The organism is Streptomyces sp. NPDC005263 (assembly GCF_042872365.1).
Taxonomy (GTDB): Bacteria; Actinomycetota; Actinomycetes; order Streptomycetales; family Streptomycetaceae; genus Streptomyces.
In genome coordinates, this window is the sequence record NZ_JBIAKJ010000002.1 from 857980 (window position 1) to 1088145 (window position 230166).

A 230166-nucleotide genomic window follows, 5' to 3' on the forward strand; every position below is an offset into this window, starting at 1 on the left:
GCTGGTGGAACGGAACTAGAACACGTACTAGTTCCGCGTGGCGGGCCGGGCCGGGACGCCCCCGCGCCGCGCGGTTACCGGAGGAGAGGAACTCCCCATGGCCGCGGAACCCGTGATCGTCGAGGCTGTACGCACCCCCATCGGCAGGCGCGGCGGCGCGCTCGCCAATCTGCACCCCGCCTATCTCCTGGGCGAGACCTACCGTGAACTCCTGGGCCGCACCGGCATCCCCGCCGACGCGGTCGAACAGATCGTCGGCGGCACGGTCACCCACGCCGGCGAACAGTCCATGAACCCCGCGCGCACCGCCTGGCTGGCCGTCGGCCTGCCCTACGAGACGGCCGCGACGACGGTCGACGCGCAGTGCGGCTCCTCCCAGCAGGCCTCGCACATGGTCGCCAACATGGTCGCGGCCGGGGTCATCGACGTCGGCATCTCGTGCGGCGTCGAGGCGATGTCGCGGGTACCGCTGGGGTCCGGATCGAAGCACGGGCCGGGGAAGCCGTTCCCCGACGAGTGGAACGTGGACCTGCCCAACCAGTTCGAGGCGGCGGAACGGATCGCGCGGCACCGCGGACTGACGAGGCAGGACGTCGACTCCCTCGGCCTCGCCTCCCAGGAACGGGCGGCCGTGGCCTGGGCGGAGGAGCGGTTCAAGCGCGAGACCTTCGCGGTGCAGGTCCCCACCACGGAGGACGAACAGGTCGCCGGGCAGGGCATGTGGCGCCTCGTCGACCGTGACGAGGGCCTGCGCGACACGTCGATGGAGGCGCTGGCGGGCCTCAAGCCGGTCATGCCGACGGCCATCCACACGGCGGGCAACTCCTCGCAGATCAGCGACGGCGCGGCGGCGATCATGTGGGCGTCGAAACGGATGGCGCGGGCGCTGAAGCTGCGGCCCCGCGCCCGGATCGTCGCGCAGGCCCTCGTCGGAGCGGACCCGCACTTCCACCTCGACGGGCCCATCGACGCCACCCGCGCGGTGCTGGGGAAGGCGGGCATGTCCCTGAAGGACATCGACCTCGTCGAGATCAACGAGGCCTTCGCCTCCGTGGTGTTGAGCTGGGCCAAGGTCTTCGAACAGGACCTCACGAAGGTCAACGTCAACGGCGGCGCGATCGCACTCGGTCACCCGGTGGGCGCCACCGGGGCCCGGCTCATCACCACGGCGCTGCATGAACTGGAGCGCAGGGACAAGGAGTTCGCGCTGGTGACGATGTGCGCGGGCGGCGGCCTGGCCACCGGCACGATCCTGCAGCGGCTGTAGCCGCCCACGGGAACGGGCGGGGCCCCACCCGGTCGACCGGGGCGGGGCCCCGACACCCACCACCCGGTTCGGGGGCGGCGGCGCCCGGACCGTGTGGGCGGCCCGGGCGCGGGTATCCGGATCGCACTGCGGCCGTCTCCGGCACCCGACCGAACCGAAGGAGAGGTACTCCATGTCCGCGTCCCTCGTGGAAACCGTCGATCTCAAGGCTCCCGTCGCCGTCGCCTGGGCGCTGTGGAGCGACGTGAACCGGTGGCCGTCCTTCCTGAGCCATGTACGCCGGGTGGAGAGGCTGGACGATCGCCGCTTCGCGTGGCAGTTACAACTCCCGGGCGCCGACAAGAGTTTCGTCGCCGAGCTCACCGAAGTGGTTCCGGAGGACCGCATCGCCTGGCACACCGTGGAAGGGGTCGATCACGCGGGCGTGGTCACCTTCCATCGCCTCAGCGACACCACGAGCCGGGTGACGCTCCAGATCGAGTACGACCCCAAGGGTTTCGTCGAGCACCTGGGCGCGCTCACCAACCTGGACTCGACACTCGCCAACTACGATCTCGGCGAGTTCCAGAAGCTGGCCGAGACCGCGGCAACGGCCTGACCTCTCGCGGTGAACGGCTGGTCGTCTACGCGTCGAAGGTGACGGGCGCCTCGAACGCCGCCCGGCGGGTGGCGCGGCGCAGGGCGCGCAGGAGCGCCGGGCCGACCAGGAAGGTCAGGACGACGGTGACCAGGGCCCGGCCCAGGTCCCAGCCCAGCGAGGTGGCCAGGCAGTAGGCGACGAAACGGGCCAGGTTGTCGGGGACCGCGGCGTCCGGGGCGAAGGCGATGCTCGACGCGTTCTGCTGCATGAACGGCCAGCCGGCCAGGTTCATCACCGTGCCGTAGGCGAAGGCGGCGAGGAAGCCGTACCCGGCCAGCAGGCCCAGCTCAGGCCGACCGCGCAGACGGTCGGCCCCCGGCAGCAGGCCCGCCCCCATCGTGAACCAGCCCATCGCCAGCATCTGGAACGGCATCCACGGGCCCACCCCGCCGGTGAGCAGCGCCGACGCGAACATCGTCACCGACCCGAGGACGAAGCCGAAGCCGGGGCCGAGGACCCGTCCGCTCAGCACCATCAGGAAGAACATCGGCTCGATACCGGCCGTTCCGGCCCCGATCGGCCGCAGCGCCGCCCCCGTCGCCGCCAGCACCCCGAGCATCGCCACCGCCTTCGGGCCGAGCCCCGACTCGGAGATCGTCGCGGCGACCACGGCGACCAGCAGGACCAGCAGACCCGCGAAGAGCCAGGGCGCGTCCTGCGCGTGCGCGCTGACCCGGGAGGCCGGCGGGGCGAGGAACGGCCAGCAGAAAGCGACCACGCCGACCCCACTGACCAGGGCGAGAGCGAGCAGGGAACGCGGACCGAGACGGACGGCGCGGGCCTGACGGGTGGTGTCGTGCGCGGCGGTCATGACAGCGCCTTGCGCACCTGGGCCACCGTGAGCCACTTCAGCGGCGCCAGGATCTTGGTGACCTGCGGGGCGAAGGACGGGGAGGCGACCACCACGTCCGCCGTCGGCCCGTCCGCGATCACCTCGCCGTCGGCCAACAGGACCACACGGTGGGCCAGTTCGGCGGCCAGCTCGACATCGTGCGTGGCCAGCACGATCGCGTGCCCGTCGGCCGCCAGCCCCCGCAGCACGGCGACCAGGCGCGCCTTCGCCGCGTAGTCCAGGCCCCGCGTCGGCTCGTCGAGGAGCAGCAGCGGAGGCCGGGCGGTCAGGACCACGGCCAGGGCGAGCGCGAGTCGCTGCCCCTCGGACAGGTCACGCGGGTGGGTGCCGTCGCTGATGCCGGGGAGCAGCTCGCGGACCAGCGCCCGGCAGGTGCCCGCCGCCGCGCCCGCGTCCCGGTCGGCGGCCGCGCACTCGGCGGCGACCGTATCCGCGTACAGCAGGTCCCGGGGTTCCTGCGGGACCAGACCCACCAGGCGTACGAGGTCACGCGGGGGAGTCCGGTGCGGTACGGCTCCGCCGACCCGGACGGATCCGGCGCCCGGCGCGATCAGCCCGACGAGCGCCGCGAGCAGCGTGGACTTCCCGGCGCCGTTGCGGCCCATGAGGGCGACGGTCTCGCCGGGACGGACGGCCAGGTCGATGTGGCGGAGGGCCTGGACGCGGTCGCGGCGGACGGCGAGGGAGCGGACGTCGGCCGTGGGGGCGCCCGTGGCATCAGGAGCGGTGGCGGCTGGGGTCTTTTTACGCAGGCGCCAGCGGGAGGCTGGGGCGGTGGTGGCGACGGCCGTGTCGCCGGTGGCGGAGAGGGCAGCGGGTGACGGGGGCGGTCCGGCGATGCGTCCGGGGCCGGGCTCGGCGACCGACCGGGCGAACGGTTCGTCTTCCACCGCCTCCCGCCCGGTCAGCCGTTCCCGCAGGGCGCCCGCGCGACGCCGGGCGTCCCGGACCGTCAGCGGCAGCGGGGACCAGTCGGCGAGGCGGCCCAGGCCCACCACCGGCGGGTACACCGGCGATACGGCCATGATCTCGGCCGGGGTGCCGAGGACCGGCGCCGCTGACGGCGTCGGGAGGAGAGCGACCTGGTCGGCGTACTGGATGACGCGTTCCAGACGGTGCTCGGCCATGAGGACCGTCGTACCGAGGTCGTGCACGAGCCGCTGGAGCACCGCGAGGACCTCCTCCGCCGCCGCCGGGTCGAGCGCGGACGTCGGCTCGTCCAGGACCAGGACCCGTGGGTGCGGGGTGAGGACCGAGCCGATCGCGACCCGCTGCTGCTGGCCGCCGGAGAGCGTGGCGATGGGCCGGTCACGCAGGTCCGCGAGGCCCAGCAGATCCAGGGTCTCCTCGACGCGGCGGCGCATCACGTCCGGGGCGAGGCCCAACGACTCCATGCCGTAGGCGAGTTCGTCCTCGACGGTGTCCGTCACGAAGTGCGAGAGCGGGTCCTGACCGACGGTCCCCACCACGTCGGCGAGTTCGCGCGGTTGGTGCGTGCGGGTGTCCCGGCCGGCGACGGTGACCCGGCCGCGGAGGGTGCCCCCGGTGAAGTGCGGGACGAGACCGCTGACCGCGCCCAGGATCGTGGACTTGCCCACCCCGGACGGGCCGACGAGCAGGACGAGTTCGCCTTCCGGCACCTCGAGGTCGACATCCCGGACGGTGGGTTCGGCGGCACCGTCGTACGTCACGGAGACGCTCTCGAAACGGATCACGACGGTTCCTTGAGTGAGGACGTGGGCGTGGGCTGAACGGACCCGGGTGCGGGCCCGGGCCGGGACACGGGGACGGAAGCCGGGGCCGGTGCGACGAAGGCAGGCAGGAGACCGAGGAGGACGGCCGCCGCGGGCCACAGCGGAAGGGCGGGGGCGACGAGGGGGACCACGCCGGGGTGCAGCGCCTCGGGGTCGTGGGAGGCGGCGAGGGTCAGCAGGACGGCGACGGCGGCACCGGACCCGGCGACCAGCCAGGCGCGGACGTCCCACCGGTCGGGGCGGTAGCGGGTGCGCAGCGAACGCCGGCCGCCGAGGTGCAGACCGGCCAGGGCGGCGGCGAGCCCGGCGAGCAGGACCGGCAGACCGTAGGTGCCGCCCTCGGCGGTCAGCAGACCGTACGTTCCCGCGCAGACGCCGAGCAGGCCGCCGAGAGTGAGGGCGGCGGTCGTACGGCGGACGCGGGCGGGAACGTCGGCGCTGCGGCCGTAGCCGCGGGCGTCCATCGCGGCGGCGAGGGAGACGGAGCGTTCGAGGGCGCCCTCCAGCACCGGAAGGCCCACGTGCAGCAGGCCGCGGACGCCCTTGTCCGGGCGGCCGCGGAGCCGGCGGGCGGCGCGCAGCCGCTGCACGTCGGCGATGAGGTTCGGGGCGAAGGTGAGGGCGACGACCACGGCCACACCCATCTCGTACAGCGCGCCCGGCAGGGACTTGAGTAGCCGGGCCGGGTTCGCGAGCGCGTTCGCCGCGCCGACGCAGATGAGCAGCGCGGCGAGCTTCAGACCGTCGTAGAGCGCGAACAGGAGCCCCTCGGCGGTGACCGTGCCGCCGAGGCGGATGCCCTGCGCCCAGTCGGGGAGGGGGACTTCGGGGAGGGTGACGAGCACGTGCGTGCCGGGCACGGGGGAGCCGAGGACCACGGCGAACAGGAGGCGGATGAGCAGGACCGCCAGGGCGAGTCTGGCGAAGGCGGAGTAGGAGTGCGCGGTGGGGGTGTCGGGGCGGCGGGCGGCCACCACGTAGGCGGAGGCGGCGATGAGCAGGGCCAGCAGGAGGGGGTTGGTGGTGCGGGTGGCGGCGGTGCCGAGGCCCAGGGCCCAGAGCCACCAGGCACCGGGGTGCAGCCCGGCCCGGCGCTCTGCCCGTCGGCCGGACCACTCGCGGCTACGACCCATCCCTGCGCCGCCTGGCCTGCCACGCCGCCGCCGCGCCCAGTACGGCGACGGCGGCCACCCCGGCGAACAAGCCCACCGAAGGCCCCCCGCCCGCCGACTCCTGGTCCTTCGCCTGCGCCTCCCGCGTCCCCTGCTCCGGGTTGTGCTCCTCGGACGTGGCCCCCGGCGTCCTTCCCGTCGCCACCTGCTCCCCGCAGCCGGTCCTCGGGTAGCCCGCGATCGCGCACAGCAGGGCGCCGGTGTCGTAGCGGAGCGGTTTGGCGACGGACGCCAGGGCCTCCGCCGTCGTGGCGTCGGGGGAGACGACGGCGCACGCCGTTCGTCGCGGCGGCGGGCTCTCGCCGGACGGGGCGTCCGTCCTCGTGCCGAAGTCGATGACCAGGGCCACCCTCTTGCTGCCGTCGCGTGCGGGCGAGTGAGCGCAGATCGTGCCGAAGTCGGCCGCGGTACGCGGCTGTGCGGCGTCGCCGGAGTCCTCGCTCACCGCGAAACGGAAGCCCTGGACGTCTCCGTCGGAGGGGCGGGCGGTGGAGGGCCCCTGGGTCGCGTACGTCCACCGGTCGCCGTCGCGGTCCCAGAAGGACCAGTAGCGGTAACCGGCGGCCTGCGCCTGCCCCACGGCCCCCACCAGGAGGAACAGGACGGTCACGAACAGCGTGACGGCACGGCGTCGGGTCACGGCCGCTTCCTCTTGGCGCGGCCGCTGAGCAGGAAGCCGATGCCGGCCCCGGCGGCGAGCCCCGCGCCGACCATCCACCAGACGTTCCCGCCGCCCGAGCCGTCGTCCGCGGCGGACTCACCGGACTCACCGGACCCCGCGGGCGCCGTCTGCGGGGCCGGTCCGGTCGCGTTGAGCTGCCGCACCAGGTCCGTGCCGCCGAAGTCGCGCGGGTCCGTGCCGGTCGCGTGCGCGGCGAACACCAATTGGGCGTAGGCGGCGGGCCCGCTCTGCTTCGCCCACGCCGACGAGTTGCGCTCCAGCCACTTCAGGGGCCCGGCGGCCCGCTCGGCCCCGCCCTGCGCGGCGAGCGCGACCACGGCGTCGGCGGTGTTGCCGAAGTCGGGCTGGTCGGTGGCGCCGGGGAGGGCGGACATCAGGTGGCCGTCCTTCCCGAGCGCCTTGGTGAGATAGGCGGCGCCGTTGGCGGCGGCCCGCTGCGGGGAGGGGGAGCCGGAGTCCGAACAGACGGCGGCCTCGCCCTTCATGGCGGGCTCCACCATCAGTCCCTTGCCGAGCGCCCCCACGACACCGGCCGCGGTGGCGTCCGCGTTGGCCGCCAACTTCCGCTTCTTGTCCGGCTGGAAGGCGAAGGCCCCGGAGCCCTCGCCCTCGCACGGCAGGGCCAGCTTCACCAGGGCGTCGTACGGCGACCGGCCGCCCTTCTCGATCCGCGCGGGCTTCTCCCCCACGGCGGTCAGCGCGCCGACGACGACGGACGTCGAGTTGGTGTCGCTGGCGCCGCCGGGAGCGTAGCCCCAGCCGCCATCCGTGTTCTGCACGGACTTCAGCCAGGCGACGGCCTTGCCGGTGGCGGCCCGGTGACCGCCGAGCGCGGTGAGGGCCTGGACGGCGGCGGCCGTGTTGTTGGTGTCGACCATGACCTTGGCGTCGCACGGCTTGGAGACGTCGGCGCGGAACGGAGCGAAGGCGCCGTTCGCGCACTGCTGCCCGGTCAGCCAGTCCACGGCCGACGTGGCGGGCCGTACGCCCACGGTGTGCTGGGCGAGCAGCGCGAGGGACTGACGCCAGACGCCGTCGTACGTCGGGTCGGAGCTGCCGTAGAGCCCGGAGGGGAGCGCGGGCGGCGCGGCCGGGGAGGGGCCGGCGGCGACGGCGGGCGAGGTGACGGCGCCGATCACGGCGGTGGCGGCGGCCAGGACCATGGCGCGGCGGCGGACGTTCATGATCGGCGGGTGCCTCTCCCTGGGGGAGTCAAACAGCACGGGACACCCCGGCGGCTCGGCTCCGTATACCTCGACGGTGCCGCACACCGGCCGGTCGCCGGTGCACGTGAGCCGGTCACCTCCGCGCGGGGCAATCCGGCTCGCCGCCTCGACGGGCGGCTCAGGGTTGCGGGCCAGCGCCGGATTCGCACCGGCTTCCCCCCGTACGGGCGTGATCACGACCGGTCCACTCTACCGGCCCGTGCGCAACGCCCCACGGGGTGCCCGCGGGTGACGGATCACCGGCGGACGCGGGGAGTCGCGCCTGCGAAGGGCAGGAACAGGGTGCGGGCGGCCAGGAGCCAGGTGTCGTCAGGGGTGCGGTGGAAGGTGTCCTGATAGTGGCCGATCTGGACCGGAGGGCCGGCCGGGATCATGCCGCCCTGGTGGCCGTCGACGCGGTAGGTCGCGAAGTACGAGATGGCTGTCGCGGTGTCCGGGGAGGTGACCGTGACGAGGATGTTGGACATATGCGGCGGGAGAGCCGGTCGGCGGGGCGGGAGCCGAAGTAGTCGCGCAGCGCGTCCCGTCCCCTGATCAGCCGCTCACCCGCCGGCCACTCCCAACTGCCTTCCTCCGTGAAGAGTTCGGCCACGGAGGACGGGTCGCCGAGGTCGAGACGGTGGACGAAGTCGACGATCAGACGTTCACAGGCGCGTTCGGCGAGAAGGTGCTCCATGGTCAAGTTGTAGACGGCCGCGCGCGACCCGGCCACCGTTTTACACGGCCACGTACGTCACCGGCTCGCTCCCCGTCACCGCCTCCGCCCGGCCCAGCTTCACCAGTCGGCGCAGATGGGCCTCGGCCTCCGAGACGGCGATGTTCCTGGAGCCGTGCGGGATCTGTTCCCAGGGGCGGTTCCACTCCATGCGCTCGGCGAGCTGCCAGGGGGTGAGGGGCTCGGCCAGGAGGGTGAGCAGGCCGGTGAGGCGGTCCTCATGGTGGGCGAGCAACTCCGCTACCCGGGACGCCGCGTCGGTGAAGACGTGCTGGTGGGCCGGGAGTACCTCGGCGGGGGCGAGGCGGCCGACGCGCTCCAGGGAGTCGAGGTAGTCGCCGAGGGGATCGGTGACGGTGGCGTCGTCGGGATCCTCGTACAGGCCGATGTGCGGGGTGATCGCGGGGAGCAGGTGGTCGCCGGAGAACAGGCGGCCGCGGCCCGGGAGTCGGGCGGGGTGCTCCTCCTCCAGGTGCAGGCAGACATGGCCCGGGGTGTGGCCCGGGGTCCAGATCGCGCGCAGCCGGCGGCCCGCGAGGTCGAGGAGTTCGCCGGGCACGATCTCCCGGTCGGGCAGCGCGGGGGCCAGTCCGGGCAGGGCGCGGTGGGGGCGGTCGGCGCGCAGGGGCGCCACGTGCTCCTCGGGGGCGCCGGCGGCTTCCAGCTTCGCCGTCATGTAGGTGAACCAGCGTTCGGGGCGGGTCGAGCGGGTCCGCCGTACGATCGCGCCGTCCGCCGCGTGCATCGCGATCCACGCGCCGGACGCCTCGCGCACCCGGCCGGACAGGCCGTGGTGGTCGGGGTGGTGGTGGGTGATCACCACACCGTGGATCTCGCCGGGGGAGGTGCCGCAGGCGGCCAGACCGTCCGTGAGGGCGTCCCAGGAGGCCGGGTCGTCCCAGCCGGTGTCGATCAGGACCGGTCCGCGGTCGGTGTCGACGACGTACACCAGGGTGTGGCCGAGGGGGTTGTCCGGGATGGGGACCCGCAGGGACCGGACGCCGCCGCCGTGGTCGTACACCTGCGTCATGGGCTCCCCAATCGCCGCGTGATCGCCGGGTTCCGGCCACGGGGCCGAGTATAACTAGAACGCGTTTCGATGGGAGCCCCGGACGACCTTCCCCTCCGGGCCGGACGACCTTCTCGCCCTTGTCCCGCCCGTGGACTCCTCCGAGTGGAACTGGTATCAGTTCCCTATCTGATGAACCGTCAGAGACTGTCGCTCCGGGGAGGCCCTCGCCATGACCGAGCTCGTGGAACACGGACAGCTGTTCATCGGCGGGGAGTTGACCGACCCCCTGGGCACGGACGTCATCGAGGTCGTCTCCCCGCACACGGAAGAGGTCATCGGACGCGTGCCGCACGCCTCGACGGCGGACGTGGACCGGGCGGTGGCCGCCGCGCGCGCCGCCTTCGACGAGGGGCCCTGGCCGCGGATGTCACTGGACGAGCGGATCGAGGTGGTCACCCGGATCAAGGACGCCATCGCCGTGCGGCACGAGGAGATCGCCCGGGTGATCTCCTCCGAGAACGGGTCGCCGTACTCCTGGAGCGTCCTCGCCCAGGCGCTCGGCGCGATGATGGTGTGGGACTCGGCGATCACGGTCGCGCGGAACTTCACGTACGAGGAGACCCGTGACGGCGTGCTCGGCCGCATCCTGGTCCGGCGTGAACCGGTCGGGGTGGTCGCGGCCGTGGTCCCCTGGAACGTCCCGCAGTTCGTGGCCGCCGCCAAGCTCGCGCCCGCGCTGCTCACCGGCTGCACGGTGGTGCTCAAGCCGTCGCCCGAGTCGCCGCTGGACGCGTACATCCTGGCCGACATCACGCGCGAGGCCGGTCTGCCGGAGGGTGTGCTCTCGATTCTCCCGGCGGACCGCGAGGTCAGCGAGTACCTGGTCGGGCACCCGGGCGTGGACAAGGTCTCCTTCACCGGCTCGGTGGCGGCCGGCCGACGGGTCATGGAGGTCGCCTCCCGCCATCTCACCCGCGTGACACTGGAGCTGGGCGGCAAGTCGGCGGCGGTGGTGCTGCCGGACGCGGACCTGGAGGCGGCGGTGGCGGGGATCGTCCCGGCGGCCTGGATGAACAACGGGCAGGCGTGCGTGGCGCAGACCCGCATCCTGCTGCCGCGGTCGCGCTACGACGAGTTCGCCGAGGCCTTCGCGGCGGCGGCCGGCGCGCTGGTGGTCGGCGACCCGCTGGACCCGGCGACGCAGGTGGGCCCGCTGGTGGCCGAGCGTCAGCAGCGACGCAACCTCGACTACATCCGCGTCGGCCAGGAGGAGGGCGCGAAGATCCTCACCGGCGGCGGACGTCCGCCGGGCCAGGACCGGGGCTGGTACGTCGAACCGACTCTCTTCGGCGATGTCGACAACTCGATGCGGATCGCCCGCGAGGAGATCTTCGGCCCGGTGATCTGTCTGCTGCCCTACGGCGACGAGTCCGAGGCGCTGAAGATCGCGAACGACTCCGACTACGGCCTCAGCGGCAGCGTGTGGACGGCGGACGTCGAGCGCGGCATCGACGTCGCCCGGCAGGTCCGTACCGGAACGTACTCGGTGAACACCTTCAGCCTCGACATGCTCGGCCCGTTCGGCGGGTACAAGAACTCCGGACTGGGGCGGGAGTTCGGACCTGAGGGCTACGGGGAGTACCTGGAGCACAAGATGATCCACCTCCCGGCCGGCTGGGAGGGCTGAGCGATGGCGGCACCTCCCGCGCGAGCGAACTCGGGCGTGGGGGCGGGTGACCGCTGGCGGATCGACGTCGACCGTTCCCTGTGCATCGGCTCCGCGAGCTGCCTCCACCACGCCCCCGACGGCTTCCGCCTCGACACGAGCCGCCAGTCCCACCCCGTCGAGCCGGAGGCCAACGCCAACGAGAAGGTCCTCGCGGCGGCGGAGGCCTGCCCGGTGGAGGCCATCGTGATCACGCTGCTGGGGAGCGGGGAGCCGGTGTTCCCGCCGGAGGAGTAGGGGGAGGACTAGGGGGGCGCTCGCGGGGGCAAAGAATCATGGCCCAAGGGTGTTATGTCCCCGTATAAGCGTTCTATCATGATAAGTGGCCTACGGGACGAGTGAGGGAGTTCGACCGGAGTAGCCGACTGTGGCGAGACGCTCAGGCATCCGCCGCGGCCGACGTCGACGGTCTGGCTGAGAGGCCGGAAGGCAGTAGCAGAGCCGGAAGGCGACCCCCAGCACCTGATCCGGGTAATACCGGCGAAGGGAACCCGTCTCGTAGGTTCTTCGCGCGCTCAGTCCCGGTCCGGGCTCTTCGGATCGATCAAGCTCAGGTGGGCTCGGGTCCCTCGGATCGATCGAGCTCAGGTCCCGTCCGGGTCCGTCAGGTCGATCAACCGGCACACCGTCTCGATGTCGATCTTTACCTGGGCGATGGAGGCGCGGCCCGACAGCCAGGTGGTCAGCGCCGAGTGCCAGGTGTGCTCGATGACGCGGACGGCGGAGAGCTGCTCCGGGGTGGGCTTCTCCAGGCCCATCGCGTCCAGGATGATCGCCGTTGTCTGGCGGGAGACCTGGTCGACCTCGGGGCTGACGCTGCGGTCCGCGAACGTGAGGGCGCGGACCATCGCGTCGGCCAGATGCGGCTCGCGCTGCAGCGCGCGGAACGCCCGCATCAGCGTCTCCGCCACCCGCTGCGCCGCCGACTCGCCCGTCGGCGGCTTCTTGCGCAGCGTGCCGTGCATGTGCTCCAACTGGTCCTGCATGGTGGCCACCAGCAGATGCACCTTGGACGGGAAGTAGCGGTACAGCGTGCCGAGCGCCACCTGCGAGGACTCGGCGACCTCCCGCATCTGAACCGCGTCGAAGCCGCCCCGGCTGGCCAGTTGGGCGCTCGCGTGCAGGATCCGGCGGCGGCGCGCCTCCTGCCGCTCGGTGAGGGGCGAGGACAGCGCCTTGTTCGCCTTGGCATCCACAGGCATGGGTCCCGTTCCGTGACAGTCGGTGAGGAGCAGTGATCACTCAGCATGACAGGGCGGGCCGGTCGTGGCGTGAATCACCTGATCCACTGCTCCCAGCGCCCCTACCAGCCGGTAGATTCAGAGCCTCCCGAACGATCAAGTCTGAAACTTGTTCTAGATTAGCGTCCCGTCGTAGTCTCGCGGGACAGTGCAGGCAGAAGGGGGCTCGGAGTGACCGCTGAGGCCAGTCAGGCGGGGTCCCGGCAGGACCCGGCCGCCGACGGCGGGCGACCGCTCAACATCGCACTCCTCACCTACAAGGGAAACCCGTTCTGCGGCGGCCAGGGCGTCTACGTACGGCACCTCTCGCGTGAACTCGCCCGGCTGGGCCACCGCGTCGAGGTCATCGGCTCCCAGCCCTACCCCGTCCTCGACGAGGGTCACGACGACCGCCTCTCGCTCACCGAGCTGCCGAGTCTCGACCTCTACCGCCAGCCGGACCCGTTCCGCACCCCCGGGCGAGCCGAGTACCGCGACTGGATAGACGCCCTTGAAGTGGCGACGATGTGGACCGGCGGGTTCCCGGAACCACTGACGTTCTCCCTCCGCGTGCGCCGCCAACTGCGCGCCCGGCGCGGCGAGTTCGACGTCGTGCACGACAACCAGACGCTGGGGTACGGGCTGCTGGGCGACATAGGCGCCCCGCTCGTCACCACCATCCACCACCCCATCACCGTGGACCGGCAGTTGGAGCTGGACGCCGCCGACGGCTTCAAGCGCCGCTGCTCGGTGCGCCGCTGGTACGCCTTCACCCGGATGCAGAAGCGGGTCGCCCGCCGCCTGCCCTCGGTGCTCACCGTCTCCGGCACGTCCCGCCAGGAGATAGTGGACCACCTGGGGGTGCGTCAGGACCGTATCCACGTCGTCCACATCGGCGCCGACACCGACCTGTTCTCGCCCGACCCCTCGGTGCCCGTCGTGCCGGGCCGGATCGTGACGACCTCCAGCGCGGACGTACCCCTCAAGGGCCTGGTCTTCCTCATCGAGGCGCTCGCCAAGGTCCGCACCGAGCGCCCCGACGCCCACCTCGTCGTCGTCGGCAAGCGGCCCACCGAGGGCCCGGTCGCCCAGGCGGTCGAGCGCTACGGCCTCGAAGGCGCCGTCGACTTCGTGAAGGGCATCTCGGACGCCGAACTCGTCGACCTGGTGCGCTCGGCACAGGTCGCGTGCGTGCCGTCGCTGTACGAGGGCTTCTCGCTGCCGGCCGCCGAGGCCATGGCGACCGGCACCCCGCTGCTGGCCACCACCGGCGGCGCGATCCCCGAGGTCGCCGGCACCGACGGTCAGACCTGCCTGGCGGTACCGCCGGGCGACGCGGGAGCGCTGGCCGCCGGCCTGAACAGGCTCCTGGACGACCCGGAACTGCGCGCCCGGCTCGGCCGCGCGGGGCGGGAGCGGGTGCTGGAGCGGTTCACCTGGGCGAAGGCCGCGCAGGGCACGGTGGCCCGGTACCGCGAGGCCATGGCCACCGCGGCGGGAGAGGGCGTCGGCCCCTCCGGGCCCGCCCGTCCCGGCCGTGCCGTGGGCGCAGAGGTTGTTGACGTTGTATCCGATCGCGAAAGCAGGGCCACGTGCTGACCGTCGACTTCTCCCGGTTCCCGCTCGCCCCGGGCGACCGTGTCCTGGACCTCGGATGCGGTGCCGGCCGGCACGCGTTCGAGTGCTACCGGCGCGGCGCCCAGGTCGTGGCGCTGGACCAGAACGGCGAGGAGATCCGCGAGGTCGCGAAGTGGTTCGCGGCGATGAAGGAGGCGGGGGAGGCCCCGGAGGGCGCCTCCGCCACCGCCATGGAGGGCGACGCCCTCGCGCTTCCCTTTCCGGACGAGTCCTTCGACGTCGTCATCATCTCCGAGGTGATGGAGCACATCCCGGACGACAAGGGCGTACTCGCGGAGATGGTGCGGGTGTTGAAGCCGGGCGGCCGGATAGCCGTCACCGTCCCGCGCTACGGACCCGAGAAGGTCTGCTGGACGCTGTCCGACGCGTACCACGAGGTCGAGGGCGGCCACATCCGCATCTACAAGGCGGACCAGCTGCTCGCGAGGATGAGGGAAGCCGGTCTCAGGCCGTACGGCACCCATCACGCGCACGCCCTGCACTCCCCGTACTGGTGGCTGAAGTGCGCGTTCGGCGTCGACAACGACAAGGCGCTGCCGGTGCGGGCGTACCACAAGCTGCTGGTCTGGGACATCATGAAGAAGCCGCTCGCGACCCGGGTCGCCGAACAGGCGCTGAACCCGCTGATCGGCAAGAGTTTCGTGGCGTACGCGACCAAGCCGCACCTGCCCCGGCTGTCGGACACCGAAGCCGGGACCCAGGCCGAGGCGGAGGCGGCCGCCCTGTGACCACCCCCCGGACAGAACACCTCGTCCTGCCCGGGGTCCTCACCGCCGAGCAGGCCGCCGCGACCGTCGCCGGGCTGCTCGCCGTACAGCGGGAGGACGGGGCGATCCCGTGGTTCCGCGGGCACCACCTGGACCCGTGGGACCACACCGAGGCGGCCATGGCGCTGGACGCGGCCGGTGAACACGAGGCAGCCGAGCGGGCGTACACCTGGCTCGCGCGGCACCAGAACGAGGACGGCTCCTGGTACGCGGCCTACGCGGACGGGGACCCCGACGACGTCACCGACCGCGGCCGGGAGACGAACTTCGTCGCCTACGTGGCCGTCGGGACCTGGCACCACTACCTGTCCACCGGCGACGACACGTTCCTCGACCGCATGTGGCCGACCGTCTACGCGGCGATCGAGTTCGTGCTGCGGCTCCAGCAGCCCGGCGGGCAGATCGGCTGGAAGCGCGAGGACGACGGCACGCCCGTCACGGACGCGCTGCTGACCGGCTCCTCCTCCATCCACCACGCGCTGCGCTGTGCGCTCGCGCTCGCCGAGCAGCGTGAGGAGCCGCAGCCCGACTGGGAGTTGGCGCTCGGCGCGCTGCGGCACGCGATCCGCCGGCACCCGGAGCGGTTCCTCGACAAGGACCGCTACTCGATGGACTGGTACTACCCGGTGCTGGGCGGCGCGCTGACCGACGCCGAGGCCAAGTCCCGAGTGGAGGAGGGCTGGGACCGGTTCGTGGTCCCGGACCTCGGGGTGCGCTGCGTCGACCCGAACCCGTGGGTGACGGGCGGCGAGTCGGCCGAACTCGCCCTCGCTCTGTGGGCATTGGGCGAGTCCGACCGGGCGCTGGAGATCCTCCAGTCGATCCAGCACCTGCGGGACACCGAGTCGGGCCTGTACTGGACGGGCTACGTCTTCGACGACCAGGCCGTCTGGCCGCAGGAGCTCACCACCTGGACGGCCGGCTCCCTCCTCCTCGCCGTCGCCGCCCTCGGCGGAGACGAGGCGACCTGCACGGTCTTCGGCGGCCACCACCTGCCGAGAGGCCTCGACCCGGACTGCTGCGCCTGAGCCCCCGGCACGCCCCGGGGGCTCAGCGCGGGCCCATCCGGCACGACCGGGCGCTCAGAACGGCCAGGCGCTCAATGCCGGTGCATCCGGTTGGCGATGGCGTGGCCGACGAACAGGTAGACCACGGCGGCCAGTCCGTAGCCCGCCACGACCCGCGCCCAGGCCTCGTCGAAGGTGCTGTGCTTTCTGGGGGTGCCCCCCAGGCCCCCGGGTCACGCGACCAGTGGGCGTGCGGGTTGTTCGCCGGAGACCCGCGGGGCGCTCTCGCCGACGCGCTCGCTACGGCCGGGCCCTCAGCGCCGGCGCGTTCAGAACGGCCAGGCGCTCAATGCCGGTGCATCCGGTTGGCGATGGCGTGGCCGACGAACAGGTAGACCACGGCGGCCAGTCCGTAGCCCGCCACGACCCGCGCCCAGGCCTCGTCGAAGGTGAACAGGTCACGCGACCATCCTGCGAGCCAGGATGCCGCGTCGTGGACGAACTGCACCAGGTCGTTGGCCCGGTTCGCGTCCAACAGATACATGAGGATCCACAGTCCGAGGATGACGGCCATGACGTCCGCGACCACCGCGATGACCGTCCCCGCGGAGTTGGAACCGCTGCGATATCGAGAGGACATGACTTCCGGATGGCCCCGAATCTCTGTTTGAAACCATGAGCGTTCGCGGCGGGGCATTCCCCATCCGTTCCGTCGCGGTACTTCCTGACGGCGCCCGGTGTTCGAGATGATGGCTCACGCTTCTGCCCCCGGGAGAGGCTGGAGAGCCGGTGTCCGACACAGACAGACCGCACGCACCGTCCGCCCCTGAGACCCCGCGTCCTCTCGCGGAGCCCCGACTGGCCACCCGGCACCGGGAACGAGGGCGATTACCGCGCCATGTGGTCCTCGCGCTCCCGCTGGCCCTCGCCGGACTGATCTCGCTCCTCCTCTCCGGCAACGCGCTGCGCCCCTTCGAGACCATCGCCACCATCGAGGCCCGCATGGCCTCCAAGTCGGACTACTTCAGGGACCCCGAGGTGCGGCGGCTGTTGCTGGAGAACGGCATACGGGTCGACATCCACCGGCTCGGCTCCCGAGGAATCGCCACGCAGCCCCTGCGGGGCATGGACGTCGTCTTCCCGTCCGGCCAGCCCGCGGCCAAGCTGATCCTCGACCGGCAGGACCGCTCCGTGCGTTCGGTGCGGCCGTTCGTCTCACCACTGGTCCTCGGCACGTTCCGGGACTACGCCGAGACGCTGGTACGAGCAGGCGTGGCCACCCCGCAGCCGGTCCAGGGCGGCGGACGAACGCTCTACTACGACCTCGACATGCACAAGTTCATGGGCCTGCTCGACGGCCTCGACGGCGGGCGGGACACCGCCGACCAGGACCGGGACGGCACACTCGAACGTGCCGACACCTGGAACGGCATCGGTTTCGACGAGCCCGGAGCGCACAGCAACAGCGGACGCGTCCTGGTCCGCACCTCCAACGTCTGCGAGTCCAACGCGGCCGGCACCTACCTGAGCACGCTCGCTTTCGTGGAGAACCGGAACAGCACCCCGGGCGCGGGCGAGCCCGACAAGAAGAAGGCCGCCCGGGAGGCCCTCGACATCGCCGCCCGGATCAAACCCCTCATCGACCTGCAGGGCATGCCGGCCGACGAGCAGGCCGAGAGCTATCTCTCCGCCCTCGGCGAGAGCATCGCGCCGATCTCCCTGATCTACGAGCACCAGTACCTGGCCCACCAGATCGACTACGAGCGCGAGCACCACCGCCAGGACACCAACCGCGTCCTGCTCTATCCCACCCCGTACGCCCTGACCGAGCCGCAGCTCATCTCGCTCAGCGGCAAGGGCGACAAGCTGGTCGCCCTGATCGCGACCGACCCCGAACTGCGCCGACGCGCCATTGAGTTGGGATTCCGGGTCCGCTTCTCCGGCGAGGACGGCACCAGCGAGCAGCTCAACGCCTACCTGCGCGGCCGCGGCATCCAGGTCCCGACGCCGAACCGCGACCAGACCAAGGTGTACGAACCCGACCTGGACGTCCTGGAGAAGATCATCACCTACGTGGGTGACTGCCCACCGCCCGTCCGGGACACCTCGTGAGCCACCAGCGGCGCCGCGCCCGCGCCCTCACCGCCTGCCTCGCCCTGACCCTGCTCGCCGCTCTTCTCTCCTCCTGCACAAAGGACCGGGACGACATCACCCTGCGGGTCCTGGCCAGTCCCGAACTCGCAGACCTGGAGCCGCTGTTGGACCAGCTCGAGGACGACACCGGCGTCCGGCTGGACATGGACTACAAGGCGACGGCCGACCTCGCGGACGCCCGGAGCGGGGGCTACGACCTGGCCTGGCCGGTGTCCGACCGTTCGTTCCTGCTGGGACTGCGGGACTCGGGCGGCAAGGCGGCCCGACCCGAGTCGACCGCGATCATGCGCTCCCCGGTGGTCGTCGGCCTCACCCCCAGGACCGCGCGCACCCTGCGGGCCCGGACCCCCGGCGGACACCTCTCATGGGCGGACCTCGCGGACGCCGCCGCCGACGGCACCGTACGGTTCGGGATGCCCGACCCGCGCACCAGCGACACCGGCCGGGCGGCCCTGGTCGGCGTCGCCACCGCGGCCGCCGGCACCGGCAGCGCGCTGCGCGAACAGGACGTGTCCTGCGACCGGTTGCGTGGTTTCCGCTCCGGCCAGACCCTCACCGGGGCCAGTTCCCGGGACCTGGTCGACACCTACGTACGCCATCAGGACCGGGCCGACGCGCTGATCGCCCACGAGTCCGAACTGCTGTCCCTGAACGCCACGAAGAAGCTGCCACACCCCCTGGAGATCGTGTACCCGGAGGACGGCATGGTGCTGTCCGACTTCCCGCTGCTGCTGCTCGACACCGGGGAGCGGTCCGCGTACCGGAAGGTGGTGGACTGGCTGCTCGGAGCCGACACGCAGCAGCAGCTGACCCGGCGCACCTGGCGGCGCCCGGTGAACCAGGACGTACGGCCCGCGCCACGACTCCGCGCGGAGATCGGCAACGCGCTGTCCTTCCCCGACCGGCTGTCCACCGTGGAACGCCTGGTCACCGACTACGGGGACCCGACCCGGCAGACCACCGACCAGGTGGTGTTCGTGCTGGACTTCTCCGGTTCGATGCGCGGGTCGCGGATCGCCGCGCTGCGGGCCGCGTTCGCCGGGCTCAGCGGCGCCGACCCGACCTCCACCGGGAAGTTCGCCCGCTTCTACCGGGGAGAGCGGCTGACGGTCGTACGGTTCGGCGGACGGGTACTGGAGGAGCGCACGGTGACCGTCCGCGGCGACAAGGACCTCCGCACACTCGAAGAGACCGTGGCCGAAGGCGGCTTCGGCGACTCCACCGCCCTCTGGTCGGCCCTCGACCGCGGCTACCGCATCGCCGCGGACGCCCTGCGCGACGAGCCCCGACGGCCCGTCTCCATCGTGCTGATGACGGACGGCGAGAACAACGCGGGCATCGGCTACCAGGAGTTCCTGCGCCGGTACGGCCGGCTCGGCGCGCGGGCACACGAAGTACCCACCTTCCCCGTCCACTTCGGCGAGGCCGACCCGGCCGCACTGCGGAAGGCGGCCGACGCGACCGGCGGCCGCGTGGTCGACGCCGGCAGGTCCTCGCTCTCCGACGCGTTCAAGGAGATCCGTGGGTGTAATTGACAGTGAGTGGTGGAGCATGTGGTGGCCGTGGATGGCCGTCTGGTTCGGGACGGTGGCGTGCCTGGGCGTGCTGCTCCAGTACGCCGTGGCGCGCTGGGGACTGCCCCGCAAAGGACGCCGGGGGGACCGGCCGGTGATCTCCGGCATGTGCATCTATGTCAACGAGATCTGGGTCAAGGACATCGCCGACATGCACGGCATACCCCACACCGACGAGATGACGGTCGCCGCCAAGGTCGCCACCGTCCGTGGGCTCGGGGTGTTCGCCCGGTTCGGCCCCGGCGGCGGAAAGGCACAGCACGACGAGACCAAGGAACGCGTGGTCGAGTACCTGGAGCAGAACACTCCGATGAAGGCGCTGAGCCTGATCATGGAGAAACTGCGGGCCCGGGACTGGGTGGTGGACGCCGACCTCACCGCCGGGCGGCTCGACCCGAACGGGGCCCTGGCCAGGAGGCTGCGTGCCGCGCATGACCGGGAAGGGGCGCCCCTGACCGCCGTGCGCTCGGACTTCGTCCTGGTCACCGGTCTGTTCACGGCCGACCGTGCGGACGCCGGCGGCATCGTGCTGCGGGCCCGCTACAGTCCCGCCACGGCAGCCGCGCGGGTGCGGATCAGCTGCCGGGAGAACTGGGTCCGCGAGGAGTTCCGGGTCGAGGACTACGCGGAGGGCGAGTTCCCCGCCACCTGCCTCGGCCGGGTGCGCGTCTGGAACGGCGCGACCGGGGAACTGACGCTGGACCCGGTGTCCGTGTTTCACTGAGGCCCACGGAACGGCCCGCCCCCGACTACCCGTTCAGCTCCGCCAGCACCCGTAGCGTGGTGCGGTCCGGGGACACGGCCAGCAGGTCCGTCACCGGACCCTTGCGCCATGACTCCAGCCGTTCGGCGATGCGTTCACGGGGTCCGACCAGGGAGATCTCGTCGGCGAACGCGTCCGGCACGGCGAGCACGGCCTCCTCCCGACGGCCGGACAGGAACAACTCCTGGATCCGCCGGGCCTCCCCTTCGTACCCCATGCGGGCCATCAGGTCGGCGTGGAAGTTGCGGGCCGCGTGGCCCATCCCGCCGATGTAGAAGCCGAGCATCGCCTTGACGGGCAGCAGCCCTTCGGTGACGTCCGCGCAGACCCGCACCTGCGCCATGGGAGCGACCTGGAAGCCTTCCGGCAGGTCGGCCACCGCGTCCCCGTACGCCTCGGGCCGGTTCGGTGACCAGTACAGCGGCAGCCAGCCGTCCGCGATCCGGATCGTCTGGGCCACGTTGCGTGGTCCCTCGGCGCCCAGCAGGACGGGCAGACGGGGGCGCAGCGGGTGGGTGATGGACTTCAGGGGCTTGCCGAGGCCGGTGGCGTCGGGGCCGCGGTAGGGGAGGGGGTGGAAGCGTCCGTCCAGTTCCACCGGTGCCTCGCGCCGCAGCACCTGCCGTACGACGTCCACGTACTCCCGGGTCGCGGTCAGCGGTGACTTCGGGAAGGGCCGCCCGTACCAGCCCTCGACGACCTGCGGACCGGACAGGCCGAGCCCGAGCGTCATGCGGCCGCCGGAGAGGTGGTCCAGGGTGAGGGCGTGCATGGCGGTGGCGGTCGGGGACCGGGCCGCCATCTGGGCGACCGCCGTACCCAGCCTGATCGTCGAGGTCTTCGCGGCGATCCAGGTGAGCGGGGTGAACGCGTCCGAGCCCCAGGACTCCGCGGTCCACACGGAGTCGTAGCCGAGCCGCTCCGCCTCCCGGGCCAGCTCCACATGGTGCGCGGCGGGGCCACGGCCCCAGTAACCGAGTGCCAGCCCGAGCCGCATACGCCCTCCAGGTGTCTGACGGTACGTCAGTTACCGGTCCGGGCAGCGACTGTACGACAACGGCCCCCCGCCCGGAAGGGCGAGAGGCCGTTCGTACCCGGACCCGGGAGAACTCAGCCGCGCTGGATTCCCGTGGTGTCCTGCAGCACGCCACGACGGCCGTCCTGCGTCTGCGCGATCAGCGCCGGACCGCGCTGCTCGACGGCGAGGTACCAGGTACCCGGGGCGAGTTCGGCGATCGGCGTCGGCGAACCGTCCTCCGCGAACAGCGGACGCGGCACCGGCACGGCGAACCAGAACGGCGAGAAGTCCGCCGCCGGGGCCGGAGGCTGCGTCTGCTGCGGCTGCCCGCCGTAGGGCTGACCAGGCTGCGGCTGACCGCCGTACGGGGCCTGCTGGGCACCGGGGTAGCCGTAACCACCGGGGGGCTGGGCGCCGTAGGGCTGCGGGGCGGCGGGCTTGGGCGCGGGGACGAGGGCGCCCTTGAGGGCCGGGACCAGGGGGGTGGCGACGGCCGCCGCCGCCATGACCAGGGTGGCGATGAGGGCGAGGATCAGACCGATGCCGGCGCTGACACCGCTGCCCGAACCGGAGCCGACGTTGTCCGTGCCGCCGAGCGGGTCGAAGATGTTCCCGAGCGCGCTCCAGGCCGCGAAGACGGTGAACGCGACACCGAACTGACCGAGGTCGAGACCGGCGACCTTGGGGACCTGCGGCAGGCCGTGGGAGACGATGACAAGGGCGGCACCGATGATGCCCGCGAGGACGACCCCCATCAGGACCGGTCCGCTCTCCCAGGAGTTGGGGAGCTCGGCGCTGTCGGGGGCCCCGTCGATCGAGTAGATGTCGAGGAACGACGCGATCAACAGCAAAACCGCTGCTCCGATCACCACGCCGTCGCCTCTAGTGAGGGAGCGGATATTCACTTCAGGTCCTTCGTAGGTCGTCTCGTCGTCGGTGGAGGCGTCGCTGTCACCATGTCGCCCTCGGGCCCTGGTGTGAAGCGCAGGGGGTGGCCCCTCATCGTAGGGACGACACTATCGTCCGCCCCTACAAGGTGTCCGCCCGGATCAGCGCGCTGATCACTACCCGCGCACGAAACTCACGATTCCTTCAGAGATCCCTTGAGCCGCTTTCTGCCGCCAGGCACCACTGGTGAGCAATGCCGCGTCCTTGCTATCGCGCATGTTGCCGCACTCGATGAACACCTTGGGAACCGTTGACAGATTGAGACCGCCCAGGTCGGTGCGGGTGACCAGCCCGGTACCGCCGCCGATGTAGTTGGACGGCGCGCTGCCCGTGACGCGTACGAAGGTCCCCGCGACGCGCTCGCCGAGCTCACGCGAAGGGGCGACGACGGCACGGGTGTCGGCGGCGCCCGCGTGCACACGGCCCGGCAGGATGACGTGGAAGCCGCGGTTGCCGACCGCCGAGCCGTCCGCGTGGATCGACACCACCGCGTCCGCGTGCGCCTCGTTGCCGATCCGGGCCCGCTCGTCCACGCACGGACCGTAGGGCCGGTCGCCGTCCTGGGTCAGCTTCACCGTAGCGCCCTGCCGTTGCAGGATCGCGCGCATCCGGTGGGCGACGTCCAGCGTGAACCGGGCTTCCTCGTAACCGGAGTTGGTGGCCGTCCCCGTGGTGTCGCACTCCTTCGAGTTCGTCCCGATGTTCACCTTGCGGTTGATCGCGGCCGTGTTCTTGAAGTTGCCCGGGTTGTGCCCCGGGTCGATGACGACCACCTTGCCCCTGAGCGGGCCGGACCCGACGGGCGCGGACTTCGTCGTGTCCGGTGCCGTCGTGTGCGGCGTGGGGCTCGGCTGCTTGGCGTTGTCGTGCCCGGCCGTCCTCGGCTCGGAGAGGGTCGGGGAGACGGGCGCGCTCGACGACGCGGGCGTCCCCACCGCCTCCGTCGAGTCCCCGCCGGTGCCGCCGACCGTCTCGTACACCAGCCAGCCGAGCAGTGCCCCCGGCACCAGCGCGGCGAGGGCCACCGTGAGGGGGCGACGGGAACGGCGGGGCTGGGGAGGATCGAAGTCCGGGCCTACGTACGACACGACAGCCACCTTACGGGCCGACCGCGGGCTTGGGAGACACACCCACGGCGAGAGCGCACCGGGGTCCGGCGGCCTTTGTCGCGCGGCGGGCGGATCAGAAGCGGCCCGTGCCCGTACGCCGCAGCACCCGGAGCGAATCTGTCGCCGAGACCTCCGTGAACGCGCCGGACTCCAGAGCCCGGAGGTAGACGCGGTAGGGGGCCTGGCCGGTGAACTCGTCGACCGGGTCCGGGAACACGTCGTGGATGACGAGCAGTCCGCCCTCGGCGACCTGCGGCGCCCAGCCCTCGTAGTCGGCGTTCGCGTGCTCGTCGGTGTGACCGCCGTCGACGAAGACCAGGCCGAGGGGCGTGCCCCACACCTTCGCCACCTGCGGCGAGCGGCCGACGAGGGCGACCACGTGTTCCTCCAGGCCCGCCCGGTGCAGGGTGCGGCGGAAGGTGGGCAGGGTGTCCATCAGGCCGAGTTCGGCGTCGACCGTCTCCGGGTCGTGGTACTCCCAGCCGGGCTGCTGCTCCTCGCTGCCGCGGTGGTGGTCGACGGTGAGCGCCACGACCCCGGCCTCCCGCGCCGCGTCGGCCAGCAGGATCGTGGACCGCCCGCAGTACGTGCCGACCTCCAGCAGCGGCAGCCCGAGCCGCCCGGCCTCGACGGCCGCCGCGTACAGGGCGAGCCCCTCGTGCACCGGCATGAAGCCCTTCGCGGCCTCGAAGGCGGCCAGGATCTCGGGCTTGGGGGCGGCGGGCATGGGGGTCCCTTCGGTCGTACGAGCGCAGAGAGTCATCTGGATGTTCGAGGCGCCCATGCTGCCGCACCCCCTGCCACGGATGCGACAGGGGGTGCGGAGTGAGACGGCCGGGGCGTCAGGCGGAGACGGTCTCGCCCGGCAGTGACAGGTCCAGGTCGACCGGTCGGTGGTCGCCCGCGTGGGTGGCGGACGAGGCGAGCGGGCCGTGACCGGCGGCGCGGGCCGCCAGGACGTAGGCGCCCTGGGCCGGTACCGCGATGACGTAACTGCCGTCCTCGGCGGAGAGGGTCGCGCCCGCCTGCCGGCCGCGCAGGTCGATCAGGGTGACCTTGGCGCGGGGGACCGGGGTACCGGTGGCGTCCAGGATCCGCCCGCGGAAGCCGCGCAGCGCCTCCTCGGCACGCTCCAGGTTGGCGTCCTCCTCGCTGCTGGCCCGCAGCTGCGGCTTGGTGGCCGGGCGGGTGCGGGGCAGGAAGAGGGCGAGGACCAGGCCGAGGGCGACCGCGGCGGTCGCGATCAGGAAGGAGACCCGGAAGCCGTGCATGGTCGGGATCGCCACGCCGTTCACGTCGTTCGCGGTGTTGGCGAGGACCATCCCGATCACGGCGCTGGACACCGACGTACCGATGGACCGCATCAGGGTGTTGAGGCCGTTGGCGGCGCCCGTCTCCGAGGCCGGGACCGCGCCGACGATCAGCGCGGGCAGCGAGGAGTAGGCGAGGCCGATGCCCGCGCCGAGGATCACGGCGATGACGAGGCTCTGCCAGGGGGCGCTCATCAGGCCGAGGCCGGCGCCGTAGCCGATGGCGATGATCAGCATGCCGAGGATCAGGGTGGCCTTGGGGCCGTACTTCGCCGACAGGCGGGCGTAGACGGGCGCCGTGAGCATCATGGTCAGGCCGAGCGGCGCCACCAGCAGGCCCGCGGTGACCATCGACTGGCCGAGGCCGTAGCCGGTGGCCTTCGGCAGCTGGAGCAGCTGGGGCAGGACCAGCGAGACGACGTAGAACGAGACGCCGACCATGATCGAGGCCAGGTTGGTGAAGAGCACGGCGGGGCGGGCCGTGGTGCGCAGGTCCACCAGGGGAGCCTTGAGACGCAGCTCCATCACGCCCCACAGGACGAGCACGACCGCCGCGGCGCCGAACAGGCCGAGCGTGGTGCCGGAGGTCCAGCCCCAGTCGCTGCCCTTGGTGATCGGCAGCAGGAAGAGCACCAGACCGGCGGACAGGCCGATCGCGCCCAGCACGTCGAAGGTGCCCTCGGCCCGCGCCGGGGACTCGGGGACGACGAGGAGGGTCAGGGCGATGGCGAAGGCACCGAGGCCGGCGGCGCCGTAGAAGAGGGCGTGCCAGTCGGCGTGCTGGGCGATCAGGGCCGCGGCGGGCAGCGCGAGGCCGCCGCCGACGCCGATCGAGGAGCTCATCAGCGCCATCGCCGAGCCGAGCTTCTCGCGGGGCAGCATGTCGCGCATCAGGCCGATGCCGAGGGGTATCGCGCCCATCGCGAAACCCTGGAGGGCGCGGCCGACGATCATGGTGAGCAGATCACTGGTGAGGGCGCTGGTCAGGGCGCCGACCACCATCACCGCGAGGCTGACGATCAGCATGCGCCGCTTGCCGTACAGGTCGCCGAGGCGGCCCATGATCGGCGTGGCGACGGCGCCGGACAGCAGGGTGGAGGTCAGGACCCAGGTGGCGTTGCTGGGTTCGGTGCCCAGCAGCTGCGGCAGGTCCTTGATGACCGGGACGAGCAGGGTCTGCATCACCGCGACCACGATGCCCGCGAACGCGAGCACCGGGACGACGGCCCCGCTCGCTCTGCGTGCGGGCTGGTCGGTCGACGTGTGCGTCATGAAGTGAGGCCTCCAGGCCTGGAACGAGGGTGAGCCGGTTGAACCGTGCGGGATACGTGCAGCTTGAACCCTGTGCGCCCGGGCAACTATTCCGATGCTTTGGCGTACTAACGAATTCTTGACCTAGTCATGAAGAACTGACGCGACATCAGGCAGGAAGCGTGATCTACAGCCATCCCTGGCGTCGGGCCTCCCGCATCGCCTCCATGCGGTTGCGGGTGCCGGTCTTGCCGATGGCGGAGGAGAGGTAGTTGCGGACCGTGGACTCCGAGAGGTGGAGGCGGACGGCGATGTCGGCGACGGTCGCGCCGTCCGCCGATGCCTTGAGGGCGTCGCACTCGCGGGTGGTGAGCGGGTTGGGTCCGGCGCTGAGCGCGGCCGCGGCGAGCGCCGGGTCGATCACGGTCTCGCCGGTCAGCACCCGGCGGACGGCGACGGCCAGCTCCTCCACGGGACCGTCCTTGACGAGGAACCCGGCGGCTCCCGCCTCCATGGCCCGCCGCAGATAGCCGGGCCGGCCGAAGGTGGTCAGGATCAGGACCCGGCAGTCGGGCAGCCGGCCGCGCAGTTCGGCGGCGGCGTCCAGGCCGCTCTTTCCGGGGAGTTCGATGTCGAGGAGCGCGACGTCCGGGCGGTGGGTCAGGGCCGCGTCCACGATCGCGTCCCCGGCCGCGACCTGGGCGACGACCTCGATGTCCTCCTCCATCCCGAGCAGCAGCGCGAGCGCCCCGCGCATCATCCCCTGGTCCTCGGCGAGCAGGACCCTGATCGACTGGGCGGGGTGGCGCTCCCGGGGCATCTCGTTCACGGCCTCAGCGTAGAGCCGCCCACCCGATCCGCCCCCGCCAGTGGCTCCGTCCTCTCGGTCGACTCCACCGGCAGCTCCGCCGTCACCGTGAACCCGCCCCGTGTCCCCGGTCCGGCCGTCAGCGACCCGCCGGCTGCGGCCAGGCGTTCCGTCAGCCCCTTGAGCCCGGTGCCGCCGATGCCTTCCCGGAACCCGGCGCCCATCCACGCGTCCCCCGGACCCGGACCCGAGGTCCAGGTCTGTGTGGATGTGGATGCCGAAGTCTCCGTACCGGTGCCGTCGTCCGTCACCGTCAGCCGTACGCGCTCCGCCGCACCCGCCACCGTGATCTCGCACCGGTCCGCCCCGCTGTGCCGGACGACGTTGGTGACGGCCTCACGCACCACCCACCCCAGCAGGACCTCCGTCTGCGGCGGCAGCGGCGGGCCCGACTGGCTCAGCACGAGTTCGACGCCCGCCGCGGACAGCGCCGAGCGGGCCCGGTCCAGCTCGGTGATCAGGCTCCCGTTGCGGTAGCCGGTCACCGCCTCGCGGATCTCGGTCAGGGCCTGGCGGCCGACGGACTCGATGTCGGTGATCTGGTCCAGCGACGCCGTGAGGTCACGGCCGGCCAGCCGCCGGGCCGCCTCCGCCTTCACCACGATCACCGACATCGTGTGACCGAGCAGATCGTGCAGGTCCCGGGAGAACCGCAACCGCTCCTGCTCCACCGCCCGCCGCGCCAGCTCCTCACGGGCCGCACGCAGTTCCCGTACCGCATCGGACAGGGACAGGATCGCCGCCGTCACCATCGTCGAGATCCAGGTGGCGTACGCGATGTCGAGCCCGCCCCAGCCGTCCCGGGCGACCGAGGCGACCCCGGACGCCAGCGCCACCAAGGCAGCGGCCCACCGCAGGTGCGTCATCCGCACCACCGCGCCCGTCGCGAGCCCGAACAACGGGAAGAACAACAGCCAGTTGCCGCCGTACCCGAGGGCCAGCCCGCAGGTCACCAGGCCCAGCACTACCAGCGCCACCCGCGTCGAGGTCGCCTCCCGCGCCTCCCGCACGAACGCGCGGAACACCACGTAGATGTAGAGCGAGTTGAAGGTGAGCAGCCCCAGCCCGCCGATCCACGGGTTCGGGGTGTCGCTCTGGAAGAGGTTGGAGAACGCGCCCATCCCCAGCAGCAGCCACGGCAGCAGGCTGAAGCCGGTCTTGGGCGGGCCCGGGTCCTCCGGGACCTTCCCCGCCTTCTGCGCGGCACGCCACTCCGCCTTGAGGCGGGCCTTGTCCTCCCGCCAGTGCCGCCGGTTCTCCCGCAGGTGCCGCAACGCCGGCCGCCGCGCGTCCGGACGGCACGAGTTCTTGCGCGACCACGACATGTCCCGCCCCCCGATCAGACCTTCCCGGCTTCGCGCCGGTACGGCAGCAGCGTACGGAGAGGCGGTGCCCGCATGGCAGAGGCGCTTGTACGGACTCCGGCGGGACAAATGTCACGGCGCACGGCGCACCGAGCCGACACGTCGACCTTGCGGCTCGGCAGGAGCCTTCACAAGTACGGAGCGCTGGGTTATACAGGGGGCGCCGGACTGGAACGCGTTCTAGAACGGCCGATGACGCCTCGGTGCGGCCGACGGTGCGGACGGCCGTACCGAGGTCCCTCCCGTCAAGGACCGCCTGACTGCTCCGACCGCCGTGACCCGTGACCGCCGAGATCCCGAAATCCCGTGATCAGGAGCCCCATGCCCATCGACGCAGCCAAGGCCCTGGCCGCCGAGCCCCGCTCCGGTGAGCTCTCCTGGACGGCCAAGGACGTGCAGCTCTACCACCTCGGTGTCGGAGCCGGCGTCCCCGCCACCGACCCCGACGAACTGCGCTACACCCTGGAGTCCCGGCTGCACGTCCTGCCGAGCTTTGCCACCGTCGCCGGAGCGGGCTCGCCGGGCGTGATCAGCGGACTGTCCATGCCGGGCATCGACGTGGACCTCGCCAAGGTCCTGCACGGCGGCCAGAGCCTGACCCTGCACCGCCCGCTCCCGGTCGAGGGCCGGGCGACGGCCACCGCCCGTATCGCCGCCGTGTACGACAAGGGCAAGGCCGCCGTCCTGGTGGCGCGCACCGAGGTCGCCGACGCGGACGGCCCGCTGTGGACCAACGACGCCCAGATCTTCGTACGGGGAGAGGGCGGCTGGGGCGGCGACCGCGGCCCCTCCACCCGCTCGGATCCCCCCGTCGGTGAGCCCGACCGGGTCGTCGAGCGGCCGGTCCGCGAGGACCAGGCGCTGCTCTACCGCCTCTCCGGCGACTTCAACCCGCTGCACGCCGACCCCGAGTTCGCCAAGGTCGCCGGTTTCGACCGGCCCATCCTGCACGGGCTGTGCACCTACGGCATCACGCTCAAGGCGGTCGTGGACACCCTGCTCGGCGGGGACGTGGCCCGGGTGCGGGCGTACGGAACCCGGTTCGCCGGGGTCGTGTACCCGGGGGAGACCCTGCGCATCCGTATGTGGCGACAGGACTCCCCGGCCGCGGTCCGGGTGGCCGTGACCGTCGCCGAGCGGGACGACGCGCCCGCCCTCGCCGACACCGTCGTCGAACACTCCTGAGGTCGAACACTCCTGAGAACGTGCACGTCCTTTCGTCTGCCCATTGCTGAGGGGAGCCGCATCATGCGCGCAGCCGTACTGCACGAGACCGGCCAGGACAAGCTGGAGGTCCTCGACGACGTCGAGGCGGTGGGCTTCGGCCCGGGCAAGGTGCGGATCCGGGTGCGGGCCACCGGACTGTGCCACTCGGACCTGTCCGCGATGAACGGCGTCCTGCCGCAGCCCGCGCCCTTCGTCCCCGGTCACGAGGGCGCGGGCGAGATCCTCGAAGTCGGCGAGGGCGTCAGTCACCTGAAGGCCGGTGACCGGGTGGTGGTGTGCTGGTTACCCGCCTGCGGCGCCTGCCCCGCCTGCAAGCGCGGCCAGACCGAACTCTGTCTCGCCGGGTTCATGAACGCGGGCACCCCCAACTTCAAGCGCCCCGGCGGGGACGTCTTCGGCTTCGCGGGCACCGGCACCTTCACCGAGGAGGTCGTCGTCGACGCCGGCTGCGCGGTGCCGTTCCCCGACGACGTGCCCTTCGACATCGCCGCCCTCATCGGCTGCGGCGTGACGACCGGCCTGGGCGCCGCGCTCAACACCGCCGACGTGCAGGCCGGTTCGTCGGTCGCGGTGATCGGCTGCGGCGGGGTCGGCATCTCCGCCATCCAGGGGGCGCGGCTCAAGGGCGCCGCCGAGATCGTCGCCGTCGACCCGGTCCTCTCGCGTCGCGAGGCGGCCCTCAAGTTCGGGGCGACGAAGGCGGTCTCGCCGGACGAGCTGCCCGACGCCAAGCAACAGGTCACCGCAGGCGAGGGCTTCGACTACGTCTTCGAGGTCGTCGGCAAGGCGGCCACCGCCCGCACGGCGTACGACCACACCCGGCGCGGCGGCACACTCGTCGTCGTCGGAGCGGGCGCCATGGACGACTTCCTCCAGCTCAACATGTTCGAGCTGTTCTTCGACGAGAAGCGGATCCTGCCGTCCCTGTACGGCGGCGGGGACGTGCTGCGTTCCTACGAGCGGACCATCGCCCTGTGGCGGGCCGGCCGGATCGACCTGGACGGCCTGATCACCCACCGGGTGCAGCTGTCCGAGATCAACGAGGCACTCGACCAGATGCGCACGGGAGCGTCCCTGCGTACCTGCGTCGAGATCTGAGGACGCGGTATGTCGGTGCCACTCGAAGGGCTCTGCGCGATCGTCACCGGCGCCGGACGCGGGCTCGGCCGGGCCGAGGCGCTGGAGCTGGCCCGGCTCGGCGCGGCCGTCGTCGTCAACGACTACGGGCAGCCGGGCCGGGACGGCTCGGGTGAGGCGTCCGCCGCCCCCGCCGAACAGGTCGCCGCCGAGATCCGGGCCGCCGGCGGCACGGCCCTCGCCCACACCGGGGACGTCTCCGACCTCCAACAGGCCGAGCAACTCATGGAGTTGGCGGTCACCGAGTTCGGGAAGCTGGACATCCTCGTCAACAACGCGGGCATCCTGCGCGACCGCATGATCTTCTCCATGACCGAGGACGAGTGGGACGCGGTGATCCGGGTCCACCTCAAGGGCCACTTCAACACCACCCGCTTCGCCGCGGCGCACTGGCGCGCCCGGTCCAAGGCGGCGGGAGGCCCGGTGTACGGGCGGATCGTGAACACCTCCTCGGAGGCGTTCCTCGCCGGTTCGGCCGGGCAGCCCAACTACGCGGCCGCGAAGGGCGGAATCGTCGGTCTCACCACCTCCACGGCCCTCGCGCTCGCCAAGTACGGCGTGACGTCCAACGTCATCTGCCCGCGGGCCCGCACCCGGATGACCGAGGACGTCTTCGCCGGGCTGCGCCGCCCGGACGACGGACTCGACCCGCTCGCCCCCGACCATGTCGCCCCGCTCGTCGGCTACCTGGCCTCACCCGCCGCCGCCCGGCTCAACGGCCAGCTGCTCGTCGTCCACGGAGGCATGGTGGCGATCGTCGAACGCCCGCGGGTGGCGGCGAAGTTCGACAGCAAACAGGAGACGTTCACGTACGACGAGTTGGACGCGCTGCTCACCCCGCACTACGCGGGACGGCCGGACGGGGAGACCTTCGCGGCGGCCGAAGTGCTGGGCCTCAAGCGGGAGTAGGGCAGCCGGGGGGAGAGGCGACACAGCACGGCCCCGCCCCTGTGGGAAGGGGCGGGGCCGTGTGTCGTTCAGGCGGCCGACTCGGTGTGTTCGACCGGCCTGCGGTGACGGCCCTGGGGGGTCGCCTCACCGTCCTGGTCCGCGACCGGACCCCGGTGCCGGCCGTGGCCGGAGGGATCCTGGACTTCGGGAGTCGGCTGGGTCGTGTTGGCGTCGTTCATCGGAAGTAACTCTCCCCGTCAACATGATCTTTCTTACAGCCGGGCGAGTTTAACCGGCATCCCACGGGTCGAATCCAGGCGGCCACGCCAACCGGCACGAGTTCGTTACAAGCCGTGCGGGCCGCCCGGCGGAACGCGCCGCGGACCCGGGGCTCGGCACGCGGACCGTCGCCTTGTCGTCACTCTCGGGTGCCGGCATCCACTGATCAGACGCTCTGTCTCTCCTCCGACCCGACCCGCCGCCCAGGTCCCAACGGTGCCTGTTGCAAGGGCACCGGACGGGGCGCGACCGGTGTCGGAGGGTCCGGTTCCGACGGCTCGCCCGACCCCGGGGACGCGCTCCCCGACGCCGTCCGCGCCCCCGTACCGCCTTCGACCGGGCACCCCGGAGCACAGCCCCCGGCATCACTCACCGCCCCCGCCTCCCCGGAGGGCGCCGTCACCCGTGCCACCGCGCACGGTGTCTCCGCTGTGGCGTACGGCAGGTGGAGCACGCCGTCCTCGGTCCAGTGGCCGGCGCCCGCCAACCACCCGTCGGGCGCCGGGAGATGGTGGACCTGCCGGGTGGCGGGCCGCCACACGCCGACCCAGCTGCCGAGCGGCCCGTCGATCCGCAGCGCCACCGCGCAGTCCTCCGGCATCAGGACCTGCCCGGGCTGGATCGCGAACGGCGTGACCGTGCAGCCGTCCGATCGCAGACAGTCCGGGAAGCGCACCGGCTGCATGCTGCCCAGCACCCCCCAGCCCAGCCGTTCCCGCCCCGGCGAGGGCGCGTCCGAACGGATCAGCAGCAGCCCGCTGTCCGGGGCGGCGAGCAGCAGCCGGTCGTCACTGTTCGCCGCGATCTGCAGCAGCGGGGACACCTCACCGCCGCGCCTCAGGTCCACCACGACCGTCTTGGTCCGCCCGCCGATCTCCCGGTCCAGCGCCAGCATCCGCCCCGTACCGTCCAGCCACACCCCGCCCGAGCACCGTCCCGCGATCTCCGCGACGTGCTCGGGCCCGCGGCCACCTCCCGCCACCAGCCACACCGCACTGGAGTGCCGGCCCACGGCGAGGGCGTACGCCTTCGCGCCGCCCGGCGCGGGCGGCAGCAGCCGCAGCCGGGTCGCTCCGTCCGGGGTCCCGACCGCGCCCAGCGGCAGCTCACCGGTGTCCGGCCCGGTCGGGTAGAGCAGGGAGAAGGTGTGCCGTCCGGCCACCAGTCGCCGGATGAGGACCCGCCCGTCACCCATCGGCTGGACCTCGGTGCCGGGCTCCTCCGGCTGGTTGCCGGGCAGCGGCACCGCGTAGGGCTCCGGGCCGTCCAGGGTCCAGCGCTCCGGGAACAGGGAGTCGCCGTCCCGCGCCAGCCGGGCGGCGTAGCTGCCGTCGACCGTGATCGCGCACCCTGCCTGCGGGGTCCCGCCGTGCTCGTGCGCCGTGGTGGACTCAATGACACAGGCTGTCATCGTTCGGTCACCTCCGGCGACGAAAGTAGCTTTCGCCCGCACTGACGTCGGACCGGCGGACCGTTACTTCACACAAAGGGATGGCCCAGGAACGATTCGCCTGAGGAACGCGCGACGACCGTGCTCGGCGGGGTCGCCGCCGACGGCACCGGTTCAGCTGGGGAGAACAGCCAGGTAGCCTTTTGCCCGTGCCCCGTCTGTCTGAAGTCATCACCGCCCTGGAGAACCTGTGGCCGGCCGAGCGGGCCGAGTCCTGGGACGCGGTCGGTACCGTCGCGGGCGATCCCGACCAGGAGGTCGCACGGGTCCTGTTCGCCGTCGACCCGGTCCAGGAGATCGTGGACGAGGCGGTGAAGCTGGGCGCCGATCTGCTGGTCACCCACCATCCCCTCTACCTGCGCGGTACGACGACGGTCGCGGCCTCCACCTTCAAGGGCCGCGTGGTGCACACGCTGATCAAGAACGACATCGCGCTGCATGTCGCCCACACCAACGCGGACACGGCGGACCCGGGTGTCTCCGACGCCCTCGCCGGCGCTCTCGACCTGCGGGTCGTCCGCCCGCTGGTGCCGGACCCGACCGACCCGGCGGGCCGCCGGGGCCTGGGCAGGATCTGCGAACTGGACCACCCGCTGACCGTCCGCGACCTCGCCGCCCGCGCCGCCGAGCGCCTGCCCGCCACCGCGCAGGGCATCCGGGTGGCCGGCGACCCGGAGGCGCTGGTGCGCACGATCGCCGTCAGCGGCGGCTCCGGCGACAGCCTGTTCGACCAGGTCCGCGCGGCCGGTGTCGACGCCTTCCTCACCGCGGACCTGCGCCACCACCCGGCGTCCGAGTTCATGGCGGCCGGCGCCCACGGTCCCCTCGCGCTGCTCGACGCGGCACACTGGGCCACCGAATGGCCCTGGTGCGAGCTGGCCGCAGCCCAGCTCGACGAGATCTCCGACCGCGCGGGATGGGACCTGAGGGTCCACGTCTCCCGTACGGTCACCGACCCCTGGACCGCCCACGCGGCGTCCACCGCCGCCCTTCCGACGAGCGCTTCGCGCCCCTCTTCTTCTGACCCCCTGGGAGCCCCCAACTGAACGCCGCGCCTGCCGACCAGATCCGACTCCTCGACGTCCAGGACCTCGACGTCCGCCTCCAGCAGCTCGCGCACAAGCGCCGGTCGCTGCCCGAGCACGCCGAGATCGAGTCGCTGACCAAGGACCTCACGCAGCTGCGCGACCTGCTCGTGGCCGCGCAGACCGAGGAGAGCGACACCGCCCGCGAGCAGACCAAGGCCGAGCAGGACGTGGACCAGGTGCGCCAGCGTGCCGTCCGCGACCAGCAGCGGCTGGACTCCGGCGCGGTCACCTCCCCGAAGGACCTGGAGAACCTCCAGCGCGAGATCACCTCCCTCGCCAAGCGTCAGGGCGACCTGGAGGACGTGGTCCTGGAGGTCATGGAGCGCCGTGAGTCCGCGCAGGAGCGGGTCGCCGAACTGACCGAGCGGGTCTCCTCCGTCCAGTCGAAGATCGACGACGCGAACGCCCGCCGGGACGCGGCCACCGAGTCGCTGGACGGCGACGCGGCCACCGCGACGAAGGAGCGCGAGGTCATCGCGGCCACCATCCCCGCGGACCTCCTCAAGCTCTACGACAAGCTGCGCGACCAGCAGGGCGGCGTCGGCGCGGCCAAGCTGTACCAGCGCTCCTGCCAGGGCTGCCGACAGGAGCTGGCGATCACCGACATCAACGAGATCCGCGCGGCGGCACCCGACACGGTGGTGCGCTGCGAGAACTGCCGCCGCATCCTGGTGCGCACGTCGGAGTCCGGTCTGTAGTCGACCGCGGCAAGGGACTCCGTACGGCGAGAGAGTGCGGTACGGCAAGAGATCGGTAAGGGGCTGACGGCGTGCGGGAGTTCATCGTCGAGGCCGATGGCGGGTCACGGGGCAACCCGGGACCCGCGGGCTACGGGGCAGTGGTGCTCGACGCGGCGACGGGCGAGACGCTGACCGAGGTCGCCGAGTACATCGGCATCGCCACGAACAACGTGGCCGAGTACCGGGGCCTGCTGGCCGGCCTGCGCGCGGCGCACGCCCTGGACCCGACGGCGCACGTCCACGTCCGTATGGACTCCAAGCTCGTCGTCGAGCAGATGTCGGGCCGCTGGAAGATCAAGCACCCCGACATGAAGCCCCTGGCGTCCGAGGCGGCCGGTGTCTTCCCGTCGTCCCAGGTGACGTACGAGTGGATCCCCCGGGAGCGGAACAAGCACGCGGACCGGCTGGCCAACGAGGCGATGGACGCGGGCAAGCGGGGCGAGCGGTGGTCGGCTTCGGCGTCGACGGCCGAGCTGGACGCGGCGGCAGCGGGGGCGGCCACGCGGGCCGTCACCCGGGCCGTCTCGCGGGCGACGGGCCTCGGGTCGTCCGGAGCGCCGGGCGATGAAGTGACCGCCGAGTCGTCGGGCCCGCCCAAGGCCGCCGCGGCCGACAAGGCCCGCACCGACGTCCGCGCCGCCCGCGCGGTCGCGTCCCCCGGCTGGGCCCCCGCCGACATGGGGGCGCCCGCGACCTTCGTGCTGCTGCGGCACGGGGAGACCCCGCTGACTCCGCAGAAGCGGTTCTCCGGCAGCGGCGGCAGTGATCCCTCACTCTCCGACGTGGGGCGCGGGCAGGCCGAGCGGGCCGCCGAGTCGCTGGCCAGGCGGGGCACGATCCAGGAGATCGTCTCCTCGCCGCTGGCCCGTACCCGCGAGACCGCCGCGGCCGTCGCCGCCCGCCTCGGTCTCGGCGTCACGATCGACGACGGGCTGCGGGAGACCGACTTCGGCGCCTGGGAGGGACTCACCTTCGGTGAGGTGCGCGAGCGCTACCCGGACGACCTGAACACCTGGCTGGCCGACCCGGAGGCCGAACCGACCGGCGGCGGCGAGAGCTTCGTGGCGACCGCCACCCGGATCGCCGCCACCCGCGACAAGCTGGTCGCGGCGTACGCCGGCCGTACGGTCCTGCTGGTCACCCACGTCACCCCGATCAAGACATTCGTACGGCTCGCCCTCGGCGCCCCACCCGAGTCCCTGTTCCGCATGGAACTGTCGGCGGCCTCCCTGTCGGTGGTCGCGTACTACGCCGACGGCAACGCGAGCGTCCGCCTCCTCAACGACACGTCACACCTGCGGCCCTAATGTGCTGCTCCGCGTCGGTTCGTGGAGGGCCACACTGGTCAGTCTGCTTTGAGCGGGGTGCCTCGTAGGTTCACCGGTAGGGCCCGGCGCTGTCGTCGTGCTTGATCGCGTAGCTTTCCAGCTTGTCGATCAGGTCGTCACGGCCGGCGAAGTCGCCGTGTCGCAGGAACCGGTGTTGCCCGGGTCCGCGTCGAGGACGCGGACCCGGGGCAACCGTAAGCGGACGTCACGGCGCGGTGGTCAGCCCGCGGATCGCATGGCCGGCATGGAGAGGTCGACCGGACCGCCCCCGTTGCCGCTCTTGCAGGTGTCGTGGCAGTCCTTGTCCAGGCTGCAGCACAGCGAGCAGATCGCGCCTTCGTGGAAGGGGCAGTTCGCCATGTCGGGGCGCTCGAAGGTGTCCGAGCACACCGAGCAGGTCAGCGTGACCGCGGACGGCAGGCCGTCCGCGCCGACCAGCGGCTCGTCGAGGTCGTCGACGCGGGCGATGTAGTACTTGCCCTTGGTGAGCCACGCGAACAGCGGGGACAGCGCCATGGCCAGGAAGAGCGCGATGAACGGTGAGTACGCCTTGCCGTAGTCGCCGAACGCCTCGAAGTAGGCGGGGATGGAGACGGCCGAGGCGACGAGCATCGCGCCGAAACCGACCGGGTTGAAGTTGTACAGGTGGGCCCGCTTGAACTCGATGAACGAGGGACTGAGCTTCAGGGGCTTGTTGATGACGAGGTCCGCGACGACCGCGCCGATCCAGGCGATGGCGACGTTGGAATAGAAGCCGAGGACCGTGTTGAGGAAGCCGAACACGCCGCCTTCCATCAGGGCCAGCGCGATGCCGACGTTGAGGAAGATGTAGACGACGCGGCCGGGGTGGCGGTGGGTGAGCCGGGAGAAGAAGTTCGACCACGACAGCGAGCCCGAATAGGCGTTCGTTGTGTTGATCTTGATCTGGGAGAGGATGACGAAGAACGTGGCCAGGCCCAGCGCGACCGGCGCCGCGAAGGTCTTGAAGCCGGAGATGTACATCTGGATGGGCTCGTTGGCCTTGGACAGGCCCACACCGCCGGCGATGCAGAAGGCCAGGAACGCGCCGCCGATCTGCTTGGACGCGCCGAGGACCACCCAGCCGGGGCCGGCCGAGAGCACCGCGGCCCACCAGCTCTTCGCGTTCTCCGGCGTCTTGTCCGGCATGAAGCGCAGGTAGTCCACCTGCTCGCCGACCTGTGCGATCAGGGACAGGGCCACGCCGGCGCCCGCGCCGACGCCGAGCATGCTGATGCTGGAGCCGGTGGGCGAGTTGCCGGCGAAGTGGGCGAACTTCGCGTACTTGCCGGGGTCCTGGATGGCGATGGAGACGAACGGGGCCACCATCAGGACCAGCCAGACGGGCTGGGTCCACACCTGCATCTTCGACATCGCTGTCATTCCGTAGATCACCATCGGCAGGATGACCAGCGAACAGAGGAGGTAGCCGAGCGCCAGCGGTATGTGCAGGCCCACATCCAGTGCCTGCGCCATGATCGAGCCCTCGAGCGCGAAGAAGATGAAGGTGAAGCTTGCGTAGATGACCGACGTGAGCGTCGACCCCAGATACCCGAAGCCCGCGCCTCGGGTCAGCAGGTCCATGTCGATGGAGTACTTGGCCGAGTAGTACGAGATCGGGATGCCGGTCAGGAAGATGACCACCGCGGCGGCCAGGATGGCCACCATCGCACTGGAGAAGCCGTTGGAAATGGCGATCGAGCCGCCGATGGCGAAGTCCGCCAGATAGGCGATGCCGCCAAGGGCGGTGGTCGCCACCACATACGGCGACCAGCGGCGGAAGGACTTCGGGGCGTAGCGCAGCGAGTAGTCCTCCAACGTGTCGTTCTGCGTCCAGCGGTTGTACTTCCGGCCTGTCGTACCCGAGTTCCCGGCGTCGACGTCCGTCGCCCCTGCGGGGGCTGTCTGTTCGTTGGAGACTGTCTCCGTCACGGCACTTCCCTCTTCCGCGCACCAGGTCACATCCCGGAGAGCCCCGGGTGTCACGGAACGTTCCCGCCGTCTTGTTTCCTCGAAATTTCCCGTCCTTTAAATTCGAGAGGCTTTATCTTACCTTTATTCGACGCGCGTAGATATCAAACGCCAAAGCGTGCGTGTTGCAAATGCTGTGTTATTTGGGATGCGCCCGCGGTGAACTGGTTCTCGGGTTTTCGTAAGCCCGCCCGTTATTCGCGGCGAGGCGGTCAATTCCGTATGCGCGTGGATGTGCTGGACATGATCGGCGGTCCGGGGCCGGCTGCCCGCCTCGTGGTCACCTTCGGGGTGTGGGGGGCCCGTCGAGGGTGCGACGGGGTTCGCCCGGCCTGGGCGGAGACTCCCTTCGAGGTCAATGCTTCCCGTAGAAACTATTTCCGCGAGGGGGTAATGTCAACGGCACGTCGAGCAGCGGACCGGGAGGTGTCCGCACAGTCGACCGACCGGAAGGACCCCGGTAATGCCGCCCGAATCGTCACAGGATCTCGCGCACCTGCTCAGTCACGCCGAGCGGCGCCTCGTCGAGCGTCTCTCCGCCGCGCTGACGGAGGAAGGCTGCTCGGTGGAGCAGTGGCGTGTCCTGTCGATCGCCGCCGACGGCGAGGGCCATCCGATGACCGAGATCGCCGAGTACGCGCTCATGCCCGCGCCCAGCCTGACCAAGCTCGTCGACCGAATGGTCGCCGACAATCTCGTCTACCGTCGTCCGATCCCGACGACCGTCGCCGGGTGCTGCTCCACCTCTCCGACCGGGGCCGCGTCCTCCACCAGCGCGCCGCACACCGTGTCCAGGCCGAGCAGACCCGCCTTCTGGAGGCCATCGACGACCATGGCGAACTCGCCACGGCGCTCTCCTTCCTCACCGCCGCTCTGGGCGGGAAGCCCTCGATCAGGGCAGGCAGGAAGGCTGAGCGGGCGTCGTCGGCGTGAGAGGGCACACAGGCCCCCCGGGCCGCACCGCCCGTGGCGGACGCTTCAGACGACGAGTACCAGCTTGTGCTTGTTCCTCTCCATACCCATCACGATCGAGCCACGCCATGGCTCCAACCAGACGTGCTCAGGCCGGCCCATTGGTCCTAGAGGCCTGTTCGGCAGGCGCCTAGCGGTTCCGGAGCCCTGCCGCCTCCCGCGCCAGCGCCTCGACCCGCGCCCAGTCCCGCGCCTGGATCGCGTCCTGGGGAAGCATCCACGTCCCGCCCACACAGCCGACGTTGGGCAGGGCCAGGTACTCGGGCGCGTTCCCCGGCCCGACCCCGCCCGTGGGGCAGAACCGCGCCTGCGGCAACGGCCCCGCCAGCGACCTCAGATACGCGGTACCGCCCGCCGCCTCCGCCGGGAAGAACTTCATCTCCCGCACCCCGCGCTCCAGCAGCGCCACGACCTCGGACGTCGTGGACACCCCCGGCAGGAACGGCACCCCCGACTCCCGCATCGCGTCCAGCAGTACGTCCGTCCAGCCCGGGCTGACCAGAAAGCGCGCGCCGGCCGCCACCGACTCCGTGACCTGACTCGGCGTGATCACCGTGCCCGTGCCGACGACGGCGTCCGGCACCTGCCCGGCGATCGCCCGGACCGCGTCGAGTGCGGCGGGCGTCCGCAGCGTCACCTCGATCGCGGGCAGCCCGCCTGCGACCAGCGCACGGGCGATGGGTACGGCGTCGGCGGCGTCCTCGATGACGACCACGGGCATGACGGGGGCGAGGTCCAGAAGGGATGCGGCCATGACGTCATCCTGCCGAGGAGATGCGCACTGCGCAAAGGGTGTTGCACAGGCTGCAATGAGCCTCAGTGGATCTCGTCCACCAGCACGTCCAACGACCATGCCTGCCCCGCCTTCGCGGGCGCCCGCGCCTCCACGACGTACCCGAGATCCCGCAGCGCCTCCACCAGCTCGGCAGGGCCCTTCGGCGCGATACCGGCAGACAGCAGACTGCGGACGATCTTCCCCTTGGTCGCCTTGTTGAAGTGGCTGACGACCTTCCGGGTCGGCGCGTGCAGCACCCGTACCGTCGCCGTCCGCCCGGCGACCTCGCCCTTCGGCTTCCACGCCGACGCGTACGCCGACGACCGCAGGTCCAGCACCAGCCCGTCCCCGGCCGCCTCGGGCAGCGCCGCCGCCATCGGCGCACGCCAGTACCCGCTCAGCGCGCCGAGCCCGGGCAGCCGCACACCCATCGAGCAGCGGTATGAGGGGATCCGGTCGGTGACCCGGACCGCGCCCCACAGCCCCGAGAACACCAGCAGGGATCGGCCCGCGCGCCGCTTCGCCGCCGTCTCCAGGGAAGCCAGGTCGAGGGCGTCGTACAGCACCCCCGTGTAGATCTCCCCGGCCGGCCGTGCGCCCGCCGTGCGCAGCTCCGTGTTCTTCGCGATCTCGCCGCGCAGCCCCTCGCTCAGCCCCAGCACCTCGCACGCCTTGTCCTCATCGGCGACGCACAGCTCCACCAGCTCGTCGAGCACGGCCGCACGGGCCTCCGCGAGCTGCGGCAGCGACAGCGACTCCGGCTTCAGCGGGGCGCCGCGACCGGAGGACGCCTTGCCTTCGGAGGGCGGCAGCAGGACAAGCACGGGATCGATCTCCTTCGGTTGAGCTCCGCAACAGCGTACGGCGTGCCACCTGTGCTCCCCGGCCCGTGGGTCTGTCGCGGCGTGACGACCGACGCCCGCTTGGGGCGGGACTCCGCGAGGAGGTCCCGCCCCGTCTTCAACGGGTCACGCGGCTGTGTGGCGTACGACCGTGGGCCATGCCCCGATGGGCCGTGCGGCAATGTGCCCATGTCCCAATGGGCCGTGCGACCGAGCTCAGAAGCGGTCCGGGGCGCGCTGCGGGAGCGGAGACCCGGGGAGCGCGTCCCGCCTCTGGTTCTTCCGTGCCTCCGCGTTCGAGGCAGGCGTCGCCTCGCAGGTCACGTCCTTCGCGGGAAGCCTGCCGGTGAGCAGGTAGTCGTTGACCGTTCCGTCGGTGCACGCGTTGCCGTTCGGGTAGACGCCATGGCCCTCCCCGCCGAGGACGGTGACCATCGTCGAGCCCTTCAGGTCGGCGTGCAGGGCCTGACCGCTGGGCAGCGGGGTCTGCGAGTCCCACTCGTTCTGGACGACCAGGGAGCCGACCGTGTTGTGCACCGTGGTCGCCGGTTCCAGGGACCTGTCCCAGAACGCACAGGGCTTGATGCTGGACGCGAAGTCACCGAAGAGCGGGTAACGGCCCTTGTCCTCGATGGCGTCCCGCCGGTAGCTCTCGGGATCGCGGGACCACGCGGCCGAGTTGTCGCCGCACACCACGGCCCAGAAACTCGCCGTCATGTTGTCGGACGGCACCTCGGCGGCGTCGTCGTCGGCGCCCGCCGTCCCGGACCCGGCCTTCCCGGCCTTCCCGGTCTTCGGCGTCCCGGTCCCCGCGGATCCGGCGAACGCCGTGAGCTTCTTCACGGAGGTGGGCTCGCCCGCTGCGGCCTTCTTCAGCTCCACGATCGCCTCGGTGGCGTACTGCGGGGTGAAGACCGCCTGGCGCATTCCGCTCCGGATGTCATCACCGGTGGTCGGCTGCCCCTCGACCTCGATGGGCGACTCGTCGGCCTGCGCGACCAGGCCCCAGAAGGTCCGGTCGACCTCCTTCGGGTTCTCACCGAGGCCGTACTGCTCCGAACGCCCGGCGGCCCACTCGGTCCACCGGTCGAACGCGGGCTCGGCACCCTCCGCCCACCACTGGATCATGCCTCGCCAGGCGCGCGCCGGATCGACCGCGCTGTCCAGCACGAACCGGTCGGCCCGGCCCGGGAAGAGCTGGGTGTAGACGGCGCCCAGGTAGGTGCCGTACGAGACCCCCATGTACGAGATCTTCTTCTCACCGAGGATCGCCCGCAGCAGATCCATGTCGCGTGCGGTGTTGCGCGTGGTGATGTGCGCGAGCGTGTCGCCCGCCTTCTCCCTGCACTTGTTCGCGACATCCCGCGCCCAGGCGACGTCCTTGTCGAACGTCTCCTCCTTGTACGGCCGCAGCCAGTTCTCCTCCTCCGGCTCCATACCGCAGGAAACCGGGCTGCTGCGTCCCACGCCGCGCGGGTCGAAGCCGATGAGGTCGTACTTCTGCCGTGCCGACTCGGGGAGACGCTCCTGCATGCTCAGCGGCATGTAGAGCCCCGGACCCCCCGGGCCGCCGGGGTTGGAGAACAGGACGCCGTGCCGTTTGCCGGGCGCCGTGCTCTTGATCCGGGATATGGCCAGGTCGAGCCGCTTGCCGCCGGGAACCCGGTAGTCCAGCGGCACCTTGATCGTCGCGCACTCGATCTCCGCCGGAGTGTCGGCTCCGCACCCCTTCCACTGCGGCTTCTGCTTCGCATACCGGTTCAGCCCGCCCTCGACTGTGGACGAGGCGGCGGCGGACGAGGCGGCGGTTGGCGGGGTGGCGGCCGGCGCGGCGGTGGCCGTCGAGGTGGCGAGTGCGGGAGCCAGCGTTGCCGTGACACTCACGGCTAACAGGGGCGCGAGACGTCGTCTGCGCACGATATCGATCCTTCCGGTCACATGTTCGGACAGGAAAGATCATTCAGGGACCGGCCAGGCCCGCGGATCCCTCTCCGGGCTGCACCTTGCTCCACCCTTGGAATGACACAACAGCCTTGCGTGCTACCCGAGTTGTAGGGGACGGGGCGCCCCCGGCGACGGGGCGGTACCGGTCTCGGTGACGCGCGGATCCGCCTCATCCGCCTCCGCGACGGTACGGACACTCGCCTCAGCGCCGATCGGCACCTTCCTCAGCCACAGGACGAACCGGGTCCCGTCCATCTAACTCGGAGGCACCCCACCACCCAGCTCACCTGCACCTATCACGCACCGTGGCTTTCCTCCGAGCTGATCCGCCGGACAGGCCCTACGCTCGCTGTATGCCTCGCCGCCACATCCGCGTGACCGGCGCACCCGAAGCCCCACTCCGGGCCGCCCTCACCGCACTGCGCGCCGAACTCGCGGTGCCCGAGGGTTTCCCGCCGGAAGCGCTCGCCGAGGCCGAACGCGCGGCGAGGGCGCCCTTGCTCCCCGCCGAGGACGCCACCGACATCCCGTTCCTCACCATCGACCCACCGGCCTCCGTCGACCTGGACCAGGCGCTGCACCTGTCCCGTCGCGGCACCGGCTACCGCGTCCGGTACGCCATCGCCGACGTCGCCGCGTTCGTCGTCCCGGGTACGGCCCTGGACGCGCAGACGCACCGGCGCGCGACCACCCTCTACTTCCCCGACGGGAAGGTCCCGCTGCACCCCGCCGTCCTGAGCGAGGGTGCCGCCAGCCTGCTCCCGGACCAGGTCCGCCCGGCCGCGCTGTGGACCCTCGACCTGGACGCGGACGGCCGTACCGTCGCCGTCGACGTCCACCGGGCCCTCGTCCGCAGCCGGGCCAGGCTCGACTACGCGGGCGTACAGCAGGCGATCGACTCCCGCACCGCCGAGGAACCACTCGCGTTGCTGGAGGTGATCGGGCGGCTGCGGGAGGCTCTGGAGATCGAGCGCGGCGGCATCTCGCTCAACGTGCCCGAGCAGGAGATCGTCGAACGGGACCACACCTACGAGCTGACGTACCGGGCCCCGCTCCCCGCCGAAGCCTGGAACGCGCAGCTCTCCCTGCTCACCGGCATGGCCGCGGCGGACCTGATGATCGCGCACGGCACCGGCGTCCTCCGCACTCTCCCGGCCGCCCCCGACGGCGCCGTCGGCCGACTGCGCCGTACCGCCCACGCCCTGCACATCGACTGGCCGCACCACCTCTCCTACGACCGCCTCATCCGCTCCCTCGACCCGCACGACCCCCGTCACGCGGCCTTCCTCCAGGAGTGCACGACCCTCCTGCGCGGCGCCGGATACACGGTCTTCCGCGACGGCAGCCTCCCGCCCATCACCACCCACGCCGCCGTCGCCGCGCCCTACGCGCACTGCACCGCCCCGCTGCGCCGCCTCGTCGACCGGTACACCTCCGAGATCTGCCTCGCCGCCGTCGCAGGCCAGGACCCACCCGACTGGGTGCTCACCTCGCTCGACGCACTGCGCGGCGAGATGGCGGACGGCGGCCGCCGCGCGGGCGCCGTCGAACGGGGCTGCGTCGACATCGTCGAGGCCCTGCTGCTCAAGGACCGGGTGGGGGAGGTGTTCGACGGCTGGGTGGTGGACGTGGAGGAACGCCAACCCGCCCTCGGAACCGTCCAGTTGGAGTCCCCGGCGATCATCGGCCGCATCGAGGCCGACGGATCCCCGCTGCCGCTGGGGGAGCGCTTGCGGGTACGGCTCACCCGGGCCGATCCGGCAGCGGCGACCGTACGCTTTGCCCCGGCCTGATGGCCTGCCTGATGGCTGGCCTGAGGGCCTGTACGAGTGCGTCGGCGTCGTCGGCGTGGAAGCGCACCAGGCTGACCTCCCGTCGTCGACCGAGAAACGTCAAGTGGTGGACAGGCTCGGTGAGTTCGAGGGTGACGGAGGTCTGCGCCCCCATGTCCACGTCGAGTTCACCGTCAGCCCGCTCCCGCACACACCTCAACTCGTGGCGCACGGAGGCGACCCGCTCCAGCGGTATGCGCAGGTCGACGTGGACGGCCCGGCGGATCCGGAGTGAGCCGGTGTCCAGCACATGCGGCCGGACCACGTTCGCCGCATGCAACGCGACGACGAACAGGACGGCGTAGACGTCCAGGACGAACACCACCCCGTGCGCGACCGGAAAGCCCCGCAGCAGCACCGACATCGTCACCGTCTCGACCACACACACGAACGCGAGCCCGAACATCACCGCACCCTGCCCGCGCGCATACCCGAAGGCCCGCCCACCGCCGGTGCCGTGCCTCCTCCTCGCCACCCACAGCGCGAGACTCACGAACATCCGCAGCTCATGCCGGACCAGAACGCGGGCAGTCCTCATGACCGTCCCTCCGTGATGATCCTCAGCGTCCGCCGGACGGCCTCCGCCTGCGCGGGCGCGAAGTCGGCGTACATGGCGCGCAGGAAGCTGTGTTCGTCGTCGATGCCGGCCTCACCCATTTCGCCCCCCAATTCGCCCGCCGGAAGCAGCTCACCGGGCAGACAGTCGGCGAGGGCCCGAGCGGCCTCGTCCACCCGCGGGTCGGCCGGGTCGGCGTCGGCGAGGGCGTCGAGCAGCGCGTAGGCGGCCCGGGCCCGCTCCGCCCCGTCCGACGTGTCGAAGACGCTGCTCACGAGCCCGACCAGTTCATGGCGGGTCTCCGGACTGGCCGCGGTGTCGAACAACGCGAGGATCTCGCGGTCCTTGGCGGCCATGGGGGAGTCGGAGACGGGCCCCACCTCGCTGAACAGCGCCGCGAGCTCGGGCGACACGGGCCCTTCGGCAGGCAGCGAGCCCTGCTGGATGAGACCGCGCAGCCGGGCCCGCCGCTCCCGGATCGCCGCTTCCTGCCGAGCCAGATCCTCTTCGAGCTCGGTGAGCACCTCCACGAGATCCTTCCCCGCGTCCTCCGCGAGCACGTCCCGCACCTCCGCCAGCCCCAGCCCCAACTCGGTCAGCCGCCGGATCCGGGCCAGCGCGACGGCATGCCGGAGCGTGTAATCGCGATAGCCGTTGCCGAGCCGCTCGGGCTCGGGCAGCAGCCCCTGATGGTGGTAATGCCGGACGGTCCGCGTGGTGACGCCGACGGCCTCGGCGAGTTCTCCGATCCGCATGGGACCAGTACAAACGTTGACGCTGCGGCAGGGTCAAGGACGCGGGCCGGCACCCTCCCGGACCTCTTCGCCTTCGACCTGGACACGTCGGACTTTCTCTGAGCCCTCCGGCGTTGCATCCTCAAGACGACGAGCAGGAGGTGGCGCATGGAGCAGGCACGGTGGACCAGGGCACGTCTCGGCCGCTGCGGCCCCCCGCTCGACCTGCTCACCGCACGCTTCGACCGGCACGCCTACGCCTCACACGCGCACGAGCAGTTCAGCATCGGCATCTGCGTGGGCGGCGCCGAGGTCATCGACTACCGGGGCGGCCACCTGCGGCCAGGCCCGGGCTCCATCGTCGTACTCGACCCCGGCGAGATGCACACTGGCCGCCCCGCCGCCTCCGACGGCTACGCGTACCGGGCCCTGTACCCCGACCCCTCCCTGCTCACCGACGGCACCCTCGGCGGCGTGCCGTACTTCCGCGAGCCCCTCCTCGACGACCCCGAACTGGCCGCCGCCCTCAGCCGCGCCCACCGCGCACTCAGCGACTGCCCAGACCCGCTGGAGACGGAGTCCCGCCTCCCCTGGCTGCTCACGGCCCTGGCCCGCCGCCACTCCACGTCCCGCCCATCCGCCGACACGCTCCCCGGCGCCGCCCACATCGCCCACGCCGTACGCGACCGCCTCGCCGACGAACTCCTGGATCCCCCCACCCTCGCCCTGCTCGCCGCCGAGCAGGGCCTGTCCCGCTACCAACTCCTCCGAGCCTTCCGTACGACGATGGGGATCCCCCCGTACGCCTGGCTGGCGCAGCACCGGGTGCACCGGGCGCGCGGCCTGCTGGAGTCGGGACTGCGACCGGCGGAGACGGCGGCCCTAGTGGGCTTCGCGGACCAGGCGCACCTCACCCGCTGGTTCCGCCGGGTCCTCGGGGTCACCCCGGCGGTGTACCGCAACAGCGTTCAAGACGACCGCCGCTGACACGATGACCATGGCCGCATGACTGCACGTGGCTGGTTTCTGTTCTCCCTCATGGGAGTGGTCTGGGGCATCCCCTACCTGATGATCAAAGTGGCGGTTGACGCCCCGCTCTCCCCGTCCGTGGTGGTGTTCACCCGCTGCGCCCTGGGCGCCACCCTCCTCCTCCCCTTCGCGATACGCGGCGGCGGCCTGATCCGGACCGTCCGCACCCACTGGCTGCCCATGCTGGCCTTCGCGTGCATCGAGATCATCGGGCCCTGGTTCACCCTCACCGACGCCGAACGCCACCTGTCCAGCTCGACCGCCGGCCTGCTGATCGCGGGCGTCCCGATCGTCGGCGTACTCCTGGCCCGCTTCTTCGGCGACACGGAACGCCTGGGCCTACGGCGGTTGACGGGCCTCGCCCTGGGCCTGGCGGGCGTCGGCGTCCTCACCGTGCCGCACCTGACCGGGGGCGACGCCCGTTCCCTCGCGGAAGTGTTCTTGACGGTGCTGGGCTACGCGACGGCCCCGTTGATCGCCACCCGCTGGCTGAAAGACGTCCCGACGCTCCAGCTGACGGCCCCCTGCCTGGCCCTGGCAGCCCTGGTCTACGCCCCGGCGGCGGCAGTCACCCGGCCGAGCGAGATGCCCTCGACGCCGGTTCTCACCGCCCTCCTCGGACTGGGCGTGATCTGCACGGCGCTGGCCTTCGTAGGCTTCCTGGAACTGATCAGGGAGGTCGGCCCGACCCGGGCGACAGTCTTCACGTACGTCAACCCGGCGGTCGCGGTGGCGGCGGGAGCCCTGTTCCTGGACGAGCCGTTCACGGCAGGCATCGCGATCGCCTTCACTCTCATCCTGGCGGGCTCGATCCTCGCGACAGCCGCCGGGCCTGACGGCCCTGGCACTCCGGATGGTCCTGGCGGTCCGGCCGTAGGCACACGCCGGGTAGCATGGTCGACACGGCAGACGAGCCGGGCGGACGGCCGCGTGGAGTGCCCCTAGCGGGACACTTCCCGAGGAACGTCCGGGCTCCACAGGGCAGGGTGATGGCTAACGGCCACCCGGGGTGACCCGCGGGACAGTGCCACAGAAAACAGACCGCCGGGGACTTCGGCCCCCGGTAAGGGTGAAACGGTGGTGTAAGAGACCACCAGTGCCCAGGGCGACCTGGGCAGCTAGGTAAACCCCACCCGGAGCAAGGTCAAAAGGAAGTACCTGTAGGGATACGAGGTGCTTCTGCGAGGACGTTCGAGGGCTGCCCGCCCGAGTCCTCGGGTAGACCGCACGAGGCCGGCGGTAACGCCGACCCTAGATGGATGGCCGTCTCCCCGGCCGCCGCGAGGCAGCCGGGCGACAGAACCCGGCGTACAGCCCGACTCGTCTGCCAACAGGGCTCTGACCTGGTCTTACGACCTGGGCGGGGCCCTTCGTCGTGTTCGGGCGCTTCCCGCTTCCACCTGCGAGTTCCCTGGAGTTCGCGCAAGTGCGCACGCGTTGTGCACGAGGTCCTTCCTCGCGGGTGTGGGTGAACAGGTGGGTGCTCTTGGGGAAGTACTGTCGCAGCCAGCCGTCCGTGTTGTCGTTGGAGCCGGGTCGCCAGGGGCCAGCCGGGTCGCAGAAGTAGACCGGGCCATTGGTATCGACGGTGAACCCATAGCGGGCGGCCATCTTGGAGCACTGATCTCGCGTCAGAGACCGCTTCAAGGGCGGCGGCAGGGCTTGCACGGTTGTCTGGAGGCCGTCGCGGACGCTGACGGCTGTGTGGTCGGCGGGCAGATGGATGAGCATGCCGAAACGGGTGGTGCGTTCGACCCTGTATTCCGATGGCTGAGCCGTTCTCCTTGCCGACGATCAGGTCGTCCTCCCAGTGGCCGGGAGCGGCCCGGTCAGCGGCATGCGCCAGAAGCTTGCTGATCATGACCATGAGCTGCGAGAAGTGCTTCTGGCGACGGAGTCGCTGCTGAGTCTGGCGTTGGGGTCTGCGAAGAGCCGGTCGTCGCCGGCGAAGGCGTGCACCTCGTCTGCCAGGACAGCCCTATCACTGCCCAGCAGGTGGGCCTGGTCCGTCTTCGGGGTCCGAGCCGCTGGGCGTGTGTGGACGCGGGGCGCCATTTTGTTGAGCAGCATGCCTTGAGCGGGTACAGGGTGAGCACTGAGCTGTCATCCCGTCCTGTGTCTGATTTGTTCTGCCAACTCGCTAACCTCTGGCTTTAGTTGTATGAAAATCTGACTGCCATGTGGCATGGTCATGGGCTCAGTCGATCGTTTGGGATCGGCGCAGAGGTAGGCGGTCGCGGAGGAAGGCACTTGGCAAGGCACGAGGACAGCCGCAAGGGCGACGATCCTGCTCCCCCCCACGGTCCCTCGCGGACATCCTCGTTCGTGATGGTCCACGTTGGTCAATCGCCCGGAACCCAGCGCAATCTGCAGTACGGGATCGAAACTCGGTCGTGGGGGTTCCCTGTATGGAGGCCCGAGTACCGGTCCGCGCGCCCGCGCTTCGCCGTGCTGGCCACGGGAGTGGGTCCGCGCGTACAACTCGACGTATGGAGTACCAAGAAGATCACTCTGTACCTGTTCGAAGTACGTGAGAACTTCTACGAGGCAGAGGCACCTCACTGGCCGGACGAGGAAGCCGAGAACGCCATCAAGTACCCGGTGCGCTTCGGCATCGAGCCGTTGGCTGTACTCCACGACGTCCGTCTCGATGCGGACGGGCCGCTTGGAATGGCCGCCAGTGACGCCATACGTGTTTCGGGGACTCAACGAGGCATAGGAGTGGTCGTCGACATGGATCCGCAGCCGTTGCTCGATGCGGCCGAGATTCCAGCGAACTGGTCGGAAGAGCAGACGGTGGCTCTAAACCGCACGCCCGGCTTCAGCGCGGAGCAGGTGAAGCCGCCCAAGCCACCGAAGCGGCCCTCCAATGGAGGGGGCTTCGTCTCCGACCCCAAGAAGCGCAAGGCCATCGAACTGCACGCGGAGGACATGGCAGTCGCTCACTACGAAGGGGAGGGCTGGACGGTCGAACGCCTTGGCAAGCCGTACGACCTCCACTGCACCCGTGACAGGGAAGAGCGTCGCGTAGAGGTGAAGGGCACAACGGGAGCGGCCACGAGCGTCGACCTGACGATCAACGAGGTCGAGCATGCCCGGGACCCGCAGAACACCGTGGACCTATTTGTGGTCAGTGATATCAAGGTGGACTTGCTGACCGACACCTACACAGCGAGTGGCGGCAGGGTGTCGCACCTCCATGATTGGACGCCAGCTGAGGAGGACCTGAGGCCCAGGAGCTTCGAGTACCGCCTACCGCTCGCCTGACTGCCCAGATGCACCTTCAGGGGTTCCGGGAGCAAGCCCCCGCTACCCCCCTTGCCTTCGAGTCCACCGCCCTTACGGAGATCTTCCGTGCCTCTTCTTCGCATGTCCGCACGCGCACTGTTCGATCAGTGCAGTGACGGAGCCCTCTCTGAGCGGCTCGCCCAGAAGTACCGCTCTGTGCTCTTCCAGAGCCCGTCGCCCAGTGAATGCCGCTCGTGGGAGAACAGCATCCCGGCCCTGGCGGAGGTTCTGTGCGATGCAGGGCTTGATGACATCGAGGTGCTGATAGAGCACCGATTACCCCTCACAAGCCTTCGCGCGGACATCATTCTTGCTGGCTCCCACCCCGCGACGGGCAGGCCGTCCTACGTCATCGTCGAACTCAAGCAATGGAGCGAAGCGCGCCTCGTTCCTGGCACTGACAATTTATGTCTAGTAGCGAGAATGGGCAATCGACCGGCTCTGCACCCCGTGGCCCAGGTGCGCCGCTACTGCGACTACCTGCATGATTTCACCAATGTGCTGAATGATCAGGAGGACGCCGTCGCGGGCGTGGCCTACCTGCACTACGCAGCCGATCAAAATGTCAGTGAACTGTTAAGATTACCTGACGCGAAGGCGCAACTCTTCACGGATACATCCCGCGGAGAATTTATTAAGTATCTACGGACCCGTCTTTCTGCCTTGGACGGCTCAGTAGAGGCTGATTATCTCTTGGATAGCCCCCGTGCTCCCGGTCGTCAACTAATGCGTGCCGCTGCTGCCGAGATAATCGACGGCGGTGAGTTCCTCCTGATGGACGAGCAAGAAGTGGCGGCGCGTTTGGTGAAGCGGGCGGCGGACCTGTCGCGACAGTCGGACCAAAAAGAAGCCATAGTGATATCCGGGGGTCCTGGTTCGGGTAAGAGCATTATTGCGCTGCACTTGATGGGACACCTCGGGAGAAACGGGCGAAGCGTTGTCCACGCCACCGGGTCCAAGTCCTTCACCACCACTCTTCGGCATGTCGTCGGCACTAAGAACGGCCGAATCCCAAAGCTTTTCCGGTATTTCTTCGACTTCACAAGTGCTGAACGAAACGGGCTGGACGTCTTGATCTGTGATGAAGCCCATCGCATTCGCCAGTGGTCGTCGAGGCAGGGTGCGTACGCCGGGCATCGGAGCGGTCGAAGCCAAGTGGAGGAACTCATCGACGCAGCCAGGGTCCCCGTCTTCCTGATCGACGAGCATCAGGTCGTGAGGCCCGGGGAAATGGGAAGTGTCGAGACCATCGACGAGGCTGCTCACGCGCGCGGGTGCATTGTTCGCCATGTCGATCTCAACAGCCAGTTCCGGTGCGGCGGGAGCCGTGCCTACGAACATTGGGTCCTCCGTCTCCTCGGCCTTGAGCCCGGTGGTCCGATTCAGTGGCAGCCCGAGGAAGATTTCGAGTTGCTCGTCGCCGAATCGCCCCAAGGTATGGAGAGCCACCTACGCGGCCGACAGGAATCGGGCTACACCTCTCGCATGACGGCAGGATTCTGCTGGCGGTGGAGCGATCCGCGGATTGACGGCAGCCTCGTCGATGACGTGGCTATTGGGGAATGGCGCAGGCCCTGGAACCTCAGAGGTGAGCAACCTGTAGGAGGGACACCCGTTTCTTCGCTGTGGGCCACTGATCCGTCAGGCTTCGGGCAGATCGGGTGCATTTACACGGCCCAAGGATTCGAGTACGCCTGGAACGGAATGATCTTCGGTCCCGACTTGGTGTGGCGGGGAAATGAGTGGCGTGCTGTTCCTGGAGAGAGCAAGGACCACGCCGTGAAAAAGGCGGAGCCAGGAGCCTTCGGTCGCCTTATTCGAAATACCTACAAAGTGCTACTCACGCGGGGGATGGTCGGTACCGTACTCTACTCAACCGATCCCGAGACTCAGGCCATGCTGGCTAGCCTGGTCCCGACTGGGATAAAGCAGGCCCCATGAGTGGGTGACCTTCGCCTTCCCATTGGTTCGCCGGTGCCCCCAAGGAGCCGGGCATCGCCTACCTGCGCGGTCCAGTACGCGGCAAGCGTGAGGGTTTCTGCCGTTGAGGACAAACGGTTCACGGCGAGCGTTTTCAGTGTTGCCTCTCCAGGGTGAGGACGGTCATGCCGTTGGGGCCGATGCGGGATCTGCGGAAGATCTGCCAGGACTTCAGTCGTGCCATGCCGCGTTCGACGGGCGCTCGTGCCTGGGTGACGGCGCGGTTGAGGGTGCGCTGGGTGGGGGCGAGTTCACTGCCGGGTGGGCGTCTGAGGCCGGTGGTGACCCGGGGGCCGGCGCGCGTGTGGGCACGGTCAGCGAGGATCGGGACGCCTTGCCGCTCGCAGACCGGACGATCTTGCCTCCGGGGCAAGCATCCGGGCCGTCTCCTCGTTCCCCCAGGCCGTAGACCCAAGGCCTTCTTCATGTCCTTCTGGAAACCCCGGACGTCGCGTCGAGACCGTCGGGGTCTCGTCAACGCGTGCCGTTCGAGCCCCCTCCTGGCGCTACCTTGGACTAATAGCGCTCCTCATCGTTACGGGCCCTCGGTCTCCTGCGGGTCACACAGCGCGAGCCATCGGAGTGCCCTCACGTGGCTCGTACTCATCCTCGACCTCGACCATCCGCCACGCAGGGTGGAAGTCGCGATGGCCGTCGTACGCCGCAACGAGTGCGTGGATCACAGGGCTACGGAAGTCCCGCGAGAGTCCGGCGTACAACTTCCTGGCCGCCCTCTTCCAGAGGACGCGCTCCTCGTTGTCCTCCACCCTCCGCGGAAACTCCTCCACCCAGTCCATGAGTCGGCGCTTCGCCTCGACGTCGGCGAGGACCCGGGCCTGCAACTTTGCCACATCCTGGTTCTTGCCGGGCTTCAGTGCGCGAGCGGCAGTTTCGTCCTCGTGAAGACGGGCCCAGAGGAACTGCATCATGGCCGCAAATTCGTCGTCTCTCATCGCATTACCCCCGTAGTCGACGTTGAGAGGCAATCATCCACCAGACCGGTCAGTCCGTGAGCTTTTTCAGCGTGGGCCACTGGTGACGCAGGTGAGGTGGTATAGGGGTCACAACGTACGAGGGTCCTGTGCCGTTGTGGGAGGTGTTCGAAGCCTCAACCCATCGGCGCAGGAGCCTCGTTGGTTCCCTACGGCCTGGTTGAGTGGGTCACGAGCTCCTCGTCACCCGCCGCACCAGCGTGCGTTCGTCGCTCTCGTGTACCTGCGCCGTCATGACACTCTCTCCCGCATCGCGGCAGGCTTCGGTATATCCGTCAGTACCGCGCACGCCTACGTCACGGCCGTCGTCGAACTGCTTGCCGACCGGGCTCCGGGTCTGCTGAAGGTACTGCGTGAGCGGGATCCGGACTTCGTCCTGCTGGACGGGACCCTCGCCGAGTGTGACCGTGCCGGAAACAGCCGGGGTGGCTACTCGGCGAAGCACCGTCGGCACGGCGTGAACGTGCAGGTCGTCAGCGATCCCGCCGGTGAGATGCTGTGGATCTCACCCGCACTACCGGGCCGCACCCACGATCTGCGCGCAGCCTGCAGCCACCGCATCGTCCGGATCTGCCAGCGACAGGGCGTCCCTATCCTCGCTGACCGTGCCTATACGGGCGCCGGCCCCCGGGGCACCACCGGCCTGAACGCCCACCCGGCGGTGAACTCACCCGACCCAGCGCACCCTCAACCGCGCCCTGCAGATCGCCGTCTGCTGATCTCCGCTGTCCCCTTCCCAACAGCCTGTGCCACATATGCGGAAAGCCTGAATTGGAACACTCTGCCCGCGCGTAGGAGAGCTGCAGCATCCGTATCGCACGGCGAAGGGCAAGTGGACGGGGCCGGGGCGTGGTGTCGGACTGGCGGCGGCGGAGCTGTTCCGAGCCGGTTCCCCTGCCGATGGCCGTCACTCCCGCCCAACAGCATCCCACCGCCCTCGCCGTGACAGAGCCGTGAAACAAACACGGATCCGGCCTGTCGGTGGGGCACGGTAAGGTCGGCCAGGGGATTTCGCCGTGAACAAGGCGAGAAGCGGACAGCGGAGGTCGGACGGTGACGGAAGCAGGATCGCGTCCGGTGCCCAAGCCCGGACCGCCGCGTCCGGCGCAGCAGTGGTTCCAGGATCGGCCATCCCCGTACCCCTGGGAGCAGGACGCTCTCGACCATGTACGGCGTCTGATGCCGGCCGCCGAGCCTTATCGCGCTTGGGCCACGTTCTCCTTCACCGCGCAGTCGGGCCGTATCAACGAGTGCGACCTGCTGATCGCGGTGCCCGCCGGCTTGTACCTGGTCGAGATCAAGAGCCACCCAGGGCGGCTGGAGAACAACGGATCCACCTGGAACTTCCGAGGTTCCGATCGCACCAGGACGATCAACAGCCCCCTCCACTTCAACGACGCCAAGTCGAAGGACCTCAAGAGCAGACTCCTTTGGGCGGCGCGCAAGTTGGGCATCCCCGAGCGCTCCGTGCCACGCGTGGAACCGGCGATCTTCCTCTCGGCTCCGGACCTCGAGAGCCATCTTGACGATGTCCAGAGAGTCAAGGTCTACGGGCGCGACGACCGCCCCACCGGTCTGAAGCGCATCTGGCAGGACTTCCTCGGGCTGCCGCCGGACCGCCCCGACCGTCGCATCACGCCCGACTTCTCCCGGGACACTCTGCCGCGTCTGCTGAAGGCCATTGGCGTGCAGCAGTCCACGGCCCATCTCCGGTTCGGCGATGCCTGGAAACTGCAGCCGCACCCCCTGGACCGCGGGCAGTCCTGGGAGGACCGCCTGGCAACGCGCGACGACGGACTTGTCCAGGAGGAGGGCCGCGTCCGCATTTACCTGGTCGGCCACATGGCCACCGAGGCGGCGAAGAAGTCGACCGATCGCGCGGCGCGCCGGGAGTACCAGGTACTGCAGGGCATCACGCACCGCGGGATCGTCGAGGCCGTCGAGATCCGGGAGCACCAGGGCGGGCCGGCGATCCTCTTCCGTCACAAGCACACGGACCTCCGCCTCGACCAGTATCTAGCCACCTACGGCGGCAAGCTCACCCCCGAGATCCGCCTCGATCTCGTACGGCAGCTCGCCGAAGCGGTCCGTTACGCGCACAATCGCGCCCTCTACCACCGGGCCCTGGCGGCCAGTTCCGTCTACGTCTCCTTCCGCTCCGACGGGACGCGCCCCGAACTGCGCATCACGGACTGGCAGACAGCGGCCCGAGACTTCGACAGCAACGCCACCTTCTTCCGGTCCATCGGCGGCTCAGCGCTCGACGCCGCTCTGATCGAGGACGCGGCCCGCCTCTATCTCGCCCCCGAGACCGACCAGCCGTACGCCGATCCGGCAGACCTGGACATATTCGGGCTCGGTGCGGTCGCGTACCTGATCCTCACCGGTCAGCCTCCCGCCGCGCAGCGCAGTTCCCTCAGCGAGCGCCTGCGCACCGACTCGGGTCTTCATCTGTACGCCGTCGCCGACGGCTTCTCGGACGCGCTCGACGAGCTTGTCTTCAAGGCGACGCGCTCCGACCTCAACGAACGTCTCGGCTCCGCGGAGGAGTTCCTCGACCTGCTGGACAAGGCGGAGCGCGCCAGTGTGCTGCCCGAGGCACCCACGGCCGTCGGTGTCGACCCGCTGGAGGCGCTGCCCGGCCAGTCGCTCGACGTGGAATGGTCCGTGCGCCGCGTCCTCGGCACCGGCGCCACGGCGCGTGCGCTTCTAGTGGAGCGCGCGGTGGAGGACGAGGACGGCCATGTACAGATCGACGAGTGGGTCTTCAAGGTCGCCCTGGACGAGCTGAAAGCAGAACGGCTGCGTGCCGAGGCGGGCGTCCTCAAGGACGTGGGCGGCGGCGCGATCGTGCAGCTGCGGGGCGAGGGGCTGCGCGAGATCGGCGGACGCACCGTCCTGCAGCTCGAGTACGCCGGTGAGCAGTCCCTGGGTGCACGGCTGCGCGGCAAGGGCAAGCTGACCTATCACGAGCTGGAGCGCTTCGGCGACGACCTGTTCAGGGCGCTGGACCAGCTTGCCGCCAACGGCGTCCTGCACCGCGACCTGAAGCCCGACAACTTCGGCATCCACCACAGCAAGGACCGGATCTGGCGTCTGAAGCTGTTCGACTTCTCCCTCGCCGACGCCTCCGAGCGTGACATCAAGGCGGGCACGCGCGGCTACCTCGACCCGTTCCTCGGCTCCCTGCGGCGGCCGTACTACGACGACCACGCCGAACGGTACGCGGCGGCCGTCACCCTGCACGAGATGGCCGGCGGCGAGCGCCCCATGTGGGGTGACGGACAGGTGGACCCGCTCACCAACGAGTCCGCCGAACTGTACGTCGCGTCGGAGCTGTTCGAACCGGCCCTCGGCGACGGCCTCACATCCTTCTTCCGGCGGGCGCTGCACCGCGACACCGAGCACCGCTTCGACACGCTGCGGCAGATGCACGACGAGTGGCGCGAGGTGTTCCGGGCGGCCGACGCGACCAAGCCGGCCACCACCCCTGCCACGGTCGGCACCCAGGCGGAGGACGCAGAGGAGGCCCGCGACGCCGCCGCGGAGGCCGCGGACGCGGAGACTCTGCTGGAGGCCGCGGGCCTGTCACCCCGTGCCGTGTCCGTCGCGCACGGGCTGGGCGCCACCAAGGTGGGGGAGCTGCTCAACGTCCAGCCGTACGCGATCTCGAAGGCGCGGGGCGCCGGTGCGCTCGTACGCAAGGAACTCAACCGGCGCCGCAAGCAGTGGGCGGTCGCGCTGCGGCAGCCCGCCGGGGGCGACGCCCGACCGGCCGTGCCGACGGCGCGCGCGGGCGGCGACTCCGACTCGGACGGACCGCTGGTCCTGTCGATAGACGACATGGCCGCCCGGCTCACCCCTGAGCCCGGGCGCAAGGGTTCCCACCGTGCGTCAGTGGTCCGACTCGCCCTGGGCCTGCCGCCGGAGGAGGGCGGGCTGTCGCCGTTGGGCCCCTGGCCGGTCCAGGCCCGTATCGCCGACCACCTCAAGATCAAGCAGCCGCCGGTCTCCCGTCATCACCGCATCGAGATCAAGCAGTGGGCCGAGGCGGACTGGCTGGGGCGGGTGCGCGAAGAGCTGGTCGAGATCGTGGCGGCGGCGGGGCGGGTCATGACCGGGCAGGAGGCCGCCGCCGAGCTGCGCGTCCGGCACGGCGCGGGCGACGACACGACCGAGCGCACGCTGGCGAGGGCGCTGGCAGTCGTACGGGCCGCAACCGAGGCCGAGTTGTGGGACGGCGAGGGCGCGGAGCAGCACGAGCCGCGCCTGGCCGTGCACCGACGGGGCGACACCGTACTGATCGCGGGGGAGTCGCTGCCCGGAACAGACGACCCCAGTCCCCGTGAACTGGCCGACTACACGGCCGAGTTGGGGACGGAGGCGGAGCGTCTGGCGCGTCAGGAGCCGCTGCCGGGCCGGGCCGCGGTGGTCCGCGACCTGCGTGCGGTGCCCGCCCCGGAGGGCTTCGCCCCGCTCGCGGACACCCGGCTGGTCGCCCTCGCGGCCGCTGTCGCCGTGGGGACAGAGGTCACTCCGCGCCTTGAGCTGTATCCCCGTGACCTCAGCCTGGACCGCGCCCTGCGGATCTCGCAGGCAGGGGCGGGGGTACGACGGGACCGCGGCATCACGGTCGCCGAGCTGCTGGCGCGACTGCGCGCACGCTTCCCGGTGCTCGACGCGCTCTCCGGGGAGCGGGAGCCGACGTACGTAGAGCTGGAGGACCCCCTCAGGGAGGCGCGTTTCGACCTCCGGTACGACACCAAGCTGGAGCGGTTCTTCCCGCCGGCCCTGGAGGCGGTCGGCCAGTGGACGTCGACCGGGACGGGCACCAGCTACCTGCCACCCGGGCACGGCGTCCCGGCGGTCGCGGAGGTGGACGGGGATCCGCATGCCGCCACCCGTGCCCGGCTCGCGTCGTGCGTGCAGCGCGGTGGGTTCCTCGCGCTGACCGTGAAGGGCAGTCGGCTTCCGGGTGCCGCCGACGCGGTGGCCGCGGCGTTTCCCGTCGAACGAGTCGACCTGGGGCGGGAGTTCCTCGCCGAGTTCCGCGCGCTGGCGGCGGAGAAGGGGCAGGACTGGGAGAAGGTCCTGCGCGCCGACGCGGGCTCGGCGCCAGGGCAGATCAAACGGGGCCTGGCTTCGTTCGTCCGTGCGGTGTGGGTGCGCCTGGAGGCCGTCCTGCTGGAGCGGGCCGCGACGCCGCGCACGGTCCTCTTCCTGCACGACGCGGGACTGCTCGCCCGGTACTGGGACGAGGGCGGCCACGACTTCCTGGTCCGGCTCCAGACGGCGGCCCGCCGACCGGCCGACGACCCGCACGGGCTGTGGCTGCTCTGTCCCGTGGACACGCGCACGCAGGTCCCGCACCTGGACGGGCGGACGGTCGAGGTGATCGGCGGGGACGGCGAACGGGCGTACCTCGGCGGCGACTTCCTGGCGGCGGGGGCCGCGGCGGCGTAGGCGCTCCGCTAAATGTGCGGTTCGTTCGTGCGGGCCGGTGGGGGCTGGTCGCGCCCCGCGGCGGAAGCCACAGATTGATGCGGCCCCGCGCCCCTTACGGGGCGCGGTTCCGCACCGGATTTCCCCACGCCGCTCAGAGCCGCACCGCCGCCGTCGACGGCGAGCGCCCGGTCCTGCCGGTCGTCAGTGCGCGCGTCTGGAGACGCCGCCCCTGCGGCCGATACCGAAGGCCAGGCGGTAGACGTCGGGGATGTCTACCGCGTAGTCGCGCAGGTCGGTGGCGCCCGCCGCGCGCCGGGTCATCACGCCGAGCCTCTCCAACTCGTCGATCAGCTCACGGTGGTTGTCGACGTCCTCCGGGCCGCTGCCCTGCGAGCCGTTCGCCAGGATCTCGCGCAGCTTCGCGGAGAGGGAGGCGTCGCGCCAGTGGGCGAGGACCACGGATGGCTGCATCGGCACCTGCGCGCCCCGCAGCTGCTCGACGGCGACCGCCGCCCAGCGGAGGTCCTCCGTGATCTCGTCCACGCGGATCTGGGAAGCGGTGCTCACGGATGCCCGGATGGCGTCGTAGTGGAGGGCGTGCTCGTGTGTGGGGTGCCGGTCCCGGCTGATGGTCGCCGCGGTGGAGACGGCCTGGAGCAGGGTGCGCGGGCTCACCTGGCCCCGGCCGTCCTGAAGGTGGTTGGGAAGCCAGGTGTACGTGTGGCCGCGGCGGTGGCTCGGGCCCATGTACGGGCCGGCCATCGTCACGAACAGATCGTGCTGGCGTTGCGGAGTGGCGATGACGTCGACGGGGGCGATGAACCTGCCTTCGCCCTCCTGGCGCCAACTACCCGTCCAGGCACGGAACTTCTCCGCCTCGGAGCTCGGGTGATTGCCGAGCTGGTGGTAGAGCAGGCCGTACAGGTTCTCCGTGGTCCACGCCAGATCGGTCGCGTTGGCGCCGAGTTTCGACGCGTCGGAGAAGTGCTTGGGGGCGCTCTCGTACATGTCCGGGCGGACGAAGATCTTCGCGCGGATGGCACTGGTGCTCATCCGAAGGTCCAGCGCCACCTCGAAGAGGCCGGTCACCAGCCGGTCGACGACCGGCCGGTCGTTGTGGAGGTGCTCCAGGGCGTCGAAGATCAGCAGGCGGGTGCGGCCGCTCTTGCGGGCCACCTGGTCGATCGTCCACAGGGCGCGTTCGTAGGACTCCATGTGGTCGGCGACCCAGCGGACGCGTTTGTCCCAGCCTTCGATGCGCAGGATCTCCGGTGCCCCGAGTCCTGTCAGAACCACGGCGGACCAGAGGTGCTGGGGCTTGACGCCGTCCTCTACGAGCTTGCTGATGACGTTCTTGCTCGGGTGGTGCAGGCTGGGCTCGCCGCCCCTCGCGTGGCCCGTGGCGACCGTCATCCGGTCCAGCCGGGGCATCATGTACGAGGCCGCCGCGATCTCCCGCATCCGGTCGTCGCTCAGGACCTTGGTCCACACGGTCTTGCCGGAGCCGCGTGCGCCGCGCACCACCGTCACGTCGGGGTCCAGTGCGCGCCGGTGGCTCGACGGGGTGAACAGCCGTGTGACGTCGGGGCTCACCGTGTCGGCGTCGAAGGCGCTGCCGGGGGCGGTGGCGAGCAGCGTCCGGTACTCGTCGGTGGACAGCGGGTCCGTCATGACAGCTCCTCGCTCGGGAAGACGAGTTGTTCGACCTCTTTGAGGAACTTCTTGTACGCGGCTTCCACGAAGGGCAGTTCGGGCCAGTCGCGGTCCTGGAGCGGGTCGAGGCCGATCAGGTCGTGGCTGAAGAGGATCGGGATGGGCGCGTGCGGGGCTTGGTTGTCCTCCAGGGCCGGGTGGTACGCGGCCAGATCCGCGCCCTCCGCGTCGTCGTAGAGCGTCTCGGCGAACAAGCGCTGGGCGTTGTCCCGGAGCTTGTGCAGGCGCTGTATGTCCCCGGCGGACCGGAACATGGCGGCCACGATACGGAGCCGCTCACGCAGCTCGACGGCTCGGTCCGGGTGCTGTTTCCACTGGGAGAGCAGCATGCCGTAGCCGTACCAGGTGGACGGGTTGTCGACGGCGAAGAGCAGGGAGAGCCCGCTGAGCTGGGTGAGGGTGACGGCGGCGATGTCGTGGATGCCGGCCCGGCTGTCGAGCAGGACCACGTCCGGCTGCCGCGAGATCCCGGCCACCTGCGCCTCGCAGGCGGCGATGGCCTCCTCCAGCCGCACGCAGAACGGCTTGGGCGCGCCGCCCGGTTCGGCGGGCGGGAGGTCGCTGTAGATGCGGTTCAGCTTCGCGAGGTAGTCGTAGCCGTCGCGGGGGCTGCCCCCGGCGGGCGCCAGCCAGATTTCGCCGTTGCCCTGGGAGGGCACGAAGAACGAGCTCTGGGTGACCAGGTCCAGCCCCTCCGCGTTGCCGACCCCTGCCTCGACCAGATGGTCGACGATGCCGTGGTCGGGCAGCTCGTCGAAGCCGTGCAGGAGCGAGGAGACGCCAGGGGATTCCAGGTCGAGGTCGACGACGAGGACGCAGTGGCCCTTGTCGGCGAGATGCCGGGCGAGGACGGCGGTGGCGGTGGAGCGGCCCACTCCGCCCTTGAACCCGTACAGGGCGACGCGTCGCTCTCGCACCTCGGGCTGCGGCGCGGCGCCCGAGGCGGATTCCCGGGCCCAGTCGGCGCCCACGACGGTCCGTTCGAGTACGGCGACCCGGCCTCGGCTTCCCGGTTCGCCCGCGTCCTGCACGACGAGTTCGGAGGAGGCGAAGAACATCTCCGGTGCGAACATCGTGGATGCGGCCTGGACGGGCTGGGCACCCGCGAAGGCCTGGGTGTCGCGTCGGAACTCCTCCGTGAGCGAGGCCAGTTCCTCGGCCGACACCGGCTCGTCCTCGTCGTCGAGGAGGAGCGACGCCCGCCCGAACAGGTCGCGTACGAGGACGGTGTCCCGGCCTGTTGCGGCGGCTCGGTGGGCGTGGCCCAGGGAGGCGTTCCACGCGGCGTCGAATCGGATGGGGTTCATGGGGGTGGGCGCCTGCTTTTCCACTTCGGCTGCGTCTTCTGCTCGGGCTGGGCTACTTCGCCCGCTGGTGGGCGGCGATGACGGTACGGGCGGCGGCGAGGTGACGTTTCACGCGCTGCTCGGATATCTGGCCGCTGTCACGGTAGCGGTGGGCGACGTCCCACTCGTCGGTGGATTCCCGGAAGGGGTTCTGCTGGGGGATCTGTGCGAGCACGGCGGCACCATGGTGGCCGTTCGCGAGCAGGAGGAGTTGGTCCCATACGTGGGGCAGGTGACCGTGCTGGGAGTCCTTCCGCGCCTTTTCGGCCTGTCTGTTGCTCTGTGTCGGCCTGTTCCTGATCGCCGGGCTGTACGGAATGCCGAGCGGGGTGTCCTGTACGGAACCGAAGAAGTCGAGGAGCATCGCCTTGATGGCGCACTCCGCGGCGATCCCGGCGAGATGGTCGGCGGGGCCGAAGAGCTGGGGCGACTTGGCGAGTTGCGTCGCCGCGTCGTAGTGGCAGCGGCCCACCTCTAAAAATGAGTGTGGGTGGGCGGGTGTGGGTGGGGGTGCGGCTGCCGGCGTGGAGGTCGCGGGTGCCGGGGCCGGAGGTGTCGTCGGGGCCGCCGGGACCGGTGGAGGTGTCTGAGCCGTCACGGTGATCACCTTAGCGGCGTGATCATGGCAGATGAGAGTACTTTGCGATGACTCCTGCGGGATCTGTCTCGGTCGACGGTGCTGGCAGGATTGGGACGCGAAACCGCATGCGATGTGCGGTGGGTGACGTGGTGCTGCGAGAGGGATGGCGAAGAGTGACGGTCACGGGCCAGGAAGCGCGGGCGGGGCTGGACCAGGCGGCGCTGCTGAAGGATCTGCGGCGGCAGGTCGTTGTCCTTGAGGACGATCTGCGTGCGCGCAGTGAGTCCGAGGACGAGTACCGCGTCCGCTTGGAGTCCGAGTACCGGCGGGCCCGGGAGGCGCAGCGTACGGCGGTGACGTATGGCGCGTGGCGGGACGAGCGGGTGACTCAGGCCGCCGTCGCGTGGGTGCTGGCCTGTGTGTTCGTACGGTTCTGTGAGGATCACGGGCTGATCGAGACGCCGTTCATCGCCGGGCCGGGGGAGCGGTTGACGGAGGCGGAGGAGGAGCACGAGGCGTTCTTCCGCGACCACCCCGACCGCAACGACCGGGACTGGTTGCTTGCCGCGTTCCAGCATCTTGCGGAAGCCCACAAGACCGTGGCGGGTCTCTTCGACCGTGCGCACAATCCGCTGTGGGAGTTGATGCCGAGCTATGAGGCCGCGACGGAGTTGTTGCGGTTCTGGCGGCGGTGGGACGCGGACGGGCGGATCGTCTACGACTTCTCGTACCTGGAGTGGGACACGCGGTTCCTCGGCGACCTGTACCAGGACCTGAGTGACCATGCCCGCAAGACGTACGCGCTGTTGCAGACGCCGGAGTTCGTCGAGGAGTTCATCCTCGATCTGACGCTGGAGCCGGCCGTCGCGGAGTTCGGACTGGATCCCGTGGTGGAGGGGCCGGGGGGTGTCGAGCGGCGGGGCCTGCGGACGATCGACCCCGCGTGCGGGTCGGGGCACTTCCTGCTGGGCATCTTCGCGCGGCTCGTGGAGAAGCGGCGGGAGGCGGAGCCGGGCGCGGATGAGTGGTCGGTGGTGCGGAGGGCCCTGGAGTCCGTCCACGGGTGTGACAAGAATCCCTTTGCGGCGAGTATCGCTCGGTTCCGGTTGTTGGTCGCGGCCATGCGGGCTGCGGGGGCTGAGCGGCTGGCGGATGCGCCGGTGTTTCCCATCAATGTGGCTGTCGGGGACTCGTTGCTGCATGGGCGGGATGCGGCGGGTATTCAGACGGATTTGGGGACGTTGTTTGCGGAGGTGGAGGGGGGTGACTCTGGAGGTGGGGGTGCCTTTGTTTACTCGACGGAGGATGTGGGGGAGTTCGACGGGGAGGTGGATTTGCTGGGGCGGGGATCTTACCACGTGGTGGTGGGGAATCCGCCTTACATCACGGTGAAGGACAAGCAGGAGAACGAGAACTATCGGGCGGCGTATGACGCTTGTTCGGGGAAGTATGCATTGTCCGTTCCGTTCATGCAGAGGCTTTTTGAGCTGGCCTTGAAGGGAGCGGGTGGCGGCAAGGGCGGGGGTGGCTTCGTCGGTCAGATCACAGCGAACTCCTTCATGAAGAGGGAGTTCGGAAAGAGGCTCATTGAGGTGGTCTTCCGTGAGCGGGTTGAGCTCTCGTATGTGATCGACACGTCGGGGGCGTTCATTCCTGGGCACGGAACACCAACGGTGATTCTCGTGGGGCGGAATCGGCTGCCCAATCCTGAGCGAACTGTGCGTGCGGCGCTAGGTGTCCGGGGGGAGCCGTCACAGCCCGAGGTTCCCGCGGAGGCGGCTGTTTGGCGTGCGATTGTTGAGCAGGTGGGGAGGCCTGGCAGCGAGTCCGAGTGGGTTTCAGTCGAGGACGTCCACGTTAAGGCGTTTGACGCCCACCCGTGGTCGGTGAGTGGAGGTGGGGCAGGTGCTCTGCTAGGGCGAGTTGAGGGTGCTGCCCAGATCCGGCTCGCTGCCCGCGCTGAGTCACTCGGCATTACGAGCTTTACACTGGAAGACGATCTGTACTTGCTGCCCGAGCGTAGTGTCAGGCGCCATGGCATTGGCGCAGACAAATCTCGGCCCATGGTGACGGGTGACTTGCTGCGCGATTGGGGTGGGGGCGAATTTGAGTACGCTGTGTTCCCCTACACGGAGATGCTAGAAGCGGTGGACGTAGAGGAAGAGCGCCCGCTGCTGCACTACATGTGGCCTTGTCGCACGACGATCTCCAATAGCCTTCTCTTCGGGCGGCAGACGAAGGTGCAGGGTGGCCTCAAGTGGTCGGAGTTTGGGCGCTTGACGAGGAGCAAGCTTCGGACTCCGCTTTCGATCGCGTTTGCCTTCGTCGCGACCCATAACCACTTCGTGTTGGATCGGGGTGGGAAGGTGTTCAATCGCTCGGCTCCGGTGATTAAGCTGTCGGAGGAGGCAGGAGAAGCAGAGCATCTGGAGTTGTTGGCGGTTCTCAACTCGTCGACAGCCTGCTTCTGGCTAAAGCAAGTAAGCCACGACAAGGGCAGCCAATCCGGCACTGGCGGATTCATGCACGATGAGTGGGAGCGCTTTTTCGAGTTCACTGGAACAAAGCTTCAAGAGTACCCGCTTCCTCGTCAGTTGCCGCTGGCCATGGCACGTCTATTGGATTCTCGAGCCCAGGAGTTGACCCAGGTCGAGCCATCCGCTGTTTGTGAGGCGGGACTGCCGACTCGTACGGTTCTGCGCGGTGCCCGCACCGCATACACGGGTCTCCGGGAGCGGATGATCGCTCTCCAAGAAGAACTGGACTGGCAGGTCTACGGCCTCTATGACCTGCTGTCTGAGACTGACGTAGCGCGAGTCACCATCGCGTCTCCGGAGCAAAACACTGTTCCTGAGGTACGGCTGGGGGAGCGGGCGTTTGAAATTGTGTTGGCTCGGCAGGTGACGCGTGGTGACACAGAAACCGTGTGGTTTGACAGGCATGGATCGGCCCTTGTCACCGAGATCCCTAACCGTTGGCCCGGCTGGTATCGGGACATCGTCCAGGCCCGTATCGACATCATCGAGCGGCGTAAGGACATTGGGCTCATCGAGCGGCCCGAGTGCAAGCGGCGATGGTCCGTCGAGCCCTGGGAGAAGAAGGAGAAGGCCGCCCTGCGCACCTGGTTGCTCGACCGGTGTGAGGATCCCGCGCTGTGGTTCAGCCTCCGTGAGGGTGTGAAGCAGCCTCGTACGCTCACCGTCAACCAGCTTGCCGATGCCCTGAGTTCCAACGCTGAATTCAACTCCGTCGCCGCATTGTACGCCTCCGATCACCTCAACAAGCCGGACCTCCCGCTCGGGCAGGTGCTCGCCGATGTCATCGCTGACGAGCATGTGCCGTACCTCGCTGCCATGCGCTACAAGGACTCCGGACTGCGTAAGCGTGAGCAGTGGGGAGAAGTCTGGGAGCAGCAGCGGGAGGAGGACCGGACCGGGCAGCGGCTCGATATCCCTGTCCCGCCGAAGTACTCGTCCGCCGACTTCCTCAAGCACTCCTACTGGTCCCACCGCGGCAAGCTCGACGTGCCCAAGGAGCGGTTCATCTCCTATCTGGACGCCGGGCCCGACGCGGACCCAACAGTTCTGCTCGGGTGGGCCGGGTGGGATCACAAGGATCAGGCCCAGGCGCTCATCAACCTCATCGAGGACCGTGCGGAGCAGAGCGGTTGGGACACCGAGCGGCTCACCCCGTTGCTTGCCGGACTCCACGAAGTTATGCCTTGGGTGCGGCAGTGGCACGGTCAGTACGACGCCGAGTGGGAGTCCGTGCCGGCGGAGGACTGCGATGCCTTCCTCGACGAGCAGCTGGGCAAGCATCGGCTCAGCGCGACGGAACTCAAGGCCTGGCGGCCAGTGAAGCGGGCGCGGGGACGTAAGGCTGCCGCCTCAAAGAAGGCGAGCGCCCCGGAGCAGCCCGCCCTCGACGTCGAGTAGACGGAACGCAGCAGTGGGGGCGCCCGGATTCGTAAACTCCGGGCGCCCCCACTGACGTGGCTGATTCAGGCTCGGGCGTCAGCCGCATAGGCGACGAACTTCGACCAAGCGGTGGGTGTGAGCGCAAGCTCTTCGCCCTCTTTCTGCTTGGAGTCGCGGACGTGGACGGCTCCGGCCATGGCGACCTCAACACAGTTGTCGCCCTGTGTCCCGCTGTAGCTGCTCTTGAACCAAGTCAGCTCGGTGGTGGTGCTCATAGCGATCCTCGCATCTCCTTCAACAGGCCCATGGTCGCCTCGTGGCTGAGGGCCTGCGAGCGCATCTTGCCATAGCGCTGAAGGAGGGCGCTGGTGTCTTTCGAGCCGGTGATGAGGGCACTTCCCTGCTGGCCCTCGAAGTAGCCGAACCACTGGTTTTCCGGAGACTCCGCCAGGTACATGGGGCCGTCGAGACCAGCGTGATCGTCCTGGCGCAGGGGCATGATCTGAAGCTGAACGTTGCGGAGTTCGGCCTGCTTGAGCAAGTAGTCGATGAGGATGCCGGTGACTTCGTCTCCGCCCGTCCGGCGGTCAAGCAGAGCCTGCTCGATGATGAAGCTGAAGGCCACGTTCTGCTTCTCGGACAGGAGGCGCTGGCGTTCGAGCCGCGCTTCGACCTGCCGTTCCAGTTGTTCATCGGTCAGCGGAGGCAAACTGCTGAGGAAGACCGCCCGAGCGTAAGCCTCCGGCTGCATCAACCCAGGAATCGCCCGGCACTCATACGCGTACAGCGAGATCGCATCCTCCTCGATCCCCGCCCACTGCACGAACCACGACGCCAGCCCCTGCCTCCGCGTCAGATGCCGTGCTGCCGCCTTGAGCACCCTCGGCGCCTCAAGAGTCACCCCCGCTCGCTCGATGAACCGCACCGACGGGAACCGTTTCCCCTGCGCCAGCTTGGCCACCGCATGGACCGAGTAGCGCACCAGCGGCGCGAACTCCTCCTGCGTCAGGCCCGCTTCCTCCCGCAACGCCTTCAGGACCGCGCCGAAGCTCTTGAGGCCGTCCGACACTTCCGGTTCACTGCTCGCGACGCCGTCCAACACGCCCGGCCCACCTCCCACATACGCCACCGGGACATCAACCCACCCATGGTTACGGGGCGTCACCCACCCTGTCCACTCAGTGAACCCACCCAGTCGTGGCTGTACCAGCGTCGTGCCTGTTGAGCCGCTCTCCCTCCCGTGACGCTGGACCGCATGACCGCACCTCAGGCCCAACCAGCCGTCACCGTACGTATGTTCTTCCAGCGGCTCAGCGCGACCCGGCGCGGCGCCCGGCTCGGCCGCCGCCTCGCGACCCATCAACTCGACGTCTGGGGCATCCCGTTCGGCTCCGACCTCTCCGACGCCGTGACTCTCGTCGTCGCCGAGCTGGCCTCCAACGCCGTACTCCACGCACGCGTACCGGGCCGCGACTTCGCCCTCCGCCTTGAGCACCGACGCACTCCGCGTCGAGGTCGCCGACGCCCGAGGGGGCCGCCCGGTCCCCGCATCGCCGATGGCCGGAGACCCGACGGCCGACCGCGACCCCGACCACGGCCGGGGCCTCGTCATCGTCGATGCCCTCGCCTCCCGTTGGGGCGTCACCGACCGCCCAGGACCCGGCAAGGTCGTCTGGGCCGAGATCGACCTCCGCTGAAGAACCCAGAACACCACCAGTCACCGTCACGGCATCGGCATCGGAACCGCCGGCGGGCTCGCCCGCTGCCAGTAGTGCAGCACCGGAGGGTGCGCGACCTCCTCCCCGAGATCGGAGGTCAGCAGGTGATGCCGCGCCACCGCGTCGTCGACGATCTGCCGCCACCACTCCAGCCGGTCCCGGCCCGCATCGGCCGAGATCAACTCGTCGTGCAGCGCGTACAGCTCGCACGTGTTGTGCCACTGCGACTCGCGCACGTCGGCGTTGCTCTCGCTGAAGCGCGACAACTCGGCGCCCTTGCACACCGCGCACCCGCACGTCCACGGGTCCACGCGCGTGAACCAGTTCTGGAGCACCTCCACCCGGTGGTACTTGAGCAGGTCGCGGACGAGCACCACCGGATACGGCCGCCAGCCCCGCCCCTTGCGGCGCGGGTCCATGCCGTGCCGGAGCATGGCGGTGACCCCCACCGCCGTGCCCAAAGCCCCGTGCGCCAGCGCGTCGAACGCCGCCAGATCCGTACGCCACAGCAGCAGACGCGGACACGACCGGCACAGCACCCGCAGGCCCTCGGCCACACCCACCCGCTCCAACGGGTCCTTGTAGTGCTGCATGATCAGCGCCACCGGATGCCGGCTGGCCCGTACCGCCGCCACCAGGTGCAGCAGCGACTCGCCCCGCAGCCAGCGGTAGCTGCACGGCAGCAGGACGACCGTGTCCGTCCGCTCCAGCCGGTTGGCCTGGGCGATCACCGCACGCAGGACACGGGCGTCGCCGTCCTCGTCCGGCGGTATGAAGCAGGTCGGGGTCACCGCGAACGCCGCCTTGTTGGCGAGCTGGCCGTTCAGGACCTCCTCCAGGCCGGAGAGGTCGAGCGCGTGCCAGCCGTCGGCCGCCTGATAGCCGAAGGGCCGGTCGACGGTCGCGACCCGGTGCTCGTGGCCGCCGTAGTCGACGGCCACGACCGTGTCCGGATAGCTGTTGCGTATGTTGCGGCACCTCACCGCCGCATCGGCACCGGTGAGAAGCAGACCCCCGGCGTTTCCGTCGATGTGCGGCAGCAGGCCGGTCGCCGACCTGTCGTTCACCATGATCAGTAATCGGTCGCGCAGTAAGCCCTCGATCCCGTCGCCCCACATGGGGTCCCCCTCGCGGTCATGAAGCACGCCGGCACGTCCCGCTGGTCACGAGTGTCGGAGCCGGTCAAAAAGGAGCGCAAGACGGTCGTATGCGGGCGTAAGCAGTTCTCGGCCAGGCCGTCGGCAGGGCCACATGCAGGTGAATGTCACGGATAGGTGTGAATCTGTCGCATTCCGCGACGACTTCGTTCCCCTCGAGTCGCTCAACGTGACACTCGTGTCACGGAGATTGCGTCTGGCCTGGGCACAAGGCATGGCAAGACTGGCAAGATTGGATGTCGCGCGTGAGATCAGCGCGCTCCGACTGCCGCCGAGCGAGGGAACGAGAGCCGGATGCCCACCAGCGAGCTCTTCCTGAAGGATGTCATCGACATCAAGGAAGACGTCCATGCCGGCGATTTCAAGGTCGAGCTGTCCGGTGGGTTCACCGAAACCGATGCCCGCGTCGCGGAGTACGTGGTCACCGAGCAGTTGCAGGGGGCCTTCCGCAGCGCGCTCGGGCTGGTCGGGGCGGCGGTCAGGTCGGGGAACTCGCACGCCGCGTATCTGCACGGATCGTTCGGTGCCGGTAAGAGCCACTTCCTGACCGTGCTGCACGCCGTCCTGAACAACAACGCGGCGGCCCGCTCCAAGCCCCGGCTGCAGGAGGTCATCGCCGAGCACGACGACTGGCTGCGCGACAGCCGGTTCCTCATGGTGCCGTACCACCTCGTCGGCTCCACGGACCTGGACTCGGCCATCCTCGGCGGGTATGTGCACGCGGTGCGCTCCCTGCACTCGGACAAACCGACCCCCGCCGTCTACCGTGCCGACTCCGCGCTCGTGGACGCGCGCAGGCAGCGGGAGTTCCTCGCGGACGACGCGAAGTTCGTGCGGTGGCTCGGGGACGGGGCCGCCGCAGTGACCCCGGGCGGTGGCGGTGCCGTCGGCGCGGACGGCGATGACGACGACCTCGACCTGCTCGACGCGGACGACGCCGCCCCGGCCGCGGGCAGCTGGACGTCCGCCGACCTGAACCGTGCCTTCGACGCGCCCGCCGGAGACCCGTACCGCGAGGCACTCGTGTCCGCGCTGCTCTCCGGACCCATGGCGGCGTACGCGCAGGGGGCCCGCGGCGACAAGGACGCCTTCGTGCCGCTGGAGAACGGGCTGTCCGTCATCTCCCGGCACGCCAAGTCCCTCAACTACGACGGCATCGTGCTGTTCCTCGACGAGCTGATCCTCTGGCTCCAGGCGCACATGGGCGAGCAGGACTTCGTACGCGACCAGGTGCAGCGGCTGGTCAAGCTGATCGAGTCCGGGGACACCGACCGGCCCGTGCCGATCGTGTCCTTCATCTCGCGTCAGCGCGACCTGTCCCAGCTCATCGGCTCCGACGTGGCCGGTGCCGAGGTGCAGAACCTGGAGCAGCAGATCGAGTACCTGGCCGGGCGCGTCGACGTCGTCAACCTGGAGGACAGCAACCTCGTCGAGATCATCAAGCGCCGCGTGCTGGAACCGAAGCCCGGCATGGAGCCGGTCCGTGACGAGGCCTTCACTCTGGTCGAGTCGTCCAAGGACGAGGTCCGGCAGGTGCTCCTGGACGCCCACGGACGGACCGAGGCCAGCTGGGACGACTTCCGCATGCTGTACCCGCTCTCGCCCGCGCTGCTCAACGTCCTCGTGGACCTCTCCGGAGCGCTCCAGCGTGAACGCACCGGTCTCAAGCTCGTGCAGGAACTGCTGCGGCGCCGTCGCGACGACCTGAGGATGGGGGAGCTGATCCCGCTCGGCGACCTGTGGGACGTCATAGCGTCGGGCACCGGCGAGGCGTTCACCGCCAAGCTGCGCCGGGAGTCCGAGATCGCGCACCGCTTCCACGCGCGCGTACGGGCCCATCTGCTGGAGAAGTACGGGTCCGTCGACGACCCGCGCTACCGGCGGGACGACCGGCTCGTCAAGACGCTTCTGCTCGGCGCGCTCGCCCCCAACGTGCCGGCTCTGGCACGGCTGACCGGGGGACGGCTCGCCGCGCTCAACCACGGCACTATCAGGGCCCGGGTGGGGTCGGCCGGATCGATCGCGGTGAAGGCGCTGAGTGACCTCCAGGCCCAGGGGTTCGGGGAGCTGAGGAGTGAGGGCGACGCCGACCCGGTGTTCCATCTGCATCTGTCCGACCTGGACGTCGAGCCGCTGCTCGAAGAGGTCCAGGGGGTCGCGGACAAGGTCGGGCAGCGGCGGCAGTGGGTGAAGGACCGGCTGTGGGAGGCCTTCGGCATCCGGGACACCCAGGCGTTCGTGTGCGAGCGCGAGGTCGTCTGGCGGGGCACCAAGCGGACCGCCGAGTTCGTCTTCGGGAACGTACGCGATCCGCATCTGCCCGACGAGCAGTTCGAACCGCAGATGGACGGCAACATTCGTTTCGTACTGGACTATCCCTTCGACGAGCCTCAGCGCTCGCCCATTGAGGACGTTCATCGGATCGAGACCCTGAGGCGGTCGGGGCGGACCGGGAGCACCATCGTCTGGCTGCCCGACTTCTTCTCCGAGCAGCGGGCCCGGCAGCTCGGACGGCTCCTGAAGATCAACTATCTGCTGGAGCGGGACCGTCTCGACGATGTCACCGCCACCCGCTCGACCGAGGAACGGATCCAGATCCGCCACCAGCTCAAGGCGCAGAGCGACAACCTCACCACCCAACTCTCCGCAGTATTGGAGCAGTTGTACGGGATCAGCAAGGCGGAGGCCGCGAACGTCGGGGCCGAGGTTCCGGCGGATCAGCACCTGTGGTCGCTGCGGCCCGGCTTCACACGGAAGAAGCCCGAGCCCGGCGTCGGATTCGAGAAGAACCTCTACGCCCTCGCCGACGAGATGTTTGCCGTGCTCTACCCGAAGCACCCCGACTTCGACCCCACCCTCACCCGTAGGCCGCTCACGCTGCGCGAGCTGAAGACCGCGCTCGAATGGATCGGCCGGGCGATGGAGAGCGGCGAGCGCCGGGTCGTCGTCGACAGCCACCAGCTGGCCATGGTGAAGAAGATCGTGCACCCGCTGGGTCTGGGCGAGGTGCACGACGGTCCGCTGAACGTCTCCCGCGACTGGCGGCTGCGGATCAACCAGAAGGCCGCCGACGTCCCTGCCGGGACGGACCTGTCCGTCGAGGACGTCCGCAAGTGGATCGACCAGCTCGGGTTCACCGGCCTGGAGAAGAACGTCAGCAACCTGATCATCGCGACGTACGCGCTGCTCGACGACCGGACGTGGGTGTTCCAGACCTCGCCGCTGCAGCAGGCGCCGGAGCTGGAGCGGATCGGCCCCGGCTACGGACTGCGCGCCGTCGAGAAGCCGACCGACGAGGAGTTCGCGACCGCGCGTGAACGGGCCGGCAGGATCTTCGGGGTTCACGTACCGCCCGCGCTCATCGCGCTGAACGTCGCCAAACTCGCCACCGGTGTGAAGGAAGTGGCCGAGAAGCACCGGGACGCCGTGAGCGGGGTTCGGTCCGTGTTGCAGAGGCGGGCCGAAGAGCTGGGGCTGCCGGGTCCGCAGGGGGCGGACGCTCCGCGTATGAAGTCCATGAAGGCCGCGGCGGACCTGGTGGCCCGGCTCGCCCGCAGTGACGACGGGGCCGTGGTGGTGCGCGAGCTCGCGGCGGTGGCGTACGACGTGACCGACCCGGAGATCGGGGCAGCCCTCAAGCAGGCGCCCGAAGTGCTGGCCGCGCTCGACGACACCAACTGGAAGCTCCTCGACAGCGTGCGCGTCTTCGCCGGGCGGGACGACAGCGTGGGGGACCGGGCGGCGCGGCTGATCCGCGGCGTGGAGGAGACGGCGAACGACCACGAGCAGGCCCGCTCGCTCGTCCCCGTGCTCGACCAGCTCCAGGACCGGGCGCTGGCCCTCGTCAACGAGGTGGCACGCCTGGCGCAGGTGGCCCAGCCCGTGGCACCGCAACCGACCGCGGACGACGTCAGCCTCACGGAACATGGGCAGCCGGTCGTCCAGTCGGGGCCTGTCGTGACGGAGGGCGCGCCCCGACAGGTCGACGGTGGCGAGCGTGCCGTCGTCGACGTACCCGCTCAGGACGTACGCCCGGCGGCTTCGCATGTCGTCGAGCCCACGCGGCTCGAAGCATCGCTCGCCGCCACAGTCGCCGATGTGGAGGAGGAGATCAGGTCGTACCTCGCCGCCCATCCGGGCACGCGCATCCAGGTCACCTGGCGTCCCGTGCCCGCGGACGGCCAAGAGGCCGGTCACTGATGGCCGCTCTGCCCCAGGTGGGCCGCCGCACCATCGAGGCCCTGCTCGCCACGCACGCCTCCGGGCTCGGAGACCGGCGTCTCGTCCTGGTGCACGGGCGCTACTCGGCCGGCGCGCCCGAGGAGTTCACCGTGCGGACGGGGGAGGAGATGCGGCGCGTTCGCGTCAGCCACCAGGCGTCCGTCCTGGGCATCCTCGAGGAGTGGACGAAGCACCGGGACAAGGGCGCCGGTGCGGACCTCCTCGTCGTCACCACCGGCGTCGACGACGGCCAGATCGGCTGGGACCTGCGCGGGCAGGCGGTGCGGCGGCAGACGCTCACGGTGGAGAACGCCGAGATCGTCATGCAGCGCTTCGGAGCCGCCGGACTCGACCCGCGCGTGTACGACGAGGGGTGGCTGCTGGAGGCGCTGCTCGACGCCGAGCCCTCCCAGGGCTGGAGGCGCTCGGGCTCCGTCCTGACGCGGGACGCGGCTCTGCGCGCGCTGGTCGTGGCCCGGCTCGGGCTGGGCAACGGCGACGACGAGGCGGGCTCGGCCCCCGGGACCGTCGTCGACCTGGACGCGCTGCTCACGTGGTCCCGTACACCCGCGGGGCCCCTGCGCTTCGCGGAACTGGAGCGGACGGAACGGGACGAGCTGAAGAAGTGGCTCGGTGAGACCGCCGGCCCGGCGGCACCGGTCCTGATGTCCCTGGCGGAGACCGGGCGCGGCCAGGACGCGATGCCGCTCGGTCTGCTGGGAGCGGTTCTGCGTGACCAGGCCGCGAGCCCGGACGTGGTTCTCGCCGTGGGCGGGCTGTTCGGGCAGGTGATGCCGCGCCGGACCGAGCTGCAGTCCTTCACCGAGGCCGTCGAAGGCGCCCTCATCCGCTGGATCGGCGAGGCCCGGCACAACGAGGCCGCGCGGGCGCGGGTCTTCGCCGTCCTCGACCGCGCCGACCAGCTCGCCGAGAACGCCGGACTCATGACGGCCCTCGAATCCAACCGCTTCCTGTCGTCCAGCTTCACGGCACAGCTGCGGCACGTGGCGGCGGCGGCCCGCACCTCCCCCGCAGCGGGTGAGGCCGCGCTGGCCGAACTGAACGCGCACATGCTGGCCCGGCTGACCACGGACCGCGTCGGCGTGGCCGAGATGGCCGTACGGATCGCCCGCTGGCTGGCCCTCCCCAGCCCCGTGGTCGCGTCGGTGGCGGCCGGAGTACGGGACCAGGCGGGGGAGTGGGGCTGGGCGGACCGGGCGCTCGCGGTGCTGTGGGCCGGAGACCCCGAGGGGGACGCCGCCACGGGCGAGGACCTCAGTGCCCTGTATGCGGCGGCCCGGGAGCGGCGCGAGCGGCTGGACGAGGAGTTCGCGCGAAGGCTGACATCCTGGACGCCGAACGCCACCGCCCTCCATCCCGGTGGCTGCCTGGTCGTGGAGAACGTACTGGCCGAAGCGGTCAGGCCGCTGGCCGGCGACACGGCTCCCCTCGTCCTGGTGCTGGACGGCATGAGCTGTGCGGTCGCGGCCCAGCTCGGCGAGGAGGTCGAGCGCGAGGGCTGGACCGAGGTCGTGCCCAGGGAGGCGGGCGCGGCGGAGCAGCCGCGGCGGATGGCCGCCGTGTCCATGTTCCCGTCGGTCACAGAGGTCAGCCGTGCGTCCCTGCTCACCGGTACAGCGGTCAAGGGCGGGCAGACGAAGGAGAGTTCGGGCTTCGCCGCCTTCTGGCGGCAGCGGCGACTCGACGCTCTGCTCTTCCACAAGGCCGGGATAGAGGGAGGGGCGGGAAGGTTCCTCTCCGAGGAGATCATGGCCGCGCTCGCCTCGGAGGCGGTGGTCGGCGTCGTGCTGAACACCATCGACGACGCCCTCGACAAGGGACAGCAGGGGCGGCGCACCCAGTGGAGCCTGGGCGACGTCACCTATCTGCGGGAACTGCTGTCGGCGGCCAGGGGGTACGGGCGCCCGGTTGTGCTCGTCGCGGACCACGGGCATGTGCTGGAGCGTGGCGCGAGTGAAGGGCCCATGGTGGACGAGGGCGCGGGACCCGGCTCGGCCCGTTGGCGCACGGGTACGGCGAAGGACGGCGAGGTCCAGCTGTCCGGGCCGCGCGTGCTGGAGGGCGGGGGCACCGTCGTCGCTCCTTGGCGGGAGGACATCCGCTACACCGGCCGCCGGGCCGGGTACCACGGCGGCGTCTCGCTCGCGGAGGTCACCGTGCCGCTGCTCGTCCTGGTGCCCGACCGGGACCTCGTTCCGAAAGGGTGGGAGGCCCTGCCTCGGGAGCAGGCGGTCCCGAGCTGGTGGGCTCCGCACAAGGGTGGGCGACCTGAAACCGTCGTCACGCAGGAGGCACCGCGCAGGTCCTCGAAGCGGGGGAAGCCGAAGGAGCAGCCCGCGGGTGAAGGGCTCTTCGCGGCCGCCGAGCTCGTGGCACCGGCCGTGGACGGGGCCGCCCCGGCCACCCTGGGTGAGCGCGTGGTCGCCGGCGAGGTGTACGAGGCGCAGAAGGAGTACGTACGCAAGGCCCCCGAGGGCAAGGTCGTGGCGGCCGTCATCGACGCGCTGGCCGGGGCGGGCGGCACCATGTCACCGGCCGCGCTCGCCGGCGCCATCTCCGCGACCGGGCGGGTGCGGCGCAACATCGACGGGTTCATCGCCACCCTGCAGCGGCTGCTCAACATCGAGGGCTACCCCGTCCTCGGCTTCATCGACGCCGGGCACACGGTGAAACTCGATGTGACCCTGCTGCGCGACCAGTTCTTCCCGAAGGAGAAAACGTGACGTCGTCGCCCGACGTGAGCGCCGTCAGGCGACGGGAAGTCGTCGACGCACTGCGCCGGGGCACCGTGCCGCACTCCGGCCTCGACCTCTTCGCAGTCGGCCTCGACCGGTTCACCGACGCCCTCGACGAGGACGTGGCCGCGGTGGCGCGGGGCGGAGCCGCCTTCCACGCCATCCGCGGCGACTACGGATCCGGCAAGACCTTCTTCGCCCGCTGGCTCGCCGAGCGGGCCAAGCGCGCCGGGCTAGCCACGGCCGAGGTGCAGATCTCCGAGACGGAGACACCTCTGCACCGGCTGGAGACGGTGTACCGCCGTCTCACCGAGCGGCTGTCCACGGCGACCCACCAGCCCAGTGCGCTGCGCGCGATCGTCGACTCCTGGTTCTACACGTTGGAGGAGGAGGTCCTCGACAACGGGGATGTGGACGAGGACGACGAAGCGGCGCTGGGCGAAGCCGTCGACGTACTGATGGAGCGCCGGCTTGCCGAAGTCGCCCGCACCACACCGGCGTTCGCCGCGGCGCTGCGCGGGTACCGGCGCGCGGTCGCAGCCGACGACGCGGTGACCGCCGAAGCCCTCATCGCCTGGCTCGGCGGTCAGAAGTCCGTCGCCGCGTCAGCACGCCGGGCCGCCGGGGTACGGGGTGACCTTGACCACTTCGCGGCACTCGGCTTCCTGCAGGGCCTGCTCACCGTGCTGCGGGACTGCGGCCACCCCGGCCTGCTGGTCGTCCTCGACGAGATCGAGACCCTTCAGCGAGTGCGCGGTGACGTACGGGAGAAGGGACTCAACGCGCTGCGGCAGCTTCTCGACGAGATCGACGCGGGACGCTTCCCGGGGTTGTTCCTCGTCATCACGGGAACGCCGGCCTTCTACGACGGCCAGCAGGGCGCGCAGCGGCTTCCGCCGCTCGCACAGCGGCTGGCGACCGACTTCACCACCGACCCGCGCTTCGACTCTCCGCGTGCGGTCCAACTGCGACTCGCCGGCTTCGACCTGGAACGGCTCGGTGAGCTGGGCAGACGCGTGCGAGACCTGTACGCGGGCGGTGCCCGGCATCCGCAACGAGTCGAGCAGCGGGTGGACGACGCGTATCTCATGGAACTCGCCACCGCCGTGACCGGCGGACTCGGCGGCAAGGTCGGGGTCGCGCCCCGCGTCTTCCTGCGTAAACTCGTCGCCGATGTGCTCGACCGGGTGGACGAGTTCCAGGACTTCGATCCACGCAAGCACTACGCGCTCACCATCACGGACGGCGAGCTGACCGAAGTGGAACGCAACGCGGCTGCCGCACGCGCGGAGGACATCGACCTGGAGATGCCGTGAGTGGCGTCGACGATCTCGAACCCGCACTGGTCCACCACATCGTCAACACGCTCGGCTGGCCCGGACTGCGCCCCCTGCAGGAGGAGGCCATCGGGCCGCTGCTCGCGGGTGACGACGCGATCCTTCTGGCGCCCACCGCCGGAGGCAAGACGGAGGCCGCGTCGTTTCCGCTGCTGTCGAAGATGGTGCAGCAGAAGTGGTCGGGGACGTCCGTTCTCTACGTGTGCCCGCTCAAGGCGCTGCTCAACAACCTGCTGCCCCGACTGGAGACGTACACCTCGTGGCTCGGACGTACGGCCGCCCTGTGGCACGGAGACGTCACCTCCGGCGCGCGGAAGCGGATTCTGGCCGCGCGGCCCGACATCCTGCTCACCACGCCGGAGTCGCTGGAGGCGATGCTGGTCAGCGCGAACGTCGATCACACGTCCTTCTTCTCCGGACTTCGCACCGTGGTCGTCGACGAGGTGCACGCCTTCGCCGGGGACGACAGGGGCTGGCATCTGCTGGCCGTCCTGGAGCGGCTGCAGCGGGTCGTCGGACGTCCCGTACAGCGAGTCGGGCTGTCCGCGACGGTGGGAAACCCGGACGAGCTGCTGCTGTGGCTGCAGGGATCCGGAGCGGGGAAGCAGCCGTCCGCGGTGGTGGCACCGCACCTGGCCGATCCGAAGCCGGAGACATCGGCAGCGGCGTCACCGGCCCCGGCGGACATCCAGCTCGACTACGTGGGGTCCGTCGACAACGCCGCCACCATGATCGCGGCTCTGCACCGCGGCGAGAAGCGGCTCGTCTTCTGCGAGTCCCGCAGGCTCGTCGAGGAACTGGGCGAGAAACTTCGCGCCAAGGGCGTGACCGCCTTCCTCTCCCATGCTTCCCTCTCCGTCGACGAACGCCGTCGCGCGGAGCAGGCCTTCGCGGAGGCCCGCGACTGCGTCATCGTCTCCACGAGCACCCTCGAACTCGGCATCGACGTCGGGGATCTGGACCGGGTCATCCAGATCGACGCTCCGCTCACCGTCGCCTCCTTCCTGCAACGGCTGGGCCGCACAGGACGCAGGCCCGGAACGTCACGCAACTGCCTGTTCCTCGCACTGGACCGCGATGGCCTGCTCGGCGCGGCGGCTCTTCTCGTGCAGTGGTCGCGCGGCTGGGTCGAGCCCGTCGTCCCTCCGCCGGAGCCGCGGCACATCGTGGCCCAGCAGCTTCTCGCGCTGTGCCTGCAGGAACCGCAGGTCGGCGACCGTCTCTGGCAGGAGTGGTGGAACGGCCTCGGCCCGTTCGGCCAGTCCGCCGAGCCGATCGTCCGACACCTGGTCGACAACGGCTACCTGGACCAGGACGGCGGACTCCTGTTCATCGGCCCCGAGGCCGAACGGCGCTTCGGGCACCGGCACTTCATGAACCTCACGGCCGTGTTCACCGCACCTCCGCAGTTCACAGTGCTCCAAGGCCGCAAGGAGATCGGCAGGACGGATCCGAGCCTGCTCACCAAACGGATCGACGGACCGCGGCGGTTGCTCCTGGCCGGGCGGAGCTGGCAGGTCACGTACATCGACTGGAAACGCAAGCGGTGCTTCGTCGAACCCGTCGACGGAGGCGGCAGAGCTAAGTGGAGCGGCGCCGGACTCGACTTCGGTATCTCCTTCGAGCTGACGCGCGCAGTACGAGAAGTGCTCCTCGGGGCGAAACCGCCGGTGGGCCTCACAGCGCGTGCGGAGAAATACCTGGCCGAAGCACGGGATCACTTCATGGAAGAGGTGCATCCAGGCGGCACGGTGATCATTCGTGGCTCGGGTGGATACGTGAGGTGGTGGACATGGGCCGGCCATCGCGCGAACGCCACGCTCGCAGCGACGCTTTCCGAAGTCGCCGTACCTGCCCAGCAGATCAACGACTGCTGGATCCGACTGCGTGAGGACCTCAGCCCCGATGATTGGAGAGAGGCTTCGGCCGCTGCCGCAGACCACCTGTGCCTGCCGGAGGTCGACGAGCGGGCGGTCAAAGGACTGAAGTTCGCGGACGCATTGCCACCCAGGCTCGCCGAATCGACGCTGGCGAGACGGCTGGCGGACCTGGAGTCGGCAACGCAAGCGCTCTCCGAACCTGTGCGCTTCGTTGTACATCCCCGATGAAGGCCCGTTACCAGGATGCGACTCCTGCTTCGCGTCACTACGAACCCCCGTCTGAGGCAGACTCCGCGCCCTACAGCGAGTCCGGTCGAGCGCCGCTGCCAACTGCCGCTTACATCCCGAGGTCGTGCTGCCGCTGCTCCAGGCACCTCAGCCACAGCACATGAGCTGCCCGCGCCTCTCGCAGCGATTCCTGTGCAAACCGCTCGTCTGCGAAGCCAGTCATTGCGGCCCGCTGCACGACGGTGACCAGATGTTCGGCCACGGCCGAGAGACGTTCCCTATGTGCCTTTTCCAGCTGCGGTGCGAGCTCCGCTCCGCGGTTGGCCATCGCCAGAAGGTCGTCGTAGTCCGCATCGTCGCCGTACGTGGATGGGACCCCGGGCAGATCGGTCTCGCGAAGCCGGGACACGTCGGCTGGCGGCGCGTCGTCTTCGACAGCGCCCTCTCGACCCAGAATCCGATTCAGCAGACGTAGCGTCGCCACAGATTTCCGTACCTCACCGGCGATCGCGTCGAGAGCCGTCAGTTCCGCTGCGACCTCTTCCCGGGCCTCCCGGGCGAGCAGTTGCCGAAGGCGGCCCGCGGCATCCTCGCCGCGGGCACCAGCCTCGTCGATCACGCTGTCGCAGGCGTTCAGTTCGGCGAACGCGCGCTCCGCCGTGGCAATCGAGTCCCTCAGCATGCCCGCCGTATCTTCGTCGAAGTGGCCCACCGCACCCCGCAGTTCGGCCACTGTGATGGGCACCGCCTCCAGCAAGTCTTCGATACGAGGCCTGGCGACGGGCGGCCTGCTGTCCATGTTCTGTCCCCCTTGCTCTTGCGGCCAGCCATTCATCAGACGTGGCCGGAAATGTGCGAAGCGTGAACATCGCGTGTCACGCCCACCCCAGAATATGCGTGTGATCACACACGACACCGGCTTCGTCTACGGCATGCGGAATTCCGCGATGCCCGACATGGTGAAAATCGGCCTCACCACGCTGCTGCCGGAGAAACGTGCGGCGAAGATCTCCAGTCACGAGGGCGTACCGCTGCCGTTCGAGGTCGCTTTCCGGGCGCTGACCATGCGCTGGTCCAAGGTTGAGAAGCTCGTCCACCAACGTCTGGGTGAGCAGAGGGTCAACCCGAGCCGAGAGTACTTCTCCGTGTCCGTCGACTTCGCCGTGGAGACCGTCCGCGAGTGCATGTTCGAGGTGAACGGGAACGACGCCTGGGAGGTCGGGGAAATCCATCCCGTCGGCGGCGAGGACCGTATCGCACTCTCCTTGGAGGCGGGCGAGACCTTTGTCCTGCTGGCCCAGCCGTCGTTGTTCGGCGGAGGCGGGTGGGAGCCGCTCGACCTCTGGCAGGCGCACGCCGACGGCGACCAGTTGGAGATCTACGCTGCGGACGGGCCGGACGAGATAGCCGGGTTCAGCGATGGTGACATCGGAGGTGATGACGATCCGTGCCCCATCTCGACGCCGCGGGGAACGTCGTCAACGGGGTACTCATCGGCCGTGAGCGTCTCGCGCCGGGTGACCGCATCCTGTGGATGAGGGACGGGGAACAGCCGGGGGGGGCGTGCAGAGGCGTGCTCTTCGAGGCTCGGGAGTACTGACAGATCGCGTGCCGCACTTGGAACCCACAGGTGACCTCGGACGGGATGCCTCTCATCCTCAACTACATCGAGCGCGACCCTTCGCCCGCCATGATCACTGTTTCCCAGCTCGCCCTCCGCCTCCCAGGCCCGCGCGCCTGGGCACCGCGCCCAACGACCCGCGAAGAGCTGGTTTTCCCCGTCCCCGGCCCCGAATGCTGGCTCCCCCAGCTCGGGCCGAAGTAGAACCGCCCCCTCCGCCGGGGCAGGCGTTCAGCCTGTGCAGCGTGGCTGTCACCGCCCCCACATAGGCTGCTGCACGACGTGAGCCGCAGGACTTATCAGGAGACCGATGACCGACGCATACCCCGAGCTCTACCTGAGACTGCCAAGAGGCGGCCCGGATGCCCGGGGCCGGCTGCTGGGGGAGAAGGGCACCAGCGGGAGCCAGAGGTTCGTCATCGCGGCGGGGTCTCCAGCCCAGATCAAAGTGGTGCCCTCGTTCGCGGCGCGCAAGCCGACGTCGTACCGCACGCGGCAGCTACTCATCTCGCAGGGGGTGCTGCGGCATTCGGATAGGTGGCCGGGATACCTGGAGGCGGCCTGGGACATCGAGTGCACCTCGCCCTCGGCTGCCGCCGAGATCCTGCGGGGCTGCAGTGTCAATGGCTGGGGCGAGTGGAAGTCGGCCGATGGGCGACCACTCGCCCACCTCGATCACATGTCGACCGCGCCCAACCGTGCCTGGCTCATCCGCGGCTCCAACGTAACTGGCGTCAGTCTTGTCCAGCGGCTGTGGCTCGCGGAGGGACTGGTCACTGTCGCCGCCACCTGGCTGCGGCAGGGAGTAACAGCGAACCCGGATCGGAACCTGCTGCGCACGCTCGTGGAGGAGGACTACGAGTCGGCGGCCACGTACAACCAGAAGCAGGAACTCGTCGAGGCGCTGCACGTCTTCCTCACTCGGATGAAGCCGGACGACACGGTGTGCACGCTCTCCGACGGGCGGCTCCACGTCGGCAAAGTCACCGGCGCGGCCGAGCAGATCGCCTCTGAGGACGGGCGGTCCAATCTGCGGCGGCCCGCCGACTGGCAGGACACCAGTTACGAGTGGGAGGAACTACCCGAAGAACTCCGGCAGAAGCTGTCGATCCAGCACGATGTCGTCGACCTCACCGCGGTGCAAGCCCTCATAGACGGGCTGGGGCTGACCGACGAGCAACTGGCCGACGAGGCCGAGGCCACCGTGAGCGACCCGAGCGCAGAACTGCCGGCCCTCACCGCTCGTCGGAAGCTGGACCTTCCTGAACCGGACCAGGCGCTCACAGACCGGCTCAACGTGCACAGTGCTTCGTGGCTGCGTGAGGTGCGCGACCTGCTGTGGGACGAGAAGCAGCTTGTGTTCTACGGGCCGCCGGGAACGGGTAAAACGCATCTTGCGCTGGAACTTGCCGAATTCCTCGGCAGCGGCCCCGAGCAGGTCAAGCTTGTGCAGTTCCATCCCTCCTACTCCTACGAGGACTTCTTTGAGGGCTACCGTCCCAAGGAGGACCCGAAGAGTAAGGAGGTCGCCTTCCGCCTTACGGCCGGGCCATTGCGCGAACTTGCTGACCGCGCAGACAAGGAGGGCAACCGGCACGTCCCTCACTTCCTGATCATCGATGAGCTCAACCGGGCCAACTTGGCGAAGGTCTTCGGGGAGCTGTACTTCCTGCTGGAGTACCGCCGCCAGACCCTGCGACTCACCTACTCCGGTGACGACTTCTCACTGCCGGACAACCTCTTCATCATCGGCACCATGAACACCGCCGACCGTTCCATCGCCCTCGTGGACGCGGCCATGCGTCGCCGCTTCGCGTTCGTCGAACTCTCCCCGCGCACCGAGCCGACGAGCGGCCTGCTGCGTCGATGGTTGGCCGGGAAGGAGAAGGACGCCGAGCGGGCCGATTTGCTGGACGAGCTCAACTCCCGTATCGACGATGTCGACTTCCAGATCGGGCCGGCATACCTGATGAAGCCCGGTGTGGACAGGGAGGGCGGCCTGGAACGCACCTGGCGTACCAAAATCATTCCGCTTCTGGAGGAACACCACTACGGAGAGGGCGTAAAAATCGAGAAACGGTACGGGCTTGCGTCCCTGCGCGCTGCGTTGGCAGCCCGCGAAGACGGGCCCGTCGCGTGAGTGCAGTCGCCGGGTCTGTCGAACTCATCGAGTATGCCAGGGCGGTGAACCGTCCCCTTCCCGATGCGGTGGGCCGGGCCCTCGCCGCCTTACGCATCGTCGAGGCCGCGCCCGATCCATACGTGGCCGGTCACTGGGTCCTGAAGGCCGGCAGCAAGGTGGGCGCCGTGTCCGTGACTGTGCCCGGCGCGGAGCCGGTCACGTTACGGGTCACCCCCAAGGTGCCGATGGCCCGGCTGTTCTTCCTGCTGGGCTACAGCCTCGATCCCCGCGGCTGGCGGGACGGCCAGGTGGACGTGGCAGAACACCATGAGGTGTTGCCCGCGCTGGCGCACGCGTTTGAGCGCCAGGTGGAGCGGGCGATCCGAGCAGGGCTGCTTCAGGGATACCGAGAGACCGAGGACACCGCACTCGTCGTCCGGGGCCGCATCCGCGAGGCTGAGCAGGTCCGCAGACGGTTCGGCGCCGCGCTGCCCGTCGAGGTCATGTACGACGAGTTCACCACCGACACCCCCGAAAATCGGCTGCTGCGCGCCGCCATCGAACGGCTGCTGCGCCTGCCCGGCGTTCCGCGCCCCGTACGGGCCCGGCTGTTGCACCAGCGCACGCGGCTCGCCGACGTCACCCCGCTCGTACGCGGCCAGAGGTTGCCCGAGTGGCGTCCGTCCCGGCTCAACGTGCGCTACCAGCACGCGCTTCATCTGGCGAGGGCGATCCTTGACGGGGCTTCGGCCGAGCATCGTCCAGGCGGTCTACGGATCGACGGGTTCCTCTTCGACATGAACAAGGTCTTCGAGGACTTCGTTTGCGTCGCCCTGCGCGAGGCACTGCGTCCGTACGGCGGACGCGGCGTGCTCCAGGCCAAGGGCGTGACCCTGGACGAGGACGAACGCGTCCGGATGCGACCGGACTTCGTTTGGTACGGCGATGGGAACCAGGGCCGTCCTCTCGCCGTCATCGACGCCAAGTACAAGACAGAGAAGAAGGATGGCTATCCGGGCGCCGACCTGTACCAGATGCTGGCGTACTGCACCGCGTTGGGGCTCCCCGAGGGCCATCTCGTGTACGCAAAGGGCAACGTCCCGCATGCCGTTCATCGCGTGCGCGAGGCGGGGACCGTCCTGCACCAGCACGCCCTGGACCTCGACCAGTCGCCGGACAGCCTTCTGATCGAAGTGACCCACTTGGCCGAGGAGATGGCCGCGACCGCACTGGCGTGATCACTGCAGGTGGCCAGTGTCCCAGACCGGCGTCAGGAGCCCACCGTTCCACAACTCGCCTTCGCCAACACCTTCTGGGAGAGCTACAACGTCCTGGAGAAGCCGGTCAAGGCCGGTGTGCGCGAGGCGACGGCCAAGCTTCAGTCTCCGCGGCCCGACGTCGCAGGTCACAGCAGATCTGACCGTCGAAAGTGCAGGTCCAGAAGGGTGCGGCGGATGTTCCAGGCCTACGGCCACGACGCGTCTGCCGCCACCCACGTAACTGCGCTGCCGCTGACGAGACGGTAGGTCAGCCCCACGCCCGTTCCTGCCAGTACCGAAACGTCCTGACCGCGTCAGGGAGGAGGTCCCAGGGATGGCTCGTCATGTGGCGGCCGATGCGGCGGAAGACGGGGGCGGCGTCCGCCGTGCGTTTCATTCGGGTCAGGGCGAAGGCGAGGAGGTTGAGGTCGGGCAGGGACTCGGCGTGGGGTGGGGTGTCTGTGTGGAACCAGTTGGTCAGGGCGGTGTTGGCCTCGGTGGCCGCCTTGGGTTCGTACCAGTGGCCGTCGGCTGCGAAGGAGCCTGTGGAGGCGTTGGTCGTTCGGTGGGCGACGAGTTCGATTCGGGCTGCGAGGGGGAGTAGGGCCAATGGTGATCCGTGAGGGGCTTGGCTCGTGCAGCGGTCTGCGAAGTCGAGCATCTGCATGAGTGTTCCGTGGCCGCGGGGGGAGAGGTGGCGCAGCATCTGGTGGTGGGCGGTGCGGTTGCACGGGTCGCGGGTGACTGCCTCGGTCCACATCGGGACGGCTGCGTGGGGTGGGGATCCGCAGGCGTACATCAGCCGTAGCACGGCCAGCCACGGGGTGGGGTCCTCCGGGGCGGCCTCCGCCGCTCGTCTGCAGTCGCCGTACACGTCCCATACGTTGGACCAGTCGGTGTGCTGCTTCACCTGGGCGACCCGGGTGCACGCGGCTACGACCAGGGCGTCGGGGTCGCGTGGGCAGTCCTTGGCCCAGCGGTCCGTGACGACCGGTGGGAGGGTGTGGGCCAGTACGGAGATGCGGTGCACTCGTCGGTCCCAGTCGCGGCCCGTGGCGCGGAGGAGTTCGGCCGCGGGTGTCCACAGGGGGCGGGTCGCGCCGGTTCCGAGGCCGTGCATCTGCTGCGAGGGGCGCAACTCGGCGAGGGTTCGATGCAGTTGGCGGTCGTCCAGCTCGGGGCCTGTGACCAAGGGTGTTCGGCGTCGCAGCATGGCAGTCCGGGGGAGGGGAGCGGGCGGGGGCGGCGCCAGGGGCACGCCGAAAACCGGGAACACGCAAGAGTTGCCCGTGCACGCTGTGCGGTTGACAGCGGATTGCGGCGGATTCTTGGGAGTTCCCGGTTTCAGCTTTCGGTGGCCGGTCCGGTTGCCGGTTTACGGAACGGCTTACCGGTGCGGCGGAGTCAGGACAGTCAGGACAGGGGAGCGGTGTCCTGGGTCTTGTGCTTGCCTGACAGTCGTTCGCGGACCAGGGCGAAGACCACTACGCCGGCGGCTGCCAGGGTGGACAGGACGACCTGGTCGCGGCCGCCGCCGTCGGCCGTGTCGGTGAGCATGTAGCCGAGGACGAAGGTGATGAGGGCGATGGTGGCCCAGGTCAGGTAGGGGTAGAGCCACATGCGGACGACCAGCTTCTCCGGGGACTCGCGTTCGATGATCTTGCGCATGCGCAGTTGGGAGAAGCAGATCACCAGCCAGACGAACAGGGCGATCGCGCCGGAGGCGTTGAGGAGGAACTGGAAGACGGTGTCCGGCCAGAGGTAGTTGAAGGCGACGGCGACGAAGCCGAAGACGACGGAGGCGAGGATGGCCGCGCGGGGGACGCCGCGGTTCGTGGTCTGGCCGAAGGCGGCGGGGGCGTCGCTGCGGCGGCCGAGGGAGAAGGCCATGCGTGAGGCGGTGTACAGGCCGGAGTTGAGACAGGACAGCACCGAGGTCAGCACGATGGTGTTCATGATCTGGGCGGCGTGCGGGATGCCGATGGAGCTGAGGGCGGCGACGTACGAGCCGTCCTTGAGGATCGCCGGGTCGTCCCAGCGCAGCAGCGAGACCACGATCAGGATCGAGCCCAGGTAGAACACCGCGATCCGCCAGATCACGCTGTTGGTGGCCTTGGTGACGGCGGCCCGCGGGTCGGCGGTCTCGCCCGCCGCCAGGGTGACGATCTCGCTGCCCATGAAGGAGAAGACGACCATCAGGACGCCGGTGAGGATGGCGCCGGGGCCGTTCGGAAGGAAGCCGCCGTGTGCGGTGAGGTTGGTGAAGCCGCTGGCGGGGTGGTCGGAGCCGGGCAGGAGTCCGAAGAGTGCGAGGCCGCCGATCACGATGAACGCGGCGATGGCGACGACCTTGATGCCGGCGAACCAGAACTCGAACTCGCCGTAGGAGCTGACCGAGACCAGGTTGGTCGCGGTGAGGACGATCATGACGATCAAGGCCCAGCCCCACTGGGGGACGGCAGGGATCCAGCCAGCGAGGATCTTGGCGCCGGCGGTCGCCTCCACGGCGAGCACCACGACCCAGAAGAACCAGTACAGCCAGCCGATGGTGAAGCCGGCCCAGCTGCCCAGCGCGCGGTCGGCGTAGGCGGAGAAGGAACCTGAGGTCGGGTTGGCGGCGGCCATCTCGCCGAGCATGCGCATCACGAGGACGACGAGGACGCCGACGAGCGCGTAGGAGACGAGGATGCCGGGGCCCGCGGCGGCGATGCCGGAGCCGGAGCCGACGAACAGGCCGGCACCGATGACGCCGCCGATCGCGATCATCGACAGGTGGCGGCTCTTCAGGCCGGCCTGTAGGCCGGAGTCGGCCGCGGGGGTGGTCGTCTGCGGATCCGTGGCGGAGGGGGCGGGGACAGGGGGACGTGTGGTCATCTCGACATCCGTAGGGGAGTGGGAGTGGGGAGGGCGGACCAGGGACGTCTGGAAATTAGTTCAGTACGATCAGAAAGAACAGTCTTGTTTAACTGTTCATCTTGCTCTATTTTTCGGGTTCCGTCCGGTCCCAGTCCCCTGCGGAGCACCCATGCAGCACACCGCGCCCGCCAGGGCGGCTCCGTCGCGAGAACCCTCCGTGTGGACGCCGTCGCCGTGGGCCCTGCCCTCTTTGTGTGCCCTGCCCTCTTTTCGCAGGCCGTTAGGGTGGCGTCGTGGTGAATGCAGCGGGCAAGTTCGGCCCCTACAACCAGCCGGTTCCCGCGCGGCCCGCGCCGGTCGGTGGGCCCTGGGACACGCGTGTCCTGGCCGGCCGGGGTCCCACGGGAGCGGAGCTCGTCCGGTCCCGGATCGCCCTGCGGGTGCGTCTGAGGGCCGTGTCGCCGGGGGACCGACTGCCGGACGCGGGTGTCCTCGCCGAGGAGCTCGGGATCAGTGAGATCACCGTGCGCCGCGCGCTGGAGGCCATGTGCCAGGACGGCCTGCTCGACCGGCGTCGCGGCCGGGCGGGCGGCACCTTCGTCGCGGTGGACTGGGACGCGGTCGTCGCCGTGCTGCACGACACCGACGAGGCGGATTCACTGGACGCCTTCCATCTGCTGCTCGAGTGCGGGCTGGTGGCGCACACCGCGGGTGAGCTCCCGGACGGCCGGCTCGACGGGCTGCGGGCGCTGGTCGAGGAGATGGAACTGGCCGACGACCCGGCACGGCTGCTCGAACTGGAGGTCCGCTTCCATCTCGACCTGGCTCAGGCGCTCGGCGGCGCCGGGATCAGGGAGTTCGCCGCCGACCTGCTCGGCAAGCAGTGTCTGCTGCGGCCCGCGCCGGACCCCGCGGTCGTAAAGGCCCGTAACCGCTGCCATGCCGACCTGCTCGACGAACTCGCCCGGGGCGCGATGGACCCGGCGGTGCGAGCGGTGAAGGCACACCGTCACGCCGGACCGAACTGACCACATAGATCAGAACTCAGACCAGACTCGGATCAGAACGCAGACCAGAACGCAGATCAGAAGGGAGCTGTCGCCAATGCCTGACCCCGGACCTGTCGGACCCGCCGGACCCGCCGGACCGTCGTCGTCGACGTCGGGCCCTGGCGGCGGTGCGCCGCAGCGGTTGCGCGGCGGCGTTCTCGGCATGGCGGACATCGCCGCCGCGACGATGGCCAATGTCGGTCCGGCCATGAGCTTCTTCTTCGGCTTCGCCTTCCTCGCCACCACCGCGGGCGTCGCGTCCCCGCTGACGATCGTGGCGGCGGGGGTGGCGGTCGCGCTGTTCGGCAACACGCTGGCCGAGTTCTCCCGGGCGCACCCCTCGGCGGGCAGCTTCACCACCTTCGTGGGCAAGACCTTCGGGCCGGTCAGCGCGGTGACCACGGCTCTGCTCGCCGGACTCGGCTACATCATCGCGATGGCCTCCGTCATCGCGATCTCGGGCGGGTTCATGCAGATCACCCTGAACCACTACACCGGCGTCGACCTGCCGTGGATCATCTGGACGCTGCTGCTGACCGGGCTGGCGGTGGTGCTGATGCTGCGCGGGATCGTGGTGTCCACCAAGTGGGCCGGTTACTTCTTCGGCGTGGAGATGCTGGTGCTGGTCGTGGTCTCGGTCGCGACGATCGTCGAGCACCGGGGCGACCTCTCGGTGGCCCCGTTCCTGCCCTCCCACCTCACCCACGGCGTCAAGGGCCTCGCGGCGGGCTTCCCGCTGGCCGTGTACCTGTTCATCGGCTGGGAGAACTCGGCGGCACTGGCCGAGGAGACGGAGAACCCGCGGCGCAACGTCGGCCGTGCCGTGTTCTCCTCCGTCGCGATCATGACGGTGAGCTACATCCTCTTCTCCTACGCCACGGTGACCGGCTTCGGCTACGACGTCCAGCGGCTCGGCGACTCCCCGATCCCCTTCGTCGACGTCGCCCGGCACACCCTCGGCGCGCTGGCGATCCTCGCCTACGTCGGCGGCCTGACCTCCACCCTCGGCGTGCTGATCGCGGGCATCAACTCCCAGGCCAGGCTGGTGTTCAACGCCGGACGCGAGGGGCTGCTGCCGTCCTTCTTCGGGTACGTCCACCCCACCCGCCGTACGCCGAACAACGCGATCGTCACCTTCACCGTCACCGCGCTGCTGATCATCGCGGGCTGGGGCCTGGGGCATCTGCTCGGGGACGGCGGTCAGATGAACCCGGTGGTCTTCTTCGCCGAGTCCTCCAGTCTGGGCGCCATCCTGATCCTGCTGGTCTACCTCGCGTCCAACATCGCGCTGCCGCTGTACTACCGCAGATACCGACCGCAGGAGTTCCGGATCGTGCGGCACGTGGCGCTGCCCGCGGTCGGCGCCCTCGCCGTCCTGGTCCCCCTCTACTACCTCGCCAAGCCCGGCCAGCCCGCCCCGTACAGCTGGTTCCCGTACGCGGCCCTGGCCACCCTCGTCGCCGCCGTCTGCTACGCGACCCTCCTGGTCCGACGCGACCCGGGGCTGGCGGAGCGGGTGGGGTCGGTTGTCGCGGACGCGGAGTGAGCCGGCAGTGCGGCCTGGCTGAACGTTCACCCCCGTCCGTCCGTATCCCTTCCGTAGCCGTACGCCCGTCCGGATCGTTCGGGCGGGAACAGTGTCGACCGGATACGGAGAGGGACGTGCCACAGCAGTCGCAGCGGGGGCGGGTCGGCCTCGCAGTGCACCATGCCCGTCTGCTGACGCGGGGTGCCGCGCTGATCGGGAGTCTGGCTCTGCTGCCGTTGATCGCGGCGTGCGGGGGAGCCGAGGGGGACGGGGCCGCGAAGGCCAAGGCGTCCGAAGGGTCCGTCGCTCCCGTGGCCGGTGTCGTGGCGCCCGCGAAGGTCGAGGTGATCGCCGCGCTGACCGGGTGCAAGGTCGAGATCCGTATCGAGGCGGACGAGCTGCGCGAGGGGCAGTGCAAGACCAAGCAGGGGAACTACCGCATCACCACCTTCCCCAAGGAGAAGCTAAAGCTGACCTGGCTTGATGCGGCCTCCGTGTACGGGGGCACGTACCTGGTCGGTCCGCAGTGGGCCGTGGGTGCCAAGCCGGAGGTGTTGGAGAAGCTGCGTACGAAGATCGGTGGGACCATGCAGTCGCTGCGCAGCATGAATCCGGCGGAACCGGCACCGAGCGCGTCGTAGCCGCGGAAAAGCTGCGGTACAAGCGGTACAAGGTACAAGCGGTACAAGCCGCGGTACACACCGCAAAAGCTCCGGCCGGCCCGGGGCCGCCCCGTGGGACGGGCGACCCGGGCCGGATCCGGTTAGTGTTCGGGACGGCGGAGACACGGGACTCCACCGGCCTGCGTCCGCTACGAAGCGATCCGCTCCGGCGCGCGCCAGGAACCCCCCGTGCGCGGGGCGGTGGCGTGCCTCCAGCGGGCGAGCGGGATGACGGGGGCGGTGGGCGCCGCGTCGGTCTCGGCCTGACGGAAGAGCATGGAGAGGACGACGGTCACGGCCGCCAGTTCCTCCGGGGTCGGTGAGCCCGAGACGACTTTCCACAGGCTCTCTTCGACGGACATCGAGTCTGCTGACACTGGATTCTCCGATCAGAAAAGGGACGTGCGCTTTCGGCAGAGGGCAGAGGGCAGAGGGCAGAGGGCAGAGGCCAGAGGGAAAGGGCTGGGGTTGTGCGTGGGCGGCCGGCCCCCGGGGGATGTGGGCCGGCCGCCCGGCTCGGGTGGGCGCGGGGCTCAGGGAGCCGCGCGCCCCTGTGGCGGCGTCGGAGCCGGCCGGACGTGCCCGGTGGCAGGTAGCCATGGGCGCGCCCGACGCGGCTCAAGAGCTCAACACCGCCTGGCATGCGCCGTTCAGGACGCCACCGTGACCTGCGACGCCTTGCCGCCGGTCTCGGTGACCGTCGGCTGGGCGTCGGTCGTCGCGGCTGCCGCCGCGGCTTCCGCCGCCTCCGCCGCCGCACCCACCGGCCGGAGCCCGCTCGGGATCAGCATCGACGCGACCGCCGCGGCCAGGACCACCGCCGCGCCGACCCACACCGCGGGGATCATGCCGTCGACGAAGTGCTGCGGGGTCTCGTAGCCGCCCTGCGCCGCGAACACCGCCGCCAGAACGGCCACACCCAGCACGCCGCCCAGTTCGCGACCGGCGTTGTTCACACCCGACGCGATGCCTTCCTGGTCGCGGCGGACGGAGGAGAAGACCATGTTGACCACGGGGGCGTAGAACAGGGACATGCCCACGCCGAGGATGGCGAAGGGGGCCACCAGGGAGCCGTAGCCGACGGTCGGGGTGGCGACCATGGCGAACCAGCCGAGGCCGATGGACTGCAGGACGAAGCCGATCGCGAGGATCGTGCGGCCGCCGAGACGGTCCGACAGGACGCCGGCCACCGGGGCCACCAGCATCGGCATCGCCGTCCAGGGGAGGGTGCGCAGGCCCGCCTCCAGCGGCGAGTAACCCTGGGCGGTCTGCAGGAACTGCGCCACCAGGAAGATCGAGCCGAACATGCCGAAGTACATGAGGACCGAGGCCAGGTTGGTCATCGAGAACGCCCGGCCACTGAACAGGCTCAGCGGCAGCATCGGGTGCTCGACACGGTTCTCCCAGGCCAGGAAGGCCAGGATCAGCACGCCGCCCGCGATGAAGCCGGTCAGCACCTCACCCGAGGTCCAGCCGATGGCGCCACCCCGGACCAGGCCGAGGACCACACCGAACAGACCGACGCTGAGCAGAGCCGTGCCGACCAGGTCGAGCTTGGCGCTGGCGCCCCGGCTCTCGGCGAGCCAGATCTTGGACAGGGGGAGCAGGATGAGGCCGAGCGGCACGTTGACCCAGAAGATCCACTGCCAGGACGCGCCCTCCACGATCGCGCCGCCGACCACCGGGCCGAGCGCGATCGCGAGACCGGCGACCGCGCCCCAGGCGCCCAGCGCGGCACCGCGCTTGGCGGGCGGTACGGCCGCGGACAGCAGGGTGAGGGTCAGCGGGACCACGATCGCGCCACCGATGCCCTGCACGGCACGGGCCAGGATCAGCTCGTTCGCGGTGTCCGACATGGCGGCCCCGGCCGAGGCCAGGGTGAAGATCGCGGTACCGATCATGAACAGTCGGCGACGGCCGAAGCGGTCGCCCAGTGCGGAGCCCGTCATCAGGAAGACGGCGAACGTCAGGGTGAACGCGTTGACCGTCCACTCCAGTTCGTCGAGCCCTGCGTTGAGGTCGTCACGGATCGCGGGCAGCGCGGTGGTGACGACGAGGTTGTCGAGGGAGGTGATGAACATCGCCACGGCGGCGATGACGAACGTACGGACGGGATGGCCCTGTGTCTGGGCACTCATGGTTCGTCCTCTCACATGTCGCGCAGGTAATCCCTGGCTTGCCGGAGTATGCGGTTGCGGGTGGGGCCTATGGAGCCGCGCGGCATGGCGAGAGCCGCGCTGATCGCGTCGTAGCTCATGGGGGGATCGCGGAGCAGCAGTCCCAGCAGAGCCTGGTGCTGAGCCGGCAGGTGCCGGATGGCCATCCGGGCGAGATCGCCCTCCGCCCTGCTGAGGACGGTCTCTTCCGGAGTGGCCTGGTGGTGCCCGGTCTCGTGGGTGAACTCCGAGAGGTCGTCGACCAGGTGGTACTTGACGCCGTTGCCCGACACCTTGAGCGCCTCACGGCGAGCCGTGGTGACGATCCAGGCGCCGAGCCTGGACGGGTCGTTGAGCGCGCCGACGTTCTCGATGACGCGCAGCCAGGTGACCTGGCAGACGTCCTCGCAGTCGGCGGGGCGCAGCCCGTGCGAACGGGCGACCGTCCAGACGATCGGGCGGTACCTCTGGATGAGGCGCCCCCAGGCCGTCTGATCGCCCGCGCGGCAGGCTTCCACCAACTGAACGGCGGACTCGGGCACTTGGGCCCGGACGGTCGTCGTACCGGCCACGTCAACCTCCTTCGGTCCTCCCCGTAGGGACCTGTTGAACTCTCTTGTCCCACAGTCGAGTCGCAGGCCACTGGACCCCTGGTCGCCGGGCTCTGCATCCGGGGTAGCGGCCCGGCGGGTGGGAGTGGAACGGCCCGTATGGCCGGTATCCGTACGCCGATTCGGGCCCTCTGTCGGGTGACGGTCGCCCCGCCCGTCCGGCTCGGCCGGAGGTGGCGCGCGACGCACCGAGAGGGGAAATCACTAATGATCACGGATGAGTACGCCCGGACCCTCGCGTCCGTCAACGACCGGATCCGGGACCTCAAGGACAGCGGCTTCTACACCTTCGAAATGCCCTTCACCGCCGCTCCCGGCGGCCGGTCGGAGATAGACCACCGCGAGGTCATCATGCTGACCAGCGGCAACTACCTCGGTCTGGCCGGACACCCGGAGATCAACAAGGCGGTCAAGGACGCCCTGGACACCTACGGTTCGGGAGCCTGCGGCGCCCGCCTGAACAACGGCACCACCGTGCTCCACCTGGAGCTGGAGGAGAAGCTCGCCGAGTGGATGGGCACCGAGGCGGCCATCACCTACAGCTCGGGATACATGGCCAACCTCGGCACGATCTCCGCGCTGTGCGACAGCGACACGATCGTCATCACCGACCAGATCAACCACATGAGTATCCTCGACGGCTGCCGGCTGGCCGAGGGCGCCGTGAAGATCTTCGCCCACAACTCCATGGAGAAACTGGAGTACGTCCTCAAGCGCAACGCCGACGCCAAGAAGAAGTTCGTGGTCGTCGACGGCGTCTACTCCATGGACGGCGAGATCGCGCCGCTGGACGACATCCACCGGCTCACCGAGCAGTACGGCGCGATGCTGATGGTCGACGAGGCTCACGGCACCGGCTTCCTCGGCGAGAACGGCCGGGGTGCCGGCGAGCACTTCGGGATCATCCCCGACATCACGATGGGCACCTTCAGCAAGACCCTCGGCGGGGTGGGCGGATTCGTCACCGCCAGCCACGACATCGTCGAGTTCCTGCGCCACTCGGCGCACGCCTACATGTTCAACGCGAGCCTGCCCGCGCCGACCGTGGCCGGCGTGCTCAAGGCCCTGGAGCTGATGCGCCGCGAGCCGTGGCGCACCGAGAAGCTCTGGGAGAACACCATGCGCTTCCGCTCCGGGCTCATCCGCGCCGGCTTCGAGGTGCTGGGCAGCGTCACGCCCGTCATCCCGATCCTCGTCGGTGACGACATCGCCGCGCTGCGCATGTCCAAGGAACTGGTTGAGGACGGCCTCTACATCTCCGGCGCGATCTTCCCGGCGGTGCCCAAGGGCCGTGCCCGCTTCCGGGCGACCGTCACCGCCGCCATGACCACCGAGGACGTGGACCGCGCCGTCGAACTGCTGGCTGACGCCGCCCGGCGGCACAACGTACTGGCCTGAGGGGACGTAGAGAAAAGTGACCATCACACCGACCGAAGCCCGCAGCGGGGAGAAGATCTCCGCCGCCAGCCGACGGGCCCTCCAGGCCCAGGGCGTCTACCTGGGCACCACGGGTGTCGACCTGCGCACCGCCTTCCTGTTCCCCGGCCACGGGGCGCAGTACCCCGACATGTTCGCCGACCTCGCCGCCGAGAACCCGGTCGCCGCGGAGACGTTCGAGCGGATCGACGAGACCTACCGCTCGCTGGCCGGACACACCCTGACCAGCCGGATGTTCAGCTCCGGCGGCAACGACCCGGTGAAGGAACTCCAGGACCCGGTCGTCATGCAGCCCGCGATCTTCGCCGGCAGCATGGTCGCGCACCGGCTGCTGGAGAGTCAGGGCATCACCGCCGAGACCCACATCGGGCACAGCCTGGGCGAGATCAGCGCCCTCGTCGCGGCCGGGGCGCTCTCCCTGGAGGACGGTGTCCGCGCGGTGTACGGGCGGGGCGTGGCCGTCAAGGTCATCCCCGAGGCCCGGCGCGGCGGGATGCTGAGCCTGCAGACCGACAGCGACCGCAGCCGCGAACAGCTCTCCCGACTGCTGCTGTTGCTGCGCGGGGGCCAGGGCGGCTACCTCGTCCAGAGCCTGGTCAACTCGCCCGACCAGACGGTGCTTTCGGGTGACTCCGAGGCCATCGACCGGGCCGCCGCGCTGTGCCTGGAACGCGGCATCAAGGCCACCCGGCTCAGGGTCTCGCACGGTTTCCACTCCGACCTGCTGGAGGAGGCCGTACCGCATCTGGAGCGCACCCTCGCCGCGCTCGACTGGCACGCCCCGAAGATCCCCGTGCTGTCCACGGTGATCGGCGACTACTACACCGAGCAGGACGTCCAGGACCTGCCGCTGCTGCTCGCCCGTCAGCTGGTCACGCCGTTCAGCTTCCAGGCGCTGGTCGGCCGGCTGCACGCGGACGGTCACAACAGCTTCGTCGAGGTCGGCCCCAAGTCGATCCTGTCCGGGCTGACCGAGCGGATCCTCGCCGACTCCGACAAGGAAGTCCTGGTCACCCCGACCAACATCCAGTCGCTGGGCGCGGTGGAGAGCATGCGCCGCTTCAGCGCCTTCGCCGAGGTGCACGGACTGACCGGCGGCGAGATGGAGGAGCAGACCGCCGCCGCGCCGGAGCCGGCCGCCGAGAGCGCCCCGACCACCGCGCAACTGCGCGAGGAGCTCCTCAAGGTCGCCGCCCGCTACACCGGTTATCCGGTACGGCTCCTCGACCCCGCCCAGCTGATGGGCGCCGGCCTCGGGCTGAGCACCCGGGTCCGCGAGGAGCTGGCGGCCGCGCTCGCCGCGCACCTGGGCCTGACGGACACGACCGTCTCCACCGAGGCGGACGCCCCGCTCGGCCATCTGCTCGACCAGCTGGCGGACGCGTCCCGTGGCACCGGAGCCGGCACCGGCACCGGTACTGGCGACGGCACCGGCACCGGCACTTCTGCCGCGACGGGCCGGGAGACCGCCGCGGGGCCTGTGCCCGCCACGGTCGAGGAGGCCACGGCGGCGATCCAGTCCGCCGTGTCCGCCGAACCCGTCCAGCCCGTCCAGCCCGCCGAGCCCGCTGAGGCGACGGCCGAGGACCTGGCCCAGGCGGAGCGTGTGGTGTGGGAGGTGGCGGAGGCCAAGACGGGTTATCCGGCGGACCTGCTGGAGGCGGATCTGGATCTGGAGGCGGATCTGGGGATCGACTCGGTGAAGCAGGCGGAGATCCTCGGTGAGGTGCGGGAGGTGTTGGGGCTTCCGGTGGTGGAGGACGTCGACTCGTCGGCGTTGAACACCCTCAACCGGATCGCCGAGTTCGTGGCCGGTCTCCAGGCCGCCACCCGGCCCGCACCTGCGGCACCCGCACCGGCAGCACCGGCTCAGGGGACCGCCGTACAGGAAACCCCCGTACCGGAAGAGCCCGCGCAGGCGACGGCCGAGGAGTTGGCCGAGGCGGAGCGGGTGGTGTGGGAGGTGGCGGAGGCCAAGACGGGTTATCCGGCTGACCTGTTGGAGGCGGATCTGGATCTGGAGGCGGATCTGGGGATCGACTCGGTGAAGCAGGCGGAGATCCTCGGTGAGGTGCGGGAGGTGCTGGGGCTTCCGGTGGTGGAGGACGTCGACTCGTCGGCGTTGAACACCCTCAACCGGATCGCCGAGTTCGTGGCCGGCCTCCAGGCCGCCACCGGACGCAGCCCGCGCGGCGGCACCACCTCCGGCACGGGCGGCGACGGCACCGACGACAGCCACATACCCGAGGCGGCACCCGCTCGGCCGGTGCTGCCGCCTGTCCTGGAGCGCACGATCGACCGCATCGCCGGACGGTACGTCCCCCTCGCGGTCGAGAGCCCTCTCGACCACCCCGACGCCACACCGTTCTCCGTGGACGGCAAGGCGGTCGTGGTGATCACCGGACAGGACACGGCCCTCGCCCGTGAGGTGCTCCCGCGCCTCACCGAGCGCGGCGCACGGCCGTACGTCGTCGCACCGGAACAGGCAGCCGTCCCCGACGACTGGCCGACTGCCCGCGCCGACTTCACCGACCCCGACTCGCTGGCCAAGGCCCTGGCAACAGCCCGTACCGACAGCGGAGTTCAGGTCGTCGTCAACCTGCACCCCTACGGCCCCGGCCCCGACCCGGTCGCCGCGACCACCTCCTTCGACCGGCCCGCCGCCGACTGGAGCTCGGCCGCCGACCAGCACTTCACCGTCAACCTGCTCGCCGCCAAGGCCTACTTCGCCGACCTCACGCAGGCCGGCGGCGACGGCGGCTACTTCGCGGCCACCGCGGTCGGCGGGGTGTTCGGCCTGGAGTCCGACGGCGCGATGGACCCCCTGGGCGGCCTCACCGCGGGCTTCGCCAAGAGCCTCGACCTCGAACTCCCGGACACCCGCGTCAAGGTCGTCGACTTCACCGAGGGCGACGCGGCCGGCGCCGCGGACATCCTGCTCGCGGAGATCACCACCGACGCGGAACGCTCCGTCGAGGTGGGTCACCTCCGAGGACTGCGCAAGATCGTCCAAGTGGTCCCGCACGAGATCGCGACCAACGAACGCCAGCAACCCCTGCGTCTCGACCCGGGCAGCGTCGTCGTCTTCTCCGGCGGCTCGCGCGGGATCACCTACGAATGCGCGAAGGAACTCGCCCGACTGGAGGGCGTGCGCGTCGTCATCCTCGGCCGCACCCGCCCCGCCCAGGGCACCGAGGACTGGATGGCGCTGGACGACGAGGCCTTCGCCCGTCTCGGCAAGGGCTGGTTCCCGCAGGCCAAGAAGAAGAACCCGGCCATCACCCCGGTCGAGGCGAAGAAGCAGTTCGCGGCCCTCGCCAACGCCCGTGAGCTGTACCGGAACATCGAGGAACTGCACGCCATCAACCCGCTGTCGGTGTACGAGGTCTGTGACGTCTCCGACGGCGAGCAGGTCACCGCGGCGATCGACGCGGTACGGGTGCGGTACGGGCGGATCGACGGTGTCGTGCACGCCGCCGGTCTCGACTCGGTCGCCACCGTGCCGAAGAAGTCCCTGGACCACGCCCGGCACGTGGTCCGGGTCAAGGCCGACGGCTCCCACCACCTCTGGCACGCCGTCAAGCACGACCAGCTGAAGTTCTTCGGCTTCTTCGGGTCCTTCCTCGGCCGCTTCGGCATGGACGGCCAGGTCGACTACACGGCAGGCGCCGACCTCGTCTCCAAGCTCTCCGCGCTGCTCGCCCGCCGCAACCCCGACATGCGGGTCTTCACCCTGTGCTGGACCGGCTGGTCCGACGTCGGCATGGCCGCCACCGAGGCGGTACGGCGGGTCCAGGAGGAGGTCCGCGGACTGCGCTACCTGGGCGTCGAGGAGGGGGTGCAGCACTTCGCCCGGGAGGTCTTCCAGGGCGGCGACGACCCCGAGGTGCTGGTCTTCGGCGAGATCGGCAAGAACAGCTACGGCGGCCAGGACGCGTCGATGGACGCCACGCACACCCAGGTAGCCGTGCCCGTCGGCCCCGACGGCAGCGTCCGGGACCGTGTCGAACTGCCCCTGCTCGACCAGGTGTCGGAGGTGACCGACACCCGGGTGCGGGCCGTCAAACGGCTCGACCCCCGGGCCGACCGCTACCTCGACGACCACCGGGTCAAGGGAGCGGGCACCTTCCCCGGGGTGCTGCACATCGAGGGCCAGGTGCAGGCGTCCGGGCTCCTGGTCCCCGGACACACGGTCGTCGCGGCGGAGAACATCGAGTTCCTGAAGTTCGTCAAACACCTGCCGAACTTCCCCCTCGACCTGCGGTTCGAGGCGGAGGCCGAGGCGGACGGGCAGCGGGCGGACGGCACCCGCCGGATCCGCGCCGAGATCCGCTCCGACCTGGTCACCGCCGACGGCCGGGTCCTGGAGGCCGACCGGGTGCACTCACGCGGCACATACGTCTTCGCAGCACAGCCGCCGCGACCGGACGACATGCCCGCACCCGACCCGGAACTCGCCGAACTCGTCGAGAAGGCGACCGAGTTGGACATCGACCGGTTCTACGAGCGGGCCGCCCGGCAGATCACCTTCGGCCCGCGCTTCCGCCAGGTGCGGCGGATCGGGTTCGTCGGGGACATCGAGGACGGGCGGATGGTGAGCGAGATCGTGGTCGACGCCGGCCGCGGACTGTTCTCCGCCGCCCCGACACCCCGGCTGCGGACCCTGCCCATCGTCATCGACAACGCCTGGCGCTCCACCCTGCTGTGGGCCTACCACCACCTCGGCAGCCATGTGGTGCCGGTCTCCATCGCGGCGATGCGCTTCCACCGCGTGCCGCTGCCCGGCGAGACCGTGCACACCGACTCGACCGTCGCACCCGTCGCACCCGATCAAGGAGGAAAACCCGGAGACCTGCGCATCAGCACCCGGATCCTCGACGCGGCGGGCCACCCGCTGTGCGAGATCCAGGACCTAGTCGTGACACAGGTGGGGCGTGATGAGGGCGATACACGTCTCCTGGACTGAGACCGCCCTGCCGGGCAGCGGAACCCCGCTGCCCGGGGGCGGCGCCGTGACCATCGAGTGGCTCCCCATCGCACAGGTCCGCGGGGACTACGAGGCGGCCCCCGCGGCCTACCGGGCGCACTACCTGGCCCCGGCCGAACTCCCGGTCCTCACCCGCATCGCCGTACCGAAACGGCGGGTGGAGTGGCTGGCCGGGAGGGTCGCGGCCAAGCGGCTGGTGTGTCTGGCCCTGGAACGGGCCGGACTGCCCGTCACACCCAGCGAACTCGCCGTCCTCGGCAACAAGCCGGGCGGCCGGGCGGGCAAACCCGAACTGTCCTCCCGTACCCCCGAGTTGGCCGGGACCGTCGGCCGGCACGTCACGGACATCTCGCTCGCGCACACCCTCCGGTTCGCGGTGTGCGCCCTGGCCCACGGCGGCCGGGTCGGCGTCGACGTGGAACCGCTGCGCAGCTTCAGCCCCGCGCTGCGGCGCACCGTCTTCACCGACCACGAGGTCGCCCTGGCCGAGACCGCGTTCCAGGCCTTCGACACCGGCCACCGCGGTACCGCGCTGTGGGTGGTCAAGGAAGCACTGCTCAAGGCGTACGGCATCGGCTTCGCGTACGGCTGGGGAACCGCCCGGCTGCGCTCGGCCGACACCGACGCCGGCGTTTTCGACATCACCCTCCCCGCGGGGGCGGATCCGGGCCACCGGGTCGCCGTCCGCTACGGCCGGGTCATCGACCACATCTTCGCCATCGCCTCCGTGGCCCCCCGGCCGCCGGACGGCCACCAGCAGAAAGGGCAGCTCCGTGCCTGGGACTGACTTCGAGGGCTTCGACCCGATCGCCGTGGTGGGATACGGCTGCGTCTTCCCACCGAACTCGTACGACGCCGACACGTTCTGGCAGAACATCCTGGGCGGCCGGATCGGCATCGACTCGCCGCCGAAAAACCGCTGGAACTGGGAGGACTACCACAACGAGGACAAGGGTGTCGTCGACAAGACGTACTGCCGCTGGGGCGGCTTCCTCGACGACTACGCCGGCCCGTCCGGCCTGGAGGAACTGACCCGGATCGGCCGGGAGGCCGTCGGCGAGCTCAACCGCACCCAGCTGATGGTGCTCGACACCGTCCTGCAGACCCTGAGGATGTCCGGGTACAGCCCGAGCCGGCTGAGCACCACCGACACCGCGCTGTTCGTCGGCAACATGCTCGGCGACGAACAGGTCATGGAGTCCTCGCTCACCTTCCGCGCCACCGAGGTACTGCACCACCTGCGGGGCAGCGAGGCCTTCCAGGCGCTGGAGAGCGGGCAGCGGACGGCCCTGGAGGACGGCTTCCCGGCCGCGGTGAAGAACCGCCTGTACGACGCCGACTCCGGGCCCGCCGCGCACGTCTTCCAGGTCAGTGTCGCCAAGGCGGTCGCCCGGGTGATCGGGCTGCCCGGTCCGGCGGCGATCGGCGATGCGGCCTGCGCCTCCGGCCTCACCGTGATCGACACCGCCGTCAAGTACCTCCAGGACGGCAGCCACGACATGGTCCTGGCGACCGGTGTGCAGGGCAACATGAACATCACCGGCAACGTCTGCTTCGCCAAGATCGGCGGCCTGTCCGCCACCCGCTCCACCCCCCTCGACGAGGGCGCCAGCGGCCTGATCAACGGCGAGGGCTCCGGCACCGTCCTGCTGAAGCGGCTCAGCGACGCGGTCCGCGACGGCGACACCATCGCCGGAGTGATCCGCGGCGTCGCCACCCGCTGCGACGGCAAGGGCAAGGCGATCTACGCGCCGTCCTCACGCGGCCAGGTGGCCGCCATGCGCCGCGCCCTGGAACTCGCCGACGCCCAGCCGGGGGAGCTCGACTACATCGAGACCCACGCCACCGCCACCTCCACCGGCGACCTCGTCGAGGTCAGCTCCCTCCAGCAGCTGTACGCGGACTCCGGCGCGGAGCCCGGCTCCATCCGGCTCGGCTCGGTCAAGGCCCAGATCGGGCACACCTTCTCGGCGGCCGGCATGGCCAACCTGCTGAAGATCCTGCTCGCCTTCCAGCACGAGACCGTGCCGCCCACCCACGCCTTCACCCGGGCCCCCGAGGCGATGAAGCTGGACGGCTCACCGTTCCGGGTGCCGGTCGCCTCCGAGCCGTGGCAGGCGCCCGAGGAGTGCCGGCCGCGGCGGGCGCTGACCAACGCCTTCGGGTTCGGCGGCGTCAACACCAGCGTCATCGTGGAGCAGTACGACCCCGTGCACCACGCCGACGCCGCCCTGGAACAGCAGGGCCACACCGACAGCAGCCGCTCCACGGCCAACGCCCCGCTCGCGGTGCTCGGCATCGGCTGCGTCGCCCCGTTCTCCCGGGACACCGAGGGCCTGGTCGGCGAGCGGGCGCCGGGCGCCGGCGTCACCGGCTTCCCCGCGGACCGCTGGCACCCGGACGCCGCCGCGATCTACGACCCCGAGGGCACCTGGCGCGGCGGAGTCGTCACCGACCTGGACTTCCCGTGGAAGACGTACCGCATCCCGCCCAACGTCCTGGAGGACCTCGACCGGGCGCAGCTGCTGTCGGTGATGGCGGCCGGGCAGGCCCTCGAGGAGTACGGGGCGCCCGCCGCCGACCGGGTCAACGCGGGTGTCTTCGTCGGCGCGACCTGCGGCCTCGAATCCGGCCTGACCCGCAACTTCCGGATCCGCCTGGTGGAGTTCGAGCGGGCCCTTGAGGACGTACCGGAGTACCGGGCGCTCGACGAGAAGACCCGCGCCGAGCTGGTCGAGAGCTACACCCGTGAGGTGCACCGCTACATCCCGCTCACCCGGGAGAACGCGTTGCCCGGCTACATGGACAACATCACCGCGGGCCGTATCCAGAACATCTTCGACCTGCGCGGCCCGGGTGTCGTCATCGACGACGACCTGTGCTCCTTCGGCACCGCCCTCGGCCTCGCCAAGCGCAACCTGGAACAGGGTGAGTGCGACGTCGCCCTCGTCGGCGGCGTGCACGCCAACCTCACCCCCGAGTTCACCCACCTCTTCGAGCGCAGGCTCAAGGAGGCCGGCCACGACGTCGACGGTCTGACACCCGCGGAGGGCGCCGCCTTCCTGGTCGTCAAGCCGCTCGACAAGGTCACCGAGGACGAGAAGGTCCTCGCGGTGATCGACGGGGTCGGCTGCGCCGACGCCGACATCCCGGTCGCCCGGCCCGGCGTCCCCTTCTTCTACGGCGCCGACGGCGCGATCCGCTCGGTCGAGGTGATCGCCCGGATGCGGGCCGAGGCGGCCGCCCAGGAGAACGAGGACGCCGCCCGGCTGGACCTGGTCCGGGTCAAGCTCCCGCAGATCGAGAGCGGTTGGGGCTACGCGCTGCGCATCCGCCGGGACGACTCCGTCGTCGACGACGACGAGCCCGCCGTAACCGAGGAGCACGAGCCGAGCGCGCAGCCCGTCGCCGCGTCGCCCGACGACCCCGGCACCGGCTTCCTGACCGCCCCCACCTACGAGCGTCTGCTGGCCCAGCTGGAACAGCTGGCCAGGGGCGAACTCGTCCCGCTCGACCGCATCAACTCCCCGTCCTCGGGCGGCTACCGGCTCGGGTTCAGCTACGCGTCGTGGGTCGACCTCGCGCGCAAGGCCCAGCTGACCCTGCGTCTGCTCCGTCCCGACAGCTCCGCCGCCCCGTCCACCCCTCCCACCGTCACGAGGTGACCTTTTCCATGGCAACCATCATCGAGCCGGTCCGCTCCGAGGAGCGGATCGCCAGGCCCGTCCACCCCTGGCTGCGCAGCCTGTTCTTCTGGCCGGTGCTCATCCACTGCGTGCTCTCCTTCGTCCCGCTGTACTTCCTCAGCTCCCGCACCGGTGACTTCTTCGCCTGGGAGACGGGCAACTCGCTGAGCGCCGCCGCGCTGGGCGCCGGTTACGCGGGCGCCTGCACGATGTTCCTGCTGACCCTGCCGGAGAAGGACTGGACGAGCGCCCGCGGCACCGTCTTCGCCCCGATCACCCTGCTGCTGTCCGCGCTGGTCCTGGCCGGTGTGTACGCCGACCAGTTCCACTTCACCGAGGGCCCGGCGCTCGCCCGTGTCTTCGCCTGGCTGTGGCTGGCCTCGCTGGCGGTGTTCCAGGTGACCTGCTTCCTCGTCTACAAGGTCCACAACACCGGCCCCAAGGTGGCCGACCCGCGTGGCCCGGCTCCGATGAGGGCCGACGTCAGCATCCCGACCGCGATCATGGGCGCCGTCCTGTGGGGCCTCGCCTTCGCCCTGTGGATCGCCCCCAAGGCCGTCGGCGACCACTGGGCCTGGCAGCTGGACCCGCTGGACGCCCGGATGCTCGGCGCCTGGTTCTTCGCCTTCGGTGCCGGCGCCTGGCAGGCCCTGTGGGAGCACGACCTGCACCGGATGCGGGCCGGCTTCCTGACCGACGTCACGCTGAGCATCCTGTCGATGGCCGCGCTCGGCCTGTACGCCGACGACGTCCGCTGGGGCAACGCGCTCACCTGGGTCTACATCGTCGTGCTGGTCGGCCTGCTGGTGGCCGGCCTCACGGGCCGCTACATGGCGCTGCCGGAGGCGCTTGAGGCGGAGCGGAAGGCGCGTGAGGAGGAGCCCGTACGCGCCTGACGACCCGGCCGCCGGGGCCCGGAGCAGGCCCCGGCGGCCGACGCACCGCACCCACCCGCACTTCACCACCGTAGGACCGCGCGGACCAGGGAGGTCGGCCATGCTCAAGCAGAACAAGCACGCCGTACGAGGCTTACCGGCAGCCGTCGAGGGGCTGGAGCACGTCCCCGCGCACGGCCCCCTGGTGGTGCTGGCCGGCGGCGACGGCGAACGCCCGCTGGACACCGCCCTGTTCGCGGTGCGCGGCAAGCCCACCCGACGGCTGGAGGGCACCGACGCGCTCAGCGCCCTCGCCTACGACGAGACCGTGGTGGTGCGGGGCGTGGCCGAGGCCGTGTCGGCGGGGGACCGGGCCACGGCGCCCGTCCTGCCCGTCGCGCTGTGGCCGGACGGCCGCCGCACCCGGGTCGTCTTCGGGCCCGCGCTGCCCCAGGACCCGGTCGAACACTCGGTCCGGGACCGCGTCAGGGCCGGGCACACCGCCCTCACCGCCCTCGTGGAGCGGGCCAGGAACCCCGAGTGGTCCGCCGGACCCTGCTCCGCACGCGCCGCCGCCCACCATCTCGACCGGGTCTTCGAGGCGCTCCTCAGCCGCACCGACCCGCTGCCCGACAGCACCCTGTACGAGCAGGCCGCGCTCCTGCTCGACCTGGGACGGCTCGGCGACCCGCACAACATCGACCTGCGGGTCGGACGGCTGCGGCTGACCGCGCTGCGCAACGAGACCCGTCCGCTGCCCGTCAAGGCCGCCGCGCTGTGGCGGCTGCGGGCCGGCGCCGAGGAGGCGCTGCGCCGGGACCCGGACCACCTCATGGCCAACTACCTGCTCGGCCGCTGGCACCTGTCCGCGCCCGGCCTGCTGGGCGGCCGCCGTGAACTCGCCGTCGCCCACCTGGAGGCCGCCGACCGGCTCGGCCGGGGCGACACCCGCTACGTCCTCGGCCACGCGGAAGCCCTGCTGGCCGCCGACCGGCCCACCGCCGCGCTGTCCGCCCTGGAACGCGTCATCGAGGCCCCCGCCGACCACCCGCGCACCCAGCGGCGCCGCCAGTCCGCGATCCGGATGAGCCGCGCCCTCCAGCAAGAGCAGGCCCCGCACGGCGCGACCGCCTCAGGGGCCCGAGGAAAGGGATGACCCGTCGATGGACCCGCACAAGGGAAGCTTCAAGATCAACGACACGCTGTCCACGTCGTTCCGCCACTGGGTCGCCAGAAACCACGTCGACGGGGTGGAGGGCATCGGCCACATCCCCGCCGAGGGACCCTTCATCGTGGTCTCCAACCACCTGAGCTTCTTCGACCACTACCTGCTGGAGACCGTCCTCTACGGCGCCCGCGGCCAGCACGTCTACTTCCCGGCCAAGGCCGCGAACTTCAACCACCCCGTCAAACGGCTGGTGAGGCTCAGCGTCGGCTGCATCCCCCTCGACAGCGACACACCGGACCGCAACGCCCTCGCCGCCATGACGGAGGTCCTCGACGGCGGCGACGTGCTGTGCATGTACCCGGAGGGCACCCGCTGGACCGGCGGCGGCCTGGCCCCGTTCAACGACGGCCCGTTCTACTTCGCCGTCCGCACCGGCATCCCGGTCGTCCCCGTGATGATCCACGGCGCCGACCGGATCCTGCCCAAGGGCGAGGTCGTCCCGCACCGGGCCACCGCGCGCCTGGTGTTCGGCGCCCGGCTGACCAGCGCGCCCGGCGGACGCACCCGCAGCGCCCAGATCGCCGACCTGCGCGGCCGGGCCCGGGCCCGCATGGAGCAGCTCGGCGAACGGGCCGGCCGCACCTACGGCCGCCCCGACGAGGAGAGCGCCCGCCTCATCCGGCGCCGCGCCGACGAGATCGCCGTCGCGGCCTGCGTACGAGGACACGGCCTCGACCGCACCGAACGGCGCCGGATCGCCGTCCTGCACAGCCTCGCCCGGGCCTCGGCCGCCCCCCGCCCGCGGCCGGCCCTCGACGCTCCCGCACCCGCACCCGCCGCAGCGACGGGCTGATCCCGGCCCGAGGAACGAGGAGACATGCGCAAGAACATTCTGATCACCGGGGCGAGTTCGGGCCTCGGCCGCGGCATGGCCCGCCAACTGGCGGCGCGGGGACGGAACCTGGCCCTGTGCGCCCGCCGCGCCGACAAGCTGGAGGAGGTACGCGAGGAACTCACCAGCGCCTACCCCGGCATCCAGGTGACGGTGCGTCAACTCGACGTCCGTGACTACGAGGCCACCGCGGCCGCCTTCCGGTCCGTGCGACGGGAGTTCGGCAGCCTGGACCGGATCGTCGTCAACGCCGGACTCGGCTCGGGCGCCTCTGTCGGCACCGGGGGGTTCGAGGTCAACCGGGCCACCGCCGAGACCAACTTCCTCGCGGGCCTGGCCCAGTGCGAGGCCGCCATGGAGACCTTCCGGGACCAGGGCTCCGGTCACCTCGTGGTGGTGTCCTCGGTCAGCGCCGCCCGCGGCATGCCCCGGCACCTGACGGCGTACGCCGCCTCGAAGGCCGGCCTCGCCACCCTCGCCGACGGTATCCGCGCCGACGTCCTCGGCACGCCGCTGAAGGTCACCGCGCTGTTCCCCGGCTACATCCGCACCGAGATGAACGAGAACCTGGAGAAGACGCCGTTCATCATGGACACCGACAAGGGCTGCGCACTCCTCGTACGCGCGATGGAACGCGAACCGGCCAAGGCGTATGTGCCCGCGTGGCCGTGGGCGCCGGCCGGTGCGGTGCTGCGGCATCTGCCGCTCGCCCTCGTCGCGAAGTCGGTGTGAGCATGACGGCAACCCAGACCGCACAGACAGAGCAGACAGTGCAGGCAGGGCAGACCGCGCAGACCCTCGCCACCGAACGTCACGGCGGCACCCTGGTCGTCTTCGAGGGGAGCCGCCGCATGCTGTGGAGCAGGCCCGGCCCCGGGCGCTGGCGTCCGGTGGGCATCTGGCCCCAGGCCGCCGACGCCGCCGCGCTCACCGCCCACCTCGCCGCCCGGCGCAACGTGCTGGTCGTCCTCGACGGGGCGGAACACACCGTCAGTCTGCTGGCCGAGGAGCTCGCCGCGGCGCCCCCGTCCGTACGCCGCCTGGTGCCCGGCCCCGATCCGTCGGTGCCCGGCCCCGACCGCTACCCGGAGGAGCCCGTCGAGGTCCGTATCCCGGTCCTCGACTGGCTGCCCGGCCCGTTGCGCCGACCCGGCGTCGAACTGCTGCGCACCGGAGCCGAGTTGATGCGCAGGACACCGGCCGCGCTGCTCCCGCCGCTGCTGACCGACGAGTTCGATCCGGCCCGCCCGCACCTGAGGTTCGTCCTGCGCACCCAGCGGTACGGCGTCGGCGCGGGCAGGCTGGCCGACGCGGTGGGCCACCTGTTCGGGCCGGCCCCCAGGCCGCGGTACGTGTGACCACAGACGTACGGGTACGACGGCGTCCCCTGCCGTCGTACCCGTACTTGCGTGCCTACCCGCGAGCCGGCGGGTGTGATGCGTCAGCCGTGCCGCGTCATCCGACCTGCGGATCCGCGGCGGCGCGACGCGCCTCCTGCTCGGCCAGCCGCCGGTCGGCCTCGTCCCAGCTCGGCGGCAGCGCGGCGTCCTGCTTCCAGGAGGTGAACAACGACTCGCGCATGGCCGGTTTCAGCTTCGTCATCACCGACAGGTGCGGATCGGTCTGGATGTACGACTGCAGCGCCTGCCTGCTCTCCCAGGACGAGAGCGTCCAGAACGTCTTGTGCCAGGGATCGGCCCGCAGCGAGACCCCCACGTTCCCGGGGGAGTTCTGCGCCTGCTTGTAGACGCCCCCGGACAGGATGAAGAAGCGCGGCACACGCACCAGCGACTTGAGTTTCAACCGGGATGCCATGACGACGACTTGACCGCCTCCGGCCCCGGCCGCCGGCCCGTTGGACCAGGGGAGGGTGTGACTCATCGGAACTCCTCAGTGAGTGTGGTGAAACGGAAGAACTGGGCGCCGAACGGACAGCGCACCGGACTCAGGGCCTGCCCGGCGGATCATGTCGGAGACGCGGTGTCTGGCACGCACATCTGCGGCGTTGTCGTCGGTCGCCGACGCTCCGCGTCGACTCCCTCCTCCGCCTTGCAGCTGCACGCACCAGACACCGCTCGCGGACGTTGATGAGGCGTCGTGGCTTCCCTCCGACCCGATCCACCGGACAGGCCCTACCCATCCGGTGCGCCGCCCACCCGAACCGCCCCTACATCGGCGGGTTTCCGTGCTTACGGGCCGGTACCTCGGCGTGCTTCGCGCGCAGCATCCGCAGGGAGGTGATCAGCAGCCGGCGGGTGTCCCGGGGGTCGATCACGTCGTCCACCAGGCCGCGTTCGGCCGCGTAGTACGGGTGCATCAGCTCGTCCTTGTAGGACGCGATCAGCCGGGCCCGCTCCGCCTCCGGGTCGTCGGCGGCGGCTATCTCCCGGCGGAAGACCACGTTGGCCGCGCCCTCCGCGCCCATCACCGCGATCTCGTTGGTGGGCCACGCGAACGACAGGTCCGAGCCGATCGACCGGGAGTCCATCACGATGTACGCGCCGCCGTACGCCTTGCGCAGGATCACCTGGATCCGCGGCACCGTGGCGTTGCAGTACGCGTACAGCAGCTTGGCGCCGTGCCGGATGATGCCGCCGTGCTCCTGGTCGACCCCGGGCAGGAAACCCGGCACGTCCAGCAGCGTCACCAGCGGGATGTTGAACGCGTCGCAGGTCTGCACGAACCGCGCGGCCTTCTCCGAGGAGTGGATGTCCAGCACCCCGGCCTGGGCCTGCGGCTGGTTCCCGACGATGCCCACGACCTGCCCGCCGAGCCGGGCCAGCGTGCACACCACGCTGCCCGCCCACCCGGACTGCACCTCGAAGTGCTCCCCGTGGTCGGTGATCTCCTCGATCACCTTGCGGATGTCGTACGGCCGCGACGGATCCTCCGGCACCAGGTCGAGCAGCGCCTCGCAGACCCGGTCGTCGGGGTCGTCGCCCATGTCGAGGGGCGGCAGCTCCCGGTTGTTCTGCGGCAGCAACGACAGCAGGTAGCGCACCTCTTCGAGACACGAGGCCTCGTCGTCGTACACGAAGTGCGCCACACCCGAGATCGACGCGTGGGTGTCGGCGCCGCCCAGCCCGTTCTGGCTGATCTCCTCACCCGTCACCGCGCGGACCACGTCCGGGCCGGTGATGAACATCTGCGAGGTCTCACGGACCATGAACACGTAGTCGGTCAGCGCGGGGGAGTAGGCCGCGCCGCCCGCGCACGGGCCGAGCATCACACTGATCTGCGGGATGACCCCGGAGGAGCGGGTGTTGCGGCTGAAGATGCCGCCGTACCCGGCCAGCGCCGTCACCCCCTCCTGGATCCGGGCGCCCGCCCCGTCGTTGAGGCTGACCAGCGGGGCACCGGCGGAGGCGGCGAGGTCCATCACCTTGTGGATCTTCTGGGCGTGCGCCTCGCCGAGCGCGCCGCCGAAGATGCGGAAGTCATGGGCGTAGACGAAGACGGTCCGGCCGTGGACCGTGCCCCAGCCGGTGATCACACCGTCCGAGTACGGCTTCTTCGCCTCCAGGCCGAAACCGGTGGCGCGGTGCCGGCGCAGTCCCTCGATCTCGGTGAACGAGCCCTCGTCCAGCAGCAGCGCGATGCGCTCACGCGCGGTCAGTTTGCCGCGGGCGTGCTGCCGTTCGGTGGCCTTCGGGTCGGGTCCGGCCAGCGCCTGCTGCTTCACATGCCGCAGCTCGGCCAGCCTCCCGCTGCCGCCCGTCAACTGGGCGGGCTCCGCGGGCACTTGAGCAGCGCCCGGTTCACCCGTGCCCGGGACGCTCTCCTGGGACAGGACGGTCACAGTCCCCTCCTCAGCTGGTCGATCCAGGTCATCGCGAGGAAGACGTCCCCCTCGATCTGCAGGGCGCCGGTGGCGAAGGCCATCGAACCCCGCAGGTCACCGAGGACGAGCCGGGTCAGGTCCTCCTGGCTCACCTGCACGGTGGAGTTGGGCGGGTACGGCGCGCTCCTCAGCACCGTCGTGCCCTCGTCCGTGCTGGTCACATAGCGGGTGCGGGTGCCGGTCGGGGTCGTGACGACGAAGCGGAACACACCGGGCCGGCCGGGCGGCCGGGCCCCCGTGCCCGCGCAGCACCAGTCGAAGAGCTGGTCGAGAGACCGCTCCGCGTCGTTTCTCAGGTCCGCGGCCACCATGGGTCCTCCCTCCTTCTGCGCTTATCGCGGCTGAAGCCGTCCTGGGGCTGGAGCCTTTGCGTCGACCATGCAGGCAGGACCTGGCAGGCGGGTGGACCGTCGGTGGACCGATCAGTGTCCGTGAGGACGTGTGAATTCCTCACAAGGGGCCGGTGACGCCTTGACTGTGCCCGCCTCCGCCCGTCCCGCATGCTGATTGATGTCCGCACCGGGCACCACACCTTCGAAGCAGGAGCTTCCCCATGACGCACATCAGTCAGGTCGTCACGCAGGAGAGCCGCTCCACCGTCACTCCGCAGCAGCACCAGGAGACGTTCCTCCCGTACACCGGGCAGGACGAGCCCATGGACCTGGTGATCGAAGTGCTGACGGCACCCAACAGCAGGCCCGCCCTGTTCACTCTCTGCTATGCGAGCAACCACGCCTCATGAACCGGACGTTGATCGGGTTCCGGCGCCACCTCCGCGCGGAGGTGGTGCCGGACGACGCCACCTACCTGATCTCCGAACACGGGATCACCGCCCTCAGGGCACCCCATCTGGAAGCGGTCGTGCCGCTCCTCGACGGCAGCCGGGACCTGCCCGCGCTGCTGCGCGACAGCCCCGAACCGCTGCCCGCCGAGCGGCTCACCGCCCTCCTCACCCAACTCGCCGACGCCGGTTTCATCGAGTACCGGGAGCACCCGTGCTCCGAGCCGGCCGACCACAGCGCCGAGGCCTACTGGGAACTCGCGGGCCTCGAAGGACACCGGACCCGACTGCGGACCGCGTCCACAGTCGTCGAGCTGCGCACCGTCGGCGACATCGACGCCGCGTACGCCGCCCGCGCGCTGCGGGCCTCCGGGCTCGCCGTCACCACCGAGCAGGCGGCCGACGCCGCCCTCACCGTCGTCATCTGCGACGACTACCTCGCCCCGGAACTGGCCGCGCTGGACGCCGAACACCGTGCGAGCGGCCGGCCCTGGCTGCTGGCCAAGCCCAGCGGCGCCACCATCTGGGTCGGCCCCGTCTTCCGCCCCGGCACCGGCGCCTGCTGGTCCTGCCTGGCCCACCCGGTACGGCTGCACCGCGGCATCGAGTCCCAGGTCGGCGCCGCCCTGGGCCGCACCGGCCCGGTACCGGGCCCCGCCGCGGGCATCCCCTGCACCCTGGGCGCCGGACTGCACCTCGCGGCGATCGAGGCCGCCAAGTGGCTGGCCGGACACCACTCCGGCCAGGACCGGCTGCTCACCTTCGACACCCTGACCCTGGGCTCGCGCCACCACGTGGTGCGGCGTCGGCCGCAGTGCGCCGACTGCGGCGACCCGGGCCTGGCCGCCGAGCGCGCCCTGACCCCCGTCGTCCCGCGGTCCCGGCCCAAAGCCCCGGGCGGCGGCGGGGGCCACCGCTCCCGTTCCGCGCAACAGATGCTCGACACGTACGGCCACCTCGTCAGCCCGGTCACCGGTGTCGTCGCCGGCATCACCCGGATCGAGGGCGGCCCGGCGTTCCTCAACAGCTTCAACTCCGGTCCCAACCCGGTCTCCGGCACCCCCGGCCTGAGCGCGCTGCTGGGCGGCCTGCGCCAGGTCAACGGCGGCAAGGGCGTCACCGCGCTGGACGCGGAGGTCAGCGCGCTGTGCGAAGCCGTCGAGCGCTACTCCGGCTGTCTGCACGGCGACGAGTACCGCACCCGGGCCCGCTACCGGGACCTCGAAGGTCTCGCCGTGCACCCGGACACCTGCCAGCTGTACGCCGACGAGCAGTACGCCGGCCGCGACGCGTGGAACGCCACCCACTCCGGGTTCCACCACGTCCCCGAACGCTTCGACGAGAACGCGGAGGTCGACTGGACCCCCGTCTGGTCGCTCACCGGGCAGCGCCACCGGCTGCTGCCCACCGCACTGCTCTACTTCGCCACCGCCGCCGAACGCCAGGACCCCGTCGCGGGCCGCCGGTTCATGCACGCCGACTCCAACGGCAACGCGGCCGGCAGCAGCCTGGAGGACGCCGTCCTGCAGGGCTTCCTGGAACTCGTCGAGCGGGACGCCGTCGCCCTGTGGTGGTACAACCGCACCCCCCGGCCCGCCCTGGACCTGCGTGCCGGAGCCGACCTGTGGACCGAGGAGCTGATCGACGTCCACCGCGGCCTCGGCCGTGAGGTGTGGGCGCTCGACCTCACCTCCGACTTCGGCATCCCCGTGTTCGCCGCGCTGTCCCGCCGTACCGACAAGGCCGCCGAGGACATCGTCTTCGGCTTCGGCGCGCACCTCGACGCGAGGATCGCCCTGCGCCGGGCGCTGACCGAGCTCAACCAGCTGCTCCCGGCCGCGGTCGACGCCCGCGCGGACGGCGGCGGCTACGCCCTGAACGACCCCGAGCTGCTGCACTGGTGGCGGGGCGCGACGACGCGCAACCAGCCCTATCTCCGGCCCGCTTCCACCGCCGCGAGAACCCTGGCCGACTTCTCCTTCCCCACGGGCACCGATCTGCGCGACGACCTCACCGCCGTCACCTCGGCGGTGCGCGCCCGCGGACTCGACCTGCTCGTCCTCGACCAGACCCGCCCCGACGTCGGCCTGCCCGTCGTCAAGGTGCTCGTCCCCGGACTGCGTTCGTTCTGGACCCGGTTCGCCCCCGGCAGGCTCTACGACGTCCCCGTCGCCCTCGGACGACTGCCGGAACCGGTCGCCCGCGCCGACCTGAACCCCGTGCCGCTGTTCGTCTGACCCGCCCCTCTTCCCCCCAGGAGCCGACCGTGCTGCAGTCATCCCGCATCGACGACCACGACCATCCGGAGACGATCACCACGCTGTGGTCGCTGCGTGAGGACGTCCGTGTCGAAACGGCCGAGGACGGCACCGCGGTGGAACTCCACGGCCGCTGGTCGGACCTGCGGGTCCGCAACCCGGAACCCGGCCTGGTGGAGACCCTGCGCCGGATGAGTCTGGGACCGGTCAGCCTGGACAACGTCACCCCCGGCGGCCACCGGTCCTGGCAGCGCGCGCTGCTGCGGCTCCAGGACCTGGTCGTCCGCTCCCTCGCCTTCGCCGACAACGGCCAGGTGCTGCTGTCCGCGGTCCCGCTCACCAACGCCGCCCGCTTCACCCCCGAACCCCCGCCCGAGGGCGCCCTGTTGAAGCTGTCCCGGTTCGCGGTGCTGCGCCGCGAGGGGGACCTGTTCCAGCTGGAGTCCCCGCTGTCGCTGCACCGGGTGCTGCTGCACCGGCCCGAGGCCCAGTGGGTGGTCGCGGCGCTCGGCCGGCCCGTCTCGGAGGCCACGGCGGGCGACCACGTCCCGCTGGCCCGTGCGGTGGTGCGGGAGATCCTCGGCTACCTCATCGGCACCGGGATGGTGCTGGTGGCCCGGACCGCCGACGGGGACTTCGAGGAGGACCAGGACCCGGTGCTGCGCACCTGGTCCGCGAACGACATGCTCTTCCACACCCGTTCGGTCATGGGCCGCGACGACGGCGACTACGGCGCGACCTTCGCGCACGCCGCGCAGATCAAACCGCAGCCCGCCGTGAAGAACCCGCCGAGCGGCACGGTGGTCCGGCTGCCGAGGCCCGACCTCGACGAACTCCTGGACCGGGACCCGCCGTTCACGACCGCGCTGGAGGGACGGCGTTCGGTGCGCGCGTACGGGACATCCGCCCTGAGCCTGCGCACCCTAGGCGAGTTCCTGTACCGGACGGCACGGGTCCGCTCGATCGGCATGGCCGGCGAGGGCGAGACGGCCTACCCGGCCAGCGACCGCCCGTACCCGACCGGGGGCGCCGCCTACGACCTGGAGCTGTATCTCACCGTCCGGGACTGCCCCGAACTGCCCTCCGGCATCCACTACTACGACCCGCTTGACCACTGTCTGGTGCTGGTCAACGAGGACCCGGCGGCGGCCGGTGAACTGTCCGCGGGAGCGATGGCGGCCGCGGCGCTGGCCACCCCGCCGCCCGTGCTGATCACCCTGACCTCGCGCTTCCAGCGGCTGAGTTGGAAGTACAGCGGACTGGCGTACGCGCTGGTGCTCAAGCACGTCGGGGCGCTCATCCAGACGTTCTACCTGGTCGGGTCCGCGATGGGGCTGGCCGGCTGCGCGGTGTGCAGCGAGGACGTCACCGTGTGCGCCGGGGCGCTCGGACTGGACTGGCGCAGCGAGTCGCCGGTGGGGTCCTTCGTCCTCGGGCCGCTGCCCGACGAGCAGCTGCCGAGTCACGAGCACCACCTCGACGACCGGGTTTCCGTCAACGGCCAGGACTGGCCGGAACGTTCCGCTGCGGTGGGCCGCGTCTGAACAGGGGGAGAAGGACCGGGTCGGGGAGCACCACCGCGGCCCGGGGCCGTCTACTATGACGGCACGGTTGTGAGCATCAACGGGGGAGTGTGTGGATGCTGCGCGGATTTCTGCGTTCCGATAGACAGCAGCGCGACACCCTTCCTCCGCAACTGGCCTTCGCCATCGTCCTGATGGTGCTGTGCGGGTTCGTGCTGATCGCCGTGCTCAATGTGATCGGCAGTGATCCGGGGCCCTGGCTGCTGGCGGCCTGCCTCTTCTCCAGCGTCACCCTGTTCGCCATCCAGACCGTGCACAGCTATCCGGGCACCGAGCGGTTCAGGGAGCGCTACGGCCTCTGGACACTGCTCGGCCAGGCCGTCCTCACCTACGTCCCCATGCTGTTCTTCGGCGTCACCTGGGGCGGTATGGGCGGGTTCCTCGCGGGATCGTCCCTGTTGATCATCGCGGCGCCGGCCTGCTGGGTGGCGTTCGGTGTGATCGTCGCGGTGACGGGACTGGCCGCGGTGGTGGAGGGCACCGGGTGGGTGGACTCCTCCTACCTCGTCGTCTCCACCGTGCTCACCGGGCTCATCGTCTACGGGCTCACCCGGCTGTCCAACCTGGTGGCCGAAGTGCACCGGGCGCGCGAGGAGCTGGCGGAGATGGCGGTGGCCCGCGAGCGCCTCCGCTTCGCCCGGGACCTGCACGACCTGCTGGGCTTCGGGCTGTCCGCGATCACCCTCAAGAGCGAGCTGACGTTCCGACTGGTGGCCACCCGGCCGGAACGTGCCCGCGAGGAGCTGGTCGGCATCCTGCAGATCTCCCGGCAGGCCCTCGCCGACGTGCGGTCGGTGGCCCGCGGCTACCGGGAGATGTCACTGGACGCCGAGGCCGCCTCCGCGGAGGACGTGCTGACCGCGGCCGAGATCGAGGCCCGCATCGACCTGGACTGCGGCCCGCTGTCCTCCCGGGCCGGGACGGTGCTGGCCACGGTGATCCGCGAGGGCGTCACCAACGTCCTGCGGCACAGCAAGGCCCAGCACTGCGTCATAGAGGCCGGCCCGGCCAGCGGCCCGGACGGCCCCCTGGTCCGCCTGGTCGTGGCCAACGACGGCGCCGACGAGACCCGCCGTACCGGCTCCCAGGACGGCGGCAGCGGCCTCGGCAACCTCCGCACCCGCGTCGAGGAGATAGGTGGCCGGCTCACGGCGGGAGCGGACGCCGCCGGCTGGTTCCGCCTGACCGCCGAGGTCCCCCGCACCTCGACGAACTCCCCCCAGCCGAACCGACCACAGCCCTGACACCGACCAGGTCGACGCGCGTCACTCCGCCGTACCCGTCAGTACTGTCAGGGCCTTGTGGGGGCCAGGGTCACCAGCTCACGTGCCAGGGGACCTTGGTCACTCCCTTGGCCAGCAGCCGCTGGAGCACGGGGGTGTACGGCCGCTGGCGGCCGTAGTCCTGACCCGGTTGCAGCTCCCGCAGCCGGGGGACCTCCAGCAGGGGCGTCCAGTCCTCCAGCCGGTCGCAGCCTGCGAGGCTGAGCCGCTCCAATTCCGGGAAGGCGCCGATACCCGCGATGTCGGTCAGGTCCCTCAGGCGCAGGGCCGTCGTGGTCAGGGCAGTGAGCCGCTTCAGCGGGGAGAGGTCCGGCCAGGGGAGTCCGGATGCCTCCAGGTGGGTCAGCTGGGCGGGCAGATCCGACACCTGGGGGCACTCGGACAGTCTCAGCCTCCTCAGCTCGGGCTTCGTCTCCAGGAACGCCAGACTTCGCACCAGGGGCAGGTTGAGCAGCTCCAGCCGGGGGAGGTGCGGTCCGGCGAGCCCGCCGATGTCGGTCAGCAGCGGCAAGTTGTTCAGCACCAGCCGGTCGGTGTCCGGCAGCCCACCCGGCTCCCCCAGTGTCGTGACCAGGGGGACGTCCCACAGTTCCAGCTCGCTCAGGGCAGGCAGGTGACCGATGCCATCCACCGACTTCAGGGCCGCGCAGCGCCAGATCATCAGTTTCCGCAGCGAGGGGTAGTCCCGCATGCCGTCCAGGGCGCGCAGGGACGGGCACCCGATGAACCGCATGTCGTCCATCAGTGGCATGTCGGGTAGCTGCGAGAGGCCGGTGAGCGCGTCCAGACCGAGCGCGTCGAGGCTGCGGAGCCTGGGGGCGTGCTCCAAGGCGGAGAAGTCGGCCAGGACCGGGCAGCCCTCCGCGCGGAACCGGTCGATGGGTGAGCCCTGCAGCCCGTCGAGGGTGGTGAGATGCGCGCAGTCCTTGAAACAGAGGTAGGCGAGGCCCGACAGAGACCCCAGGCCGCGTGCGTCGCGCAGCGCGGAGCAGCCGTCCACCGTCAGTTCGGTCAGGCCCGGGTGGGATCCCAGGCCGGCGAGGGTGACCAGCTTGCGGCAGTCGGTGATCCGCAGCTCGGTCAGGCCGGTGAGCGTGTCGATGCCCTCCACGGTGGTCAGCGAGGCGCAGCTGCTGAGGTCGAGTTCGGTGAGGGCGGGTAGGTCCGTGAGGCCTTTGAGGTCGCGCAGGCCGGTCCAGCCGAGGTCCAGCGTGGTCAGGCGGATCAGCCCCGTGAGCTGCTGGGCGTCGCGGAAGGAACGGCAGCCGCGCAGGGTGAGGGTGCGCAGGTCCGGGATGGCCGCGGGCAGTCCGGTGACCTCGCGCACCCTGGTCATGCTGAGGTCCAGCTCACGCAGGCGGCTCAGGGTCAGCAGGGGGCGGATGTCGGTGACCTGACGGCAACGGTGCAGATTGAGCCGGGTGAGCGCGGTCAGGGTGCTCAGCGGCGCGAGGTCGGAAATCCCGGCGCAGCCGTTGAGGTCGAGGTCGGTGAGGGAGGTCAGCGCGGCAAGGTCGCCGAGGTCGGTGACGTCCTTGCACCGGTCCACGTGGAGGGTCCGGAGCATGGTCAGGTGGCGCAGGCCGCGCAGCGACGTGATCCGGCGCAGCCGCAGCTCGGTGCGGCCCTCACGTGCGAAAGCGGGGGCGAGGAGGAGTTCGCAGAAGCGGTCCGGGTCGGCGGCGCGAGGCAGTTCGCGTAACAGAAGGTCACCGGAGTAGGCGGCGGTGGGCGCGAAACGGGCGGCGAGGTCGAGGGCGGCCCCGCCGTCGTGGACGGTGAGCAGTTCACGTATCGCCTTGCGCGCCCGTACGGGGGTGGCGGTGCTGAGCAGGCCGCGCAGTTCGACGACCAGCGGATGGACGTCGGACGCGTCGGTGGAAACGGGGTTCTGGGATGTCATGGCTGGGAGCTTAGGGCGGGCATCAGAGGGGGATCTGGATGATCGCCGGTTGCCCGCTCTTCGGCGCGCGACGGATCAGTCGTCCCCCGCGCCCACCCCCCTCAGGTCAGCCACCCGTTGTCCTCGGCGATTCTGATCGCGTCCACTCTGTTGCGGGCGTTGAGCTTGGTGACCGCGCTGGTGAGGTAGTTGCGGACGGTGCCGATGGAGAGGAAGAGACGGGTGGCGATCTCCATCGCCTCCGCTCCGTCGGCGGCCAGCTTCATCACCTCGACCTCGCGCCGCGTCAGCGGGTTCTCCTCGACCTCCCAGGCCGCCAGCGCCAGTTGGGGGTCGATCACCCGGCCCCCCGCCGCCACCCTCCGTACCGCGTCGGCCAGTTGGTCCGGCGGCGCGTCCTTCAGCAGGAACCCGGACACCTTCGCGGCCATCGCCCGCCGGAAGGTACCGGGACGACCGAGGCTGGTCAGAATCAGCACCCGGCACGTCGGCACCGCCGTGCGTAACTGGTCGGCCGCACTGAGCCCGTCCAGCCCCGGCAGGTCGATGTCCACGATCGCGACGTCCGGGAGCAGCTCCAGCGCGGTCGGCACCAACCGGTCGCCGGAATCGAACTGAGCCACCACCTTGAGGTCGGGTTCCATCTCCAGCAGTGCCACCAGGGCACCGCGCACCATGTGCATGTCCTCAGCGATAACGATGCGGATCAAGCCAGACCTCCCCCGTCCGACGGCCGTGATGCCGCGCACGTACCCGCACGCATGGTATTCGAACGGTCAAGACATCCGGGCCGACTCGCCCGTCCTCTGTGCCCAACTGACCGTGAATCCTTCATAGTCGGCCCCCTGACCGGGTCACCGCGGACCGGGGATGCCTGCACTGTCGGGCGAGGCCCCGCCCATGGGACTGTCGATGTACTACGCAGAGTACGGGGGCCGCGAGCGCTCGTACGTCCCTTCCTAGCCACCTGGGGACCAGATGGATATCACCCTGCTGGGGCCGCTCAACGCGGACAAGGACGGCGCCCCGGTCCTACCGTCAGCAGCCAAGATGCGCCAGATCCTGGCCCTGTTGGCTCTGCACTCCAACCGAGTGGTTCCGGTGTCGATGATCATGGAGGAGCTCTGGGGCTACAACCCTCCGCGGACCGGTTCCACCACCCTCCAGACCTACATCCTGCGGCTGCGCCGCCTGATCGACGCCTCGGTCCGCGGACACTGCAACGCCAAGGAGATCCTGGTCTACCGGCACGGCGGCTACTGCCTCATCGTGCCCACCGGCTGCGTGGACGTACTGGAGTACGACCGCCTCGCGGCCGAGGGGCAGCGCCTCTTCGACACCGGCGAGGACGAGGCCGCGGTCAAGGTGTACACCGAGGCACTCGACCTGTGGCGCGGCCCGGCCCTCGCGGACATCCGCTGCGGCGCCGTCCTCGAGATCGAGCGGGTGCGTCTGGAGGAGAGCCGGCTCGGGGTGCTGGAGCGGCGGATCGACGCCGAGCTGTACCTGGGTCGGCACGCCGAACTCCTCACCGAATTAGTGGTACTGACAGCCCGTCAGCCGCTCCACGAGGGTCTGCACGCCCAGCACATGATCGCCCTCTACCGCTCCGGCCGCCCCTCCGAGGCGCTGGCGACCTTCACCAAGCTGCGCCACCGCCTGGTGGAGGACCTGGGCCTGGACCCCTCGCCCAGGCTCCAGCGGCTCCAGCGGGCCATCCTCGGCGGGGACCTGCTGCTCGACCACCCGCAGCGCGGGCCGGGCCGCAGGGTGCTGGACATGTTCGCCGCGTGAGCCGACGGCCGTGGGAGGTCCGGCCCCACCCGGACTTCGCCACGAGCCGTCGCTCCGTGCGCCCCGTCGGACCTCAGACGACCTCGAAGTTCGCCATCATCGCCATGTCCTCGTGCTCCAGATTGTGGCAGTGCAGCATGTACCGCCCCCGGTGCCCGCGGAACCGCACCAGTACGTCCACCACTTCGTACGGCCGCACGTCCACCGTGTCCTTCCAGCCCGCGTCAGTCGCCAGCGGCGGCCCGTCGCCCCGGGCCACCACCAGGAAGTGCGCCAGGTGCACATGGACCGGATGGTGGAAGTCACTGCTGAACCGCCACCGCTCGACGGTGCCCAGCCGGGGCCGCGCGAGCACCCGCCCGCTGTCGAAGGGCCGGCCGTTGATCGTCCACAGCTCCCCACCGCTCCCGGACGTGAGCCGGAAGTCGAACCGCCGCTCGGCCACCGCCCGTTCGGCCCGGGCCACCGGCACGTCGGCGAGACGCTCGGGAACCCGGCTGGTCTCCCGCTCCCGGCGGACGATCCGGAACCGCATCACCGAACGCGTGCCTCCCGTCCCCAGGGTGTTGACCAGGGTGACGGTCGAGCCGACCGGATACGCGGCGAAGTCGACGACCACGTCGAAGCGCTCCCCGGGCGCCACCGGCAGCGCGTCGTGCGTGACCGGACGCCCTAACAGCCCCGCGTCACTGCCCACTTGCACGAACGCGCCGCCCTCGCGCGGACCGGGCTCCAGGGCCAGCCGGTAGCGGCGGGCGTTGGAGGCGTTGAGGATCCGGAACCGGTACCTGGTGCCGGAGACCTCCAACTCCGGCCAGGGCGCCCCGTTGACGAGCACCACATCACCCGTCACCCCCTCCATGTACGCGTCCTCGACCCCCGGTTCACCGGTGAGTGAGGGGTCCAGGGACGGGTAGCGCAGCGCGCCGTCCTCCTCGAAGGACCGGTCGCAGATCATCAGCGGGATGTCCTTCTCGCCCCGGGGGAGCGGCAGCGCGTCCTCCACGTCGTCGTGCACCAGGAACAGACCGGCCAGCCCGCGCCACACCTGCGGCGCGCTGAAGTCCATCCGGTGGTCGTGGTACCAGAGCGTCGCGGCCGGCTGCTCCAGCGGATACGTGTACGTCTTGGCTCCCGACGTGTACGTCCAGTCGCCCGGCCGGGTCCGCATCTGCCCGGCATGCGCCCCCTGAGAATCGTGCGTCCCCTGAGAGCCGTGCGCGCCGTGAGAACCGTGCGTCGAGGCGCCCGGGCCGGAGCCGTACCCCGGCGGGAGGACGAGGTCCAGTGGGGAGCCGTCCGAGCCCGGAGCCTGCACTCCGCCGTGCAGATGGGTGGAGGTCGGCACCGGAAGCTCGTTGCGCACCCGTACCGTCGTCGTACGCCCCGACCGGCCCACCAGGGTGGTCCCGGGGAACCGGCCGTCGTAGCCCCACACCTCGGTCCGCAGACCCGGCAGGATCTCCACCCGGGCCGCACGCTGCACCAGCTCGTAGTGGTCGCCGCCGTCCGGACCCCGGGTGGGGGTCGCCGTCACCGGCACGGGCAGCGGCACCCGGAAGGGGGCGGGCAGCCGCGCCCGGCTGGAGAGTTGTTCCCCCGACACCTCACGGGTCAGCGCCCCGCACCCCGCGGTGCCGAGGCCCGCCGCGGCCAGCCCGGTGGCGGTGGCCGCCTTCAACAGGGTCCGTCGGCTCGGCCGCATGGTCATCGACTCCCGTTCTCCGTACGGCTGCCCGGCCGGTGGGCGAACACCCAGTACGTCTGCGCGGTCAGCCCGGCGACCAGCGCGACGCCCAGCGGGATGTGCAGGGACAGCTGCCGGGCGTAGCCGAACCCGCCCTGCGCCTCGACCAGGGAGGCGATCAGCAGCGTCAGCCCGATCGGCCACGCGGGACCGCCGCCCGGGCGCCACAGCGTCACCGCGGCGCCGACCGTGAGCCAGCTCATGATGGAGATGAGGGTGGCGTTGAACGCGTGCACGTCCAGCAGGTCGGTGTCGCCGGTGATGAACAGGCCGGCCAGTACGGGCTGCGCCAGCGTCAGCAACAGCAGCACACAGGTGCATGTCCGCAGCACGGTGAGCGGCCAGCGCCTGGCCACCCGCGTCGGCGTCTCGGCTTCGGTCTCCGTGTCGGGTGACGGAAACATCAGCATCACTCCGGATCGCCGACGGCATCCGCAGCCGCCGCGCCGCCCCGAGTCTGGCAACGCCCGCTGGACACCGGCTTGACCGGGCCGCGGGAGCCGCGGGAGTCGCGTGAGCCGCGGGAGTCGAACGAGCCGATCCGGCCGAACACGGCGAAAAATACGGTTACTTGAGTCAGGCAAACACTAAGTAGAGTGAGGGCTCCCGCGACCGAGGAGAGACATGCCGGTTCCCCCCACCCCCTCCCTCCCTGATCCGAGTGACCTGGGCTTCGACCCCGACGCCCTGCGCGCCAGGTACCGCGCCGAACGTGACCGTCGTATCCGCCCCGACGGCAGCACCCAGTACCAGGACCTCGCCGACGAGTTCGAGTCCTACGACGAAGACCCCCACGCCGACCAGGAGTCGACCCGTGAGCCGCTGCGCGACCGGGTGGACGCGGTGGTCGTCGGCGGTGGGTTCGGCGGTCTGCTGGCCGCCGCCCGGTTGCGCCAGGCCGGGGTGGAGTCGATCCGGGTGATCGAGAAGGGCGCCGACTTCGGCGGCACCTGGTACTGGAACCGCTACCCGGGAATCCACTGCGACATCGAGTCGTACATCTACCTGCCGCTCCTCGAGGAGGTCGGCTACGTCCCGAAGTGGCGGTACGCGCCGGGGGAGGAGATCCGGCAGCACGCGCGGGCGATCGGCCGCCACTTCGGGCTCTACGATCAGGCCTGCTTCCAGACCTGTGCGACCGAACTGCGCTGGGAGGAGGCCCAGTCGCAGTGGCTGGTCGCCACCGACCGCGGCGACCGCATCCGGGCCCGCTACGTCGTGGTCTCCAGCGGCACCCTCAGCCGCCCCAAGCTGCCCGGCATCCCCGGGATCGAGACCTTCAAGGGCCACACCTTCCACACCAGCCGCTGGGACTACGCCTACACCGGCGGTGACGCCGACGGCGGACTGACCGGGCTCGCCGACAAACGCGTCGCCCTCATCGGCACCGGCGCCACCGCCATCCAGGTGGTGCCCCACCTCGCCGCCGACTCCCAGCGCCTGTACGTCTTCCAGCGCACGCCCTCCTCCGTCGACGTACGCGACAACCGCCCCACCGACCCGGAATGGGCAGGCTCCCTGAAGCCCGGCTGGCAGCGCGAGCGCCGGGACAACTTTCTCAAGGTCGTCACCGGGGTCCGCACGGACCAGGACCTGGTCGACGACTCCTGGACCAGCAGTTCCCGGCTCCAGGAGAAGCTCATCCCGACCAACGCGTACGCGGACGTACCGGCCGAGGAACGCGAACGCGCCTACGAGATCGCCGACTTCCAGAAGATGAACGAGATCCGCGACCGGGTGGCGGACATCGTCGAGGACCCGGAGACCGCGGAGAAGCTGAAGCCCTGGTACCGGTACATGTGCAAGCGGCCGACCTTCAGCGACCACTACCTCCAGGCCTTCAACCGGCCCGAGGTCACCCTCGTCGACACCGCCGACAGCCATGGCGTCGAGCGGATCACCGAGACCGCCGTCGTCGTGGGCGGAGTGGAGTACGAGGTGGACTGCGTCATCTTCGCGACCGGGTTCGCGGTCGGCGTCTCGGGCCTGGTCTCCGGACAGCTGCCCGCGTACGGCCGTGGCGGAATCGCCCTGATGGACGCCTGGCGGAAGGGCGGTCCACGCACCCTGCACGGCCTCTACACCCACGGCTTCCCCAACCTCTTCCAACTCGGCCCGATGCAGAACGCGTCCGCCGTCAACTTCGTCCACATCCTCGACGAACAGGCCACGCACATCGCCGCGGTCGTCGCCGAGGCACACGCACGGGGAGCCGCGTACATCGAGCCGAGCGCCGAGGCGGAGGGCGCGTGGGTGGCGACGATCCGTCAGAAGGCCCCGGACCTCTACCGGTTCCACGCCGAGTGCACCCCCGGCTACTACAACAACGAGGGCCGGCCGCGGGAGCGCAGTGAGCAGTTCGGCGACGGACCGGTCGTCTTCCACGAACTGCTGGCCCGCTGGCGCCGGGACGGCGGCCTGGACGACGTCCTGGCCGGTGCCGAATGAGTGCCCCGGCCGTGCGCCCCAGCCGCTTCGACGACACCGGCTCGCACCACCCCACCAGCGCCCGTTGGCGGGTCAGCCGGCTCGGCCCGCCGAACCCGCTGTGGGGTTCCAACGGAGTCGCCTTCGGCCCCGACGGACGCCTGTACGTCGCCGAGTTCCTGGCCGGGCGGATCAGCGCCCTCGACATCGCCACCGGGGACCTCGACGTCATTGTGCCGATGGACGGCCCGGTCCAGTCACCGGACGACCTCGCCTTCGGCGCCGACGGCTCGATGTACATCGCCGACCTGGTCCCCGGCCGGGTGTGGCGCCGCGCCCCTGACGGGACGTACTCCCTGGTCTCCGAGGACGTCATCAACCCCAACGGCATCACCTGCGTGGGCGACCGGCTCTTCGTCAACGAGATGAAGCCCGACGGCCGACTCCTGGAGCTCTTCCCGGACGGCGGCGACCCGGTCGTCCTCACCGAGGGCCTCGCGCTGGGCAACGCGATGCAGCGCGGCCCCGACGGCCACCTGTACTACCCGCACATGGTCACCAACCAGGTCTGGCGGATCCCCCCGGACGGCGGCGGGCCCGAGCTGGTCGCCGAGGACGTGCACCAGCCGGTCGCCGTCCGCTTCGACCAGGGCGGTGTCCTGCACGTCCTGTCCCGGGGTGTCGAGGGCATCGTCACCCGCGTCGACCTGCACGGCTCCGGAACCCGCACCCTCGTCACCAGCGGCCTCAAGGGCCTGGACAACGCGGCCTTCGACACCGAGAACCGCATGTTCGTCTCCAGCTTCGCGGGCGGCGGCATCACCGAACTGCACCCCGACGGCCGCACCCGCGAGATCGTCCCCCGCGGCTTCGACGGCCCCTACGGCGTCACGGTCGACCTCGGCGGGACGGTGTACGCGGCCGACCACTACCGGCTGGCGAGCCCGGCGCTCTCCCACGAGGGCGAGCCGAGCAGCGGCGGCGACGGCTCGGAACCGGCCGGCGTGACCACCCACTCCCTGCTGCCCTTCGCCCACGGTGTCGCCGCCGACGGCGGCCTGTTGCACCACACCTCGCAGTACGGCGAGGTCCGCACCCACGACCCCGCCACCGGGACCACCCGGCAACGCACCCAGGGGCTGCGCAGGCCCCTCGGCATCGCGGTCGCGCCGGACGGGTCCCTCGTCATCGCCGAGGCGGACGCCGGCCGGGTGGTGGCCCTCGACGACACCGACACCCTCACCGTGCTGGCCGACGGTCTCGACCACCCCGTGGACGTGGCCTTCGACGCGGACGGGCGCTGCCATGTGAGCGACGAGCGGCGCGGGGCGGTACTGCGGATCGAGGAGGACGGGACGACCACGGTCCTCGCGGACGGGCTCGGCGCACCACAGGGGCTCGCGGTCCTCGGCGGGGAGCTGTACACCGTGGAGACCGCGCACCGCAGACTCACGTCCGTCTCCCTGACCACGGGGGAGTGCCGGACCGAGGCCGAGGACCTGCCGGTCGGCCCGCCCCCGGGAGTCGTCCCAGTGACCGAACCCGCCCTGTTCGCGGGCGGTATGCCGGGCTGGGCCCGCCGCTTCGCGGGTCTCGCCGCCGACCCGGACGGCTCCCTGCTGCTGTCCGCCAACGGCGAGGGCACCATCCTCAGACTGCGGACGCGGGGCCCAGCGAGCGTTCCCGCACCCGGGGCCGGGCCGCCGTGACAGCGTCCCTCACCCACCGCCGCTACTCGTCGAATGTCTCCTCGAACAGCGCCTGCTGCTCGCCCTCCTTGCGCTTGCGCAGACGCCGGTTGCGGGCGCCCACGACCAGCGCCGTGGCCAGCCCGGTCGCCCCGAACGCCGCGGGGACCATCCAGTTCCGGTTGACGGCGTGGCCGAGCGCGTGGTCCAGGGAGATCCGGCCGGGCCCGGCGACGGCGAGACCGGCCGCCATCAGCCCCAGGGAGGCCGCGTACTCGTAGCCGCCGCCCTGGTTGAAGAACCCGTTGGGCGCGTGCACCGCCGCCGCGCCCGTCATGGCGCCGGCCGCCGCCGCGCCCGCCGCCGGGGTCGCCAGGCCCAGCGCCAGCAGTGTGCCGCCGCCGGCCTCGGCCAGCCCCGCGGCCGCCGCGCTCTCCTTGCCCGGCTCGTACCCGACGGACTCGAAGAACGTGCCGGTGCCCTCCAACCCGTGCCCGCCGAACCACCCGAACAGCTTCTGCGCGCCGTGCGCGGCCAGTACCCCGCCGGTGCCCAGCCGGAGCATCAGCAGGCCCAGATCACGTCGGTCGTATGAGGTCACGATGTCTCCTGGAGCAGACAGCAGAATCAGAAAGCGGAGTCAGAAAGCGGAGTCAGAAAGCGGAGTCAGACAGCAGAGTCACTCCCCTTCGCGTGTCCACCGTCCCACCCCTTACACCTGCCCGGCGGGCCCGGGCTGCCGTTCGGGTGGCGGGGGCGGGGGAGCGGTGTGAGGCTGACTGGCATGACGATTCAGACCGCCAGACTGAGGGACCCGGCCGTCCGGGCCTTCGTCGCCGCCGTCAACGCCCATGACCGCGACGCCTTCCAGGCGCTCCTCGCCCCCGGGGCGACCATGGCGGACGACGGTCTCGACCGCGACCTCGACGAGTGGACCGACCGGGAGATCTTCTCCTCCCACGGCCATCTGGAGGTCGACAACGAGTCCCGGGGCGGCCGCGCCATCCTCGCCCGCTACCGCAACGACACCTGGGGCGAGATGCGCACCAAGTGGCAGTTCACGGTGGCGGACGACGGCAGGATCTCCCGCTTCGAGACAGGGCAGGCCTGAAAAAACCCGCGACGCGGGGGTTGTGTTGGTGCGCGCTCGAACTTCTAGCGTGCCGGGACATGGAGACCAACGGAACCATCAATTCCAACGGAACCACCGATTCCAACGGAACCACGCATTCCGAAGGGGCCGCCGAGGCCACCAGGACGCTGGGTCGCAGCGGCATCGAGGTCAGCGCCCTCGGCTTCGGCTGCTGGGCGATCGGCGGCGAGTGGCAGTCGCCGGACGGACAGCCGCTGGGCTGGGGCAAGGTCGACGACGAGGAGTCGGTACGGGCGGTGCGGCGCGCCCTCGACCTGGGCGTCACCTTCTTCGACACGGCGGACGCCTACGGCGCCGGCCACAGCGAACGGATCCTCGGCCGAGCCCTCGGCAAGCGCCGGGACGACGTGGTCCTCGCCACCAAGTGGGGCAACCTCTTCGACGAGCGCACCCGGACCCGAACCGGGCAGGACGACTCCAGTGACCACGCGCGCAGCGCCCTCACCGCGTCGCTCACCCGCCTCGGCACCGACCATGTGGACCTCTACCAGCTGCACATCTCCGACGCCGACCCCGACCGGGCGGCCCGACTGCGCGAGACCTGCGAGGAGTTCGTACGCGAAGGGCTGATCAGGGCGTACGCCTGGAGCACCGACGATCCGGCACGGGCGGCGGTGTTCGCACAGGGCGAGCACTGCACGGCCGTACAGCACACGCTGAACGTGATGCAGGACGCGCCCGAGATGATCGCCCTGTGCGAGGAGGCGAACCTGGCGAGCATCAACCGCAGTCCGCTGGCCATGGGGCTGCTGGCCGGGAAACGCCAGGGCGCGCTGGAGGCCGGGGACATCCGCAGCCGGCCGCCGGCCTGGCTCCAGGGGTTCGACGAGGGCTCCGGCGCGGCCCCCGACTGGCTCGCTCGCGTCGACGCGCTCCGGGAGATCCTCACCAGCGACGGCCGTACGCTCGCGCAGGGCGCCCTCGCCTGGCTGTGGGCGCGCAGCCCCCGTACGGTGCCGATTCCCGGATTCCGTTCGGTCGCGCAGGCCGAGCAGAACGCGGGCGCGCTGGAGAAGGGGCCGCTCACCGCGGAGCAGCTGGTCGAGGTCGAGCGGATCCTCGGGCGCTGAGAACGCCGAAAAGCCGAATGAAAGCGGCAACCGTTCCACCGAACCGGTGCGCACCCCGCGGTCCCACGCGAGGTCCACCCCCACCCGGTTCGGTGGAACGGCTGCCGCCTCCCCCCTCGGGAGCAGTCAGCGGAAGCTCCATCCTCCAAGTGTGAAGCTCTCGTGGAGGACGTGAAGAGCATAGGCGCATGACCGGCCGGGATGGGGTGGAATATTCAATTTAATTTGTGAAAGTTGAGATCGTGACCATCCGCGCGGATGGCTCAGCCGCGTCCCACGTACGGCATCGCCGTCGCCATCACCGTCGCGAACTGCACATTCGCCTCCAGCGGCAGCTCGGCCATGTGCCGCACCGTGCGCGCCACGTCGGCCACGTCCATCACGGGCTCGGGCACGACCTCCCCGTTCGCCTGGAGGGCCCCGGCCGGCATCCGCGCGGTCATCTCGGTGGCCGCGTTGCCGATGTCGATCTGCCCGACCGCGATGCGGTACGGCCGCCCGTCCAGGGACAGCGACTTGGTCAGGCCGGTCAGCGCGTGCTTGGTCGCCGTGTAGGCCACCGAGTGCGGCCGGGGCGTGTGCGCCGAGATCGACCCGTTGTTGATGATCCGGCCGCCCTGCGGGTCCTGCTCCTTCATCTGCCGGAAGGCGGCCTGCGCGCACAGGAACGCCCCGTTCAGGTTGGTGTCCACCACGTGCCGCCAGGCGTCGTAGGCCAGCTCCTCGACCGGCACCCCGCCAGGGCCGAACGTCCCCGCGTTGTTGAACAGCAGGTCCACCCGCCCGAAGCGTTCCACGGTGGCGGCGAACAACGCGGCCACCTCCTCCGGTCGCGACACGTCCGTCCGCACGGCGATCGAGGCACCCGCGGAGGCTTCGGGTCCCAGCCCCGCCGTCTCCTCCAGCGTCTGTGGCCGACGGCCCGCCAGCGCCACCGACCAGCCCGCGGCCAGCAGTTCCACGGCGACGGCCCGGCCGATGCCGGAACCCGCGCCGGTCACCACCGCGACCTTCGCGTCCTTGCCCGTTCCCATCGCGTTCATGGGGCCGCAGGGTACGGGAGGCCGTCGGCACTTGGGCCGACGTGCGGATCAGGCCGTCGTGCGGATCAGGCCGCCGTGCGGATCAGGCCGGGGTGAGTTCCGTCTCGCTCGGGTAGCGGACGCCGACCCGGTCCCGGATCGCGTCCAGGGTGCGCATCACCGCGAGGGTGCCGTCGAGCGGCACCAGCGGGGACTCGGTCTCGCCCGCCCGCAGGGCCCGCATCACCTCCACGGCCTCGTGCTTGAGGCTGCCCCGGTCCGTCGGGCCGGTCGCGAACTCCTCCGGGTCGCGGCCGTCGCGGTGCAGCACGAAACGGTCGGTGTGGAAGAAGCCGTACGGGATGTCGATGCGGCCCTGCGAGCCGGTGACCGAGGCGGTGGTGGCCGTACCGCCGACGAGGGAGCAGTGCACCGAGGCGAGCGCGCCGCTCTCCCAGGACAGCAGCGCGGCCGTCTGGAGGTCGACGCCCTCGTCGGACAGCTGCGCCCGCGCCGCGACGTCCGCCGGCTCACCGAGCAGCAGCTGGGCGAACGACACCGGGTACACCCCGAGGTCCAGCAGCGCGCCGCCGCCCTGCGCCGGGTCGCGCAGCCGGTGCGCGGGCGGGAAGGGCCCCGCCAGGCCGAAGTCGGCGTGCACACTGCGTACTTCGCCGACCGCGCCGTCCCGCACCAGGCCGGCCAGACGCCGGATCAGCGGGTTGCAGTACATCCACATGGCCTCCATCAGGAAGCTCCCGCGCTCCTTCGCCAGCGCGACCAGTTCCTCGGCCTCCCGCGCGTTCAGCGTGAACGCCTTCTCGCACAGCACGTTGCGCCCGGCCTCCAGGCACATCCCGGCGGCCGCCCGGTGCGCCGAGTGCGGGGTGGCGACGTACACGACGTCGACGTCCTCGTCGTGCGCGAGGTCCGCCCAGCCGCCGTAGGCCCGCGGGATGCCGAACCGCTCCGCGAACACCTTCGCCGACTCGTCGGTCCTGGACGCCACCGCCACGACCTCCGCGTCCGGCAGATCCACCAGGCCGGCGGTGAACGACGCCGCTATTCCGCCCGTCGCCAGGATCCCCCAGCGCACGCTCTGCTCCGTCATCCGGCCCACCCTCGCTCACGTGACCCTCGGCACTCTGTACGAGCTGAGAGCATAGGTGGCGGATCACTTGGAAAGGGAGGGGCACATGCCCGAGCAGTGGGCATCGACAACACCGACATCACCGACATCAGCGACACCGCCGCCATCGGTACCGCCGCAGCCGTCGCCGACCTCGACCCCGGACGCGGCGCGGGCAGCCGTACCGGCGACGGAACCGGCCACCCGCGCGCTGCGCCGCGCCGGCCTGCTGGTCACCCTGATCCTCGGTGGTCTCACCGCGACGCCCCCGCTGGCGATGGACATGTACCTCCCTTCCCTCCCGGAGGTCACCCAGTCCCTGCACGCCCCCGCCGCGACCGTCCAGCTCACCCTCACCGCCTGCCTCGCCGGCATGGCCCTCGGCCAGCTGGTGGTCGGACCGATGAGCGACAGGTGGGGCCGCCGACGCCCCCTGCTCGTCGGCCTCGCCGTCTACATCGTCGCCACCGCCCTGTGCGCCCTGGCGCCCACGGTCGAGTTCCTGGTCGCCTTCCGGCTGGCGCAGGGCCTCGCCGGGGCGGCCGGGATAGTGATCGCGCGGGCCGTCGTCCGTGACCTCTACGACGGCACCGCCATGGCCCGCTTCTTCTCCACCCTCATGCTGATCTCCGGCGTCGCCCCGATCGTCGCGCCGCTCATCGGCGGGCAGATCCTGCGGGTGACGGACTGGCGGGGCGTGTTCATGGTGCTGACGGTGGTCGGCGCGCTGCTCGCGGGGTTCGTGTGGGCGAAGCTCCCCGAGACGCTGGCACCCGCCGATCGCCATTCCGGCGGGGTCGGCGAGGCGCTGCGCTCGATGCGCACCCTGCTCGCCGACCGCCGCTTCTCCGGCTACATGCTCACCGGCGGCTTCACCTTCGCCGCGCTCTTCGCCTACATCTCGGCCTCGCCGTTCGTGATCCAGGAGATCTACGGCGCCTCCCCGCAGACGTTCAGCCTGCTGTTCGGGATCAACTCGGTCGGCCTGGTGATCGCCGGCCAGATCAACGGCAAGGTGCTGGTCGGACGGGTGAGCCTGGACCGCGTACTGGCCGTGGGCCTCGTGATCGTCACCACCGCCGCGACCGCGCTGCTGCTGATGTCCGTGGGTGTCTTCGGTGAGGTCGGACTCGCGCCGATGGCCGCCGCGCTGTTCGTGCTGATGTCGGCGATGGGCATCACCATGCCCAACACCCAGGCGCTCGCCCTCATGCGCGTCCGGCACGCCGCGGGGTCCGCCTCCGCGCTGCTCGGTACGTCGTCCTTCCTCGTCGGCGCGATCGCCTCACCGCTCGTCGGGGTCGCCGGGGAGCACACCGCCGTTCCGATGGCCGTCGTCCAACTGGCCGGTGCACTGGTGGCGCTGGCCTGCTTCGTGGGAATGTGCCGTCCCCGGAAGGGCCGGGCGACCGCGGAGGGGGCAGAGAACTGAGCGCACCGAGACTGCGCCACGACACACCGGAGCGGGCCGGACTCGATCCGGGGGAACTTCGGCGGCTCGTCGTGGAGTTCCACGCGCTCACGACCGGCGAGCGGCCCTGGGCGCCGGGCGCCGTGCTGGTCGCCGGGCGTGGGCCTGTGATCGCCGTGGAGGAGGCGGCGGGCTGGGCCGTCCGCTACGCGTCCTACGACCCCGACGCGGACGCCGGCGTGGAACTCCCGCCCGACGCCCGCGTCCCGGTGACCGTCGACACGCCCTTCGACCTGGCCTCGCTCACCAAGCTGTTCACCGCCGTCGCCGCCGTCCAGCAGATCGAGCGGGGCACACTGGGCATGGACGCGCGGGTCGGGGCGTTTCTGCCGGAGTTCCGGGCCGTCGTCGAACACGGCGTCACCGTGCGGGAGCTGCTCACCCACACCTCCGGGCTGCGTCCGGAGCTTCCGCTGTACGACTGTGTGGACGCCGAGGAACGTTTGGCGATGCTGCGTGCGGAGGCTCCGGTCGGGGCGCCCGGTACGTACACCTACTCCGATCTGAACCCGCTTCTGCTGCAGCACGTCCTCGAACGTGTCACCGGCCGTACCCTCGACGACCTCGTGCATCACGGCATCACCCGCCCGCTGGGCATGACGGCGACCCGGTTCGGGCCCTGTCCGGACGCGGCGGCCACGGAGGACCAGCGGCGGCCCTGGGCCAAGGTCGACCGGGGGATGGTGCGGGGGGTCGTGCACGACGAGAACGCCTGGGCGTTGGGCGGGGTGGCCGGTCACGCGGGGCTGTTCTCGACCGGGGGGGATCTGGCGGTGTTCTGCCGTGCTCTGCTGGCGGGCGGGTCCTACGGGCCGGCCCGCATCCTCGGCCCGGACTTCGTCGAGTTGCTGCTCACGCCGCCGGGGCTGGGCTTCGCCCTCGACCAGCCGTGGTTCATGGGCGAACTGGCGGGGCGGGGAGCGGCCGGGCACACCGGCTTCACGGGGACCTCGCTGGTGCTGGACCGGGCTACGGACACGTTTCTGGTTCTGCTGGCCAACACGGTTCATCCGAGGAGGCGGGGGGTGGACAGTGGGCCGCGGGCGGGGGCGGGGACGCGGGTGGCGCGGGCTGTGCGGGGGGTGCGGGGGGCGTAGGGGGCTTTCGGTGGCCTCTGCGTGTCGCGCCTGCGGCTGTGGTGGGGTCGGGGCCGTGTCGGGGGGTGTCCGTCCTCGGAACGGCGCGGAATCGGTTGCTCAGTGAGGTGCCGGTGTTGACGCGCCAACCGCTGCGGGCGGACACCCCCCGACACGTCCCCTTGCCGCCGTACGCGGGTGCGGGTGCGCGGGGGCGCGGAGGCGCCGCTGGTCGCCGGGCGGCTGCCGGGGGCTGCCGGGGGGGGTGGGGGTGTGCGGCGGCCATAGGATTGTGGGGTGAATGTTGCTGTGTCCTCGGCCGAGAGTCTGCGTGGTGCCCTTGCGGGGCTGCTTGACGGGCTTCCGGCGCGGCAGGCCGCCTTGGCGGTGGAGCGTCTGATCGCCAACTATCGGGGCAGCACGCCTACGGACGCCCCGATTCTGCGTGACCGGGCGGACGTCGCCGCGTACGCCGCCTATCGGATGCCCGCCACCTTCGAGGCCGTACGGTCGGCTCTGGACGCGTTCGCGGTGGCCGTTCCCGAGTGGGTTCCCGCCGGGCATGTCGACGTGGGGGGCGGTACGGGGGCGGCGACCTGGGCGGTCAGTGCCACCTGGGACGGTGAGCGACCCGTCACCGTGATCGACTGGTCGGAAGCCGCCCTCGCTCTCGGCCGGGAGGTCGCCGCTGCCAACCCGGCCCTGCGGAACGTCCGCTGGCAGCGCTCCCGGATCGGAACGGCGCTCAGCCTCGACGACACCGACCTCGTCACCGTGTCCTACGTCCTCAACGAACTCACCGGCCCCGACCGGGCGGCCCTGGTCGACGCCGCCGCGGCCGCGGCGCAGGCCGTGGTGATCGTGGAGCCGGGCACCCCCGACGGTTATGCCCGAGTGATCGAGGCCCGCGACCGGCTCGTCGCCGCGGGGTTCCGGGTCGCCGCGCCCTGCCCGCACAGCGCCGCCTGCCCGATCGTCCCCGGCGAGGACTGGTGCCACTTCTCCGCCCGGGTCAGCCGTTCCTCCCTGCACCGCCAGGTCAAGGGCGGCTCCCTCGCCTACGAGGACGAGAAGTTCGCCTATGTCGCCGCCGCCCGCTTTCCGGTGGCGCCGGCTCCCTCACGGGTGGTGCGGCGCCCCCAGATCCGCAAGGGACAGGTTCTGCTCGACCTGTGCACGACGGATGAGGGGCTGGGGCGCCGCACGGTCACCAAGCGCCACGGCGACCTGTACAAGGCGGCTCGTGACGCGGACTGGGGTGACGACTGGCCTCCGGCGGACCGTTAGTCACGGGCCGTCCGGTCGTCGTTCTTGTTCTCCTCCTGGCGTTTTTCCTGGAGTTTGCGCAGCAACTCCCGTTTTTGGGCCTGGGGGTCGAGGCCGCCGCCGATTGGTTTGCCGCGGCCGCCGCCCCGCAGGGCCTTGCGGCTGAGGTTGCTGCGGGTGCCGCCGACTCCCAGCATGTTTCCTGATCCGCCACGGGACATGAGGGTCTCCTTCTGGGTCTCGGTGTGTGACGAGACGTATCGTCTCGGATTTCTACTGTCGGGCGAGACGATCCGTCTTGTCAAGTGATAAATTCGGCCCCATGGCCGTCAAGAAGTCAGCCCAGCCCGTTCCCGACACCACCCGCCGCAGTGAGCGGTCCCGTCGTGCGATCTACGACGCCGCCCTCGCCCTCGTCGGGGAGGTCGGCTACCCCAGGACGACGATCGAGGGCATCGCCGCCCGCGCCGGTGTGGGCAAACAGACGATCTACCGCTGGTGGACGTCGAAGGCCGATGTCCTGCTGGAGGCGTTCCTCGACCTCTCCGAGCAGGCGTCGCGGGAGGCGGGGCCCGAGGACCAGTTCACGATCCCGGACACCGGGGACCTCGCCGCCGACCTCAAGGCCGTACTGCGGCTCACCGTCGACCAGCTCGAGGACCCCCGGTTCGAGGTCCCCTCCCGTGCGCTGGCCGCCGAGGGGGTCGTCAACGAGGAACTCGGCCGGGTCATGATGGCCAAGCTCCTCGAACCGTCGCTCCAGCTCTACGTCGACCGGGTGCGCGCCGCGCAGGAGGCCGGTCAGGTGCGCCAGGAGATCGACCCGCGCATCGCCCTGGAACTCTGGGTCTCACCCCTCGCCCAGCGCTGGCTCCAGTACACGGGCCCGATCTCCTACGAGTACACCGACACCCTCGTCGACTACGCCCTGCACGGCATCGCACCCCGCGGGCCCCGTAGTTGACCCTTCGTCGAGCCTGGTCCCACCTGGCCCATTTGTCGGCTCCGGCCCCCCACGGCACGGGATGGTGGGACCATAAGGCATGCTGTTTTGCACGACAGCGAGGCGAGGGGATAGATGAGCGCGGAGTTCGGTGGCACCGGCCGGCAGGGCAAACTCTCCCAGTGGCTGCGCGGACGCCGCCCGAAGGAGGCCGCCGCGGACGAGGGCGGCCGTGAGGCCCTGCTGCTCGCCGCCGCCGACGCGGGCCTGCCGCTGGCTCCCGCCGCGTATCCCGCCCCCGGCTACCGCTGCTCCTGCGACCGCGTCGGCTGTCCCACCCCCGCCCGGCACCCGGTGTCGTTCGCCTGGCAGACCCAGTCGACCACCGACCGTGCGCAGATCGAGCGTTGGGCCCGCAACCAGCCGCAGGCCAACTTCATCACCGCGACCGGCATGGTGCACGACGTCCTCGACGTGCCGCTGGAAGCCGGTGCGGAGGCCCTGGAACGGCTGCTCGACGCCGGTATCGACGTCGGCCCGGTGGCCGAGAGCGACGACGGACGGCTGCTCTTCTTCACCCTCACCCGCGGCACCCCCGAGGACGAGGACGAGTGGTGGCCCTGCGAACTGGACTGCCACCCCGAGACGATGGACGAACACCCGGGCCTGCGCTGGCACTGTCGCGGCTCCTACGTCCTCGTCCCGCCCGCCCGGCTTCCCGGCGACCAGAGCGTGAGCTGGGTCCGCGGCCTCGAACACCCGCTGCCCGACCCGCTGACCCTTCTGGAAGTCCTCACCGACGCCTGCGCCCGGCACATCGGCGAGGAGCCGGACCACGCGAACGCGGCCTGGCCCTCTCGTCGTTGAGCCGGGGGGAGCGGGGATCTTGCGGGTAGCCGCCCTAGGACCCCTGTGCTGAGGTCAGGCCCTGGATCCGCCCCAGCAGGGACACCCGCGGGTCACCCGAGCTCTTCGCTGGGTCCAGGGCTACCTCGTTGGAGACGAACTCCATGGTGAGCGACTGCTTGATCTCGCCGGTCGTCAGGGCCAGCACGTCGGGGCCCGGGTTGGGCACCGCGGCGTTCGGCGCGGCCGTCTGCTTCTCGTAGTGCTGCGTGGCGAAGAACACCAACGACCCGCCGTCGGCCGTGCGCAGCCCGAGCGGGGCGTAGTCGCCACTGGCCAGCGGCTTGTCGATGTACTGCGTGGCGAGGCCGGGACGCTTGGTGTTCTTCGCGCGCTGCGCACGCCACTGGTCGGTGTGCGGACCGGCCGCGAAGGACTTCCCGCCGTCCTTCAGATACGTCGTGTAGTCCTTGCTCAAGTCGCCGGGCGGGACGGCGAGTTCGGCCGAGTTCACCGGCACCGGCTCCGCCCAGCCGTCCGCGTCCTTCTTGAACGTCGGCACCTTGTCCGGCGCGACCAGCGTCAGATAGGCCGCCTGCCACGGTTCGTCCAGGCCGCCCCGGGTGAACACGATCAGCCAGCGCGCGCTGCCGCCCTTGTTGCCGGCCGCGTCGGCGACGAACCAGCGCGGCCAGCCCGCCTTCTTCGGGATCGTGTACTTCGTGTCCGACAGCTCCAGCGGTGTGTGCGCCGGGTTGCCGCCCGGGTGGTTCGCCGCGCCGGCCTTCAACCGGGCCTCGTCGATGTCGGAGAGGGCGCCGGTGACATGGTCGGCGTCCAGCGAACTGTCGTACGCCTTGTCCGCAGCGTTGTACGCGGTTGTGAACTGACGGAGAGCCTTGGCGGCCTCCGCGCGGGTGGCCCCGGGAAGCACCTCCCGTTCCCCGTGGACCACCACACAACCGCTCGCTGTCAACGACAAAGCGGTCAGTGAGGCCGCTATCAGTGCGCTCCGGTCAAGCCTGCGGAGCCTTAGAGGGCCGCGATCCCTGCTCATCAGGTTCCTTCACCTTCCCCTTCCCGGAGGCGAACCCTACCGGGGCGAGGAACAGCGCGAGCGTCGGGATCAGGTACAGCAGCCACACCGTGACCTGGAGGACCGTCGGGTCGGGCTGGAAGTTGAAGACGCCCTTGAGGAGGGTGCCGTACCAACTGTCCGGAGGGATGGTGTCGCTGATGTCGAAGGACCTGTTGTTCAGGCCCGGCAACCAGTCCGCTTCCTGGAGGTCGTGGAAGCCGTACGCGAGCACGCCCGCGGCCACCACGACCAGCATGCCGCCGGTCCAGGTGAAGAACTTGGCGAGGTTGATGCGCAACGCGCCCCGGTAGAACAGCCAACCCAGGAACACCGCCGTCGCGATACCAAGGGCCACGCCGATCAGCGGGCGCGGGGTGCCGTCGCTGGCCGCGTGCACCGACGCCCACACGAACAGGGCGGTCTCCAGACCCTCCCGGCCGACCGCGAGGAACGCGGTGGCCACCAGCGCGCCCGTGCCCATCGCGAGGGCCGCGTCCAGCTTGCCGTGCAGCTCCGACTTGAGGTGCCGGGCGGTGCGCCGCATCCAGAACACCATCCACGTCACCAGGCCCACCGCGACGATCGACAGTGACCCGCCGAGCGCCTCCTGCGCCTCGAACGTCAGCTCCTGCGAGCCGAATTCGAGCGCGCAGCCGAACCCGAGCGCGATCACGATCGCGACCGTGATGCCGATCCAGATGGGTTTGAGAGCGTCCCTGCGGCCCGTCTTGACGAGGTACGCGATGAGGATGCAGACGACGAGGCTGGCTTCCAGCCCCTCGCGCAGACCGATCAGATAGTTGGAGAACACGGGCTACGCCTCCTTGGAGAACAGCGTGCTGCCCCACCAGTCGTCCTTGTCGCGGACGCCCGGCGGGACGGCGAACAGCGCCGAACCCACGTGCTGGATGTACTCGTTGAGCGCGTCCGTGGCCAGATTGCGCTGGATGCGGATGAAGCCCTCGCGGACGTCCCGCTGGTAGGCGAGGAAGAACAGCCCCGCCTCCAGCCGGCCCAGGCCGTCCGTGCCGTCGGTGAAGGAGTAGCCGCGGCGCAGGATCGTCGCCCCGTGGTTGGAGTCGGGGTGGGCGAGCCGGACGTGCGCGTCGGGCTTCATCGCCTTCAGGAACGGCTTGTCGCGCTCCTTGGCCTTGCCGACCGGGGCGCCCTCGCCCTTGTCGCGGCCGAAGACGTCCTCCTGCTCCTGCAGCGAGGTGCGGTCCCAGGTCTCGATGTGCATCCGGATGCGCCGGGCCACGAGGTACGAGCCGCCGTTCATCCACTCCGCGCCGTCGGCGGAGTCCGCCCACACGAACTTCTTCAGGCGATCGCTCTCGGTTCCCGCGATGTTGCGGGTGCCGTCCTTGAAGCCCATCAGGTTGCGCGGGGTCTGCGCGTCCGGCGTGGTCGAGGACGTCTTGCCGAAGCCCAGCTGCGACCAGCGGATGACGACCTTGCCGAAGCCGATCCGGGCCAGGTTGCGGATCGCGTGCACGGCGACCTGCGGGTCGTCCGCGCAGGCCTGGACGCACAGGTCGCCGCCGCTGCGGTTCTTGTCGAGGTTGTCGCCGGCGAACTTGGGCAGGTCGACCAGGGCCTCGGGCCGCCGGTCCCCGAGGCCGAACTTGTCGAACAGGCCGGGCCCGAAGCCCACCGTCAGGGTCAGCCGCGACGGCTTCAGCCCCAGCGCCTCCCCGGTGTCGTCCGGCGGGGCCTCCGCGAGCCCGCCGTACGCGCCCTCGCCGACCGCGTGCCCGGCGGTCATCTTCCGCGCGGCCTCGGTCCAGTCCTTCAGCATCTGGACGAACTCGGCGCGGTCCTCGGTGGTCACGTCGAACGCGGCGAAGTGCAGCCGGTCCTGCACGGGCGTGGCGATGCCGGCCTGGTGGGCGCCGTGGAAGGCGACCGCGGCGCCCGTCTCGGCGCCCGCCGGTTCCACATCCTCGCCGGTGCGGGTCATCGCGACCGTGCCGCCGGCCGCGACGGCGCCGAGCGCGAGCCCGGCACCGCCCCAGCCGATCAGCGCGCGCCGGGAGGGCGCGGCGGTCTCGGTCTCCTGGGTGTCGTCCGTCATGACGTCGTTCCCTGCTCCACGGTTCGTGCTCCCCTACTTCGCGACGGCGGCGGCGAGCTTGGACAGCGGCTCGGCGAGCGCGTTCACCGCGTCCGACAGTTTCTTGCGGTCCGCCTCGCCGACCTTGTCGTACGAGACGAAGTCGTAGGACGACGGGTCGGTGCGGTACGTGTCCAGCAGCGTGTTCAGCGCGGCGAACTGCTTGTCCAGCTCGGTGGCCAGCGGCGCGTCGTTCTCCTTGGCGACCGGCTTCAGCAGCTCGTACGACTTCTCGGCGCCCTCCACGTTGGCCTTGAAGTCGACGAGGTCGGTGTGCGAGTAGCGCTCCTCCTCACCGGTGACCTTGCCGGTGGCGACCTCGTCGAGGAGTTCCTTGGCGCCGTTGGCCATCGACGTCGGGGTGATGTCGGCCTTGCCGACCCGCTTCCGCCAGTCCGTCAGGTCGGTGATGAGCTGGTCGGCGAGCGTCTTCTCGGTGGCGCCGATCTTCTTGTCCTGCCAGAGGGCCTTCTCCAGCCGGTGCCAGCCGGTCCACTTCTGGCCGTCCTCCAGGCCGTCCGCGCGGACGTCGACCTTCGGGTCGATGTCGCCGAAGGACTCCGCGACCGGCTCGGTGCGCTCCCAGCCGATCCGGGAGGGCGCGTAGGCCTTCTTCGCGGCCGCCAGGTCGCCGTCCTTGACCGCCTTGGCGAACGCCTCGGCCTTGGGCAGGGTCTCGTCGGCCTGTTCCTGCACGTAGGTGCGGTAGGCGGCGACGGCCTTGTCCAGGCGGGGGTCGCGCTGGACGGCCTTGCCGCCGGTGGCCTTGACGTCCTGGCGGATGCCTTTGCCCTTCATGCCGGGCTTGCAGGCGATCTGGTAGTCGCCGGCCTTCACCTCGGCGGTGACCTTCTGCTTGGTGCCGGGGCCGATGTTCTCCCGCTCGGTGACGATCCGGTCGTCCGGGAAGAGGACGTAGACCTCGGTGACCTTGGAGCCCTTGTTCTCGATGGCGAGTTCGACGTGGCCGGCCGGGAACTCCTTCTTGGAGATCTCGCACTTGCTGTCGGTGGCGGTCACGTTGATCACGCGGTCACCCTTGCTGTCGGAACTGCCCTTCTCGGTGCACCCCGTGACGGCGGTCAGAGCCGCCACGGCGGCGGTGGCGGTGACGACGGAGAGTCTGGCGGCGCGCATGTTCGGGCTCCCGGTGTCTGGCTGAAAAATCACGTGACGGGGCTCACAAAGATTGGTGAGGCTCACCTAACTTATCCGAGCCTTACCTGAGTGATACCCCTGCATGCCGTGATTCAGCTCTCATAGACGCCGTAAGGGCACGACGTGATCACGGGGGGTTAAAGCAGACATCAAGGAGAGGTCAAAGGAGATTCAAAGATTCCGCATCGGAGCAAACCTGAGGAGCCCCCCGTGCGCGCCTGAGGAGCCCCCGTGCGCGGGTGCGGTGACCTCTCCAGCCGCTGGTCATGGACGAGTGGTCGGTGCGGGTCGGTCACTCCGGGCACAATTTTCCGCGTGACTGACTACGACGTGCTCCGCGTCTTCTGCGGAGCGAACGGCGGATACGGCAACGAACTCGGCGTCGTCCGCGACGGCTCCGTCCTGCCCGGCCCGGACGAGCGGCAGGAGTTCGCCGGGAAACTCGGGTTCAGCGAGACCGTGTTCGTCGACGACCCCGAGCGCGGGGTCATCGACATCTACACACCGACCCTGCGCCTGCCGTTCGCCGGCCACCCCTGCGTCGGCACGGCCTGGCTGCTCGACGTGCCCGAACTGGTCACCCCGGCCGGAATCGTGGGCACCCGCCTGGACGGGGAGTTCAGCTGGATCGAGGCGCGGGCCGAGTGGGCGCCACCGCGCACCCTGCGCCAGTACGCCACAGCCGCCGAGGTCGACGACCTGACCGTCCCGCCGATGGGGGAGTGGATCTACGCCTGGGCCTGGGAGGACGAGTCCGCCGGCCGGATCCGGGCCCGTGGCTTTCCCGGGCGCGGCGACGGCATCGACGAGGACGAGGCGACCGGCGCGGCCGCCCTGCTCCTCACCGACCGGCTGGGCCGCGCCCTGAACATCACGCAGGGCGCCGGCTCGCAGATCCTCACCGCCCCGCAGCCCGGTGGCTGGGTGGAGGTCGGCGGTCGCGTCTTCCTGGAGCGGTGACCGGGAGACGAGCGGCGACCGGGGCGGTGTCCGCTTCGTGGGGCGGAGCTACGGCAGCGTGAGGATCTCCGCCCCCGACTCCGTCACCACCAGCGTGTGCTCGAACTGGGCCGTGCGCCGGCGGTCCTTCGTCACGACCGTCCAGCCGTCGTCCCACATGTCGTAGTCGTGCGTCCCGAGGGTCAGCATTGGCTCGATGGTGAAGGTCATCCCGGGGCGGATCACGGTCGTCGCGTGCGGGCTGTCGTAGTGCGGGATGATCAGGCCCGAGTGGAACGACGTGTTGATCCCGTGTCCGGTGAAGTCGCGGACCACGCCGTACCCGAAGCGCTTCGCGTACGACTCGATGACCCGGCCGATGATGTTGATCTGGCGGCCCGGCCGGACCGCCTTGATCGCCCGGTCGAGGGACTCCCGGGTCCGCTCCACCAGCAGCCGGCTCTCCTCGTCGACCTCCCCGACCAGGTACGTGGCGTTGTTGTCGCCGTGCACCCCGCCGATATACGCCGTCACGTCCAGGTTGACGATGTCGCCGTCCCGCAGCACCGTCGAGTCCGGGATCCCGTGGCAGATCACCTCGTTGACGCTGGTGCACAGGGACTTCGGGAAGCCGCGGTAGCCCAGCGTCGACGGGTAGGCGCCGTGGTCGCACATGTAGGCGTGCGCCACCTTGTCCAGCTCGTCGGTGGTGACACCCGGCGCGATCAGCTTCGCGGCCTCCGCCATCGCCCGCGCCGCGATCCGGCCCGCGAGGCGCATCGCCTCGATCGTCTCGGGCGTCTGCACCTCCGGTCCGGTGTACGGCGTCGGCGCCGGCTTGCCGACGTACTCGGGCCGGCGGATGTTTCCGGGCACGGAACGGGTGGGAGACAGCTCCCCTGGTACGAGCAGCGACTGGCCAGACATGCCAGCGAGTCTAACCAGCGGGCATGGGGGAACATGTCGATGGCGAGAGGAGCAGGTCATGTCCTTGTTCAAGAAGCGCACGGTCGGAAAGCCCGGTGAGTGGTACTACTGCCTGGAGCACCAGAAGGTCGAGGAGGGGCCGGAGTGCCCCGCCAAGGACCGTTTCGGGCCGTACGCCTCACGTCAGGAGGCCGAGCACGCGATGAGCACGGCCCGGGAGCGCAACCTCGAGTGGGAGAACGACCCCAAGTGGCACGACGCCCCGGCGGCGGGCCGGGACGACGACTAGGGCCCTGACCCTTCCGGGGCCAAGGGGTCCCTAGGGCCTGTCGTTTGGATCAAGCCGCAGACGCGGGGTCTGGCACGCCCATCTGCCGCGTTGTCGTCGGTTGCCGATGCTCCGCATCGACGCCCTCCTCCGCCTTGCAGCTGCACGCGCCAGACCCCGCTCACCGGCATCGACCAGCACCGTCAGTTTCCTGCGGCCTGATCCAAACGACAGGCCCTAAGCGGCCTCGGCCGGTGCGGCTGCCGCGCGCTGTTCCCGCAGCCGCACCGCGTGCGCGTTCGTGCGCACGTCGTACGTCATCAGCTTCGGCAGGCACAGGGCCAGCAGTCCCACCGCGCCCACACACAGCAGTCCGCCCGACCAGATCGCCGACCGCACCCCCAGCCAGGCCGCGAACCCACCGGTCCGCACCTGGCCGAGCGTCGGCCCCACCGAGTACGACAGCAGCTCGATACCGGCGAGCCGGCCCCGTAGCTCGTCCGGGATGGTCTGGTTCCACATGGCCGCGCGGAAGATGCCGCTGACCATGTCGCAGCCGCCGGCCAGCGTCAGGAACAGCAGCACCAGCCATACGTTGCCGACCAGCCCGGCGGCCGCGATCGCCAGGCCCCACAGCGCGGCCGACAGCACCACCATCCGCCCGTGCCGCTGGATCCGCGAGGTCCAGCCGCTGGTCAGGCTCACCAGCATCGCCCCGGCGGGGACCGAGGCGTACATCAGACCCAGCGACCACTCGGCGTCCAACTCGTCCGCGAGGAAGGGCAGCACGGCGAGCGGCATCGCCAGGAACATCGCCGCGAGGTCCACGGCGTAGGTGCCGAGCAGTTCCTTGCGGCCCCACGCGTAGCGGGCTCCCTCGGCGATCGCCCGGAGCGAGGGCTTCGCGGCCTCGTGGGAGGCGGGGGAGGCGGCGATGCGCACGACCAGGAACACCGAGACGACGAAGGTGGCCGCGTCCGCCGCGTAGGCCCAGCCGAGACCCGCGTACGCGACGACCACGCCCGCCACGGCCGGGCCCGCGACCCCGCCGACCGTCCAGCGCAGGGAGTTCAGCGAGGCCGCCGCCGGCATCTGGTCATGGGCCACGATCCGCGGCCACAGCGAGTCGAGCGCGGGCCGCTGCACGGAGAACAGGGCGGACGACAGCGCGGCGACGACATACAGCGGCCAGACGGCGGGCGCCGGCATCAGGGCGTTCAGCAGCAGCACGGCGGAGAGCAGACCTTGCCCGGCCTCCGTCCACACGATCAGCTTCCGCTTGTCCCAGGCGTCCGCGAGCGCCCCGCCGTACAGCCCGAACACCAGCAGCGGCACCAGCTCCACCGCGCCGATCGCCCCGACCGCCGCGGCCGACCCGGTCAGCTCCTTCAGCTGCACCGGAAGCGCGACGAACGTCAGGAACGTCCCGAAGTTCGAGATCAGCCCCGAGATCCACAGCCGCCGGAAGTCGACGGACGCCCGCCAGGGAGCGAGATCGGGCAGGAGCGCACGGAGCCCGGAAGGCGGGGCCTCGACGGGAACGGGGGCCGGGCCTTCGGCGGGAACGGGAGGCGTGGGGGAGTCGTCGGTCACGAGGGGTCATGGTCGGACGCGGGCCACTGACGGGCAACTGCTTTTCACCCGGCCCCACTTCGGGGCGCCGGGTGCGGCTCACCAGCGGGCCGGAGGCGGTGCCGTCAGTTCGTCCGCCAGCCGGGACAACCTGTCCCGGAAACGCCGGCGCCCGCGTGCGGGAGACGGCGCCGCGTTCTCCCCGGCCGCCGCGCTCACCAGGTGCTGCACGGTGTCCAGGTCCAGCTCCGCGCCCTCCGGTACGGCCAGTAGCTCGTGCGCCATCGCCGCCAGCTCGCCCGCACCGCCGCCATCGCCGCCGCCCAGCGCCAGCACCGTCGCCCCGGCCCGGCGGGCGTCGTGCACCCCCTCCAGCAACGCCGCCCCCGCTTCCGCCGGGGACACCACGAGCAGCGTCTCACCCCGCCGAGCCGCGGCCAGCCTCCCGGGACCGACCGCCAGGTGGGCCGGATCCGAGGGGCGCGCGTCCTGCCGTACGAGAGTCGGGGCCAGCTCCGGAGTCGCCGACCACGCCGCCTCGTCGACCAGATGGGCCGCGAGGTGCCAGGGCTCGTAGCCCGGGCCGCCCACGAGCAGCAGCCCCCCGCCGTGCGACACCACGGACCCGCGCAGCGCCCCCGCGAACCGCCGCGTGGCCCCCAGCCACTCGGTCCCGGCGAGCACATCGCGCAGCAAGGCGACCCGTACGGCATCCATATGGCCGCATCCTGCCGCAACCGACCGTGTGTAACCCCCGGTTCGCCCCGAATTCGCCCCCTCGTGGAGAGTGGGTGAGGAGCGTCCCGCGGAGGGTCCCCGTGACCCCGCTCACCTGCCCGATCGCGGCCGGCGGGGCGGACGTACAGTCGGCCCATGACCTCTACCGACACCGACAGTGCACAGAAGGCCCCCGCCAAGGACCCCTGGGACCTTCCCGACGTCTCCGGGCTCGTCGTCGGCGTGCTCGGCGGCACCGGCCCGCAGGGCAAGGGCCTTGCCTACCGGCTCGCCAGGGCCGGCCAGAAGGTGATCATCGGCTCGCGCGCGGCCGACCGCGCCGAGGCCGCCGCCGCGGAACTCGGGCACGGCGTCGAGGGCGCCGACAACGCCGACACCGCGCGCCGCAGCGACATCGTGATCGTCGCCGTGCCCTGGGACGGCCACGGCAAGACCCTGGAGTCACTGCGCGGGGAACTGGCCGGCAAGCTCGTCGTGGACTGCGTCAACCCGCTCGGCTTCGACAAGAAGGGCGCCTACGCCCTCAAGCCGGAGGAGGGCAGCGCCGCCGAGCAGGCCGCCGCCCTGCTGCCCGAATCCCGGGTCACCGCCGCCTTCCACCACCTCTCGGCGGTCCTCCTCCAGGACCCGGAGATCGACGAGATCGACACCGACGTCATGGTCCTCGGCGAGGAACGCGCCGACGTGGAGATCGTGCAGGCGCTGGCCGGCCGGATCCCCGGCATGCGCGGCGTCTTCGCGGGCCGCCTGCGCAACGCCCACCAGGTCGAGTCGCTGGTCGCGAACCTGATCTCGGTGAACCGCCGCTACAAGGCGCACGCGGGGCTGCGGGTCACGGACGTGTGAGGGGATGGGGGACACTGGTCGGACCCGGCCCGTGTCCCCCGACAGGAGATTCCCCGCATGCCCCGCCTGGCCCTCTACGCCCTTGTGGTCTGCGTCCTCGCCGTCGCCGCGGCGGTCGTCTCCTTCGCGCGGGGCAACCTCCTCGGGATCGTGTGGGTGCTGATCGCGGGCCTGTCGTCCAACATGTGCTGGTACTACCTGAAGCGCGAGAAGGACCGGAAGTCCGTCACGGGCTGACCGAGCAGAACTCGTTCGTGCCCTGCCAGAAGCGGTAGGACTCCTGCCCGCAGTACGTGTCCAGGTCGCTGATCCCGAGGCTCTTCAGGATCGTGTCGATCACGTCGAAGAACGCGGTGTTGACGGCCGGCACCCACAGCAGCGCGAACACGAACAGCAGGCCGAACGGCGCGAACGGCTCCACCTGTCGCTTGATGTTGTACGACAGCCAGGGCTCGACGACCCCGTAGCCGTCCAGGCCCGGCACCGGCAGGAAGTTCAGGATCGCGGCCGTGACCTGGAGCAGGGCGAGGAAGGCCAGCGCGAACCGGAAGTCCGCCGGAACCCCGTCCAGCGCGTCCAGCCAGAACGGGGCCGTGCACACGATCGCGAACAGGACGTTCGTCAGCGGACCGGCCGCCGAGATCAGGCTGTGCCGCCAGCGCCCCCGGATCCGCCCCCGCTCGATGAACACGGCACCACCGGGCAACCCGATACCGCCCATGATCACGAAGATCACCGGGAGGACGATGCTGAGCAGGGCGTGCGTGTACTTCAGCGGGTTCAGCGTGAGATAGCCCTTGGCGCCCACCGAGATGTCGCCGCTGTGCAGGGCGGTGCGGGCGTGCGCGTACTCGTGCAGACAGAGCGAGACGATCCAGGCGGACGTCACGAACAGGAACACCGCCACGCCGGGTTGCGCGGCGAACCCGGTCCAGGTGGCCCAGCCGGTGACCGCCGTGACGGCTAGGATCCCGACGAAGACGGGGCTGATCCGCCGGTCGCTGTGGCGGGTGGTGGCGGTGGTCATGGGGCTCCCTGGACAGTCGTGCACGCGGTGGGCCTGCCCGACCGTACCGGGCGTACGGGGAGAACGTCTCGACCTCCCCCCGGGGTTCCGGAAGTGAGTCGGTCCCACCGGTCCCACCCGTCACGCCCGCCGCGCCCCGGACACCGACCGCGTCCGTACCCGTTCAGTACCCGCCACACCGCCAAAACCCCGTGACCGGTTCCGACACCACCGGAGACAATGAACCCCGTGCGCTACCGGATTCTCGGCACCACCCAGGTACTTCGCCCCGACGGTACGTCCGTCCCGGTCGGCGGGGCGCGGCTGCGTGCGCTGCTGACCGTCCTCGCCCTGCGACCCGGCCGCACCGTACCGGCGAGCCTCCTCGTCGACGAGGTCTGGGACGGCGACCCGCCCGCCGACGCGACCGGCGCGCTGCAGGCGCTGGTGGGCCGGCTGCGCCGGGCGCTCGGCGCGGACGCGGTCGCCTCGGTGGACGGCGGCTACCGGCTCACCGCCCCGCCCGACGACGTCGACCTGCACCGTTTCGAGCGGCTGGCCGGCGAGGGCACCCGGGCGCTGGCCGACGGCGACCCCGCCAAGGCGGCCGTCGTCCTCGACGACGCCCTCGCCCTGTGGGGCGGTCCGGCCCTCGCCGACCTTCCCGACCGCACCGCCGAGGCCGCCCGCTGGGAGACCCGGCGGCTCGACGCGCGGCGCGCCCGCCACACCGCCGCCCTCGCGCTCGGCCACGCCGACCAGGCCCTGCCCGAGCTGACCGCCCTGTGCGACAGCCACCCCCTGGACGAGTCCCTCCAGGCCCTGCGCCTGCGCGCCCTGCGCGACGCCGGCCGCCCGGCGGAGGCCCTGGCCGCCTACGAGGACGTACGCCACCTGCTGGCCAACCAGCTCGGTACGGACCCGGGGCCCGAACTGCGCTTGCTGCACGGCGAGTTGCTGAGCCCCGCTCAGGGGGGAGGGCATCCCGGACGCGGTGGGCACAACGGATACGACGGGCACGGCGGGGGAGGCTCGGCGCACGGCGGGGGAGACGGGGGAGACGGCGCGAGCGTGCTCGGGTCCGCCGCGCATGGCCAGGGCCTCCGTGAGCAGGGCCCGCGCGGCCAGGGCCCGTACCCTTCGGGCGCGCACGGCCCAGGGGACTCCGGGGTGGGCGCCCCCGCCCCCGGCGGTCACCGCCCCGGCTCCCACGGCCCGGACACCCCGGCCTCCGGCTCTCGCAACGGCGACTCGTACGCTTTTGGCCTCCCCGGTCCGGACGGGCTGGACTCTGCTGCCTCAGCCACCCCTGGCGACCGCCCCGGCCCGCACGATGCGGCCGCCCCCGCGCCCCCCGGCAACCTCCGCGCCCGCCTCACCTCCTTCGTCGGCCGGGAGGGGGACATCGAGGACATCCGGGGCCACCTCGCGGGGTCCCGGCTGGTCACACTGCTCGGACCCGGTGGCGCGGGGAAGACACGGCTGTCGCAGGAGGTCGCCGAGACCGTTCGGGACGCGGCCCGGGACGGGGTGTGGCTGGCCGAGCTGGCGCCCATCGACGACCCGGACACCGTGCCCGAGGCCGTGCTCACCGCCGTGGGAGCGCGCGAGACCGTGTTGTACGGTGCCGGCGCCGAGGCGATGCGGGCCGGGACGGAGCGGCACGACGACCCCGTGGACCGGCTGGCCGAGCACTGCGGCAGGCGGCGCATGCTGATCATCCTCGACAACTGCGAGCACGTCGTCGAGGCAGCGGCCCGGCTCGCCGGGGAGCTGCTGGAGCGCTGCCCGGGCCTGACGATCCTGGCCACCAGCCGCGAACCCCTCGGCGTGCCGGGGGAGTTGCTGCGGCCCGTGGAACCGCTGCCCGAGCCGGTCGCGCTGCGGCTGTTCGCGGAGCGGGGCGCAGCGGCCCGGCCCGGCTTCCGGGTCGAGGACGATCCGGACGCCTGCGCCGAGATCTGCCGACGCCTCGACGGACTGCCCCTCGCCATCGAGCTGGCGGCCGCCCGCCTCCGTATGTTGACGCCACGTCAGATCGCCGACCGGCTCGACGACCGCTTCCGCCTGCTCACCTCCGGCAGCCGCACCGTCCTGCCCCGCCAGCAGACCCTCAGGGCCGTCGTCGACTGGTCCTGGGGTCTGCTGGACGAGGCCGAACGGGGCGTACTGTGCCGGCTGTCCGTCTTCGCGGGCGGCTGCGATCTCGCCGCCGCCGAGGCGGTGTGCGGCCCGGACGCCTTCGACGCGCTCGGTTCGCTCGTCGACAAGTCCCTGGTCGTGGCGGCGCCTTCGGGCGCGGGCGGGATGCGCTACCGGCTGCTGGAGACCGTCGCCGAGTACGCGGACGAACGGCTCGACGAGGTCGGCGCACGGGAGCCGACCGAGCGCGCGCACCTCACGTACTACCGCGAACTCGCCCGCACCACCGATCCGTTGCTGCGGGGACCCGGTCAACTCGCCGCCATCGGGCGGCTGGAGCGCGAGCACGAGAACCTGCGCACCGCCCTGCGTCACGCCATCGCCGTCCGCGACGAGCAGGAGAGCATATGCCTGATCCTGTCGCTGGCCTGGTACTGGCAGATGCGCGACCTGCGCATCGAGGCCCGCAACCTGTCCCGGGAGACGCAGCTGCTCGGCCCCGACCCCTTCACCGAACCGGTCCGCCCCGCCGCCCCGCTGTGGGAACGCTGCACGGACACCCCGCCCCCGTGGACCGGCGAGGTCCTCGCCGAGGCCCGTCGCGGTCTTCACCTCGTCCATCTGGCGTGCATGGACACCGAGTTGGGTGCCTGGCAGACTCCGGAGGCGCAGGCGAAGCTGCGCGCCATCGCCCAGACCTATCAGCCCGGCCTTCCACAGACCTGCCGCACCCCCGGCGCCTTCTGGTTCTTCGCCGTCATGCTCTCCGGCGACATGGACCGGCTGTTCGAGATCATCCACGCCACCGTCCGCACCTGCCGGGCGACCCCCGGATACGAGTGGGAACTCGCCGCCGCCCTGCACATGCGCGCCAACGTGCTCTCGAACCGGAGCGACTGGGCGGGCGACGCGTCCCGCGACGCCGAGGAGGCGCTGGAGATCTACCAGGGCCTCGGTGACATGTGGGGGACCGCTGAGGCGCTCGCCGCGCGCGGCGAGGCCCTCGAGAAGCGGGGCGAGTACCGCCGGGCCGCAGCCGACTACGAGGCCGCGATCGAGCACGCCGAACGGCTCGGCGCACGCGCCCAGGTGGCACTGCTGAACTCCCGGCTGGGCAGCGCCCTGCTGGAGGCGGGCGACTTCGAGCGCGGCGAGCGACTGCTGCGTGAGGTGATCGACGGGCGCAACGGCTCCGGCAACGAAGCGATGCCCGCCGCCCGGCTCTTCCTCGCGGGCCGGCTCGGCATGACCGACCGGGTCCCCGAGGCGCGCGAACAAATCCGGTTACTGCGCGAAGAGTTCAGCATCTCCCACTTCGCTGTCTTCGACGCCTTCATCCTCGCCGGGGAAGCCTGGCTGGAGATGGTCGACGGCTGTTACGAGAAGTCCCTGGAAGCGGCCCGGCTGGCGCTGACGCAGGCCGGCGACCCGCTGGCCGAGGCCATCGCCCCGTCCATGCGTTCCTACATCCTCGTCATCGCCGCTTCCGCTCTGGCCGGCGTCGACGGCGGCAGCCGCGCCCGCGACGCCGCCCGCTGCGTCGGTGCCGCCGACGCGCTGCTGCCGCCCAGCCATGTCCCCACGTCACTGGAGCGCGACGGGTATCGGCGTGCTGTCGACAGGGCCCGCGCCGCACTCGGCGACGAGGCGTACGAGGCGGCGTACGCGGAGGGCGGTGGCCTCTCCTCCGCGGAGGCCACCGCCCTGGTCTGAAACGCTCGGTCTGACACTGCTCGGATCCGACGGGCTCGGCTCCGACGCACGTGGGTCCGACGCGCGTGGGTCTGACATGCCCTGGGCCGGCGCGCTCCGGTCCGTCCGGCCCCGCTCCCGTCACGGAGCCCTCGGTCAGCTCTTGGTGCGGAACTTGTGGATCGCCACCGGCGCCATCACCGCGGTGATCGCCACCGACCAGGCCAGCGTCACCCACAGGTCGTGTGCGACCGGGCCGCCCACCATCAGGCCGCGCGCCGCGTCAGCGAGCGTGGACAGCGGGTTGTAGTCGGTGAAGGCCTGCAGCCAGCCCGGCATCGACTGCGTCGGCGCGAAGATCGACGAGCCGAACTGCAGCGGGAACAGCACCAGGAACCCCATCGCCTGCACGGACTGCGCGTTCTTCAGGATCACGCCCAGGGTGAGGAACACCCACATGATCGACGAGGCGAACACCACGGACAGGCCCACGGCGGCGAACAGACCGCCCCAGTGATTGATGTCGAAACCGACCAGGAGGGCGACGATCATCAGCACGGCGGTCGCGAACAGCATCCGCGCCAGTTCCACCGAGATCTTCGCGAACAGCACCGAGCCGCGCCCGATCGGCAGGGAGCGGAAGCGGTCCATGACCCCGGAGTTGAAGTCCTGGCTGAACCCGGTGCCGACGCCCTGGGACAGCGTCATGCTCATCATCGCGATCATGCCGGGGATCACGTACTGCACGTACCCGTCCTGCCCGCCGCCCAGGGCCTGCCCGATCGAGCCGCCGAAGACGTACACGAACAGCAGGGTGAAGACGATGGGCATCAGCAGCGCGTCGAACATCGACTCGGGATCCTGCCGGATCCACAGCAGGTTGCGGCGGATCAGCGCGCCCGTGTGGCGCAGGTGGCCGCGCAGCGGGATACGGGCGTCGGTGTCGGCTGTCGTGGTGGCGGTTGCGGCGCTCATACGGCGACCTCCTCGCGGGTCTCGGCGGGCACGGCGTCCTGCGGGGCACTGGCGCGGTGGCCGGTGAGGGACAGGAACACCTCGTCCAGGCTGGGGAGTTCGGTGCTGATGGAGGACAGCGTGATACCGCGCGCGGTGACCGCGCCGACCACGGCGGTCAGTTGCTCGTCGTTGAGGATCGGGACCAGGACGGTGCCGCTCTCGGCGTCCACGGTGGTGGTCGCGAGCCCCGTGATGCCGAGGTCGTCCAACGCGGAGGCGAGCGGACGCAGTTGTGCCGCGTCGGCGGGCCGGACCCGCAGCGTGCGGCCGCCGACCGTCGCCTTCAGCTCGTCGATGGAGCCGTTCGCGATGACCTTGCCGCGGTCCACCACGGTCAGCTCGGAGGCGAGCTGCTCGGCCTCCTCCATGTACTGCGTGGTCAGCAGGACCGTCACGCCCTCGCCGACCATGGCCTTGACCTCGGTCCACACCTCTTGGCGGGTACGCGGGTCGAGCCCGGTGGTCGGTTCGTCGAGGAACAGCACCTGCGGGCGCCCGATCATGGAGGCGGCGAGGTCGAGCCGCCGCCGCATGCCGCCCGAGTACGTGCTCGCCGGCCGCTTCGCGGCGTCGGTCAGCGAGAACCGCTCGAGCAGTTCGTCGGCGCGGGTGCGGGCGTCCTTGCGGGGCAGGTCGAGCAGCCGCCCGATCATGTAGAGGTTCTCCCAGCCGGAGATCTTCTCGTCGACCGAGGCGTACTGCCCGGTGAGCCCGATCACCCGTCGCAGCTGCCTGGGCTGCCGTACGACGTCGTATCCGGCGACGGTCGCCTGGCCGCTGTCGGGGGCGAGCAGGGTGGACAGGACGCGTACGAGGGTGGTCTTGCCGGCACCGTTCGGACCGAGCACACCCATCACGGTGCCCTCCCGCACGTCCAGATCGACGCCGTCCAGCGCCTTGGTCTCGCCGTAGTGCTTGACCATCCCCCGCACGGTGACGGCTGCCTTCCCGCCGCTGGGGTTGTTGTCGATTCGCTTCATGCCGACGACGGTGTCAGGCACCACCGACAAACGACCGACACCGCGCCGACAGCCCCCTACAGGGCGCCGACAGCGGCTAAGACCCACCTCGGGGGCTCGGCCCCGGGCCCGGAGCGGGGCTCCTACTCCGCCGCCACGATGCGCTCCACCGCGGCCGTCACCAGCTGTTCACGCTCGGCCTCCGTGAAGACGTCCGGCAGGGTGAGCTGCTCGACGATCAGCCAGTTCAGCGTCAGGATCAGCAGCTTGACGGCGGTGGCGTCGCCGGGGAGGCCGGAGGCCTCGTGATAGGCGACGTTGGCGTCGACATCGGCCCGCACCCGCTCCGTGAGGACCTTGCGCAGTTCGGGGCGGCGGGTGGCCTCGAGGCGAAGTTCCAGCAGCGCGAGGTAGCCGGTGCGGAAGGAGGCGACGCGGCCCACGAGTTCACGCATCAGCCCGACGTACGTCTCCCGGTCGCGGCCGGCCGCCCGCTGCCGGGCGATCGTGGCCTCGTCGGGCTGGAGCCGCTCGTAGACCCGGGCGCCCGCCTGGGTGAACAGATCGTCACGGCTGGCGAAGTAGTTGGATGCCGTGCCGGCCGGAACGGCGGCCTCGGTGTCCACGGCCCGGAACGTCAGCCCGCGCGCGCCCTCTCGGGCCAGCACCTCGATCGCCGCGTCGACGAGGGCCGCACGCCGCTGGTCGTTCCGTCTCACCATTGAGGCCACTCCGGGTGCAGTACTCCATTCAAACCACTTCAAGCAGAGTACTGCGTGACGGAGCCTCCGGGTCCACGAAACGGGCAGCCCGCCGACGGGGGAAGATCGGCGGGCTGCCATGGTGCCGCAATGGCTCAACTCGGCTCAGTGGACGGAGTGCTCCTCCAGCGGGAACGTGCCGCCGACCACGTCCTCCGCGAACGCCTTGACCGCGTTCCCCATGACCTCACGCAGGTTCGCGTACTGCTTCACGAACTTCGGTACCCGGCCACCCGTCAGCCCGAGCATGTCCGTCCACACCAGTACCTGCGCGTCGGTCTCCGGCCCGGCGCCGATCCCGACCGTCGGAATGTGCAGCACCCGGGTCACCTCGGCCGCCAGCTCCGCCGGAACCAGCTCCAGGACCACGGCGAACGCCCCGGCGTCCTGCACGGCCTTCGCGTCCCGCAGCAGTTGCTGGGCCGCCTCCTCGCCGCGCCCCTGGACGCGGTAGCCCATGGCGTTGACGGACTGGGGGGTGAGCCCGATGTGGGCCATCACCGGGATCCCGGACTCCACCAGCAGCTCGATCTGCCGGTGCGAGCGCTCCCCGCCCTCCAGCTTGACCGCCCCGACGCCGGCCTCCTTGACCAGCCGGGTCGCCGAGCGCAGCGCCTGCACCGGGCCCTCCTGGTAGGAGCCGAAGGGCAGGTCGCCGACGATCAGGGCGCGCTGGGTGCCTCGTACGACGGCCGCGGAGAGCATGGTCATCTCATCGAGGGTGACGGGCACGGTGGTCTCGTACCCGAGGTGACAGTTGCCCGCCGAGTCGCCGACCAGCATGACCGGGATTCCGGCCTCGTCGAAGACGGACGCGGTGGCCGCGTCGTACGCGGTGAGCATGGGCCACTTCTCGCCCCGCTCCTTGGCGGCGGAGAGGTCGCGAACGGTGATGCGGCGGGTGCCCTTCCCCCCGTACAGCGCCTTGCTGCCGTCGGAGGGCTTGGTCTGGGCAGCCGAGAGCTGCGTCATGGCAACGGCTCCTTCAGTCATCTCGAGGCGCCCTGACGGCGTCCCCGGATCTCCTCCATGGTGGCACTTCGTGCCAGGGAGGGCTAGGGGAGGTCGGTGTGAGCGTTCCGGCACGTAAAACCTGGGTAAGGATTTTCGATACGAGACGGTGCCGTATCGGAATTGCTCTAGGGTCGACCGTATGACTACCGCAGTCCCTGACTCCCGCATACCGGAAGCGGTGCACCGGCGCCGCTGGGCGATCCTCGGCGTGCTGATGCTGAGCCTGTTGATCGTGGTGCTGGACAACTCGATCCTGAACGTCGCCATCAAGACGATCTCCACCCCCGCCCCCACCGGCCTGGGCGCCACCCAGAGCGAACTGGAGTGGGCGATCAACGCCTACACCCTGGTCTTCGCGGGTCTCCTGTTCAGCGCGGGCCTCCTCGGCGACCGGCTCGGCCGCAAGAGGGTCCTGCTCGGCGGCCTCTTCGTCTTCGGCGTCGGCTCCGCCCTCGCCGCCACCTCCGGCTCGCCGGGTGAGCTGATCGCCTTCCGGGCGGTGATGGGTCTGGGCGCCGCCTTCGTGATGCCCGCCACCCTCGCCGTCCTCATGAACGTCTTCGAGCGCGAGGAACAGCCCAAGGCCATCGGCATCTGGGCGGGCGGGGTCGGACTGGCCATCGCCATCGGGCCGATCACCGGCGGCGTCCTGCTCGACCACTTCTGGTGGGGCTCGGTCTTCCTCATCAACGTGCCGATCGTCGTCCTCGCCCTCGCGCTGATGCTGTGGCTGGTGCCCGACTCCCGCGACCCGAACCCCGGCCGGATCGACCCCGTCGGCGTGGTGCTGTCCGTCGTCGGCCTGGTCCTGCTCGTCTACGGCATCATCAAGGGCGGCCAGCTCGCCGACTTCACCGACGCGACCGTCCTCGCGACCATCGGCGCCGGTCTGGCCGTACTCGTCGCCTTCGTCGTGTTCGAGAAGCGCAGCGACCACCCGTCCATCGACGTCACCTACTTCAAGAACAAGGTGTTCTCGGCCGCGATCGCGGCCATCGCGCTGGTCTTCTTCGCGCTGATGGGTGTGACCTTCTTCTCGGTCTTCTACACCCAGAGCGTGCGCGGATACTCCCCGCTGCAGACCGGTCTGCTGATGCTGCCGCTGGCCGCCGCCCAGATGATCTTCGCGCCCCGCGCCCGGCTGGTCGTGGACCGCTTCGGGTACCGGGCCACCACCACGGGCGGCATGACGGTCATCGCCGCGATGCTGGCCGCGTTCGCCACCCTGGAGGCGGACACGCCGATCTGGCTCCTGGAGGTGATCTTCTTCCTCATGGGCACCGGCATGGCGCACATCATGACCCCGGTCAGCGTCGTCATCATGCAGGCCCTGCCCCGCGAGAAGGCCGGCTCCGCCTCCGCGCTCAGCAACACCTTCCGCCAGGTCGGCGGCGCCCTCGGTATCGCCGTCCTCGGCTCGGTCCTGTCCACGGCGTACCGCACCGGCATCGAGGACAAGCTCGGCGCGCTGCCCGCGGGCCTGCGGCACACCGCGGGCGAGTCCATCGAGGCGACCCTGGGAGTCGCCGCCAAGCTCGGCCCGCGCGGCAAGGCCCTCATCGACCCGGCCAACGACGCGTTCCTGCACGCGATGCACGTCACCGCGCTGTGGGGAGCGGGCGTCGCGGTGGTCGGCGCGATCGTGGTCGCCCTGTACCTGCCGGGGAAGCCGAAGGCCCCTCAGCAGGGCGACGAGAAGCAGGAGTTGGTGGCGACGGAGTAGCCGTCCGCGACCGGTTCCCCGGCCCCGGCGGCGGCGTGCCGGCGCCGACCGGGGAGAATCACCGCAGCACAGGAAAGGACCAAGCGACGTGAGCGACGTGAGCGGTCTCACCGACGGCCGGCCCCGGCAGGAGGGCCCCGCCCGGGGCCGCCCACGGAGCGAGGCCGTGGAACACGCCATCGTCGAGGGGGTGGTGAAGCTCCTGGAGGAGGGCGTGCCGCTCGCGGAGCTGTCCATCGAGCGCATCGCCCGCACCGCGGGTGTCGGCAAGGCCGCCATCTACCGCCGCTGGAGCGGCAAGGACGAGCTCTTCGTCGACGTAGTACGCACGACCGAGCCACAGGACCCCGAGCTTCCCGGTACCTCGGTACGCGACGACCTGGTCGCTCTCCTGGAGCAGGTGCGCCAACGTGGCCTGCAGACCCGTTCGTCGGTGGTCCTGCACAGCGTCTACGCCCAGATGAAGAGCAGCCCGAAGATCTGGGCCGCGTACCACGCGACGGTCATCGAGCCGCGCCGTCGGATCCAGCTCGAGATCCTGCGCCGCGGGCAGCGCAGCGGCCAACTGCGTGCCGACATGGACGTCGAGTTGCTGAACGACCTGATCGTCGGTCCGATGCTGCTGCGCACCGTCATGCGCCCGGACGCCGACCTCCCGGAGGGCCTGGCGGAGCAGATCGTCGACGCGCTCCTCGAAGGGCTGCGGCCGGCGAGCTCACCACCTGTCACTTCCTCACCGGCGTAGCGCATGTGCGTGTTTCGTCACAGAGCGCGCTTTCCCTCCCAGGAGCGGAACTGGTGTCGCCGACTTGTACGTCATCGTGCCCGTACGGGCGTCCCGGGGACGGACAGGAAGGTGCCCGTCATCCCCTAGGGTCTTACACGGGGGGCGAACGGTGGGCACGGCGGGCAGTGAGGCGACGGTATGGCGCAGCAGGCGTACATGACGGAGACGGACAACCAGGGCTCGGGTCACGAGCCTCGGGGAACCCGGTTCCGGCGCCTGATGAGCCGGCTGGCGAACCGTCTGTTCGCCGGCCGGCGGGATGGGCGGGGGATCTGGCGCCGGGGCATGGTGCTCACCGCCCTCGCGGTCCTGGTCGGCCTGATCATGCTGTTGCACGCGCAGGTCCCGAACACGATCGGCAACTCCGGCAGCCTCATCGAGACCTTCCTGCCCTGGCTGGGCGTGTCCGTCCCGGTCCTGCTGGTGCTCGCGCTGGTGCGCAGGTCGGCGACCGCGCTGATCGCCGTGCTGCTCCCGGCGATCGTCTGGCTGAACCTCTTCGGCGGGCTGCTCGGCGACAAGGCGGGCGCCGGCGGCGACCTCACGGTGGCCACGCACAACGTCAACGCCGAAAACCCGGACCCGGCCGGCACCGCCCGTGACGTGGCCGGGTCCGGCGCGGACGTGCTGGCGCTGGAGGAGCTGAAGACCTCGGCGGTCCCGGTCTACGAGAAGGCGCTGGCGTCGACGTACCGGTACCACTCGGTGCAGGGCACGGTCGGTCTGTGGAGCAAGTTCCCCATGACCGACGTCCGGGCCGTCGACATCCAGCTCGGCTGGACGCGCGCCATGCGTGCCACGGTGACCACCCCCGCGGGGCAGGTCGCGGTGTACGTCGCCCACATGCCGTCGGTGCGGGTGAAGATCGAGGCCGGGTTCACGGCCCGGCAGCGGGACAAGAGCGCGGACGCGCTGGGCGAGGCCATCGCCGACGAGAAGCTCACGAAGGTCGTGCTGCTCGGCGACCTGAACGGCACGATGAACGACCGCGCGCTCAACGGCGTCACCTCCCAGATGCGTTCCACGCAGGGTGCGGCGGGCAGCGGGTTCGGGTTCAGCTGGCCGGCCTCGTTCCCGATGGCGCGGATCGACCAGATCCTGGTGAAGGGGATCGAGCCCGAGAGCTCGTGGACGCTGCCGGAGACCGGGAGCGACCATCTTCCGGTCGCGGCACGTGTGAGTGTCGACACGTCGTCCTGACGGGGACGGCTGGAATACCGGGCCAGGGCGGCTTTGTTCCGTACTTGAACATAAGAAACAGCAAGACGTACGGAACTCTGCTCTCCCTTTGAAAGGCAATGGTCTCTTCATGCCCCTGGCCCTGCTCGCCCTAGCCGTGGGCGCCTTCGGCATCGGTACGACCGAGTTCGTGATGATGGGCCTGCTGCCCGACGTCGCGAACGATCTGCACATCTCGATCCCCACCGCCGGACACCTGGTCTCGGCGTACGCGCTCGGTGTGGTGATCGGCGCGCCGCTGCTGGCCGCGGTCACCTCGCGGATGTCCCGCCGCACGGTCCTGATCGGCCTGATGGCGCTGTTCGTGGCGGGCAACGTACTCTCCGCGTTCGCCCCCGACTACCACTGGCTGCTGGCGGCCCGCTTCCTCAGCGGCCTCCCGCACGGCGCCTTCTTCGGCGTGGGTGCCGTCGTCGCCACGACCATGGTGGCGCCGGAGCGCAAGGCCCGCTCGGTGTCCCTGATGTTCCTCGGGCTGACGGTCGCCAACGTGGCGGGCGTCCCGGTCGCCACGCTGATGGGCCAGCACCTGGGCTGGCGGGCCACGTTCCTCGGCGTCGGCGCCATCGGCCTGGCGGCGATAGCCGCGCTGGCCCTGCTGATCCCGCACGACCGGACGGCGGCCTCGGAAACGGGCCTGCGCGGCGAACTCGCGGCGCTGAAGTCCCTCCCCGTCTGGCTGGCGCTCGGTACGACCGTCGCGGGCTTCGGCGCCCTGTTCGCCGCGTACAGCTACATCACGCCGATGCTGACCGACGCCGCCGGGTACGCCGACTCCAGCGTGACGCTGCTGCTGGCGCTGTTCGGTGTCGGCGCGACCGCGGGCAACCTGCTGGGCGGGCGGCTGGCCGACCACTCGCTGCGCGGCACGCTGTTCGGCGGACTGCTGTCGCTGGTGGCGGTGCTGGCGGTGTTCCCGGTGCTGATGAGCACGGCGTGGAGCGCTGCCGTGGCGGTCGTACTGCTCGGCTCGGCGGCGTTCGTCACCGGCTCCCCGCTCCAGCTGATGGTCATGGAGAAGGCGTCGGCGGCCCCGTCCCTGGCGTCCTCCGCCAACCAGGCCGCGTTCAACCTGGCGAACGCCGGGGGCGCGTGGATCGGCGGCGCCGCACTGGCCGCCGGCTTCGGCGTGACCTCTCCGGCGACGGCCGGGTCGGCCCTGGCCGTGCTCGGGCTGGCGGTGGCCGGCGCCGCGTACGCCGTGGACCGCCGCCGGGCCCCGGCGACCAGCCGCGGCCGCCTGGTCGCCTCCCACGTCCCGCAGGACGCGGAGGCGGTGCGGTCCTGAGCCGCGCGTGGTGACCTGCACGGCAGGTGCTGAGACACCTCGGGGCCGACAGTCGAAGGACTGTCGGCCCCGAGGCGTTGCGATCGTGCCTACAGCGCCGGAAGGTTCTTCCGCAGCTCGAACGCGGTGACCTCGCTGCGGTACTCCTCCCACTCCTGGCGCTTGTTGCGCAGGAAGTGATGCGGGGCGGGAGCGACCTCCCCCGATCGGCGTTGACGCAGCGTCGACAGACGGGCGGGGGGTCGTTGGTGGCCGTCGTTGGTCGCTCTGGGCCGTCCTTCGACGGCCCCGGGACGGCCCAGGACGGCCCGGCTCACCCACCCCCGCGAAGGTGCCGGACGTGGGACTCTTAAGGCTGACACCGGGCGAGGAGAGAGGGAGATCGAGTGTCGCAGCAGTCCAGCCCCCGGGGGACGTTCCTGAAAATCGCCGACCTGGTGAAGACCCGGATCGAGGCCGATCCGGGTATGTCGGAGCTTCCGTCTGCCGCTGATCTCATGCGCGACTACAAGATCTCGCGGGGGGTCGCGCTCCGGGCATTCGGGGCTCTCCAAAAAGACGGTGTCGCCGAACCGGCACCGGGCGGGCGGTGGCGCGTCGTACGTGCCGGAGCACTGGCGGACCGCCGACCACTTGAACAGCGCATCGCTGACGTCATCACGGATGAACACCTCGTAGTCGGGGCAGCGTTCCCCAGCGCGTCCGTGCTGGCCGAGCGGTTCGGGGTCTCACGTCCCACCGTGACGAAAGCACTGGACAAGTTGGAGGCCGCCGGCGTGCTCGCCAGTGGAGGACAAGGCAAGGTGCGGACCGTTCGTGCCGTGCCGATTCGAGAGGAGCGGTCGTAGCTTGTCGGACCTGTTGGAGTGGGCGTATCCCCTGGGCGAGTCCCTGCTAGCCGAGCCGCTGCCACGGCGCTGGAAACACTGCCTAGGCGTTGCCGAGCGGGCGCGCACCATCGCGCCGATCCTTGGGCAGGACGCGGAGCTCTTGGAAGCTGCCGCCGTGCTGCACGACATTGGTTACGCTCCGGACCTTGCCAAGACCGGCTTCCACCCGCTCGATGGTGCTCGCTACCTCCGCGATGTCGCGAACGCTGGCGAACGGGTCGTGAACCTGGTTGCGCATCACTCGTGCTCATGGATGGAGGCAGATTCGCGCGGCCTGCGGGGCGAGTTGGAGAGCGAGTTTCCGCGTGAGGGGGCTCACCTGAACGACGCGCTCTGCTACTGCGACATGAACACGACGCCGGACGGCACACCCACGAACCCGATCGACCGGATCAACGAGATCACCGGACGGTACGGGCCGGAAAGCCTGATCGGAACGTTCATCCGGCGCGCGGAACCGGAGATCCTCGGATGCACCTCACGTGTGTTCGAAAGGGTCGCCGCCGTCAAGCGTCAGCCGACGTAGGGGGTCGTCTGCGTCCGGTCCATGGCGTGCTCGATACGGAGCCGCATGGTGGGGTGGATGTCCAGCGCAGACAGGTCCGCGGGGGCAACCCAGCGGACCTGTGTCGTCTCGTCGCTCGTACGCAACTCCCCACCGACCGGACGGGCGCGGAAGCAGATGCTGAACTGCTGGCGGACTTCGCCGTCGTCGTACTGCATCACGTGCCCGGGGTCCGTATAGATCCCGGACACGTCGACGACTTCGGCCCTGATACCGGTCTCTTCCCAGACCTCACGGACGACGGTGTCACTGATGGACTCGCCCACATCGTGGCCGCCACCGGGGAGTGCCCAACGGCCGTTGTCGGAACGCTGGATCATCAGCACCTGATCAGCGTTGTCCTGCACGAACGCCACGACGGATGGCACAACCGAGTTCGCCGGCGGTGCTTCGGGGTCGTGCAGGTAGTCGATGCGTCCCATGGTCAGGCTCCCGTGATGTCGCGTTCCGTGATCGGGCGGGCGTGCTCCCACGTGTGATCGATGCTATTCGCGTACGTATCGAACATGCCGCCGCCAGGCAAACGACGCAGGTGCAAGGCGGGGGCCATGTACGCGCCGATGCCGTAGACGTGCGGGTTCACCAGCATCTCGTCATCGGAGCGATAGATGGAGTTGTAGAGGGTCGAGTCGTGCAGCCGGAAGCCGATGCCTGGGTGATCCCTCAGCAACGGGCGGTACAACACCAGAGCATTGCGAATCTTGCCGTCCATGATCTGGTGACCTTCATCTATGCCGCGTTGCCGAACGGCCGCGCAATCGGGGTCCCCCAACAGGATGCGCACGCGGACGCCCGCCGCTACCTTGGCCTTCAAAAGGTCGTGGAAAACGGGGTCCTCTGAGAGGAAGAGTCCGGAGTAGACCAGCACGTCAAGACTCTCCTGTGCCCTGTCGTACATCTCGCGCCAGAAGCCGGACGGCACCGTATGACGGTGCGGGAACACCGTGGCGATCTCCGCTTTGGTCAGGCCCGTTGCAGTCTCGACCGCGCGCCCGTCGTCCCACAACGTGGTGACGTCGACCTTGAGGAACGTAGCGGTGGCGTACTGATGGCGCCGGTATGGGACCTTGCCCTGCGTGATCCAACGCTCGACGGTCTTCGGGTTGACGTCGATCGCTTCGGCCAGGCTCTGAACTGTCATGTTCCGGGCCAACAGGGCTGACCGTAAACGCTCGTTGGACATCTGCACCCCCGGTGGGACGTCTAGGGACTTCTTGACGGTAGCCAGAACTCCCCAAGCTGTCTACGTGCGGGGTGAACAACTCCCCTGACCTGCGGCCATTCTGAATGTGCGCCAAGAAGTCCCGGCGCAAAACCAAGAGGTTCCGTCAGCAGGCTTGACGGCGCCCCATGCAGTACCTGTAAAACAGGTACTGCAACGGCCGAACGAAACAGCTCGGCTGGAAGGCGGCTTCATGCCGCTGCGCAAAGGGCGGAGAACGCTGCAAGACCGCCCGCTAAGGCCCAGGTGAAACAGGGTTTCGGCCCGTACTGGGGAGGTGGCCCGGCGACCGCGAGCAACGGCCGGAGTGTGGGGATTCAGTCCCCCTTGCAGTGATGTTCCGTGCCCCTTCTACCTGGGAGTTTCCGATGCTTCGAACCCCTTGGGCGCCGCCGTGATGGACCGGCCGGCGGTGCCAGTGCGACACCCGAGCCAGTGAGCAGAGCACGCGCTCGCGGCCGAACCGGTCCACCCCCTTCCTGCCATCGCAGCGGCTAGCGCTGCGGCCGGTTGCCTCCCCCGCCCGTCCGACCACGCTTCACGCACTGGTCGTACGGGCGGGGCGGAGGGGAGCCGGATGTTCCGACTTCAACGGCGCGCACCCCCGGAGCGGCTACTCCGGGGGTGCTGTTCGGGCCGTTCCACCTGCTAGGGAGACCACGACCCATGAACCACATCGTCACTGTTCAGGAGGCTGTTACCGCGTTCGCCGACTTCATGGAGCCGACGGATGCGGAGCTGGACGCGATCGAGCAGGAGATGCCCGTGATCCTCGCGGACGTCGACCTGCTCGACGCGCAGATCATCACCCTTGACCGCACCCCGACCGAGCTGGACAACCGCCGCATCCGCCGGGCCCGCCGCCGGGCGCTGACCGAGCGGCTCGCCCTCGTCAACCGCACCGCCGGCATCAAGCTGCCTGGCGGTGCCGCATGAACACTACCGACCAGAACCTGACGGCCGCGCACGCTGAGGTGAAGGCGGAGATCACGCGGACCGACACCAAGACGGCACTGTTGCTGGCGTTCGTCGGCGCGGTCCTGGCCGGCGCCTGGACGATCGCCCGCGACCTGCCGCTGTCCTGGCCCGCCCTGGTGGTCGGAAGCACCGGGATGGCGCTGCTGGTCGCGGCAGCCGGACTGCTGCTGCGGTCGGTGCGCCCGAACCTGCGTGGCCGTCACGGCTTCCCCCTGTGGGCCACCCTCACGCCGGAACAGATCGCCGACGCGGTCGCGCGTGACCTGGCTACTGACATCGCGGGTCTGTCCCGTCTCGCGGTCGGCAAGTTCACCAGCCTGCGCCGCGCTGTCGACCTGACCTTGACCGGCGGTGCCCTGCTCATCCTCGCTGTCGTGATCGCGGCAGGGGGCGCGGCATGAACCACAAGCCGCTGACGAAGGTTCAGGTCGGTGTGCTGGCCGCCGCGTTCGTGCCCATGCTGGCTACGGGTGTGGTCGGCGGTATCGGCACCTACAGCAACATCGGGCACGCCTACGGCAAGGGGACGGCGCTCGGGGCCCTGGGTGCCGGTGAGGGAGCCACGGCGGTGCTGGCCTTGGTCCTGCTGGGACTGACCATGCTGGGCCAGTCCTCCCCGCGGATCGTCCGACTCGGGCTGTGGGTGCTGCCGGCGGCCGCCGCCGTCATGGGCGCGATGGCCGCCCCCGACCCGGGCCGTACGGTCGTCTATGCCCTGACTCCGATGGGCATGTCGGTGTCGGCTGAGGGCATGGCGTTCCTCGCCCGCCGGATCGTGGTGCACACCGACGGCCGCGACGCCGAGAACGAACGCCGTACTGCCGACATCGTTCAGGCGCTGGCCTACCACAGGGCCCGTGCCGCCCACCACCCGAGCGATCGGGTCAAGTGGTGGTCGGAGCGCAAGTCGTGGCGTCTGGCCCGCAAGGTCGGAGTCGGGGATGCGGCGCTTGGAGTGAGGCTGCTGGACGTCCAGCGCGACCGCGTCACCGCCGGTGCGGACGCCGCGTTGGCCTCGATGTTCGACTCCTCCGCACCCGCTCCCGCCGCAATCGCGAATGTGGAGGAATCTATCGAGACCGAGAGGAATCGGTCTACGGCTGACCTGCCCGAATCGACCACGCCGCCGATCACCGCGACGGTGGTTCGGGTGCCCGATCAGGGGCCGGTCGACTTCATGAAATCGACTCTGCCGCTCAAGCCCCTCCCGCCAATCGAGTCGGCCCCCGTCCGGTCGATCGAGCGGAGTGTGGCACCCGCCGCAGCGCCCCGCCCGCGCGGGGTGACCGGTCGGGTGCCCGCCGTTGCCCGATCGCCCCGACCCAAGCGCACACCGGCCGAGTTGCTGGGGGAGGCGCGGACCGCGACGGCCGGTTGGTCGGATGCTGAACTGACTGCTGAGGGCATCCGCCGGGAGGTGCGTACCTCGCCGGCCAACGCGCGGATGCTGCGCGACACCCTCAAGGCTGAGCGCACCGCTCAGGCGTCGTGATGTCGGCGGCGTGGGGCAAGTGTTACGACCCCTCCGGCGCCCGCTACGGCGTGCCCGCCTACCCGTGGCGCCTCGCCCCTGAAGGGCTCGCCACCCGACGGCAGTTACGGGCCCAGGGTCTGCGTCCGGGCGGTCAGCCGATCCAGGCGCAGGTCATGCGCGCCAACCGGCGCACCGGCGGTATGCGCATCGCCTACCTCTACCGCGTCGACCTGGCCATGCCGGTCCGGCCGATGACGTCCCGCAAGTGGGGCGCCCTCGCTTTGGCGATGCTCGCCCGCCGCACCTGCCCCCAGTGCCAGCTGGACGTCGGTTACTGCATCTCCCGCCGCTACGGCATGTGCGGGATCTGCATCACCGCCGAAGAACAGCAGTCAGCCGCCTGACCTGTCGCGATACCGAGACGGAGACACCGTTGAAGCTCACCGTCAGTACGCACAAGCTGCCCGGCTACGGGCCCACCCTGCGCACCACCAAGCGGATGACCGAGCAGGCCGTACGCATCGTGAACCGGGCCGTGCCCGGCAGCATGCCCGACCTTGAGGTCATCCTGACCAACGCGCGCGGCATGGCCGAACTCGGGGCCGCCGCCTACACCGAACTCGCCGGCGTCCTCGACAAGCGCACCCGCGCCCGCGCCGAACGCGACGCCCTGCGCGAGGCCCGCGACGCGGCAGGCCGTGCCATCCCGCGCACGGACGGGAGTGCGCTGGTCCTGCTCAACGTCGACCAGCACCCCGGCGAGGCCGAGATGGCCGTCACCCTCGTCCACGAACTCGTGCACTGCATGCAGTTCAGCCGCAGGGACGTCGTCGAGCGGATCGTGCGCGATGCCCGCGACGGCTTCCGTGTCGAGCGTCAGTCCCGCCGCCAGGCCCGCGAGCACGAACGCGCCGTCGAGCAGGACGAGCGCGAGGCCTACGGCAAGGAACACCTGGCCAACCAGCTCGTTCCCGGCGCCGCCGCCTAACCCCGCGCCCCTCCCCGAACTCCCGCCCTGATCGGGGCAGTCAGGAGAACTTCCAGCATGAGTGAGAACGTCGTACGTCTCCACAAGGACCCTGAACCTGCTGTTCAGGACGCGTCGGTGACCACGTTGACGGTGGTGGAGGACGCCCCGGCGGTGCCGGTGGTGCCGCTGTGGGTGCGCTCCGGACGGGCCGTCAAAACCGCCGTGACGCACGAGCGCACCACGACCGCCGCCCGCACCGTGGCCCGCCACGGCCTGTACGTGGTCGGCGGGGGCCGGATCGTGGCCCGCCGCACCTGGGACGGCCGCACCGCCGCCCGTTACGAGCGCATGCTCCGTGCGGCGGAAGCCGCGGGGAACTACGACGTGGCCGCGGAGTGGGAGGAGCGCGGGCAGCGCTTCCGCGACGCACGCCACCGCCGCCGTATGGACCTGCTCACCTCCCCGATCGACGCGGCCAAGGGCGCACTGGTCGGCACCGGCATGGGCATCGGGACCCTGGTCGCCCTCGGGGTCGTGCTGGCCATCGCGAACAAGGACGTTACGGACGTCGTGACCCCGGTCATGGCGGTGATCGAGTTCATCCGCCTGATGATCACGATCGTTCAGGTGGTGTGGGGACCGCTGGTCACCATCGGTCCGTTCCTCGCGCTGCTCGCCCTGTGGGCGGTCGGCAGCAAGCAGCAAGCCGCCCCCGCCTGGGCCCTGCCCGACAACATCCGCTCCGGCGAGGGCGAGCCCATCACCCCGTCGATCGTGGTCAAGGCCCTGCGTGACCTCGGGGTGCCCGCGCTGCGGGGCGCCATCAAGGAGATGGGCGACGCCGGCGCCTCCATGCTCGGTCCCATCCGGATCGCCGGGTGCGGTGTCGAGGTCGACGTCACGCTTCCCTCGGGGGTGTCGACGATCGAGGTGCAGAACCGGCGCCGCAAGCTCGCTGAGAACCTGACCCGGCACGAGCACGAGGTGTTCATCACCATCCCGACCGCCGCCCGTACGGTGCGACTGTGGGTCGCCGACTCCGGAGCGCTTGACGAGCCGATCGGCCCCTCGCCGCTGGTCACCGACGAGACGCTGACCGCGGACTACGCCAAGGGTCGCGCCCCCTGGGGGCAGGACCTGCGCGGGGATGCCGCCGCCCTCAGCCTCTACCAGCGCCACCTGCTCATCACGGGCCTGTCCAACCAGGGCAAGACCGTCGCCCTGCGCTCCCTCGCCCTGTGGGTCGCCCTCGACAAGTCGGTGCAGTTCCTCATGGGCGACCTCAAGGGCGTGGGCGACTGGGCCATGTTCGACGGGCTGGCCACCACCCTGATCCAGGGGCCGACGGATGAGCACGTGATCCAGGTGATCGAGATGGTGGAAGGCGCCGTCGACGAGATGAACCGCCGTATCCAGGCGCCGCCCGGCACCGTCTTCCCGGCACTGATCGTGCTGGTCGACGAGGCACAGGTCGCGTTCATGTGCCCGGCCAAGGACGAGGACAGGCGCCCCTACGGCGGCGCCAAAGCCAACTCCCGGTACTTCATGGCCGTCCGTAAGATCCACAACCAGGGACGTGCGGTCAACGTCCTGATGTGGCAGGGCACCCAGGACCCCACGAACGAGAACCTTCCCAAGCTGGTCCGCGAGGGCGCCCACACCCGCGCCTCCCTCGCCCTGGGCACCGAATCGCAGGCCCGCATGGCCCTGGGGGACAAGGCCGTCGACGGCGGCGCCGCCCCCAACCTGCTGCGCCCCGGCCTGGACCAGGGAACCCTGGTCGTCGCCTCGTCCGGGATCGACATCCCCGCCGGACAGTCGTCCATCACCGTGCGCACGCACTACATCGACGACGACTCGGCCGAAGCCATCACCGACCGCGCCAAGGCACTGCGCGACGGCGTCACCACCCTGCACGCCATCGACCGCGACCAGGACCGTGACCCGCTCGTGGATATCGCGTCCGTGGTCGGCACGGCGGAGCGGGTGCGGACGAAGGACGTACTGTCCCGGCTCGGCACGCTCAACGCGGACGCCTACGGCGGCTGGTCGTTCATCGACCTCAAGCGCGTCCTGGACGGCACCGGAGCCGAGCCGTACAAGTCCGACGGCGTCATGGTCGTCGGCCGTGACCGGCTCGCCCGCGCCCTTGCCAACCGCGACACCGAGGGTTCCGCTTCCACCGCTGAGTGACAGGGAGCCGACCGGTGGCGGGTCAGGGAGACAGGGAGAACTCCCTGAACCCCTCCCTGATCCGCCTCCCTCCACCTGACCTGCACAAATGATCGTTCAGGGAGGCAGGGAGGCACCCCAGGTCAACCCCCTGAAACCCCCTCCACAGCGCACCCCCAAGGGGGTGCCGCAACCTCCCTGACCCACTGCCGGAAGGGATTCCGCATGTACCCCGAGCACTCCGGTTACCTGCCCGCCGAACGGGCCGTGACCGTCCACCAGCCCACCCCCATCACCCACCCGCAGGCGGCCCCGCTCGTGCCCATGCAACCGGGTGCGGTTCCGTCCGTGGCGAGCATCGTCCTGCCCGACGGACAGGTCGTCACCGGCTACGCGATCAGCCCCGTGCAGCCCGAACCCCTCGCCGCCAAGCCGCCCGTCTCGCGTACGGCGGTCAACGTCGCGTTGGGCGGGGTCGGGTTCCTTGCCGTGTGCGGCGGGCTGCTGCTGCTCACGTCGTTCATCGCAGCCCTCACCGCGTTCATCACGCAACTGATCACCCTCGCCGCCGTCATCTTCGGCGGATGGATCGCCGTACAGATCTTCAGCGCGAGCGGCCACAGCGGCGGGACCACGGTCAACATCCGCAAGGCCGTCATCAAGCGCAACCACTTCCACGGCTGAACAACCAGACAGGAGAACCATGTTCGAGACCCGTAGCACCTGGCCCACAGCAGAGCAGGCGTACGCCGACGCCCCCAGCATCCTCGACGAGATCGGATGGACGGCCCGCACCATCGCCGCCCGGGAGTGCTTCACCGCGCTTGATCGGAACTTCTACCTGCGCAAGGCCGCGCTGCTGGACCGCATCGCGCTGCTCGACGAGCCCGACACCCCCGGTGACGTCACTGAAACCGCCGTGGCCGCCGCGTTGTACCTGATCGACACCGACCGAGCGGACGTCACCGACGACCCGCGCGCCTACGTCCGCCAGCAGTACGCCCTCAGCCTCACCACCGACGACCAGTAGCTACGCCAAGGGCGGCCCCCTCGTCTCGCCAAAGATCCGGGGCCGCCCTTGCCAACCAGTCCACAACAGACCTGTTGGAGGCATCCAGCATGACCCAACCCACCGCCGCGGCGCAGGACGGCGGCAACGTCAGCTTCTGCACCGGCTCCGCTGCACTGGACCAGGCCGTGGAAGCCGTCACTGGCCTGCCCACCGTCCTGGTCGGCGAGAAGGACCCGGCCGCCTCCCGGCTGCTGGCCGCCCGACTGCCGCACGCCCGCAACCTGGGAGACATCACCGCGGTCGACTTCGCAGCACTGGCCACCACGATGGCCCGCCCGGCGGCGCTCACCGCTGGTTTCCCCTGCCAGGACATCTCCAACGCCGGACCTCGGGGAGGGATCGCCGGTGACCGCTCAGGACTCTGGAAAACCATCGCCCAAGCCATTCGCCACCTTCGCCCCCGCCTCGTCTTCCTGGAAAACGTCGCCGCCCTCCGCAGTAGGGGACTCGACGTCGTCGCCGCCGACCTGGCCGCGATCGGGTACGACGCGCGATGGATGTGCCTACGCGCTGGAGATCCCGAAGTCGGAGCCTGCCACCGCCGCGACCGCTGGTTCGCCGTCGCCTATCCCACTGCTGAAAACCCCCACCTCCCAACTCGGACGCAACGGCGGACCCCAGCACCCGGACAAACGCAAAGCCGGCGGGCACGGGCCAACGCTGGAGGACGAAGTGGTCTTCTTGCTGCCCCCGACGGACACCTGAGGCTGCTGCCCACCCCCGCCGCCGCCGACGGCACCGGCGGCCCCGGCACCTCCCCCAAACGGCAGGGCGGCATGAACCTGCGTACCGCCGTCACTTTGCTGCCCACCCCCGCCGCGCGTGACTGGAAGTCCGGCGCCTCCAACCTGCTGGAGACCAACTCCCGCCCGCTCAACGAGGTGGTGGTCAACCTGCTGGCCACCCCCAAGGCGTCCGACGGACCGCACGGTGGCCCCAATCAGCGCGACACGGCCGGCAACTACTACCTCCCCGGCCAGGCCGTCCGCCTGGACGGACAGTGGGTGGCGACCAACGGCACCGACTACGGGCCCGCCATCCGCCGCTGGGAGCAGGTACTGGGACGCCCCGCACCGGAGCCGACCGAGCCGGGCACCAAGGGCAACCGCCGACTGTCCCCGGCGTTCGTGGAATGGATGATGGGCGCCGATCCCGGCTGGGTGACCGGCACAGACCTGGGTCTCTCCCGCTCCGACCAGCTCAAAATCCTCGGCAACGGCGTCGTCATCCATCAGGCATTCCTCGCCTACCGCACGCTGCTGGCCGCCGACTCCGCACTCGACGCCACAGCCCCGGCCCAGCTCGCCCTGGACATCGCCTAAATACGCCAAGGGCGGCCCCCTCGTCTCGCCAAAGATCCGGGGCCGCCCTTGCCAACCAGTCCACAACAGACCTGTTGGAGGCATCCAGCATGACCCATCCCACCGACATTCGGCGAGTGCCCGCCGCGCTCACACTCGCCGCGCACGGCGTGCCCGTGCTTCCGCTGCGAGCGGGGAAGGGCCCATTCGGGAACTGCCGTACCTGCGCCCGGAACAGGTGCGGCGGCCGGCCGAACATGAAGACCCCCGGGCCCTGCGCCTGCCCGTACCCCTGCCACGCGTGGGCCGCTGCTACCACCGACCTGCACACCCTGAACTCTCCGCAGTGGGCGACCGCGTGGCGCACGGCTGCCGCGGTGGCCTACCACCCCGGCGGGGCGGGGGTGACCGTGGTCGACCTGGACAATGCGGCGGCCATCGCGTGGGCCCGTGCCACGCTGCCCGTGACGCGGACCGTGGCGACGACGCGGGGCGAACACTGGATCTACCAGGGCGTCATGCAGTCCGTGAACGCGGTCCGGCCCGGCGTGGACATCAAGTCTCTTATGGCGTACGCCCGTTGGCTCGGACCCGGCGCGGGTGCCACGGCCGTTCTCCCGGACGTGGTGCGCGCGCTGGCAGTAAAGGAACCGTCCCCCGCCCGCAGGGCGCCACAGAGCCTCACAGTGTCCCTGAGGGGGCAGGGTGGGGCGTGCCCGCACCGCACACCCACCTACCTGGATCGTGGCATTGCCATGGCGGAACAGCGCATCACCGACGCCGGCAGTGCGGTGCACGCGACGGTCTACCGGGCGTTCCTCGCGGTGCTGTCCACGCACGGCCGGTGCGGCTGCCTCACCGACATCCACGTCACCCGGCTGTTCACCGCCGCGCAGGCCAAGGGCGAAAGCGTCCGGCACTGCACGGACGCGTGGACCAACGCCCGCACCACGTTGGGACTGTGACCATGTCCGACGACGACAAGAACCCGGCCCGCGAAGTCATCACCGACTACGCGCAAGCGCACTTCCGGTACTTCCGCACCGCCGACGGGACCGTATACGCGCAGAAGAATGGCCACCCCGTGGCCCGTCCGATCCGTTCCCAGGGCACCACGGGAAGTCACCGGCAGGAACTCATGGTCGGCCTGTTCAGGGACGGGTGCGGCGTGTTCAACGGGACCGCGCTCAAGGAGGCGTTGGACTTGATCGAAGCACTCGCGCTGGTGGAGGACGTGCAGCCCGTCCACATCCGGGTTGCCCCGGGGTTCGACGGGGCGACGTGGCTGGACCTGGGCCGCGATGACGGGCAGTCCGTCCGTATCCACCCGTCGGGATGGGACATCCTCACCCCGGACCCGCGGGAAGTGTGCTGGCGGCGAACGCAGCTCACCGGGGAACTTCCCCTGCCCGTCAAGGACACCGACGGCAAGGGCATCGATCTCCTGCTGAGGCTGTGCAATTTCGCCACCGCGGAGACCGAGTGCCTGGCCATCGCGTGGCTCATCGGCTGCTTGGGGCCGTCGGTGCCCGTCCCTGCGCCGTTCCTCACCGGTCCGCAGGGTGCGGGCAAGTCCACGGGTGGGCGGATGCTCGTGCGGATCATCGAGGGCATGACCGGCGACCTGCGCCGCGCGCCCAAGGATGAGGAAAACCTGATCGCAGCCGTGGCTGCCGGTTGGGTGACCGCGCTGGACAACCTGTCCCACATGACGCCGGACCTGTCCGACGCCATGTGCTGCATCGTCACCGGCGCCGAGAGCGTGAAGCGGGCCCTGTTCACCGACGGGGACGTGTTCCGCGTCGGCTACCGCCGCCCCCTGCTCCTCACCGGCATCGACGTGGGAGTCATCCGGCCCGACCTGGCCGAACGGCTCCTGCCGCTGCGGTTGGAGCGACCCCGGGTGCGGCGTACCGAGGATGAGCTGTGGACGGACTACGCGCAGGTGCTGCCCGTTGTCCTCGGCTCCCTGCTGGACCTCACGGTCAAGGTCCGTGCCGTGGAAGCGGAGACGCCCACGGACCTGCGGATGGCGGACTTTGCGCACCTGTGCGCGCAACTCGACGCAGCCACCGGCCTGGGAGCGCTCAGCGCCTACCGGGCCAGTCTCGATGACCTGAACGACGACGTGATCGAGGGCGACCTGTTGGCGCAGACCGTCATTGAGCACGCGGCGAGCATGGAGGCGGGCGCGGAAGAACGGATGACGTCCACGCAATGGCTGCACTGCCTCAGTCGCCTCTATGCGGGCGAGGAGCTGCGCGCGCTGCCCAAAGGCTGGCCGACCACGGGCAAAGTCCTCTCCGACCGGCTCAAGCGTCTTCAGCCCACCCTCGCCGCCCGGGGTGTGATCATCGACTCCGGCCGCACCAAAGAGGGCCGCTACATCGAAATGACCCGGCTCGCCCCGCCCTCACACGAGCAGGAACGGGCGTTCTGACCGGCACCGCCTACCGCCCGCACAAGCAAGAGGAGCACGCCCCGCCCGGGTGCTCCTCTTGCTGTTCGCCGCCGCGCGGCGCCCCAGGGACGTGCCGCGAAGCGGCCCCTTCTTCACTCTCTGAGCGGCACTGCACCACCACAGACAGCCCCTCTTTTTTCTTAAGTAGGGGAACGCTGCGTCACCTGCGTCACCCGACCCCACAAAACGGCGGGTGACCTGCGCAGACACGGGTGACGCAGACGGCATATCTCTGCGTCATCCTGCGTCACCTGCGTCACCGATGACGGACAGCCTGCGTCACCGATGACGCACGCCCAACCCTCTGCGTCACCTCAAACCCGCAGGTCAGCAGCGTGCGCTACGCAGATGACGCGGGTGACGCAGAAATCCCCACCTCGGACACACGCGACGCCCCCAAGCACCCCCGGCCCGCGCACGAAGGGCACGCCATGAGCACCGCACGTGAACAGCCGGACCCGCGCGCCACGCTCCGCGCCGGCCTCCCCGACCGCTACCTCACCGCCGACGACATCGCCGAAATCTTCGAGGTTCCCCTCGAAACCGTCTACCAGTGGCGCAAGAAGCGCACTGGCCCGCCCGGCTTCCGCATCGGCAAGCACCTTCGCTACGACCCCGCCGACGTGCATGCCTACGTCTCCGACCGCAAGAACGCCGACCGCGACGCCGCCTAACCGAACAGCCACCACACAGCAGGGAGAGCCGCCCGCGCGGCTCTCCCTGCCGCATGTCCAGAGAGGACCTCTGCCTGATGGCAGGCCACATCCAAGACCGCTGGTTCAAGACTGAGACCGACTCCGACGGCAAGACCGTCCGCGTCAAGAGCGACCGCCACGGCACGGGCCTGCGCTACCGGGCCCGCTACATCGGGCCCGACGGCACCGAGAAGAGCAAGAGCTTCCCTGACGGACAGAAGCGCCTCGCTGAGAAGTGGCTCACGAACATCGAGGCCGACATGTCACGCGGCCAGTACGTCGACCCCGCCGCCAGTCGCGTGACGTTCGGGCAGTACGCGGAAAAGTGGCTGAGCACGCAGACCACCGCCATGACGACCCGGGAGTCCGTCGAATCATCCCTCAGGGGTCACGCGATCCCTTACCTCGGGCCGCGCCCACTCGGTTCCTTCAAGCCGGAACACATCCGGGACTGGTTGAGCAAGCTGGAGTCCGCCGTACCCGCGTCGTCGTACCGGCGGGTGATCTACAACAACGTATCGACGGTCCTCAACGCCGCCGTCGATGACGGTCACCTGTCGAAGAACCCTTGCCACGCGCAGTCTGTTCGTCCCCCTGCCCCCGGGACGGGCCGCATTGTGCCGTGGAACGCAGAGCGTACCTTCGCCATGCGCGCGGCCCTCCCGGAGCGCTTCCGCGCGACAGTCGACCTCGGAGGCGGTTGCGGGCTCCGTCAAGGCGAGATCTTCGGGCTTCCCGTCGATGACATCGGGTTCGACTCGGGATGGCTGCACGTCGCCAATCAGGTGAAGGTGGCCAGGGGCCATCTCGTGTTCGCCCCTCCCAAGCGGAACAAGGAACGCGACGTTCCCTTGCCGGACTGTGTGGCTCAGGTCCTCAAGCAGCACATGGAGGACTTCCCGCCGGTAGACGTCACTCTTCCCTGGCTAGGACCAGATGGTCCGCCCGTCACGAAGCAGCTCGTGTTCACCCGCCTCGACGGAGCGGGCGCCGTCCGGCGAACCGACTTCAACACCCGGGCATGGAAACCCGCCCTTGTCGCCGCCGGCGTCATCCCCGAGCCGAAGCCAGGGGAGCGTCACCAGGCCGCCCGCGAACACGGCATGCACGCCCTCAGGCACTTCTACGCGTCCGTCCTGCTGGACGCCGGCGAGAACGTCAAGGCGCTGAGTGCCTACCTCGGGCACAACGATCCGGGGTTCACGCTCCGGGTCTACACACACCTCATGCCGAGTAGCGACGCACGGGCCCGCAAGGCAGTGGACGGCCTGTACGAGGGCACCGATCCGGGGCCGGACGGCCCAGAGACGGCCCAGGGGGAGTGAAACGCCACGGGGCCGACGGTCCACGACCGTCGGCCCCGCGCGTCGTTCCAGCGGGAAACCCGCTCTGACCTGCGCCTACAGCGCCGGAAGGTTCTTCCGCAGCTCGAACGCGGTGACCTCGCTCCGGTACTCCTCCCACTCCTGGCGCTTGTTGCGCAGGAAGAAGTCGAAGACGTGCTCGCCGAGGGTCTCGGCGACCAGGTCGCTGCGTTCCATCAGGTTCAGGGCCTCGCCCAGGTTCTGCGGCAGCGGCTCGATGCCCATCGCGCGGCGCTCGGCGTCGGAGAGGGCCCAGACGTCGTCCTCGGCGCCCGGAGGAAGTTCGTAGCCCTCCTCGATGCCCTTCAGGCCGGCGGCCAGGAGCACCGCGTACGACAGGTAAGGGTTGGCGCCGGAGTCGATGGAACGGACCTCGATGCGGGCCGAACCGGTCTTGCCGGGCTTGTACATCGGGACCCGGACCAGGGCGGAGCGGTTGTTGTGGCCCCAGCAGATGTACGAGGGGGCCTCGCCGCCGGCGCCCGCGGTGCGCTCGGTGCCGCCCCAGATGCGCTTGTAGGAGTTCACCCACTGGTTGGTGACGGCCGAGATCTCCGCCGCGTGCCGGAGCAGACCGGCGATGAAGGAGCGTCCGACCTTCGAGAGCTGGTACTCCGAGCCCGACTCGTAGAACGCGTTGCGGTCACCCTCGAACAGTGACAGGTGAGTGTGCATGCCGGAGCCCGGGTGCTCGGAGAACGGCTTCGGCATGAAGGTCGCCTGGACCCCCTGCTCCAGCGCCACCTGCTTCATGACCAGGCGGAACGTCATGATGTTGTCCGCCGTGGAGAGCGCGTCGGCGTAGCGGAGGTCGATCTCCTGCTGGCCGGGGGCACCCTCGTGATGGGAGAACTCGACCGAGATGCCCATGGACTCCAGCATGGTGATCGCCTGACGGCGGAAGTCCATGCCGATGTTCTGCGGGGTGTGGTCGAAGTAACCCGAGTTGTCGGCCGGTGTCGGGCGGGAGCCGTCCAGCGGGCGGTCCTTCAGCAGGAAGAACTCGATCTCCGGGTGGGTGTAGAAAGTGAAGCCCAGGTCGGAGGTGCGGGCCAGGGCGCGCTTGAGCACGTACCGCGGGTCCGCGAAGGACGGCGAGCCGTCCGGCATGAGGATGTCGCAGAACATCCGGGCGGTGCCGGGTGCCTCCGCGCGCCAGGGCAGGACCTGGAAGGTCGAGGGGTCCGGCTTGGCGATCATGTCGGACTCGTAGACCCGGGCGAAGCCCTCGATCGCGGAGCCGTCGAAACCGATGCCCTCATCGAAGGCCTGTTCGAGTTCGGCCGGGGCCACGGCGACGGACTTGAGGAAGCCCAGCACGTCCGTGAACCACAGGCGTACGAACCGGATGTCGCGCTCCTCCAACGTCCGGAGCACGAACTCCTGCTGCTTGTCCATCTTCCGCTTTCCCATCCTTGCTGGTCAGGCCGCCTGTTTTCCGGTCCAACGGGAGGCGGTCGGGCACCTGAGCATCCCACCACAACCGCGTTTCGTGCGCATTGCGCACCATGATCGGGGAATCGACCTCGGTGCGAACGCCTCCCATACGGCAGGTGTACTGCTCCGCTGCCCATCTTGCCTGTTCGCACCCGCATCCGTAATGCCGGGATCCGCAAGCTTCTTCTTCGGCCATTCCCGAGCCGTCACGGCCAATCCCGCGCCCTCGCCACGAGAGCCCTTTCCCTCCCTATTACGATCAGCTGACCGACCGGCCCCTCTTCCCCCAGAAGGACATCCCATGGGCTCCGCCAAGAACAGCAGCGCCAAAGACGGCAGTGCCAAAGACGGCAGTGGCACGGCGCGCAAGGCGCGCATAGAGGAGATGCGGCGCGCCGAGCAGAGCCGGGAGCGGCGCAACCGCGTCCTGGTCATCGCCGCGAGCGTCGTGGTGGTCGTGGGTCTCGTGGTGGGGACGGTCGTCCTCGTGCAGTCGCAGTCCGACGACGGCGGCAGCACGACCGCCGACGGGAAGGGCAAGGGTCACTTCGTCACGGGCTCGGACGGTGTGAAGACGTGGAAGGGGACGCTGGGCCGCACCCACGTCGCCAAGACGGTGAAGTACCCGATGGAGCCCCCGGTCGGCGGCGACCACAACCAGGTCTGGATGAACTGCAACGGCGACGTCTACACCAAGGACCTCAACAACATGAACGCCGTGCACTCCCTGGAGCACGGCGCGGTGTGGGTGACGTACACCAGCAAGGCCTCGAAGGCGGACGTGGACGCGCTGGCGGCGAAGGTGAAGAAGACGCCGTACACGCTGATGAGCCCGGACGACCAGCAGAAGGACCCGATCATGCTGACCGCGTGGGGGCACCAGCGCACGGTGACCAGTGCCGACGACCCGAACGTCGACAAGTTCTTCGAGAAGTTCGTGCAGGGTGAGCAGACGCCGGAGCCGGGCGCCGCGTGCACGGGGGGTCTGCCGCAGTGAGGTTCGCCTCAGTGGCCGTCGCCGTGGCCGGGGTGCTGGTCGCGGCGGGCGCCATCAGCTACGCCGTCGCCGAGGACGGGAGTTCGGACAGCGTTCCCGCCGCCGAGTCCGCCGACGCCGGGTTCGCCCGGGACATGGCGGTGCACCACCAGCAGGCCGTCGAGATGTCGTACATCGTGCGTGACCGCACCGACGACGAGGAGGTGCGCCGGCTCGCGTACGACATCGCGCAGACGCAGGCCAACCAGCGCGGCATGCTGCTGGGCTGGCTCGACCTGTGGGGTCTGCCGAAGGTGTCCGCCGACCCGCCGATGACCTGGATGGGCATGGGGGACATGGCCACCGGCAAGGACGGGGCGCTGATGCCGGGCATGGCGACCAACAGCGAGCTGAAGCAGCTGAACAAGCTGAGCGGCAAGCAGGCCGTGGTTCTCTACCTCCAGTTGATGACGGACCACCACAAGGGCGGCATCCACATGGCCGAGGGCTGCGTGGACAAGTGCACGGTCGGGGTGGAGAAACGACTCGCGCAGGGCATGGTGGACGCGCAGCAGTCGGAGATCGACCTGATGGCGGGCATGTTGAAGGAGCGGGGCGCGAAAGCCCGTCCGTGAAGGGTTAACCCTCGGTCCCCGTCGCGGTCCGGTCGCGGGTTAACCCTCAAATGGCCATGTCATTAGGTTACTTGGGGCCTTCTTGGCCCTGGCATTCCCCTGGCATGAACGGTTCGTCGCGAGAGTGGCCACCGTCGAGTGATCTACTCGCGTCGAACCGCACAGGGGGTTCCATGAGATCCAACCGCGCCAAGGTGCGCGCCGGGATGAGCATGGCAGCGACACTGCCCATGCTCGCCGGTGCGCTGGCGCTCGGCATACCCGCGGCGCACGCCGCCGACAACCCGGGCCGGGACCTGCTCGCGGGCACCAAGCCCGCCTGGGCCACCGCCAAGGCCGACAAGGGCGCCACCGCGGACGCCTCCCAGGTCACCGCCCGGGTCTACCTCGCCGGCCGCGACGCCGCCGGACTCGCCGAGTACGCGAAGGCCGTGTCCGACCCGACCTCGGCGTCGTACGGCCAGTACCTGAGCGCCCATCAGGCGCAGGTCCAGTTCGGGGCGACCAAGGCGCAGGTCGCCGCGGTCAGGGCGTGGCTGACGGCGGCCGGTCTGAAGGTCACCGGGGTCACCCCGCACTACCTCACCGTCTCCGGTGACGTCGCAGCCGCCGAGAAGGCCTTCGGCACCCAGCTGCACAACTACGCCAAGGGTTCCAAGACCTACCGCGCGCCGGCCAAGACGGCCTCCGCGCCGGACAGCCTGAACGGCGCCGTCCTCACCGTCACCGGTCTGGACAACGCACCGCACGTGGCGCGGCATTCCGACCAACTGCCGTCGCCCGCCGCCGTGTTCAAGAACTCCGGACCGTTCTCGTCGTACTACGGCTCGAACACCGCGAGCACCCTGCCGGACGCCTACGGCGGGAAGGTCCCCTACGCGGTCCAGGGCTACACCGGCAAGCAGCTGCGCGCCGCGTACGGCGCGGGCAGCTACACCGGCAAGGGCGTGCGGGTCGCCATCACCGACGCGTACGCCTCGCCGACCATCGCCTACGACGCGGCCACCTACGCGAGCAAGCACGGCGACGCGGCCTACACCAGCAGCCAGCTGCGTCAGGTCCTGCCCAAGAAGTACACGAACACCGAGGCCTGCGACGCCTCCGGCTGGTACGGCGAGGAGACCCTCGACGTCGAGGCCGTGCACGCGGTCGCGCCCGCCGCGAACATCACGTACGTCGGCGCCGCCTCCTGCGGTGACGACGACCTGCTCGACTCGCTGGGCAAGGTCGTCGACAAGCACCTGGCCGACATCGTCACCAACTCCTGGGGCGACATCGAGGCCAACCAGACGCCGGACCTCGCGGCCGCCTACGACCAGGTCTTCCAGCTGGGCGCGGTCCAGGGCATCGGCTTCTACTTCTCCTCCGGCGACAACGGCGACGAGGTCGCCAACACCGGGACCAAGCAGGTCGACACCCCGGCCAACTCGGCGTGGGTGACGGCGGTCGGCGGTACCTCGCTGGCGGTCGGCAAGGGCGACAAGTACCTGTGGGAGACCGGCTGGGGCACCGAGAAGGCCTTGCTGTCCGCGGACGGCAAGAGCTGGACGGGCTTCCCCGGCGCGTTCACCTCGGGCGCGGGCGGCGGCACCAGCAAGACGGTCGCCGAGCCCTTCTACCAGAAGGGTGTCGTCCCGAACGCGCTCGCCACGGCCAACAACGCCGCCGGCAACCGCGTCGTCCCGGACATCGCGGCGATCGCCGACCCGAACACCGGCTTCAAGGTCGGCCAGACGCAGACCTTCCCGGACGGGTCGGAGAAGTACAGCGAGTACCGCATCGGCGGCACCTCGCTGGCCTCGCCGGTGATCGCGGCGGTCCAGGCGCTCGCCCAGCAGGCACGCGGCGGCAAGGCGATCGGTTTCGCCAACCCGTCGATCTACGCGAAGTACGGCACGAAGGCGTACCACGACGTCACGGACAACCCCACGGGCTCCGGCCTCGCGGTGGCCCGCGTCGACTACGCCAACAGCTTCGACGCGTCCGAGGGCCTGCTCACCTCCGTCCGCACCCTCGGCGCGGACAGCTCGCTCAAGGCCGTGAAGGGCTACGACGACGTCACCGGCGTGGGTACGCCCGCGAACGGCTACGTCGAGTCGTACACGCGGCACTGACGTCTTCCGAGCACCGTGCGCCCGCTCCTCCTCGTCCGGAGGGGCGGGCGCACGCGTGTGCCGGAGTCAGCCGGTTCCTCTGTGCCGACGGTCAACCATCAGGAAGACCAGGAATCCGGCAGCGAAGAGCAGCGCACCGGCGATCAGGAACGGCACCGGGGCGTACTCGTCGGTGCAGGTCTCCCCTGTGGCCGTCGCCCGGCACACCGTCCCCGGGCCGCCGCGGTTCAGGTAGGCGAGGTAGAAGAGAGGCAGCGACAGGCCGGTGACGCCCCCGACGGCGGTGTTCCGGTGCCCCTTCCGCAGCAGGAACACGGCGGCCAGGACTCCCAGGGCGATCAGAACCAGCCCCACGGACAGCAGTGCGGCCAGCCCGAGGGCGACACACCCGCCGACCGCGAGCCAGGCCAGGAACCAGCCCCACTCCGACGTGCGACGGTCCAGGGCTGCGACAGCCTTGCGTTGCACGGCGCCTCCCGCTGGCGTGAGACTGCGGCGATCGGACGGAACGTCCCGAAGAAGACAATTCAGCTTACGCCCATGTCATGATCGCGCCATCACCGTGTGCCGGTACGCGGCACGGGCCCCGCCCCCCATCGCGTCGCTCTGACGATTACACTGGCCCCCGTGCCTCAGTCGAACTTCTGGTCCATCTATCAGCACGGCTTCGCCCGCATCGCCGCGTGCACGGGCCACACCGTCATCGCGGACCCGCGGGCCAACGCCGAAGCGGTCCTGCGCCAGGCGCGCGAGTGCGCTCAGGACGGGGTCGCGGTCGCCGTCTTCCCCGAGCTGGGCCTGTGCGGCTACTCGATCGAGGACCTGCTGCTTCAGGACGCGCTGCTGGACGAGGTCGAGCAGGCGGTCCGGACCGTGGTCGAAGGGTCGGCGGACCTGCTGCCGGTCCTGGTCGTCGGCGCCCCGCTGCGTCACCGCAACCGGGTCTACAACTGCGCGGTGCTCGTGCACCGAGGCCGGGTCCTCGGCGTCGTGCCCAAGTCGTACCCCCCGAACTACCGGGAGTTCTACGAGCGCCGGCAGATCGCCGCGGGCGACGACGAGCGGGGCGGGACGATCCGGGTCGGCGGTGAGACCGTGCCGTTCGGCGTGGACCTGCTCTTCGAGGCGGCGGACGTCCCCGGCCTGGTGCTGCACGCGGAGGTCTGCGAGGACATGTGGATCCCGGTGCCGCCGAGCGCCGAGGCCGCCCTGGCCGGCGCGACCGTCCTCGTCAACCTCTCCGGCAGCCCGATCACGGTCGGCCGGGCCGAGGACCGCAAGCTGCTGTGCCGCTCGGCGTCCTCCCGCTGCCTCGCCGCGTACGTCTACTCGGCGGCCGGCCTCGGCGAGTCGACCACCGACCTGTCCTGGGACGGGCAGACCCTGATCTACGAGAACGGGGCCCTGCTGGCGGAGTCCGACCGCTTCCCGATGGGCGACCAGTACGCGGTGGCCGACGTGGACCTCGACCTGCTGCGGCAGGAGCGGACGCGGATGGGCACGTTCGACGACAACCGCCGCACGCACGCCGCACGGACCGGGGACTTCCGGACCGTGTCCTTCGAACTCGACCCGCCGGCCTCCGACCTGGGGCTGCGCCGCCGCCTCGAACGGTTCCCGTTCGTGCCCGCCGACCCCGACCGGCTCGCCCTGGACTGTTACGAGGCGTACAACATCCAGGTCGCCGGACTGCAGCAGCGGCTCGCCGCGATCGGCGGCCCGAAGGTGGTCATCGGGGTGTCCGGCGGCCTGGACTCCACGCACGCGTTGATCGTCGCCGCCCAGGCGATGGACCGCGCCGGCCGTCCGCGCACCGACATCCTGGCCTTCACCCTGCCTGGCTTCGCCACCAGCGACCACACCAAGGACAACGCCCACAAGCTGATGCGTTCCCTCGGCGTCACCGCGGCCGAGCTGGACATCACGCCGACCGCACGGCTGATGCTGAAGGAGATGGACCACCCGTTCGCCTCCGGCGAGCCGGTGTACGACGTCACCTTCGAGAACGTGCAGGCCGGACTGCGCACCGACTACCTGTTCCGGCTCGCCAACCAGCGCGGCGGCATCGTGCTCGGGACCGGTGACCTGTCGGAGCTGGCGCTCGGCTGGTCCACGTACGGCGTGGGCGACCAGATGAGCCACTACAACGTCAACTCGGGCGTGCCGAAGACCCTGATGCAGCACCTGATCCGCTGGGTCATCGGCAGCGGCCAGTTCGACGAGGAGACCGGGAAGACGCTCGCCGCGATCCTCGACACCGAGATCAGCCCGGAACTCGTACCGGGCGAGGAGATGCAGTCCACCGAGTCCAAGATCGGCCCGTACGCGCTGCACGACTTCACCCTCTTCCACGTGCTGCGCTACGGCTTCAGGCCGTCGAAGATCGCCTTCCTGGCCTGGCACGCCTGGCACGACACGGAGGCCGGCGCCTGGCCGCCGAACTTCCCGGAGGCCAAGCGGGTGGCGTACGACCTGCCTCAGATCCGGCACTGGCTGGACGTGTTCTGCCGTCGCTTCTTCGCGTTCGCGCAGTTCAAGCGGTCCGCCATGCCGAACGGGCCGAAGGTCTCGGCCGGCGGTTCGCTCTCCCCGCGCGGAGACTGGCGCGCACCGTCCGACAGCACGGCCCGCGCCTGGCTGCGCGACCTGGCCCGCTTCGACCTGCCGGAGACGGAGGGCTGACGGCTCAGCGGGCGCCGCGGGGGCCTGCCAGGCCGACGGCGGGGCGCTGATCAACCGCGCGACGCCGCAGGCGTTCGCCTGACCGCAGGGGGCGCGGTCCTCGCGCCCCCTGGTCCGGCTAGCGGTCCGCCAGATCGGCCAGCACCTTGTGCAGCGGGTCGGTCGCGCGGTGCCGGTACTCCTGGATCGACCAGCCGTTGCCGTCCGGGTCCTGGAAGTACATGAACGTCGCACCGTCGTCGGGCGAGTACCGCACCGGCTCGGAGACCTCCAGGCCGCGCTCGACCAGTTCGGCACGGGCGGCCTTGATGTCGGCCACGCACAGCTGGAGGCCCTGGTAGGAGCCGGGCGCCGGTTTCGGGCCCTTCGCCAGTTCCCAGACGGTGTCACCGAGGGCGATCGAACAGCCGGAGCCCGGAGGCGTCAGCTGGACGATCCGCATGCCCGGCATGACCTCCTGGTCGACGTCCACGTGGAAGCCGACCCGGTCCCGGTAGAAGTCCCGGGCTCGGTCGATGTCGGTCACGGGCAGCGGGATCACTTCGAGCGTGAACTCCATCGCGGGTCCTCCAGGCAGCCGTACACGGAAGGGGTGATCGATGCGTCAGGTGAACCGCCACCGCGTCTGGCTGAACGGCTCCCCCTTACCGAAGCCGAAAACCGTGTGGGGCGCCACCGCATAGACGACGGCGTGTCCGGGACCGTGGTGGAAATATCCCTCTCGTACCTCGAAGTGCCAGAAGTCGCCGTACTTGGTCCGCCACGCGGCGGCCAGCTCCCGCAGCCGGCCGTCGTCCGACACCCGCACCGCCTCGCCCTCCACCACCAGGTCGTAGCCCTTGTCCCAGATGCTCGTGCCGGTCGTCAGCACGACGTTCGGGTTGTGTGCGAGGTTTTTCGCCTTGCGTTCGTCCGGCCCGGTGCAGAAGTGCAGCGCGCCGTGCGCCCAGACCGCGGGCAGCGGTGTCACATGCGGTCGCCCGTCCGGCCGTACCGTCGAGATCCAGAACAGCTCGGCCGAGGCCAGCAACGCCTCGGCGTCCGGCCAGGGGATCGCGACGGCCGTCTCGTCGCTGTAGCGCGGATCGAGCCGGGACACGGGGGTCCGCCCGGCGTCCGTACCCGTACCCGCACCCGGACCCACACCCACACCCGTCTCCTCACTGGCACCGGCACCGGCGCCCGTCCCCGTGTCCTTGTCCGTCATCAGTCGGCCCTCCAGACATCTCTCACCCCAGGCATTCCCCGACCACCCCGGTACAGACCCGCCGAGCTGTCACAACCCATCCGGGGACACCCCGGCGCTTGTCGCCACCTCTCCGGTTAGGCTCGGGCGGGTAGGACCTTGATCGGACAGGAGGCCGGGATGGCGGCGCCGGGGCGCAGGAGCAGTACCTTCACGCGGCTGCTGCGGCACGGTTTCACCGATCCCTCCGCCGCCGAACGCTTGCTCGACAGCGTCGAGCTCGCACCCATCAGTCGCGATCCGGTCCTGCTGGAGGCGCTGGGCGCGACCGCCGACCCCGATCTCGCGCTGCACGGCCTCGTACGACTGCTGGAGGCGCAGCCCGACCCCACCGCCCGGCGTGAACTGCTCGACACGGTGATAGCGGCCAAGCCGCTGCGCGACCGGCTGCTCGGTGTGCTCGGCTCGTCCGCCGCGCTCGCCGACCACCTGGCCCGGCACCCGCACGACTGGCACACCCTCTTCATGTACGAGCCGCACGACCTGCACCCCGGGGTGGAGGAGTTCGAACGCGACCTCGCGGAGGCCACCGACCCGGTCGCCCTGCGCGTCGCCTACCGGCGCTGCCTGCTGTCGATCGCCGCCCGGGACGTCTGCGGCACCATCGATCTCTCCCAGACCGCGGCCGAGCTCGCCGACCTGGCCACCGCGACCCTGCGCGCCGCCCTGGCCCTGGCCCGCGCCGCCGCGCCGGAGGACGCCGCGCGGTGCCGGCTCGCGGTGATCGCGATGGGCAAGTGCGGCGGCCATGAACTGAACTACGTCTCCGACGTCGACGTCATCTTCGTCGGCGAGGCGGTCGAGGGCGCCGACGAGGGCAAGGCCGTCAGGTCCGCCACCAAGCTCGCCTCGCACATGATGCGGATCTGCTCCGAGACCACCGTCGAGGGATCCATCTGGCCGGTCGACGCGAACCTCCGCCCCGAGGGCAGGAACGGCCCGCTGGTGCGCACGCTCTCCAGCCACCTCGCCTACTACCAGCGCTGGGCCAAGACCTGGGAGTTCCAGGCCCTGCTCAAGGCCCGCCCGGTGGCCGGCGACATCGAACTCGGCGAGGCGTACGTCGCCGCCGTCGAACCCCTCGTCTGGAAGGCGGCCGAGCGGGAGAACTTCGTCCCCGACGTGCAGAAGATGCGCCGCCGGGTGGTCGAGAACATCCCCGTCGCCGAGATCGAACGCGAGCTGAAGCTCGGCCCGGGGGGTCTCAGGGACGTCGAGTTCGCCGTGCAGCTCCTCCAGTTGGTGCACGGGCGGGCCGACGCCGCCGTTCGCAGCGGCACCACCCTGAAGGCGCTCCAGGCGCTCGCGACCGGCGGGTACGTCGGCCGCTCGGACGCCCTGCAACTCGACGACGCCTACCGCTTCCTGCGGTCCATGGAGCACCGCATCCAGCTCTACCGGCTGCGGCGCACCCACCTCGTCCCCGAGGACGAGGCCGACCTGCGGCGGCTGGGCCGTTCGCTGGGTCTGCGCGCCGACCCGGTGACCGAGCTGACCCGCGAGTGGAAACGGCACGCCGGCGTCGTACGCCGACTGCACGAGAAGCTGTTCTACCGTCCGTTGCTGGACGCGGTCGCCCAACTCGCCCCCGGTGAGGCCAGGTTGAGCCCCGAGGCGGCACGGGAGCGGCTGGTCGCCCTCGGGTACGCGGACCCGGCGGCGGCACTGCGGCACCTGGAGGCGCTGGCCTCCGGCGTGACCCGCAAGGCCGCCATCCAGCGCACGCTGCTGCCGGTGCTGCTGGGGTGGTTCGCCGACTCCGCCGACCCGGACGCGGGACTGCTCAACTTCCGCAAGGTGTCGGACGCGTTGGGCAAGACACCCTGGTACCTGCGGCTGCTGCGGGACGAGGGCGCGGCGGCGGAGAACCTGGCGCGCGTGCTGTCCGCCGGCCGGCTCGCCCCGGACCTGCTGCTGCGCGCGCCCGAGGCGGTCGCCCTGCTCGGCGACGGCGACGGCGGGGGCGGCGGCCTCGAACCGCGTGGGCGGGCCCACCTGGAGCAGGAGATCCTCGCCGCGGTCGGCCGCGCGGACGGAGCCGTACAGGCGGTCACGGCCGCCCGCGGGGTCCGCCGCCGCGAACTGTTCCGTACGACCGCCACGGACATCGTCGCCACCTACGGCACCGAGGCCCAGCAGGCCGAGGCCGACCAGGGCGCCCTCGTGGACCGGGTCGGCGGTGCGGTGTCCGACCTGACCGCGGCCACCCTCGCGGGTACCCTGCGCGCGGTGGTGCGGGACAACTGGGGGGACACCCTGCCCACCCGGTTCGCGATCATCGGTGTGGGCCGCTTCGGCGGCCACGAACTGGGTTACGGCTCCGACGCCGACGTGCTGTTCGTCCACGAGCCCCGCGAGGGCGTCGAGGAACGCGAGGCCTCCCAGGCGGCCAACAAGGTCGTCTCCGAGATGCGCCGGCTGTTGCAGATCCCCAGCGCCGACCCGCCGCTGCTGATCGACGCGGACCTGCGACCGGAGGGCAAGTCCGGGCCGCTGGTCCGCACACTCAAGTCCTACGAGGCGTACTACCGGCGCTGGGCGCTGGTCTGGGAGGCGCAGTCCCTGCTGCGGGCCGAGCACGTCGCCGGGGACGAGGAGCTGGGGCGCCGTTTCATCGAGCTGATCGATCCGCTGCGGTACCCGGCGGCAGGGCCGGCCGACGACGCCGTACGCGAGATCCGGCGGCTGAAGGCACGCATGGAGTCGGAACGGGTGCCGCGGGGTGCCGACCCCAAACTGCACACCAAGCTCGGGCCCGGCGGGCTGTCCGACGTCGAGTGGACCGTGCAACTGCTGCAGATGCGGCACGCGGCACAGGTGCCCGGGCTGCGGACCACCCGCACCCGGGCCGCCCTCACCGCCGCCCGCACCGCCGACCTCCTCACGACGGAGGACGCCGCGACCCTCGACGAGGCGTGGGTGCTGGCGACCCGGGTGCGCAACGCGGTGATGCTGGTGCGGGGGCGGGCCGGCGACACCTTCCCGTCGGAGCCCCGCGAACTGGCCGCCGTGGGTCGCTACCTCGGGTACGGCCCGGGGCACGTGGGGGACATGCTGGACGACTACCGGCGGACGGCACGCCGGGCCCGGGGCGTGGTCGAGGAGCTGTTCTACGGCGGCTGAGCCGACGCCGGCCGACGCCTCCGCGCGGATGGCACCTACACCCGGTTCGCCAGCAAGGGGCGGTCCGCGCCCTCCCTTTCTCCATCCCCGGACCCCGTCCCCTGCTGCCCCGTCCCCTTCTTGCCGTTCCTGCCCTTCCGCTTCTTGCCGTTCCCGGTCTCCGGGACCCGGCGCGGCAGCGCGTACGGCAGGGCGCCGTACCAGAGCCGCGCCACCATGAAGCCGAAGGCCAGGCACAGCAGACCGCCCACCGCGTCGAGCCAGAAGTGGTTGGCGGTGGCGACGATGACCACCAGCGTGAGAGCCGGGTACAGCATGCCCAGCACCCGCACCCACGGCACCGACGCCAGCGCGAAGATCGTCAGACCGCACCACACGGACCACCCGATGTGCATCGACGGCATCGCGGCGTACTGGTTCGACATGTGCTTCAGATCACCGGAGGCCATCGACCCCCAGGTCTGGTGGACCATGACGGTGTCGATGAAGTGGGTGCCGTTCATCAGGCGCGGCGGGGCCAGCGGATACAGGTAGTAACCCACCAGGGCGACCCCGGTGGTCGAGAAGAGCACGAGACGGGCCGCGGCGTAGCGGCCGGGATGACTGCGGTACAGCCAGACCAGCACCACCAGCGTCACCACGAAGTGCAGCGTCGCGTAGTAGTAGTTCATGCTCACGATGAGCCAGGTCACCGAGTTCACCGCATGGTTGACCGACTGCTCGAAGGCGAGGCCGACGTCGTGCTCGACCCTCCAGATCCAGTCGGCGTTGCGCAACGCCCCGGCCCGCTGCTCCGGGACCGCGTTGCGGATCTGTGAGTACGTCCAGTAACTCACCGCGACCAGCAGGATCTCGAACCAGAGGCGGGGCCGACGCGGGGTGCGCGGACGACGTCGGGAGCCATGCTCCGTTTTCGCCGCGACCGGGGACGGAACGGACGCTTCGCGGCCATCCTGTGTCGTAACAGTCGTCTCGCCCATAGGCGCAGAGTTTGCCAGAAAAGCCATGTCCCATCGATCATCCCTCGGTCGGGTCCGGGGCGCACCTCCGCGTTGCCCGGCGCGCGCGGGACCGCGACGCATCAAGACCTCGGCTTCGGACAGCAGCGGTGTGACTTCGCAGCGTGGGCCCTGCCTACGGCATCCTGCTGCTGGCGATACTGGTCGTCTTCACCGGACCTCCGCGGACCCCGCGACCACCTGATCACCCGCCGCCGTGGACACAGACCCGTCCACACACAAGACTCGATGACCGAAACCCCATCACGCACCAAGGACGTCATGAGCCAGCAGCACTCCGCCGACCACGCCCCCACCTCCTTTCGCGAAGCAGCTGTCGCCACCGTCGCTGGGCGCCGCGACTGGTGGCGGGACGCGGTGATCTACCAGGTCTATCCGCGCAGTTTCGCCGACAGCAACGGCGACGGCATGGGCGACCTGGAGGGCGTCCGCACCCGACTGCCGTATCTGCGCGACCTCGGCGTGGACGCCGTCTGGCTCAGCCCCTTCTACGCCTCCCCGCAGGCCGACGCCGGATACGACGTCGCCGACTACCGGGCCGTGGACCCCATGTTCGGCACCCTCCTGGACGCCGACGCGCTGATCCGCGACGCGCACGGGCTGGGCCTGCGGATCATCGTCGACCTGGTCCCCAACCACTCCTCCGACCAGCACGAGTGGTTCAAGCGCGCGGTCGCCGAGGGCCCCGGCTCACCCCTGCGGGAGCGCTACCACTTCCGCCCCGGCAAGGGCGCGGGCGGCGCGCTCCCGCCCAACGACTGGGAGTCGGTCTTCGGCGGCCCCGCGTGGACCCGGGTCACCGAACCGGACGGCACCGCGGGGGAGTGGTACCTGCACCTCTTCGCCCCCGAGCAGCCCGACTTCAACTGGGACCACCCGGCCGTCGGCGACGAGTTCCGCTCCATCCTGCGTTTCTGGCTCGACATGGGCGTCGACGGCTTCCGCATCGACGTGGCCCACGGCCTGGTGAAGGCGGCGGGCCTCCCCGACCTGGGAACCCGCGACCAGGTGAAACTGCTGGGCAGCGACGTCATGCCGTTCTTCGACCAGGACGGCGTGCACGAGGTCTACCGTCAGTGGCGGCTCGTGCTCGACGAGTACGCGGGCAAGGAAACAGGGCCCGAAGGGCCTTCCTCGGAAGGGCGGGGGCGGGTGACGGGCGGGCGGATCTTCGTGGCCGAGGCCTGGACCCCGACGGTCGAGCGCACCGCCCACTACGTCCGCCCCGACGAACTCCACCAGGCGTTCAACTTCCAGTACCTGACCACGGAGTGGGACGCGACCGAGCTGCGCCAGGTCGTCGACCGGACCCTGGAGGCCATGCGCCCGGTGGGCGCCCCCGCCACCTGGGTCCTGTCCAACCACGACGTCACCCGCCACGCCACCCGCTTCGCCAACCCGCCCGGCCTCGGCACCCAGATCCGTACCGCCGGCGACCGCGACCTGGGCCTGCGCCGGGCGCGCGCCGCCACCCTGCTCATGCTGGCGCTGCCCGGTTCGGCGTACGTCTACCAGGGCGAGGAACTCGGCCTCCCGGACGTCGTCGACCTGCCGGACGAGGTCCGTCAGGACCCGGCCTACTTCCGCGGCGCCGGCCAGGACGGCTTCCGGGACGGCTGCCGGGTGCCGATCCCGTGGACCCGCACGGGATCGTCGTACGGCTTCGGCGACGGAGGCAGCTGGCTGCCGCAGCCGTCCGGCTGGGGCGAACTCAGCGTCGACGCGCAGACCGGTGTCGCCGGCTCCACCCTGGAGCTGTACCGGGCCGCCCTCGCCGCCCGCCACGCGCACCCCGACCTCGGCGCGGGCGACCGCGTGGAGTGGCTCAAGTCCCCCGAGGGCACGCTGGCCTTCCGCCGCGGCGACTTCGTCTGCGTCACCCACACCGGCGGCGAGTCGGTGACCATCCCGGCCTACGGTCGTCTGCTCCTCGCCAGCGGCGAAGTGGCCGAGACGGACGGCGAGGCGAAGCTGCCGGCCGACACGACGGTGTGGTGGACGCGGGCCTGACGCCGCCCGTCCGAAAGTCCCCGCACCAACCGCACCAACCACGCGCTGACCCCGATCAACCCACCCGCTGACGTCATGGCGTCGGGCGAGTTCACCGTTCCGGGGCGGACCGTGGCCGTATTCTCCCCGATTTCCTGACAAGGGCATTACCGTGGTGGGGCAGGCCTTGATTCCGGTCTGCCCCACCGGTGTGTCCAAAGGCTGGCAAATGGATGTCGACGGCAAGCGGACAGGTACGACCGTCCTGGTTGTGGACGACGTGGCGGACAGCCGGTACGCCATGGCCGCCATGCTGAGCCGCGCCGGTCACCGGGTCGTCCCGGTCGCCACCGGTGGCGAGGCGCTCAGCGAACTCGACGCACGGCTGCGCAAGGGGACCCTGCCCGAGGTGGCCCTGATCGACGTGAACCTGCCCGACATGAGCGGCTTCGAACTGTGCCGCCTGCTCAAGGAACGCCCCCACACGGCCCGGCTGCCGGTCGTGCACTTCTCCGCCCTCGCGGTCACTCCGGGCCATCGCTGCCAGGGGCTGGACGAGGGCACCGAGGCGTATCTGACGGTGCCCGCCGAGCCCGAGGAGATCGAGGCGGCGGTCCGGGGAGCGGCGCGCGGCGCGCGACTGCGGGCCGACGACCTGGCGCTGGTACGGCGGCTGACGTTGCTCGCGGAGACGATCGTCACCATCCAGGCCGCGCGTTCCCCGCAGGAACTCGCCGACGCCGCCGCCGAGGGCACCGCGCGCCTCATCGGCGCTCCCGCCGCCGTCTTCGTCCTCGACCAGGACGACGAGCTGCACTGGGGCCACTCCCGGGACCGCACCTCGGTCGCGCTGCCGGACGAGAGCGCCCACTTGACCGTGTCCGGTCTGCTGCGGCGGCTGGCCCGGGGCCAGGCCGGGGTGCAGATCACCACGGTGCCCGCACCGCTGTGGCCCGCCGGGTTCTTCCGGCCCGGCGTGCAGCACGACGCCCGGCTGGCGCTGGTCCTCACCCAGGACGGAAAGTCCCCGGTGTGCCTGGCCGTGCCGACCCGCGGACTGCGCCGGGCGGGACCCGAGGCCGAGGCCCTGCTGGCGCGGCTCGCCCAGGCCACCGCGCTCGCCGCCGAACCGCTGCTGATGTACCAGGTCGAGCGGCACGTCGCCCTCACCCTCCAGCACAGCTTCCTGCCCCAGCCGCACCGGCTGCCCGAGCTGCCCGGCGTCGACGTCGTGGTCCGCTATGTGCCCGCGTCCCGGGACACCGAGATCGGCGGCGACTTCTACGCCGCGCTGCGTACCCCCGAGGGTGTGCTCGCAGCGGTCGGCGACGTCGTCGGGCACTCCCTGGAGGCGGCCACCGTCATGGTCGAGATCCGGCACGCGCTGCGCGCCTACTGCGTCGACGAGAGCGACCCCGCGGTCCTCGCCGAGCGCCTCGACCGGATGCTCCAGCACTACCACGCCGACGTCACGGCCACCGTCTGCCTGGCCCTGATCGACCCCGGCACCGGACGCACCCGTATCGCCAACGCGGGCCACATCCCACCGCTGATCATCGGGGACACCGGCAGCGCCGACTACGTCAAGGCCTCGGGTCCGCTGCTCGGCCTGGGCCTGCCCCACCCGCCGCCCACCGAGCTGTTCCTCGAGTCCACCGACCGGCTCCTCATGGTCACCGACGGTCTGATCGAGACCCGGGGCATCGACCTGGAGGTCTCGATGGAACACCTCCGCTCGGCCGCCTGCGGCGCCCTGCCAGGCCCGGCCGCCCTGTGCGACACCCTGCTGGCCTGCTTCGGTCACGACCGCGATGACGACATCGCCATGCTGGCGCTGCAACTGAGGGATCAGGGCCACAGCACTAGGCTGGGCGGGTCGCCGCCGTAGAACAGGAGTGCCTGCCCATGCCGCAGATCATCGTAGAAGTCTCCTCGGGGCTCGACCACGTCGACTGGCGCGGATTCGCCCAGGACCTGCACCCCGTGGTCGTCGAGGTGGCCGCCGCGCGCCTGGAGGCGTGCAAGACGCGGATCGTGCGGACCGAGGACGACGTGGTGGGAGCTCAGACGCAGGGGCACGCCATCGTCAACGTCTCGATAGCTCTGCTGGCCGGCCGGTCCGACGAGACCAAGGCGCGGCTCACCGAGTCCGTGCTGGAGCTGCTGGGCAAGTACGTCGAGCCCACCGACGGCCTGACGGTGCACGCCTCCGCCGAGATCCGCGACCTCGACCCGTCCTACCGGAAGTTCGAACGCTAGGCCGCAGGCCCTAGGTGGCGAGGGAGATGAGCCGGGTCGCGAGGTCGCCGAACGGGCCGTCGCCCGGCTCGTCCTTGAGCATGTGGCGCAGCAGCCCGCTCATCTCCTCGTCGTGCGCCGTGCTCACGGCCGCGAGCGCGGCGAAGTCGTGCACGAGTTGCACCTCCAGGTCGGCGCGCGGGATGCGTCGACCGTCCAGCCAGATCAGCGCCGTCGACTCGGCGAGCGAGATCCATGAGCGGACGACCAGTTCCAGTCGCGCGGGCGGATCCGGCACGCCGAGGTGCGTCAGGATCTGCTCGTACGCGGCCTGTCGTACGGAGTCGATGAGCGCGTTCGTCGCCGAGGTACCCACCGCCGGACCGCCGCGCAGCAACGCCGAGAAGCCGGGGCCGTGCTCGTCGACGAAGTCGAAGAACCGGCGCATCACCCGCAGCATCCGCGACCCCAGCGGCCCCTCGTGCGGCTCCACGAACCGGCTCGCCAGATCATCGGCGGCACGCTTCAACGCGGCCTCGTACAGGCTGACTTTGCCGGGGAAGTAGTGGTACACCAGCGGGCGTGAGATGCCCGCGGCCGCGGCTACCTCGTCGATGGAGACCTCGTCCGGCGACCGGCGGCTGAACAGGTCGAGCGCGACGCCGATCAACTGCTGCCGCCGCTCCTCGACACCCATTCTGCGGCGTACCACGGTAGTCATACGAACACCTTACCGATCGGATCCGGGCCCGAACGGACCGGACCGAACAGCGGTGTTCACGTGTCCGGCGCGAGACGCGCACCGCGCGTCCGAGCAACCGCGTCCAACGTAATCTTCAACGCCCGCTCACAGTAAGGGAGTTCCGCCACCGAGGCGTGCCCTGACCTACCCCAGGCCGTTGATCGACCGCCCGTCCCGCAGGGTTCCCTTCAGCTCGGCGTGAGCGCCCTGCCTGGTCTTCACGGCCAGCAGACTGCCCTGTGCGGACCCGCCGGCCGTGCCCGTCGCCGTGATCGACGTGGTGCCCCGGCTGCCGGCCGCCAGCACGTACCAGGAACCCGCCTGCGACTTCCACAGCACGCCGGCCAGCACATGCGGGTCGCGCGGGCCGCAGGCCGGCACGTTCTCGGCCTTCGTCGCGACCGACCCGTACGTCCCGCCCGGAGTCTGGAACTGCGCCAGGACCCGGGCGCCGTCGCCCCGCCAGGTCTCGGCCCGGGTGCACACCCAGGCGGCCAGCCCGCTCGCGTCGGGCAGCGGCTGCGTGGCGTACTCCCAGGTGTTCACGGTGCGTACGCCCGCGCCGCGCACGGCGGACAGGGAGCAGGCGAACGGGGCCCAGGCACGCAGCCCACGGGCACCGGACGCCTCGTGGGTCGAGCCGGGCCGGCCGGCGGTGAGGTGGGCCGGGACCAGCTCGCTGAGGTCCGTCAGCAGCCGGGTGCCAAAGGAGTCCGTCAGCTGGAGCACGTTCCACGAGGTGCAGGTGCCGCTCTGGACGGCCGGCGTGGCCAGCGGTGCGGTGACGCCGTCGGTCAGGGCGAGGTCCATCGCACCGGAACCCGGCTTGAGCAGGTCCCGTTCGGCTGCCTTCCGCACCCAGGGCGCCGTCAGATAGCGGACGTTGCCGTCGGTCCGGCTGAGCACCACCGCGTTCGCCTCGGGCCCGGTCGCGCCGTCGACCCGCGCGAAGTCGAGGGCGGCCCTCGTCGTGCTGTCCTTCGGTTCCGCGTACCGGGCGATGCGCAGACCGTCGTACAGGATCACCACGCGAACGTCGTCCACGGTCCCCGCGTACAGCAGCTGGGGTGGTCCGGCCGGGCCGCCCGACGGGGTGCCGGTGGTCGCGGTGACCCGGACGTTCTCGCCGGGGCGGGCCCAGACGGCGAGGGCGCGGCGGAGGAGTTCCCGGTCACCGGTGAGACCGCCGCGGGCCGGCCACACGGAGAAGTCGGTGCGCGCGGAGGTCTCCCACGCGGTGGGGGCGACCCTGGTCACCCTGGCCGGGTCCAGGGCGGCCTCGGCGGCGGGGTTGCGCGCGTACGCGGGCGCGGCGGCGCCGTCCGGCCCCCAGCCGCCGCCGGGCAGACCGAGCAGCGCCCCGCACACGGCGACGGCGGCCACTGCGGCGAGCGCCGCCTTGGTGTGCTGCCTGCGCCGCATCAGGTCGGTGGGCCGCGCCTGCAGCGAACAGGGGTCGAACTCGGGGGATTCCAGCAGCGCGGACCGCGCGGCGACACCACCCGCCTCGCTCAGCGCGGCGTCCACGTCGTCGACGCCCGCGGCCGTCAGCACCTTGCGTACGTCGGTGTCCGGGAGTTTCTCCAGGCCGCGCAGGACATACGCGGCCCGAGCCGGGCCGGACAGGGCCGACAGCCGCTGGTCCAGGGCGAGTTCCTCGGCACCTCCCGAGCGCGGGAACAGCTTGAGGCCCCAGACCTGGGGGAGGAACGGCGGCAGCTGGGAGCGCTTGGGCCACGCCATGCGCTTCAGCGGCAGGCCGGCCTCCAGCGCCGTACGCAGCACCTGAAGGCGGACGAGGGCGTATCCGGGATCGCTGTCGGGGCCGGTGGACTGGGCCGGGATCACGGGCACGGGTGTGCGGCCGCGGGGCAGGGCGCGCTGGGTCAGGGCGTGCGCGGTCAGGACGCGCCTGCCCCGGCCGAGATCCGGCGGGAGCACCAGATAGGCGAGCCGCGCCAGCCGCGGGTAGTGCTCGACGAGTGCGGCCTCGGCCTGCTCGACGTCGACGAGCAGCCCCGACGACGAGGCTGCCGAGGCTGGCGAGGCTGACGAGCCTGCTGAGGAGGAGGGGCGGCCGGGGCTCGGGACGACATCCTGTGACTGCACGTTCAGCAGAACGAGCGAATCGGCGGATGGTCACCGCCACCCGGGGGACTCACTCCTCCGGCGTGACCAGAGCCCGGGCGTAGTTCGCCATCGACCGTTGGTAGCGCGGCAGATGGGGGGCCAGGGCGCCGAGTACGAGGGACAGGCCCTCACGATCGCGGCCCAGGCTGGACAGGCACAGCGCCAGAGTGGCCCGTATCGCGTCGTCCAACTCGTCGGAGGGTGCGTCCAGTTCGGGCGTCAGCAGCTTGACGCCCTCCTCCGCCCGCCCGACGTTGCGCAGCGAACTGGAGAGCTGGATCTTCGCGCGCCGCCCCTGGTAGCCGCTCAGGCCGCGCGCGAGCGCCTCCTGGTACAGCGGCACGGCCCGGTCCGAGTGACCGGTCGAGTCCCAGGCGCAGGCCTGCTCGAAGGGGCCGAGGGGGCTGTCGGCAGGCAGTTCGGCGACCAGGGTGTCGATCACCGCCCGGAAGTCGGCCGCGTCCTGTTCCGCGTAGTCGTCGAAGGTGGTCCAGGCGGCGGCCACGCGATCTTCCCAGCCTTGGTTCATCCGGACACCTTGGCATGCACGTGCCCATCCGTACATCCGATTTGAGTGCGCCGCGCCTCACAGCCGTATCGAAGGGGACGGGCCCCTCGCCGGGGCCGCCTGAGGCATGGTCTGATGCATGAGACCGGAGGAACAGATGAGGCTGACCCGACCGATACTCGCGCTGGGCGGCGCGGCGCTGGTGCTGGCGCTGGCGGGCTGCGGCTCAGGATCCGGCTCCGCCGCGGAAGCGACGGCCGTCCCGTCGTCGGCCACCGGCAGTCTGGAGCACCTGGCCGCCGAGGTGAAGTGCACACCCGACATGCAGACCGACGCCGACGAGATCCGGCAGGCCATCTGCAAGAACCCCGACGGCAAGTTCATCCTCGCGACCTTCGCCACCGACCGCGGTCAGCGCGAGTGGATCAACGGGGCGAAGGACTACGGCGGTCACTACCTGGTCGGCCGCAAGTGGGTCGCCGTGGGCGAGACCAGCACCATGACGGCGCTGCGCGGCACGCTCGGCGGCGACCTCGAGGAGGGCACGGACCACTCGGCGCACGAGGGGTCGCACGAGCCTTCCGACGGCGCCTCGGACTCCGGGCACTGAACACCGATCGCTGACTGAACAACGCGAAGGCCGGCGGTGAGGAATCCTCACCGCCGGCCTTCGCGTCAGATCAGGCCATCAGGCCGTCACTTGCACTGCTGTCCCTTGTTGATGCAGTCGACCATCTGGTTCATCGTCTGCTGCGAGAAGAAGTTGATGAAGTCGTTGTGGTCGGTGATCGGCTTGTGCAGCTGCTCCGGGAAGGTGTCCACCGCGTACGGGTTGGTCACCGCGCCGTTCGCCAGCTTCGGGGCCGGGACGTCGTAGGTCAGACGGACCTGGAGCTGGGGGATGGCCTTGAAATTGTTGGCGCAGGTACCGTCGGCCTGGGCGAATGCCACATGCGTCCGGTGGTTGGCGCTGTCGATGTTCTGGCCGTCCCAGCAGCTCTGGAAGTTGGACGTCCGGACCACCTGGCTGCCCTGCGGGCAGATCGGGTACTTGTCCTTGAGCTGCACCTTGTTCTCGAAGCCGGTGCAGCTCCAGTTGACGTTGGCGTTGGCGTTGCCGTTGACCTGGGCCTTGGCGTCACCGGTGATGATGCGCAGCGCCGACGGCATGGCGACGACGTTGCCCTTCTTGTTGCCGACGAACTTCAGCTGGGCGGAGGCCGGCTGGAGGATCTTGCCGACGTTGCCCTCCTTGCCACCACCGTCGTTGTTCTGGTCGAAGTCCTGCGTGCCGTCCTGCACACGCAGCACCGGCCAGAAGTACGACGACTTGTCGCCCTGGTTCTGGCAGCTGGTGCCCGCACCGGCGAGCTCCTGGTCGCTGGCGAACGCGTCGTTGTTCTGGTTGCCGACGTAGTCGTGCAGGTGGTGGGCGCCGTTGGTGACACCGGGGGCGACGATCACGTTGTCCGTGTTGTGGTTGTCGTTCCCGTTGGTGCCACAGTTGGACGTGAAGGTGCCTTGCGACCCGCTGCCGCCGTTCGCGGGAAGCCCGTTCTGACCCACACCCAGCTGTGCGTTGCCCTGGACCTTGGTGATGTCCACGAAGTCCGCCGCGACCGGGCCGTTGCCGCCCTGACCGCCGTTGCCCTGCTGACCGCCCTGCTGCTGACCGCCCTGCTGCTGACCGCCCTGCTGCTGGCCACCTTGCTGCTGGCCGCCTTGCTGCTGGCCGCCTTGCTGCTGGCCACCCTGCTGCTGGCCGCCCTGCTGCTGGCCGCCGTTCTGTTGACCGGCGTTGGTCTGCGGCTGCGCCGCCTGCGTGGTGCAGGCGGAGAGCTGGCTCATGGACCTGTCGAACTTGCCCCCGACGCGCTCGACATCGAGCCGGATCCGGTCGATCGTCGCGGTCCGCTTGTCCTTGAGCGGGCCGACGATCGCGTTCTGGACGAAGCTGGCGTCACCTGCCTGAGCCTGGCGGGTGGAGGCGAGCCGGGTGTAGGCCTCGGTGATCTGCTTGTCGAGGTTCGCCAGCTCCTTGTCCACGCCGGCGCGCGCCTTGCCCGGCACGTCTGTCAGCTTCTGCCCGACATCCGGGCAGGCGATGGTCGCGACCTGCGCGGTGGCGGCCTTGGTCTGGTTCTGGCCCGAGCTGTTGGACTCGTGCGCCGAAGCGTAGAAGTTCGCCCAGATCAGCCCGCCCCCACCGAGCGCTAGGGCCGCCGACGCGGCTATGGCCTTGTTGGCCATCGACGAACGGCGTTTACGTGTGTTGCGTCCCATGGAACTCCTCTGACTTCCTTGCGGGGCAGCATCGAGGCGCCCGACAGGAGTGAAGCGGCGCCCTTCCATACGCAGTCAGTCCCACGGGTGTTCAGCCGACTCGGAAATTGATGAGAGATACGTGAAGCAATTGAGTCCCAACTGCGCCATCGATACCAGGAGTTGTTGATCCCTTACGGCACGTGCGACTCGGAGCCCGTTTTCAGTGGTCCTGGTCCAGATGGGCGAGAACGGCCAGGACGCGTCGGTTGTCGTCGTCCGACACCTCCAGACCCAGTTTGACGAAGATGTTGGAGGTGTGTTTGGCGATCGCCCGTTCCGTGACGACGAGTTGCGTCGCGATCGCCGCGTTGGACCGGCCCTGCGCCATCAGCTCCAGCACCTCCCGCTCACGGGGCGTCAGCCGGCCCAGCGGCCGGTCGTCGGCTCCCCGCCGGGACAGCAGCTGCTGGATCACCTGAGGATCCATCGCCGTCCCGCCCGCCGCGACCCGTCGTACGGCGTCCACGAACTGCTCCGCGTCGAACACCCGGTCCTTGAGCAGATAGCCGACCCCGCCGGTGCCGTCGGCGAGCAGTTCGCGCGCGTACAGCTGCTCCACGTGCTGGGACAGCACCAGCACCGGCAGCCCGGGTCTGTTCCGGCGGGCGTCGAGCGCGCACTGCAGGCCCTCGTCGGTGTGCGTCGGCGGGAGCCGGACGTCGACCACGGCGACGTCCGGCTCCAGTTCGGCCAGCGCACGGGCCAGCTCCGGCCCGGTCTCGACGGCGGCGACGATCTCGAAGTCGTAGGCCTGAAGGAGCCGGACCAGTCCGTCGCGCAGCAGGAACAGGTCTTCGGCTAGGACAACGCGCAAGGGATCTCCATGGTGACCATGGTGGGACCGCCCGCCGGAGAGCTGACGGCCAGGACGCCGTCGAATGTACCCAGTCGCCGCTCCACCCCGGCCAGGCCCGAGCCCGCCCCGATCTCCGCGCCGCCCTTCCCGTTGTCGGTGACCGAGATCCGCAGCATGTCCTTCGTGTGATGCAGGTCGACCCAGACGCGGTCCGCGCCGGAGTGCTTGACCGCGTTGGTCAGCACCTCGCTGACGGCGAAGTACGCGGCCGACTCCACGGGCGCGTCCGCCCGGCCGGACAGGTCCACGTCCACCTCGGTGGTGACGGGCAGCCGCAGCGCCAACGCCCGTACCGCGTCGCCCAGTCCACGCTCGGCGAGCACCGGGGGGTGGATGCCGCGGACCAGGTCGCGCAGTTCGGCCAGTGCTTCGGCGGAGGACTGGCGGGCCTGGGAGAGCAGCCGCTTGGCCTGCTCCGGGTCCTTCTCCACCAGTACCTCGATGGTGCCGAGGTCCATGCCCATGGCGACCAGCCGGGCCTGCGCCCCGTCGTGCAGGTCCCGCTCGATGCGCCGCAGTTCGGCCGCGGAGGTGTCGACCGCGTCCCGCCGGGTCTCGGTCAGCACCCGTACTCGCTCCGACAGTGCCTCCTTTCCGGGGGCGAGCACGGACCGGGTCAGCCAGAAGTGGGACTCCAGCAGCCGCGGGGCGAGGAAGTGCGCGAGGAACAGCAGGACCAGGCCGAGGGCGGCCGCGCCGAACGCGGAGGCCTGCCCGGTCACCGGCACGAACGCGTACCAGTACGTGTCGTCGGGGAAGACCCGCCACAGCCCGGCCGCCAACGCGAACCCCTCGAAGGGGTAGAGCAGCAGCGCCCCCGGCAGCAGCGCGGTGAGGAACCCGGCCGTCATGTCCACCGGCAGCCACCCCAGGTCGCGCCAGGTCGCCGGGTCGCGCAGCATCCCGAAGGTGCGTGTCCACGGGTTGGCGTGTTCGGGCATCGGCCGGTACGCGGACGGGATCCGCACCCCGTACCACTCGGCCGCCAGGATCCGACGCCGGTCCGCGAACGCCCGCACCCCCGTGAGCATCCACGGTGTGGTGACGATCCCGACCCCGATCGGTATCAGCGCGAGCGACACCAGCGTGAGCGTGAACAGAGCCACCGCCACCGGTAACAACACGAGTGCCAGCCCGAACCCCCGCAGCGCCGCCCGCCCGGACCCCCGCACCCGGGTGCGGCCCCCGTCGCTCTTCGTCTGTGTGGTCATGCCGCAAGTCTGGCCCGAGGCACCGCCACGGGACACGGGGTTTGAACGGCGGGTCAGGGGTGGTGCCAGCTACACCCACTCGCCGAAGACGGTCACCTCTCAGCCGCGCCGGAGGGCCGCCTCGGCGACGGCCCGTCCCGCGAGCTCGGTCCCGGCCGGCCAGGCTCAACGCCCGGTCGGAGGCGTGTACTTGTAGCCGACCCGGCGCACCGTCTGGATCGCCCGGCGGTGCTCGGCGCCCAGCTTGCGGCGCAGCCGGGCGATGTGGACGTCGACGGTGCGGCCGTCGCCCACGTGTCCGTAGCCCCAGACGGTGGTCACCAGCTGATCGCGGGTGTGCACCCGGTGCGGGTGGGCGACGAGATGGGCGAGCAGCTCGAACTCCAGGTAGGTGAGGTCGAGCGCACGTCCGTCCACCGAGGCGGTGCGGCGCACGGTGTCGACCCGGACGAGAGGGTCGACCGTACCGGCGGCCTTGTCGTCGGCCTCCTGCCCCCTCGGTACCACCGGCGTGTCCGGACGGTCGGGCACCGCCGTGGGAAGGAACGGCGGATGCTGGTCGGCCGGGACCAGCACCAGGTAGCCGACCATCGGCGGCTGCCCCGGCAGCGTGGGCAGGGTGTGCGGGGGAGCGGGCAGCCAGGTGGCACCCGGCGGCAGGAAGTCCGCGATCTCGACGACCTCGTCCCGGTCGACGGCGCGCAGGCGGTGCCGGGCGGGGCCGTTGGCCGGGGCGGAGGTGGCGGTGCGGGCGGGGGAGAGGGAACGAGTGGTCGCCATGAGGTGTCAGCTTTCGCGCGAGGAGTCGTCGAGGGGACGTACGTCGTGTCGCGCTGGCCGAAGGCCGGGAGGTACGGCGCTACAGGGCCGGCGCGTTCGTCGCGCGGCAACACACCCGGTCGAAGTCGTGGTGCTGACGGGAGGGCCAGAACGGCTCCAGGTCGTGGCGACCTGTCGCGGTGTCCTTCTGGATGCTGGCCATGAGCCCATTGAAGCAGACGGACGGCGCCAGGAGGACCCTCCTTCCACACCTTGGACGCGCTCCTCGCGGCGTGCGACCGACGAGCGGGCCCGCCGCACACATGAGGGGCGCCCACCATGGCGGTGGGCGCCCCTCACGAGGAAGCGGTGCGGATCAGACCTGGCCGGCCTTCTCCAGGGCGGAGCAGCAGGTGTCCACGATCAGGCGGGTCACCAGGTACGGGTCGACGTTGGCGTTCGGACGGCGGTCCTCGATGTAGCCCTTGCCGTCCTTCTCGACCTGCCACGGGATACGGACCGAGGCACCGCGGTCGGAGACACCGTAGGAGTACTCGTTCCACGGGGCGGTCTCGTGCAGCCCGGTGAGGCGGTCGTCGATCCCGGCGCCGTAGTTCTTGACGTGGTCGAGCGGCTTGGAGCCCTCACCGAGCGACTCGGCGGCGGTGATGATCGCCTCGTAGGTCTCGCGCATCGCCTTGGTGGAGAAGTTGGTGTGCGCGCCGGCGCCGTTCCAGTCGCCCTTCACCGGCTTCGGGTCCAGCGTCGCGGAGACACCGAAGTCCTCGGCGGTGCGGTAGAGCAGCCAGCGGGCGACCCACAGGTGGTCGGACACCTCGAGCGGCGAGACCGGACCGACCTGGAACTCCCACTGGCCGGGCATGACCTCGGCGTTGATGCCGGAGATGGCGAGGCCCGCCTTCAGGCAGTTTTCCAGGTGCGCCTCGACGATGTCACGGCCGAAGATCTCGTCGGCGCCGACACCGCAGTAGTAGCCGCCCTGCGGGGCCGGGAAGCCGCCCTTGGGGAAGCCGAGCGGGTAGCCGTCCTTGAAGAACGTGTACTCCTGCTCGATGCCGAAGATCGGCTCCTGCGCGGCGAACCGCTCGGCGACCTCGGTGAGCGCGGCACGGGTGTTGGACTCGTGCGGCGTCATGTCGATGTCGAGGACCTCGCACAGGACGAGGATGTCGTCGCCGCCGCGGATCGGGTCCGGGCAGGAGAAGACCGGCTTGAGGACACGGTCCGAGGAGTGGCCCTCGGCCTGGTTCGTGGAAGAGCCGTCGAATCCCCAGATCCCCAGCTCGGCGCCCTTCGCGGAGTCCGCCAGAATCTTCGTCTTGGAACGGAGCTTGGCCGTCGGCTGGGTGCCGTCGATCCAGATGTACTCAGCCTTGAAGGTCACGAGGCACTTCCTTCGGGGTGTGTCCGGGCGCACTTGCGGGTGCTGCGGCGCCGCGGCACTGGGGCGCCGCGGTTGATGCCGGGCAGCCTGTCAACAGGCGATTTCCCGACCATTGCTCGAATGTGAACCCCGTGTTACCTGGCCGTTCTGTGTCACGGCTCACGGCTCGCGACGCACGCGCACCTTGTTCAGGAACCTCCGCTTGTTCAGGAACCCTCCGCGGACGCGCCCCGCACCCCGTCTGGCTCCGCCTCCAGGGGGCGGTCGCCGGCTTCCCCTCCGTCGTGAAGCCGGTGACCGGCCCGCGCCCGGCGCTTGGAGACGCGGCGCGCGCTGGACGTGCCGGTCCTGCTGCTCCTGGCCGGGAGCAGCAGGACGCACGACACGTACGAGGTGGCAACCGGGGTGGAAGCGCTGCTGCCGCGGGTGGAGAGCGTCGTGGTCCCGGACGTCTCGCACCATGCGCTGCCGCAGGCCGCGCCGCCCGGACCGGGCCGCCGCCTCAGCGAGTTCCTACGCGGATGGCCTCACCCCACCTTCTCGATCACGGCCCGGCGGATCAGGAACTTGCCGGGCTCACGGACCTGCTCGAAGGCGGCGTTGTTCAGCAGGGCGCAACTGCCGGAGACCGAGGTGACCTCCACCGTCGTGGACTTGTTGTTGTCCAGGTTGGTGACCTTCAACTTGGTGCCGGCCGGGAACTGGTTGCTGGACGCGGCCGGGGCGCCGTCCTCGCCGGAGAGGGTGACGGTCGAGCCGTTGCACACCTGCTGTCCGGTGGCCGCGGTGTCGCCACCGTTGCCCGCGGCCGGGGGCTGCGCGGCGGGGGCGCTCGTCGCGGGCTGACCGGCCTGCGCCGGTTGTGTGGCCTGCGCGGGTTGTGTGGCCTGCGCCGGTTGCGTGGCCTGGGAGCCCTGAGCCGACTCCCCGACGACGCAGTCGGACGCCTCCTGCTGGCGCTCGATCTGAGCGATGACCGCCTCGCGGTTGGCGATCCGGGCCTCGGACTGGGCGTCCGGGGCGGCCTGTTGACCCGCGATGAACTTCTGGTTGTTGCCCAGGGCGGTGGCGAGCCCCTGACAGACGGTCGACTCCGCCGCGGTCTGCGGAGCCGCGGCGTTCGAGGTGCTCGCCATGACGAAGGCGCCACCTCCCGCCACCGCCACCGCGCTCACCAGCAGCGCGACTCTCTTCCTGGTACCGAGTGTTCTCCTACGCGACATGCGCGCCTCCTGCGAGGTCGGGGAGCGTATGTCGCTATGTACGAGATACCGAACGATGTCATTCAGGGGATGACAGGAGTCACCGAAGTGGCGTACCTCACACCGGAGTTGGGTCGCGTCAGGGTGTGTGAGCTGTCAGTGACGGGACAGGGCATCCCGTACGGACTCCTCACTGCGGGCCACCACCGCCGTCCCGTCCTCCGCCGTGATGATCGGACGCTGGATCAGCTTCGGGTGCGCGACAAGCGCTTCGATCCAGCGGTCGCGCGCGCTCTCGTCACGCGGCCACTCCTTGAGCCCGAGCTCCTTCGCCGCGGGCTCCTGGGTCCGGGTGATGTCCCAGGGTTCGAGTCCCAGACGGTCCAGTACGCCCCGGATCTCGTCCGCGCTCGGTACGTCCTCCAGGTAACGGCGGACGGTGTAGTCAGCACCCTCGGCGTCGAGCAGTGAGATCGCGCTGCGGCACTTGGAACAGGCAGGATTGATCCAGATTTCCATGCCGCCAACGCTACGCGAAAACCCGTCTTCCACGTACGTCACAGCACCCCCGAAAGCCCTTGTGGCCAGGGGCTTTTGTCAGTGGTGGGCAGTAGAATAGAAGCAGTGTTCGAGGGTGTTGCCGGGTTCGCCGATGTTCCCGGCGGGGGCGCCCTGACCGCGACAGGAGGATGCCTGTGCCCGCTGCCGCACTGAAGCCGAAGCCGTTGCCGACCCAGTCCACCGCGAAGCGTGCCGTGCTGCTCGACCTGCCCTACGGGCCGGTGGAGAAGCGGCCGTTGCCCCCGGGGCGTCCGCGCGAGTGGTACGTGAGCCACAACCGGCGTCTCAAGGCGATGCGCCTTGCGATCGCCCTGCTCGACTCGGGTGTGTACCTGCCCAACCAGGCACGCAACGAGACGATCCGGAGCGCTGCCGAGATGATCGGTGTGCATCCGCCGTCGGACACCACGTGCCACATGGTCCGGGCGCTGATGCGGTACTCGAGGTGAGCCGTGGGGGGGGGGGGCCCCGGTGGGCCCCCCGCCCCCCCCCCCCCCCCCCCCCCCCCCCCCCCCCCCCCCCCCCCCCCCCCCCCCCCCCCCCCCCCCCCCCCCCCCCCGTACTGCGCGGGGGGGCCCGCCCCGCGGGGGGGGGGGGGGGGGGGTTTGTGGGGGGGGGGGGGGGGGGGGGGGGGGGGGGCCGGGGGGCCCCCCCCCCCCCCCCCCCCCCCACCGCCCGCCCGCCCGCTCCGCCGTCCCCCACTCCAACGCCCGTACAGCGCACGCCCGTAGCCCGCTCCCGCTTTCGCTCCTACTGAGCCAACTCCTTCTCCAGCGGCGTCCGGAACCGCGGCGTCACCTTCGTCGCCCCGACCCACCCCCGCAGCCGCTCCGCCTCCACCGCGATCGCCGCCCGTGCCTCCCGGCCCAGACCGTCGGTGTCGAGGATCCGCCAGACGATCTCGCCGTCGGGGCGCTGCGCCCACCCGCCGACCACCCGTCCGTTCCACCAGACCGTCGGCCCCACGTTGCCGCTGCGGTCGAACAAGGCGCCCCGCACCTCCGGCGCGAGGTACCAGTCCCGTTGCTGCCACCCCATCGCCGTCGGGTCGAGCGCGGGCAGCAGCGCGGCCCAGGGTTCCGCGGGCCCCGTCACCGGGTCGGTGTCGCCGTCGACGACATGGCCGACACCCTCGTCCAACGCCACCGTCCGGGCCCCGATCGCGGACAGGGCCCGGCGCACCTCCGTGACCCGCCATCCGGTCCACCACTTCAGGTCGGCCTCGGTGGCCGGGCCGCAGGCGGTGAGCCAGCGGCGCAGGAGGGCCGCCTGGGCCTCGGCCGGGTCCAGTTCGGGGTGCGCGGGAGCCACCGCCCAGCGGAACAGGCTGGAGGTCCAGGACCCGAGCGGCCGGCCCCGGACGACCCTGCCCTCGACGCCCAGCACCTTCAACAGGCGCGTGGACACGGTGTGGACGCCCTCGTAGGGCTTCCCGGCCGCGTACACGAACTGCTGCCGCAGCCGCGGTTCGTCCTCGGCGAGCTCCGCCGCCGTCGCCTGGCCGCGCCGGGCCAGCGCCGCCAGCGCCGACTCCTCGACCTCCTTGAGCCAGGTCGCGTCCGGCGCCCCGGCCGTCGCCATGTTCTTCAGCAGCGTGGCCCGCTCCCGGGCCGCGACCGTGAGCCCGGTGGAGGCGTGCACCACCGCCGTCAGGTCCGTCGGGAACACGAAGACGGTGTGCCGCATGCCGTGCATCCGGACCAGCGTCCGATCCTCGTACAGGGCCCGGCTCGTCTCCGGCACCGTCCCCGCCGGATCCGCGAGCCGTGCGCCCACCGCCAGGTACACCGTCGCGGGGTCCGTGCCGTGCAGGGCGACCAGGGAGGCGGCGACCTCCTCCGGGCTCCCCGCCCGCGCCGGCCCGGCCAGCCCGTGCCGCAGCGCGAGCCGCGCCCGCCGCTCCGCCGTGTCGATGTACCGCTCCGCGCCACCCATGCCGGCCTCCACCCTGCCCGTCACGTCCTGAGGGTGGGCATCATGCCGGACACCACTGACATCCTGGCCGACCTCGACGAACCGTCCGGGCGGGTGAACACCTCCCCGCGGGCACCTGGGCCCCGGTCACAGACCCGGGGCGCCCCACACCGGGAACCAGCGGTTGAGGTCCTGCTCGATCCGTAGGTCGTTCGAGAGCGTCGCCTTCACGCGCAGTTCGAGTGCGTTGTCGCGCCGCTGTCCTTCACCGGGCAGTGGCGCGAAGGGGTAGTAGGTACCCCGCTTGTACAGATAGACCAGCGCGAGCGACCGGCCCTCCGGGTCCTGGAACCCGGCCAGCGAGCACAGCAGCTGCGGTCCGAAGCCGTTGACCTCCATCGCGCTGTTCACCGCGTGCAGATCATTGACCAGGAGCGGCAGCTGGTCGGGGGCGCGTTCCGACACCAGCCACGAGTACCCGTACTCGTCCCGCCGCAGTTCCACCGGCGGACCGTCGCGGTCGGTGTCGGCGTCCAGCAGGGCCTGGACCTCGCGGTGGGTCTGCTCGAAGGCCGCGCCCTCCACCGTGGCGAAGCACACCGCGCCGCGCCCGGTGGCGGTGAAGGAGGTGGTCGCCTCCAGGGTCACCGCCGCCGAGGGCAGCGCGAAAAGCTGATCGAGATCGGGCACGACCGGTTTCGTACGGCCGAGCAGGATGTCCAGCAGCCCCACCTCAGCCGGCCCTCCCCGGGGTCGCCGCCTCACCCAGTTCCCCGGAGATACTGCCCAGCTGCTCCAGCCGCTGCTCCAGACTCGGGTGGGTCGAGAACAGCCGCGCGACACCCGGCTCGGAACCCAGCGCCGGGGTGAAGTAGAACGCGTTGAAGGCCTGCGCCGTCCGCAGGTCCTTGGTCGGGATCCGGGCGATGTCGCCCGAGACCTTGGTCAGCGCGGACGCCAGCGCCGAGGGGCGGCCGGTGAGCAGCGCCGCCGCTCGGTCCGCCGCCAGCTCGCGGTACCGGGACAGCGCCCGGATCAGCAGGAAGCTGATCGCGTACACGGCCGCCGACACCCCCATCACCGCGGCGAAGACGACAGCGGTGTTCTGGTCCCTGCGCCCTCCGCCGAGCAGCTGCGAGTAGAAGGCGAACCGCACGACCAATCCGGCGATCACCCCGAGGAAGGACGCGATGGTGATCACCGCGACGTCCTTGTGCGCCACATGCGACAGCTCGTGCGCGAGGACACCCTCCAGCTCCGCCGGCTCCAGCCGCCGCAGCAGACCGGTGGTGACGCAGACGACCGCGTTGTCGGGATTCCGGCCGGTCGCGAACGCGTTCGGCATCTCCATGGCCGACACGGCGACCACGGGTTTGGGCATGTCGGCGATCGCACACAACCGGTCGATCACCGCGTGCAGCTCGGGATACTCCTCCCGCTCCACCACGCGTCCGCGCATCGCGAACAGCGCGATCCGGTCGGAGAACCAGAACTGCGCGACGAACATCACCGCGATCAGCCCGACGACCAACAGCCACGACTTCAGCAGCACGATCAGCGCGACGACGAAGGCCACGTACAGCAGCCCCAGCAGAAACATGGTGACCGTCATCCGCACGGTCAGTCGTCGATCGCTCCTAAAGCGGCTCTGCATCTCGCATCACCCCGCACTCAGGCACTCGTCCCACAGCCCAGTGTGCACCCGCCCCAGCCATGAAGCGGTCGCACTCAGCTCTAGGACCAGCAAAGACTGCAGGCGCACGGGCTCAGGGCAGACGGCGGGCAATGGCTCAACCCCGGGGAGCGGCGGCCACCCCCCTAGTACGGCGCCCGGAAGTTCGCGTACCCCAGCAGCAGGATGATCGCCGCCACACTCCCGAGCACCACCGCCGTCGAGATCCACGAGGACCGGCGCGGCGCCGACAAGTCGGGATCGGCGCGGAACGGCTGCGGCCGGGGCGGGTTCTCCTTCCAGCGCGCCGCGAGCATCCGGGCCCGCGCCGAGGGCTCCTTGTGCTCGGCGCTGTCGGCCCACCGGAGGTCGAACTCCCGCTCCGCGTCGTCCTGCTCGGGCATCCCCGCAACCCCCGTCACTCGTCTCGAACAGTTGTGCTGGGAAGCATACGACGACACCTCCCGCCCTGGGTGATCAGGAGCGGAGGTGCCCTTTGCGGCATGTGCGGGGTGAAAGTCGGCGGATCGTCTTGCCGAGCAAGGAATCTTTTATCTTGCCCGATTTTCGCAAATTTTGTGCATTCGGTCGCTTATTTAAGCGGAAAAGTAACCGGTCGTACGGTTATCAAGTTGCGCGCCGAATGCGACGGTCCCCCTCAGGGCCATCTATGTCTGGTCATCTTCAGCCTCGCGCCAGCTGCGCCGAATCTCATGCCATGCGCGGATGATCGCTGGTACTTTCCCCAGCACGTCGTGAAGCTGTGAGAGCGCCAGTACGACGGCTCCGAACGCGGCCAAGACGGACAACACGATGGTGTCCCATTCCATTATCGGCCCACCCTGGCAGAGGACCGAGCTGCGCTCGGGGTATCGGAGGGCGGCGTGACGTCCGGGCTGTGGTTTGGGAGAACGCGATCGAGCCACTCGGTGGGAGAACCCAAACTCTCAAGCTTGATCCGTGTGCCGCCCGTGTAGACGCCCGGCCCATGTCGGAACCGTAGCTGCAGGCCGCCACTGGTCATGCTGCGGTGCACGAGGTTGTACGTGCACTGCAGGGTGTACGTGCTGTCACCGAGTTCCTGCCCCGGCTTGCAAGAGCAGTGTTGGTGCTCGATGCGGAGCGGCAAACCCCATACGGGGTCCATGAGGCGCCGCAGGAAGATGTCGTGTTCGAGCCTGATGCCACGCACTGTGTCCAGCTCAAAGATCAATTCGTCACCAGTGATCCAGGAACGTGTTGAATATGCGGTACTGGATGTCTGGAAGATGGCGATGCGGCGCAGTAGTGCCGATCCGAGCCAGTCGAGGTTGCGCTCGGCTGTCCACGTTTCTGGGTAGTCACGAATGTGCGCGTCCTCGAAGGCAGTCAGCTTTGGCTGCTGCCAGAGCGGCGGAGCTTCTGCCTTTTCGTATCGGCGCCAACGTTCAGCGAGCTCCTCAGCCCAATCCGTCCCGGGCATTCCGCGCAGTACAAGGTGGCATTCGCTGCCGGCGAGTGTGAGGTGCAAGTCTGATCCATCGATGCCAACAACTCGAAGGCCGATGACACCGTTTACTTGAACGCCCGGCTCGGCGCAGGGCAGGAGTTGATCCAGGACGTGGCCACTGCGGGCATACAAGGTGCCACTGCTGAACGTGGTGTGGCTGTCGAGGTGCACGATCGCAGACTGGGTTGTCGACTGCACGTGCGAGAGCCCGAGTGGATGAGTCCACCACTGGCCGCCACCGCAGAGCTTGGCGAACACCTGGGCCTCGAGATGGGCTTGTGACAGCGGACTGGAATGAATCGGGTAGCGATTGTCCCCGCCGCGCATTGCGCTTTTTGCTGTGGAGAAGGGTTCGCCCGTGTAGAGCTGCCGGGTCCGAGCGAGTTTCTCGAGCCGCCCACCGCTGGTCATGTGAGATCCGTCCCCGGAGTACCGTCGCCCCTCGGCATCCGACAACTGATCTGCGCGCCCTACTCGAGGGCATAGGTGAACAGTGTGATGCGCTGTGCAGGCGGGGCTATGGCTCCTTGACCCCTGTGTGATCCGGCAACGGGGCGAAGCAGGATCAGGGGCGGCCCCCTGAGGGCCACAGCTGAGTCTGAGGGAGGACGGGCGCCAGGCGCAAGTGCTGCAGACAGCAGGTTCCGTTGGTTGTGATGCGTCGGTGGCGCCTGTTTCAGCCAAGTGCGTCCGACTCAGACTCTGCGGGCCTGGTTCGCTGCGAGACTCGATGGAGCAGGGCGTTTGCTCAACTCGGGGGTGTGTGATGGCAGGACGTTCTGGTCAGTACTATCGCGCTGGCCACTGGGTGAATCGGTCCACAGGCGGTCGCAAACGACCGAAGAAGAAGACCTGGGTTGGTGTTGTTTCTGTGGCCCTGTTGCTCCTTGGGGCGAAGCTCGGTCTCTTTTCCAGCGGCGGCGACGGCGGAAGCACTACGCAGAAGACGGACAGCCCGTCCGCTACCGCCTCACCTGCAAGGAAGTAGTGCCTCGTCGCGCGCTGAAGTCCTTGCCGCTCGCCTTGCGTCAGTGGCTACTGCGCTTCGTCGGTGACTGCTTGCGTAAGCCAATGGCCTTGAACCTGGAGCGCAGTGACCTCGACGAGTCCGGCTCCGGCGTCGTAGCCGGTGTGACGGTCGAAAGAGCGTGATTTGAGGCAGCTCTGAGTCGTTCCCATGCTGCTTTCCATCGTTCGATGTGGTCGTCGGGTATGCCGCACGAGGACAGGTATGCCTCGATCGTTTTCGTCCACCGGTGAGGAAGGTCATCGCGGTTGAGGAGCCGACTGATGCTGCCTTCTGACAGCGGCGTGGGGGAGTTCGAGCTCAGCTCACGTTGCGTCAGGCCGCTGATCGAACGGACCACGCCAAGCGCGTGGATGAACTCGGAAGCATCCAGGAATCGATCCGGGTCAGGCCAGGCAGAGCTGGTGGCGAGTAGGTGGGCTGGCCGCTTGAACGATCTCTCGTAGCCGGCGTTGCGTCCCCACACCAGCTCGCCGGCGCGATTTCGGGTACGACGCTGTGGGGTGGGGCGGTCTTTGGACGTCAACACGGAGCGTAGGTGACCGTATAGGTCGTCCATCGTGAGCCACATGCCCGCCCCAGGAACCCCCTGTTCCATCGTGCTCAGGAGTTCGCCGGTGAAGGCGGTGTACCTTTCCCCGGGAGGGTCTAAGGCGGGACCGGTTTCGGGAGCGGCCGCCATGAGGAAGCTGCCATCGATCCACGCCTGGTCGGCCAACGAGCCAGGTCCCGACATGCTCCCCAGAGCCCGACCGCTGAAGCAGCAGTCGAGGATGATCACGTGGCGCTGTGCCCTGCCTTCGGTGATTGCTTCGCGTAGCCATGCATAGGGCACCGCGGTGCGTCCGCGCCCCACGCGCGAGTTGCGAAGCCCGAGATGTAGTTCTTGCTGTCGGTTCAAGAGCCCGTGGCCTGCGTAGTAGACCAACAACGTGTCACGAGCGCTCATGGCGGCCATGCTCACGGGCTCCAGCATCTCCTCCAGCGAGGCAGGCTCAGCCACCACGCTGCAGTGCTCGGCATCGAGGCCCCAACCGAACGGACCGCACACGGCTTCCGCGAGTGCGGGCAGGTTGTCAGCCACTCCAGGCAGATCTTCAAGGTAGGAGTAGCGGCTGACACCCAGCAATACAGCCCGGGACTGAAGGGGATCAGGTTTTGCCGTCATGCTTGTTGGCCACCGGATTGGTTCGGCGTCGGCGCGAGTTCGGAGAGAGCGGAGATGGCCCTCTCGATCTCTGCGGGCGATGCGTCCGTGATGGTGATCTCGAGATCGCCCTGTCGGACAGTGATGTGAGGTGCACGCGCGCGCGTCTGGCGCCATGCCGCCAGGGCCAATACGAACGACGCCGCACTCCAGCCGTTTTCCGTCACCAACTGCACGGCATCGAGCCAGCCCCCCATGGCCCCACGTTGCGCAGGTCGCTCAAGAAGGGAGACCTCGGCGGTGGTTCGTACGGCGAAGTCGTCGGTCAGCCAGCCACAGAGAGACTGCAGTGCCTCGTCTTCGTCGTGCTCATCGACGCGTACTTCGATACGTGTCATTCGTGGCCCCCTCACTCTCGCACGGTCGGCACCATCGTTCCTCAACTTCCCAGTCGACCCAGCGTGATTACGACAACTCGCCACTGCAATCGTGTCTTTGGACCTGCAGAGCCAGCAGGCGATGCTCCCCAGGATGGCCTGCTCGATGCGTCAGAACACATACGCGGCAGACGGGCCCGCGCAGCCTCACATTCGGGATCTCAGCACGTCGACCTCACAGCCCGGCGCGAACGGGTCGAAGCCGTGCTCGGTCAGCCAGCGAACCGCCAGCAGGCTTCGCAACGACCACCATGCGTGGATCACGTCGAGGTCGACGTCGGTGCCGTAGCCGGCGATGACGTCGTCGAGGTGCTCCTCGTGTCCGAGCGTGAAGGTGGCGAGGTCGTACAAGGCATCGCCCTGGCCCGCCTCGGACCAGTCGATGATGCCCGTGACCTCGTGGCCGTCGACGAAGACATGCGCGATCTGCAGGTCGCCGTGAGTGAACGCCGGAGTCCACGGCCGAAGCGCGGCCTCGGCGACTTGGCGGTTGCGGGTGACCAGGTCGGGCGGCAGGACGCCGTTCGTCACGAGCAACTCGCACTCTTCGTCGAGTTCCGCCGCCAGCGCGACGATGCTCCGGCCGGCCTGGCCCGGCCGGGACGGCAGCGGTGCGTCGTGCAGCTTCCGGATGGCGGCGCCCGCCGCGGCCCACGCCGCCGGCGACCCGGTCGACGGCCCGCCGAGGCGTCCAAGCGTCGTCCCCGGGAGTGCGGCGGTCGCGAGCACGGACGGCTTGCGCCACAGGACCTCCGGGGTCGGGACCGGCGCGAGGGACATCGCCTCGACCTCGACGTCGATGCGCGCCTGAACGGCGTCCACCTTCAGGAACACGTCGCCGACGCGCAGAGTCGCCCGCTCGGAATGGGCGACGACGACTTCGACCTCATCCATGGGCGACCAGTATCCAGGGGATGATCGCCGACGTCGCCGGGTTTATCGGGTGCGAATCACGGCTGACCGCGTCCCGCTGCCCCGGACGCACGTGAGGCCGCCATCTCCTCTTCGAAGATGGCGGCCTCACGTCGATGTCAGCTCACGGTCGGTTTCCGGGGTCCAGCCCCGGCCCACCCGACCCCGCTCTTTAGACGTCGAAGTACAGCTCGAACTCGTGCGGGTGCGGACGCAGCTGCAGGGGCGCGATCTCGTTGGTGCGCTTGAAGTCGATCCACGTCTCGATCAGGTCCGGCGTGAACACGTCGCCCTGGAGGAGGAACTCGTGGTCGGCCTCGAGGCGGTCGAGGACGGCCGGCAGGGAGGTCGGGACCTGCGCCACGCTCGCGTGCTCCTCGGGAGCCAGCTCGTACAGGTCCTTGTCGATCGGCTCGGCCGGCTCGATCTTGTTCTTGATGCCGTCCAGGCCCGCGAGCAGCAGCGCGGAGAACGCCAGGTACGGGTTGCCGGAGGAGTCGGGCGCACGGAACTCGACGCGCTTGGCCTTCGGGTTCGAACCGGTGATCGGGATACGCATGGCCGCGGAGCGGTTGCGCTGCGAGTACACCAGGTTGATCGGGGCCTCGAAGCCCGGCACCAGGCGGTGGTACGAGTTCACCGTCGGGTTGGTGAAGGCCAGCAGCGACGGGGCGTGCTTGAGGATGCCGCCGATGTAGTAGCGGGCCGTGTCCGACAGGCCCGCGTAACCGGCCTCGTCGTAGAACAGCGGGGAGCCGCCCGTCCACAGCGACTGGTGGACGTGCATGCCCGAGCCGTTGTCACCGAAGATCGGCTTCGGCATGAAGGTCGCGGTCTTGCCGTTGCGCCAGGCCACGTTCTTCACGATGTACTTGAAGAGCTGGAGGTCGTCGGCCGCGGCGAGCAGCGTGTTGAACTTGTAGTTGATCTCGGCCTGGCCGGCGGTGCCCACCTCGTGGTGCTGACGCTCGACCTGGAGACCGGCCCTGCCCAGCTCCAGCGAGATCTCGGCACGCAGGTCGGCGAAGTGGTCGACCGGCGGGACCGGGAAGTAGCCGCCCTTGTAGCGGACCTTGTAACCACGGTTGTCCTCGAGGGCGCCGGTGTTCCAGGCGCCCGCCTCGGAGTCGATGTGGTAGAAGGACTCGTTCGCGGTGGTCGCGAAGCGGACGCTGTCGAACACGTAGAACTCGGCCTCGGGGCCGAAGTACGCGGTGTCGGCGATCCCGGTGGAGGCGAGGTAGGCCTCCGCCTTCTTCGCCACGTTGCGCGGGTCACGGCTGTACTGCTCGCCGGTGATCGGGTCGTGGATGAAGAAGTTGATGTTCAGGGTCTTGTCACGGCGGAAGGGGTCGACCCGAGAGGTCGACAGGTCCGCGCGCAGAGCCATGTCGGACTCGTGGATGGCCTGGAAACCACGGATCGAGGATCCGTCGAAGGCCAGCTCCTCATCCGGGTCGAACGACTCGACGGGCACCGTGAAGTGCTGCATGACGCCCGGCAGGTCGCAGAAGCGGACGTCGATGAACTTGACGTCCTCGTCCGCGATGAACTTCTTGGCCTCGTCGGCGTTCTGGAACATCCAGCTCCTCCTACTCCCGGCCGTTCCCGTGCCGGGGTGGTAGTTCGTTCGTGCGGCCAGTGCGGTGGCACACGCTGACCTCGACCCTAGGGACGGGTGGTTTCTCGGGCGTGACCCATTTGTTTCGCACAAGTTAACCGGACACGGCCCACTCCAACCCCACCTGTCCGTATCGCGAAACGGGCGCAGTACGGTGTACGGGTGGACAAGAGGGAAGCAATCGGGTCGTGGCTCTCGGGGCCCCGCGCGACCGCCGAGCAGGCCGGTGTCGCCTTCGGTTACCGGGGCGAAGACCTCGGACTGCCGGAGGAGGGGCCGGGGTCGATCGCGCGCCCGGGGCGGCGCCTCGGGGCACTGGCGGTGGACTGGGCGATGAGCGTCCTGATTGCATCCCAGTTGATCACTCAGAGCTATGACCAGACGACCTCGAACTGGGCGCTGCTGGTCTTCTTCGTGATGGGTGCCCTCACGGTCGGCACCGTCGGCTTCACTCCGGGCAAGCGTCTCTTCGGCGTGCGGGTGGTGGCCCTGGACACCGGCAGGGTCAGCCCCTGGCGGGGGATGCTGCGCACCGCCCTGCTGTGTCTGGCGATCCCCGCCCTGATCTGGGACCGCGACGGCCGCGGCCTGCACGACCGGCTGGCCCGCACGGTCGAGGTACGGATCTGACGGTCGTAGTCCTTGTGTGACCGAGGACGACAAAGGGGGCGCCCGGAGTGATCCGGGCGCCCCCTTTCTGACGTGGGAGGTGTCAGCGGGCCTTGGGCCCGCCCTTCGGGAGCTTCATGCCCTTCGGCATCGGCCCCTTCGGCAGCGGCATGTTGCTCATCAGGTCGCCAAGCGCCCGCAGCCGGTCGTTGGTCGCGGTGACCTGGGGGCCGGTGAGCACGCGCGGAAGCTTCAGCATCGTGGTGCGCAGCTTCTTCAGCTCGACCTGGCCCTCACCCGTGCCGACGATCAGGTCGTGCACCGGCACATCGGCCACGATGCGGTTCATCTTCTTCTTCTCGGCGGCCAGGAGGCTCTTCACCCGGTTCGGGTTGCCCTCGGCGACCAGTACGATGCCGGCCTTGCCGACCGCCCGGTGCACCACGTCCTGGCTGCGGTTCATCGCGACCGCGGGGGTCGTGGTCCAGCCCCGGCCGACGTTGTCCAGTACGGCCGCGGCGGCGCCCGGCTGTCCCTCCATCTGCCCGAAGGCTGCCCTCTCGGCCCTGCGCCCGAATACGATCGCCGACGCGAGGAAGGCGAGCAGGAGGCCCAGGATGCCGAGATATACGGGGTGACCGATCAAGAAACCGATCGCGAGGAAGACACCGAAGGTGACGATTCCGACAGCCGCGAGTACAAGACCGATCTTCTTGTCGGCCTTGCGAGTCATCTTGTAGGTCAGAGCGATCTGCTTGAGTCGCCCTTGGTCCGCAGCGTTCGCTGCCGTGTCCTTCCTCGCCATGGCACGAAGTCTACGTGCCCCCGCAAGCGCCCATGACGGCAGTGCCCGCGGGACGGCGGAAGGGGAGTGTCAGGGAACGGCGGTGAAGGTCTGCTCCAGGACACGCTGCGCCTCGACCCTGTCCTTGGCGCGGCGGCGGTCCTCCAGCACGGATGTCCAGGCGTTGCGGCGAGCGGTGCGCTGCCCGCTGCTCATGAGCAGGGATTCGACGGCACGGAGCGCGTCGGTGAACGAAGGAATCGCTGTGGCGCGAACGGGCGCGGCCTGCATGATGGAGGTCCCCCCTTGGTACCGCTTCGGGTGCGGGTGTACGTGGTGTGAGTCCAGCGTCACTGACTGGTGTTACCAGTGGGTGACCGACCGGTCAAACACCAATGAAACCTTGATGCGGGGGCCTCGCAAGCTGACGCGGTCCTGATGGGCGTCCTCATCTGCGAGGACGGTCAGGACCGCGTCATATCGGCCTTTACCGGCGGGTAGCCCCTTGTGCGCGAATTCACACGCTTGTACCACGCGCTCCCGGGCAGGGCGGGCGAGGGTTTGTCGGGCAGGTCACACGGCCTGCGAGGCCGCGTAGGAGCCCTCAGGCCCGGCCGCCTGACGCTGCTCGACGGCCATCTGGTACAGCCGTCCGGCGCGGTACGAGGACCGGACCAGCGGGCCGGACATCACACCGGAGAAGCCGATCTGGTCGGCCTCCTCCTTCAGCTCCACGAACTCGTGCGGCTTGACCCAGCGCTCCACGGGGTGGTGGCGCACGCTCGGACGCAGGTACTGCGTGATGGTGACCAGCTCGCAGCCGGCGTCGTGCAGCTGCTGGAGCGCCTCGCTGATCTCCTCGCGGGTCTCGCCCATGCCGAGAATCAGGTTCGACTTGGTGACCAGGCCGAAGTCGCGCGCCTCGGTGATGACCTTCAGCGAGCGCTCGTAGCGGAAGCCGGGGCGGATGCGCTTGAAGATCCGGGGGACCGTCTCCACGTTGTGCGCGAAGACCTCGGGGCGGGACTCGAAGACCTGCTGGAGCAGCTCCGGGACGGCGTTGAAGTCGGGGGCCAGCAGCTCGACCTTGGTACGGCCGGCCTCGCGGCCCGCGGTCTGCTCGTGGATCTGGCGGACCGTCTCGGCGTACAGCCAGGCGCCGCCGTCCTCCAGGTCGTCGCGGGCGACGCCGGTGATGGTGGCGTAGTTCAGGTCCATGGTGACCACGGACTCGCCGACGCGGCGCGGCTCGTCCCGGTCCAGCGCCTCGGGCTTGCCGGTGTCGATCTGGCAGAAGTCGCAGCGCCTGGTGCACTGGTCGCCGCCGATGAGGAAGGTCGCCTCGCGGTCCTCCCAGCACTCGTAGATGTTGGGGCAGCCGGCTTCCTGGCAGACGGTGTGCAGGCCCTCGCTCTTCACGAGGTTCTGCATCTTGGTGTACTCGGGACCCATTTTCGCCCGGGTCTTGATCCACTCGGGCTTGCGCTCGATGGGGGTCTGGGCGTTCCTGACCTCCAGGCGCAGCATCTTGCGTCCGTCGGGTGCGACTGCGGACACATCGGCTCCCTGCTGATTGCTCTGGGTAAACTTCGATTCTTCGGCGTACACCAGCGTACGCCCGTGCTTGTTGTGCCCTACACGGGAGGCCAACCCCAGGACTGCGGGGCCCATTCCCGGGTCAGGCCGTCGCCTTCTCGATCTCCCGCGGCTTGAGTTCCGCGTTCTCGAGTACGTCCCTCAAGTGCCGCTCGACGACGGGCAGCACCTCGTCGATCGTCACGTCCCGGCCGAGCTCGCCCGCGAGGGAGGCGACGCCCGCGTCCCGGATCCCGCACGGGATGATCTTGTCGAACCACTTGTTGTCCGGGTTCACGTTGAACGAGAAGCCGTGCATGGTGACGCCCTTGGCCACCCGGATGCCGATCGCGGCGATCTTGCGGTCCTCGCGTCGCTGCCCGGCGTTGGAGGGGGCGTACTCGGGGCCGTTCATGCGCGGGTCGAACTCGTCGTCCTGCAGACGGGGGTCGAGGTCCAGGGACAGTCCGCCGAGCAGCGCCCGCCGCTCCACCGGGTCACCGAGTATCCACACCCCGCTGCGGCCCTCGACGCGGGTGGCCTCAAGACCGAACTCCGCGCAGGTGCGGATCAGGGCCTCTTCGAGGCGCCGTACGTGCGCGACCACGTCCACCGGACGCGGGAGCTTCTGGATCGGGTAGCCCACCAGCTGGCCCGGGCCGTGCCAGGTGATCTTGCCGCCGCGGTCGACGTCGACGACCGGGGTCCCGTCGAGCGGCCGCTCGCTGTCCGCGGTGCGCCGGCCGGCCGTGTAGACCGGCGGGTGCTCCAGGAGCAGCACGGTGTCGGGGACCTCGTCGGCGAACCGGGCCGCGTGCACCCGGCGTTGCTCGTCCCACGCCACCTGGTACTCGACCGCGTCGGCACCGAACCCCATGCGGACGAACCGCAACCCACTCACGGCAAGCGCCTCCCTAGAAGCTGGTAAGGCACGACGTGTGCCTACGCCACTGTACGACCGGCCCTCGCGCGTCAGCCCGGCAGCCAATCCTCACACGATCGGATGAACGAACGTCGAAGTGTGCGATCGACTCCTCACTCTCCGCTACATTCGCGCCGTTCACAGAGGCCATAAGGGCTGCTCACAGGCAATCCGGGCAACGCGGCGACCGCACCGGCCGACGCGAGGCCCGAAGGCAGGAGACCGCACCGCAGATGACGGAACGACCCGCGCAGCGCACTCCCAACCGTCAGCTCGCCGCGCTCATCGCAGAAGCGGGGTTCTCCAACGCGGGTCTCGCCCGGCGAGTGGACCAGCTCGGTCTCGAACACGGGCTGGACCTCAGATACGACAAGACATCCGTGACCCGGTGGCTGCGTGGGCAGCAGCCCCGCGGCACCACCCCCGCCCTGATCGCCGAGGTCTTCACCCGCCGCCTCGGCCGCAGGCTCACCGCCCAGGACCTCGGTCTTGACGCGTGCGCACCGGTCTACGCGGGCCTCGAGTTCGCGTCCTCCCCGGAGGAGGCCGTCGACATCGTCAGCGGGCTGTGGCGCAAGGACTCCGGCAGCCACGCCGAGCTCCGCAAGATCGCGTTCACCCCGGCGGGGCTGGTGGTGCCGAGCCGGGACTGGCTGATCGGCCGCCCCGACGACCGGGTCACCCGCGGCGAGCCGCCCCTCAGGGCGGCTCCGCCGGGCCGCCCCGCCGTCCCGCGCCAGCGCGGCCACACCGAGCGCGGTCCCGGCCACCGGGTCACCGGCGGCGACATCTCCGCCCTCCGCTCGGTCGGCGAGCTGTTCCGCTCCCTCGACGACATGTACGGCGGCGGCCACGCCCGGCAGGCCCTGGTGCGCTACCTGGAGCACGAGTGCGAACCGATGCTGCGCGGCACCTACGGCGAGCAGACCGGCCGCCGGCTGTTCGCGGCCACCGCCGACCTGACCAGGCTCGCGGGCTGGACCTCGTACGACATCGCGGCGCACGGCCTCGCCCAGCGCTACTTCGTGCAGGCGCTGCGGCTCGCGCAGGCGGCCGGGGACCGGGCGTACGGCTCCTATGTGCTGGTCACGATGAGCAGGCAGGCCGTCTACCTCGGGCACGGGCGGGAGGCCGTGCAGCTCGCGCGGGTGGCGCAGCAGGGCGTCGGGACCAACGCCCCGCCGCTGGTCCAGGCGCTGCTGCACGCGGTGGAGGCACGCGCGCACGGCGTACTGGGAGAGGTACGGGCCTGCACCGCCTCACTGGTGCGGGCCGAGCGTGCGCTGGAGGCGGCCCGGCCCGCCGACGAGGTCCCGCACTGGGCGCGGTTCTTCGACGAGGCGCAGCTCGCCGACGAGTTCGGGCACTGCCATCGGGACCTCCAGCAGTTCCGCGCGGCCGCCCAGCACGCGGAACGCTCCCTGCAACTGCGCGCCCCCTCCTACGCCCGCAGCCGCCTGTTCTGCCGGATCGTCCTGGCCTCCGCCCGCCTCGGCCTCGGCGAACTCGACCAGGCCTGCGTCCTCGGCGCCGAGGCGGCTTGCGCGGCGGCCGAGATGCGTTCGGTCCGGGCGATCGAGTACGTACGGGACTTCGAGCGGAGGCTGGAGCCGTACAAGGACGCGTCACCGGTGAGGGGGTACCGGGACAAGGTCGCTGCGCTGGGCTAGGGGGTGCCGTGACGTCGACCCGTGCGGGGTCTGTGCGGCTGGCGTGGTGGCTGATCGCGCAGTTCCCCGCGCCCCTTTGGTGGGTCAGGCGGCCCTGGGTAGGGAGGCGGTCGTGGTTGCGACCCGTGCGGGGTCTGTGCGGCTGGCGTGGTGGCTGGTCGCGCAGTTCCCCGCGCCCCTTGGGTGGGTCAGGCGGCTCTCGGTAGGGAGGTGCTCGGGGGGTCTGACCTGTGCAGGGAGCCGGCGGCTCCCAGGTCCGCGAGGATGGCGGCGGCGGCCCGGTGGGCCGAGTGCAGGGCGCCCTGGACGGTGCTGGTGTCCCGGTGGTCGCCGCACACGTACAGGCCCGCCAGCAGCCGTACCGGACGGCGCGGGTCGTGCGGGGGTCGCATGGCGGGCACCGCCTCGGCGGTGTGGTGGACGGCGAGCGTCTCCCAGCGTCGGGTCGAGGTGCCGTACAGGCGTGCCAGATGGGTGCGTACGGCGGCGTCGAGGTCGGCCGGGGGCGGGCCCAGGACCGTCGAGGAGACCAGGGTGCGGCCGGCCGGAGCGCGGGCCGGGTCGACCCGGCTGACCACCGCCGTGTGCGCGACCGGGCCGCCCCGGTCCGCGTCGAGCAGCAGGGACGCGCCCGTGGCCGGGGCCTCGTCCGCCGTGTGGTGCACCACCGTCACCGGGTGGAACTCCGGCACCCGCAGACCTGGCAGCAGCTCGGCCGCGGCCCGTGCGTCGGTCGCCACGAGCACCGCCCGGCAGCGGATCTCACCGTGCTCGGCGGTCGACACCGAGGTCGTGGAGACCGAGGTGACCCGGACTCCGGTCCGCACGGTACCCGCGGGCAGCGTCCGCGCGAGCAGCTCCGGCAGCGCCTCGGCGCCGCCCTCCGGCACACACAGGCGCCCCCGTGCGAAGGCCCGCAGCGCGAGGTCCGCGCACCGGCTGGAGGTGGTCAGCTCCGGGTCGCACAGCAGGGCGGCGAGCAGCGGGCGCAGGAAGCCGTCGATCGTGCGGGCGGGCACCCCGCGCTCCGCGAGGGCCTGCCCGGCGGGCAGCTCGGGCCGGACCAGCAGCCGTTCGACGGGCAGCCCACCGATCCGGGTGAGCGCGGCGCCGAGCCGGGCCTGGTCGACGGCGGTGCCGAGCGGTGACGTGCCCCGGGGGGCGGTGCGGACGGCGCCGGACGCGCCGACGGGCCGAGAACCCGCCCGGCCCTTCGACGGGACTCCCGGCAGGGGAAGCCCCCGGCCCCTCGGCGCGGCGGCCGGTACCGGTTCCCCCCAGTCCCGGGACATGGAGGCCTGGCGTGGCAGACCCCGGCCCCTCGGTGCGACGGACGGCCTGGGGGCGCTTGCCAGGGCGCGCACCGCATGGAGTGCGCCCCGTGCGCCCCCCGGGTGGGCGAGGGCGGCCGCCCGGTGATGGCGTCCGTCGCTGTGCAGCAGGACACCGGGGGCGAAGGGGCGCAGGACCAGGGCGTCCAGCCCCGGCGTCAGCCGTAGGTCGGGATACGCCGTGGACAGCAGCTGTCCGACGCGATCGAGTCGGAAGCCGTCGACCTTCTCCGTCGACATGCGGCCGCCGACCCACCCGGCGGCATCCAGCACCGCGGTCGTCACTCCTGCGCTGGTCAGTCGATGCGCCGCGGCGAGCCCGGCGACACCGGCTCCCACGATCACGACGTCCGCCTGGTACGCGGGCTCAAGCACGTGCCCCTCCTCGAGGTTGCGCGGCCGGGGGAGACGTCCCGCCTCCAACTGGCCTCAGGGATACCCGAGTTCGGGTCGAGGGTAGGGCCGTGATCGGTCCCGGACAGTCGCGCATCGACAGGGCACGGTCGCACGACGGTCGCATTCGATCGCAGAGGTCACAGTGCCGCCCGGATCGCCTCCTCGATCTCCGGGAACGCGAAGGTGAACCCCGACTCCAACAGCCGCATCGGCAACACCCGTTGGCTGCCCAGGACGTCCCCGGCCATCTCCCCGAGCGCGATCCGCAGCACCGGCGCCGGCACCGCGAACAGGGTCGGCCGACGCAGCACCCGCCCCATCGCCGCGGTGATCTCACGGTTCGTCAGCGGCCGCGGAGTGGTGATGTTGAACGGCCCGGACAGACCGTCGGTGTCGATGAGATGCCGGATCGCCGCCACCTCGTCGTGCAGCGAGACGAACGACCAGTACTGCCGCCCGTCGCCCATCCGCCCGCCGAGCCCGGCCTGAAACAGCGGGAACAGCTTCTGCCAGGCCCCGCCCTGCCGGGCCACCACCAGACCCGTCCGGGTGAACACGGTCCGTACGCCCGCCTCCTGGGCCGGTGCCGCGGCACCCTCCCACTCCACGCACAGCTCGGGCAGGAAGCCCTCCCCGGGCGGCGCGTCCTCGTCGACGGGCCGGTCACCGGTCTCGCCGTAGATGCCCATCGCACTGCCGTTCACGAAGACTCGCGGGGGCTCCTCGAGGGACGCGATCGCCTCGGCGAGGGCGGCCGTGCCCAGCACCCTGCTGTCCCGGATCCTCGCCTTGTACGCGTCCGTCCAGCGGTGCGAGCCCACCCCCGCCCCGGCCAGGTTGACCACGACGTCACACCCGGCGAGCCCCGCCGGGTCGACGTGCCCCGCCGCGGGGTCCCACCGGACCTCGTCCCGCGCCCGTGGTTCCCGGCGGACCAGGCGCACCACCTCGTGCCCGTCCGCGGTCAGCGACCGCACCAGAGCACCGCCGATCAGACCGGACGCGCCGGCCACCGCGATTCGCGAAGGTGTCATGAGCGCCATCCTCGCTCAGCTTTCCCACTCCGGCCCGACCGGGGTCTGTCCGTACTCGCCTTTAGGGTGACCGTCATGCCGGTACCCCACATACGCCACGCCGCCCTCGACGACGAGGAGACGCTGGGCCGCCTCGACCGCGAGGCCTGGTCCCCGCTGCACTCCGTCCAGCCACGCCCCCGGCCGCCGTACGAAGCCTTCTACAACGAGCGGTTCGGGCCCCGGGACCACCTCGTCGCCGAACTGGCCGGGACCCTCGTCGGCTACATCCGGCTGGCCCACCCGACATCGCTGGCCTGCCACGCCCACGTCCGCCAGATCCAGGGGCTCGTGGTGTCCGACGAGGCGCGCGGCGCGGGGGCCGGCCGGGCTCTGCTGCGGGCCGCGGGGGAGGAGGCCCGGCGGCAGGGGGCGCGTCGGCTCACCCTGCGGGTGCTGGGGCACAACACCCCCGCCCGCAAGCTGTACGAGTCCGAGGGGTTCGTGGTGGAGGGGATCCTGCCCGGGGAGTTCCTGCTGGAGGGCGCCTACGTCGACGACGTGCTCATGGGCCGCACCCTCTGACCTGCTCCGCGGTGGCGGTCGTACGCCCGTGGGGCGCCCGGCGCGGCGCCCCACGGATCCGCGTCCCTCAGGACGTGACCAGGTCGCCCGTGTCCACCGGGGCCGTCGCGCCGGCCGCGCGCTGCGCGTCGTCGGCGACCTCGTTCACCGTGAGCACGTACCCCGTCTCGTCGTCCGAGGTGGAGCGGGCGAAGACGACGCCGAACACCTGGCCGCCGGTGGTCAGCAGCGGGCCGCCGGAGTTGCCGGGGCGGACGGTGGAGCGGATCGAGTAGATCTCGCGGGTGACCGTCGCGTCACCGTAGATGTTCTGGCCGGTCGCCCGCACCCGGTTCGCCACCGTCGCCGCCTGCAGGTTCAGGTCGCCGTCCTGCGGATAGCCGGCGACCACCGCCGAGTCGCCGCGTCTGGCGGTGTCGTCGAACTTCAGCACCGGGGCCCTCAGCTCGGGGACGTACAGCACCGCCACGTCCCTGTTCGGGTCGAAGAGCACCACCCGTGACTCGTAGGACCGCCCCACACCCCCGATCCGTACGCTGGGATTGTCGATGCCGGCCACCACGTGCGCGTTGGTCATCACATGCTGCGGGGAGTACACGAAGCCGCTGCCCTCGCGGCCCTGGGTGCCCGCGACGCCCTCGATCTTCACGGTGCTCAGCTTGGCCGCGTTCGTCGCGCTCGCCGTGACACTGTCGCCGGTCGGCTTGGCGACCTCGGCCGTCGACTCGTTCTCGAACGGGTTGAAGACCTGCGGGAAGCCCGCCTGGGTCAGCGCGGACGTGGCCCGCGAGAACCAGGCGGGTGTCGTGTCCGGCATGGTGTCCTGGACGGCGCCCAGCAGCGCGGAGTCCCGGATCGCGGTCGTGACCAGCGGGGACGAGGACGCGCCGAGCACACTCGCGACCACCCACGCCACGATCAGCACCGCCACCGAGTTGGCCACGGCCCCGCCGACCCCGTCGGCCGCCCTGAGCGGTCCCCGGTCCAGCTCCCGGCGCAGCTTCAGCGCCAGCCGCCCCGCGAGCTCGTGGCCCACCACCGCCGGAACCAGCACGGTCAGCACCGCGGTCACCGTCGCCGCGGTGGTCCCCGGCGCCACCAGGTCCATCATCCAGGGCAGCACCCACACGCCGATGACCGCGCCGCCCACGAAACCGGCGAACGAGACACAGCCGGCCACCAGTCCGCGCCGGTAGCCGGACGCCGCGTAGGCGAGGATCACCAGCAACAGCAGGATGTCGAGCAGGTCCACGGAGCCGCCTTTCTATCGGACCCTCAGAGGGCGTCTCCCCTAGTACGCGCGGGACGGTCCCAGTGATCAGTCACGCGCTCGCATGGCCACCGGAACCGGCCACGCGTGCGTGCACCTGGAAAAACGTCACGGACCCGGACGATGGTTCCACCGGGTGGCACAGCACACATCGCGGGCGCACCGGATCCGGCCGACAGTGGGTTCATGGGTGTCTCGCGACGGTCGGGGCGACAGCGGTCGGCACGCAGAGGACGCGCGGGCCGGACACCGGGCGCCGCACTCGTGCTGCTGGGCTGCCTGCCCGGTCTGGCCGCGGCCGTCGCGCTGGTGCTGTGCGCGAAGGGCGTCGAGGACGCGGCCACCGACCAGGCCGCCCACCAGGCAATCGTCCCCCGCCGGGCCGCCGCCCCGCACCTGGCGGCCAGACCGCCCATCAGACCCCGCGCCGCCTGGCTGGACGGCGACACCCGTCGCCCCCAGCCGCCGCCGCGCTACGACGACAAGGTCGTCGCCGTCTTCGTCCACCACACCGACTCGCCCAATTCCTACGACTGCGCCGAGACGCCCCGCATCATCCGCTACCTGTACGCGGGCCAGACCGGCTCCCGGGACTGGGACGACCTCGGCTACAACTTCCTCGTCGACCGCTGCGGCACCATCTACGAGGGCCGCGCGGGCGGCCCCGGCCGGCCCGTGACCGGTGCCCACACCCAGGGCTTCAACCACCGCACCACGGGCATCGCCGCCCTCGGCACGTTCACCGCCGGAGTGCCGGTGCCGAAGGCGATGACCGACTCGATCGCCGCGCTGGCCGCCTGGAAGCTGGGCCTGGCCGATATCGATCCCCGCGCGACGGTCCGCCTGGTCTCCAGCAACAGCCTCAGCCGGTACCGGTCCGGCACCTCCGCCCTGCTGCACGCCCTGTCGGGCCACGACGACGCCTACCGGACGACCTGCCCCGGCGCGGCCCTCAGCGCCCGGCTGCCGGAGATCAGGGAGCGGGCGGCACGGCTCCAGGGCAGGAGGTGAGGGCGCGGGGTTCACAGGCACGCCACAGCGCACACGCAGGCTGCTGCGAGATCCGCTCCCTACGGTCGTCACCACAAGCCGACCGGAGGTGGGGATCATGAGCCAGGGCATGAGCGGCGACAGGCGGGTCTGGACGGTGGTCTGCGCGGTCGCGACCGTCGTCCTGGGGCCCGCCGCCGTCACGGCGTCCGCCCTCGACCAGGCCAACAAGGCACCGATGCACCACGCCGTGCGGACCGGCCTGACAGCCGACCGCACACAGGCCTACATCCCGACGGACCCGGTGGCCCGGCGCCGGGCCACCGCGTAGCTCTCAGTCCTCCCTGAACCGCTCCCACAGCCTGGGATAACGCTCCGCCAGCGCCCGTTCGTTCTCGAAGTCGATGGGGGCCCCGGCCGGCTCCGAGGCCGCGGGCGGGATGCCCAGGTCGGGGGCGACGGCACCGGTGAGCTGCTCGTAGGCCTCGTCCGCGGCGTAGCCGAGCTCCTCGCCGTCGCCGTCGAGGTCCTCGTCGAAGTCGTTCAGGAGGTCGGCGAGGGAGTCCGGGGCGTGCACGGCACCCTCGTACGCCTCGCGGCCCTGGCCGATCAGCCAGCACCGGAAGAAGTCGAAGGCGTCGTCGCTCGCCCCGTCCAGCAGGACCCAGGCGGCGCCCCACAGGTCCCAGGTGTACGCGCGGTTGTAGCGGGCCTCGAAGTGACGGGCGAAGTCGAGGACCATCTCCGGGTCGAGCTGGAGCAGCCGTTCCACCAGCAGGTCCGCCTGCTCCTCGGGGTCGCCGCCGGCGGCCTCGCGGGTGGCGTCCACCAGCTCCCAGAACTCCGTCTCGTCCATCACGGGTCCAGCATCGGCCCTGGAAGGGTGGGGCGCACGTGGAGTGAGACGGATTGTTATGTCCCGTACAGCGCTATGTCCGATAGAGGGCGGCAAGGCGTATCGCGTCCTCGGCGAAACGGGCCCGCAGGCTCTCCGGCGCCAGGACCTCCGCCTCCGGCCCGAGCGCCGCGAGCTGGCTGTGCGCGACCTCCTCGGACTCCACCGGCAGGGTCACCGTCACCCGCCCGAACTCGTCCGGGGGAGCGGCGGCTTGCAGCGCCTCCCGGGCGGACGGGGCGTCGACGGCGTACGGCAGGGCCCGCACCCCGTCCCGGGACAGCCGTACGACGACCTCGAAGCGCAGGATCGAGCGGGCGAACTGCGCGGCCCGTTCCGCCCAGAAACCCGGCAGGTCGAACTCCTCGTCCCGCGTGAAGCGCTGCACGCCCGCACTCACCTCCGTGAACCGGTCGATCCGGTACACCCGGTAGGACCCGTGCCCCGCCACCCGCGCGCACAGATACCAGACACCCGCCTTCAGGACGAGCCCGTACGGCTCGAGCTCCCGCACCACCTCGCCCTCACCGCGCCAGTAGCGTGCGGTGATCGACCGGTCGTCCCACACCGCGTCCGCGACGACCGGCAACAGCTCGGGGGTCTTCGGCTCCTGGAACCAGCTCGGCGCGTCCAGATGGAACCGCTGCGCCGCCGTACGCGAGGCGTCCCGCACCGACGGCAGCAGGGCCGCGGAGACCTTCAGCCGGGCCGCCGAGCCCACGTCCTCCAGGCCCATCTCGCGCAGCGCCCCCGGTACCCCCGACAGGAACAACGCCTCGGCCTCACCGCGCGCCAGCCCGGTCAGCCTCGTGCGGTACCCGCCGATCAGCCGGTAGCCACCCGCCCGGCCCCGGTCCGCGTACACCGGCACCCCCGCCTCCGACAGCGCCTGCGCGTCCCGCGTGACGGTCCGCTCGGACACCTCCAGCTCCCGCGCCAGTTCGGCGGCGGTCATGGACGGCCGGGACTGGAGCAGCAACACCATTTTGATGAGACGGGCGGCACGCATACGTTCATGATGCCGTCAGCCACCGACAACGGAGGGGCCCGGCGAGAACGCCGGGCCCCTCCGTCGACGGGCGGTTTCCCACCGGCCGTTTCCGACCGGCCGTTTCCTACAGGCCGTACTTCTCCCGGGCTTCCTTCACGGCGGCCGCCTTGACCTCGCCGCGGCGGGCCAGCTGGGCCAGGGCCGCAACGACGACCGACTCGGCGTCCACCCCGAAGTGGCGGCGGGCCGCCTCACGGGTGTCCGACAGGCCGAAGCCGTCGGCGCCCAGCGAGGAGTAGTCCTGCTCGACCCACTGCGCGATCTGGTCCGGGACCTGGCGCATGTAGTCGGAGACGGCGAGTACCGGACCCTCGGCGCCGTGCAGCGCCCGGCGGACGAACGGGATCCGCTCCTCGCCGCGCAGCAGGTCCGCGTCGGCCTCCAGCGCGTCCCGGCGCAGCTCGGTCCAGGAGGTCGCGGACCACACGTCGGCGGCCACGCCCCACTCCTCGGCGAGCAGCCGCTGCGCCTCGAGCACCCAGTGGATCGCCGTACCGGAACCCAGCAGCTGGATCCGCGGGGCGTTGGCCACGGGGGACAGTCCCGCCGACTCCGCCGTGTTGAAGCGGTACAGGCCCTTGACGATGCCCTCGTCGACACCGGGGGCGGACGGCTTGGCCGGCTGCGGCATCGGCTCGTTGTACACGGTGAGGTAGTAGAAGACGTTCTGGTCCTCGCCCGGGGCCGCCTCGCCGTACATCCGGCGCAGGCCCTCCTTCACGATCGCCGCGATCTCGTAGGCGAACGCCGGGTCGTACGACAGGGCCGCGGGGTTGGTCGCCGCGATGACGGGGGAGTGCCCGTCGGCGTGCTGGAGGCCCTCACCGGTCAGCGTGGTCCGGCCGGCCGTGGCGCCGACCAGGAAGCCGCGGCCGAGCTGGTCGCCGAGCTGCCACATCTGGTCGGCGGTGCGCTGCCAGCCGAACATCGAGTAGAAGATGTAGAACGGGATCATCGTCTCGCCGTGCGTCGCGTACGACGTCGAAGCGGCGATGAAGTCGGCCATCGAACCGGCCTCGGTGATCCCCTCGTTGAGGATCTGGCCGTTCGTGGCCTCCTTGTAGTACATCAGCTGGTCGCGGTCGACCGGCTCGTACGTCTGGCCCTTGGGCGAGTAGATGCCGAGCGACGGGAACAGCGACTCCATGCCGAAGGTGCGCGCCTCGTCGGGGACGATCGGCACCCAGCGCTTGCCGGTCTCCTTGTCGCGGACCAGGTCCTTGACGAGCCGGACGAAGGCCATGGTCGTGGCCACGTTCTGGGAGCCGGAGCCCTTGTCGAAGGAGGCGAACGCCTTGTCCGCCGGGGCGGGCAGCGGCGCGACCGGGTGGACGCGGCGGGCCGGGGCCGGGCCGCCGAGGGCCGCGCGGCGCTCCTGGAGGTAGCGGACCTCGGGGGAGTCGGCGCCCGGGTGGCCGTAGGGCACCACACCGTCGACGAACTGGCTGTCCGAGATGGGCAGTTCGAGCAGGTCCCGCATCGACTTGAACTCGTCCACCGAGAGCTTCTTCATCTGGTGGTTGGCGTTCTTCGACGCGAAGCCCTCGCCGAGGGTGTGGCCCTTGACCGTCTGCGCCAGGATGACCGTCGGGGCGCCCTTGAACTCCACGGCCGCCTTGTAGGCCGCGTACACCTTGCGGGCCTCGTGGCCGCCGCGGGAGAGGTGGAAGCACTCCAGGATCTTGTCGTCGCTCAGCAGCTTCGCCATCTCGACGAGCGCCGGGTCGGAGCCGAAGAAGTCCTGGCGGATGTAGGCGACGTCGCGGGTCTGGTACGTCTGCACCTGGGCGTCGGGTACCTCACGCAGGCGGCGTACCAGCGCGCCGGTGGTGTCGAGCTGGAACAGCTCGTCCCAGGCCGTGCCCCACAGCGTCTTGACGACGTTCCAGCCGGCGCCCCGGAACTGGGCCTCCAGCTCCTGCACGATCTTGAAGTTCGCGCGGACCGGGCCGTCGAGGCGCTGCAGGTTGCAGTTGATGACGAAGGTGAGGTTGTCGAGCTCCTCGCGGGCGGCGAGCGCGAGGGCCGCCGTCGACTCGGGCTCGTCCATCTCGCCGTCACCGAGGAACGCCCACACGTGGGACGCGGAGACGTCCTTGACGGCGCGGTTGGTGAGGTAGCGGTTGAAGCGCGCCTGGTAGATGGCCGACAGCGGGCCCAGGCCCATCGACACCGTCGGGAACTCCCACAGCCAGGGCAGCCGGCGCGGGTGCGGGTACGACGGGAGGCCGCCACCGCCCGCCTCCCGGCGGAAGTTGTCGAGGTGCGACTCGTCCAGCCGGCCGTCGAGGAAGGCGCGGGCGTAGATGCCGGGGGAGGCGTGTCCCTGGATGTAGAGCTGGTCGCCCGAGCCGGGCGACTCCTGGGATTCCTTGCCCTTGAAGAAGTGGTTGAAGCCGGTCTCGTAGAGCCAGGCCGCGGAGGCGAAGGTGGCGATGTGGCCGCCGACCCCGTGTTTCGAGCCGCGGGTGACCATCGCGGCCGCGTTCCAGCGGTTCCACGCGGTGATCTTCCGCTCCATCTCCTCGTCACCGGGCACGGACGGCTCGGCGGCGGTGGGGATGGTGTTGACGTAGTCCGTCTCCAGCAGCTTGGGCAGCGCGATGCCGTTGCCCTCGGCACGCTCCAGCGTGCGCCGCATCAGGTACGCGGCACGGTGCGGCCCGGCCGCCTTGGTGACAGCGTCCAGGGAGGCCTGCCATTCGGCGGTCTCCTCCGGGTCCCGGTCCGGGAACTGGTCGAGCGCGCTCGGCTGGATGGCGTTGAGGTCGGTCATGTCGCCGCCTTCCTCAGTCGAAGGGGGGTTCCCTCATCGGTAAGGGTTCGGGGTGCCCTTGGTCTTTGGCAGGACAGGGCGAGGGCCTCGGTGCTGTGACACCTTGCGGCTTGCGCCGCGCGGCCCGTCGGTGACTTTAACTCCCTGATCGATGATCGATCAAAGGGTTGCGGGTAAAACTTCTTGATAACGAGAAAGTAGGCACCCGGTGCCTTTCGAACAGGCACGCCGTGCCGGGAGTTTCGGGGGTTTTCGCAGGTGAGCATGGGTGTGCTCGGCTGCGTCAGGCTCGCGGAGCGCACCCCAGCACGTGCGCCTTCACCAGCTCCGCGATCCTCGGGTCCCGCCTGCGGAACGCCTGCACCAGTTCCTCGTGCTCCTCCGCGTACGACTGCTGCACCGTCCCCAGCCAGCGGATCGACAGGGCCGTGAACACCTCGATGCCCAGCCCCTCCCAGGTGTGCAGCAGCACCGAGTTGCCGGCCGCGCGGACCAGCTCCCGGTGGAAGCCCACCGTGTGCCGCACCTGGCCCGTGCCGTCGGCCTCCCGGTCGGCCTCGTACAGGGCCGCGACATGCGGCTCCAGCGCCGAGCAGTCCTCCGCCAGCCGCACCGCCGCCAACTCCGCGGCGATCGCCTCCAGACCGGCCCGGACCGGGTAGCTCTCCTCCAGGTCCGCCGCCGTCAGGTTGCGCACCCGCACGCCCTTGTTCGGCGCGGACTCGATCAGCCGCAGCGACTCCAGCTCGCGCAGCGCCTCCCGCACCGGCGTCTGGCTGACCTCCAGCTCGGTCGCGATCCGCCGCTCCACGATCCGCTCGCCCGGCTGCCAGCGCCCGCTGACGATCCCCTCCACGATGTGCTCGCGGATCTGTTCGCGCAGCGAGTGGAC

General features: G+C 70.5%; 193 protein-coding genes, 1 other RNA gene, 8 pseudogenes and 2 riboswitches (1 of these 204 only partly in view). Of the genes and pseudogenes, 100 read left to right on the top strand and 102 right to left on the bottom strand.

The annotated features are described in order from the left end of the window. Positions 1 to 97: 97 nt before the first annotated feature. Complete coding sequence (locus ACFYRY_RS11125) at positions 98 to 1267, top strand: steroid 3-ketoacyl-CoA thiolase (protein WP_389142474.1); 1170 nt, start codon at positions 98 to 100, stop codon at positions 1265 to 1267. 172 nt (positions 1268 to 1439) lie between these two features. After that, on the top strand, positions 1440 to 1865 hold the full coding sequence (locus ACFYRY_RS11130) for an SRPBCC family protein (RefSeq protein ID WP_389142476.1): 426 nt from the start codon (positions 1440 to 1442) through the stop codon (positions 1863 to 1865). 25 nt (positions 1866 to 1890) lie between these two features. Here ACFYRY_RS11130 and ACFYRY_RS11135 read toward each other — a convergent pair whose 3' ends face one another. From ACFYRY_RS11135 to ACFYRY_RS11165, 7 genes and pseudogenes are all read right to left on the bottom strand, one after another. After that, a complete protein-coding gene (locus ACFYRY_RS11135) occupies positions 1891 to 2718 on the bottom strand; it encodes an ECF transporter S component (RefSeq protein ID WP_389142478.1) in 828 nt (275 codons plus the stop codon). Next, positions 2715 to 4475 carry an ABC transporter ATP-binding protein gene (locus ACFYRY_RS11140; RefSeq protein ID WP_389142480.1) on the bottom strand — a complete coding sequence of 587 codons (1761 nt, stop codon included), beginning with the start codon at positions 4473 to 4475 and terminating at the stop codon, positions 2715 to 2717. Before ACFYRY_RS11140 ends, ACFYRY_RS11135 begins: the two co-directional genes overlap by 4 nt. After that, positions 4472 to 5647, bottom strand: a complete 1176-nt coding sequence (locus ACFYRY_RS11145; protein ID WP_389142482.1) for an energy-coupling factor transporter transmembrane component T — start codon at positions 5645 to 5647, stop codon at positions 4472 to 4474. Before ACFYRY_RS11145 ends, ACFYRY_RS11140 begins: the two co-directional genes overlap by 4 nt. Next, on the bottom strand, positions 5637 to 6326 hold the full coding sequence (locus ACFYRY_RS11150) for an SCO2322 family protein (RefSeq protein ID WP_389142484.1): 690 nt from the start codon (positions 6324 to 6326) through the stop codon (positions 5637 to 5639). The genes ACFYRY_RS11145 and ACFYRY_RS11150 overlap by 11 nt, the downstream gene beginning before the upstream one ends. Continuing rightward, the gene (locus tag ACFYRY_RS11155; protein WP_389142486.1) at positions 6323 to 7552 is read right to left on the bottom strand and encodes a prenyltransferase/squalene oxidase repeat-containing protein; all 1230 of its coding nucleotides are present in this window, start codon (positions 7550 to 7552) and stop codon (positions 6323 to 6325) included. Before ACFYRY_RS11155 ends, ACFYRY_RS11150 begins: the two co-directional genes overlap by 4 nt. Before the next feature lie 128 nt (positions 7553 to 7680). After that, positions 7681 to 7753: riboswitch (cobalamin riboswitch) on the bottom strand. Positions 7754 to 7830: 77 nt separating this feature from the next. Then, positions 7831 to 8270 (bottom strand): annotated as a pseudogene (locus tag ACFYRY_RS11160) (nuclear transport factor 2 family protein). Positions 8271 to 8310: 40 nt separating this feature from the next. Further along, the gene (locus ACFYRY_RS11165) at positions 8311 to 9339 is read right to left on the bottom strand and encodes an MBL fold metallo-hydrolase (RefSeq protein WP_389142488.1); all 1029 of its coding nucleotides are present in this window, start codon (positions 9337 to 9339) and stop codon (positions 8311 to 8313) included. A gap of 211 nt (positions 9340 to 9550) precedes the next feature. Here ACFYRY_RS11165 and ACFYRY_RS11170 point away from each other — a divergent pair, with 211 nt between their 5' ends. Together ACFYRY_RS11170 and ACFYRY_RS11175 are read left to right on the top strand one after the other, a co-directional pair. Next, complete coding sequence (locus tag ACFYRY_RS11170) at positions 9551 to 11008, top strand: aldehyde dehydrogenase (protein ID WP_389142490.1); 1458 nt, start codon at positions 9551 to 9553, stop codon at positions 11006 to 11008. Positions 11009 to 11011: 3 nt separating this feature from the next. Then, positions 11012 to 11284: a ferredoxin gene (locus ACFYRY_RS11175; protein ID WP_389142492.1), complete on the top strand. Its 273-nt coding sequence runs from the start codon at positions 11012 to 11014 to the stop codon at positions 11282 to 11284. 93 nt (positions 11285 to 11377) lie between these two features. After that, positions 11378 to 11553: riboswitch (TPP riboswitch) on the top strand. Between the two features lie 78 nt (positions 11554 to 11631). Here ACFYRY_RS11175 and ACFYRY_RS11180 read toward each other — a convergent pair. Continuing rightward, positions 11632 to 12249, bottom strand: coding sequence for a TetR family transcriptional regulator (locus tag ACFYRY_RS11180; RefSeq protein ID WP_389142494.1), 618 nt, complete (start codon positions 12247 to 12249; stop codon positions 11632 to 11634). A gap of 210 nt (positions 12250 to 12459) precedes the next feature. Between ACFYRY_RS11180 and ACFYRY_RS11185 the strand changes: the two genes are divergently transcribed. Genes ACFYRY_RS11185 through ACFYRY_RS11195 form a run of 3 tightly spaced genes read left to right on the top strand, consistent with a single transcriptional unit; the run spans position 12460 to position 15700 of the window. Continuing rightward, a complete protein-coding gene (locus ACFYRY_RS11185; protein WP_389142496.1) occupies positions 12460 to 13866 on the top strand; it encodes a glycosyltransferase family 4 protein in 1407 nt (468 codons plus the stop codon). Continuing rightward, positions 13860 to 14633, top strand: a complete 774-nt coding sequence (locus ACFYRY_RS11190; RefSeq protein ID WP_389142498.1) for a methyltransferase domain-containing protein — start codon at positions 13860 to 13862, stop codon at positions 14631 to 14633. The genes ACFYRY_RS11185 and ACFYRY_RS11190 overlap by 7 nt, the downstream gene beginning before the upstream one ends. Next, entirely contained in the window at positions 14630 to 15700 is a 1071-nt protein-coding gene (locus tag ACFYRY_RS11195; protein ID WP_389142500.1) for a prenyltransferase, read from the top strand. The genes ACFYRY_RS11190 and ACFYRY_RS11195 overlap by 4 nt, the downstream gene beginning before the upstream one ends. 325 nt (positions 15701 to 16025) lie before the next feature. Here the strand turns inward: ACFYRY_RS11195 and ACFYRY_RS11200 are convergent, their stop codons facing one another. After that, positions 16026 to 16319 carry a hypothetical protein gene (locus ACFYRY_RS11200; protein ID WP_356765290.1) on the bottom strand — a complete coding sequence of 98 codons (294 nt, stop codon included), beginning with the start codon at positions 16317 to 16319 and terminating at the stop codon, positions 16026 to 16028. Positions 16320 to 16468: 149 nt separating this feature from the next. Between ACFYRY_RS11200 and ACFYRY_RS11205 the strand changes: the two genes are divergently transcribed. The 3 genes from ACFYRY_RS11205 to ACFYRY_RS11215 are packed head-to-tail and all read left to right on the top strand — an operon-like array spanning position 16469 to position 20131. Beyond that, a complete protein-coding gene (locus ACFYRY_RS11205; protein ID WP_389142502.1) occupies positions 16469 to 17791 on the top strand; it encodes a hypothetical protein in 1323 nt (440 codons plus the stop codon). Continuing rightward, positions 17788 to 19368: a substrate-binding domain-containing protein gene (locus ACFYRY_RS11210; protein WP_389142504.1), complete on the top strand. Its 1581-nt coding sequence runs from the start codon at positions 17788 to 17790 to the stop codon at positions 19366 to 19368. The genes ACFYRY_RS11205 and ACFYRY_RS11210 overlap by 4 nt, the downstream gene beginning before the upstream one ends. After that, complete coding sequence (locus tag ACFYRY_RS11215) at positions 19355 to 20131, top strand: hypothetical protein (protein WP_389142506.1); 777 nt, start codon at positions 19355 to 19357, stop codon at positions 20129 to 20131. Before ACFYRY_RS11210 ends, ACFYRY_RS11215 begins: the two co-directional genes overlap by 14 nt. Before the next feature lie 25 nt (positions 20132 to 20156). Here the strand turns inward: ACFYRY_RS11215 and ACFYRY_RS11220 are convergent, their stop codons facing one another. The 7 genes from ACFYRY_RS11220 to ACFYRY_RS11250 form a co-directional block, all read right to left on the bottom strand. Further along, on the bottom strand, positions 20157 to 21167 hold the full coding sequence (locus tag ACFYRY_RS11220; protein ID WP_389142508.1) for an LLM class F420-dependent oxidoreductase: 1011 nt from the start codon (positions 21165 to 21167) through the stop codon (positions 20157 to 20159). 113 nt (positions 21168 to 21280) lie between these two features. Then, positions 21281 to 22093: a hypothetical protein gene (locus ACFYRY_RS11225; protein WP_389142510.1), complete on the bottom strand. Its 813-nt coding sequence runs from the start codon at positions 22091 to 22093 to the stop codon at positions 21281 to 21283. A 159-nt stretch (positions 22094 to 22252) separates the two neighbouring features. Continuing rightward, entirely contained in the window at positions 22253 to 23224 is a 972-nt protein-coding gene (locus tag ACFYRY_RS11230) for an N-acetylmuramoyl-L-alanine amidase (RefSeq protein ID WP_389142512.1), read from the bottom strand. Positions 23225 to 23318: 94 nt separating this feature from the next. Beyond that, on the bottom strand, positions 23319 to 23972 hold the full coding sequence (locus ACFYRY_RS11235; protein WP_389142514.1) for a class I SAM-dependent methyltransferase: 654 nt from the start codon (positions 23970 to 23972) through the stop codon (positions 23319 to 23321). A gap of 115 nt (positions 23973 to 24087) precedes the next feature. Then, positions 24088 to 25827 (bottom strand): MFS transporter, encoded by a 1740-nt coding sequence (locus ACFYRY_RS11240; protein WP_389142516.1) that lies wholly within the window; start codon positions 25825 to 25827, stop codon positions 24088 to 24090. A gap of 166 nt (positions 25828 to 25993) precedes the next feature. Continuing rightward, positions 25994 to 26635: a response regulator gene (locus tag ACFYRY_RS11245; protein WP_389142518.1), complete on the bottom strand. Its 642-nt coding sequence runs from the start codon at positions 26633 to 26635 to the stop codon at positions 25994 to 25996. Beyond that, positions 26632 to 27999, bottom strand: coding sequence for a histidine kinase (locus tag ACFYRY_RS11250; RefSeq protein ID WP_389142520.1), 1368 nt, complete (start codon positions 27997 to 27999; stop codon positions 26632 to 26634). The genes ACFYRY_RS11245 and ACFYRY_RS11250 overlap by 4 nt, the downstream gene beginning before the upstream one ends. Before the next feature lie 360 nt (positions 28000 to 28359). Here ACFYRY_RS11250 and ACFYRY_RS11255 point away from each other — a divergent pair, with 360 nt between their 5' ends. From ACFYRY_RS11255 to ACFYRY_RS11265, 3 genes are all read left to right on the top strand, one after another. After that, on the top strand, positions 28360 to 29223 hold the full coding sequence (locus ACFYRY_RS11255; RefSeq protein WP_389142522.1) for a MaoC/PaaZ C-terminal domain-containing protein: 864 nt from the start codon (positions 28360 to 28362) through the stop codon (positions 29221 to 29223). A gap of 63 nt (positions 29224 to 29286) precedes the next feature. Next, complete coding sequence (locus ACFYRY_RS11260; protein WP_389142524.1) at positions 29287 to 30363, top strand: Zn-dependent alcohol dehydrogenase; 1077 nt, start codon at positions 29287 to 29289, stop codon at positions 30361 to 30363. Between the two features lie 9 nt (positions 30364 to 30372). After that, positions 30373 to 31311: a 3-oxoacyl-ACP reductase gene (locus ACFYRY_RS11265; protein WP_389142526.1), complete on the top strand. Its 939-nt coding sequence runs from the start codon at positions 30373 to 30375 to the stop codon at positions 31309 to 31311. Between the two features lie 68 nt (positions 31312 to 31379). Here the strand turns inward: ACFYRY_RS11265 and ACFYRY_RS11270 are convergent, their stop codons facing one another. Further along, positions 31380 to 31532: a hypothetical protein gene (locus tag ACFYRY_RS11270; RefSeq protein ID WP_389142528.1), complete on the bottom strand. Its 153-nt coding sequence runs from the start codon at positions 31530 to 31532 to the stop codon at positions 31380 to 31382. A 206-nt stretch (positions 31533 to 31738) separates the two neighbouring features. After that, the gene (locus tag ACFYRY_RS11275; RefSeq protein ID WP_389142530.1) at positions 31739 to 32983 is read right to left on the bottom strand and encodes a hypothetical protein; all 1245 of its coding nucleotides are present in this window, start codon (positions 32981 to 32983) and stop codon (positions 31739 to 31741) included. A gap of 188 nt (positions 32984 to 33171) precedes the next feature. Here ACFYRY_RS11275 and ACFYRY_RS11280 point away from each other — a divergent pair, with 188 nt between their 5' ends. The 3 genes from ACFYRY_RS11280 to ACFYRY_RS11290 all read left to right on the top strand — a co-directional run bounded on the left by ACFYRY_RS11280 (position 33172) and on the right by ACFYRY_RS11290 (position 36157). Further along, positions 33172 to 34068 (top strand): Nif3-like dinuclear metal center hexameric protein, encoded by an 897-nt coding sequence (locus tag ACFYRY_RS11280; protein WP_389142532.1) that lies wholly within the window; start codon positions 33172 to 33174, stop codon positions 34066 to 34068. Further along, positions 34065 to 34808: a zinc ribbon domain-containing protein gene (locus ACFYRY_RS11285; RefSeq protein WP_389143727.1), complete on the top strand. Its 744-nt coding sequence runs from the start codon at positions 34065 to 34067 to the stop codon at positions 34806 to 34808. The genes ACFYRY_RS11280 and ACFYRY_RS11285 overlap by 4 nt, the downstream gene beginning before the upstream one ends. Positions 34809 to 34879: 71 nt before the next feature. Next, on the top strand, positions 34880 to 36157 hold the full coding sequence (locus ACFYRY_RS11290; protein WP_389142534.1) for a bifunctional RNase H/acid phosphatase: 1278 nt from the start codon (positions 34880 to 34882) through the stop codon (positions 36155 to 36157). Between the two features lie 240 nt (positions 36158 to 36397). On the opposite strand, the gene ACFYRY_RS11295 is transcribed toward ACFYRY_RS11290, so the two are convergent. After that, positions 36398 to 38128: a purine-cytosine permease family protein gene (locus ACFYRY_RS11295; protein WP_389142536.1), complete on the bottom strand. Its 1731-nt coding sequence runs from the start codon at positions 38126 to 38128 to the stop codon at positions 36398 to 36400. A 517-nt stretch (positions 38129 to 38645) separates the two neighbouring features. Next, positions 38646 to 38780 carry a hypothetical protein gene (locus tag ACFYRY_RS11300; protein ID WP_389142538.1) on the bottom strand — a complete coding sequence of 45 codons (135 nt, stop codon included), beginning with the start codon at positions 38778 to 38780 and terminating at the stop codon, positions 38646 to 38648. A 119-nt stretch (positions 38781 to 38899) separates the two neighbouring features. Here ACFYRY_RS11300 and ACFYRY_RS11305 point away from each other — a divergent pair, with 119 nt between their 5' ends. After that, on the top strand, positions 38900 to 39100 hold the full coding sequence (locus tag ACFYRY_RS11305; RefSeq protein WP_389142540.1) for a hypothetical protein: 201 nt from the start codon (positions 38900 to 38902) through the stop codon (positions 39098 to 39100). Positions 39101 to 39269: 169 nt separating this feature from the next. On the opposite strand, the gene ACFYRY_RS11310 is transcribed toward ACFYRY_RS11305, so the two are convergent. From ACFYRY_RS11310 to ACFYRY_RS11320, 3 genes are all read right to left on the bottom strand, one after another. After that, entirely contained in the window at positions 39270 to 39893 is a 624-nt protein-coding gene (locus ACFYRY_RS11310) for a bifunctional 4-hydroxy-2-oxoglutarate aldolase/2-dehydro-3-deoxy-phosphogluconate aldolase (protein WP_389142542.1), read from the bottom strand. Positions 39894 to 39955: 62 nt separating this feature from the next. Next, positions 39956 to 40738, bottom strand: a complete 783-nt coding sequence (gene yaaA, locus ACFYRY_RS11315) for a peroxide stress protein YaaA (protein ID WP_389142544.1) — start codon at positions 40736 to 40738, stop codon at positions 39956 to 39958. A 234-nt stretch (positions 40739 to 40972) separates the two neighbouring features. Beyond that, on the bottom strand, positions 40973 to 42673 hold the full coding sequence (locus tag ACFYRY_RS11320; protein WP_389142546.1) for an alpha/beta hydrolase: 1701 nt from the start codon (positions 42671 to 42673) through the stop codon (positions 40973 to 40975). 380 nt (positions 42674 to 43053) lie between these two features. Here ACFYRY_RS11320 and ACFYRY_RS11325 point away from each other — a divergent pair, with 380 nt between their 5' ends. After that, entirely contained in the window at positions 43054 to 44493 is a 1440-nt protein-coding gene (locus tag ACFYRY_RS11325) for an RNB domain-containing ribonuclease (protein WP_389142548.1), read from the top strand. On the opposite strand, the gene ACFYRY_RS11330 is transcribed toward ACFYRY_RS11325, so the two are convergent. Together ACFYRY_RS11330 and ACFYRY_RS11335 are read right to left on the bottom strand one after the other, a co-directional pair. Next, positions 44444 to 45070 carry a hypothetical protein gene (locus tag ACFYRY_RS11330; protein WP_389142550.1) on the bottom strand — a complete coding sequence of 209 codons (627 nt, stop codon included), beginning with the start codon at positions 45068 to 45070 and terminating at the stop codon, positions 44444 to 44446. The genes ACFYRY_RS11325 and ACFYRY_RS11330 overlap by 50 nt on opposite strands. Then, complete coding sequence (locus ACFYRY_RS11335) at positions 45067 to 45843, bottom strand: MerR family transcriptional regulator (RefSeq protein ID WP_389142552.1); 777 nt, start codon at positions 45841 to 45843, stop codon at positions 45067 to 45069. The genes ACFYRY_RS11330 and ACFYRY_RS11335 overlap by 4 nt, the downstream gene beginning before the upstream one ends. A 147-nt stretch (positions 45844 to 45990) precedes the next feature. On the opposite strand from ACFYRY_RS11335, the gene ACFYRY_RS11340 reads away from it, so the two are divergent. The 3 genes and pseudogenes from ACFYRY_RS11340 to rnpB all read left to right on the top strand — a co-directional run bounded on the left by ACFYRY_RS11340 (position 45991) and on the right by rnpB (position 48178). Then, positions 45991 to 46809, top strand: coding sequence for an AraC family transcriptional regulator (locus ACFYRY_RS11340; RefSeq protein WP_389142554.1), 819 nt, complete (start codon positions 45991 to 45993; stop codon positions 46807 to 46809). An 81-nt stretch (positions 46810 to 46890) separates the two neighbouring features. Then, positions 46891 to 47610 (top strand): annotated as a pseudogene (locus tag ACFYRY_RS11345) (DMT family transporter); the annotation flags it as partial. A 151-nt stretch (positions 47611 to 47761) separates the two neighbouring features. After that, positions 47762 to 48178: RNase P RNA component class A (gene rnpB / locus ACFYRY_RS11350), an RNA gene on the top strand. A gap of 158 nt (positions 48179 to 48336) precedes the next feature. Here the strand turns inward: rnpB and ACFYRY_RS11355 are convergent. Continuing rightward, positions 48337 to 48784 (bottom strand): annotated as a pseudogene (locus ACFYRY_RS11355) (IS30 family transposase); the annotation flags it as partial. A 317-nt stretch (positions 48785 to 49101) separates the two neighbouring features. Between ACFYRY_RS11355 and ACFYRY_RS11360 the strand changes: the two are divergent. Continuing rightward, positions 49102 to 50118 carry a protein NO VEIN domain-containing protein gene (locus ACFYRY_RS11360; RefSeq protein ID WP_389142557.1) on the top strand — a complete coding sequence of 339 codons (1017 nt, stop codon included), beginning with the start codon at positions 49102 to 49104 and terminating at the stop codon, positions 50116 to 50118. Positions 50119 to 50220: 102 nt separating this feature from the next. Continuing rightward, positions 50221 to 52080 (top strand): DNA/RNA helicase domain-containing protein, encoded by a 1860-nt coding sequence (locus ACFYRY_RS11365; protein WP_389142560.1) that lies wholly within the window; start codon positions 50221 to 50223, stop codon positions 52078 to 52080. A 133-nt stretch (positions 52081 to 52213) separates the two neighbouring features. Here ACFYRY_RS11365 and ACFYRY_RS11370 read toward each other — a convergent pair. Both ACFYRY_RS11370 and ACFYRY_RS11375 read right to left on the bottom strand, forming a co-directional pair. Continuing rightward, positions 52214 to 52468: pseudogene (locus ACFYRY_RS11370) on the bottom strand (transposase family protein); the annotation flags it as partial. Between the two features lie 211 nt (positions 52469 to 52679). After that, complete coding sequence (locus tag ACFYRY_RS11375) at positions 52680 to 53072, bottom strand: DUF6221 family protein (RefSeq protein WP_389142562.1); 393 nt, start codon at positions 53070 to 53072, stop codon at positions 52680 to 52682. A gap of 220 nt (positions 53073 to 53292) precedes the next feature. Here ACFYRY_RS11375 and ACFYRY_RS11380 point away from each other — a divergent pair. Both ACFYRY_RS11380 and pglW read left to right on the top strand, forming a co-directional pair. Beyond that, positions 53293 to 53821, top strand: a pseudogene (locus ACFYRY_RS11380) (transposase family protein); the annotation flags it as partial. A 367-nt stretch (positions 53822 to 54188) separates the two neighbouring features. Continuing rightward, a complete protein-coding gene (pglW, locus tag ACFYRY_RS11385; RefSeq protein ID WP_389142565.1) occupies positions 54189 to 58574 on the top strand; it encodes a BREX system serine/threonine kinase PglW in 4386 nt (1461 codons plus the stop codon). Between the two features lie 183 nt (positions 58575 to 58757). On the opposite strand, the gene ACFYRY_RS11390 is transcribed toward pglW, so the two are convergent. From ACFYRY_RS11390 to ACFYRY_RS11400, 3 genes are read right to left on the bottom strand one after another with little or no spacing between them, the layout of a single operon-like run. Further along, the gene (locus tag ACFYRY_RS11390; protein WP_389142567.1) at positions 58758 to 60227 is read right to left on the bottom strand and encodes a hypothetical protein; all 1470 of its coding nucleotides are present in this window, start codon (positions 60225 to 60227) and stop codon (positions 58758 to 58760) included. Beyond that, complete coding sequence (locus ACFYRY_RS11395) at positions 60224 to 61576, bottom strand: ParA family protein (RefSeq protein WP_389142570.1); 1353 nt, start codon at positions 61574 to 61576, stop codon at positions 60224 to 60226. Before ACFYRY_RS11395 ends, ACFYRY_RS11390 begins: the two co-directional genes overlap by 4 nt. A gap of 52 nt (positions 61577 to 61628) precedes the next feature. Continuing rightward, positions 61629 to 62087, bottom strand: coding sequence for a hypothetical protein (locus ACFYRY_RS11400; RefSeq protein WP_389142573.1), 459 nt, complete (start codon positions 62085 to 62087; stop codon positions 61629 to 61631). A 281-nt stretch (positions 62088 to 62368) separates the two neighbouring features. Between ACFYRY_RS11400 and pglX the strand changes: the two genes are divergently transcribed. Further along, on the top strand, positions 62369 to 66130 hold the full coding sequence (gene pglX, locus ACFYRY_RS11405; protein WP_389142576.1) for a BREX-2 system adenine-specific DNA-methyltransferase PglX: 3762 nt from the start codon (positions 62369 to 62371) through the stop codon (positions 66128 to 66130). A 65-nt stretch (positions 66131 to 66195) separates the two neighbouring features. Here pglX and ACFYRY_RS11410 read toward each other — a convergent pair whose 3' ends face one another. Both ACFYRY_RS11410 and ACFYRY_RS11415 read right to left on the bottom strand, forming a co-directional pair. Continuing rightward, positions 66196 to 66387, bottom strand: coding sequence for a DUF397 domain-containing protein (locus ACFYRY_RS11410; RefSeq protein WP_389142579.1), 192 nt, complete (start codon positions 66385 to 66387; stop codon positions 66196 to 66198). Further along, positions 66384 to 67214 carry a helix-turn-helix domain-containing protein gene (locus tag ACFYRY_RS11415; protein WP_389142582.1) on the bottom strand — a complete coding sequence of 277 codons (831 nt, stop codon included), beginning with the start codon at positions 67212 to 67214 and terminating at the stop codon, positions 66384 to 66386. Before ACFYRY_RS11415 ends, ACFYRY_RS11410 begins: the two co-directional genes overlap by 4 nt. Before the next feature lie 192 nt (positions 67215 to 67406). Here ACFYRY_RS11415 and ACFYRY_RS11420 point away from each other — a divergent pair. After that, positions 67407 to 67809: pseudogene (locus tag ACFYRY_RS11420) on the top strand (ATP-binding protein). A gap of 26 nt (positions 67810 to 67835) precedes the next feature. Here the strand turns inward: ACFYRY_RS11420 and ACFYRY_RS11425 are convergent. Beyond that, a complete protein-coding gene (locus ACFYRY_RS11425) occupies positions 67836 to 68948 on the bottom strand; it encodes a hypothetical protein (protein ID WP_389142584.1) in 1113 nt (370 codons plus the stop codon). A 333-nt stretch (positions 68949 to 69281) separates the two neighbouring features. Between ACFYRY_RS11425 and ACFYRY_RS11430 the strand changes: the two genes are divergently transcribed. The 4 genes from ACFYRY_RS11430 to ACFYRY_RS11445 are packed head-to-tail and all read left to right on the top strand — an operon-like array spanning position 69282 to position 79409. Then, positions 69282 to 73187, top strand: coding sequence for a PglY protein (locus tag ACFYRY_RS11430; RefSeq protein WP_389142586.1), 3906 nt, complete (start codon positions 69282 to 69284; stop codon positions 73185 to 73187). Continuing rightward, on the top strand, positions 73187 to 75952 hold the full coding sequence (gene pglZ, locus ACFYRY_RS11435; RefSeq protein WP_389142589.1) for a BREX-2 system phosphatase PglZ: 2766 nt from the start codon (positions 73187 to 73189) through the stop codon (positions 75950 to 75952). The genes ACFYRY_RS11430 and pglZ overlap by 1 nt, the downstream gene beginning before the upstream one ends. Then, complete coding sequence (gene brxD, locus ACFYRY_RS11440) at positions 75949 to 77280, top strand: BREX system ATP-binding protein BrxD (RefSeq protein WP_389142592.1); 1332 nt, start codon at positions 75949 to 75951, stop codon at positions 77278 to 77280. Before pglZ ends, brxD begins: the two co-directional genes overlap by 4 nt. Beyond that, on the top strand, positions 77277 to 79409 hold the full coding sequence (locus ACFYRY_RS11445; protein WP_389142595.1) for a DEAD/DEAH box helicase: 2133 nt from the start codon (positions 77277 to 77279) through the stop codon (positions 79407 to 79409). Before brxD ends, ACFYRY_RS11445 begins: the two co-directional genes overlap by 4 nt. A gap of 109 nt (positions 79410 to 79518) precedes the next feature. Here ACFYRY_RS11445 and ACFYRY_RS11450 read toward each other — a convergent pair whose 3' ends face one another. Further along, positions 79519 to 80208: a hypothetical protein gene (locus tag ACFYRY_RS11450; protein ID WP_389142598.1), complete on the bottom strand. Its 690-nt coding sequence runs from the start codon at positions 80206 to 80208 to the stop codon at positions 79519 to 79521. 94 nt (positions 80209 to 80302) lie between these two features. On the opposite strand from ACFYRY_RS11450, the gene ACFYRY_RS11455 reads away from it, so the two are divergent. The 3 genes from ACFYRY_RS11455 to ACFYRY_RS11465 all read left to right on the top strand — a co-directional run bounded on the left by ACFYRY_RS11455 (position 80303) and on the right by ACFYRY_RS11465 (position 84390). Beyond that, positions 80303 to 80947: a GIY-YIG nuclease family protein gene (locus ACFYRY_RS11455; protein ID WP_389143730.1), complete on the top strand. Its 645-nt coding sequence runs from the start codon at positions 80303 to 80305 to the stop codon at positions 80945 to 80947. A 393-nt stretch (positions 80948 to 81340) separates the two neighbouring features. After that, positions 81341 to 83170: a DUF4357 domain-containing protein gene (locus ACFYRY_RS11460; protein ID WP_389142600.1), complete on the top strand. Its 1830-nt coding sequence runs from the start codon at positions 81341 to 81343 to the stop codon at positions 83168 to 83170. A gap of 44 nt (positions 83171 to 83214) precedes the next feature. Further along, positions 83215 to 84390 (top strand): McrC family protein, encoded by a 1176-nt coding sequence (locus tag ACFYRY_RS11465; RefSeq protein WP_389142603.1) that lies wholly within the window; start codon positions 83215 to 83217, stop codon positions 84388 to 84390. Positions 84391 to 84679: 289 nt separating this feature from the next. Here ACFYRY_RS11465 and ACFYRY_RS11470 read toward each other — a convergent pair whose 3' ends face one another. Both ACFYRY_RS11470 and ACFYRY_RS11475 read right to left on the bottom strand, forming a co-directional pair. Continuing rightward, on the bottom strand, positions 84680 to 85603 hold the full coding sequence (locus ACFYRY_RS11470; RefSeq protein WP_389142606.1) for a hypothetical protein: 924 nt from the start codon (positions 85601 to 85603) through the stop codon (positions 84680 to 84682). Positions 85604 to 85824: 221 nt separating this feature from the next. After that, positions 85825 to 87285 (bottom strand): amino acid permease, encoded by a 1461-nt coding sequence (locus tag ACFYRY_RS11475; RefSeq protein ID WP_389142609.1) that lies wholly within the window; start codon positions 87283 to 87285, stop codon positions 85825 to 85827. Positions 87286 to 87560: 275 nt separating this feature from the next. Between ACFYRY_RS11475 and ACFYRY_RS11480 the strand changes: the two genes are divergently transcribed. The 3 genes from ACFYRY_RS11480 to ACFYRY_RS11490 all read left to right on the top strand — a co-directional run bounded on the left by ACFYRY_RS11480 (position 87561) and on the right by ACFYRY_RS11490 (position 90485). Then, positions 87561 to 88295: a FadR/GntR family transcriptional regulator gene (locus ACFYRY_RS11480; RefSeq protein WP_389142612.1), complete on the top strand. Its 735-nt coding sequence runs from the start codon at positions 87561 to 87563 to the stop codon at positions 88293 to 88295. 76 nt (positions 88296 to 88371) lie between these two features. Beyond that, a complete protein-coding gene (locus ACFYRY_RS11485) occupies positions 88372 to 89862 on the top strand; it encodes an APC family permease (protein ID WP_389142615.1) in 1491 nt (496 codons plus the stop codon). Between the two features lie 116 nt (positions 89863 to 89978). Further along, the gene (locus ACFYRY_RS11490) at positions 89979 to 90485 is read left to right on the top strand and encodes a hypothetical protein (protein WP_389142618.1); all 507 of its coding nucleotides are present in this window, start codon (positions 89979 to 89981) and stop codon (positions 90483 to 90485) included. A 170-nt stretch (positions 90486 to 90655) separates the two neighbouring features. On the opposite strand, the gene ACFYRY_RS11495 is transcribed toward ACFYRY_RS11490, so the two are convergent. The 3 genes from ACFYRY_RS11495 to ACFYRY_RS11505 form a co-directional block, all read right to left on the bottom strand. Continuing rightward, positions 90656 to 90868: an acyl-CoA carboxylase subunit epsilon gene (locus ACFYRY_RS11495; RefSeq protein ID WP_389142621.1), complete on the bottom strand. Its 213-nt coding sequence runs from the start codon at positions 90866 to 90868 to the stop codon at positions 90656 to 90658. 288 nt (positions 90869 to 91156) lie between these two features. Further along, on the bottom strand, positions 91157 to 92644 hold the full coding sequence (locus ACFYRY_RS11500) for a DHA2 family efflux MFS transporter permease subunit (RefSeq protein ID WP_389142624.1): 1488 nt from the start codon (positions 92642 to 92644) through the stop codon (positions 91157 to 91159). An 11-nt stretch (positions 92645 to 92655) separates the two neighbouring features. Beyond that, the gene (locus ACFYRY_RS11505; protein ID WP_389142626.1) at positions 92656 to 93234 is read right to left on the bottom strand and encodes an RNA polymerase sigma factor; all 579 of its coding nucleotides are present in this window, start codon (positions 93232 to 93234) and stop codon (positions 92656 to 92658) included. Positions 93235 to 93480: 246 nt separating this feature from the next. Here ACFYRY_RS11505 and ACFYRY_RS11510 point away from each other — a divergent pair, with 246 nt between their 5' ends. The 9 genes from ACFYRY_RS11510 (at position 93481) to ACFYRY_RS11550 (ending at position 107676) form a co-directional block, all read left to right on the top strand. Continuing rightward, complete coding sequence (locus ACFYRY_RS11510) at positions 93481 to 94671, top strand: aminotransferase class I/II-fold pyridoxal phosphate-dependent enzyme (protein WP_389142628.1); 1191 nt, start codon at positions 93481 to 93483, stop codon at positions 94669 to 94671. Positions 94672 to 94687: 16 nt separating this feature from the next. Next, positions 94688 to 99676 (top strand): SDR family NAD(P)-dependent oxidoreductase, encoded by a 4989-nt coding sequence (locus ACFYRY_RS11515; protein ID WP_389142631.1) that lies wholly within the window; start codon positions 94688 to 94690, stop codon positions 99674 to 99676. Then, entirely contained in the window at positions 99648 to 100484 is an 837-nt protein-coding gene (locus tag ACFYRY_RS11520) for a 4'-phosphopantetheinyl transferase family protein (RefSeq protein WP_389142634.1), read from the top strand. Before ACFYRY_RS11515 ends, ACFYRY_RS11520 begins: the two co-directional genes overlap by 29 nt. Continuing rightward, positions 100471 to 103362 carry a beta-ketoacyl synthase N-terminal-like domain-containing protein gene (locus ACFYRY_RS11525; RefSeq protein WP_389142636.1) on the top strand — a complete coding sequence of 964 codons (2892 nt, stop codon included), beginning with the start codon at positions 100471 to 100473 and terminating at the stop codon, positions 103360 to 103362. The genes ACFYRY_RS11520 and ACFYRY_RS11525 overlap by 14 nt, the downstream gene beginning before the upstream one ends. A gap of 8 nt (positions 103363 to 103370) precedes the next feature. After that, positions 103371 to 104279, top strand: coding sequence for a hypothetical protein (locus tag ACFYRY_RS11530; RefSeq protein WP_389142639.1), 909 nt, complete (start codon positions 103371 to 103373; stop codon positions 104277 to 104279). Positions 104280 to 104379: 100 nt separating this feature from the next. Then, the gene (locus tag ACFYRY_RS11535) at positions 104380 to 105414 is read left to right on the top strand and encodes a tetratricopeptide repeat protein (RefSeq protein ID WP_389142642.1); all 1035 of its coding nucleotides are present in this window, start codon (positions 104380 to 104382) and stop codon (positions 105412 to 105414) included. A gap of 7 nt (positions 105415 to 105421) precedes the next feature. Then, positions 105422 to 106279, top strand: a complete 858-nt coding sequence (locus tag ACFYRY_RS11540) for a lysophospholipid acyltransferase family protein (RefSeq protein WP_389142645.1) — start codon at positions 105422 to 105424, stop codon at positions 106277 to 106279. 24 nt (positions 106280 to 106303) lie between these two features. Beyond that, complete coding sequence (locus ACFYRY_RS11545) at positions 106304 to 107050, top strand: SDR family oxidoreductase (protein WP_389142648.1); 747 nt, start codon at positions 106304 to 106306, stop codon at positions 107048 to 107050. 2 nt (positions 107051 to 107052) lie between these two features. Then, positions 107053 to 107676, top strand: coding sequence for a hypothetical protein (locus tag ACFYRY_RS11550; RefSeq protein WP_389142651.1), 624 nt, complete (start codon positions 107053 to 107055; stop codon positions 107674 to 107676). Between the two features lie 97 nt (positions 107677 to 107773). Here ACFYRY_RS11550 and ACFYRY_RS11555 read toward each other — a convergent pair whose 3' ends face one another. From ACFYRY_RS11555 to ACFYRY_RS11565, 3 genes are all read right to left on the bottom strand, one after another. Next, complete coding sequence (locus tag ACFYRY_RS11555; RefSeq protein WP_356765158.1) at positions 107774 to 108199, bottom strand: DUF3291 domain-containing protein; 426 nt, start codon at positions 108197 to 108199, stop codon at positions 107774 to 107776. Between the two features lie 286 nt (positions 108200 to 108485). Continuing rightward, complete coding sequence (locus ACFYRY_RS11560) at positions 108486 to 110117, bottom strand: acyl-CoA carboxylase subunit beta (protein ID WP_389142654.1); 1632 nt, start codon at positions 110115 to 110117, stop codon at positions 108486 to 108488. After that, on the bottom strand, positions 110114 to 110470 hold the full coding sequence (locus ACFYRY_RS11565; protein ID WP_389142657.1) for an SCP2 sterol-binding domain-containing protein: 357 nt from the start codon (positions 110468 to 110470) through the stop codon (positions 110114 to 110116). The genes ACFYRY_RS11560 and ACFYRY_RS11565 overlap by 4 nt, the downstream gene beginning before the upstream one ends. 242 nt (positions 110471 to 110712) lie before the next feature. Between ACFYRY_RS11565 and ACFYRY_RS11570 the strand changes: the two genes are divergently transcribed. The 4 genes from ACFYRY_RS11570 to ACFYRY_RS11585 all read left to right on the top strand — a co-directional run bounded on the left by ACFYRY_RS11570 (position 110713) and on the right by ACFYRY_RS11585 (position 116025). Then, a complete protein-coding gene (locus tag ACFYRY_RS11570; protein ID WP_389142660.1) occupies positions 110713 to 110901 on the top strand; it encodes a hypothetical protein in 189 nt (62 codons plus the stop codon). Then, positions 110898 to 113177: a TOMM precursor leader peptide-binding protein gene (locus ACFYRY_RS11575; RefSeq protein WP_389142663.1), complete on the top strand. Its 2280-nt coding sequence runs from the start codon at positions 110898 to 110900 to the stop codon at positions 113175 to 113177. The genes ACFYRY_RS11570 and ACFYRY_RS11575 overlap by 4 nt, the downstream gene beginning before the upstream one ends. A 29-nt stretch (positions 113178 to 113206) precedes the next feature. After that, a complete protein-coding gene (locus tag ACFYRY_RS11580; RefSeq protein ID WP_389142665.1) occupies positions 113207 to 114742 on the top strand; it encodes a SagB family peptide dehydrogenase in 1536 nt (511 codons plus the stop codon). Positions 114743 to 114837: 95 nt separating this feature from the next. Then, positions 114838 to 116025 (top strand): sensor histidine kinase, encoded by a 1188-nt coding sequence (locus ACFYRY_RS11585; protein ID WP_389142668.1) that lies wholly within the window; start codon positions 114838 to 114840, stop codon positions 116023 to 116025. Between the two features lie 70 nt (positions 116026 to 116095). On the opposite strand, the gene ACFYRY_RS11590 is transcribed toward ACFYRY_RS11585, so the two are convergent. After that, positions 116096 to 117967 carry a leucine-rich repeat domain-containing protein gene (locus ACFYRY_RS11590; RefSeq protein ID WP_389142671.1) on the bottom strand — a complete coding sequence of 624 codons (1872 nt, stop codon included), beginning with the start codon at positions 117965 to 117967 and terminating at the stop codon, positions 116096 to 116098. Positions 117968 to 118068: 101 nt separating this feature from the next. Continuing rightward, entirely contained in the window at positions 118069 to 118677 is a 609-nt protein-coding gene (locus ACFYRY_RS11595) for a response regulator transcription factor (protein WP_356765135.1), read from the bottom strand. A 268-nt stretch (positions 118678 to 118945) separates the two neighbouring features. On the opposite strand from ACFYRY_RS11595, the gene ACFYRY_RS11600 reads away from it, so the two are divergent. Continuing rightward, on the top strand, positions 118946 to 119761 hold the full coding sequence (locus ACFYRY_RS11600; protein ID WP_389142674.1) for a BTAD domain-containing putative transcriptional regulator: 816 nt from the start codon (positions 118946 to 118948) through the stop codon (positions 119759 to 119761). 73 nt (positions 119762 to 119834) lie between these two features. Here ACFYRY_RS11600 and ACFYRY_RS11605 read toward each other — a convergent pair whose 3' ends face one another. Both ACFYRY_RS11605 and ACFYRY_RS11610 read right to left on the bottom strand, forming a co-directional pair. Continuing rightward, a complete protein-coding gene (locus ACFYRY_RS11605; protein WP_389142677.1) occupies positions 119835 to 121472 on the bottom strand; it encodes a multicopper oxidase domain-containing protein in 1638 nt (545 codons plus the stop codon). Then, on the bottom strand, positions 121469 to 121912 hold the full coding sequence (locus ACFYRY_RS11610) for a hypothetical protein (RefSeq protein ID WP_389142680.1): 444 nt from the start codon (positions 121910 to 121912) through the stop codon (positions 121469 to 121471). The genes ACFYRY_RS11605 and ACFYRY_RS11610 overlap by 4 nt, the downstream gene beginning before the upstream one ends. 220 nt (positions 121913 to 122132) lie before the next feature. Between ACFYRY_RS11610 and ACFYRY_RS11615 the strand changes: the two genes are divergently transcribed. Both ACFYRY_RS11615 and ACFYRY_RS11620 read left to right on the top strand, forming a co-directional pair. Next, the gene (locus tag ACFYRY_RS11615) at positions 122133 to 123956 is read left to right on the top strand and encodes a flavin-containing monooxygenase (protein WP_389142683.1); all 1824 of its coding nucleotides are present in this window, start codon (positions 122133 to 122135) and stop codon (positions 123954 to 123956) included. Then, complete coding sequence (locus ACFYRY_RS11620; RefSeq protein ID WP_389142686.1) at positions 123953 to 125644, top strand: SMP-30/gluconolactonase/LRE family protein; 1692 nt, start codon at positions 123953 to 123955, stop codon at positions 125642 to 125644. Before ACFYRY_RS11615 ends, ACFYRY_RS11620 begins: the two co-directional genes overlap by 4 nt. A 22-nt stretch (positions 125645 to 125666) precedes the next feature. On the opposite strand, the gene ACFYRY_RS11625 is transcribed toward ACFYRY_RS11620, so the two are convergent. Continuing rightward, positions 125667 to 126224, bottom strand: coding sequence for a DoxX family protein (locus ACFYRY_RS11625; protein ID WP_389142688.1), 558 nt, complete (start codon positions 126222 to 126224; stop codon positions 125667 to 125669). A gap of 183 nt (positions 126225 to 126407) precedes the next feature. Between ACFYRY_RS11625 and ACFYRY_RS11630 the strand changes: the two genes are divergently transcribed. Both ACFYRY_RS11630 and ACFYRY_RS11635 read left to right on the top strand, forming a co-directional pair. Beyond that, entirely contained in the window at positions 126408 to 126734 is a 327-nt protein-coding gene (locus ACFYRY_RS11630) for a nuclear transport factor 2 family protein (RefSeq protein WP_356765123.1), read from the top strand. 59 nt (positions 126735 to 126793) lie between these two features. Next, a complete protein-coding gene (locus tag ACFYRY_RS11635) occupies positions 126794 to 127846 on the top strand; it encodes an aldo/keto reductase (RefSeq protein ID WP_389142691.1) in 1053 nt (350 codons plus the stop codon). A 263-nt stretch (positions 127847 to 128109) separates the two neighbouring features. Here ACFYRY_RS11635 and ACFYRY_RS11640 read toward each other — a convergent pair whose 3' ends face one another. Both ACFYRY_RS11640 and ACFYRY_RS11645 read right to left on the bottom strand, forming a co-directional pair. Beyond that, positions 128110 to 128889 (bottom strand): SDR family oxidoreductase, encoded by a 780-nt coding sequence (locus ACFYRY_RS11640; RefSeq protein ID WP_389142694.1) that lies wholly within the window; start codon positions 128887 to 128889, stop codon positions 128110 to 128112. 82 nt (positions 128890 to 128971) lie between these two features. After that, positions 128972 to 129979: a Gfo/Idh/MocA family protein gene (locus tag ACFYRY_RS11645; RefSeq protein WP_389142697.1), complete on the bottom strand. Its 1008-nt coding sequence runs from the start codon at positions 129977 to 129979 to the stop codon at positions 128972 to 128974. 85 nt (positions 129980 to 130064) lie between these two features. Here ACFYRY_RS11645 and ACFYRY_RS11650 point away from each other — a divergent pair, with 85 nt between their 5' ends. The 3 genes from ACFYRY_RS11650 (at position 130065) to ACFYRY_RS11660 (ending at position 133831) form a co-directional block, all read left to right on the top strand. Further along, positions 130065 to 131429: a multidrug effflux MFS transporter gene (locus ACFYRY_RS11650; protein WP_389142700.1), complete on the top strand. Its 1365-nt coding sequence runs from the start codon at positions 130065 to 130067 to the stop codon at positions 131427 to 131429. Next, positions 131381 to 132565, top strand: a complete 1185-nt coding sequence (locus ACFYRY_RS11655) for a serine hydrolase domain-containing protein (RefSeq protein ID WP_389142703.1) — start codon at positions 131381 to 131383, stop codon at positions 132563 to 132565. The genes ACFYRY_RS11650 and ACFYRY_RS11655 overlap by 49 nt, the downstream gene beginning before the upstream one ends. 276 nt (positions 132566 to 132841) lie before the next feature. After that, positions 132842 to 133831, top strand: a complete 990-nt coding sequence (locus ACFYRY_RS11660; RefSeq protein ID WP_389142706.1) for a small ribosomal subunit Rsm22 family protein — start codon at positions 132842 to 132844, stop codon at positions 133829 to 133831. Here the strand turns inward: ACFYRY_RS11660 and ACFYRY_RS11665 are convergent. After that, positions 133828 to 134031 (bottom strand): DUF6243 family protein, encoded by a 204-nt coding sequence (locus tag ACFYRY_RS11665; protein WP_389142708.1) that lies wholly within the window; start codon positions 134029 to 134031, stop codon positions 133828 to 133830. The two genes, ACFYRY_RS11660 and ACFYRY_RS11665, sit on opposite strands and share 4 nt — an antisense overlap. 101 nt (positions 134032 to 134132) lie before the next feature. Here ACFYRY_RS11665 and ACFYRY_RS11670 point away from each other — a divergent pair, with 101 nt between their 5' ends. Beyond that, positions 134133 to 134774, top strand: coding sequence for a TetR/AcrR family transcriptional regulator (locus ACFYRY_RS11670; RefSeq protein WP_389142711.1), 642 nt, complete (start codon positions 134133 to 134135; stop codon positions 134772 to 134774). Positions 134775 to 134888: 114 nt separating this feature from the next. Further along, positions 134889 to 135620, top strand: a complete 732-nt coding sequence (locus ACFYRY_RS11675) for a bifunctional DNA primase/polymerase (RefSeq protein WP_389142714.1) — start codon at positions 134889 to 134891, stop codon at positions 135618 to 135620. A gap of 34 nt (positions 135621 to 135654) precedes the next feature. On the opposite strand, the gene ACFYRY_RS11680 is transcribed toward ACFYRY_RS11675, so the two are convergent. The 4 genes from ACFYRY_RS11680 to efeO are packed head-to-tail and all read right to left on the bottom strand — an operon-like array spanning position 135655 to position 139927. Then, a complete protein-coding gene (locus ACFYRY_RS11680) occupies positions 135655 to 136656 on the bottom strand; it encodes a hypothetical protein (protein WP_389142717.1) in 1002 nt (333 codons plus the stop codon). Continuing rightward, entirely contained in the window at positions 136616 to 137488 is an 873-nt protein-coding gene (gene efeU, locus ACFYRY_RS11685) for an iron uptake transporter permease EfeU (protein ID WP_389142720.1), read from the bottom strand. Before efeU ends, ACFYRY_RS11680 begins: the two co-directional genes overlap by 41 nt. Before the next feature lie 3 nt (positions 137489 to 137491). Then, the gene (efeB, locus tag ACFYRY_RS11690) at positions 137492 to 138751 is read right to left on the bottom strand and encodes an iron uptake transporter deferrochelatase/peroxidase subunit (RefSeq protein WP_389142723.1); all 1260 of its coding nucleotides are present in this window, start codon (positions 138749 to 138751) and stop codon (positions 137492 to 137494) included. Positions 138752 to 138784: 33 nt separating this feature from the next. Further along, positions 138785 to 139927 (bottom strand): iron uptake system protein EfeO, encoded by a 1143-nt coding sequence (efeO, locus tag ACFYRY_RS11695; protein ID WP_389142726.1) that lies wholly within the window; start codon positions 139925 to 139927, stop codon positions 138785 to 138787. Positions 139928 to 140263: 336 nt separating this feature from the next. On the opposite strand from efeO, the gene ACFYRY_RS11700 reads away from it, so the two are divergent. Next, a complete protein-coding gene (locus ACFYRY_RS11700) occupies positions 140264 to 140908 on the top strand; it encodes a PhzF family phenazine biosynthesis protein (protein ID WP_389142729.1) in 645 nt (214 codons plus the stop codon). Between the two features lie 48 nt (positions 140909 to 140956). Here ACFYRY_RS11700 and map read toward each other — a convergent pair whose 3' ends face one another. Then, positions 140957 to 141814: a type I methionyl aminopeptidase gene (gene map, locus ACFYRY_RS11705; RefSeq protein WP_389142732.1), complete on the bottom strand. Its 858-nt coding sequence runs from the start codon at positions 141812 to 141814 to the stop codon at positions 140957 to 140959. Positions 141815 to 141872: 58 nt separating this feature from the next. Here map and ACFYRY_RS11710 point away from each other — a divergent pair, with 58 nt between their 5' ends. Then, positions 141873 to 142103 carry a hypothetical protein gene (locus tag ACFYRY_RS11710; protein WP_389142735.1) on the top strand — a complete coding sequence of 77 codons (231 nt, stop codon included), beginning with the start codon at positions 141873 to 141875 and terminating at the stop codon, positions 142101 to 142103. A gap of 216 nt (positions 142104 to 142319) precedes the next feature. On the opposite strand, the gene ACFYRY_RS11715 is transcribed toward ACFYRY_RS11710, so the two are convergent. Further along, positions 142320 to 143675 carry an MFS transporter gene (locus tag ACFYRY_RS11715; RefSeq protein WP_389142738.1) on the bottom strand — a complete coding sequence of 452 codons (1356 nt, stop codon included), beginning with the start codon at positions 143673 to 143675 and terminating at the stop codon, positions 142320 to 142322. 78 nt (positions 143676 to 143753) lie between these two features. After that, on the bottom strand, positions 143754 to 144371 hold the full coding sequence (locus ACFYRY_RS11720) for a hypothetical protein (protein WP_389142741.1): 618 nt from the start codon (positions 144369 to 144371) through the stop codon (positions 143754 to 143756). Positions 144372 to 144527: 156 nt separating this feature from the next. Here ACFYRY_RS11720 and npdG point away from each other — a divergent pair, with 156 nt between their 5' ends. Both npdG and ACFYRY_RS11730 read left to right on the top strand, forming a co-directional pair. Next, the gene (gene npdG / locus ACFYRY_RS11725; RefSeq protein ID WP_389142743.1) at positions 144528 to 145238 is read left to right on the top strand and encodes an NADPH-dependent F420 reductase; all 711 of its coding nucleotides are present in this window, start codon (positions 144528 to 144530) and stop codon (positions 145236 to 145238) included. A gap of 57 nt (positions 145239 to 145295) precedes the next feature. Continuing rightward, on the top strand, positions 145296 to 145475 hold the full coding sequence (locus ACFYRY_RS11730; RefSeq protein ID WP_389142746.1) for a hypothetical protein: 180 nt from the start codon (positions 145296 to 145298) through the stop codon (positions 145473 to 145475). On the opposite strand, the gene ACFYRY_RS11735 is transcribed toward ACFYRY_RS11730, so the two are convergent. After that, entirely contained in the window at positions 145465 to 146265 is an 801-nt protein-coding gene (locus ACFYRY_RS11735) for a site-2 protease family protein (RefSeq protein WP_389142748.1), read from the bottom strand. The genes ACFYRY_RS11730 and ACFYRY_RS11735 overlap by 11 nt on opposite strands. Positions 146266 to 146484: 219 nt before the next feature. Between ACFYRY_RS11735 and ACFYRY_RS11740 the strand changes: the two genes are divergently transcribed. Beyond that, a complete protein-coding gene (locus ACFYRY_RS11740) occupies positions 146485 to 150099 on the top strand; it encodes a BTAD domain-containing putative transcriptional regulator (RefSeq protein ID WP_389142751.1) in 3615 nt (1204 codons plus the stop codon). A gap of 135 nt (positions 150100 to 150234) precedes the next feature. On the opposite strand, the gene ACFYRY_RS11745 is transcribed toward ACFYRY_RS11740, so the two are convergent. From ACFYRY_RS11745 to panB, 4 genes are all read right to left on the bottom strand, one after another. Then, complete coding sequence (locus tag ACFYRY_RS11745; protein WP_389142754.1) at positions 150235 to 151053, bottom strand: ABC transporter permease; 819 nt, start codon at positions 151051 to 151053, stop codon at positions 150235 to 150237. Continuing rightward, entirely contained in the window at positions 151050 to 152075 is a 1026-nt protein-coding gene (locus ACFYRY_RS11750) for an ATP-binding cassette domain-containing protein (RefSeq protein WP_389142756.1), read from the bottom strand. The genes ACFYRY_RS11745 and ACFYRY_RS11750 overlap by 4 nt, the downstream gene beginning before the upstream one ends. A gap of 122 nt (positions 152076 to 152197) precedes the next feature. Then, a complete protein-coding gene (locus ACFYRY_RS11755; protein ID WP_389142759.1) occupies positions 152198 to 152776 on the bottom strand; it encodes a TetR/AcrR family transcriptional regulator in 579 nt (192 codons plus the stop codon). 144 nt (positions 152777 to 152920) lie between these two features. Beyond that, the gene (gene panB, locus ACFYRY_RS11760) at positions 152921 to 153787 is read right to left on the bottom strand and encodes a 3-methyl-2-oxobutanoate hydroxymethyltransferase (RefSeq protein WP_389142761.1); all 867 of its coding nucleotides are present in this window, start codon (positions 153785 to 153787) and stop codon (positions 152921 to 152923) included. A 181-nt stretch (positions 153788 to 153968) separates the two neighbouring features. On the opposite strand from panB, the gene ACFYRY_RS11765 reads away from it, so the two are divergent. The 4 genes from ACFYRY_RS11765 to ACFYRY_RS11780 all read left to right on the top strand — a co-directional run bounded on the left by ACFYRY_RS11765 (position 153969) and on the right by ACFYRY_RS11780 (position 158866). Further along, positions 153969 to 155552, top strand: coding sequence for an MFS transporter (locus ACFYRY_RS11765; RefSeq protein ID WP_389142764.1), 1584 nt, complete (start codon positions 153969 to 153971; stop codon positions 155550 to 155552). 88 nt (positions 155553 to 155640) lie between these two features. Then, entirely contained in the window at positions 155641 to 156297 is a 657-nt protein-coding gene (locus ACFYRY_RS11770) for a TetR/AcrR family transcriptional regulator (RefSeq protein ID WP_389142767.1), read from the top strand. 261 nt (positions 156298 to 156558) lie between these two features. Then, complete coding sequence (locus tag ACFYRY_RS11775; RefSeq protein ID WP_389143733.1) at positions 156559 to 157539, top strand: endonuclease/exonuclease/phosphatase family protein; 981 nt, start codon at positions 156559 to 156561, stop codon at positions 157537 to 157539. Positions 157540 to 157648: 109 nt separating this feature from the next. Continuing rightward, complete coding sequence (locus tag ACFYRY_RS11780; protein WP_389142769.1) at positions 157649 to 158866, top strand: MFS transporter; 1218 nt, start codon at positions 157649 to 157651, stop codon at positions 158864 to 158866. An 89-nt stretch (positions 158867 to 158955) separates the two neighbouring features. Here the strand turns inward: ACFYRY_RS11780 and ACFYRY_RS11785 are convergent. Continuing rightward, positions 158956 to 159042: pseudogene (locus ACFYRY_RS11785) on the bottom strand (glutamine synthetase); the annotation flags it as partial. Positions 159043 to 159252: 210 nt separating this feature from the next. On the opposite strand from ACFYRY_RS11785, the gene ACFYRY_RS11790 reads away from it, so the two are divergent. Beyond that, positions 159253 to 159714 carry a GntR family transcriptional regulator gene (locus tag ACFYRY_RS11790; protein WP_389142772.1) on the top strand — a complete coding sequence of 154 codons (462 nt, stop codon included), beginning with the start codon at positions 159253 to 159255 and terminating at the stop codon, positions 159712 to 159714. A 1-nt stretch (position 159715) separates the two neighbouring features. Then, positions 159716 to 160282 carry an HD domain-containing protein gene (locus tag ACFYRY_RS11795; protein ID WP_389142775.1) on the top strand — a complete coding sequence of 189 codons (567 nt, stop codon included), beginning with the start codon at positions 159716 to 159718 and terminating at the stop codon, positions 160280 to 160282. Here ACFYRY_RS11795 and ACFYRY_RS11800 read toward each other — a convergent pair. Together ACFYRY_RS11800 and ACFYRY_RS11805 are read right to left on the bottom strand one after the other, a co-directional pair. Continuing rightward, positions 160270 to 160743 (bottom strand): NUDIX domain-containing protein, encoded by a 474-nt coding sequence (locus ACFYRY_RS11800; protein ID WP_389142778.1) that lies wholly within the window; start codon positions 160741 to 160743, stop codon positions 160270 to 160272. The genes ACFYRY_RS11795 and ACFYRY_RS11800 overlap by 13 nt on opposite strands. 2 nt (positions 160744 to 160745) lie before the next feature. After that, positions 160746 to 161504 carry an XRE family transcriptional regulator gene (locus tag ACFYRY_RS11805; RefSeq protein WP_389142780.1) on the bottom strand — a complete coding sequence of 253 codons (759 nt, stop codon included), beginning with the start codon at positions 161502 to 161504 and terminating at the stop codon, positions 160746 to 160748. A 705-nt stretch (positions 161505 to 162209) separates the two neighbouring features. Between ACFYRY_RS11805 and ACFYRY_RS11810 the strand changes: the two genes are divergently transcribed. The 13 genes from ACFYRY_RS11810 (at position 162210) to ACFYRY_RS11870 (ending at position 173991) form a co-directional block, all read left to right on the top strand. After that, on the top strand, positions 162210 to 162479 hold the full coding sequence (locus tag ACFYRY_RS11810; protein ID WP_389142783.1) for a DUF6284 family protein: 270 nt from the start codon (positions 162210 to 162212) through the stop codon (positions 162477 to 162479). After that, positions 162476 to 162922, top strand: a complete 447-nt coding sequence (locus tag ACFYRY_RS11815) for a Pycsar system effector family protein (protein WP_389142786.1) — start codon at positions 162476 to 162478, stop codon at positions 162920 to 162922. Before ACFYRY_RS11810 ends, ACFYRY_RS11815 begins: the two co-directional genes overlap by 4 nt. Then, positions 162919 to 164013, top strand: coding sequence for a conjugal transfer protein (locus ACFYRY_RS11820; RefSeq protein WP_389142789.1), 1095 nt, complete (start codon positions 162919 to 162921; stop codon positions 164011 to 164013). Before ACFYRY_RS11815 ends, ACFYRY_RS11820 begins: the two co-directional genes overlap by 4 nt. Continuing rightward, positions 164013 to 164399 (top strand): RRQRL motif-containing zinc-binding protein, encoded by a 387-nt coding sequence (locus ACFYRY_RS11825; protein ID WP_389142791.1) that lies wholly within the window; start codon positions 164013 to 164015, stop codon positions 164397 to 164399. Before ACFYRY_RS11820 ends, ACFYRY_RS11825 begins: the two co-directional genes overlap by 1 nt. Before the next feature lie 29 nt (positions 164400 to 164428). Further along, positions 164429 to 164983: a hypothetical protein gene (locus ACFYRY_RS11830; RefSeq protein ID WP_389142793.1), complete on the top strand. Its 555-nt coding sequence runs from the start codon at positions 164429 to 164431 to the stop codon at positions 164981 to 164983. Positions 164984 to 165040: 57 nt separating this feature from the next. Beyond that, positions 165041 to 167158, top strand: coding sequence for an FtsK/SpoIIIE domain-containing protein (locus ACFYRY_RS11835; RefSeq protein WP_389142796.1), 2118 nt, complete (start codon positions 165041 to 165043; stop codon positions 167156 to 167158). Between the two features lie 204 nt (positions 167159 to 167362). Further along, positions 167363 to 167821, top strand: a complete 459-nt coding sequence (locus tag ACFYRY_RS11840) for a hypothetical protein (RefSeq protein ID WP_389142798.1) — start codon at positions 167363 to 167365, stop codon at positions 167819 to 167821. 19 nt (positions 167822 to 167840) lie between these two features. Further along, a complete protein-coding gene (locus ACFYRY_RS11845; RefSeq protein WP_389142801.1) occupies positions 167841 to 168167 on the top strand; it encodes a hypothetical protein in 327 nt (108 codons plus the stop codon). An 89-nt stretch (positions 168168 to 168256) separates the two neighbouring features. Beyond that, the gene (locus ACFYRY_RS11850) at positions 168257 to 169531 is read left to right on the top strand and encodes a DNA cytosine methyltransferase (protein WP_389142804.1); all 1275 of its coding nucleotides are present in this window, start codon (positions 168257 to 168259) and stop codon (positions 169529 to 169531) included. A gap of 89 nt (positions 169532 to 169620) precedes the next feature. Further along, positions 169621 to 170475 carry a bifunctional DNA primase/polymerase gene (locus tag ACFYRY_RS11855; protein WP_389142807.1) on the top strand — a complete coding sequence of 285 codons (855 nt, stop codon included), beginning with the start codon at positions 169621 to 169623 and terminating at the stop codon, positions 170473 to 170475. Between the two features lie 2 nt (positions 170476 to 170477). Beyond that, positions 170478 to 171950 carry an ATP-binding protein gene (locus ACFYRY_RS11860; protein ID WP_389142810.1) on the top strand — a complete coding sequence of 491 codons (1473 nt, stop codon included), beginning with the start codon at positions 170478 to 170480 and terminating at the stop codon, positions 171948 to 171950. A 452-nt stretch (positions 171951 to 172402) separates the two neighbouring features. Next, positions 172403 to 172645, top strand: coding sequence for a helix-turn-helix transcriptional regulator (locus tag ACFYRY_RS11865; protein ID WP_389142813.1), 243 nt, complete (start codon positions 172403 to 172405; stop codon positions 172643 to 172645). 77 nt (positions 172646 to 172722) lie between these two features. Then, complete coding sequence (locus ACFYRY_RS11870) at positions 172723 to 173991, top strand: tyrosine-type recombinase/integrase (protein WP_389142815.1); 1269 nt, start codon at positions 172723 to 172725, stop codon at positions 173989 to 173991. A gap of 75 nt (positions 173992 to 174066) precedes the next feature. Here the strand turns inward: ACFYRY_RS11870 and glnA (ACFYRY_RS11875) are convergent, their stop codons facing one another. Then, positions 174067 to 175428, bottom strand: coding sequence for a type I glutamate--ammonia ligase (glnA, locus tag ACFYRY_RS11875; protein WP_389142818.1), 1362 nt, complete (start codon positions 175426 to 175428; stop codon positions 174067 to 174069). A gap of 340 nt (positions 175429 to 175768) precedes the next feature. On the opposite strand from glnA (ACFYRY_RS11875), the gene ACFYRY_RS11880 reads away from it, so the two are divergent. The 3 genes from ACFYRY_RS11880 to ACFYRY_RS11890 all read left to right on the top strand — a co-directional run bounded on the left by ACFYRY_RS11880 (position 175769) and on the right by ACFYRY_RS11890 (position 179192). Continuing rightward, positions 175769 to 176464, top strand: a complete 696-nt coding sequence (locus tag ACFYRY_RS11880) for a DUF3105 domain-containing protein (RefSeq protein WP_389142821.1) — start codon at positions 175769 to 175771, stop codon at positions 176462 to 176464. An 11-nt stretch (positions 176465 to 176475) separates the two neighbouring features. Then, positions 176476 to 177078 carry a DUF305 domain-containing protein gene (locus ACFYRY_RS11885; protein ID WP_389142824.1) on the top strand — a complete coding sequence of 201 codons (603 nt, stop codon included), beginning with the start codon at positions 176476 to 176478 and terminating at the stop codon, positions 177076 to 177078. Positions 177079 to 177251: 173 nt separating this feature from the next. After that, positions 177252 to 179192: a protease pro-enzyme activation domain-containing protein gene (locus ACFYRY_RS11890; RefSeq protein WP_389142827.1), complete on the top strand. Its 1941-nt coding sequence runs from the start codon at positions 177252 to 177254 to the stop codon at positions 179190 to 179192. Between the two features lie 66 nt (positions 179193 to 179258). Here the strand turns inward: ACFYRY_RS11890 and ACFYRY_RS11895 are convergent, their stop codons facing one another. Further along, on the bottom strand, positions 179259 to 179660 hold the full coding sequence (locus ACFYRY_RS11895) for a hypothetical protein (RefSeq protein ID WP_389142829.1): 402 nt from the start codon (positions 179658 to 179660) through the stop codon (positions 179259 to 179261). A gap of 159 nt (positions 179661 to 179819) precedes the next feature. Between ACFYRY_RS11895 and ACFYRY_RS11900 the strand changes: the two genes are divergently transcribed. After that, complete coding sequence (locus ACFYRY_RS11900) at positions 179820 to 181874, top strand: NAD(+) synthase (protein ID WP_389142832.1); 2055 nt, start codon at positions 179820 to 179822, stop codon at positions 181872 to 181874. Positions 181875 to 181992: 118 nt separating this feature from the next. On the opposite strand, the gene ACFYRY_RS11905 is transcribed toward ACFYRY_RS11900, so the two are convergent. Next, on the bottom strand, positions 181993 to 182433 hold the full coding sequence (locus ACFYRY_RS11905) for a VOC family protein (protein ID WP_389142835.1): 441 nt from the start codon (positions 182431 to 182433) through the stop codon (positions 181993 to 181995). A gap of 45 nt (positions 182434 to 182478) precedes the next feature. Continuing rightward, positions 182479 to 183081, bottom strand: coding sequence for a pyridoxamine 5'-phosphate oxidase family protein (locus tag ACFYRY_RS11910; protein ID WP_389142838.1), 603 nt, complete (start codon positions 183079 to 183081; stop codon positions 182479 to 182481). Positions 183082 to 183240: 159 nt separating this feature from the next. On the opposite strand from ACFYRY_RS11910, the gene ACFYRY_RS11915 reads away from it, so the two are divergent. Then, entirely contained in the window at positions 183241 to 186243 is a 3003-nt protein-coding gene (locus tag ACFYRY_RS11915; protein WP_389142841.1) for a bifunctional [glutamine synthetase] adenylyltransferase/[glutamine synthetase]-adenylyl-L-tyrosine phosphorylase, read from the top strand. Between the two features lie 35 nt (positions 186244 to 186278). Here the strand turns inward: ACFYRY_RS11915 and ACFYRY_RS11920 are convergent, their stop codons facing one another. After that, positions 186279 to 187223, bottom strand: a complete 945-nt coding sequence (locus ACFYRY_RS11920) for a phosphatase PAP2 family protein (RefSeq protein WP_389142844.1) — start codon at positions 187221 to 187223, stop codon at positions 186279 to 186281. Between the two features lie 300 nt (positions 187224 to 187523). Between ACFYRY_RS11920 and ACFYRY_RS11925 the strand changes: the two genes are divergently transcribed. From ACFYRY_RS11925 to ACFYRY_RS11935, 3 genes are all read left to right on the top strand, one after another. Continuing rightward, positions 187524 to 189272 (top strand): glycoside hydrolase family 13 protein, encoded by a 1749-nt coding sequence (locus tag ACFYRY_RS11925; RefSeq protein ID WP_389143736.1) that lies wholly within the window; start codon positions 187524 to 187526, stop codon positions 189270 to 189272. A gap of 208 nt (positions 189273 to 189480) precedes the next feature. Further along, positions 189481 to 191139, top strand: coding sequence for a SpoIIE family protein phosphatase (locus tag ACFYRY_RS11930; protein WP_389142846.1), 1659 nt, complete (start codon positions 189481 to 189483; stop codon positions 191137 to 191139). A 17-nt stretch (positions 191140 to 191156) separates the two neighbouring features. Continuing rightward, positions 191157 to 191510 (top strand): 5-carboxymethyl-2-hydroxymuconate Delta-isomerase, encoded by a 354-nt coding sequence (locus ACFYRY_RS11935; RefSeq protein WP_389142849.1) that lies wholly within the window; start codon positions 191157 to 191159, stop codon positions 191508 to 191510. A gap of 10 nt (positions 191511 to 191520) precedes the next feature. Here the strand turns inward: ACFYRY_RS11935 and ACFYRY_RS11940 are convergent, their stop codons facing one another. From ACFYRY_RS11940 to ACFYRY_RS11950, 3 genes are all read right to left on the bottom strand, one after another. Beyond that, positions 191521 to 192210, bottom strand: a complete 690-nt coding sequence (locus ACFYRY_RS11940) for a TetR/AcrR family transcriptional regulator (protein ID WP_389142852.1) — start codon at positions 192208 to 192210, stop codon at positions 191521 to 191523. 165 nt (positions 192211 to 192375) lie between these two features. Further along, positions 192376 to 194340, bottom strand: a complete 1965-nt coding sequence (locus ACFYRY_RS11945; RefSeq protein ID WP_389142855.1) for a hypothetical protein — start codon at positions 194338 to 194340, stop codon at positions 192376 to 192378. Positions 194341 to 194389: 49 nt separating this feature from the next. Then, complete coding sequence (locus tag ACFYRY_RS11950) at positions 194390 to 194890, bottom strand: tetratricopeptide repeat protein (RefSeq protein ID WP_389142858.1); 501 nt, start codon at positions 194888 to 194890, stop codon at positions 194390 to 194392. A 136-nt stretch (positions 194891 to 195026) separates the two neighbouring features. Between ACFYRY_RS11950 and ACFYRY_RS11955 the strand changes: the two genes are divergently transcribed. Continuing rightward, positions 195027 to 195479: a hypothetical protein gene (locus tag ACFYRY_RS11955; protein ID WP_389142861.1), complete on the top strand. Its 453-nt coding sequence runs from the start codon at positions 195027 to 195029 to the stop codon at positions 195477 to 195479. Positions 195480 to 195565: 86 nt separating this feature from the next. Here ACFYRY_RS11955 and ACFYRY_RS11960 read toward each other — a convergent pair whose 3' ends face one another. From ACFYRY_RS11960 to glnII, 6 genes are all read right to left on the bottom strand, one after another. Further along, the gene (locus ACFYRY_RS11960) at positions 195566 to 197152 is read right to left on the bottom strand and encodes a DUF1996 domain-containing protein (protein ID WP_389142865.1); all 1587 of its coding nucleotides are present in this window, start codon (positions 197150 to 197152) and stop codon (positions 195566 to 195568) included. 202 nt (positions 197153 to 197354) lie between these two features. Beyond that, complete coding sequence (locus ACFYRY_RS11965) at positions 197355 to 198008, bottom strand: LuxR C-terminal-related transcriptional regulator (protein ID WP_389142867.1); 654 nt, start codon at positions 198006 to 198008, stop codon at positions 197355 to 197357. Next, on the bottom strand, positions 197993 to 199261 hold the full coding sequence (locus tag ACFYRY_RS11970) for a sensor histidine kinase (protein ID WP_389142870.1): 1269 nt from the start codon (positions 199259 to 199261) through the stop codon (positions 197993 to 197995). The genes ACFYRY_RS11965 and ACFYRY_RS11970 overlap by 16 nt, the downstream gene beginning before the upstream one ends. A 165-nt stretch (positions 199262 to 199426) precedes the next feature. Then, positions 199427 to 200041, bottom strand: coding sequence for a winged helix-turn-helix domain-containing protein (locus tag ACFYRY_RS11975; protein WP_389142873.1), 615 nt, complete (start codon positions 200039 to 200041; stop codon positions 199427 to 199429). 79 nt (positions 200042 to 200120) lie between these two features. Beyond that, complete coding sequence (locus ACFYRY_RS11980) at positions 200121 to 200243, bottom strand: hypothetical protein (RefSeq protein WP_389142876.1); 123 nt, start codon at positions 200241 to 200243, stop codon at positions 200121 to 200123. A 153-nt stretch (positions 200244 to 200396) separates the two neighbouring features. Beyond that, complete coding sequence (glnII, locus tag ACFYRY_RS11985) at positions 200397 to 201425, bottom strand: glutamine synthetase (protein ID WP_389142879.1); 1029 nt, start codon at positions 201423 to 201425, stop codon at positions 200397 to 200399. A 236-nt stretch (positions 201426 to 201661) separates the two neighbouring features. Here glnII and ACFYRY_RS11990 point away from each other — a divergent pair. Further along, positions 201662 to 201941 (top strand): annotated as a pseudogene (locus ACFYRY_RS11990) (alpha/beta hydrolase); the annotation flags it as partial. Positions 201942 to 201952: 11 nt separating this feature from the next. Here ACFYRY_RS11990 and ACFYRY_RS11995 read toward each other — a convergent pair. After that, a complete protein-coding gene (locus ACFYRY_RS11995) occupies positions 201953 to 202648 on the bottom strand; it encodes a hypothetical protein (RefSeq protein WP_389142882.1) in 696 nt (231 codons plus the stop codon). 135 nt (positions 202649 to 202783) lie between these two features. After that, entirely contained in the window at positions 202784 to 203146 is a 363-nt protein-coding gene (locus ACFYRY_RS12000; RefSeq protein WP_389142885.1) for an arsenate reductase family protein, read from the bottom strand. Between the two features lie 176 nt (positions 203147 to 203322). Between ACFYRY_RS12000 and ACFYRY_RS12005 the strand changes: the two genes are divergently transcribed. Further along, complete coding sequence (locus ACFYRY_RS12005; RefSeq protein WP_356765002.1) at positions 203323 to 203637, top strand: hypothetical protein; 315 nt, start codon at positions 203323 to 203325, stop codon at positions 203635 to 203637. 301 nt (positions 203638 to 203938) lie between these two features. Here the strand turns inward: ACFYRY_RS12005 and ACFYRY_RS12010 are convergent, their stop codons facing one another. The 9 genes from ACFYRY_RS12010 to glnA (ACFYRY_RS12050) form a co-directional block, all read right to left on the bottom strand. Continuing rightward, the gene (locus tag ACFYRY_RS12010) at positions 203939 to 205123 is read right to left on the bottom strand and encodes a winged helix DNA-binding domain-containing protein (protein ID WP_389143739.1); all 1185 of its coding nucleotides are present in this window, start codon (positions 205121 to 205123) and stop codon (positions 203939 to 203941) included. A 126-nt stretch (positions 205124 to 205249) separates the two neighbouring features. Then, positions 205250 to 205834: a hypothetical protein gene (locus ACFYRY_RS12015; protein ID WP_389142888.1), complete on the bottom strand. Its 585-nt coding sequence runs from the start codon at positions 205832 to 205834 to the stop codon at positions 205250 to 205252. A gap of 1 nt (position 205835) precedes the next feature. Continuing rightward, on the bottom strand, positions 205836 to 206756 hold the full coding sequence (gene htpX / locus ACFYRY_RS12020; protein ID WP_389142891.1) for a zinc metalloprotease HtpX: 921 nt from the start codon (positions 206754 to 206756) through the stop codon (positions 205836 to 205838). Positions 206757 to 206920: 164 nt separating this feature from the next. Next, a complete protein-coding gene (locus ACFYRY_RS12025) occupies positions 206921 to 207178 on the bottom strand; it encodes a hypothetical protein (protein WP_389142894.1) in 258 nt (85 codons plus the stop codon). A gap of 425 nt (positions 207179 to 207603) precedes the next feature. Next, positions 207604 to 208674 (bottom strand): hypothetical protein, encoded by a 1071-nt coding sequence (locus ACFYRY_RS12030; RefSeq protein ID WP_389142897.1) that lies wholly within the window; start codon positions 208672 to 208674, stop codon positions 207604 to 207606. Positions 208675 to 209291: 617 nt separating this feature from the next. Next, positions 209292 to 210458 (bottom strand): caspase domain-containing protein, encoded by a 1167-nt coding sequence (locus ACFYRY_RS12035; protein ID WP_389142900.1) that lies wholly within the window; start codon positions 210456 to 210458, stop codon positions 209292 to 209294. Then, entirely contained in the window at positions 210455 to 210835 is a 381-nt protein-coding gene (locus tag ACFYRY_RS12040) for a hypothetical protein (protein ID WP_389142903.1), read from the bottom strand. Before ACFYRY_RS12040 ends, ACFYRY_RS12035 begins: the two co-directional genes overlap by 4 nt. A gap of 186 nt (positions 210836 to 211021) precedes the next feature. Then, positions 211022 to 211768, bottom strand: a complete 747-nt coding sequence (locus tag ACFYRY_RS12045; protein ID WP_389142905.1) for a phosphotransferase family protein — start codon at positions 211766 to 211768, stop codon at positions 211022 to 211024. A gap of 190 nt (positions 211769 to 211958) precedes the next feature. Next, positions 211959 to 213368, bottom strand: coding sequence for a type I glutamate--ammonia ligase (gene glnA / locus ACFYRY_RS12050; RefSeq protein ID WP_356764994.1), 1410 nt, complete (start codon positions 213366 to 213368; stop codon positions 211959 to 211961). Between the two features lie 201 nt (positions 213369 to 213569). On the opposite strand from glnA (ACFYRY_RS12050), the gene ACFYRY_RS12055 reads away from it, so the two are divergent. Next, positions 213570 to 214037: an RDD family protein gene (locus ACFYRY_RS12055; RefSeq protein ID WP_389142908.1), complete on the top strand. Its 468-nt coding sequence runs from the start codon at positions 213570 to 213572 to the stop codon at positions 214035 to 214037. A gap of 82 nt (positions 214038 to 214119) precedes the next feature. Here the strand turns inward: ACFYRY_RS12055 and ACFYRY_RS12060 are convergent, their stop codons facing one another. The 4 genes from ACFYRY_RS12060 to lipB form a co-directional block, all read right to left on the bottom strand. Beyond that, a complete protein-coding gene (locus ACFYRY_RS12060; RefSeq protein ID WP_356764990.1) occupies positions 214120 to 214821 on the bottom strand; it encodes a DUF4191 domain-containing protein in 702 nt (233 codons plus the stop codon). A gap of 69 nt (positions 214822 to 214890) precedes the next feature. Continuing rightward, on the bottom strand, positions 214891 to 215091 hold the full coding sequence (locus tag ACFYRY_RS12065) for a hypothetical protein (protein WP_389142911.1): 201 nt from the start codon (positions 215089 to 215091) through the stop codon (positions 214891 to 214893). Positions 215092 to 215373: 282 nt separating this feature from the next. Next, on the bottom strand, positions 215374 to 216357 hold the full coding sequence (lipA, locus tag ACFYRY_RS12070; protein ID WP_389142914.1) for a lipoyl synthase: 984 nt from the start codon (positions 216355 to 216357) through the stop codon (positions 215374 to 215376). 121 nt (positions 216358 to 216478) lie between these two features. Next, positions 216479 to 217276, bottom strand: coding sequence for a lipoyl(octanoyl) transferase LipB (gene lipB, locus ACFYRY_RS12075; protein WP_389142917.1), 798 nt, complete (start codon positions 217274 to 217276; stop codon positions 216479 to 216481). A 254-nt stretch (positions 217277 to 217530) separates the two neighbouring features. Here lipB and ACFYRY_RS12080 point away from each other — a divergent pair, with 254 nt between their 5' ends. Then, entirely contained in the window at positions 217531 to 218967 is a 1437-nt protein-coding gene (locus tag ACFYRY_RS12080; protein WP_389142920.1) for a regulator, read from the top strand. 188 nt (positions 218968 to 219155) lie between these two features. Here the strand turns inward: ACFYRY_RS12080 and ACFYRY_RS12085 are convergent, their stop codons facing one another. Together ACFYRY_RS12085 and ACFYRY_RS12090 are read right to left on the bottom strand one after the other, a co-directional pair. Continuing rightward, a complete protein-coding gene (locus ACFYRY_RS12085) occupies positions 219156 to 220673 on the bottom strand; it encodes an FAD-dependent oxidoreductase (protein WP_389142922.1) in 1518 nt (505 codons plus the stop codon). Between the two features lie 158 nt (positions 220674 to 220831). Further along, complete coding sequence (locus ACFYRY_RS12090) at positions 220832 to 221728, bottom strand: TIGR01777 family oxidoreductase (RefSeq protein WP_389142925.1); 897 nt, start codon at positions 221726 to 221728, stop codon at positions 220832 to 220834. A gap of 66 nt (positions 221729 to 221794) precedes the next feature. Between ACFYRY_RS12090 and ACFYRY_RS12095 the strand changes: the two genes are divergently transcribed. Further along, complete coding sequence (locus tag ACFYRY_RS12095; protein WP_389142927.1) at positions 221795 to 222292, top strand: GNAT family N-acetyltransferase; 498 nt, start codon at positions 221795 to 221797, stop codon at positions 222290 to 222292. A 67-nt stretch (positions 222293 to 222359) separates the two neighbouring features. Here the strand turns inward: ACFYRY_RS12095 and ACFYRY_RS12100 are convergent, their stop codons facing one another. Next, complete coding sequence (locus ACFYRY_RS12100; RefSeq protein ID WP_389142930.1) at positions 222360 to 223544, bottom strand: MarP family serine protease; 1185 nt, start codon at positions 223542 to 223544, stop codon at positions 222360 to 222362. A gap of 282 nt (positions 223545 to 223826) precedes the next feature. On the opposite strand from ACFYRY_RS12100, the gene ACFYRY_RS12105 reads away from it, so the two are divergent. Further along, positions 223827 to 224573 (top strand): peptidoglycan recognition protein, encoded by a 747-nt coding sequence (locus ACFYRY_RS12105; RefSeq protein WP_389143742.1) that lies wholly within the window; start codon positions 223827 to 223829, stop codon positions 224571 to 224573. A 97-nt stretch (positions 224574 to 224670) separates the two neighbouring features. Then, on the top strand, positions 224671 to 224883 hold the full coding sequence (locus tag ACFYRY_RS12110) for a hypothetical protein (protein ID WP_389142933.1): 213 nt from the start codon (positions 224671 to 224673) through the stop codon (positions 224881 to 224883). A gap of 3 nt (positions 224884 to 224886) precedes the next feature. On the opposite strand, the gene ACFYRY_RS12115 is transcribed toward ACFYRY_RS12110, so the two are convergent. The 4 genes from ACFYRY_RS12115 to ACFYRY_RS12130 all read right to left on the bottom strand — a co-directional run. After that, a complete protein-coding gene (locus ACFYRY_RS12115; protein WP_389143745.1) occupies positions 224887 to 225408 on the bottom strand; it encodes a DUF4240 domain-containing protein in 522 nt (173 codons plus the stop codon). Between the two features lie 73 nt (positions 225409 to 225481). After that, the gene (locus tag ACFYRY_RS12120) at positions 225482 to 226456 is read right to left on the bottom strand and encodes a helix-turn-helix transcriptional regulator (RefSeq protein WP_389142936.1); all 975 of its coding nucleotides are present in this window, start codon (positions 226454 to 226456) and stop codon (positions 225482 to 225484) included. Positions 226457 to 226562: 106 nt separating this feature from the next. Then, positions 226563 to 229274, bottom strand: a complete 2712-nt coding sequence (aceE, locus tag ACFYRY_RS12125; protein ID WP_389142938.1) for a pyruvate dehydrogenase (acetyl-transferring), homodimeric type — start codon at positions 229272 to 229274, stop codon at positions 226563 to 226565. 283 nt (positions 229275 to 229557) lie between these two features. After that, on the bottom strand, positions 229558 to 230166 hold the 3' portion of the coding sequence (locus ACFYRY_RS12130) for a GntR family transcriptional regulator (protein WP_389142940.1). 15 nt of this gene lie beyond the right edge of the window; only the last 609 of its 624 coding nucleotides appear in the window; its start codon lies off the right edge, out of view; it ends in the stop codon at positions 229558 to 229560.

Bases quoted from the DNA above. Each gene is read 5' to 3' on its own strand.
- ACFYRY_RS11125 (WP_389142474.1), top strand. From the start codon at position 98: ATGGCCGCGGAACCCGTGATCGTCGAGGCTGTACGCACCCCCATCGGC.
- ACFYRY_RS11130 (WP_389142476.1), top strand. From the start codon at position 1,440: ATGTCCGCGTCCCTCGTGGAAACCGTCGATCTCAAGGCTCCCGTCGCC.
- ACFYRY_RS11135 (WP_389142478.1), bottom strand. From the start codon at position 2,718: ATGACCGCCGCGCACGACACCACCCGTCAGGCCCGCGCCGTCCGTCTC.
- ACFYRY_RS11145 (WP_389142482.1), bottom strand. From the start codon at position 5,647: ATGGGTCGTAGCCGCGAGTGGTCCGGCCGACGGGCAGAGCGCCGGGCC.
- ACFYRY_RS11155 (WP_389142486.1), bottom strand. From the start codon at position 7,552: ATGAACGTCCGCCGCCGCGCCATGGTCCTGGCCGCCGCCACCGCCGTG.
- ACFYRY_RS11165 (WP_389142488.1), bottom strand. From the start codon at position 9,339: ATGACGCAGGTGTACGACCACGGCGGCGGCGTCCGGTCCCTGCGGGTC.
- ACFYRY_RS11170 (WP_389142490.1), top strand. From the start codon at position 9,551: ATGACCGAGCTCGTGGAACACGGACAGCTGTTCATCGGCGGGGAGTTG.
- ACFYRY_RS11175 (WP_389142492.1), top strand. From the start codon at position 11,012: ATGGCGGCACCTCCCGCGCGAGCGAACTCGGGCGTGGGGGCGGGTGAC.
- ACFYRY_RS11180 (WP_389142494.1), bottom strand. From the start codon at position 12,249: ATGCCTGTGGATGCCAAGGCGAACAAGGCGCTGTCCTCGCCCCTCACC.
- ACFYRY_RS11200 (WP_356765290.1), bottom strand. From the start codon at position 16,319: ATGTCCTCTCGATATCGCAGCGGTTCCAACTCCGCGGGGACGGTCATC.
- ACFYRY_RS11220 (WP_389142508.1), bottom strand. From the start codon at position 21,167: ATGCGGCTCGGGCTGGCACTCGGTTACTGGGGCCGTGGCCCCGCCGCG.
- ACFYRY_RS11235 (WP_389142514.1), bottom strand. From the start codon at position 23,972: ATGCCCGCCGCCCCCAAGCCCGAGATCCTGGCCGCCTTCGAGGCCGCG.
- ACFYRY_RS11240 (WP_389142516.1), bottom strand. From the start codon at position 25,827: ATGACGCACACGTCGACCGACCAGCCCGCACGCAGAGCGAGCGGGGCC.
- ACFYRY_RS11250 (WP_389142520.1), bottom strand. From the start codon at position 27,999: ATGTCGTGGTCGCGCAAGAACTCGTGCCGTCCGGACGCGCGGCGGCCG.
- ACFYRY_RS11255 (WP_389142522.1), top strand. From the start codon at position 28,360: ATGCCCATCGACGCAGCCAAGGCCCTGGCCGCCGAGCCCCGCTCCGGT.
- ACFYRY_RS11260 (WP_389142524.1), top strand. From the start codon at position 29,287: ATGCGCGCAGCCGTACTGCACGAGACCGGCCAGGACAAGCTGGAGGTC.
- ACFYRY_RS11265 (WP_389142526.1), top strand. From the start codon at position 30,373: ATGTCGGTGCCACTCGAAGGGCTCTGCGCGATCGTCACCGGCGCCGGA.
- ACFYRY_RS11270 (WP_389142528.1), bottom strand. From the start codon at position 31,532: ATGAACGACGCCAACACGACCCAGCCGACTCCCGAAGTCCAGGATCCC.
- ACFYRY_RS11275 (WP_389142530.1), bottom strand. From the start codon at position 32,983: ATGACAGCCTGTGTCATTGAGTCCACCACGGCGCACGAGCACGGCGGG.
- ACFYRY_RS11300 (WP_389142538.1), bottom strand. From the start codon at position 38,780: ATGGCCCTCGCCGTCGGCGGCGATCGACAGGACACGCCACTGCTCCAC.
- ACFYRY_RS11310 (WP_389142542.1), bottom strand. From the start codon at position 39,893: ATGGCCGCATCCCTTCTGGACCTCGCCCCCGTCATGCCCGTGGTCGTC.
- ACFYRY_RS11325 (WP_389142548.1), top strand. From the start codon at position 43,054: ATGCCTCGCCGCCACATCCGCGTGACCGGCGCACCCGAAGCCCCACTC.
- ACFYRY_RS11330 (WP_389142550.1), bottom strand. From the start codon at position 45,070: ATGAGGACTGCCCGCGTTCTGGTCCGGCATGAGCTGCGGATGTTCGTG.
- ACFYRY_RS11335 (WP_389142552.1), bottom strand. From the start codon at position 45,843: ATGCGGATCGGAGAACTCGCCGAGGCCGTCGGCGTCACCACGCGGACC.
- ACFYRY_RS11340 (WP_389142554.1), top strand. From the start codon at position 45,991: ATGGAGCAGGCACGGTGGACCAGGGCACGTCTCGGCCGCTGCGGCCCC.
- ACFYRY_RS11365 (WP_389142560.1), top strand. From the start codon at position 50,221: ATGTCCGCACGCGCACTGTTCGATCAGTGCAGTGACGGAGCCCTCTCT.
- ACFYRY_RS11375 (WP_389142562.1), bottom strand. From the start codon at position 53,072: ATGAGAGACGACGAATTTGCGGCCATGATGCAGTTCCTCTGGGCCCGT.
- ACFYRY_RS11390 (WP_389142567.1), bottom strand. From the start codon at position 60,227: ATGACGGACCCGCTGTCCACCGACGAGTACCGGACGCTGCTCGCCACC.
- ACFYRY_RS11395 (WP_389142570.1), bottom strand. From the start codon at position 61,576: ATGAACCCCATCCGATTCGACGCCGCGTGGAACGCCTCCCTGGGCCAC.
- ACFYRY_RS11410 (WP_389142579.1), bottom strand. From the start codon at position 66,387: ATGAGCACCACCACCGAGCTGACTTGGTTCAAGAGCAGCTACAGCGGG.
- ACFYRY_RS11425 (WP_389142584.1), bottom strand. From the start codon at position 68,948: ATGTGGGGCGACGGGATCGAGGGCTTACTGCGCGACCGATTACTGATC.
- ACFYRY_RS11430 (WP_389142586.1), top strand. From the start codon at position 69,282: ATGCCCACCAGCGAGCTCTTCCTGAAGGATGTCATCGACATCAAGGAA.
- pglZ (WP_389142589.1), top strand. From the start codon at position 73,187: ATGGCCGCTCTGCCCCAGGTGGGCCGCCGCACCATCGAGGCCCTGCTC.
- ACFYRY_RS11450 (WP_389142598.1), bottom strand. From the start codon at position 80,208: ATGGACAGCAGGCCGCCCGTCGCCAGGCCTCGTATCGAAGACTTGCTG.
- ACFYRY_RS11455 (WP_389143730.1), top strand. From the start codon at position 80,303: ATGCGTGTGATCACACACGACACCGGCTTCGTCTACGGCATGCGGAAT.
- ACFYRY_RS11460 (WP_389142600.1), top strand. From the start codon at position 81,341: ATGACCGACGCATACCCCGAGCTCTACCTGAGACTGCCAAGAGGCGGC.
- ACFYRY_RS11475 (WP_389142609.1), bottom strand. From the start codon at position 87,285: ATGACCACACGTCCCCCTGTCCCCGCCCCCTCCGCCACGGATCCGCAG.
- ACFYRY_RS11485 (WP_389142615.1), top strand. From the start codon at position 88,372: ATGCCTGACCCCGGACCTGTCGGACCCGCCGGACCCGCCGGACCGTCG.
- ACFYRY_RS11495 (WP_389142621.1), bottom strand. From the start codon at position 90,868: ATGTCCGTCGAAGAGAGCCTGTGGAAAGTCGTCTCGGGCTCACCGACC.
- ACFYRY_RS11500 (WP_389142624.1), bottom strand. From the start codon at position 92,644: ATGAGTGCCCAGACACAGGGCCATCCCGTCCGTACGTTCGTCATCGCC.
- ACFYRY_RS11510 (WP_389142628.1), top strand. From the start codon at position 93,481: ATGATCACGGATGAGTACGCCCGGACCCTCGCGTCCGTCAACGACCGG.
- ACFYRY_RS11520 (WP_389142634.1), top strand. From the start codon at position 99,648: ATGAGGGCGATACACGTCTCCTGGACTGAGACCGCCCTGCCGGGCAGC.
- ACFYRY_RS11530 (WP_389142639.1), top strand. From the start codon at position 103,371: ATGGCAACCATCATCGAGCCGGTCCGCTCCGAGGAGCGGATCGCCAGG.
- ACFYRY_RS11535 (WP_389142642.1), top strand. From the start codon at position 104,380: ATGCTCAAGCAGAACAAGCACGCCGTACGAGGCTTACCGGCAGCCGTC.
- ACFYRY_RS11540 (WP_389142645.1), top strand. From the start codon at position 105,422: ATGGACCCGCACAAGGGAAGCTTCAAGATCAACGACACGCTGTCCACG.
- ACFYRY_RS11545 (WP_389142648.1), top strand. From the start codon at position 106,304: ATGCGCAAGAACATTCTGATCACCGGGGCGAGTTCGGGCCTCGGCCGC.
- ACFYRY_RS11550 (WP_389142651.1), top strand. From the start codon at position 107,053: ATGACGGCAACCCAGACCGCACAGACAGAGCAGACAGTGCAGGCAGGG.
- ACFYRY_RS11555 (WP_356765158.1), bottom strand. From the start codon at position 108,199: ATGAGTCACACCCTCCCCTGGTCCAACGGGCCGGCGGCCGGGGCCGGA.
- ACFYRY_RS11565 (WP_389142657.1), bottom strand. From the start codon at position 110,470: ATGGTGGCCGCGGACCTGAGAAACGACGCGGAGCGGTCTCTCGACCAG.
- ACFYRY_RS11570 (WP_389142660.1), top strand. From the start codon at position 110,713: ATGACGCACATCAGTCAGGTCGTCACGCAGGAGAGCCGCTCCACCGTC.
- ACFYRY_RS11575 (WP_389142663.1), top strand. From the start codon at position 110,898: ATGAACCGGACGTTGATCGGGTTCCGGCGCCACCTCCGCGCGGAGGTG.
- ACFYRY_RS11585 (WP_389142668.1), top strand. From the start codon at position 114,838: ATGCTGCGCGGATTTCTGCGTTCCGATAGACAGCAGCGCGACACCCTT.
- ACFYRY_RS11590 (WP_389142671.1), bottom strand. From the start codon at position 117,967: ATGACATCCCAGAACCCCGTTTCCACCGACGCGTCCGACGTCCATCCG.
- ACFYRY_RS11600 (WP_389142674.1), top strand. From the start codon at position 118,946: ATGGATATCACCCTGCTGGGGCCGCTCAACGCGGACAAGGACGGCGCC.
- ACFYRY_RS11605 (WP_389142677.1), bottom strand. From the start codon at position 121,472: ATGACCATGCGGCCGAGCCGACGGACCCTGTTGAAGGCGGCCACCGCC.
- ACFYRY_RS11610 (WP_389142680.1), bottom strand. From the start codon at position 121,912: ATGTTTCCGTCACCCGACACGGAGACCGAAGCCGAGACGCCGACGCGG.
- ACFYRY_RS11615 (WP_389142683.1), top strand. From the start codon at position 122,133: ATGCCGGTTCCCCCCACCCCCTCCCTCCCTGATCCGAGTGACCTGGGC.
- ACFYRY_RS11620 (WP_389142686.1), top strand. From the start codon at position 123,953: ATGAGTGCCCCGGCCGTGCGCCCCAGCCGCTTCGACGACACCGGCTCG.
- ACFYRY_RS11630 (WP_356765123.1), top strand. From the start codon at position 126,408: ATGACGATTCAGACCGCCAGACTGAGGGACCCGGCCGTCCGGGCCTTC.
- ACFYRY_RS11635 (WP_389142691.1), top strand. From the start codon at position 126,794: ATGGAGACCAACGGAACCATCAATTCCAACGGAACCACCGATTCCAAC.
- ACFYRY_RS11640 (WP_389142694.1), bottom strand. From the start codon at position 128,889: ATGAACGCGATGGGAACGGGCAAGGACGCGAAGGTCGCGGTGGTGACC.
- ACFYRY_RS11645 (WP_389142697.1), bottom strand. From the start codon at position 129,979: ATGACGGAGCAGAGCGTGCGCTGGGGGATCCTGGCGACGGGCGGAATA.
- ACFYRY_RS11650 (WP_389142700.1), top strand. From the start codon at position 130,065: ATGCCCGAGCAGTGGGCATCGACAACACCGACATCACCGACATCAGCG.
- ACFYRY_RS11665 (WP_389142708.1), bottom strand. From the start codon at position 134,031: ATGTCCCGTGGCGGATCAGGAAACATGCTGGGAGTCGGCGGCACCCGC.
- ACFYRY_RS11670 (WP_389142711.1), top strand. From the start codon at position 134,133: ATGGCCGTCAAGAAGTCAGCCCAGCCCGTTCCCGACACCACCCGCCGC.
- ACFYRY_RS11675 (WP_389142714.1), top strand. From the start codon at position 134,889: ATGAGCGCGGAGTTCGGTGGCACCGGCCGGCAGGGCAAACTCTCCCAG.
- ACFYRY_RS11680 (WP_389142717.1), bottom strand. From the start codon at position 136,656: ATGAGCAGGGATCGCGGCCCTCTAAGGCTCCGCAGGCTTGACCGGAGC.
- efeB (WP_389142723.1), bottom strand. From the start codon at position 138,751: ATGACGGACGACACCCAGGAGACCGAGACCGCCGCGCCCTCCCGGCGC.
- efeO (WP_389142726.1), bottom strand. From the start codon at position 139,927: ATGCGCGCCGCCAGACTCTCCGTCGTCACCGCCACCGCCGCCGTGGCG.
- map (WP_389142732.1), bottom strand. From the start codon at position 141,814: ATGTCTGGCCAGTCGCTGCTCGTACCAGGGGAGCTGTCTCCCACCCGT.
- ACFYRY_RS11710 (WP_389142735.1), top strand. From the start codon at position 141,873: ATGTCCTTGTTCAAGAAGCGCACGGTCGGAAAGCCCGGTGAGTGGTAC.
- ACFYRY_RS11720 (WP_389142741.1), bottom strand. From the start codon at position 144,371: ATGGATGCCGTACGGGTCGCCTTGCTGCGCGATGTGCTCGCCGGGACC.
- npdG (WP_389142743.1), top strand. From the start codon at position 144,528: ATGACCTCTACCGACACCGACAGTGCACAGAAGGCCCCCGCCAAGGAC.
- ACFYRY_RS11730 (WP_389142746.1), top strand. From the start codon at position 145,296: ATGCCCCGCCTGGCCCTCTACGCCCTTGTGGTCTGCGTCCTCGCCGTC.
- ACFYRY_RS11735 (WP_389142748.1), bottom strand. From the start codon at position 146,265: ATGACCACCGCCACCACCCGCCACAGCGACCGGCGGATCAGCCCCGTC.
- ACFYRY_RS11740 (WP_389142751.1), top strand. From the start codon at position 146,485: ATGAACCCCGTGCGCTACCGGATTCTCGGCACCACCCAGGTACTTCGC.
- ACFYRY_RS11745 (WP_389142754.1), bottom strand. From the start codon at position 151,053: ATGAGCGCCGCAACCGCCACCACGACAGCCGACACCGACGCCCGTATC.
- ACFYRY_RS11750 (WP_389142756.1), bottom strand. From the start codon at position 152,075: ATGAAGCGAATCGACAACAACCCCAGCGGCGGGAAGGCAGCCGTCACC.
- ACFYRY_RS11755 (WP_389142759.1), bottom strand. From the start codon at position 152,776: ATGGTGAGACGGAACGACCAGCGGCGTGCGGCCCTCGTCGACGCGGCG.
- panB (WP_389142761.1), bottom strand. From the start codon at position 153,787: ATGACGCAGCTCTCGGCTGCCCAGACCAAGCCCTCCGACGGCAGCAAG.
- ACFYRY_RS11765 (WP_389142764.1), top strand. From the start codon at position 153,969: ATGACTACCGCAGTCCCTGACTCCCGCATACCGGAAGCGGTGCACCGG.
- ACFYRY_RS11775 (WP_389143733.1), top strand. From the start codon at position 156,559: ATGAGCCGGCTGGCGAACCGTCTGTTCGCCGGCCGGCGGGATGGGCGG.
- ACFYRY_RS11780 (WP_389142769.1), top strand. From the start codon at position 157,649: ATGCCCCTGGCCCTGCTCGCCCTAGCCGTGGGCGCCTTCGGCATCGGT.
- ACFYRY_RS11800 (WP_389142778.1), bottom strand. From the start codon at position 160,743: ATGGGACGCATCGACTACCTGCACGACCCCGAAGCACCGCCGGCGAAC.
- ACFYRY_RS11805 (WP_389142780.1), bottom strand. From the start codon at position 161,504: ATGTCCAACGAGCGTTTACGGTCAGCCCTGTTGGCCCGGAACATGACA.
- ACFYRY_RS11810 (WP_389142783.1), top strand. From the start codon at position 162,210: ATGAACCACATCGTCACTGTTCAGGAGGCTGTTACCGCGTTCGCCGAC.
- ACFYRY_RS11815 (WP_389142786.1), top strand. From the start codon at position 162,476: ATGAACACTACCGACCAGAACCTGACGGCCGCGCACGCTGAGGTGAAG.
- ACFYRY_RS11820 (WP_389142789.1), top strand. From the start codon at position 162,919: ATGAACCACAAGCCGCTGACGAAGGTTCAGGTCGGTGTGCTGGCCGCC.
- ACFYRY_RS11825 (WP_389142791.1), top strand. From the start codon at position 164,013: ATGTCGGCGGCGTGGGGCAAGTGTTACGACCCCTCCGGCGCCCGCTAC.
- ACFYRY_RS11835 (WP_389142796.1), top strand. From the start codon at position 165,041: ATGAGTGAGAACGTCGTACGTCTCCACAAGGACCCTGAACCTGCTGTT.
- ACFYRY_RS11840 (WP_389142798.1), top strand. From the start codon at position 167,363: ATGTACCCCGAGCACTCCGGTTACCTGCCCGCCGAACGGGCCGTGACC.
- ACFYRY_RS11845 (WP_389142801.1), top strand. From the start codon at position 167,841: ATGTTCGAGACCCGTAGCACCTGGCCCACAGCAGAGCAGGCGTACGCC.
- ACFYRY_RS11850 (WP_389142804.1), top strand. From the start codon at position 168,257: ATGACCCAACCCACCGCCGCGGCGCAGGACGGCGGCAACGTCAGCTTC.
- ACFYRY_RS11855 (WP_389142807.1), top strand. From the start codon at position 169,621: ATGACCCATCCCACCGACATTCGGCGAGTGCCCGCCGCGCTCACACTC.
- ACFYRY_RS11860 (WP_389142810.1), top strand. From the start codon at position 170,478: ATGTCCGACGACGACAAGAACCCGGCCCGCGAAGTCATCACCGACTAC.
- ACFYRY_RS11865 (WP_389142813.1), top strand. From the start codon at position 172,403: ATGAGCACCGCACGTGAACAGCCGGACCCGCGCGCCACGCTCCGCGCC.
- ACFYRY_RS11870 (WP_389142815.1), top strand. From the start codon at position 172,723: ATGGCAGGCCACATCCAAGACCGCTGGTTCAAGACTGAGACCGACTCC.
- glnA (WP_389142818.1), bottom strand. From the start codon at position 175,428: ATGGACAAGCAGCAGGAGTTCGTGCTCCGGACGTTGGAGGAGCGCGAC.
- ACFYRY_RS11880 (WP_389142821.1), top strand. From the start codon at position 175,769: ATGGGCTCCGCCAAGAACAGCAGCGCCAAAGACGGCAGTGCCAAAGAC.
- ACFYRY_RS11890 (WP_389142827.1), top strand. From the start codon at position 177,252: ATGAGATCCAACCGCGCCAAGGTGCGCGCCGGGATGAGCATGGCAGCG.
- ACFYRY_RS11905 (WP_389142835.1), bottom strand. From the start codon at position 182,433: ATGGAGTTCACGCTCGAAGTGATCCCGCTGCCCGTGACCGACATCGAC.
- ACFYRY_RS11910 (WP_389142838.1), bottom strand. From the start codon at position 183,081: ATGACGGACAAGGACACGGGGACGGGCGCCGGTGCCGGTGCCAGTGAG.
- ACFYRY_RS11915 (WP_389142841.1), top strand. From the start codon at position 183,241: ATGGCGGCGCCGGGGCGCAGGAGCAGTACCTTCACGCGGCTGCTGCGG.
- ACFYRY_RS11920 (WP_389142844.1), bottom strand. From the start codon at position 187,223: ATGGGCGAGACGACTGTTACGACACAGGATGGCCGCGAAGCGTCCGTT.
- ACFYRY_RS11925 (WP_389143736.1), top strand. From the start codon at position 187,524: ATGAGCCAGCAGCACTCCGCCGACCACGCCCCCACCTCCTTTCGCGAA.
- ACFYRY_RS11930 (WP_389142846.1), top strand. From the start codon at position 189,481: ATGGATGTCGACGGCAAGCGGACAGGTACGACCGTCCTGGTTGTGGAC.
- ACFYRY_RS11935 (WP_389142849.1), top strand. From the start codon at position 191,157: ATGCCGCAGATCATCGTAGAAGTCTCCTCGGGGCTCGACCACGTCGAC.
- ACFYRY_RS11940 (WP_389142852.1), bottom strand. From the start codon at position 192,210: ATGACTACCGTGGTACGCCGCAGAATGGGTGTCGAGGAGCGGCGGCAG.
- ACFYRY_RS11950 (WP_389142858.1), bottom strand. From the start codon at position 194,890: ATGAACCAAGGCTGGGAAGATCGCGTGGCCGCCGCCTGGACCACCTTC.
- ACFYRY_RS11955 (WP_389142861.1), top strand. From the start codon at position 195,027: ATGAGGCTGACCCGACCGATACTCGCGCTGGGCGGCGCGGCGCTGGTG.
- ACFYRY_RS11960 (WP_389142865.1), bottom strand. From the start codon at position 197,152: ATGGGACGCAACACACGTAAACGCCGTTCGTCGATGGCCAACAAGGCC.
- ACFYRY_RS11970 (WP_389142870.1), bottom strand. From the start codon at position 199,261: ATGACCACACAGACGAAGAGCGACGGGGGCCGCACCCGGGTGCGGGGG.
- ACFYRY_RS11975 (WP_389142873.1), bottom strand. From the start codon at position 200,041: ATGGCGACCACTCGTTCCCTCTCCCCCGCCCGCACCGCCACCTCCGCC.
- ACFYRY_RS11980 (WP_389142876.1), bottom strand. From the start codon at position 200,243: ATGGCCAGCATCCAGAAGGACACCGCGACAGGTCGCCACGACCTGGAG.
- ACFYRY_RS11995 (WP_389142882.1), bottom strand. From the start codon at position 202,648: ATGTCGCGTAGGAGAACACTCGGTACCAGGAAGAGAGTCGCGCTGCTG.
- ACFYRY_RS12000 (WP_389142885.1), bottom strand. From the start codon at position 203,146: ATGGAAATCTGGATCAATCCTGCCTGTTCCAAGTGCCGCAGCGCGATC.
- ACFYRY_RS12010 (WP_389143739.1), bottom strand. From the start codon at position 205,123: ATGGGTGGCGCGGAGCGGTACATCGACACGGCGGAGCGGCGGGCGCGG.
- htpX (WP_389142891.1), bottom strand. From the start codon at position 206,756: ATGCAGAGCCGCTTTAGGAGCGATCGACGACTGACCGTGCGGATGACG.
- ACFYRY_RS12025 (WP_389142894.1), bottom strand. From the start codon at position 207,178: ATGCCCGAGCAGGACGACGCGGAGCGGGAGTTCGACCTCCGGTGGGCC.
- ACFYRY_RS12030 (WP_389142897.1), bottom strand. From the start codon at position 208,674: ATGACCAGCGGTGGGCGGCTCGAGAAACTCGCTCGGACCCGGCAGCTC.
- ACFYRY_RS12035 (WP_389142900.1), bottom strand. From the start codon at position 210,458: ATGACGGCAAAACCTGATCCCCTTCAGTCCCGGGCTGTATTGCTGGGT.
- ACFYRY_RS12040 (WP_389142903.1), bottom strand. From the start codon at position 210,835: ATGACACGTATCGAAGTACGCGTCGATGAGCACGACGAAGACGAGGCA.
- ACFYRY_RS12045 (WP_389142905.1), bottom strand. From the start codon at position 211,768: ATGGATGAGGTCGAAGTCGTCGTCGCCCATTCCGAGCGGGCGACTCTG.
- glnA (WP_356764994.1), bottom strand. From the start codon at position 213,368: ATGTTCCAGAACGCCGACGAGGCCAAGAAGTTCATCGCGGACGAGGAC.
- ACFYRY_RS12060 (WP_356764990.1), bottom strand. From the start codon at position 214,821: ATGGCGAGGAAGGACACGGCAGCGAACGCTGCGGACCAAGGGCGACTC.
- ACFYRY_RS12065 (WP_389142911.1), bottom strand. From the start codon at position 215,091: ATGCAGGCCGCGCCCGTTCGCGCCACAGCGATTCCTTCGTTCACCGAC.
- ACFYRY_RS12080 (WP_389142920.1), top strand. From the start codon at position 217,531: ATGACGGAACGACCCGCGCAGCGCACTCCCAACCGTCAGCTCGCCGCG.
- ACFYRY_RS12090 (WP_389142925.1), bottom strand. From the start codon at position 221,728: ATGACACCTTCGCGAATCGCGGTGGCCGGCGCGTCCGGTCTGATCGGC.
- ACFYRY_RS12110 (WP_389142933.1), top strand. From the start codon at position 224,671: ATGAGCCAGGGCATGAGCGGCGACAGGCGGGTCTGGACGGTGGTCTGC.
- ACFYRY_RS12115 (WP_389143745.1), bottom strand. From the start codon at position 225,408: ATGGACGAGACGGAGTTCTGGGAGCTGGTGGACGCCACCCGCGAGGCC.
- ACFYRY_RS12120 (WP_389142936.1), bottom strand. From the start codon at position 226,456: ATGCGTGCCGCCCGTCTCATCAAAATGGTGTTGCTGCTCCAGTCCCGG.
- aceE (WP_389142938.1), bottom strand. From the start codon at position 229,274: ATGACCGACCTCAACGCCATCCAGCCGAGCGCGCTCGACCAGTTCCCG.